Genomic DNA, 230,686 nt, shown 5'->3' on the forward strand with positions numbered 1-230,686 from the left:
CCTGTTCCGTTTTCCATCTTCTGTTTCTAACAATACAGGTCTTTCTCGGTCCGTTTTCCCTCTTCCGTTTCTAACAATACAGTTTTTCTTGTTCCGTTTTCCCTCTTCCGTTTCTAACAATACAGGTTTTTCTTGGTTCCGTTTTCCTTCTTCCGTTTCTAACAATACAGTTTTTTCCTGTTCCGTTTTCCATCTTCTGTTTCTAACAATACAGGTCTTTCTCGGTCCGTTTTCCCTCTTCCGTTTCTAACAATACAGTTTTTCTTGTTCCGTTTTCCCTCTTCCGTTTCTAACAATACAGGTCTTTCCGATTCCGTATTCTCTGTCTGTTTACGATTTGCACCTTCCCATTCTGCTGTATCCGATTAAACAGACGCAAAGCGTCTGTTTAATCGGGGTGGTTTGCTTGATTCAAAAATAAGAATGAAGGCCGGGTTTTGTTGGCTCAAAAATAAAAAAAGAGGCGGGTTTTGTTGGCTCAAAATGAAAATGTGCCGCCATAACGCGCGTGCATGCTGCTGCCAAAAAAGAAAAAGAAAAATAAAATAGCGACCGAAGGGAGCCGTTCGCGAAGCGAACTGACAGATACAGACTCCCACCGCCTCTGAAAAATTCCTAGCGTAGCGACGGAATTTTTGCGCGCAGCCGCCCGCTCCAACAAATATTACACCTTTTGAACGTCAAACTTTTCCAAAATCGCTTTCAAAAACGTCCAAACCCGCGCCGTGGAATCCAAATCAAGCATCTCGTCCGGCGAATGCGCGTCAATAATATCGGGGCCAAGAGACACCATTTGCATTCCCGGATAAATCCGGACAAAAGCACCGCATTCAAGGCCGGCGTGAATTGCCGAAACGGCCGGTTCTTTGTGGAACGTTTCTTTGTATGCGTTCTTGCACATCTTCAGAAGCGGGGCGCTCAAATTCGGTTCCCAGGGTTTGTAGCTGCTGAAAACGGATGCGTGGAAGTCGTACTTCTTGCCGATGTCCATCAAGTCTTTCGTTTTCTCTTTCAGCTTCGCCTCATTTCCGGAACGCAAATTGTATGTGATTTTGATCTTTCCCTTGACGTTGCCGCTGTTTTCATCATCGTTCGCCGAAAATTCGGACCGGACGACCGCAAAGTTTCCGGACGCCAAAACCAAATCCGGAATTTTGTCCGACATTGCAAAAACGCCGTGCGGCAAACTTCCCAGAAGCGCAATAATCCGTCCTGTGTTTTTTGTCGTGAAAACCGGGACTTGATTCTTTTTTTCCGGCATTTCATACCGTTGTACCGTTTCACGGAAACTGTTTTTTGTCAGCGTGATTTTCAAATCCGGCTCGTCATACGACAATCCGCTCGGCACCGCCGACTGAAAATCGGAAACGCAGCGCTCAATAATGCCCGCCGGCAGATCCGTCATAAAGGTGCATGCCGCTTCTCTGGCAATCGCATTGTGAACGCTTCCGCCGCTGATGTCAATCAGCCGGAATTCGAGTTCCGGGTCTTCTATTTTACCGGTGATCGTTTCCAGCATTTTTGCCATAATGACATTGGCGCTTGCCCGCGGTTTATTAATGTCGGTTCCGGAATGGCCGCCCATCAAACCCGAAATTTGAATCGTGTAAAATGAAAACGGCTGCGCATGCTTCTCATCGATGAAATACGGGTCAAAAGACTTCTTCAACGAAACAGAAACGCCGCCGGCGCATCCGATGATAATCGTTCCTTCCGTTTCGGAATCCAAGTTCAGCAAATACCGGCCGGACACAAAGTCCGGACTCAAATTTTGAGCGCCGGTAAGCCCCTCTTCCTCATCCGTCGTGAGCAGCAATTCGAGCGGTGGATGTTTAATGCCGCCGCAAGCCGCCGCCAGCGCGTAAGCGACGCCTATTCCGTTATCCGCGCCAAGCGTCGTTCCGGAAGCGGAAACAAAACGAACGCCGCCAATCGTTTCATAAACTAACTGAATCGGGTCTTTGGAAAAATCATGCGGATGCCCAACGTTTTTCTCGCAGACCATATCGGTGTGCGCCTGAAGAACGACCGTTTCCAGATTTTCATATCCGGAAGACGCCGGAACGATCATGTTCACGTTGTTATTTTTATCCCGCTTGACCGCCAATCCCTACTCGGCGCCCAGTTTTTCCAAGTAGTCCGCAACCTTTTCCTCGTGCCGGGAACATCTCGGGATTTTCGAAATCTCTTCAAAAAAATGAATCACATTTTTAAAATCGGCGTCAAAATCCGATATAAAGTCTTGCATCCAGATTCCTTTCCGTTTGTTTTATTATGGTTTTATGAATTGGTTTTATGATAATTTTTATGATTAATTTTAAATTTTATGAATTAATTTTTATGATTCGTTTCCGCAAAATGCCTTTTTCAAAATTTCAGCGTCTTTCGGATCTGCTTTTTCCGTTAATTGCTCAATATATACTGTTTTTAAATCCGCTTTTGCCGCGTTTTTTCGTTTGAAAAGCAAAATATTTCCGATTTCCCGCCCTGCACCGATCCCTGTCACCGTTTTTAAGATCAGTTCTCCGGACAAGCTGTTGGGGACAATCAATAAATTCGCTTCTTTGACGGCGTCTTCAATCAAAATCGTATAATTTTTGGAAGCAATCCCTTCTTCTTCCAATCGTTTTTGAATATTTTTTGCATCGGTCAAGGTTTTGTCGACGCGCGGATCCCGTCCGAAATCGCCTTCCCGTCCGCCGGAAATGATGCCGATTTTCGGATCAAGCTGAAGTCTTTCCATAACCGCGATGCCCGATTTTGCGCAAAACAACAAATCCTCTTCCGTTTCATTTTCATCCGGACCGGCCGGCGCCAAAAAAATCAACTTTTCCTTTTCAGTCAAAAAAACGGACAAGCGAAATACTTTCTCAGCGTCATTTTTTTGTTTCATTTGCCGGTAAGCTTCACGCTGTTTTTCAAAATCGTCGCCCGGTTTTGGTAAAAGAACGGCGGAACATCCGCATCCGGACGCCGATTGGCTGCCGGCGAGCGACGGGAAAAAAGAGTCGGTTTGTTTCATTTTAATCCTGCAGTGTTTTGTGGTGACATATTCATTTTCATTTTTAAATACTTTCACCCTCAATGCAAAGTATTTATTAAAAGACCCGTTTATATGTAAACCACATTAACCTCATTATTTCGTACATTCAATATTTTATTCAGCATCACATATTTTTTAATTTCAATTTCATTTCATTTCCAATTCTAATTTTCGAATTCAGGAGTTTTTTATGGATAAATCAATTCAAACACCGATTGCGGAAGAGTTGGCGAAGCGTCAAAAATCCATCAGCGTCGCGGAGTTTTTTGAGAAAAACCGCCATATTTTGGGTTTTGACTCCGCCCCGCGCGCCCTGATCACAACCGTTAAAGAAGCGGTCGACAACTCGCTCGATGCCTGTGAAGAAGCCGGCATCCTGCCCGATATTTTGGTCCAAGTCGAACGCGGTGAAGGCGATTATCTCATTATCATCGTCGAGGACAACGGTCCCGGTATCGTCAAAGCACAAATTCCGAAAGTTTTCGCCAAACTGCTCTACGGCTCGCGCTTCCATGCGCTGAAACAAAGCCGCGGCCAGCAGGGTATCGGCATTTCCGCCGCCGTCTTGTATTCCCAAATCACGGCCGGCAAATACACAAAAATTATTTCCCGGGTCGACCACAAATCACCCGCACACTATTTTGAGCTCATGATCAACACGAGCACGAACGAGCCCGACATTCTGAAGGATGAAATCATCGAATGGGTTCGGCCGCACGGCACCCGCATCGAAATCGAAATGGGCGCCTCTTATGTCAAAGGACGCAAGCAGTCCGTTTACGAATATCTCAAATCGACCGCCATTATCAATCCGCACGCAAGAATCCGGTTGGTGGAGCCGGACGGCAACGAAATTCTTTTCGAGCGCGCCACCGACGAAATTCCCAAGCAGGCGGAAGAAGTTCTCCCGCATCCGCACGGCATCGAACTCGGAACGCTCATTAAAATGCTTCAGCACACGGAACGGCAAAAGTTGGCGCCGTTTTTGAGGTACTCTTTTTCCAAAATCGGTCTTCAAACCGCGGAAGAAATATGCGACGCCGCAGGCTTGGACCGGGAAGGCGATCCGCACGATTTGACCCGAAACGACGCGATGAAGCTTCTCGACGCCTTTAAAAAAGTCAAAATCATGGCGCCGTCGACCAACAGCTTGTCGCCGATCACGGAAGATTTGATTTATAAAGGGCTTAAAAAAGAATACAGCGTCGACTTTATCGCGACCGCCGCCCGAAAACCGGCGATTTATTCCGGCAATCCGTTCGTCATCGAAGTCGGTATCGCTTACGGCGGCAACCTGCCCAAAGAAGACAAGGTCAACTTGATGCGGTTCGCTAACCGCGTCCCACTTCTTTACCAGCAGGGCGCCTGCGCGCTGACGCACGCCGTTGAAAACATCAAATGGAAACAGTACGGTATCGGGCAGCCCGGCGGCGGTTTGCCGATCGGTCCGTTTATTTTGCTCATTCACATTGCGTCGGTGAACGTGCCGTTCACGTCCGAATCCAAAGACGCCGTGGCCGACATTGAAATTATTGAAGAAGAAACGGAATTGGCGGTAAAGGAAGTCGCCCGCAAATTAAAAACATATTTGGGCAAGCAAGGCGATCTTCAAAAACGGCGGGAAAAGGAAGTTATTATTACGAAAATTTTGCCGCTTTTGGCCAAAAAAGTGTCGTCGATTGTGGATAAAGACGTTCCCGATATTCAGCCGGTTGTGGCCAACATCATGGGCAACCTTTTGGTGAAGCGGACAATTGAAAAGGGAACGGAAAGCCAATCCGGCGTTCATTTTGTGTCGCTGTCGATTCGCAATTACGGCGCCACGCAAAAGAAATTCAAGCTGCATCAAATTCTGCCGGGCGAAATCAAGTCGCCCAGCCCGCCGCCGACCAATATTGTGAGTCTCGGAAACAATTACGACTACATTTGGGACGTCACGGTGTCGCCCGCCGGCGCCAAAGCGTTTCGGTTTATGCTGGAAGGCGCCGATGAAAACGAATTGAAGTACATGGAAGAAGTCATCGTCGAAGGGCTTGAGGAAGACGACGTCACGGGCGCCAAAGCGGTCGGAGAATTTTAAGGAGGCGGGAATATGGCAAAAAAAGACAGCACAAAGAACACAAAAGTTGATGCGGAAAATGAAAATGAAAATGAGTCTTACGAATCCGATATCGGCGATTATGAATCCGAATTTGAATACGGATACGATGATGAATACGGTTATCAGGATGAAACCAATGACGGTGAACCAAGCAGCGGTGAATCCGGCCGCGGCGGTTCTGACAGCGATTATTTTGACGAAGACGCCGAGTCGGCGGATGAAGAAATCGGGCTTTCGGAAGATGAATCCGAATTCGTGACCGCCGAATCGGAAAAATCTGATTCCAAATTCCAATCTAAATCCCAATCCCAAACCCAAACCAAATCTAAAACATCCTCTGCGCCCAAGTCCAAATCCGCGTCCAAGAAATCAAAGAAAGAGGCGTTTGATGAAGAAATCCGAATTGAATCGGAAGTCGAATCCGAATTGGAAACCAAGCTGGAGTCCGAATTCAACAAAATGCGCGCGGATTCTATGCCGCCGACGATGGTTTTCAACAACACGGACATGGACAGCGACGAATACAAGCAAAAGATTCGGGAGAAAAAGGTCATCAACGACACGTGGACGAAAGGAAAACTGGTTCAGCTGGCGGGCGCCTTTTACGATCAATTTGTTTCCGGCGTGGTTCCGCACGTGCTGATGCCGTCGCGGACGAAACGGAATTTGGAATACAGCGACACGAGCGAAGTTTGGGTTTACGGCGACATCGAAAGCGAGCGTTCCGCCAAAACCGTCAAGGGCGCGCACCAGTTGCTGAAGACGGTTTATGTGTCGGATTTCGTCGTGTCCGAACACTTGAAAAACAACCGCGGGTCGACGTTAAGAGAGTTGTATTACATCTCGGAAGGCTGGGGTCCCGCCAAGTTCGGCGCTCAGACGGAAAGCGATCGGCTGATTGAGGATTTGGAAATTATTACCGGCGCCCAGCGCGAGTTTTTCCACATCCGGCCGGAAGAGGACGGGGCGACGATGTACGGCCCGATTCAAATCCGGGAAGAAACGAAACGCGGCGCTCGTGACATTCACTGCCAGCAGGATATCGGTGAAGGCGGCTACCAGATTCCGTTCAACGTGGAAAACATCGAATTCGTGAAGCATGACGCCAGCATGATTATCGCCGTTGAAACAGGCGGTATGTACGCGCGTTTGATCGAAAACGGTTTTGACGAAAAGTACAATGCGATTTTGGTTCACCTGAAAGGACAGCCGGCCCGGTCGACGCGCCGGATTATCCGCCGCATGAACACGGAACTCAACATCCCGGTGGCCGTTTTCACAGACGGCGACCCGTGGTCGTACCGGATTTTCTCCTCGATCGCCTACGGCGCCATCAAAAGCGCGCACCTCTCGGAATTTATGGCGACGCCCGACGCCAAATTCTTAGGCGTTCAGCCGTCGGATATTGTGGAATACGAACTCGCGACCGACAAATTGACGGAACAGGACATTGCCGCCCTCAGAAGCGAGTTGACCGATCCGCGTTTCGAGTCCAAATATTGGAAAGAACAGATTAATTTGCAGCTTGAAATCGGCAAGAAGGCCGAACAGCAGGCGTTTGCCGGCAAAGGTCTCGATTTCGTGACGGATACATATTTACCGAGTCGGCTGAAGGATATGGGGATTTTGTAAGAGAGAAATCTCTTACATTTTCTTTTTTTGGCGAGTAGCCGGCGCGCGCGTTATGGCGACACATTTTTGTTGTGCGCCGATTAAAACGGATTCGATTTTTGATTTCGATTTCAATTAAGTTGTTGGTGATTTTTGCTTGCTTTTGTTTCAGTTTTGATCGATTTCTTTCTTCTTTCTATTCCAAACAAACCCTCCCGCTTAAACAGACGCCTTTGGCGTCTGTTTAAGCGGATACTGCAAAATTGGGAGATGTGATTGAGAACAGCAGGTGCAAAACTGAGCAAAGAAATAACTGTATTTTCAGAAACTGTAGGTGAAAATCGGTACCAAGAAACTCGTGTATTGTTGAAAACAGTTGATGCAAATCGGTGCCGAAAAACCTGTATTGTTGGAAACAGTTGATGCAAATCGGATCAGAAAACAACTGTATTGTTGGAAACGGTAGGTGCAATCTGAATTCTAAAAACAGTCACCTGTAGGTGCAATCTGAAATCTAAAAATAGTGAACTGCAGATGCAATCCGAAATCTAAAAATAGTCACCTGCAGATGCAATCTGAATTTAAAAATAGAAAACAGTATGTGAAAACTGAAAATATAAATCAGTACGCACAAACTGTTCCATCAAATCAGTTTCTGTACAGAACAAATCAATTCAACAAGGAAATCGGATGCGGTTTCAATCAATTCAAGATCTACATTTTCCAAAGTGTCTTTTGTCGTGTGCGTCAGTTCTAACCATTTTTCCATATTTGAAGACGTCACAGCCAAACACGGAACGCCTTGGAATGCAAAAGCAGCGTGGTCGCCCGCAAACCATTCCTGTCCTTTTGAAATCGTTTCATATTTGGAAATAATTTTTACCAACATCGATTCCACTTTTTCGTCCAGATTATAAGATGAAATTTCCGTTTCAGAATGAACGTAACTGGGCGCGTCAATATTGATCACTAATTTGACTCGATCGTCATTGTTTTCAAGATATTCCAAATATTTCATTTCGCCGGACGCCTCATAATATTCTTCGCCGTTAAACGGCACAAAATCAATATCAAACAGAAGTTTTTCATTTCCGGTTTCAATTTTGCCGTTCAGTTTCAAAGCCGTTTGATACAGAACCGCAACACCGGCCGCATTATCTAAAGCGCCGGCTGTGCCGTATTTTGAATCCATGTGCGCGCAGACAATTATTTTTCCGGTCATCTTTCCGTTCATTTTTCCGGCTGCGTTTTCTGTATTTTTTGTTTTTTCCGCATTTTCTGCCTTTTTGCCCGCAACCAATTGCCGGCTGTTCACCTTTTTCTTTTCGGAGTCAATTTTGAGAACCGCTTCCGGATTTTGGCGGACAAGTTTTTCGATTTGAGGCAAAACAGCGTCGCTCAGGTAGGCGGACGGAATCATAAAATTTCCGTCTTCAAACAACGGAAACGGGTTCAAGTCGCACATCGGGTTTTTTCCGGTCGCGGCAATAATGGCGCAAGGTTTCTTTTCTTCCAAAAGCGAAATGATCTCTTTGTCCTCGTCCGGATAATAAAACGGAAAATCTTTGGGCTGCAGCTGGTTTTTTGTGAGTTCGCCGCACAAAATGATGATTTTGCCCGAACAATCTGCTTTTTTCAATTTGTCCAACGAATCGATGACGATTGTTTTTGTGCTTCCGTCAAACGATGTTGAAAACGGGCTTGCTTCGATGTCAAAATCGGCGTCGCCGATTTTGAAGATTGATTTTTTCGTTTCCCAAACCGTACACTCAAATGGTAAGGATTGAACTTGAAATCCGGCTCTTTTGAATTCGTTTTCCAAAAAGAGATTGACCGATTCATTGTTCGGCGTTCCGGTCGGACGTTCTTTTGTGATTGTTTTTAAAAAATCGGACATTTTACCGCCTTTTGCATTCATACATTGTTTTATTTTTTATTGGCTTGATTTATGATATTTTTACTTTATATTTTTTGCCGGGCGCCGCCGCGCGCGTTACAGCGTCGTCTTTTCTATTCCCATTTTCCAAAAAACACATCCAACGGCTTTTCAAAAATCCACAAAATTAAAACTGTTTTCATAACGCACTGAATCACGAAAAATAGCAATATAATTACATTCCAATATTTTATATAATAATTTATTTATAATTATAAACCATAATTATTGAATTAAGATGGCATAATAAAATCCGTTATGCCGGACCAACAAATCCGGGTGATACCATGGAAAACAAGAACATGAACAATAAAAAAACGGACAATACGGATGACAAAATGACCGGCTGCGGCAGCGACGGTATGATGAATAAGCCGAGACTCACCACAGCCGCCGGCGCGCCGGTGGTGGACAACCAAAACGTTATGACGGCCGGATCGCGCGGACCGATGTTGATCCAAGATATCTGGTTCCTCGAAAAAATGGCCAACTTCGACCGTGAAGTGATTCCCGAGCGCCGCATGCACGCGAAGGGCTCCGGCGCTTTTGGAACGTTTACGGTGACGCACGACATCACAAAATATACGCGCGCTAAAATCTTTTCCGAAATCGGCAAAAAGACGGAAATGGTCGTCCGGTTTTCAACCGTGGCGGGCGAGCGCGGTGCGGCTGACGCCGAACGCGATATTCGCGGCTTTGCCATGAAATTCTACACCGAAGAAGGCAACTGGGATTTGGTCGGCAACAACACGCCCGTTTTCTTTTTGCGTGACCCGCTCAAATTCCCGGACTTAAACCACGCGGTTAAACGCGATCCGAGAACCGGCATGAGAAGCGCCAACAACAACTGGGACTTTTGGTCGCTGCTTCCGGAAGCGCTTCACCAGGTCACGATTACGATGAGCGACCGCGGCATTCCGAAATCTTTCCGGCACATGCACGGATTCGGCAGCCACGCGTTCAGTATGATTAACGCCCAAAACGAACGCGTTTGGGTCAAATTCCACTTTGTGACGCAGCAAGGCATTGAAAATCTTACCGACCAAGAAGCTGAAGCGTTGGTCGGAAAGGACCGTGAAAGCAACCAGCGCGATTTGTTTGAAAGCATCGAACGCGGCGACTTCCCGCGCTGGAAGATGTTTATCCAAGTCATGACGGAAGAACAAGCCCGCAAGATGCCGTACAACCCGTTCGACCTCACGAAAGTGTGGTACAAAGGCGAGTACCCGCTCATCGAAGTCGGTGAATTCGAGCTCAACCGGAATCCCGAAAACTTCTTCGTCGACATTGAACAAGCGGCTTTCAACCCGGCGAATTTCGTTCCCGGAATCAGTTTTTCACCAGACAAAATGCTTCAAGGAAGACTGTTTTCCTACGGCGACGCCCAGCGTTACCGCCTCGGCGTGAACCACATGCACATTCCGGTCAACGCCCCGAAATGCCCGGTCAACAGTTACCACCGCGACGGATCCATGCGCGTTGACGACAATTACGGACGCCGGCTTCACTATGAGCCCAACAGCTACGGCGAATGGTCGGAGCAGCCGGAATTCAAAGAACCGGTTCTGCCCATTGACGGCGGCGCCGATCACTGGAATTTCCGGGAGGACGACAACGATTACTACACCCAGCCGGGAAAACTGTTCAACTTGATGCGTCCCGAGCAAAAACAAGTGCTGTTTGACAACACCGCCCGCGCCATCTGCGGCGCTGAAGACAAAATCAAGATTCGTCACGCTGTCAACTGCGCCCGTGCCGACGTCGAGTACGGAAAAGGCGTTGCAAAGGCCATGGGAATTTCCTGGTCCGATGTGGAAAATCTTATTTAAAACACAGAATTAGTACGTGAAGAAACGGTTAAAAAAAGAAATTGCGCCGGTCAATCGATCGGCGCTTTTTTATTTGGTTTAATACAAGAAATAGTAGAGAAGGAACGATGAGAAGATAATCAGACAGACCAATATTATTGCAACGTAGTGAATCAATTTGAGTTCCATTTTATCATCCTTTTTTAATTTGAATCTTTTATTGAATATTTTATGAACCGTTTTTAAATCATAATAGTTCCAAATAAATATAAATTTAATGTATAAAATTGATGATATTAATTTGGAGTGGGCAAATTACTGTATATGTGTATTGTTTTTAGTTTCTGTTTGCACCTACGGGTGACTGTTTTTCAGTTTAGGTTTGCACCTTCCGTTTCCAACAATACAGTTGTTTTCTGATCCGATTTTCACCTTCTGTTTCTGACAATACAGTTTTTTCCTAATCCGATTTGTTATCTACTATTTACTGTACCGTTACATTTGCTGCTGTTGTTCCAATCCGATTTCATTGGATTCCGAGAAAATCAAACGCAAAGCGTTTGATTTTTCGGGATGGTTTGCATGATTCAAAATAGAAATTGGATGTGCAGTTTGCTCAATTCAAAATGAAAAACGATGAGTCCGGTTTCATTGACTCAAAAAAGAATGTGTCGCCATAACGCGCGCGCAGCCGCTCGCCGCAAAAAAAGAAAAAAACTCACTCATCATCATCTTCAACATCAATATACTGACTCTGCGCTTCCACGACTTCCGTGCTGTTTTTTGCTGCGGCGTAATCGTTGAGCGGCTCTTCGTTCAGCTCCAAAAACGAATGTCCCCAGTTGAATTTTGATAGAACGATTTCTGCTTGTTCCTTTCGTCCCAAAATGTAAAGGGCGGCGGCAAACGCTTCGGCGGAATTTAAGCGGAACGGACGTCCGAAATTGACGGGGTTGGCGGCCAACAAATACGGCAGAGCGCGTTTTTGAAGATCCATTTGATCCAACACCGGGAACGTTTCCTCGGCATGCTCCCAGGAACAATCGAGAACGACAATCCCTTTCTTGAGATTGTCTTCCCGGGAAATCGCTTTTTCGGCGCGCGGGTCCATGAGGATTGCGCCTTTGGGCGTTTGGCCGATATTTTCATAGAGGCGCACCAAATCGAATTTTGCCAGCTTTTTACCGCTGCATTTCTTCGGATCGCATTGATTCGCGTAATACAAATACAGGCGAACGTCCTTTTGCGGCTGGGGTGTATTGGGAGCCGGTCCGGATATCGGTTTTTTGCGGGGCGCATCCTTTTCAAAATTAATTTTTTTCATTCCATCACGGTTTTTGAATATTAAATTCAGATTGTAAACTCAATGAGTTTAAATAATTTCAAAACATAATTCCGGTTCACAATTTAGGATTTTAATTGATATTGTTATAATTAAACTTTACTTTACTGTTCGCCGCAGACATATCCCTTTCTCGGCAAATATTTTAAGAGTGATGCTATGATTCCGAAATCGTTGACCTTTGTGAAAACTTATTCCGGCGAAGACATTGACTTTTTGTACAAAAAGATTACCGAAGACATTGTTTTGGACGGGAAAGACATCACGTTCGGATCAGCCGCCGAACCCAAGCGCGCCCGCGAAATTTACGCGACGATTCAGCTTTACGGTAAAGCGATTCCTGAAATTCTGGCCGGCAAAACGCCCGAAAACTTCCGGTGGTCGGGCGACAAAATCACGGACTACCAAGACAGTTTCCTCATTCCGCTCGAAGAAGTCGGCGTCAAACAATTCGACGACACCGATTTCGAATACACGTACATTGAACTGATGCGCAAATTCAAAACGATTGAAGGCGACATCGACCAAATGACGATTTCCAAAGACAAATTGGCGGAAAATCTCAAAACCAAAATCCAGTCCAACCAAAACGTCGGCGTGGTTTACCATCCGATGTACTGGGATTCCCACAATCCGCCCTGTTTTAACTGGTACCAGGTGCGCATGCTGGACGACAACCAAGTGTCCCTCCGATTGCTTTTCCGGTCAAACGATTACGGCGACGCCGTCTGGGCCAACCTGTGCGGGATTGCGAAAGCGTTTAACGAACTGGTGATCCAACCGGCGAAATGCGAATTGGTTGAAATCATCCTCACGTCGTCGTCCGCACACATTTATGCCAATGAAGCGGATTTGGCGAAAAAAGTTTCCGGATTCGATTGGAACCGGGATGAAAACAATAAAAAATCGGCGGTGCTCCGGCTTCTCGGCCACAAACCGAAAGCATAATTCCGCTCATAATCCTTTTATTTTTATCTGAATATTATCATTCATCTTTCCATTTCTTTATTTATTCAAAAATTAGGTTTTTAAAATGACAGCAGGAAAAGTTTATCTGGCGGGTTCGGGTCCGGGGGACCCTGATCTTTTGACCGTCAAAGCGCGCCGTCTCATCGATGAAGTCGACGTCGTGGTTTACGACCAGCTTCCGGGAAAAGCGATTTTGGATTTGATTCCGGCCAAAACGGAAAAAATCGACGCCGGGAAATATGCCGGCAACCACACGCTCACGCAGGACGAAATCAACGCCGTCATCGTTGAAAAAGCGAAAGAAGGCAAAAACGTTCTCCGGCTGAAAGGCGGCGACCCGTACGTTTTCGGACGGGGCGGCGAAGAAGCGGAAGAACTCGTCAAAGCCGGCATTTCATTTGAAGTGGTGCCGGGCATCACATCCGCCGTGGCCGCGCCGGCTTACGCGGGCATTCCGATTACGCACCGCGACAGCAATTCCATGGTCACGTTTATTACGGGACACGAAGACCCGACCAAAGACGAATCCGGGCTTGACTGGAACCTTTTGGCCAAATTCAACGGCACGCTCGTTATTTTTATGGGCGTGAAAATGCTGGCCCGCAACTGCGGCGAACTTTTAAAATACGGCATGGATCCGAAAACGCCGGTGGCGCTGATTGAGCGCGGCACCCGTCCGGACCAGCGCGTCACCATCGGGCAGCTGGACAACATCGCCCGACTGGCCGAAGAACGCGATGTGAAAGCGCCGGCATTGACCGTCATCGGTAATGTGGTCAATTTGCACGACATTTTGGGCGAGCAAATTGTTAAATGGTAAAGTGTTCAATGAAATTTTAATGAGCAATGAAATTGTAATGAGATTTGAGGTTTCAGTGAATTGTTAATGAAATTGTTCAATAAGTATTGTTTTATTATCCATTGAGGTGAAATTCATGAGCGAATATCCGGTTTTGGCAGTGATGCGTCCTGAAACGTACCGTGAATCATCCGCCGCGGCCGCCAAGTCCGCCGGCTTTAAGCCGTTTTTTGTTCCCGTCGTCACGCTTTGCGGGATGAAAGACGACGTCTTTGATGATTTTGTCGACCGCGTTTTGTCCGGGAAGTCGGACATTGTGATTTTCACAAGCGCCAACGGCGTCGAATACACGCTCAAAAACGTCGGCAAAGACGCGGAGAAAAACTTCATCGAGGCGCTCAAAAAGACGCATATCGTCGCCATCGGTCCGACCACCAAGAAAAAACTCGAGTCGATCGGTCTTTCCGGCTCGTTGGTTCCCGGTGAATACAGTTCTAAAGGTCTTGTGAAGGAGTTGGGAGAAACAGTTTCCGGCAAAACGGTCGACATTCCGCGCAGCTTTTACGGATCGGATGTTTTGACCGACGGTCTCAAGGACGCCGGTGCCAACGTTTATGAAACGCACGTTTATACGCTTCAAGCGCCTGAAGGCGAAGAACAAGACGAATTGGTGGAAGCCGTCCTTGCGGGAGAAGTGGACGCGTTTGCGTTTACCAGTTCCATGATGGTCCGCAACTTCATTGATTTGGGCGAGCAGGCCGGCGAAAAAGAGAAATTGATCGACATGGTCAATGAGGCTTGGGTCGGCGCGATCGGTTTTCCGACGGCGGAAACATTGGAAGAATACGGCATCATCGTCGACGTCGTTCCGGAAGAGTTTACGTTTGAAGCGCTCGTTGCGGCAATTAAGAAGAAGATGGATGAATGATTGTTTTTCAACATTTTCATATTATATTTTTAATTTGTCAATTTCATGATCATTTATTATAGTAAACCCATATGTTTAAATAAATTGACAATACTGTTAGACTTGACTTTATTGTTAAGAATGCGCCCGATAAAGGAAGTGCTGTTTTAATGAAAAGAACCAATTGCAGTCTTTCAGACCTTTCGATCAAGCGAAAAGCAAAACTTTCAGACTTTTCGGTCAAAAGAAGAGCGAAGCTTTTGGAACTTTCGGAAAGGAAAACCGCTCAGCGCAATTTGTCGGAAGAATCCCGGAGAATTGATGCGGTGATGCGTAATTTTAAATTGAAGCCGTACAACGAGGTTTCCGCCCGTTTGGACGCCGCCACAAAGCATACGATTGCTTTTTTGAAAATTCATCAAAGATAACGCCGTGTGCGGCAATCTTTCCGCTTTATTTTAATTTCCTTCATTTTTGAGTGTTGACAGATTTATGTTTTTTGATGAATGGCTGTACAGATAAATTATTTTTCAAATAATCCAAAAGATGTGTATTATGTCCGCCGATTCGAATTTTTCAAACAGCAGCCCTACCGGTCCGGCCATTTATCCGCTCAACAAGGAAATGTTTGTTTTTGCAGGTCCGAACGGCTCGGGAAAATCCACCGTTATTGAAAATCATTTGGAAAACAAGCAGTGCCCTGAAATTTACATTTGTCCGGACCAGTTGGTTTCCCGGGAAGACAAATACAATCCGGCCGCTTATCTTGAAGCCATGAAAATGGCGGAAGATTTTCGGCACCAAGCGCTGGAAGCCGGTGTTTCTTTTACGTTTGAAACCGTTTTTTCAACAGCGGACAAATTAGACTTTCTGAGAACCGCCAAAACGTTCGGCTACCGGATCACAACGATTTACATCACGACGTCCGATCCGCAAATCAATCTCAACCGCATTGCAGAGCGTGTGAAAATGGGCGGTCACGACGTCCCGAAAGACAAAGTGCTGGCCCGTTACGAAAAATCGATGACACTGATGCCGGAAGTGATTCTTTTGTCCGATATGGCGAAAGTGTATGACAATTCGTCCAACTGTCCGGTGGAAGTATTTGAAAAGGACGATTGCGGCAATTTTTTCCTGTTAAACCGGGAGCAACGGCACAGCTGGGTGGACAAATATATCACGACGGCTTTTGCGGAAAAGGAAATTCCGATTTTTGAGGATTTGAATGTGTTTGAAACGGAAAGATTGAAAGGATTTTGATTTCAATTTTTATTTTTCATTTTTCTTTTTTGGCGGCAGCATGCGCGCGCGTTATGGCGACACGTTTCTCAGAGTTTTCAAAATGGGGGACTGTTTTGAAAATTTCAAGCAAACCATCCCGTAAAATCAAACGCGATAGCGTTTGTATTTTACGGATACCGCTGAACAGATACAATTAGTTGGAAACGTAGATGCAAACCGGATCAGGAAACAACTGTATTGTTAGAAACAGCAGGTGCAAACTGAAATCTAAAAATAGTCACCCGTAGGTACAAACTGAAATCTAATAAATAGTCAACTGTAGGTACAATCTGAAATTTAAAAATAGTGAACAGTAGGTGTAATCTGAATTTTCAAATCAATGCATCTTACTGATCGGAATCCGCAAAATACAGACGCAAAGCGTCTGATTTTGCGGGTTGGTTTGCACGGGAAGTTGAAACAAAAGAGGATAGGTATTTGATTAAAATAATAAAAAGTTTGCAGAGGACATTTCTATTCTTATTCATAATAATTCCTACTATTATAGAAAGGCTTTTATTGATAATGGTTATAAGGTTACGGCTATGATTGGTATTTCAAAATTATACTGCGGAACTGTGGAGCCGTCTGACGCTCTGCGGTACAACCGCGACTCAAAACGCTTACCGTCGCATTTGCTTCAGTTTTCGGCCGACAAAAAACCGGTCGTTGTTTGGAACATGACAAAACGGTGTAATTTAAAATGCGTGCACTGCTATGCGCATGCGGTCGACCCGGAAGTTGTTGGTCAGGATGAACTGACGACGGAAGAAGGCAAAGCGCTGATTGACGATTTAGCTGAGTTCGGCAGCCCGGTGATGCTCTTTTCCGGCGGCGAACCGCTTCTCCGCAAAGACCTGGTGGAACTGGCCAAATACGCCAAAGAAAAAGGGATGCGCGCCGTTATTTCAACCAACGGGACGCTCATCACGAAAGAAAAAGCGAAGCAGCTCAAAGAAGTCGGACTTTCCTACGTCGGCATTTCATTTGACGGCATGGAAGACGTTAACGACCTTTTCCGCGGACATAAAGGCGCCTTTGCGGACGCTTTGCAGGGACTTAAAAACTGCCAGGAAGAAGGCATCAAAGTCGGTCTCCGGTTTACGATTAACAAACACAACGTGACCGAAATTCCGGCGATTTTTGACTTTTTAGAAAAGGAAAAAATCCCCCGAATTTGTTTCTACCATTTGGTTTATTCCGGACGCGGCAGCACGATGGTCGAAGAAGACCTGACGCTTGAAGAATCCCGTGCGGCCGTCGATCTCATTATGGAAAAAACCGCCGACCTTCACGCCCGCGGCTTCCCGGCCGAAGTGCTGACGGTGGACAACCACTGCGACGCGCCTTACATTTATCTCCGGCTTCTCGAAGAAAATCCGGAACGCGCCGCCGACGTTTACGAGCTTCTCCAAATGAACCAAGGCAACTCGACCGGCATCGGCATCGGCTGCGTCTCTTGGGACGGCAGCGTTCATCCGGACCAGTTCTGGCGCCACTACACACTCGGCAACGTTCGCGAACGCAAGTTTTCGGAAATTTGGACCGATACGTCGGACCCGCTCATGAAAGGCCTCAAAAACCGGAAAGAACTTTTGATGCAAAACGCACCCAAATGCGCCCGCTGCCAATGGATTGACGTTTGCAACGGCAACTTCAGAGTCCGCGCGGAAGCGGTTTCCGGAAACGTTTGGGGCGACGATCCGGCCTGTTATTTGACGGAAAAAGAAATCACGGAAAAGCCGGCTGCATTGAAGAAGTGATGAAAACCGACGGCGGGTTTTGCGGCGTGTGCCGGTTGCCGGAATCAAATCCAATGTGCATTTTTTAAAGAAAAAATCGAAAAGAACGGATCTTCTTTCCGTTCTATTTTTATTTTTTGTGACGTTTATATGTTTTAATTCTATTCTCTTTGTTTTCATTTTGTTTTTATTTTCACATGCGGGGGTTGCCAAGCCGGTCAAAGGCGCAGGGCTTAGGACCCTGTCCTGTAGAGGTTCGCGGGTTCGAATCCCGTCTCCCGCACTTAAACATATTTCGAATCGTTTTCATATCGCGAGGAATTTTATGATTCGGCCGTTTAAAGTTCAAGATGCGGATCTCATCATGAAATTATGGTTGGAAACAAACGTTTCTGCCCATTCTTTCATAAATGCGGATTACTGGCGAAACAACTATGATTCTGTGAAAGAAATGTTGCCGGATGCAACCCTTTACATCTATGAAGAAAATAATGTTGTTCAAGGGTTTATCGGCTTAATGAACGCGTATATCGCCGGAATGTTTGTTTCTCAACAATTCCAATCCAAGGGCATCGGGAAAAAATTATTGGATCATGCAAAAGCAGAGAACTCAAACCTGATTTTGCATGTTTACAAGAAGAATGAGCATGCTGTTCATTTTTATCTTCGTGAGGGTTTTGTCATCAACCATGAACAAACCGATGAAAAAACAGGTGAAATCGAACTGGAAATGACATGGATAAGCAGAAATAGAAACCGGAATGAACATGAGTGATATTTTGGAGTTCCCCAATCGGGCAGCATTCCGCGCATGGCTGAAAATGAATGCCGCGAGCAGCGACGGCGTTTGGTTGCTTTTCGGTAAACCCGGCGGTCCCAAAACAATCAAGGCCGGCGAGGCTTTGGAAGAAGCTCTCTGCTTCGGCTGGATTGATGGACAAATGCAAAGCATTGACGACAAAACCTATCAAAAATACTTCTCCCTCCGCCGAGCCAACAGCAAGTGGTCGGAGAAAAATAAGACGTTGGTCGAGCAGCTGGAAAAACAGGGAAAAATGACCGATTACGGCCGGCAAAAGATTGAAGAAGCCAAGAAAAATGGTCAGTGGGACGCTCCAAAAGCTCCGGGCATCACAGAAGAACAAATCACTGTTTTGTCAGAATTGTTAAAAGGACACGAGCCGGCTTATACAAATTTCGAGGCCATGTCGCCTTCCGTCAAAAAGACTTACACACGGGCGTATTTGGATGCAAAAACAGACGCTGGGCGGGAAAAACGGTTGGCATGGATGATTGATCGGCTGAATCAAAACTTAAAGCCGATGTAATTATGAAAAACAGCAATCTGAGATGATGAAAATCAGTTGCTGACAAATTGTCAGCAACTGAAATTGAAAGTATTTGAATAATGAAAGTGTGATTTGATTGCTGACAAATTGTCAGCCGTTGAAAGAAAGTGTTGGTGAAGTGCATGAATCAATTAGAAATTATAGATCTGCTGAACCATTTGCAGATAAAATACAGATTCATGGAACATCCGCCGGCGAATACGGTCGAAGAAATCGACAGCCTTGGATTGCCTGACGCCGACGCCATTGTTAAAAATCTTTTTCTTCGAGACGACAAAAAGAAAAACTATTATCTGCTGGTCGCCCGCAAGGATCGAACAATTAATTTAAAAGAATTAAGCGGATTGCTGGGTTCGCGTCCTTTGAGTTTTGCGTCAGAAGAGGATTTATTCCGTTTTCTTCAATTAAAAAAAGGTTCAGTGACGCCTTTTGGAATATTGAACGATGCCAAACGGCAGGTTCATGTTTTGATTGATTCCGATGTCATGGCATTTCGTCTTGTTGCCATCCATCCAAACGAAAATACAGCGACGGTTTGGCTTTCTCCATCAGATTTAAAAGAAATTATCGAAAATCATGGAAATGCTGTCGATATTTTAAAAATATGATGTCATTTAAATTGGTATATTTTTAGAACCACAGAACCTTGATATTGATTTTCATATCTTCCCGATTTTAAACCGGTACATCATCTCAAATGTCAAACTGCCGTTCGGATCCTCTCGAACCGGAATATCTTCTCTTTCAAACCATTCGGCACTCAGCAGTTCACTGGCATCAATCACGATTTTATTCGGATCCGAATTTTCCGCGTCAACGTCGCAGAAAAATCCGGCGAGCAAATTATCCGAAAGCGACCACGGCTGGCTTTTGTAATAGCGAATGTTCTTGACTTTCAGCCCAGCTTCTTCCATGACCTCGCGCTCAACCGTTTCTTCAAAGGTTTCGCCGATTTCCGCAAATCCGGCGATCAGCGCATAGCGGTCAAACCGCGGGTATTTCGCGAGCAACAACCGGTTGCCGTTCGTGACGCCGACAATGACGGCCGGCGCGATTTTCGGATATTCGGTTTGTTGGCAGGACGGGCAGGAAAGGGATCGGGATTTTCCGTTTTTCAGCATCACTGCACCGCACCGGCCGCAATATTTCCGGCATTCGTACCAGTTATACAACTGATATCCGGTGACGGCGGCAAACGATAAATGATGGGGCTCAATCGCCATCGTGTGATGGATCGGTTCCCACGTAAAGCCTTCCGGCGGCTTGATCTGATTCATTAAATAGAAGGTTTGATCGTCAATCGAAAACAGATAGGTGTAGAGTTGATTGTAAATTTGATAAATGTCCGCATTCTCTGCTTCCAGCTCTTGGAATGTCGGCAAATCAAACGTTCCGTCTTCGTTTTTTCGGACAAGAATGGTATTTTTGTCATAACACAATCCGCAGCTTTCGGCTGTCGGCGGCTGAGGACAGTATTGATTATTGAATCTGTGCGGCGCAATGTCCTGAATCATAACATTCTCTCTTTTTCTTTCTCTCTTTCTTCTCTTATTGTTTTGCCTTCAAGTGTCATTTTATTTATACATTCAGAATTTATAATTGGCGGCAGAAAATTTATCGGTTGATTTTTATGACGGATTATACAAAAGAAGAATTGGAAGAAGCACTTCTGGCAATTGATTCCACCATTGGCAAATGTGAGAAAGTGCAGCCGAAATTGAAACCGGGAACGTCTCAACACACGCTGCTCGTCCGCCGGATTAAGGCGTTTCAAATTGCGTCGGCATTGATCAAAAAAGAATTGGAAGAACGATAAGCAATTTATAAATATCATCTCCGGATAGGAAGTTTGTATGCCTCATCTGATTTGCAATGATTTGAATATGTATTATGAAGATACCGGTTCCGGCGAACCGATTATTTTTCTTCACGGCAGCCTGACGAGAGGGGCACCGACATTTGCGGCGCAAATTCAAGCGTTTCAGCCGTCGAACCGGTGCATCTGCCCGGATTTACGCGGTCACGGCAACACGTCGTGCACGGATCTTTGCTGGACGTCGGAACTGTTGGCCGACGACGTGATTGAGTTGATGAATGCCTTGGATCTCCCCAAAGCCCATATCGTCGGACACAGCATGGGCGCCGATGTGGCAATGTACTGCGCCGTCAATTATCCGAAACGCGTCAGCTCCATCGTTTCCATCAGTTCGGCGGGCGCTGTTAACGACAGCGTGATCACGTACATGGAACGCTTCAATCCCGAAAGCATCGACATGGTCAAATACGGGAATCTTGTTGAAACGATTCAAAAAGAGCATTTTGCGGCTCACGGCGGCAACTGGCAGACGCTTTTTAACCAATCGCTCGCCAATTGTTACACGTATCCTGATTTTACCGATGACGATTTCAAAAAAATCACCGCGCCGTTTTTATTGATTTACGGCAGCAGGGACGCGATGGTGAAGGACTATGAGGTTGAAAGGCTCAGCCAAAATATCAGCTCATTTTCATGCCGATTGATTGAAGACTGCGGACATTTTCCACATGTTGCTTCTCAAAAATGTGATGTGGTGAATCAGATGATTATGGATTTTATCTGCCAATGTAACTCCTCAACTCAAATGTAATATTAAAAATCGTCTTATTTTTTAAAAACAATGATTCATATGATCAATAAAGAATTATGGATGTCAGATATCATCGAAAAAATGAAACCGGTCTTTCAAAACCGGCTGTTGTTCGTTGGTTTGCAAGGCAGTTATCAAAGAAATGAAGAAAATGAGACAAGCGACTTTGATGTCGTGGTTGTTTTGGATCAGTTATCCGTCAGCGATTTGAAAGTCTACCAATCCATCATCAAAACGATGCCGGAATCCGAAAAGGCATGTGGTTTCATTTGCGGCGCCGATGAACTTCTCAACTGGCCGTTGCATGAGATTTTTCCGCTTTTGCAGGATACGGACGGATATTTCGGCGACCTCAATTGTTTGCTTCCGGCTTACGGGAAAAACGATATTCAACAAAATGTCAACATCTCGGCGGCGAATTTGTACCATGCGGTCTGCCACTTATATTTATTCGGTAACGAATGCCGGAGAACCGAAGACTTAAAACCGCTTTATAAATCCGTTTTCTTCACCGCACGCCTTTTGGAATATTTGCGTACCGGCGTTTACTGCCCAACCAAAACATCGTTGGTTGAACGTCTTCACGGTGATGAAAAAACGTTGATGGAAATCAGTTTAAATTGGGAAAAATATCAAAATGATATTGATGAAAATCCGGATGCTTATTTTGAGCGATTGATGGAATGGTGCCGGATGATTCTGTTATCAGAAAATGATTTGAAATGAACCGGAAATGATCTGAAATGAAGAGCAGTGCTGAGGATCTCCGAAAACGGGGCAAATATGAACAAGCGGATCTTGACGCCCTTTCTTCTTTAGATTCTTCTCTTCTTTTCGAAAAAATTAATTCTTGTATGCCGGCAGAACGTTCGGCGGCTGTTCATTTGCTGAGCGAAAGAAAAGATATCGATCCGGAATATTTGACGGATTTGATTTTGCAGCGGCTGAGTGTGGAAAACAGCCTTTACACAAAAATCGAAATCTGCAGTGTTCTTGAAAAGGGCGGCTGCAGCACTGCGAAAAAAATGACGGCTTATTTGGGCAAAATCGGACAAAATCAGTATACGGCTTTGCCGGATTCTGTTTCCAAAAAGAAAAGTTATCCGTTGCCGCGTGATATTATTGCCAGAAGTTTGGGAAAAATGGACGCTTCGGTTTTGCCGGTGCTGTTGGATGTTTTAATGTCGGGAGACGCGTCTGCGGTATCGGAAGTTTTGGACGCTATCGGTTTTTTGGTTTTTTACAATCCGCAGTCGGCAACGCCCGAAAACCTGGATGCGGTTTTGTCGGCGTTGACGAAATTTTCGGACAATGATCTTATTCAGTGGAAATTAATGATTTGTTTGTCGGCGTTTCCGCTTCCGAAAAGTCTTGACATATTGAATCATGTCATCGAAACGTCGGAAATTCCGATTTTCAGAGAAGAAGCGCTGCGCTCAAAAAATTTGACGGTTCATCGTCATTGAAAATACAAAAATAATATTTGTGGAAAAGACGTTTTTTAAAAAGAATGGTTTTGAATAAGGCGACGCCTTATTCAATTTTTTTTAAATCAGTACATGGCGAGTTCGTTCAAAACGTCTGTTTTGGACAAAATGCCTTTGGGCGCGCCGTCAACCGTCACAACCAATTGTCCGATGTTGTATTTGTAAAACAGTTTGACAACGTCGTAAAGTTGGGTTTCGCCGTCGACCGTGATGAGTTCTTTGGTCATGACGTCTTTCACTTTGACGTCCAGCTTGCCGGAGGCGACCGAGCGCGTCACGTCGGATGTGGTGATCACGCCGACGATTTTTCCTTTGTCTTCGACGGCGGCGCCGTGAAGGTTTTTGGACATAAAGTGTTTGGACGCTTCTTGAAGGTCCGCGTTTAAGTTAATCGCGGCGGAAAGCGGTTTCATGTAATTTTTCACGTGTTTTTGCGGCAGGGACACGAGTTCCGTGATGTCGATGAGAATGAGGTTGTTGCTGTCGTCGCGGCCGTAAACATCGCCGCAGACGGTGAGGCGGTTGACCGGGGTCGGTCCGACTTGAATTTTGTCGCCGGCGTTGAAACTTTTGACGTTGCCGATGATTTTAATGATGCCTTTGCAGATATCGGGGTTGCGGACGGTGGTAAAAGAGATTTCGGCGGTTGTGGCGTTGTTCACAAGGGAGCCGTTTCTGTAAACCGGGACGTTTGTTTCTTCTTCCATGACCTCAATGTTGAGGACCTGGTACGCTTCGCCGGTCGGGCGGTAGCCGCCTTTCGGACCCGGAACGCCTTCGACAAGGCCGAGCGCTTTTAAAAGCTGCATTTGGTTTCGGATGGTGCCGGGGTTTCTGTGGATGAGTTCAGCGATTTCTTCGCCTTTAACCGCAGATTCTTTCTGCCGCTGGATGTTGATTAACGCCGCAATAATGTCTTTTTGAATAGTTGTTAAATCCATTTTATCACCGGTTGACAATAAAATTATAAAAATTAAGAAATTTGTAGAAATGAGATTTTTGTTTATTAAATTAATGATTAACAATCGCTTTAATTGTCATAATTATTTATATAGATATGCTTTGAAACGGATTTTATGAAGATTTGTCCGCGGATCTCAAGATGTCTTTTGATCCTGAAAAGCAAATAATCCGAAAAAAACGGAGCCTGTTAAAAATGACAAATCATTGAAAGTGGATTGGAGTCAAATATTTAAAGATTAATTGAAAAAAATAGAATGTAAATCAAAAATATATTAACTGCAATTGAAAATAATTGACGCCGAATCAGAACGTTCATTGAAATGCGGATTAGTCGGTTGATTGAATCCATAAAACAAAGACTTAAGAAAGGCTTATATGTCATTTGTTCCTGTATCGGTTCATTTAATCCATTTATTTCAATTTTGAATTTTCGATCAATCCGTTCTTTTGGATTCTTTCTCGGATTCTTATTGATATTTATCCGGGGTTTTAGTATGATTTTTGAGAAAATAAAAACAATTCCGACGTCTGAGGAGCTTTTGGACAAAGCGTTCCGGCGCTCGACGCGTACCATGGCCGGCAAAAAGATTGACGGCCCGACTTCCCGCTGTGAAGCGAACGAAGCGATGCTTTTGACGGCCGCCAACATTTTGACGGACAATTTATCCAACACGGCCCGCATGTTCCCGAATTTTGAATCGCTTTCCTCTTTCTATTATGACATGGCCGACATTTTGGTCGGCGTCGACAAGATTAAAAAATCGCTGTCCCGGATCGACTGGGCGTCTTCGAAAATTCACTCGATGTCGCGCGAATATGTCGGCAAAATCCGCGGCAACTCGGCGCCCGGCGACGTCCGCAAAGAAGCGTTCGGCCGCATCAGTTCCATTATTTATTCGATTGAGCCGGATTTGAAACTTCTCGGTGAAACCCGCAACATCTTGAAGGATTTGCCGGACATCCGCGAAGAGCCGACGATTATCATTGCCGGCTACCCAAACGTCGGAAAATCGAGTTTCGTTTCTTATGTGACGAACGCGACGCCCGAAATTGCGCCCTATCCGTTCACCACCAAAGGCATTCTGATCGGCCACATGATTGTGAACCACGTCCGCTATCAAGTGATTGACACGCCCGGCCTTTTGGACCGCCCGATGTCGGAGAGAAACGATATTGAGCTTCAGGCGATTACGGCATTGCGCCGGCTGGATGCCATTGTGATGATTTTGATCGATCCGAGCGAAAGCTGCGGTTACGAAATCAAAGACCAGATCAAGCTCGCCAAAGAAATCCAGGCGCGGTTTACGCTGCCGTCGATCATCGTCGGCAACAAATCCGACCGCGACGAGTTTAGAAAAGTCGATGAGGTTGACACGTACATTTCAACAAAAACCGGCGACGGTATTGATGAATTGGTTCAACAGCTTCTCAGTATGATTCCGCTTCCGGAAAAAGAGTTTGAAGAGCCGAATCCGTTCGGCTACTGATTTTTAAAAATTCTTTTTTCTATTTTTTTCTTTATTTACTTTTTTTCTGTTTTTTGTTTTTTGTTTTTTTTGGCGGCATCGGGCGCGCGCGTTACGGCACGCATTTTCTTTTTGATTCAAAAGTGGGTGCACTTTTCAAATGATATGAATAGAAACCAAAAAGTCCTCTTGCGCTTTTTTATTTTCTTCCAGTTTTGCGTCCAATTCAGACCCTTTTTCGGTCAGAAGTTCTTTAATTTTAATTAAATACGAAATCAACCTCTTGATTTCATTCAGATTTCCGCGGATTTGTTTTCGGATGAAGTAATCTGTGAAAAAGTTGTCAAACCAAAAGTCGATAACGCGTTCGAATCCGGTTATTTTGACCAAATCAAAATCACAAATTTGGCTCACGTCTTTGAGTTCCAGTTCCAGAAATTTCAATTTGGCATTCAGCCGGACAAGTTTATCTTCAGCGGCGTTGACGTGCGGATATTTTGCAAAAGATATGATGTTCAAGCCGGCCCACATATCGACAGCCGCCCAGCCTTCGGCTTTTGTGAGCGAGACTTTAACGTCTTCCGCCGCTTCACGGGCAACCGACGCTGCATAAATCGCTTCCGCGACTTCCGTTTTTTGGCGTGCGAGAAAATCCCGTTCCGATTCCAGTTTCAAATACCTGAGTCCGTCCGGCACGGATAAATTTCCGTCAAGATATTTTCGGCGTTTTTCAAGAGCGGTTTCATATTGCTGCGACATTTGGAGCAATTCCAGAATTCGTTCGGCCAGGTCATTCTTTTTGGTTTTCAAAAGCTTCAAATCAGCCGCCGCTTTATCATAGTTCAGCTTGGCGCTGATTTCGCCTTGAATTTCCTTTTCGACTTTCTCATCATGTTTTCCGGTCATTTTCAGCGCGAAAGACGACAACGATTTCTTTTGAATTTGGACGACGTCGCGTTTTTCTTTTTCGTATTTCCGAAGAAGTTTATCGACGGTTTTTTCATCCGCGGCGATGTTGTTGTCAATGATTTCCATTTTTTCCTGAAGAACAGATAATGTTGACAGTTTGTCGCGGATTTCGATTAAATTTTCCATAAATATCATTCCGAATTTATCTATTAAAAATTATGGTGACGGAAATCATAAATTGATATTTTTCAGCTTTCAGTTCACTATTTCAGTTTTCAGTTTCAGTTTTAGTTTCAGTTTTAGTTTCTGTTTTTCCGTTCTTTATTTTTCATTTCTTTTCCATGAAAGCCGTCCAGCTTAAACAGACGCGTTTCGCGTCTGTTTAAGCGGATTATTTTAACAAGATAGATTGGAAATACAAACAATAGGTGCAAATTGGATCAGGAAATATGTGTATTGTTGGAAACAGCAGGTGCAAACTGCAATCTAAAAACAGTCAACTGTAGGTGCAAATTGGAATTTTAAAATAGTGAACTGCAGCTGTAAACTGAAATCTAAAAATAGTAAACTGCAGATGCGAACTGAAATCTAAAAATAGTCACCTGTGGGTGCAATCTGCTACTGAAAATGTATCTTACTAATGGGATTCCGCAAAATACAGACGCAAAGCGTCTGATTTTGCGGGTTGGTTTGCACGGGAAGTTTGAACAAGCAACACCAAACTTTACGCGAAGGGAGCCGTTCACGCAGCGAATTTTTAGAATCAGACTCCCACCGCTTTTGAAAAATTCCTAGCGAAGCGACGGAATTTTTGCGTCAGAATTTGCGGGATGGTTTGCTTGATTTTGAAAAAAAATTATGGGGCGGTTCTTTTGATTCAAAATAAATGGAAGAACAATTTCTAAAAACGCAAAATAAAAATGGTCGCTATAACGCGCGCGCAGCCGCTCGCCAAAAAAAGAAACAAAAAAGGGAAATAAATAAAAAAATGAATGAATACAAAGACAACGCCATTAAATGACGTTCATATGTCCGCTGTATTCGTTTTGTTTTTCAATGCTCATTTGAATCAAAATCTCAAAGATTTGCCGGACGGAGTCGACGTCCAGATTTTTTTCAACAGCAAGGCTGGAGGCCCGGTCGAGCACTTTTTGCATTTGCTCTTCATCTCGAATCGGCTTGTTCATTTCTTTTTTGGACGACAGAATCTCGCTGGCCAAATTTGTTCTCATTTCAATTAAATCCATGATCTCTCGGTCAATGAGTCTCATCTTTTCTCGGGTTGCCTCTAATTTACCGGTCATTTCGGTCACCTCACATACATTTGAATATTGAATCATTCATCACAAAATGCGGTCAAGCATGGCTTAAGAGCCGCAAATGTACCATTACTATAATCCGCTTATTATATATAGTTTCATTCGAGATGTTTGCCCGTTCTACTGTTTCATAAAACGGCTGTGTGTCTTTAAATATATTTTTAATGACTGAATGAAATGTCATGAAATTTATAAATACTAGGTCTAACATTTTTGCTTATCTATATTTCCCTTCCGAAATATATATACACAATTTCAATTCAAGAGCGATAGTTCTAAATTCGCCATTTATTTGTTTATTAGTAGAGTCTAGTCTATTTTCCCGTTTGGAGGAAAAACATGAGTGTCGTTAACAGCGTCAAAAATAGATTTTCAAAATTTTTCGGTAAATTATTCAAGAAGAAAAATGCCTGCATCGGTATCTATGGTCCGCCGAATGCCGGAAAGACCACATTGGCGAACCGCATTGTGAAAGATTGGAGAGACGAAAGCTCCGAAGAACCGCTCGGTTCCGTTTCTCACATTGCGCACGAAACCCGTAAAGCGCAGCGCCACCACAAGCTGGAAATCGAATCCAAGGGCAACAAAATCTGTCTCGACGTCGTCGACACGCCGGGATTGGCCACCAAAATCGACTTCCACGACTTCATGAAAGAAGGCATGGGCGAAAAAGAATCCAAACAACGCTCCAAAGAAGCGACAGAAGGCGTTATCGAGTCCGTCAAATGGCTGGACGATTTGGACGGCGTCATTCTGGTGATGGACGCGACGGAAAACCCGTACACCCAAGTCAACGTGACCGTGATCGGCAACATGGAAGCCCGAAAGCTCCCCTTGCTGATCGTCGCCAACAAAATCGATTTGCCGACTTCGGATCCGGACGCCATCCGGGAAGCTTTCCCGCAGCACCCGTTCATCGCGATTTCCGCGCTTGACGGCACCAACATGGAAACGTTTTACGAAGCGGTTGCCAAACAATTCGGGTGATTCACATGAGCGATATTCAGTTAGATTTGGTTTCCGACGCCAAATTATCCAAAATGGGTTCCACCGAAAAGGTGCGCTACATCATCGATGAAGTCCGCAAAGGCAAAATCATGGTGCTTGAAAAAGGACTCGATCCGATGGAAGAAGCAAAATTGATCGAAATGACCATGAGCGAAATCCACGACGATTTCGTCGGTCTTGAAATCGAAAGCTACCCCCGCGAAAACAACGCGTCGTTTTTGGGCAAATTACTCAAAAAAGATTCCGGCCAGCAAAAATTGACCGTCATCGGACCGGCCAACCAATTAAAAACGCTCCGGAAGGACAATTCTTTAATCAGCACTTTGGTGTCGACAAAATAATGCGTTTCCCGCATTATTTTATTTTCTTTTTTATTTATCTTCTTTCTGTTTTTTGTTCATCATTTATGTTTGGATACTCATAATAGTCGGTTTTGTTCTATATTACCATCTGCAAATCTATGATTTTTTATTTTTATGGTATTTTATTCCGTTTTTATTATGATTATATTTAGGAAAATTTTTAAATCTGGGTGTTCTATTTGATGGTATCCGAATGCAAAAATTATAATTATTATTCAGTTAGTATCTCTTCGCGTATTGTTTTTGACAAGCCTTTGTTGGATGGTGTTTTATTTGTTGCAAAAAGACTTTCAATCTCCGGAAAAAATCGATGCCAAAATTCCGGGAATCAACCCGCAGAATTTGGTTTCTTTTGAAATGGGCAATGAAAATATCACACTGGTTTGTACTTACGGCAAAATTTCCATGGCGCTGAACCGTCAAGTCACCGACTACTCGATCGGAAAAATCCTCAAAAGCATTTCCGTCATCGACAACTCCACGTCGCACGAAATGGAAATCTTATGCGATTTTGACGATATTCCGATGTATCAGACCATGGGCTACACATTGGTCACTTACGGGCGCCATAACGGAAAATACCGCGTGACTTTTAACATTCCGTTCTCGTCCGAAAAAGCGCTTTACAATTTAACCGTCTCTTTTTTTAAAGAACTCGATAAGCAAAAAACGCTCAAAAAAGACTTCTACTGGAACGGCAAAGACAACGATATCCTCAAGCTTTTTTTTGAATTAAAGGATATGGAAAACTGGAACGTCAAAACCGTTAAAAACAAAGAACAATAATGGAAGGCCTTAACAAAGTGTGGCCGCATTGGTTCGGATCCGTTTTTCCTGTTTTTTGTGTAAAATCGTTATAAATCAATCTTTAATTCGATGTAAAACCATGTCAATTTTTTTTAAATTTTCCGGTTGTTCCGTCGAACCGGTTAAAAAATTTCGTCGACACAAATCTTTTTTTATTTGATAATTATGTGTCTCTTGATTCTATTTTTGAAAATGCCCGCGCCTTCATTTTTAATATATATTTATCATTATAAATTCTATCCGAATCCGTCCATTCAACACGTTTTATAATTACGATTAATGGAAAACGTTTATATACAGCATGTAGGATATAGTCTCAGGCTACTATTAATTAATGTTTACAGTAGAGGGTTTTCAAATGGCTAGTGAAAAATTAAATATCATTGATCAATTCAAAAATCTTGATGTCCTCAAGATGGACCGCCGCACGTTTTTAAAGGCGGTCGCGGCCCTCGGAGCAACAAGCTTTGTTTCGGTTTACGGATCTCAACTTGCAGACGCAATTTCGTTCTCTGAAACAAAAGTGTTGTGGCTTCATGGCGCCGAATGTACCGGCTGTTCAGAATCTGCGCTCAACGGTGAAAAACCGGAATTCGCAGACGCGCTTCGCCAACTGAACATCAGCTTGACCTACCACGAAACGCTTTTGGCGCAGCAGGGTATTTTCAACGACGGCGAACTTGTGAACACACAAGACTTAAACGCCGAAATTCTTCTCCACAACTTGATTGAAGCCGGCAACTACATCCTTGTCGTTGAAGGATCAATCGGAAACGGTCCCGACGGAACCGGAAAAATCTGCATGTACGGCGGAAACACTTTCAAATCCGTGTTCGAACACGCGGCGAAGAACGCAAACGCCATCATCGCGATGGGAACCTGCGCCACCTACGGCGGAATTACCGTCACCGACGGCGCCACCAAAGACTACTGCGACTTCAAAGGCGTTATGCAAACCGAGTCCGACAGAAACGGTGGCATGCTCCAACTTCTCGGCATCAACAAGCCCTGCATTAACTTGCCCGGCTGCCCGGCCCACCCCGACTGGTTCTTCTTGACCGTTGCGGGACTTTTACTCAACAAATTCAGTTTGACCGACACCAGCTGGCTTGACGCCGACGGCAGACCGAAAGTCTTCTATCCGCCCAACGCTGTTTTGCACGACAACTGCCCGCGCCGCGGATACTATGACAGAGGCGTTCTCGACAAAGACATCGCACAAGGCGGCTGTCTCTGGAAAATCGGCTGCAAGGCCCCGTACGTTCACGCAGACTGCGCTCTCCGCAAGTGGAACGACGGCACCAGCTTGTGTATGCAAGCCGGCGGTCCCTGCATTGCTTGTGTCGAACCCATCTTCCCGAACGGATCCATGCCTTTCTATGAAGAAAAAGAAAGCACCGAAATCTTATTCGGCGTCAACATGGGAATGGTCGCAGCGGCCGTCATCGGTATCGCTGTTGTTGCAGCCGGCGTTCACGCTGTCCGCAGAATGAAGAAGGAGTGATGAAAAATGGTAAAAGTTACAGTTGACCCGTTAACCAGAATCGAAGGACACATGCGCGTGTCTGCCGAAGTCGACAGCAAAGGATATGTTTCATACGCACAAAGCGGCGGTATGCTTTTCAGAGGATTCGAAAGAATGCTCCAAGATAAAGACCCGAGAGACGCTTCCCTTCACGTTGCCAGAATTTGCGGTGTTTGTCCGATTTCCCACTCCATGACCGCGACCAATGCGCTCGATGACCTTTACGGCGTTGCCGAAAGCATCCCGCAAAACGCGCTCGCCGTCAGAAACTTCATCCAGGCTGCCAACATGATTGCCAGCCACGCGACGCACATCTACATTTTATTCGGTCCCGACTTGGCCAACCCGAGATATAGAGACGTTTTAACCAGCTCCCAGTTGGGTCTCGGCGCGACCGGACAATCCGTCTGGGGCGAATTGGTCGGCCGTTTTGCACCGATCAGCTACACCATCGACGGAAAACCGATTCCGGTCGGAAGCAGCTACATCAATGCGATCCCGGAAAAGAAAAGACTCCAGGAAGCCATCGCTCTCTTCGGCGGTAAAATGCCCCACCAGGCCGTTACCCGTGCCGGCGGTGTCACATGCACCCCGGACGCCGGCGATATCACAAAAGCCGCAGCGATTTACTTAAAGGTCATGGACTTCGTCAACAACTACACCCTTGGTGTTCCGGTTGACCAGTGGGTGGCCAACACAGCGAAAGCAAGCTCCCCGGCCGCAGCCGTTAAGTTCGTCGTCGACCACTTATCCGGCTTGGTCAACAAGACCAAAAACAATGACTTCTCCAGAGCCAACGGCTGGAAAGACGTCGAACTCTTCGCAGCGTTCGGTTCCGAACTTGTCGGTGAGAAGCTCCTCGGTCTTCCGGTCAGCTTAAGACTCGACAAACTCGGCGGCTACACCAACCCGAACACAATCAGCTTCCTCTCTTATGGTTCTTACTACAAGGGAGACCAAGACGGCTACTCTCCGGAAAGCAAAGCCGGCGAGCGTTTCATGACCTCCGGTGTTATGTCCGGCAGCTTGAAATATGAAGAACTCGACCCGTCCAAGATTACCGAAAGCATCCAGTGCGCCTTCTACGAAGACGACGTTGTTTCCAGACACCCGTACGACGGAACCACTGTTCCGGTGTCCGACGCGAACCAAATTAACTATGAAGGTCCGGTTGACTCCAAATACAGCTGGCTCAAAGCACCGCGCTACAACGGTGTTCCGGCCGAAGTCGGTCCGCTGGCCCGCTTGATCGTCGCTCAAGACCCGCTTATCATGGGACTCGCCCAAGCCTTCGTTGACGCAGGCATGTCTCCGGCAAACGTTTACACCAGAGTGCTTGCCCGCATGCACGAAACCGCCATCTTGGCCGACCAAATCGTCAACTGGCTCAACGCTATCGACCCCGCAGACCGCAAGTTCTCCGTTCCGCTCGACTTCAAAGCCGCCAAAGACGGCCAAGGCATGGGACTCTGGGAAGCTCCGCGCGGCGCGCTCGGCCACTGGGTCAGCACCAACAGCTCCGGTAAAGTTAAAAACTACCAAGCCATCGTGCCGAGTACCTGGAACTTGTGTCCGAGAGACGAAAACGGAATTCCGAGCCCGGTTGAGCAAGCGCTCGTCGGAAACGCGGTTTCCGGTATCGACAACGTTCTTGGCGCTGACTTCACGAACCCCATCGCGCTTATGCACGTTGGCCGTTCCTATGACCCGTGTATCGCTTGTGCGATTCACACCATTGACGCAACCGGCAAGAACGCTCCGAGAAACTACGAGTTGTTCTGAGGGGGTTATGTAAATGACCGAAAATGTAAAGGACAACAAAACAAATTCCGCCAAGAAAGTTCAGGCAACCGCTGATGAGAAGGCAACGGTTCAACGTTACAACTGGGTTGAACGCTGGACGCACACGTTCCACGCCATCGCTATGCTGGTTCTTCTCTTCACCGGTTTTGCGATCTACTTCCGCTGGGACTTTGTGACGTTCCACAACGCACGCGCCTGGCACATGATCGCCGTTCCGGTTTTGATTGTGACCAACTGGTTCTTGGTGCCGTACGGGATCTTCTCTGAAGGATACGCCGAAGGCGGCATTAAGGGCGTTGTCAGCCACTTTAAGAACGGGTACATCTTTGGAAAAGATGACTACTTGCGCTTGAAGGGTATGATTCTCAACTTCTTCGGAAAGCAAGCTGAATACCCGCCGTTTACCGTCTATGACAAGAAAACCGGCCACTATGTGACGAAACTTCACCCGATGTTTAAGATCTTGATCGTTCTGGAAGGAATGTGTATCTTCTTGATCTTCATCACCGGTATCGTTCTCTACAAAGTGGATTGGTCTCTCCTCGGTCTCCCGATCGCGGAATGGATCACCTGGATCTTCAACTGGATCGGTCAATGGTTCAACATGAACGGCCTCGAACTCATCCGCTGGGTCCACCTCGCTTTGACGTACTTCTTCGTCTTTGAATTGATCGTCCACGTCTTTATCTTGGAATTCGATCCCAAGGTTTTCAAGTACTGGAAATCCATTTTCATCAACGGAAAAGAAGACCTCGACGGACCTGTTGTGGAAGTTGTTGAAGACGCTCACCACAAGTGATATTTAAAAAAGAGTTGAGTTGAAAAACTCAACTTTCTTTCTCTTTTTTTTTGTTCATTTTCAGACTTGTGTTTTTGATTTTTTTGTTTTTTATTATTTGTTATCTGTTTTTTTGGCGGCGCCGTGCGCGCGCGTTATAACGTCGGCTTTTTACAAATTGTCAAAAGTCGGGGCTGTTTTTTATAAATCGTCAAAAAGGGTCCGTTTTTTTAACCATCATTCAAAAATGATCTGTTTATCATCTTCCATTTCGGTTCGAATATTTCAAAGGGTTTATTAATCTTTAATCGGATATTAGCTCTAATTTGTTTTTCATTGAGTGATATTTTTTTTATTTAATGGATATGTGATTTTTATGGCAACGATGGGAATTTTAGCATGCAAGATGCTTCAAGATGAAATTGTTTACTTGATTCAGCAAAATCCGGACATTGAATCGGTTTATGTCGTCACGAACGGCGAGCACATCGAGTTTGTTCACAAACTGCGGGACTGCAACATTGATTTTAAACCGGTTGACAGTGTTTCGGAACTTCCGGACATTGACAAATCTGCGGCTGATTCCGGCAAACTTTCGTTAGTGGTCTGGCAATTGGAACTTGGTCTCCACGAAACGCCGAAACGCTTGAAGGTGGAAGTTTATGACCGGCTGACCGAATTTTCAAAAAAGGCAGACGGTATTTTGCTTCTTTACGGGCTTTGCGGCAACGTTCTCGGCGACGTGGAAGAAGATTTCAAAGAAATCTGTCCGATTGTGATTCTTCGTGATCCGGATGGTAACATTGCGGACGACTGCATCGGGGCGACGCTGGGCAGCCGGAAAACATACGCCAATTTGCTCAAAAGCTTCGGCGGCGTCGGCACTTTTATTTTTACGCCTATGTATGAGGCGACGATCGATGAGTTTTTCCAATACAAGCGGATGAGCGCCGTTCAAAAGCTATCCGAGGAACAAATTATTGAAATGAACAAATTTATGTTTGAGGCGTCCAATTACAAACGGGTTGCCCGTTTAGAGACCGGGCTGACATACACGGGCGACACATCCGAGAACGTCAAACGGTTCGCCGAGATGTATAATTTTGAAATTTTCGAAATGAGCGGTGGTAATCAGAAAGTTTTTGACACTTGTTTCTTGAAATTAAAAAATATGATTGTATGTGTTTGAGGGGGATTTTTTGGTTGTATAGTTTGGTTGTATGGTTTGGTTGCCAATGTTTTGATTGTGATTACTTGATGTCAATTTACAAAGGATATGAGTGATTTAATGTCTATATTGGGAATTTTGGCATGTAAAATGCTTCAGGATGAAATTGTTCATTTGATTCAAAACGATTCGGATATTGGAGACGTTTTGATTGTTGAGAATGGCGAACACATTGATTTTGTTCAAAAATTGGACGAATTGGATATTTCTTACAAACTCATTCCGTCTGTTGATGTTTTGCCGGACCGCATCCGGTCCAAAGATCCGAATGAATTGCCGCTGCCGGCGTGCAGCACGCTGGACGACCCGGAATCACCTGATTATGATCCGGCGACGGTTTCTTTGGTGATTTGGCAGCTGGATTTAGGTCTTCATGAAGTTCCGAAAAAACTGAAGGTGCAAGTCTATCACGATTTGCCGATCATGATGCCGAAAGTCGACGGCGTTTTTCTGTTCTACGGCCTTTGCGGCAACGTTTTGCTGACCGTGGAAGAGGATTTCCATGACGACAACTGTCCGGTTTTGATTCTCCGGGATTCGGACGGCATTATCATTGACGACTGCATCGGCGGCGCCGTCGGCGGCCGGGCCAAATACGCGCAGCTGCTCAAGAGTTTCAAAGGCGTCGGCACATTTATTTTAACGCCGATGTACGCCCGGTACGCCACGGAAGATTTTTTCGGCTACGGGCAAGCAGCTTCCGGCTTTACAAACGAGCAGATGTATGAAATGAACAAATACATGTTTGAGGCGTCCGGTTATAAACAAGCGGCCGTTCTTGAAACAGGTCTTTGTTACACCAAAAATGTGGAAGAAAACGCCAAAACATTCGCCGATAAATACAATTTCGACGTCATTCGGCTGGGCGGCGGCAACCAGCAAATCTTTGAGGATTGCTACCGGAAAATAAAAGAGAAAATCGGAGATTGATTCTTTCTATTTCTTTTTTTCTATTTTTTCTTTTTGTTTCATTTTTTTGGCGAGCTGTTGCGCGCGCGTTATGGCGACACATTTTCATTTTGCGTTTTTAGGAGGCGGGGGTCGTTTTTTGAAGATGTCAAGCAAACCACCCCGTAAAATCAAACGCGATAGCGTTTGTATTTTACGGATACCGCAAACAGATACAATTTTAACAGCAAACTGCGGGTGCAAATTGGATTAGGAATCAACTGTATTGTCAGAAACGGCGGTGCAGATTGGAACAAGAAATGATCTGTATTGTTAGAAACAGCAGGTGCAATTGGAATTTAAAAATAGTTAACAGTAGGTGCAATTGGAATCTAAAACTATACATCTACTGATTCTGCCATCGTATCTTACTTTTAGAGTTATCCGCCAAGTTCAGCCCGCCTCACGCCTTCGGCGCTCGGCGTTCTGAACTTGCGGGTCCATATCGGGAACAGGTGTCACACACAATTGCCGCCTATTTTGGTATGAGAACCACAAACCTTAATTAAATTCATAACAGTTTTAGAGGAGCGATTTTGAATTCTTTTTATTATTCTGTTGTGTTTAATGGGGGAAAAATAATTATGAGCATGTCAAAACAGGAAAAGCTGGGCGTCATGAATTTTATGCTGGACATTCTGGTCATCATCACGCTGAAATACTTCTTTTTGCCGGCCGACATGGCGGTGACGTCTGAAAACTTACTGCCGCTCGCCGGTTACATTATTATTGCGCTTGTGGCCATCAACGTCGTCGTTTGGTTCATTTTGCTGCGCTATTTCCAAATCTCCAAAAAGAACACGTGGCTTTTCGTCTACGAAATCCTGTTCGTGCTGTCGTTGATCGTTCTTTACGGCGGACTTTACTTCAACTTGTTCCCGGAAATGATTTTGAAACACCTTTTGAGCGGTGTCGGCCTTTTCCTGATCGTTCAATTGATTTTGGGTGTGTTTTTCTCGTACAGCATTTTCGGCATTCCGTTAAAACCGACGCCGGGACAATCTAAGGCAAAAGCGAACAGCCAAAAAAGAGCAAAAGAGTAATAAGTTTTAAATTTTAATATATGTGAGGTTGGTCGTGTTGATCGAAAATTGCAATTGGTCGGATGATAAGGTACAAAAGGAAATTATAGAATTGATAAATGAGAGGAAATTAATACCTGTTATTGGTTCTGGATTTACGTGGGGATGTGCTACTAATTCGGGATCGGTTCCTGATGGTAATACCATGTTAAAACACCTTATAGAGTTCTTGTCAAAAGCAAGTGGAAATTCCAAAGAATTTTATAATAAATATGATTTTTCAGAAATATGCACTTTATTTGAAGAAACTGTGCCTAAAAAAGACCAACATGAGTATTTTATAAAAAATTTCACAGGCGTAAAACTTCCTGAAAATAAAATACATTTTTTGGATATAAATTGGCGATATATTTATACATTAAATATTGATGATGGTATTGAAACCAATTGTCCAAAATATAAGATTATTTTACCTCGACGCGATTATAATGAAGATTACTTTAGCAATTTTGAAACGGTTTTCAAGATTCATGGGGATGTTCATTTTTATTTACATAGTAATGAAGAATTAATTCTTAATAGCCGACAATATACTGAAAGTTTAATGAATAATAAGGATATGTTAGCAAGGTTCAAGACGGATTTTGCTGAAAATAATCTACTATACATTGGTTGTAGCCTGATTAAAGAACGTGATTTACTTTCGGTTATACGTTCTGCAATAGCAAACGGACATAAACAACGTAAAACCTATTATGTTTCTTCAGAACCATTATCATCTGAAGATAAAATTTTATTGAAAGATTTTGGGGTAACTACATGTGTCATTGTAAATGATTATAACACATTCTATAATGATGTTATTAGATTATCATCCGTACCTTCCATTAAGTCGGAAGATGCATTTATTGATTTTTATTGTGATCCGACAATTTCGATTATTCCTAAAAGGTTATCAAATATGGAATATCTTCTAAATTCTAATAATTTGGTTCGTGTCCCATATGATAAAACGATATATAAACCTCATTTTTTTATAAGTCGTGATGCCATTAAATCTATTTTGAATAAATTAAAAAGAAACCCTATTCATATTGTTTACGGGCGCCGAATTTCAGGAAAAACTTTTTGTCTTATCGATATTTGTGAATCTATTAAAGATAAAAATTTATTTTTTTTCCCATCGAATATAGAAATAGATTTTGAAATTCTTAAAAAATTAGTGTCTGAGGATCGAAGGGCACTTATTTTTGATACAGGTTGCTTGGAACAACAGCATTTGATATGGATAATAAACAATAAGACTCGTTGGGAAAAGCAAGGCATTATTTTTGTTATTGCAATTAATTCATCGGAACGAAAATCTATTGATTTATACGATTCAAACGATCTATATGAAACAACCGAGATTGAAAATCATTTTAGTGAACGGGAATTAAAATCCTTTAATTCTCTTCTTTCAAATTGTAATATTCCTAAATTTTTGCAATGGACATCAGTTAAAAAATACGGTAGAAAAATCCATCTTTCAATCTTAGATAACCTCTGCAAACTTTCATCAGACTTTTCCAATGACTATACTCAATTTAATATGTCAGGTATTAATTCAGCTAAAAAAATGGTTCCATTGCTTCTTCTTGCAACAAATAAAGAAATTAACTTCAATTCTATGAATTATTTTAATATTCACAAAGAATGCCAAAATTTAGTAGATAATTTTCCAACAGTTTTTGAGTATAGTTTCAATGAAAATATTTCTGGAATCTCAAGAAGAGACACAAGAGGAAAAATAATTGTAAATGCACGATATTATTTGTTGAAAGTGTTAAATGAATATGCAAACGATAAAGAAAATCATAATAATATATTGGATGCCTATAAATATATATATGAAAAAATTGAAGAATCTGAGACAGATGAGTACTTTATTTCAAGAAAAATGCTGGATTTCATTAAATTTGATGTAATAAATGACATATTCTATAGCAGGGGTGGTAGCCTCATTTAGTATATTTATGAAGGTTTAGCAGATAATATGAATGAAAATCCGCAATTCAAGCATCAACGTGCAAAAAGTATTTTGTGGCTGTGTTCTGATTCGGAATCGCACCTTCTTTTAGCAGCAGACTACGTAAAAGTTGCGAGATATGATACTGAAAATAATCCTTCATTACCCGAAAATGATAAACTAAAAATTGCATTAGAACATATTAAGTATACACAATCTAAAATTTACGGGCGCATATGTGTATTGCAAAAATATGAAAAGATTAAATATGTAGAATATGCACTTCAATATTATGAAGATGCATTATCAGAAAATGACATTTTGTTGAAATCCATAAAAAAGAAAAGTGAAAAGAGCACTTACGACGATCTGAAAAATCTTATAATTCATGTTACAAATAATAATTTTTCAGAAGAATTGACACAGAAAGCAATTAATTTAATGTGTCTTACCGATATTGAAGTCAAATTCGCTAATAAAATGGAATAAATTTTGTAATTTTAAAAAACCTTTAAATACATTTCTTCCCATGGAAAAATCAAAAATAAAGTACAATAGGAAGAAATGTATGGTTAACTTTTTTGTAACGCTGACAATGGCGTGCGATTTGGAATGCCGGTATTGTTACGGCGAAGTCTGCGACTGTTTTGATGATTTCGACGACGGGATCGCGGTCGATTACGACGTTCCCGAACAAATCAGCTATGAAACAAAAGCATTAGTTGATTTTATTTCAAAGGACAAAGACGCTGTTGTGATTTTTTACGGCGGCGAACCGCTTCTCGAACTCGATAAAATGACCGAGATGATGGACACCATCCCTGCCAAAACTTTTTTGCTGCACACAAACGGTACCCAGCTCGATTTAGTTCCCCCAAATTATCTTCAGCGTCTGCACACGATTTCTATTTCCATTGACGGTAACCGCGAACTGACGGATTATTATCGTGGGATTGGCGTGTACGACACGATTGCTAAAAACGCGACCATCGCGCGCCAAAAAGGATTCTCCGGGGAAATTATTGCCCGGATGACGGTTCAGGAAGAAACCGACATTTATGAAAGCGTCATGCACCTCTTATCCAATCCTGATTTCTCATTTGACAGCGTTCATTGGCAGCTCAACGCGCTGTTCTGGCGCAACGATTACAAGAACCGCAAGGAAACTTTCCGCCAATGGCTGGACGACAGCTACAACCCCGGAATCCGCCGGCTGGTGAACACCTGGGTGGAAACGATGAAAACGGGCGGCACCGTTCTTCAAATGTATCCGTTCGTCGGCATTATGAATTCGCTTTTGCTGGGCAAAAAAACGCATCTGCGGTGCGGCGCCGGCTGGACGGAATACAACGTTCAAACCGACGGCAAATTGTCGCCGTGCCCGGTCATGAGCGGTATGAGCGATTTCTATTCGGGCGACATTTTCCACGAAAACCCGAACCGGCTTCGCGTGATTCACGTCTCCGGCCTTTGCAAAGCTTGTGACATCCTCGACATTTGCGGCGGCCGCTGCCTTTACGCAAACGCCACCATGAAATGGGGCGTCGACGGCTTCAAAGAAATCTGCGGAACCATTCGGTTCCTGATCGGCGAGCTTCAACGTGTGAAACCCGATGTCGAAAAATTGATTGCGGACGGAAAGATCGATATCGGGGATTTTTCAAATCACATCGAATACAACAGCTGCGAAATTATTCCATGATGGGCGGCTATGCGCGCGTAATGGCACACATTTTTTCTTTTGCTTACAAAATACACATATCGATTTTAAACGATGTCAAGCAAACCATCCCGCAAAATCAGACGCTTTGCGTCTGTATTTTGCGGATTCTGATCCGTAAGATGCATTGATTTAAAAATTCAGATTGCACCTACTGTTCACTATTTTTAAATTTCAGATTGTACCTGCAGATGACTATTTTTTAGATTTCAGTTTGCACCTACGGGTGGCTGCTTTTAGATTTCAGTTTGCGCCTGCTGTTTCTGAAAATACAGTTATTTCCTGGTCCGGTTCGCATCTACTGTTTCCTAACAATACAGTTGTTTCCTGATCCGGTTTGCATCTACTGTTTCCTAACAATACAGTTGTTTCCTGGTCCGGGTTGCATCCGTTGCTGCTGTACCAATCCCATTTCATCGGATTCCGAGAAAATCAAACGCAAAGCGTTTGATTTTTCGGGAAGGCTTGCTTGACATCTTTTAAAGTGCTCGGGAAGGCTTGCTTGACATCTTTAAAAGTGCTCGGGAGGGCTTGCTTGACATCTTTAAAAGTGCTCGGGAGGGCTTGCTTTACATCTTTAAAAGTGTTCGGGTCATTTGCTTGATTTTTCCAAAAATTGCCCATTGCTTTCTAAAAACTCAAAAAGAAAAACGATCGCCATAACGCGCGCGCAGACCGCTCGCCAAAAAAACAAACAAAACAGAAACTCAAAACAGAAAAATAAAAAAAGAATTTGCGCCGAATCCGGCACAAATCATGTTAAGTTAGTTGTTTGCGTTTTTGGCATTCTTCATCTTGTTGATCGCATAATAATAGCCGAAGAACCAGCCGATAATCAAGGCGCCGATTGCGCCCTGCAAACAGAACAACAGGCTTTCGGTTTCACCGCCCGGCGGTTCCCAAAGAGGTTCTGCAATCGGTTCGTAATTCGGGTCGATTTCATGGACGTAATCCATCGCTTCGCCGTCAGCGCCGCCAAATTCGGAATCCATAATTGTTGTCTGGTAGATGAAATAAATGCCAAAAAGCAAAAGAATGGCCACCAAAAGGTAAATGATTTTATATTTCACTTCTTTCCCCCCCGGCTGAATTCGGCAATTCCTTTGACTTGCTCTTCCGTGAAGGTGCCTGCTTTAACCAAAAAGTCTCCTTTCACCAAAGAAATGAATATGACGGCAATCACAACGATGATTCCTTCAATGAAGGCCAGCGGAACTTGTGTCAAGGCGAATATTCCCAAAAAGACTGTTAATTGGTCGATAAACGTTTCTATGCCGCCTTTTAAGCCAAACGCCAACGCCAGTTGAAGCGACGTCATGATATATGTTGCCAAATCGGCAATAAATGCTGAAATAAACACATTGATAAAAATGCTGATTTTTCCTTTCGGGAGAATCTTGTAGCAGCACCAGGCCAACAACGGACCGAAGAAACCCATTGAAAAACAATTGGCTCCAAATGTCGTCAGGCCGCCGTGTGCAATAAAAAGGGCCTGAAAGATCAGAACGATTGCGGCTAATACAGCCGTGATGAACGGGCCGAAAATAATGGATGATAATCCTGTTCCGGTTGGGTGTGATGAAGAACCGCCGACCGCTGACGGAAGTTTTAAACTGGACAAAACAAAAATAAAGGCGCCCGATAATGCCAAAAGCGGCAATGCTTCTCTGTTTTTGGCGACCATTTTATTGAGCTGATGTATTCCGATGACAAGGATGACAAGTGTAACGATCCACCAAAAGGCTGCCCAAGGCAATGGAAGATAACCCTCTGCAATATGCATATGTTTTTCAAACTCCTTTTCCGGTTTTTAAAATAATTCATAAAAGTTATGACATAAGGCTTAACGAATGATTTAAACATTATCGTCTTATAAGATAACATAAGATAACATAAGATAATAAAACTGTTGATTTTAACAATTAAAATTGACTTTATTTTCAAATGCAATCTTTTTGGGATTAAATTTGTTCATTTTGATCAACTTTGAAGACGACCCCATTTTCAAAGAATCAAAAAATATTAAAGATCAAAAGTCCATTTTATCGCTGTACCAACGAAGTAATGGTGAATAGGCGATTCTTTGAATATAAAGGCCATAGATTTGGATAAAACATGTTATCATTTAAGATAACGATTTAACCGAAAATATTCATAAAAAGACATGCGAAATCTTCGTGTTTTGATTTTCGGAATTCTTTTGATTTTTTTAAAAATCTTCTCTTTGGCGTCAAAATTTGAATCAAGAAGTTGAAAAAAAGATCCGGACAGTTTAAGAAAAATAACTCTCCAAATGAAAAAAGACCCAAACAAAGGAAAAGATATAAAATAAAACAAACTGATTTAGATGTTTAATTTTCAAAATCTGTCCGAAAAGTCAAATTTAGATGATTTTTGATTTTTTGGTTTGTGGGATTTTTGCTCTATTACCGTAATATTTATTCATAAAAAAGCCCTTCATTTTTGTTACTCGACAAAAATAATGAATAACAGACATGAAATTTAGGGTTAAATCATAATTGGTGAAATGTATGCGTGAACTTATCGGCGTCAGCGGCGGACCGACCAAACCGGAAATCGTGGCTGTTTCTCTTTTTAAACTCGATATTCGGGACGGCGACGTTTTTGCGGACGTTGGCTGCGGAACCGGTTAGATTTCCATTGAAGCGACGCGCCTCGCGGACAACTTAACCATTTACGCGATTGACGCCCGTGAAGCGGCCACAACCGTTGCCGCTCAAAACTTTAAAAATTTCGGCGTCGACGCCACCGTTACGCTCGGCGAATCAGCCGATGTCATTTCTAAGTTGGACCACGTCGACTGCGCCTTTGTCGGCGGCACGAAAAACATCACCGCCGTTTTGGATCAATTGGTCGAAAAAGGCGCTCGTTCTATCATTGTGAACGCCGTCCGAATTGAAACGGTCGTCCGCGTCATCGAACACATGAAAAAACTCGGCGTTTACGACGAAACCGTGCACATCATCGCCTCCAAAAGCGAAGAACTGACCGGCGAAACCATGTTTAAGCCGGAAAACCCGGTGTACATTATGTGCGCGAAACGCAAAGAATAATCAAATTATCTTATTTCTTATTCATTTATTCATTTTATTTCTAAATATTTCTAAAAATACGAATCGGAGAACAAAAAATGTTATATGGTGTCGGATTGGGTCCGGGGGACCCGGAATTGCTCACAATTAAAGCGGTCAATATCTTAAAAGAAAGCGTCAAAGTGTTCGTGCCGGGCGAAATGGCTGCCGACTTGGTGCGCCCGTATGTGACGGAAGAGCCGGAGTATCTGGATTTCCCCATGATTTACGACAAGGAAAAGCTCAACGAAATCTGGACGGAAAACGCGAAAAAAGTCGCTGAGTACGCCCGCAAAGGAACCGTTGCGTTTTGCCTCATCGGCGACCCGAATTTCTTCTCCACCTTTACCCACATGAAAAAAGTGATGGCTGAAGTGGCGCCGGACGTTCAAACGGCCACCGTTCCCGGCATCAGTTCCATCACGTCCTGCGCATCCCAAATGGGCGTCGCCGTCGAATCTTCTTTTGAAGTTCACGACGGATCCGATATCGGCTACATGATTCACCTCAAAGCCAGAAAGCCGCGCGACATCATGAACAAATTCAAGAAACAAGGATACAAGGAATTCATTTTTGCGGAACGGCTGTTTTCGGACCGCGAAGTCATCATTAAAGATCAAGACAAAATTCCGGAAGAAGGGAACTATTTCAGTATTATGTACGCCAAAAAGTAAGAACGAAACGAAGAATGAACGGAGGGAAACCGATGGCAGGAAAAGACAAAATCAAGACTGAAAAGAAGAACAAGATCAAGAACGATAAAAAGGACAAGAAATCCAAAAAGACTGTCCGAAATGAAATTTATATCGTCGGCGCCGGTCCGGGCGATGAAAAATTAATCACCGTCAAAGGCAAAGAATTGCTCAAAAAAGCCGACTTAGTGATTTACGCCGGCTCTTTGGTCAACAAAAAGGTGCTCAACTACACCAAAGGCGAATGTGTGGACAGTTACGGCCTCACGCTGGACGAAACCACCAAAATGACCGTGGACGCCGTGAACGCCGGCAAAATGGTCGTGCGCCTGCACAGCGGCGATCCGGCGCTTTACGGATCCATTGTCGAGCAAACCGAAGAATTGAAAAAATACGACATTACCGCCAAGCGCGTGCCCGGCGTCTCGTCCGTTTTCGCCGTTGCCGCGGCGCTTGAAACGCAATTTACGCTCAACAATGTTTCCGACTCCTTAATCATTACACGCCCGGCCGGCACAACGCTTGAAACCGACCAAATTCCGGAATTTTCGGAACTCGGCGTGACCATGGCGATTTTCCTCGGCACGCAAAAGATTGAGGAAATCATGAACAAAGTCCGCTGTCCGAAAACAACACCGGTCGCTGTTGTGTTCCACGCCTCCTGGGAAGACGAATCCGTCATTCGCGGAACGGTGGAAGACATCGCCCGAAAAGTGAAAGACGCCGGCATCAAACGGTCCGCCATGATCATCATCGGCGACGTTGTGGATCCGAAAAATTACGCCAAATCTTACCTTTACGGCGTGAAACAAGGCCCGTTGGACTGATTTTTCAGTTCAACTCCTTTCATTTCATAATTTCTGCCAATTTCATTGAAATTCACCATCTATCTCACCATTTATCATTACCATCCGATCTCAATATCAATTTCAATTTAACAAAACAAAGCCGGGATTTGAAATGGATTTAAAAATTGCCGTTTTAACGTTTGAGCGAAACACCGCCGCCGCCAACAAAGTCGCAGCGCACTTAAACGGCGATGTCGTTCTTTACGAAAAAGGCATTTTTAAAAACATTTTTTCCAAATACGATGTGGTTGTCGCCCTGTTCGCGACCGGCATTGCCGTTCGCGAAATTGCGCCGTACCTCGGCAGCAAATGGGACGATCCGGCCTTGGTTGTCGTGGATTCCGGTCTCAATTTCGCGATTCCGGTTCTCGGCGGTCATCACGGCGGAAACGAAACCGTTCGCCGGCTTTCGGAACTTGGCGTGACTCCGGTCATTACAACTGCCACCGAAGTTCATCAAAAGCCGTCCGTTGAGGGAATTGCCGACAAATTGGGCTGCGTTGTCAAAAATAAAAAATCCACAATTGTTGTCAATAGTTCTCTTTTAGACAGCAACGTGGACGTTTTAGAAATTTCCGGTGCGAAAATCGTCGTCGTCGACGAAGACGTTTCCGTTCTTGTCAAACGAAAAGACGGAAAAACATTGCCTGTCGATCAATCGGACGAACTGGACAAAAAGAACAGGGGATTTGCATGATTATGGGAATCGGCGCCCGCCGCGGCGTGACCGAATCCGAAGTCTTAGAAGCCGTCGCGTCGGCTTTGTCCGAAGCGGGCGTTGCGCTCGACAACATTGACCTGCTGGCGTCGTCGACCCTCAAGGAAAACGAAGAAGGGCTTTTGGCCGCCGCCAAAACCCTCGGCAAAGAAATACGGTTTTTGCCGGACGATATTTTGAATCAATATGAACCAACATCCAAATCCGAAGCGTCGCGCTTCGGCTTAAAAGGCGTGGCTGAGCCCGCTGCATTAGCTTTATCAGATCATCAACAACTTATCTTTCAGAAAAAAGTCTATGGGAGAGTTACCATTGCCATCGCAAAATAACAATCAATCTAAAAAAGGAAAGCTTTACATTGTCGGAATCGGTCCCGGTTCCGTGGAACAGCTCACCGTTCACGCCAGAGACGTCATCGTCAACGCCGATTACATTCTCGGCAACGATACGTATTTGGATCAAATTGAATCGCTCATCACCAATCAAAATGTGTACAGAAGCAGCATGGGCCAGGAAGTCGACCGCGCCAAAGAAGCGGTCAAAATGGCGGAAAACCATGTGGCCGTCATGGTCAGCGGCGGCGACGCCAACGTTTACGGCATGGCCGGCATTGTTATTGAAGTGGCGGAGCGCAACAACTTAGACGTCGACATTGAAGTCGTCCCCGGCGTCACCGCCATGCTCGCCAGCGCCAGCGTTCTCGGCGCGCCGGTCGTGACGGACGCCGCAACGATTAGTCTCAGCGACTTGCTCACACCGTGGGAAGTCATTGAAAAACGGCTCTCATTCGCGTCGCAGGCCGATTTCATCATTTCGCTGTACAACCCGAAAAGCCGCCAAAGAACCTCCAATTTTGAGCGCGCGATTGCGATCATTCAAAAATACAAACCGGCGCATGTGCCGGTAGGCCTCGTGAAAAACGCGCTTCGCGGCGATGAACAGGAAATCATTGTCACAACGCTCGGCGACGTTTTGAATTACAACGACTGGGTGGACATGAGAACTGCCATCATCATTTGTAACGCCGATTCCCGCATCTGGAAAAGCTCGAACGGCGACAAAATTATTACGCCGCGGGGATATCAAAAAAAGTATGAGTATTAATTCCTGAGATTGTCCTTGAATTTCTCATATTCCATGAAATGAAAAATGAGAATTCAGGGATAGACTTATTAGGAATGAATCCGAACAATAAGTATCTGATTCAAATCAGATCTTTTTTTGAAAAATGATACTTAAACGGTATTTTTTAAAGATGCTTTCTAAAGATACTTTATAAAGATACATTATAAAGATACTTTTTTGGATGAATATTTAAATTATTCAATTTATATCTCAGATAACTTATAAATTTAAAAATAATTCAAATTGGGGAAAAAATATGGCACAACTGCAGGACAAAAACAAAGAATACGGAACGTTAGATGAGCTGGCGTCCTTTTCAATTGAAATCGACCCTGAATTTATCAAATCCTGTTCCGATTTCGGCGCCAGTACCGACGAAGCCAAAACCATTTACATGAAAAGCCGGACCTACATTCAAGGCGTGGTCGGCAACAACACGCCGGAAGACCGGATCCGCCAGCGCTGTGCCGTGGCCACCGGCGACATTTCCGTTGCGGAAATCATGGAATTCCGGCACAACCCGATTGACGCCGGCGTCGACGCCGTTTTAAAAGACGCGCCGATTTTCGTAGACATCAGCATGGTGAAAGCCGGTATTACGAAAATGGGACACAACTGCGAGGTTATTTGTGTTCTGGATGAAGACAAAGACGCCGAAATCGCCAAACAATACGGCATCACACGAACCGCTGCCGGATTTTTGGCTTGCCGCGATCGCTTAAACGGCGCGATCATCGCGATCGGCAACGCGCCGTCCGCCGCCATTATCGTTTGCCGCATGGTTGAAAAAGGCTTGCGTCCGGCTTTGATTGTCGGAACGCCGGTCGGTTTTGTCAACGCCGCCGAATCCAAAGAAATGGTGCGCGACTTAGAAATTCCGGTCCCGTCGATCACATGCGTCGGCACCCGCGGCGGAACGCCGATGGCGGTCGCCTGTGTGAATGAAATCGTCGCCATTGCCAACGAAAAGAAAAAGCAATAAAGAAAACAATAAATAAAAGCATCTTTTGCTTTTGTTTATTTTTTTATTTCGTTTTTATTTTTAAATTATTTTTTCCTTCTTATTTGGAAAAACGACTGTCGCCTCAAAATGAAAATATGCAAATACGATGCAAACCTTATGATTTTTATGAAAGATCCCGTCAATGATTTTGAAATTCCCGAGGAGTGGCTGGCTAAATCTCCTCTCCCGCGAAACGAACTTGAAAAGCTGGTGGAAAAGGGATTGGCGGTCGTTTTAAGCGACGGGTCTTATTTAAAGCGCGGATTTACAACCGGCACGACGTCGGCTGCCGCTGCCAAAGCTGCGGTTCTGTCTCTCCGCCAAGAACTTTCTCCGGAAACGATCATCTCCGTTCCGACGCCCATCGGCCTTCGGGCGGAAATGCCGGCCGCTTTTGCCAAAGACGGTAAATCCGGCGTCCGAAAAGTTTTCAACGACCACGAATCCGACATTACCCGCGACGTTTTGTTTTGCGCAGACGTGCGGATCGTTCCCAAATCGTCGGTTGAGCCGGTTATGCTCAAAAAAGCTGCTTCGAATATTATCGTCACCGGCGGAATCGGCGTCGGCATTATTGAGCGCGCCGGATTTGAAACGCCGGCCGGCGAATACGCCATCAATCCGAAACCGCTCGCTCAAATCCGAAATTCGGTCATTGAAGGACTCAAAGAAACCAGCCGCTTCGATGAAATCTGCGGCACCGATTCTGATTCTGTTCTCATTGTGATTATTTCTATTCCGGACGGCGTCGAACTCAGCAAAAAAACGCTCAACGACCGCATCGGCATCCGGGGCGGGATTTCCATTCTCGGAACGACTGGTTTTGTTGAGCCGTGGAACGATCATTTGGGTGAAATGAAAGACGAGCTGATTCAGCATTCCAAAAAACTGGTGCTGACGACAGGACGTCAAGGCATGAGTATTTCCAGCATGCTGTTCCCCGGTTACGATATTATTATGGTCGGCAGCCGAATTTCGGAAGGCATCGCCGCCGCCAAAAACGCGGAAGAAATTGTCGTTTCCGGCCTTCCCGGACTTGTTCTCAAATGGGGCAATCCGGCTATGATGAAGGACTGCGAATATGCGACCGTTGTTGAAATGATTGAACGGGATCCGAAAAATGAACGGATTCAAACGGCGTTTGACATGGCGGTCAAAAAAGGCAAAGGGGCCCGGATTGTTGTGATTGAGCGGGACGGACTCGTGCTTCTCGACAGCAAAAATGAATTTGATTATTTGATGAAACAGTAATGGTTGACAGATTGTTGGTAGATTGTTGACAAATTGTTGACAGTAATAGTGACAGTAATTGGCAGTAAAGTAATGGAGGGAGTGATGGAATGATTGTGGTCGGCGTTGGCGTTGGTCCGGGAATGCTCACGGAAGAAGGCATTTCGGCGATTCAAAACGCGTCTGTTGTTTACGGATCCGGGCGCGCGCTTGAAATTGCACAAAAGTACATTCTTGCGGGGACGCCGGTTGAAACGCTCAAAAGTTTTAAAAACCTGCACCTGCTGCCCAAAGACGCTGTCATTTTGTCCACCGGTGACCCGATGTTTTCCGGCCTCGGAAAATTCGCAACCGAATCCGATGTTGTCATTCCCGGCATTTCTTCTTTTCAGTTGGCGTGCTCCCGCCTTCATGTGAATTTGACCAATTTTTACTGCATCACGGCGCACGGGCGCGAGGACGTCAGTCTGGCGCGCAACGAGCTTTTGCGGGAACTCAAAACCGGCAAGAACATTTTCCTGCTGCCCGACGAAAAGTTCGGGGCGGCGGACGTGTGCGCGCTGCTGCTGAGTGAAAATATCGACGCGGACGTTTATTCTTTGGAAGAGCTCGGCTACCCGGAAGAACAAATTCTCAAAGGCAATCCGAGAAATCCGCCTGCACCCGTTTCTGATTTATACGGACTCATGATTATTTTAAAATAATTCTTCAAAAATAACGGAACCGGGCTGCTTATGAATCTTGTTCGAAAATGTAAAAAATGCAACAATTGGATTTACATTATCGAAAAAGAAGTCGGCGACCCGGTCAAATGCCCGCAGTGCGGCGAAGAACACCATTTGTCAAAAACATTGTCGGATAAGTTTGTTTTGACAAGAATCTAATCCGCACACATTGTAAATAAATAAGTATTTATATCATTATAAGATATTCTTTTTTAATAATGCCTGCTATGCTTAGCATGTACTTCGGTACATTGATGCCCACTGGCAGGTTCCTACTTCTTATTAACAAAAAGGTCGAAATGGCTAATGATAATCTGCCTCTTTCTGTAAAAAATCAAATCATTAATTTTAAGGAAAAGGGTCTTTCCTTTAATGATGAAAATTTGGCAGAACGTTTTCTTCTCAATAACAGCTATTACCGACTAAAAAATTATACAGATTTTTTTCAAAATTCAAAGGCATTTGATAGATATTTTTTAAATAATATCTTTTTTGAGGATATTTTAGACATTTATCATTTCGATAGCGAACTCAGATCTCTTATTTTTAATGCGATTGAGAAAATCGAAATCGCTCTTCGAAATCAAATTGTCTATCAATATTCTATAACATACGGCAGTCACTGGTATTTGGACAGCACTTACTTTAAAGTTGCAAATGTCCATCAACTTTTTCTTGATGATTTATTCAGAAATGTTGAATCAAGCGTTGAAAGCTTTACTGTTCCGTATAAACAATATCCTTATGGAAAACAAAATCCTCCCCTTTCTTCCTGTTGGATGGTTCCGGCTTGCTGGGTTGCAATTGAAACGGTTAGTTTCGGTCAGCTTTCAAAAATACTTGGAAATCTAAAAGCTGATAATTGTAAACAGGCAGTAACATTACATTTTGGTGTGCATGCACCTCAGATTTTAGATAATTGGATGCACTGCATTAGCATCATTCGAAATATATGTGCTCATCATGGGCAATTATGGGATCGTAAAATAAGAGAAATCAAATTGCCGAAAAATCTCCCCAATCTATTTATTCAAAATAAAAGTGTTGAAAACAACAAAATTTATGCTTCAATCTGTTGTATTCAATATTTGTTAAATGAAATTGATCCCGAAAATAATTTTAAAAATAGACTTGCAGAACTCTTAAAAAGTCGTTCCATTAAAGAACTGGACCGGATGGGATTTCCAGCTACATGGGATTCGGAATTATTTTGGATATAAAATAAACAAAAGATTAATCTTTGATCCTACATATTTATTTTTCAATCTTTTTTCGACAAATTTTATTGACGGGAGTCAAACAATGGATCAAAAATTGATGAAGCAGCTTGAAAAATGGCACAATAATTTCGACAACGACAAAATTATCCGCGCGGTTTTGGAAATTCCGGAAGCAGAACGGGATTATGAGCTGACCTGTATTTTGGCCCGGGCGTATAACAATAACGACGAATATGACAAGGCGATCCAACTGTTGCTGTCCGTCAAGGAACAGGGCGAAAACGATCCGCTTTGGTTTTACCGGCTGGCATACGCTTATTTCTATTTGGATTCGGAAGAACAGGCATTGGAACTGCTGAAGCGGAGTAAAGAGCTGGATCCCGATAACGATGATGTGGATGAACTCATTCATCTGTGTGAGGAATATCTTTCAGGCGGTGAAAATGATATTGAGGCGGGACTTGAAGCTGATTCGACGCTCTATGACTACACCGCCGTTGTGAAACACGACGACAGCATCTCGGTTTGCTTTTACATTGAGCATGAAAAAGCATTTGCCATTGGCGAAAAAATGTATGATCTCAATGAAGAAGCCTATATGAACGGCTACAACTGGGAAGCGTTTTTCAATTACTATCTGCCCAAATATGAGCCGGACGTCATGGATGGAATGGATACCGATCCGGAAGCCGGTATGTATGTGGCGTTTTATGATCTCACACCGGAAAATGAAGCGCGGGCGGAAAAGTTTATCGAAATTATCCGACGTTTGGTCGACAATGAAGATGAACTTTACCGCATCGTCCGCGAGGAAAGCGATAATATCTTGTGGGACTAATTTCTAAAGACCGATATTCTAAATAATGACGTTTAGAGGCGTGAAAAGGCAACGGTATTTTTTGTCAATGAGATCTTTTTTGTCAATGATGGGATAAAATGGCAGCCAAGAAGAAAACGGCAACTGAGCTCACCAAGGAAATTGTGAAAGGATACGGAATGGATGCCGGCGCAGTTGTCGTTGGTATTGCCGCTTCTCAAGATTTTGATTTGGCGCCGGAAGGCTTTAAGCCAACCGACGTTCTCCCGGATTGTCGCTCCGTGATTGTTTTGGGCGCAACGTTTTCACCGGATGTCTTCAACAGCATTGACGAATATACCGCCAGCCGCAACGCCATGCTGACGACGATGACTGATATGGCTAAAGAAGTCGCCAAACGCATCAAGGCCGACGGATATAAAACAAAAGCCATCAGCGCGGCGGGCGGCAAATGGATAGAAGGCGACGGTCGAAAAGAGCATTTCGGAGCCATTTCATTGAAACACGCCGCAGAAATTGCGGGGCTTGGCGTTATCGGCAAAAATTATCTGCTGACGAATCCGCAGTACGGCACTCTTCTTTGGTTCAGTGCTGTTCTGACCGACGCGGAACTGATACCGGATGAAAAAATAGGTTTTGACATGTGCGGCAGCTGCAACAAATGCGTTGAAGAATGTCCTGTGGGCGCATTGGATGATCCGACTGCATTCGGGAAAAAAGGCTGCTCAAGTTTTTTTGTCATCGAAAACGGAAAATTAAGAATAAAGTGTTTTTTGTGCCGAACGGTTTGTCCACACGCTTTTGGGATATCCGGTATGGGGTGACGGTAGCTCCTTTCTAAATCAAAAGCGATCGGTTGGATAAATTGTCAAAGGGTGATATTTTGCAGGAAAATATGGAAAATGTAGCTGATTCAAAAGAATATCTGGATACGCTCGCAGATATCCACTTACACTTGTTTATCCCGGAATGCGGCAAAAGCGAAGTTCTCAGAGAATTAGGAAGCGGAATCAGCATTTTAACAAAGGATTATTTCTATGATCAAGATAATCCGAAATACCCGTACAACTTAGAGGGCAGCCATAACATTGTTTACCGAAATGGTAAAGAAATCTATTCTTTCAAAACTGTCAACAACAGCGGTTATTTTTGGCTGCTTCACCATCAGAATGGGCACGACTACCTCCTTTTTACAAAAGATCTGTACGGATACAGTGTTCTTGACCTGACGACGCTGCAGGATTTTAATTATTTCCCGGCAGGTTCTTTCCCAACGGGTGAAACTTTCATTTGGTGCGATATTCATTATAATCCCGCAAACAATATGATGGCTGTCAGCGGATGTTTTTGGGCTTGCCCGTCCAGCATTGTCTTGGTGGATTTTTCTAATCCGATGGCAGTCAGTCCGCAAGTTGACGTCAATGAATTTATCAATCAAGGATATGAGCGTTATGACGACATTGATTTTGTTGCATGGGATGGCTTGGATTTGATTTTGAAAATGAACGGTCAGACCGAACCGGTCCAAAAAGAAGAGAGAACAATAGAAAACGATACGTATATGGTTTGGTTTGAGAACAAGAAGTGATTAACGGGGAAGAAAAATGAAAGTGAACACATCATACTGTACCTGCATTTCATCATTTTTTAAATTTTAGTTTGCATCTACAGTTCACTATTTTTAAATTTCAGATTGCACCTACAGTTGACTGTTTTTAGATTGCAGTTGCACTACTGTTTCTAAAAATACAGTTGTTTTCCGAATCCGATTTGCACCTACTGTTCACTATTTTTAAATTTTAGATTGTACCTACAGTTGACTGTTTTTAGATTGCAGTTGCACGGACTGTTTCTAAAAATACAGTTGTTTTCCTAATCCGATTTTATCTGCTGTTTGCCATTCAGATTGTATCTAGTGAGCGGTATCCGTAAAATACAAACGCTATCGCGTTTGATTTTACGGGATGGTTTGCTTGGCAAGATGGTACAAGTAAAACCAAACTTTATGCGACCGGAGGGAGCCGTTTGCGAAGCAAACTTACAGATTTAGACTCCCACTGCCATTGAAAAATTCCTAGCGAAGCGACGGAATTTTTGCCATAACGCGCGCAGTGCCGCCCGCTCCAAAAAAAATGAGAAGAAAAAATAAGATCAAAAAATTCAAAATTTTGTGCAAAAACTCCATTTTCAAATCATTTATATACCGAAACCACATTCATATCCCATATTATTTACAATTGAATATAAAAATGTAAAAAGTATCAATAACGAGGATTGTTTAAAATGGTTGAAGCCGTGCCGCTGATTTCTTTTTTCCTTTACGCGTTCACGGCTATTTTCGTCATCGTCAACCCGATTAACGCTTTGTTCACGTTCGTGTCAATGACGAGCGGTTATCCGGAGAAAATGAAGAATCTGTATGCCAAAAAGGCGATTCTTTTGGCGACGGGCGTCGCGATCTTCTTTGCGATTGCCGGATCCCTTGTTCTTGAATTCCTCGGCATCAGCGTCGATTCGCTTCGCGTCGCCGGCGGTATTCTTCTGTTTACCATTGGTTACAACATGATGACGGCAAAAATGAACCAAAACGTCACGCAGGCCGAAATCGACGAATCCCAGGAAAAGGACTTTTGGGTCTTTCCGATTGCGATTCCGCTGTTGTGCGGGCCCGGTCTGATTTCGACCGTGATCGTTCTCATGGGCGGCAGCAGCAGTTTGACCAACGATATCACGATCATCGTTTCCATCATGCTGGTCTTTGCGATCACCTACGTCGGATTTTATTTTTCCCGGAAAATCAGCAAATATCTCGGCTACACCGGCACTTTGGTGATTACACGCCTGCTCGGTTTGTTCCTGGCTGCGATTGCCGTCGGCATGATCACGCTCGGTCTTTACAATATCTTCAAGCTTTTCATCGCGGGAACCTTTTAAATGAAATGCCGGCATCAGTCACCGATACTATGATTCAGCGAGGATAAAACGTGAAAAAATCAAATTTATCTCTTTTTGTTTGTCCCTTATGCCGCGGCGAACTGACGGCGAAACCGGAAAAAGAAAACGCGAACGGCACGGAAATTGTTTCCGGCAATCTGTATTGTCCGGCGTGTTCGATTTATTATCCGATCGAAAACAAAATCCCGAATCTGCTGCCGCCGGATATGCGTGATTTTTGATTTTGATTTTTATTTTTTTGGCGCCGGCACGCGCGCGTTATTGCCCTGTCTTTTCAGGATGCCGGAAAAACGGACATTCCTTTTTTATTATTTTTTCAAAAGCCTGTTTTTATTTTCACATTTTAATTAAAAAAGGAATATGTTGAGATTATTCACAATTTATCAATAAATTTTATTAACACTCAGGGTATATTAAAAGAATAATTTCATATTTTGAATCATATTATTTGTTTCCGTTTGTTATTTTCACACAAAGACGCCACTCAGGGATTTTAAATGAAAGAAGTTCTTCAAGACATCTACATCGGACGGCAGTCGATGGACTCGATTGAGTTCAAGTACGACACCATTGAAGTGCCGCTCTACAAAGGCGAAGACCGTGAATTTCAGGTTTTTATCAAAAATTTCAGTTCGCCGACTTACATTTCTTTTTTGCCGGATGATTCCATTAAGGATTATCTCATTTTAGCGCCGAGCAAACACCATGTCCAAAACAACCTTTACGCCAAAATCGTCATCCGGATTCCGTACAATGCGATTCCTGTCGCGGAAGGCATGTTTTATGTCGTGACCGGTTACGGCGCGCAAAAGAAAGGGTTCAAGCTCGTCATCGGCCTTGAAGGCAGCAGCCCCGGCGACTACGGCCGCGCCGCCGCCCGCAGCGATGAACCGGCGCCGGTCATCCAATCCAATAATCCGATTCCCTCTGTCCCGGAACGCGTTTTGATCAAAAGCGATGAAGACGACGATGTGACCAAACGGACCAAAAAGCCGCCGGTCTTTAAAGTGCGCGACGATTGGGAAGGAAAACGGGAGAAGAACGGTCCGAAAAAACCGGTCAAATCGAAAGCGTCTTCCAAATACGCGAAAAAGCAAGAGCCAAAGATGACGCTCAGCGAACGGTTTGAAGCCGAAAAGAATACGATCGTGGTGTCGGTATTGCTTTTGGCGATTCTGGCGTTCCTTTTCGTGTATATCTGGTACACCGACATCGATTCGATTTTCAATTTCGACCAGACATTTTTGCTGGCGATTATTCTCATCGGATTCATGGTTTTTGTCGTGTTCCTGATTGCGGTATTCTTTAAAAATCCGAAAGAAGAGTAATTTTTTACTTTTCTTTTCTTCTCTTTTTTATTTCAGATTTTCATTTTTACTGATTCATTTCTATTTTTATTTTCGATTTTTATTTTCATTTCATTTTTATTTTTATCTTCATTTTTATTCTTTTTTTACCGGCCGCCTCGCGCGCGTTACTGCACCGTTTTTTTGATTTGTTCTTTGAAAAAACGGTCTCCGTCTTTTGAAACAGTCTCCAATATTTTCCGAATTACAAGAGGTTTACAATATATACCAATCAAGCACAATATTAAGGACCGTCTAACAGACGGCGGATGTTTTTTTATGTGTGTTCAAAAACATCAGCTATTGGTTTAAAAGGTTTAAAGAATGTTCAGGAGATTCAGAAATGGTATCAGAAATGACGCCGACGAGACGTACCCTTGCAGCCGTTCTCGGCGGACGTGTGGACTATGTGCCGCCGGCCAACCCGTTGGCGCAAACGACTGTTGAACTGATGAAACACGTGGGGGCGTCTTGGCCAAAAGCGCACTACGACGCGAAAATGATGGCGGATCTTGCGGCGGCGCCTTATGACGTTTGCGGCATTGAAGCGGCCCGGCCCCAATTTGATATTTCGCTTGAAGCCGAAGTGCTCGGCTGTCCGCTCGATTGGAACAAACCGGACCGGCCGCCGGTGGCGGCGCACGCGTACACCGATCCGAAAGAAGTGACGTGGGCGGACGATTTGGCGAACGCCAAACGTGTGCCGGTTGTGCTTGAAGCGATTTCCATTCTGCGGGAACGCTACAGCGGCATGCTGCCGATTATTCCGGTGATTACGGCGCCGTTTACGGTGGCGGGACACATTGCCGGCGTGGAAAATCTGGTCCGGTGGACGCGCACCGACCCGGAAAAAGCGCATGCGTTCATTGACGCGGCGACCGATTTTGTGATTGAGTACGGCAAACTTCAGGTGGAAGCCGGCGCGCACATTTTGTTCCCGGCCGACCCATCCGCGTCGGGCGATTTGATTTCCGGCGAAACGTATGAGGAATTCGTGCTTCCGGCGCACCAAAGAATGGCCCGGGAAGTCAGCGCGCCTAAGATTTTGCACATGTGCGGCAACACGAGCAAATTGCTGCCCTACATCAAAAAGAGCGGCATGGACTGTTTCTCCTTTGACGCCGTTCCGGTGTGGTACTGCCGGCAAGTTCTGGGCAACAGCATGTCGATTCTTGGCAGCCTCGACGTTATTGATTTGATGCCCAACGGCACGCCGCAAGACGTTTACAACCGGACGCAGGAATGTATCCTTCAAGGCACCGACGTCGTCGGAACCGCTTGCGACGTTTCGTTTGGAACGTCCTTGGACAACTTGAAAGCGTACGTTCGCGCCTGTAAGGAAACTCCGGTCCCGAAAGCCGGCGACATTGAAGACACGATTCGTGAAATCGGCGTCGGAATCGGACGGTACCAAATCCAAAACAATAAGAACAGCAGCGACTGCGGAGGTGTTTTCAAATGATCCGGCACATTGACACGGCCATTATCGAATTGATTGAATTTAAGGAAAAGAACCCGAAGCGGTTTGAGGAGCTTTTGGCGGAAGGCATTAAAATCGGACGCGGTGAAAAAACGCCCGACTGGGGCGTCACCACAACGACGGTGGCGGAAATCCGGAAGAAATACACGCCCAAAGACCCGGACGCAGCGGCGCTCACCAATGCGGTGATCGACGGCGAAAAAGAAGAAGCGGCCAAGTTGACCAAAAAGCTTCTTGACGCCGGCAAAAACCCGACGGACGTCGTGGTCGGCGCGCTCATGCCCGGTATCCAAATCGTTTGTGAAACATACGATATGGGCGAAGCATTCGTTCCGGAAATCTTGCTCGCCAACGACGCCATGGTGGCCGGCGTTGTTTTGTGCCAAGAAAAACTCGGCGACATTCCGTCCGCCGGGAAAATCGCATCGCTTGTGATTGAAGGCGATGTGCACGACATCGGCAAAAACATCGTCGCCGCCATTCTGAGGGCGAACGGCTTTGAAGTGATCGACATGGGCCGCGATGTTTTGGTCGAAGACGTGGTCGAATTGGTCAAAACGAAGAAAATCGATTTGGTCACGGGAACCTCTCTCATGAGCACGACCAAAGACGGACTCAAAGCGCTTTCGGAAGCGATTGCGTTCTCCGGCGTCCCGGTGGCGTGCGGCGGCGCAGCGGTCGACGAACACTTTGTGGCGACATTTTCAAATGCTGTCTATGGAAAAGGTCCGCTGGACGCCGTGAAAATCGCAAAGGCCGTCACAAGCGGCAAAAAATGGGATCAGATCCGCAAGGAAATGAAACCGTAACTCAAAAAAAGATTACAAATACAAAACAAAAGCAAAACAAAAACGCCAACATGAACATGAATCAAACCTCTAAAAACGTTTTTTGAGACGGAAAGAAACCACCTGCAAATCAGATACCCCGCGTCTGTATTTTGCAGTTTTCCGTCCGGTCGATGCACATTTGCAAATTCATCTCCCACCTGCAATTTGCAAAGTGCATTGGCCGTTTTCTATTTTTAGTTTTTAATTGCTGTCTGAATCAGTTGACTGTTTTTAATTTACATTTTTGAAGCGCAGAATTGGCAGACCGTTTGGCCGTCTTTTTCAATGCAGCGGGCGACGCCGACGGATTCTTGGCAAACCGAACAAATGATGTTTGAAAAGATTTTGGCTTTTTCCGGCACCGGTATTTGCGGTTCCTTGACCTCAAAAATTTGGCTTGGCGCCGTCGTCAGAATATTTTGAACACGCTGTGCCGACAATTCTTTGTGGCGTTTCATGTCTTCCGGCGTTGCGGTGCCGGACATCACTTTTTGCCGGACGGCGTCGGCTTCAGGATTTTGAATGACGTCCGGAGACATCATGAGGCGAACGGCTTTTCCGGTTTTTCGGTTGTAAAACGTGAAGGCATTTTTTCCCCAATTGTTCACAAAAAGGTTGCCTTTGCCGGCCGTGCACCCGAGAACGGTTTGAATGGAATCGACCGTACAGGAGTCGGTTTCGGTGATGACGACGACGTCTTCGTCTTCCGAATATTCCAGGTTCAGAAGCTCTTTGGCGTAAAGAGCGGCTTGATAACCGATGGCAAGACCCGGACAGGAATGACCGTGAAAGGCAATGGCGTCATCGTAAGATCTGTCAGACAAATCTCCCAAAAATGAGTTTTTCGAATTCATAACACTAAATAGAAAATAAGAAGTATTTAAGTTTTTTTGAAAATGAAATCTATCGGCATTTTTAAAAAATAAATTTAATTTTATGGCAAATAAATTAAATTTATTTTGTGAAAAAATGTGATAAAAAATGTTAAATAAATGAAAAAGCATGAAATAAAGTAATACGATTTTTTAAAAAGGTATGAATATTTTAAAAACAAATCGATAAAAAACGTCGAAAAAATATAAAAAATCAAAAAAATATGAAAAAAATTCAAAAAATGAGGCAACGAATTATGTTTCAAAAGAAAACTCAAATCGGCTTGATTGGGGCGGTACTTATTTTAGCGCTTCTTTTTTCCGGCTGCGTCAATCCGGCAAGTTCTGAAAACACAAGTGATTCCGACATGATTACAATAACGGACGCCTTTGGCAGAAACGTCACGCTGCCGGACAATCCGGAAAGAATCGCCGTGAGCGGTTCCGGTTCCATGCGTTATTTCGTGTATTTGGAAGTCAGCGACCGTGCGGTGGCGGTGGATTACCAAGACAACGCATCGATGAAAATCGCAAACGATAACCGTCCGTACGCATTGGCTCACCCGGAAATTCGGGACAATCCAATGATCGGAACCGCCAAAGCGGTCATTGACGCCGAACGGCTGATGGCGGCCAATCCGGATGTTTTGTTTGTCGCCGCGTATTCTCAGGAAGATGTTTTACGGGCCGATGAAATTCAGCAAAAAACAGGCATCCCTGTCGTGTTGTTCTACACCGGCAATTATGTCGCGGAAAAAGAAAAAATCGACGAGACGTTCAGGATGCTCGGAAAAATCCTTCACAAAGAGCAACGTGCAAATGATTTGATTGCGTATTTTGAAGAAACGGAGGCGGATTTGAAAAACCGTATTAAGGATGCGCCGGCTCCGAATCAAACCGTTTACGTCGGCGGCGTTTCTTACAACGGCGCGCACGGGCTCAACGGTACCAATCCGTCTTATTTGCCGTTTATTGTTTTAAATTTGGATAACGCTGCCAAAGACATGACAATCACCGGAACCGGTACCGGATACGCACTGGTTTCCAAAGAAAAAATTGTGGAATGGGATCCGGATGTCATATTTGTGGATTTGGGAACGCTTCAGGCCGCCGGCGGCGGTTCGTTGGCGGAATTAAAAACAGATCCGTCTTACAAAGAATTGACGGCGGCCAAAACCGGAAATATCTATGCGGTCAACCCGTACACATCCATGAACAACAACCACGAAACATCGCTGGCCAACTGCTATTACGTCGGAAAAATTCTGTATCCGGAACAATTCAAGGATATTGATCCGGCTCAAAAAGCGGATGAAATCTACACGTTTGTCGTCGGCAAACCGGTTTTCGAACAAATGAATGCCAGCACGGGCGGATTATCGTATACGCAAGTTCAGTTGTAAAACACTGAAAACCAAAATTGAGAAACGATACGAGAAACTGATACGAAAACTGATACGAAAACTGATACGAGAAACTGATACGAAAACTGATACGAAAACTGATACGAAAACTGATACGAAAACTGATACGAATACGAAAACGAAACGCCAAAACAGTTTAAATCAAAACAGGTGAAGAAATGCATTTAGAAGACGGAAGGATGCCGGCGGAATACAAAAAATACATCGCCAGAAAAACAATGATCATACTCGGAATGCTGATTTTTTTGGCGGCGTTTTCATTGTTTGCGGTTTGCGTCGGCGCGGTTTCCGTTCCGCTGCCGGATGTTTTAAAAACATTGCTGGGCGGCGCCGGTACCGGCGTTTATGAACGGATCATTTGGTACATCCGGATTCCGCAAATTTTAACGGCTATCGTCGCCGGCGCCGGGCTTGCCGTTGCGGGTGTTGCCATGCAGTCGGTTTTGAGAAACCCGTTGGCTTCGCCGTATACGCTTGGTTTGTCCAACGCGGCCGCCTTCGGCGCCGCGGTCGGTATTTTATTTTTCGGACTCGGAACCACCGGAAGCAACATCGCCGATGCGGTGGTGGTTCAAAATCCGTATCTTGTTACGCTCTGTGCGTTTTTGTTCAGCATGCTGACGTCCGGCATTATTTTGTTCATTGCTAAAATCCGGTCGGCGTCACCTGAAATTATGATCTTGGCGGGCGTCGCGATCAATTCGTTGGCAGCAGCCGGACTCATGGCGATTCAATATTTTGTGGACGACACCAAACTGGCGTCTATTGTTTTCTGGCAATTCGGCGACGTGTCGCGCGCCGACTGGCCGGAGCTGGCGATCATTTCCGGTATCGTTTTGATTTGTTTTTTGTATCTTCTGTACAAACGCTGGGACTTAAACGCCATGGAAGCCGGCGATGAAACGGCCAAAAGTTTGGGCGTGAATGTGCCGCAAATGCGTCTTTTCGGCATGGTGGCCGCATCGCTGATCAGCGCCGTCATCGTTTCCTTTTTGGGCGTCATCGGGTTTATCGGCCTGGTTTGCCCGCACATCATGCGCCGTTTTGTCGGCAGCGACCACCGCTTTTTGCTGATCGGAACGGCTGTCTGCGGCGCTTTGCTGCTGCTCATTTCCGATACGGTTGCCCGAACGTTGATTGCGCCGCACGTTCTGCCGGTTTCGGTCATCACGGCTTTTTTGGGTGCGCCGGTCTTTCTCTATCTGATTATCCAAAAAAAGGAGATTTAAAATGGTCATTCGCGTTGATAACATCTGTTTTGAATACAAAACGCGTCCGGTGTTGGGCGGCATTGATTTAGATGTGTCGCGGGGTGAAATTTTATCGATTATGGGTCCCAACGGCGTCGGGAAAAGCACGCTTCTCAAATGCATGAACTTGGTTTTGAAGCCGACAAAGGGGACCGTTTTCGTTGACGATTCCGACCTTTCCGATTTATCCAAACGCGAAATTGCTCAGCGGATCAGTTATGTTTCCCAGCGGACCGAACCGTCTAAGATGACTGTTTTTGACGCCGTTTTGTTGGGCCGAAAGCCGCACATCGATTGGCAGGCAAGCGGCAAGGATTACAATATTGTTGACGCCGCCCTTAAACGGTTTGATTTGGAAAAAATGCAGCTTCGGCGGATTGACGAGATGAGCGGCGGCGAAATTCAAAAGGTCAGTATTTGCCGGGCGGTGGCGCAAGAGCCCACGATTATTTTGTTGGACGAACCGACGAGCAGCCTTGATCTTTACAATCAAATTGAAATTTTGAAGATTATCCGAAACATAACCGACGGCCACCAAACGGCGACCGTCATGACGATGCATGACTTGAATCTCGCATTGCGTTTTGCCGACAAATTTGTTTTCATGAAAAACGGCGAAATTTACAGCGCCTGCGACGCCAAAGGCGTAACATCGGAAATGATTGAGGAAATTTACGGTGTCAAAGTGCATTTGGAATACTATAACGGGATTCCGCATGTGATTCCGGTTTAATGTTGGCGGGTTGGTTTGCGTGGACAAAAATCAGCGCTCGGATTTTCGCTGCCGCCGCCCACGCGCGCGTTATCGCCATCATTTTTATCGATTCGTCAAAACCGCCCCTCGTTTTTTAACAAAGGTTTTTAATCATCCTTTTCTTTTCTCTACCCAATGTTATGGATTTTATTTGCCGGCAAAGGTCAGAAGTTTACCGTCATGACCATTTTGGATAAAAAAAAGGAGCCGCTGTGGACCGGGGAGCTGGAGCTCAAGGAAAATACGGCGGGATTCCGGCCGCATAAAATCCGCATTCTCAAACGGGAAGGAAAGGAGCTTTCCGATGAGGAATACATTCAATCCAAAGAGTTCATCAATCTGCTTAAAAAAGCCAACCGTATTATGATTGCAACCGGCTGCTCGGCGGCGCAGGAAAACGAACTCAAAAGCATGCTGTCGGCTTACCAGCTCAAATACGAATACGTCAACATCTGCCGGTTCTGTCTGCTTCAGAAACGGTTTAATTTTATCAACAAATCGTCCATCCGCTATCACAAAGAAATGATCTGTCCGGAATGCGCGAAAGACGAACTCAAAAAAGTGCTCAAAAATTCCCGGCAAAACATGGGCGACTCCACCGTTGACTTTTTTTATGAAACGCTCCTGCGGACCAAAGATTTTGACAAAACGGCGTCGCTGCTCTCGGCCGACCGCCTGGATCCGGAAGTCACCCGGTACGACACGATCCGATCAGCGGGCTCTGAAAAACAATTTCCGGTCAAAAAACTTCGGATTCACAACCGGCTCAAAAATTTATTGCTCGCCAAATCCGATCAACTTCTGCCCGTCCAATCGATGGCGGTTGACGCCGGCCTGCTCGACGGCAAAAACCTGATGGTGGTTTCGGCGACCGCGACCGGAAAAACATTGATCGGCGAAATTGCGGGCATTGAAAATATTTTGTCGGATAAAGGAAAAATGCTTTACCTGGTGCCTTTGGTGGCGCTGGCGAATCAAAAATACGATCAATTTAAAAAGCGCTATTCGGAAATCGGCTTGTCCGTATCGATCCGCATCGGCGCCGAACTGATCAAAACCAAATCGACGTCCGATATGAAAAAATCGCTGGATTCCGACATCATTGTCGGCACATACGAAGGCGTCGACCATATTCTGCGTCTCGGAAACGCCGACAGCCTCGGACAAGTCGGAACGGTCGTCATCGACGAAGTGCATATGCTGACCGACAGCGACCGCGGCCACCGCCTCGATGGTTTAATTGCAAGATTGCGTTACCTGTTTCCGGAAACTCAATTCATTTATTTGTCGGCCACCGTTGCCGGTCCTGAATATTTTGCGGAAAAGCTGGATTCCGAATTGGTGGTTTACGAACACCGCCCGGTTCCGATCGAACGGCACCTCGTTTTTGCCCGCGACGACGAAAAAATCCGGTTAATGGCGCAGCTCGTCAAAGACGAATTCAATATGAAATCGTCCAAAGGTCACCGCGGACAAACGATTATTTTTACCAATTCCCGCGCGAACTGCCACACGATTGCGGCGTCGCTTCACGCGTTTGGCATCAATTCCGCTTACTACCACGCGGGTCTCAATTTGGCGGAACGCAAAACCATTGAACACAAATTCGCCCGCGGCGAGATTTCGGCCATCGTCACGACCGCTGCTCTTGCGGCCGGCGTCGACTTTCCGGCGTCGCAAGTCATTTTCGAATCCATGGCGATGGGCATTGAATGGCTCACTGTTTCCGATTTCCTTCAAATGAGCGGCCGCGCCGGACGTCCGGATTACCACGACAGAGGAATTGTTGTTCTTATGCCGGTTCCCGGAAAATCTTATTCGTCCGGGGCGACAGGAACGGAAGAAGAAGTGGCAATTGCCCTTCTCAAAGGCGGTCTTTTGGAAGAGGAATTCGATTATGATGAAGAAGAGCAGCTGGAAGAACTGCTGGCGTCGGTTTCTGTGACGACGTCTCGCAGCGACCTCTCAAAAATTCAAAAGTCGATGTTTGGCGACATCAGCGAAAACATTATGCTCATCAAGCTTCAAAAATACAAATTTATCGAACTCGGCAAAGAAGTCAAACAAACCCGCCTCGGACAAATCGCTTCCGCCTACTTCCTGTCGGTTTCCAAAACCTACATGATTGTCGATTCGATCAATGCCGGCATTTCGCCGCTGCACATCATCACTAATCTGGACTTTTTTACGGCGGCGTCGTTTAAATATGCCGAACAAATCTCAAAAGACCTGCGCATGAACCTGCCGTCCCGTGTTTTTCAGGGTGCGTTCATGGATATCATTTTTGACGGCGAAAACCTCAAAGACGTGAGCCCGAAATATCAGAAGCTGCTCCTGAATTTCGCCGCCGATATGTTTGTCTGTTCGTGCCAAGAATCGCCCTATTGCGGCTGTGCCGAGCGCAAGTTTTCCGAAAAAATCATCCTTCTCCGAACCAAAGGGCTGGAACCGATTGAAATTATCCGAAAATTAGAGGACGATTACGGCATTACGGCTTATGCCGGCGACATTTTTTCCTATTTGGAAGACGCCATCCGCAATTTGGAAGCCATGGAACTGATTGCGAAAAATATGAACAAGAACGACGTGGCGAAGAATGCGAAAGAATTGCGGCTGAAAATTCAGGGCTGAAAAACGTATTGGTAGCCGGGAAAATATTCTCAATCATTCAACTTTTTCTAATCATGCAAACCATCCCGAAAATTCGAACGCGTATCGCGTTCGAATTTCTCGGATTCCGGCGAAATAGATTGGATACAGTGGTGACAGATGCAATCGGAACTGAAAACAGTAGGTACAAACTATAAATTAACTAATAGTAAACGCAATCTGTAAATTAATTAACTACACCTGCTGTCCATTCTATCTATTATTTACAGTAATCCGCCAAGTTCCGCCCTCTTCACGCCTGCGGCGTTCAGAGTTCGAAACTTGCGGGATAACACGGAACAGGTGCCACACGTTTTCAGTTTGTGCGCTGCGCCGGCGCGCGCGTTATGGCGTCGGCTTTTCATCAATCGCCAAAAACCGCTCCCGGTTTTTAAAAATAAAAAAAGAAAAGACGGAATAATGTTTACAAAACATTTTCCATAATGACCAAAGCTTTTTTGATGTCATCCATCGACGCCGCATATGAAATCCGGATATGGTCTTTTCCGTTGGCGCCGAAAGCCGTTCCCGGGGTCACGACGACGTCGTTTTTGAGAAGCGTTTCAGCGGCTTTGTCGCACTCCTTAATTTCCGGGAAAGCGTAAAAAGCGCCTTTGGGCATCACACATGGAAGCCCAATGTCGTTGAGGCCTTTCACGAGAACGTCGCGACGGTTCTTGAATTCATTTTTCATTTGAACGACGGAATCTTGCGGACCAACCAGAGCTTCTACAGCTGCTTTTTGAGCAATTGAGTTGGCACAGGCTTGCAAATATTGGTGGACTTTTAAGATTTGGCCGACATAGTTTTCTTTGGCGGCCAAATAACCGACGCGCCAACCAGTCATGGCGTAACTTTTTGATAGGGCGTTGATGGTGACGACGTTGTCCGAAAACTGCGCGGGGCTCACGTGTTCGCCTTCGTAAATGAAATACTCGTAAACTTCGTCGGAAATGATGGTGATGTTTTTGTCGTCGGCGATTTCAGCGAGCGCTTTGACGTCGGCTTTGGATGAAACGGCGCCGGTCGGATTTCCGGGGGAGTTGAGGATGACGGCTTTGGTTTTCGGGGTGATTTTTTCCAGCACGTCGTTGATGTCGAGCGTCAAATCTTCTTTCAGGCTCACACTGACGTCTTTGCCGTTCAGGAGTTTCACAATCGAGTTGTACGCCAAAAATCCGGGATTTGGGATCAGGACTTCGTCGCCGGGGCTGACGAGGGCGGAGAGAGAGATGTAGAGCGCTTCAGACGCGCCGGAGGTGACCATCACTTCGTTCGGTTTGACGGAAATGTGGTTTTCACGGTCTAATTTGCCGCAAATGGCGTTTCGAAGTTCCGGAATGCCGAGACCGGCGGTGTATCCGGTGAAACCGTCGTTAATCGCCTGAATCGCCGCCTTTTTGATGTTGTCGGGCGTATCGAAATCAGGCTCGCCGATGCCGAGATTGATGGCGTTGGGGCCGGCGGCTTCAAAAAGTTTCCGGATGCCGGAAATATTCACATTGGACACGCCGGTTGAAAATTTATTCTCTGACATTTTTATCTCTCCATCCTTTTTTTGAATTCAATTTTGGTTTTTGATTAAAATTTTTAAAATTGATTTAAATTTAATATTCAGAAATTAAATTTGAATCTTAATTTTCTGTTTTATTTTCCTTATTCTGTATTGGCGTGCCGTTTTCTCATATCTTCTTCCGGCGTACTCGTAATATCGATCAGCTGCGCGATGATTGAATCTAAAAACACAATCGTTAAAATCTCAAAAGATGTGCCCATCGGTCCGGATTTACCGGCTGCGCCGGCATTTGCACTGGTGTTTGCGCCGGTTTTATTTGCGTCGATTGCGTCAGCTCTGGATTTGGACGGAAGAATGACGTTGACGTCTGAAATTTTTCCGAGTTCGGATCCGCTTTTGGATGTGAGTGCAACGATTTTGGCGTTCAGGCTTTTGGCTTTGTTGGCGATGTAAAGAACGGACGCCGTCCCGCCGGAGCCGGAAATCGCAACCAGGACGTCGTCGGCTTTGACGGCCGGCGTGGTCGTTTCGCCGATCACGAACGCGTCAAATCCCATGTGCATGAGGCGCATCGCAAACGCTTTTCCCATCAGACCGGACCTGCCGGCGCCGGCGACGAAAATTCGTCCGCCGCTTCGCTTTGTTTCAACGATTTCCTCCAACATGGCGCAAACGTCTTTTTGATCAATATCGCCGATGACGGACTGAATTTGAGCCGTAATATTTTCCATGGATGAATAAACGGTGTCGCAAGACTGTACGTTATATTCACTGATTTCTTTGTTGTCACATTTCATAAAAAGTTCCTCTTGATCGGAAAAATAGAGAATCGAAAGTTACTCCACGTCGCACACCAAATCAAAGCCGAGGAAAAACGTTCCTTTGTCCGGCGATTTGTCAAAATTGTAAACTTTGCGGATGTATTCATCGCTGGGCGTCGACGGCGATCCCAACACGGCTTCTTTAATTTGGCAGGCGTCGCCCATAACATACGGTTTGGGCGGTAGGATCACAACCGGCTTTCCGCTGGCGCTTGGAATTTTGGTTTTGTCGATGATGAAGGTGCCCATCACCAAATAATCGGCATGCCCTTCGTACTTACAGACGTCTTCAGCTGAACAGTCAAAGCCGACCATTTCGCCGCCCTGCATCATAATGACGTTCGGCGGTTCCGGCCACACGTATTCCCGGGTGGTCGTAAAGCAGATGATGCATTCCTTTTTGAACACTTCTTTGACGCCTTGGTTGTCGCCTTCGCCCATGCCCATCAAAACGTTGCCGTTGGCGGCTTCTTCCAGTTTATCAATTTCAGCTTTATCGTCGTCGCTCAACAAAAATATTTGGTCGACGCCTTTGACTTGAGCCAAATGAGCTTTGACTTCTTCAATCATTTCTTTTTCAAGATCAGTGTACATATTTATTCCCCGAAAATCAATCCTCATTCTTGAGATAGAGTCTGTTTTTGAAATTTAAAATATTAAAATGAATTATTAGAATTATTAGAATTATTAAAGAATTGTTAATGAATTATTAAAATGAATTATTAAAATCAATGACAATAAATCAAAATCAATGATTTAATTAAATCTTATCCTCTTTAAAGCGTCGGAACATATTTTAAACTTTTTTTCAGAAAAATTTCGCCGCTTTGCTCCATCTAAAACCGATCCTTATTTTTTGAAACCGTCATGAAATATGCGGTCGTTACGCGCGCGCCGGCCGCCCGCAAAAAAAAGATGGTGCGGGTACGGAATAAATTATATATACTTACAATTTTATAATATGTTTGTTTATTTATTTTGAACTATATTTCAAATTCATATTCGATCTCATGAATCTATTTGAAAGACTTCAAAATAAATATGTGGTTGTTATTATTTTTTTAAATCGTTATTGAACTTTAAAAGGAGTTTATGATGACTGAAAGTTTACAAGAAACACTGACAAGAGGCTTTTCTGATTTTAAAAGAAACATGATGCCTCTGACCATGCCGCCACTTTTGATGATGATTGCGATTTTCATCTTGAGTCTTGTTTTCGGCGGCGTTCTCGCTTACTTTTTGGTGGCTGATTTCGGGGCCGGCAGCGGAACCGTGACGTACAACTATTGGGCTTATCTCATTGTGATGGTTGTTTTCGTTTTGGTGATTTTGCTGGTCTCCGGCTACTTTATGGCCGGAATCACGGGCTTATCCAAAGAAGCTGTCACGAACGGCACCACCAAATGGGGAAACATGTGGGGCTATGGCAAAAAATACTTTGTGCGCGTCACACTGGCCACCATCATTTCCACAATTTTGAGCTTGCTGGCAATTGTTTTCTATTTGCCGCTCATCTACGAACTTTATAAAGCCGGCACGGATCCGATGCTCGTTCTCGGAACACCGGCCGCGATGATGCAGCTTTTGGACGACGTGACGATTTACTACTACGCCGGCATGATTCTGTCGACCATTTACTACATCCTGTTGTCGTTCGTCATTTACTTCGTCGTCTACGCGATTGTCATCGACGACATGAAAACCATTGCCGGATTCAAGAAATCCTTCCAACTCTTGAAGGAAAACACCATCCAAGTCATGTGGTTCGTTTTGGCGGTTACCATCATCAGCATGCTGGTGGTTATGGTCATTTCATTGATTCTCTACCTGTTTGTCTGGCTGCTCGGCATCATCGGTCTTTACATTGCCGAAGTGATCGCCTTCATTATTGTCATCTTCCTGGTGGCTTTGACAACAGTTTGGAGCGCCCGCGCTTACTACGTTTTGGAAAAGCGTCCGGTTTATATTGACCCGGAAACTGAAAACAAAACGGTTGAGCAGACGCAGTAAAATCATGAATCTGTCGACAAAAAAGGAAATGGATCCCATTTCCTTTTCTTTTTGTTTTTTATTCTTTTTTGTTCTTTTCTTGAAGGGCGGGCGGCGCGCGCGTTACGGCGATGATTTTTTGCAGCGTGCCAAAGAAAACCGGATTTCATTTTTTCTTTTGTTTTTGTTTCTCTTTTTTTGCTGCTTAAAAAGATTTGACATCGTCGATAGTTTTTTATAACAGTCTGATTGATTAAATTATATGCCGACATCCGCCACACGATGTTGTCCATTTTTATGACATTCTTCAATTCAAATGTCGATTTTTTTGTCATTATTTTATTATTTTTGGAGTTTTTGATATGACACAAAATGTTGAAAGCATAACTGACACACTTAAAAAAGGTTATCGAAACTTAAGAAACAATACATCGATCCTCAGCCCAATATTGATTGAAATCATTGTTGCACTCGTTGTTGCCATTGTTTTCGGAATGATTGCCGGTGTTGTTGCTGTAATGACTCTGTCAATGGGAACCAATGTATTCCTTACAGTCTATGGTATTTTAGTTTTTATTATTGTTCTGATTATTCTTTTAATATCAGCTTACTTTACCGCAGGATTGACCGGTTTAGCAAGAGACGCCATTGCCAACGGAACAGCCAATTGGAACGATATGTGGGCCTACGGTAAAAAATACTTCGCCCGCTTCTTCTGGTTTACTTTAATTATCGCCGTCATCTCAGCCTTGTTCCAAGCGCCGTATCTGTATTCGTATATGAATTATATGACCGCCTTAATTGACAGTATCGGCAGTTTAAGCACGACTTCGCCGTACCCTTACATTCAGCCAAATCCGATGATGAGTGTTTATTCCTTAATCGGCAAAATTCTCACGTATGTGTTGTCCTTTGTGACTCTCTTTGTGACCGCTGCGATTATCGTTGATGATTTGTCCCTTGTTGATGGATTTAAAAAATCATTTTCTGTTCTTAAAGAGAACTTTGTGAAAGTGCTTTGCTTCTTCCTGGTTATTCAAATTGTCATTCCGATTTTGATCGGCGTTCTCTTTGGCATTCTTCTCTTCATCGTCCTTCTTTTGACGGCTTTATCTCCGATCATCGGAATTATTTTGATGTTGATTTTGATTCTGATTTTGATCGTCCTTTTAATCTTCTTTATTGCTTTGACGGTGGTCTGGACAACCCGTTACTACATGTCCTTGACCGGAAAGCCGATCTTTGACGAAACCGTTAAAGCGAATGTGGATGACGCTCAAATCAAAAATGATAATGAAGAAGAAAACGAATTGAACGGTTAAAATTGAACAATTTTAAGGTAAATAATTAAAACTCAAATCGGTGATTACTCACCGATTTATTTTCTATTTTACTTATTTTTCTCTATTTTTTGTTTTTCTATTTTTTGTTTTTAATATTTTATTTTTTTATCCTTGTTTTTCTTTATTTTTTCTTTTAATTTATATATAATCTCAATTGAATTCGCTTTTCCAGTAATTATTTATACACTCCGATTGAGTATGTATTGTGGGTTTCAATATCTTATTTATTTAGTGTGGGTTATAAATTAATTCAGAGTGTCTCTCATTAATTTATCAATTATTTTTGTTTTTAAAAAAGGAGTTATTTTTATGGAAAGTATATCCGATATTATCACAAATGGGTATCATACCCTCAAAAAAAACCAATCTCTCGTTGCACCGCTATTGATTTTCTTCGTCGTTTATTTTATTTTTAACGCCATTTTCCAAGTCATCAGCATGTTCTTGGGAATTGGAGTTTCCTTTACCGGTTCATATTCCGCTGTCATGGTCCTGATGACCATCATTTGGATTATTTCCCTTGTTGTTACGTTGTTGTTAACCGCTTATTTCGAAGCTGGTGCCATCGGTTTGGCAAGAGACGCCACAGCCACCGGAAAAGTCAAATGGTCCGACATGTGGACCTATGGAAAACAGTATTATGTTCGGCTCTTTTTGGCGCAGATCGTTTTGGCCGTGATCAGCTTGGTCTGCATCTTGTTCTTTATTCCGTTCATTTATGAAGCCGTCAAATATTCCGGTTTTTACGACCCCTTGGGAACACACAGCACCGCAATGATTGCTTACTTGATGCTCGGTCTTCTTTTGACGCTTGTTTATTCGATTGTGATCAGCCTCATCTTTTATTTTGTCAGCTACGCCATCGTCATTGACAATTTATCGGTGACCGACAGCTTCAAAAAATCATATAAATTGTTCCGGGAATATCCGGGAAAGATTATCTCGTTTTTCTTGGCGCTCATCGCTATTATCATTTTAATTGCCATCGTATTCGTAGTTGGATTCGTCATTTTGGCGCTTTTCTTCATCTCTCCGATTTTGGCGATTATCGGCATCTTGCTCATGCTTGTTTTATATCTGATCTTTATTGTCGTCTTGATTCTCTTTGCCGTTTTGGCAACGATCTGGGAAACCCGCCTTTACATGGTTTTGACCGGCAAGCCGATCTTCGGGACCGAAACGGAACTTCACCGCGACACATCCCAGCAGCATTTGGCTGAAATGAGAGCGGAAGAAGAAAAGGAAACAGCAACTGTTCCGAAAACGGATGCAGAATCCCAAACCGAAACACAAACTCAAATCAAAACAGATGATGAAGAAGAGAGCGAATTGAACAATTAATCAAAATCGTGATGTGATTCTCACATCACTTTTTTGCTTTTTAATTGCTTTTTAATTATCCATTTCATTTTATTCTCTTTCTTTTCATTTTATTTTTTTTATTTTTCTGTTTTTCATTCATTTTTATTTCTTTTTTTTAGGAAATTCTTTAAATATCCAAGGCGTATGGAAGAATATCTTTTATCAAAAAATTAAAATATATTTCACATGAGGTTATTTTATGGAAAAGCACATCCAAGGGAAAGTTTGGACATTCGGAAACGACATTGATACTGATGTCATCATTCCCGGAAAATATTTGAGAACGACCGACATGCAAGTTTTTGCCGACCACGCAATGGAAGGCATCGATCCCGATTTTTCAAAGAAAGTTCAAAAAGGCGACATCATCGTCGCCGGCGATAACTTCGGCTGCGGCTCTTCCCGGGAACAGGCGCCGCTCGCCCTCAAATATGCCGGCGTTTCGTGCGTGATCGCCAAATATTTCGCCCGCATCTTTTTCAGAAACGCAATCAATGTCGGACTTCTGATTATTGAGGCCGACATCGACGCCCAAGAAGGCGATACGGTCGATGTCGATTTGGAAAAAGGCATCATCTGTGTCAACGGCGATGCAAACAAAACGTATCCGGCCGGCAAAATTCCGGACTTTCTGCTTGAGATTTTAGAAGACGGCGGACTGGTTGAACATCGGAAAAAGAATCAGGCTGAACAATAATCTCAATAATTTTTTCATTTATTATTTTTTTTTATTTTGTTATTTGATTGATTTGTGTGATGGGTGTTTGAATGAGAATTGCAATTGTTGAAGGCGATGGTATCGGAAAAGAAGTGATTCCGGAAGCCGTTTTGTTGCTGGATTATTTTAATGAGAAATATAATCTCGGATTTGAAAAAGTGCCGGTGGAAGTCGGGTACGTCAAATGGGAAAAAACGGGTGAGGCTATCTCGGACGCCGACATCGATGTTTTGAAGTCCTGCGATGCCGTTTTATTTGGCGCGATTACGACCGTGAACGCCCCGTCTTACAAAAGCGTTGTACTACGCATTCGCAAAGAACTGGATTTTTTTGCCAACGTCCGCCCGATTCGCCCGATTCCGGGCATTGAGAAGTGTTTCAACTACGGTTTTTTGAAGCCGGAAACCGACATGATTATTGTCCGCGAAAACACGGAAGGCTTGTATTCCGGCATCGAAGAACTCGGTGACGAACGGTCGACGACGCTTCGCGTGATCACAAAGAAAGCCAGCGCCCGGATTGCCGCTTTCGCGTCGGAACTCGCGTCCGCCCGCCGAAACAAGCTGACCGTCGTTCATAAATCAAATGTCATCAAATCCGACAAACTCTTTTTGGACACTTGCAAAAAAACGGCCTTGGATTACTTTGTCGAACCAAACGATATGTTGGTCGACGCTTTTTCATACGATATGCTGATTCATCCCGAAAAATACGACGTCGTCGTCACCACCAACCTTTTCGGCGACATTCTCAGCGACACCGGCGCCGTTCTTCTCGGCAGCATCGGCCTCGCCCCAAGCGCCAACATCGGCGACAAAACAGCGCTCTTTGAGCCGGTTCACGGCAGCGCACCTGATATTGCCGGCAAAGGAATCGCCAACCCGATTGCAGCGATTTTGAGCCTGAAAATGATGTTTGAATGGCTGAAAATGAGCAGGGAGGCGGAAATTATTGAAAAAGCCGTATCTGTTGCATTATTTGAAAAGAAAGTCACAGCGGATCTCGGCGGAAATTTATCGACGATGGAAGCCGGAAAATTCATTTTAGAACAAGTTAAAATATTGGACTCAAAAATGGAAAAAAGAAGTTAATAGCTTTCTTTTTTTTCTTTTTTCCTTTTCATTTTATCTCTTTTTTTAATCGTTCAAGCAAACCATCCCGCAAAATCAGACGCTTTGCGTCTGTATTTTGCGGATTCCGATCAGTAAGATACATTCTAATTTACAGTACTGAGTTGCACCTACTGTTTACTGTATTAAATTGTATCTGTTCGCGGTATCCGTAAAATACAAACGCTGTCGCGTTTGATTTTACGGGGCGGTTTTCGTGACATTTTCAAAAAACGATCGTTCGATTCTAATAATGCTCAAAAAAAGTGTCGCCATAACGCGCGCGCATGCCGCTCGCCAAAAATATGAAAAAAAGAAACAAAGAAAAAACAAAACAAAAGCGGAGGCAAAATTTAGTTTTTTGCCACAACGCTTTCATTTTATATTTTTATTTTATCCCAGCAAAGTCAGGAAATATTTTCCGATAAACGGCCAAATGAACATGAAAATAAATGATCCGAAAATGAAAATGCTCAGATAGAAGCAAATCTTCCCGGCCAGCCGCGCTGCTTTTTCGGAACTCATTTTAAACTTTTCACCGATCGTTTGAATCATCGCTCTAAAGACGTGGCCGCCGTCGAGCGGATTGGCCGGCAGGCAGTTGAAAAGACCGACATAAAAGTTCAGCCACGCGATCCAAAAGAGCGCATTGGCGATCCAGAATATGCCGATGCCGAGCGGTTCCGCCCAGCCGGTGGGCGCGTAAAACTGCATCATCGAACCCGAAAATCCGCTGAAACCCTCGCCGGTGAGGCCGAAGAACGGCAATGCCATCATGTAAATCCAAGCGGCAAGCATCACTTTTAAGGATCCGCTGATGTCCGAGAAGTCCAAATCAAACAGCATGGACGGGAGGCGGTTGAGAATATCCAAATAGGTGGCGGCGTTGAACTGGCCGACCGAAAATCCGAGAAGACCGATGTGCAGCGGACCGGATGTGTAAGAAATGCCCATGTAGGCGCGGGACGCGTCGTTTGGATTTTGACCGAGCGTGATCGTCAGGTCCTGCGTTTGAACGACGTGGCCGTTCTCATCAAAGGTTTCCGCCGTTAAAACGATGGTGTCTCCGGGTTTTTTCGTGGAAAGCATTTCTGAAAACCCGTTGACGTCGGGAACATAAACGCCGTCGGCCTTTGTTATGACCATACCGGATTCTATGCCGGCGGATTCGGCCGGTGAGCCGGAAACGACGTTCTGAATATAAATGCCGGCGTAATTGACGTTTTCAGCGTTCGCATTTGTTTTCAGCGTGTAATCCGTTATGACGCGATCATAAGCGGCCGAAACGACAACGGAATCTCCCGGCGCAACATTTTTCAGCGATTCATTAATCGAAGCCGGATCCGTTACGGTTTGTCCGTTGATGGAGACGATCACCATGTCCTTGGAAAGGCCGGCGATAGCGGCCGGAGAGTTGTTGTCAATGTCGGTAATTTGAAGGCTTCCGATGGTTGTAATGCCGCCCAAAACGGGGCCGAAGAATAAAATGAAAGCGACAAGCGCAATACAGAAGTTCGCCATCACGCCGGCAGAAAGCACGCGAGAGCGTTGAACATTGGTGGCGACGACTTTCGGCTTTGTTTTCGTGTTTGTTTTTGCATTTGTTTTTTCATTTGCATTTGTATTTTCTGTTTGGCTTTCTGTTTTTGTTTGTTCTTCCGTTTCCGTTTGCTTTTCCGTTTCCATCTGTTTTTCAGCTTGCGCTTCTGTCTCTTTGTTTAGCTGAGCCTCATGTGCCCGAATTTCTTCGATGCTGGCGGTCATATCGTTGTATTCCGATTGCGCTTGTGCTTGAGCCCGCTGTTTCTCGAAATCGATTTCGCCGCCGAAGAGTTCTTCTTCATCCGGTTCGGCAAAACCGCCGATCGGAATAATCGCGAGCAGAATACCCATCGATTTGACGCGGATGCCTTCGACGCGCGCCAAAATGGAGTGCGAAAACTCATGGACAACCAAAGTGACGACGAGCGCCAGAAGTCCCCAGGTGAACGGAATGAAATCGTTGACGCCCGGTATCAGGAAGATGTTTTTCAGTTCGTTATATTTGCCAGGCTCCATCACGCTGCCTTCCAAAAACGATTCGACCAGCGCGTAATCGGACGCCAGCACGAGCGCGAACATGAAAATCATGCCGATAAACATCAAAACAATGCCGATGTTTGCGAAAAGCCGCCAAAAACGCTTTGGTTTGGCCGCTTTGTCAATCCATTCCAATCCTTTGGTGGTCCGGATCATCAAAATGGGACCCCATGCCGAAATATTATGTTTTTCCCAAAAACCGCGTCGGTCCAAAAAGGAAACAATCATCCAATATAATAAAAAAACGGCGATTAACGCCATTGTCGAAGGTTGCAATAAATCACCTGTTTGTTTTTTCGAAGTTTAAAAAGTTTAATTCGGTCTGTTGGATGATAAAAGTTCTTCAAATAAATAAGGTTTAGCAACGATGTGAAAACGCTTATGGGTGTCGAATAAATTAAAACAGAGGGCGTTTTTTGGCGAGTCGTTAAAAATGATCGCAATAACGCGCGCGTGGGCCGTGGCGCCAAGTTGGGTACCATTTTTGAGCCGGTGATTGCTGTGCTGTCATTGCAGATGGCAACTGTTCCCTATATGGACCCACAAGTTCAGAATGTCGAGCGCCGAAGGCGTGAGGTGGATTGAACTTGGCGGATTACTCTAAAAATTAGGTGTAAAAATAGAATCAGTCTGTACATATTTTTAGAATTCTGATTGTACCTGCTGTTTCCAATAATACAGATTATTTCTTGCTCCAATCTGCACCTTCTGTTCCTAAAAATACACATATTTATTGGTGCCGATTTACATCTATTGTTCACTATTTCAGCTACAGCTTACCGTTTGCTGTAAAATTGAATCTGTTCGTGGTATCCGTAAAATACAAACGCTATCGCGTTTGATTTTAAGGGGTGGTTTGCTTGACACTATTAACTTGCCGGACATACTTGCGACCGAAGGGAGCCGTTCGCGTAGCGAACTTTTAGAAACAGACTCCCACCGCCCTTGAAAAATTCTGAGCGAAGCGAGGAATTTTTCGGTTGATGTTACGGGATGGTTTGCTTGACATTCGGAACAAGCAAAACCAAACTTTCCGCGACCGATGGGAGCCGTTCGCGAAGCGAACTCATGGAAACAGAGTTCCACCGCCCTTGAAAATTCCGAAGCGAAGCGCAGGAATTTTTCTTTTACATAAACATGTTGTTGGGGACAGTGTTTTTATTTGTTTCCTCATCCCGTTTCACTTTTTTCACGGCGTCCAAAAGGTCTTGCATTTGGATCACGTTTCCGCGGCGGCGGAGCACAAAAATACCGGCTTCGCGGGAAACGGCGTTCAAATCGGCGCCGGAAAATCCGACTGTGTTTTTCGCCAGTTTTTCCAAATCGACGTCCGGTGCAAGATTCATCTTCCGGGTGTGGATTTGGAGAATCTCGTTGCGGGCTTTTTCGTCCGGCATCGGCACTTCAATGGCGCGGTCGAAACGGCCCGGGCGCAGGAGAGCCGGGTCCAACAAATCTTTTCTGTTGGTGGCGGCCATAATTTTCACATCGCCGCGTCCGTCGAATCCGTCCATTTCAGCCAGCAGCTGAAGCATCGTCCGGTTGACTTCGGCCGAACCGCTTGTGCCGTCAAAAGTTCGGGTACCGCCGACAGCGTCGATTTCGTCGATGAAAAGAATGGCGGGCGCTTTGGATCTGGCCATCGCAAAAATATCTTTCACAAGACGGGCGCCTTCACCAACGAATTTTTGAACCAAATCGGAGCCGGACATCCGGATAAATGTTGCATTGGCTTGCGTGGCCACTGCTTTTGCAATCAGGGTTTTTCCGGTACCGGGACTGCCGTACAAGAGAACGCCCGACGGCGGCTCAATGCCGATCTGTTCAAACAGTTCGGGGTGGGTGAGCGGCAGCTCGACGGTTTCAATCACTTCTAAAATCACATCTGAGAGGCCGCCGACCATGTCGTAAGAAACGTTGGGCGACTGAATCAATTCCATGACTTGGGCGCGAACGTCGGTCGACTGGCTGATTGTGGTCATAATGACGTAAGCAGCACCGTTGACGGCCACACGCATGCCGGGTTCCAAATCTCCGTTGAAATCAGGCGACTTGTGTGTTAAAATTTCCTGGTTGTTGCCGTGCAGTTTAATAAGGACCGCGTCGTCAAAAATTTCCATGACGGTCGCAATGAAAAAGGGGGTTTTTGTCAGCTCTTCCACTTGATTTTTAAGGCGGCGTATCTCCCAGCGGTGATCCTCGACGATTTGCGTCATTTTGAGGACGTTGGCTTTGAGTTCGCCGTTTTCAATTTTGGAAGCCGACAACTCTTCCGTTAAAATTTTAACTTTAAGCAACAACTCTTCGTTTTCAATGGTTAATTTTTCCGAAGAATGTTCTTTGTTGGAATGTTCGAGAGCCACATTGTTGGCTAAATCGTTTTCTGACATAATCATTGAGAAAAGGCTTTGATATTAATAACCTTTTTCTCAAATAAAAATAGACTGTTACGAGGATGTTGGAATCATCATAAATGGCTTTTAAATATCAAGAACCATATGTTTATATAAAACGAGACGGGTCTAATGCTTAACATTTTAAGACATGAAAATCTTAATGTGGGTGTTGTGAATATTTGTGAGTGATTGTGAATAATTGTGAATGATTGTGTGTTTTGAGCAATGGTGATTTTTATGCGATTTTCCGATGAATTAATTAAAAGGGCCGGCATTTTCTTTATCATCGGTCTGTTGATCTTGGTCTTTTGCTTTATCTTAACCATGCGGCTCAGCGAAGACGTCGTTCAAAACGGCGCCCCCATCCAAATCGGAAACATCACCTTTGGCGCAACGCCGGACATTGTCACCAATATTCTTGTTTTTATATTGGTTTTGATTGTCATGTACGTGTTTTTTTGGCGGAAATATTAAAAAATATTTTTTAAAAAATCATTTTCATAAAAAATTATTTTCATAAAATTTTCTTCTTCATTCTCTTCATTCCAATTCTGAGGAAATCATGGCGGTCGAAGTTCAATTTTTGTTTTGGCCAAGTGTCATCTTGTCCGTCGTCGGTTCAATCGTTTTAACAGCCGTTTTCTATTTTCTTTCAAAAAGAAATTCATCTCAGTCTTATGATGATTTTTATGATGGAAATAATGAATATAATGATCATGAACATAATGATCATGAATATGATGAATATCGCAAAAATGATCGATTTGATTCGAATGATGGCGATTCATCGTCAGAAGATTTTGACTCTCAATCTCAAATCAAAACCGGCGGCGTCATTTTGATCGGACCGATCCCGATCGCATTCGGAAACGGCGGGATCCGTTTTGATAAAAAGAATTTCAAATACGCGCTTTTATTTTTCTTGATTGCGGTTTTGGTTTATCTGATGATGGTTTGGATTATTTCAAAATAAGCAGGCAGGAAGTTTTTACTTGACGTTTTCGTCCACCCAATTCTGAAACCCAACATTAGACTCGTCAATATTGATTTTCATTATAACGGGTGTCTCATACGGATGCTTCTTTAAAACGTATGCTTCAACAGATTTCCATCTGTCGCCGCGGGTTTTAAAAATACAGCCGTATTCTTTTTCATCATACAGTTTGCCGCCGTATGTGTAAACCGCCGTGTGTTTCCGGATGTTCGCACAAACGATTTCCTTCTTTCGAATCAGTTTTTTCGTTATTTTTTTAGCGGACTTTTTGGTCGGAAATGTGGTGTAAATAAAAATGTAGTCTGAGTTTGTTTTTGTCATAAAACATTTCTTCCTTTTTGTCCGCTTCATCAAAAATGATTGCTAACGCGCGCGTCGCCTCAGCAAACGCGCGGAATCGGGTCTCCGGTCGGCACATCCACATACCGGGTGCTGCCCAAAGCCGACACCAATATCACTTTTCCGGGTTTTTCGTTGTCGACCTTGCCGATAATGGCCGCATCTTTGCCGTATGGGTGCTGCTTTAAGATTTTCAAAACCTGTTCCGCATAATCGGGATGAACGCCCATGACCACTTTTCCTTCGTTGGCGATTTCTAGCGGATCGAGGCCGAGCATTTCGCAGGACGTTTGAACGGCTTCCCGAATCGGAATTTTTTCTTCTTCAATCTTGACGCCGACTTTGCTTTTTTGCGCCATTTCATTGAGGGAATCCGCAATGCCGCCGCGCGTCGGGTCTTTCATGGCTGAAATTGCCTTTTTGCCGTCTTTTGTCCGAACGGACAGCGCCGGTTCAACCATTTTCCAAACAGGGGCGACGTCGGACACCAAATCCGAATTAAATTCAAATCCTTCCCGTTTGGTCAAAAGCGCCATGCCGTGATCGGCAATGTAGCCGCTGACAATAATGACGTCTCCCGGTGATAATCCGGAGTCCCGGACCGGCTCGTCGCAGATGCCGACGCCGGCAATATTAATCATAATAGAATCCAATGCCGTTCCTTCAACGGTTTTCGTGTCGCCGGTGATAATCGGAACGCCGACTTCTTCCAAAACCGCATTCATGGAACAGACAATTTTATCCAGTTCAGTGATGTCAAATCCTTCCGGAATAATCATACCGCAGCTGAGCGCCAACGGTTTGGCGCCCATGACGGATAAGTCATTGATGGCGCCGCAAACGGAAACCCGGCCGATGTCGCCGCCCGGGAAGAAAATCGGTTTGACAACATGGCTGTCGGTCGTCATGACGAGTTCGATTTTATCCGATTGAAATCCGCCGCAGTCGTCTTTCCGAAGCGTGATGCTTGCGCCGTCATCCAAAGCATCCAGACCGACCGTTCCGGCACATGTCAACGTCAAGTTTTTCAAAATCGTGCTGCCGATGAGAGATTGCATTTGCTGGCCGCCGGCGCCGTGTTCCATTGATATTTTATTTTCTTTTGCCAAAATAATCATCCTGCAATTATTGTTTTTATTGATCGCGGATTATTTTCCCTGCTTTTTGCTCAAAATGCCTTTCTCAATGACATCCACCCACTGTTCGACCGTTTTTGGATCTTTTTTAGACGTCAACAGCACCGGAATTTTCGGATTCAAGAAATTGATGTCGCGGACCATGGTGGCCGGGTCTACGCCGACCGCTTCGGCAATGTCTATTTTATTGATGACGGCCAATTCCGACGTTTTAAAAATAACAGGGTGTTTTAAAATGATGTCGTCGCCTTCACTGACGCTGACCACTACAATTTTCATGTCTTCGCCCAAATCAAAGTCGGTCGGACAAATGAGGTTGCCGACGTTTTCAATAAATAAAACATCGTAATCCTTTAAGTTGATTTCAGAAAGGGAATGTTCCACCAAATGCGCATCAAGGTGGCATTCTTTGCCGGTGTTGGCCGGAATGGTGGTGACGCCGAGACGGACAAAACGGGAAGCGTCCATGTCGGCAATCACGTCGCCGGCAATCACGGCGATTTTGTACTTTCCTTTCAAGGCTTTGATCGCTTCTTCAATCAATGTTGTTTTTCCGGAACCGATCGCCCCCATAATATTGACGGAAAAAACGCCGGCTTCTTGGAGCTTTTTCTTGTTCTTGGCCGCCAATTCCTTATTTTCCTTAAAAACATCGTGCTGCATGTTCACAACATGAGATATATTGAGCATTTTCATCCACATTTTTGTCACCTGTAGAGCTTCTGATAATCTATTTTATAGTTTAAATATTTTGAAATCGTTATTTGGAAATAATTAATATAAAGTTGATTTTTAAGATATATGTTTTAAAAAATTTATAAGATTCAAATTTGTTGATGTTTGCAACGTATAGATTTTTTAAAAACAATTGTTGAAAATAAATATATGTTCTTAAAAAACCATTTTTAGAAAACATTTTGAAATATTCTTAAAATGCTTTAAAATATTTTTGAAACACGTTCTGTAATATTTTAAAACATGCATTTTAAAAAATACATTTTGTTTCAAAATATTTCCTTGAATTTGGCCTGACCGGACATTCTTCAGTCAATATCGATGGAATCCACAACTAAATCCCGGCCGCCAATGATTTCTGCGTCTTTGCCGCAATTCGGGCATTTGAGGGAAATCAAATAATCTAAGATATCGCTCTCGTTTTTGTCGAGTTCGGCCGGTTGGCCTGAAAAGCCGCACGTGCATTTTAAATCTGGTGCGATCGGCACAAAAACATAAGCCGCTTTTTCAGCGATTGTTCCTTCTGCAATTGATTGCAGACAAAATTCCAATTGGATTGGATTGACGTGCGCCAATTTTCCGACTTTGACGACAATTTTATTGACGACAACGGCATCGTTGTCGTTTGCAACGGTGAGAACACTTTCCATCAAGTCCATTGCCAGTGAATATTCATGCATAAAATTAATCTCCGTCTGTTGATTCTGCTCTGTCCGTTTCAGATTTCGATCGGTTGTGACTGTTCAGGTTCAGTCCCGGCAATATTTGTACCAGCTGTGGCACATGCCTTCGTCGCTGACCATACACGGTCCGACCGGCGTTGTCGGCGTGCATTTTTTGCCGAACATCGGACAATTGGACGGGTTGGCTTTTCCGGTCAGAATCGTTGCGCAGATGCAGTGCTTCTTTTTCTTTTGCCGGACTTCTGCCAGGCGGCTGATTTCGTCTTTGTAAAGGTCAAAAAATTGAACGGCGGCGTTGTGGTTCGCATATTTTTCTTTCAGAACAAAACCGGAATTCGGGATAATTCCCAGGCCGCGCCATTCGGAATCGGAGACGTCGAAAACATCGTCCATCATCTTGAGCGCGATTTTGTTGCCTTCGGGCTTCACGGCGCGCGGATAGGCGTTTTCAATTTTCGCTTCTCCGGCCTTCATCTGCTTTTCAAGAAGCGCAATCGCCAGCAGAATGTCATAAGATTCAAAACCGGCGACAACGACCGGATAACCGAGTTTTTCAAAATTGGTAAACGGTTCGGTTCCGGTGATCACGGCAACGTGTCCCGGCGCAATGAATGCGTCGACGTTGATGTCCTGGATGAGCAGATCAATTGCCGGCGGCGTTAATTTGAGGGATGTAAAAATGTAAAAGTTGGACGGCAGGCCGCGCAAAACGGCGGCGGCGGTGGTTGGAATAGTGGTTTCAAAGCCGATGGCCAAAAACACGATTTTTTTGTCCGGATTGTCGGCGGCGATTTTAATGGCGTCGTCGATGGAATAAACCATGCGGACGTCGGCGCCTTCGGCGCGCGCGTCAAACAAACTTTCCTCAGTTCCCGGAACGCGGAGCATATCTCCGAAAGTGACAACTGTCAGCCCTTTTTTCGCGAGAATGATTGCCGTATCGATATCGTTGTCCGGCGTCACGCAAACGGGACAGCCGGGTCCGCTGAGCACTTCGATTTCCGGCGGCAAAAGGCTTCGGATTCCGAATTTGGCGATGGTGCGCTCATGAGTGCCGCAGATGTGCATAATTCGAGCCGGCATCGGGTTTTTAGAAATATTGTCAATCAGTTTTTTTTGGATTTCAATCGGATTTTCCAAAAAAGGATCGGTTTTTGAAATAAAATCCACCTCAGTCGTTATGTTGTAATTTTGTTACGATCGTAACATGTTGTTATTTGTCGTGGTTTGATCGCGATTCGTTGCCATTTATAAGGATTATAAAGATTCGTCCTGGGCGGCCAGAATCAAGTCAAATGATTCCAGAGTGAGCCGGGCTTCCTCTTCCGTAATCACGGAAATCGCGTAGCCGACGTGAACCAAAACGTGGTCACCGACATTGACTTCGGACGCGCCGCCGAGCAAGTCCAAACTGACTTCTCGAAAAACGCCGCCAAAATCAACTTCGGCCCGGCTTTCGCCGGTAATCTTTGAAATTTTTCCGGGTATTGCAATACACATAATGTTCCCTCTCTTTGTTTTTAGATGAATTTAATCAATTGTTGATAAAATTAATGTCAAATAAATATAAGAAATGTAAAATTGACCTTTATTTCAAGGTTTTTATATCATATTTTTTCATTATCTTTCACGAACTAAAAATTTACTTTTATTTAAATTGATTGGGTTGTTTTTCAAAAAAATGTCTGAGAATTGTCATTTTTAGAATAAATTGTTGGAATAAATTATGAAAGAATTATTGGACTAAATTATGGAACGAATTGCGGACCAAAATTAGGTCAGATTATTGTTTCGGAACGAATTCCAAAGAAACAGAGTTCACACAGTGCCGCACATCTTTTTCCGTCAGCCGTTCGCCTTCAAAAACGTGTCCTAAATGTGCCCCGCAGTTGTTGCATACGATTTCTATCCGGTATCCGTCCGGATCCGGAATCCGCTTCACCGCGCCCGGAATTTCATCATCAAAACTCGGCCATCCGCATCCGGATTCAAATTTGTCTTCCGATTTGTACAATTCGGCGCCGCACCGTTTACAAATATACGTCCCCGGCATCTTGTTGTTCAGATATTTTCCGGTAAACGGCATTTCAGTTCCTTTATAGATGATGACGCGCTCTTCTTCCGGCGTGAGTTTTTTGAGTTGAGTTTGTTTGTTTTCAGTCATGGGTGAAATTATATTTTTTGTTCTATATTAATTTGTGTTTTTTAATTTGTGCTTTTCTTTCCGAAACTTCTTGCTGTTTTGTGTGGTAACTGTGTGTGGTAACTGTTTGCAGTATCAGTTCCCAATGTTAGTCCGCAAGTTCAGAACGCCGAGCGCCGAAGGCGTGAGGTGGACTGAACTTGGCGGATTGCTCTGAAAGTGAGATGCAGTGACAAATGAGTTGGTACATACTTTTACATTTAGTTAGCACCTGTTTGCTGTACAGATTGCACCTATTGTTAACTATTTCTGAGTTGTACCTTACTGTTTACAGAACTGAGTTGCACCTACTGTTTGCAGTTCTGATTATATCTGCTGAGTGGTATCCGTAAAATACAAACGCTATCGCGTTTGATTTTACGGGATGGTTTGCTTGACGTCACTAACTTGCCGGATACACTTGCGACCGAAGGGAGCCGTTCGCGTAGCGAACTTTTAGAAACAGACTCCCACCGCCCTTGAAAAATTCTGAGCGAAGCGAGAAATTTTTCGGTTGATGTTACGGGATGGTTTGCATGATATCGTTGAAAAACGCCTGCCGATTTTTAAAATTCGAACAAAATGTGTCGCCATAACGCGCGCGCATGCAGGCGCTCAAAAAATGAAAAAAGAAATGAAAGAAAAAAATGAAAAAAGAAAAAAAGAAGGACGAAATGATTAAGCATACCCTTCTAAAATCTTGCTTTTCGGCTGGTCGCCCTCTTCCGGTTTTTGGTTTTTAAAGATCGGGCCGAACTTGCGTTCGTAATCCTTCACGTTTTGGTCCAGCCAGCGGGACAATTCCATTGCTGCAATCGGGGACAAGATGATTTCCGTGCCGATTTTCCGGTGAATCTTGCGAATGCCGCTGCCTTGCGCCAATTCCGGTTCGTCGTTGTAGAAGCTGATCCGGAAGTCGTAAATGTTGTTGACGCCGATTGCGCCGATCGCGTAAAACTGTTTACAGTCTTCTTCTTTGGATAATTCGAGAACGACTTCGATTTTCTGCGGTTCGTTCTTTTTTGGGGTTGGGATTTGTTCGTTGTTTTCCATATTTGTCAATCCTGATTTTTGATCTGATTTTTGATCTGACTTTGATTGAATTTGTTCTCTATGGATGATTGAAATCTATTTAATATGATTTATATTTCATTTTGAAAATAAAATGGTTCAAAAATAAAAAACAAAAAAGAGAACGTTTGAAAGGAGGCTTTTTATACCCGCACCATGTAAAAAAGGCGCATGACAAAACAAACTATCGGATCTCAATCCGTTTTATCCTCAAAGTTCAAAGCCGAAAATGCGGGCGGTCAAAAAAAGCCGAAAAGCGGCGGCTATAATGCCAAAGAAAGCAGCGATCATTTGGATACAAATCAAAAAACCGGCAACAACAGAAATAATAACAATAGAAATAACAATAATCAAAATAATAATCGAAATGATAACAACAAAGGCAATAACCGTGTTTTTTATGAAAATGATTCTATTTACTGGTGCACGCACTGCAATTTGCCGCTCATCGGCGACAGATGCGGCATCTGCCAAAAACTCGGGCGCGAAATCAAATTGTCGCAGCCGGCCGACGTCCGGTTTGCGCAAGGCTACGACGTCGAATTGGTTGAAAAACACATGCTTCGGCTCTTTTCATGCAATCCGTTGGAAGGCCGCGTCTTTTTGTTGAACAAAATCCCGGGCGACGACCAAACGCTTGAAATTATCGCCGACGGGCTCCTTATCGGCGTTCTCCGGTTCGATTTGAAAAAGCTGGATTTCGTTTTCGAACTCGCTCCCGACGGCGCCCGGCTCTTCTTTGCCGAGCCGTACATTTTTGCGGCGGCGGGCCGAATCGTTGACATTCAAAAGGCGAAATCGCACCTCAATGGAAAAAACATCTCCATCGATATGATTGAAAAGTTCCCGGCCGGCATTTCCGCCGGCGAAACCGTTCTTCTCCGAAGCGGAAATTTGATCGGTTACGGCGTTTCACACGTTGCCGGCAGCGACGTTTTCCGGCTCCAAAAAGATGGCGGCGAGGCGAAGTCGACGCTCAGCAACGCCGAACTCAAAGAACGGCAAATCCTGAAAGTCAAAAATATCGGCGCCGATTCTCCGCTCGTTCTGTCGTCCAAAAAGCCCGGCATGGATGAAATTGTCGCGGCGAACAAGGAATATGTCAAAAGTCTCGGAAAAAACGCTCTCAACACGATTAAAGGCGTTTGCAACGCATGTGAGCAAAAAGGAAAGCCGGTTTATGTTTCCTTCAGCGGCGGCAAAGACAGCCTTGTCGTTTTGGATTTGGCGACCCAGGCGCTTCAAAACAAAAGCAAGCCAACTCCTTTCACAGCTGTTTTCTTCAACACCGGCATTGATTATCCGGAAACAATTGAATTTGCCAGAAACTTCTGCGCCGAGCGCAGCATTCCGTTCAAAGAGTTTGACGCCGGCGACGATTTTTGGAAGACCCTCAAAAAGCTGGACCACCCCACCAAAGATTCCCGCTGGTGCTGCAAAGTCTGCAAGCTCAATTCCGGCAACAAACTCGGCGGCGGTCAAGACCATATTTCCCTGGACGGCAAGCGCAAACATGAATCGTTCATGCGCGCCAGAATTCCGGCGATGGATACCAATCCGAACGTTGAAGGCCAGCTGAACGTTTTCCCGATCCGGGACTGGCGCGCAATTGAAGTTTGGCTTTACATCAACTGGAGAAAACTGCCATACAACCCGCTGTATGACAACGGTTTGGAAAGAATCGGCTGCTGGATGTGCCCTGCGGCGTTCCAAGCGGAATACGCTCGAATGTCGGAAATTCATCCGGAACTGGCCAGCGTTTGGGAAGATTACTTAGCCGGCTGGGCCGCTAAAAACGGCGTTTCCAAAGAGTATACTGATCACGGTTTTTGGCGCTGGGAACAGCTGCCGCCGAAAATGATTAAATTGTCGGAAGAACTCGGTATTGAGTTGATTGAATCGGATATAGCCGAGCCGGAAGAAATCGAGTCGAAAAAAGATGGGCGCGGTGAATATACGAGAGCGGCGCCGGATCGGAAAAAACCCCAACAACCGACCAAGAAAGGAAATTCATCCAAAAAACCGAGGACGGTTGTTAACTCAAAAGGAAAAAACTCACCGGTGAACCGCGGAAGAAAAAGCGGCAGATAACCGTTTTCGATTTGTTTAAAATAGATTGATTTGTTTCAATTAAATTATCGAGCAAACCAACCCGCAAATTCTGACGCAAAAATTCCGTCGCTTCGCTCGGAATTTTTCAAAGGCGGTGAGAGTCTGTTTCTGCAAGTTTGCTTCGCAAACGGCTCCCTTTGGTCGCAAAAAGGTTTGGTTTCATTTATTCATATTTGTCGTGCAAACCAACCCGCAAAATCAGACGCTTTGCGTCTGTATTTTGCGGATTTCCATCAGTAAGATGCATTGATTTGTAGGTACAGATTGCACCTATTGATCACTATTTTTTAAATTTAGTTTGTACCTGCTGGTGACTGCTTTTAGATTTCAGATTGCACCTACAGGTGACTATATTTAGATTGCAGATTGCACCGACGGGTGACTGTTTTTAGATTTTAGTTTGCATCTGCAGGTTCTAACAATACAGGTTTTTCCTAATACCGATCTGCACCTTCCGTTTCCAACAATACAGGTCTTTCCGATTCCAATCTGCACTGACTGGTGCTGTTCCAACTACATCTACTGTTGCTGTATCCCATTTCCTTTTATCGGATTCCGAGAAATTCGAACGCGATACGCGTTCGAATTTTCGGGATGGTTTGCTTGAAAGATAAAAAAATTGAGTTGGTTGTTTCATTTTTTAATTGTTTTATTCTTACAAGTAATCCTTAATATTCGAATAAATGGAATTTCGGAACAGCGGATTATCAAGCATATTTTCCATTTTTAAAGCCTCACAAACACGTTCAAAGATTTCGTTGAGTTCGTAATCCGTCAGCATCTGCCGCTCAAATTCATCCATTGATTCTTCCGCTTTGCTTTCATCCAATTTCCGGTCTACAAGATAATTATCCGTGATCGTTTTGACGGTTGTATCCAGTTCCGTCAGATTGTCAATGGCTTTCTGAATGTGTTTCTTTCCGGTTTCCGAATCATAAACATCGTCCCAAGCCGACAAAAAGTAGTCGACATTTTCCAATTCCAGCATCTTTTTGAGAGATTCGATCGAATCTTTCACACTGACGTAAATCGGAATTTGTCCTTCGACCGGAATCGAATCGCCGGTAAACAACATTTTTTGTTCCGTCCAATAATAAGACACGTGTCCCTTAGAATGTCCTTTCGTATCTAAAACTTGAATATTGACTTCTTTTTCAAGTGGCAGAACATCTTTGTCTTTGACGATGACGTCGATTTCAGTGGATTCGTTCAAAAGTTTGTAAAAATTCGGAATCGGACGCTCCTCGAATTGCGTGTCAATGTCTTCAATCCATAATTTTTCCGGTTCGGACGCATAAACTAAGCTTCCGGAAACATCTTTGATTTTGCGCAGGCTGCCGATGTGATCCGGATGGGAATGAGTGATCAGAATATTCCGGACGTCAAAAATGCTTTTCCCGCTGGCGGTTAAAAATTCAGCAATTTGTTTGTCCGCGCCGGACGTGCCGGTATCAATCAAATGGGTTTGCCGGCCGGTGATGATGTATAAATAAACGAACCGCTCAATGCTTTCGGTGACATTAAACGTGACTTTTAAGCGGTAAAGGCCTTGTGCGATTTCCTTTATGTTGTTTGCTTTCTCGTTCTCCATTTCTTCTTCCTCCGTTTCCTCTGTCTGTCCTCTGTTTCTTCGTTTTGCTGCTCTTCAATTCAATTTTATAAATTAAATTGAATATATTTTATTTGGTCATTTATATTATTTAAATAAATCTCCAATCGAATGAAACGACTCAATAATCTTAATCATGACCTAAATGACCCAATTGACCCAAATAACCCGACAAACGACTCTATGAATTTAAATAATTGAATGGCATTTCTTTGTCAATTTAGAAGGTGTAATTTATGCAAATGCTTCTTATTCACTCGGACTACATCGAGTACGAAACCAAAAAGAAAACAAAAATCGCCGAAGAAATCGGCGACGATATGAAAGCCGGACGGCTTGAAGAAGCCTTAACGGCGTTTATCGCGGTGGAAAAATGCGACGAAGCCAACCCCAATACCGTTGTCGCGGCGGCTGTTTCTCAAATTAAAAACATATTGGAACAAGTCAAAGCCGACAAGGTCATGGTTTACCCGTACGCCCACCTCAGCTCCAGCTTATCCGCACCGGAAACCGGTATCGCCGTGTTAAAAGGCATCGAAGCCGCGCTCAAAGCTGACGGCATTACCGTCATGCGTGCGCCGTTCGGCTGGTACAAATCCTTTAAAATCAGCTGCAAAGGGCACCCGCTCTCCGAGTTGTCTAAACATATTTCCGTGGACGATATGGCCGACATTGACAGCTGCGGATGCTGCGGCAACCCGCCGAAATCCAACGCGTCCAACAATGCAACCATTGCCTCGGCTGCCAAAGCGACGGCTGCTCTCAAAGCCAACGCTTGCGGCGCAAACGTCGAAGTTTCAGAAGACGGCGACGTTCTCTCCGAAGCCTTAAAATCGGAAAGCGTTGCCAAGTCCTACTTCAAAATTCTCGGAACGGACGGCGTCTTTTACGAACCGGCCGAATTCGATTTATCCAAAAACCCGAACTTGGCGAAATTCGTCAACTACGAAATCGCCAAAAACCGGGCTGTCAACGCCGCCCCGCCGCACGTCGAACTCATGAAACGCTTGGAACTCGCCGACTACGAACCCGGATCCGACTCCGGAAACATGCGGTTCTATCCGAAAGGCCGCCTCATGAAATCATTGCTTGAAATGTATGTGGTGGACCGATCCATCGTTGATTTCGGCGCCATGGAAGTGGAAACGCCGATCATGTACGACATGAACCACCCGACGCTGAAGAAATATCTTGACCGGTTCCCGGCACGGCAATACTCCATTGAATCCGACAAGCGCCAACTCTTTTTGAGATTCGCCGCCTGTTTCGGACAGTTCTTAATGAACCACGACATGACGATTTCTTACCGGAACATGCCGCTCAAGATGATTGAACTCACCCGCTACAGTTTCAGAAAAGAACAGCGCGGCGAGTTGGTCGGACTTCGCCGCCTCCGCGCGTTTACGATGCCCGACATGCATACGCTTTGCCGCGGAATGCCGGAAGCCATGACTCAATTCCTCGCTCAGTACGAGTTCTGTATTGACGTTTTGGACCACATCGGCATTAAATTGGATGATTTTGAAATCGCCATCCGCTTCACAAAAGACTTCTACAACGAAAACAAAGATCTCATTGAAACGATGGTCAAAAAGGTGAACAAGCCGGTTTTGGTGGAAATGTGGGACACCCGTTTCTTCTATTTCGTCTTGAAATTCGAATTTAACTATGTGGACAGCCTGGAAAAAGCCAGCGCGCTTTCCACCGTTCAAATCGACGTCGAAAACGCGGAACGCTACGACATCGTTTACACGGATTCCGACGGCGAACTCAAACGCCCGACCATTCTTCACTGCTCCCCGAGCGGTGCCATTGAAAGATGTATTTACGCGCTTCTCGAAAAAGCGGCCATGGTTTCCGCTGCCGGAAAAGTGCCGACGATTCCGACCTGGCTCTCGCCGACTCAAGTTCGTGTGATTCCGGTCACGGAAAAACACTTGGACGCCGCCGACGCCGTTGCCGACAAAATCAAATTCAGAGTCGATGTAGACGACCGCGAACTCACGCTCGGCAAAAAGATCCGTGAAGCCGGCACCGAATGGGTTCCGTACACCGTCGTCATCGGTGACAAAGAAGCTGATACAGGCGTTTTGACGGTCACTGTCCGTTCCAAATCCGAACCGGAAAAGCCGTATAAGATGGAAATGACCGTGGACGAACTCAACAAGATGATTGAGGACGAAACCGCCGGCATGCCGTACAGAGCTTTGCCGCTTCCGAAATATTTGTCCAAACGCGCGAAATTTGCGTCTTAAATTAAAATAAAATTAAAATATTAAAAAACAGAGCCGGGCTTTAAATCATTTTTTTAAGCCCGGTTTCGGGTTTGACCGGCGGCGGACGCGCGCCGGTCAAACCCAAATCTTCTTTTTTGTATTGTTTTTGTATTATTTTCTGTATAATTTCATCAGATATCAAAAACAGGTTCCGGACCCAATTTTACGATTTCATCTTCGTTCACAGTGACGGGTTTTTTGCCGTCTTTTTCTTCCTTTTTCTCTTCCCGGTCACGGAAAATAATCAACAATCCGGCAATAACGGCAAACACGATGCCGACAATGAATGTGACGTGCATCGCCGTCAAAAATTCCGGATAGGTGTCGGGCGTCAGCGTGTTGGTGGTTCCGAAAAAGATGGCGATGTTGGCCATTGCAATCACCATGGACAAAACCATGCCGGACTGACGGAAAACGCCGGTGATGGCGCTGACGTTGCTGTAATCTTTGGCGGAAACGGAACTCATGAGCGTGTTAGTGTTCGGCAGGATGAAGAAAATGGTGCCGGCGCCGATGAGAATGCCGTAGATAATAATCAATGCCAACGACGTGGTTTCCGAAATCGTTGTCAAGCAAATGAGGCCGATAATTGTCAGGACGGTTCCCATAATGGTAATATTCTTTTGGGAAATACGTTTTGAAATCTTGCCGATCAACGGCGAAATCACGATTTGAACGGCCGGAATGGACAACATAATAAAACCGGCTTCTTGAGACGTCAAATTACCGATGCTCTGCAAATACAAGCTCAAAAAGAACGACAAGGCGTAGGTTGCCGTAAAAATGAAAACGACGGCGTAATTGGACCAGGCGAACACTTTGTTGGACGAAAAGAGCTTAACGTTCATGGCCGGATATTTTTGCCGCTTCTCATAGTAAATAAAGGCCGGGATCATGATAATTCCAACAATGGTCGAGATGATTGCCCACGTGTTCGGCAGACTGCTGAGCCCGCCGAGCGTGAACAAAAGGGCAAGCGCGTACAACAGAGATCCGCCCCAATCGAACGGCTCGCCTTTTCCGAATCGGATGTCGCCTTTGACAAATGCGTAAACCAAAATACCGGAGACGAGCGCGAACGGGACGATGAAATAAAACGAACTTTGCCAATTGTATTGCTGAACCAAAAATCCGCCGATGGCCGGACCGACGGCGGCGCCGAGCGCACCGGTGGCCGTCACAATGCCGTAAGCATGCAAACGTTCGGCGCCTTCATAAAAGTGCGTGAGAAGGGACATAGACGTGGCTGAAACGCCGGCCAAACCAATTCCGGTCAAGACGCGGCAAATGACCAATATGCCGTAAGTTGATGCGGACGGCGTTGCGATGGTGGCAATCAAAAAGATAATTGTGCCGATGGTGAATATTTTTTTCCGGCCGTAAATATCGGACAGGCGCGCAAACGGGACCAAAAATAAAGCGACGGCCAACAGAGAAGTTGTGGTCAGCCAGCCGAGCTGGTGGGCGCCGACGGAATAAGTGGCGCCGATTGCCGGAAGCGCGACGTTGATCATCATGCTGCTGAGCGGCAGAACAAAAGCGGACAGGGCAAAACCGAGCAGAATCAGATTGAGCTGCGTTTTGGTGTAACCTTTCGTTGAAAACGATTCTGTTTTTTGAGCTGGGGGTTGTGGGGCGGCATTTTCCGGCATAAAATCACGATTGAGCACTTAAATACAAACGAATAAAAACAAAAATAAATGATAATAAGATATTTCATAAATTCTTTAAAATAAATTAAAAGAAATATAATGTAAAACGAATATATAAATATTCATATATATTAATTCGGAAAATATAGTCGAGAAATATAGATCCGTGCAAAAAGACTAAAATGTAAAAATGGCTATTGACATAGAAATTTGAAAAATAAAATTTAGTTATTCTTGATTTGTTGATTTCATTAATTTTGTTGATTTCGTTAATTTCGTTAATTTCGTTAATTTCGTTAATTTCATTATTTTCTTGTTGATTTTCATTTAAATTTGAAGTTTACCGGATTAAATTTCCAATGGGTGTCGTCATGGTTGCAAATATTTTCAATACGCCGGATGCAAAAAACGCCGGCGTTGTTGAATATACCGACAAATACTTTTTACGGGCTTATGAGATTTTAAAAAAGGACGGTTTGAACCCGTTTGTACGGGCGCAGGTGTTTGTTCGTAAAGGTCCCGGAATTATTTCCGGAATGGATGAAGCCATCTCATTTATTCTCAATAATTCCGACTTAATCAAAAACGGCGGTCGAATTTACACATTGTCCGACGGCGAAACGTATTCGCCGCTGGAAACGATTCTCATGATCGAAGGACGCATTTTGGATATCGTCCGTCTGGAAACGGTTTATTTGGGCATTATCAGTTCGGCGCTGGCAATCAAAAATGATAAACGGAAATTGGATTTCAAACAAATCGAAAACAACATGAAACAAATCGTTGCGGCGGCCGGCGGCCGTCCGGTGACTTATTTCGGCGCCCGCCACTGGCATTATTCCGAAGATGAAAACATATCCCGTGCCGCCATTGCCGGTGGCGCCGCCGGTGCGGCCACCGACGCCGGCGCTCAATTCGTTGGTCAAAAAGGCGTCGGAACCATTCCGCACGCGCTTGAAAACATTTACGCCTGGCGTGACGGAAAGGAAAATGCTGTTTTAAATTCGACGCTGGCTTTTGACAAATATATGCCGGAAGACATCAAACGTATTGCGTTGATCGATTACAACAACCGGGAAATCAACGACACGCTTCAAGTCGCTCGTTTGGTTCCGTCACTATTTTCAATCCGTGTGGACACATGCGGTGAAAATATCGCGCAAGGGGCGCTTTCACTTGCCGACTTGGCCGGCAAGTCCAAAGAAAAGAAAGATCAAATCATCCGCCAGTTTTTCAATTTGCCGGCAACGGTTCCGATTGAAATTCCGCCGGAAGATGAAATTTATTGGTTCGGAACAGGCGTTTCCATCTCGGAAGTCTATGCGATTCGAAAAGCATTGAATGACAACGGTTTTTCGCACATTCAAATCATGCTGTCGAGCGGTTTTGGAAAAATCGAAAAGGTCAACGCGTTTTCAGCAGCTGAAAAAATGTTGAACATGAAATTGTACGACAGTTTGGGCGTTGGCGGCATTTACGAATCAAGAGACGCGACGATGGACATTGTGGCGGTCGGCAACTCTTTGACGGAAATGGTTCCGGTTTCTAAAGTGGGACGGACGGAACATCCGAATCCGCGGTTGAAATTGATTCAAATCCAATCTGAATAATGAACGCTCAACACGAATCTAACTGAAAAATCATGAAGCCGCAGAAATTGAGGGATTTTGCAAAGGTTTATGTGCCGTCGGAAGAAAATCAACGGCAGCTTCCCGAAAAAAAGATTGTTTTGACGCCGGAAGAAATGGCTGTTTTGCCGGCGAACAAACAAAAAATCGGCGACGTCGTGATTGTTTCCGTGCCGCCGGAACTGGCCGGCAAAAAAACGGAAATTGCCGAACTTCTTTTGAAAATGGATTCAAAGACGCGTTTGGTTTTGAATGATTTGGGCATTGAGGGACAATTTCGCGTTCCGAACCGGGAAATCATCGGACGGCGAACAGATTCCGGATCAGCCGATTTGGGAACTAGGGCTGAAACTGAAACGGAAATTGAAACGGAAACTGTTCACTTGGAAAACGGCTGTCGATTCAAATTGGATGTGGCGCAGATCATGTTTTCCAAAGGAAATTTGGATGAAAAAAGACGGATTTCCAAATTGTGCGCCGGAGAAACAGTCGTGGACATGTTTGCCGGTATCGGTTACTTTTCTGTTCCGATTGCTGTTCATTCCCGGCCGGAAAAAGTGATTTCCATTGAACTGAATCCTGTTTCTTACCATTATCTGTGTGAAAACTGCCGACTCAATCGGATTGAAAAAATCGTTGAGCCGATTTTGGGCGATTGCGGAACTGTGACGCCAAAAGGCGTGGCAGATCGTGTTTTGATGGGATATGTAGGAACGACGCACCTTTATTTGACAGCGGGAATTTCGGCCGTCAAAAAAGAAGGCGGCATCATTCATTATCATGAAACTGTGCCGGAAAAATTGTATCCGGAGAGGCCGGTTCAGCGGATTTTGGGTGCGGCAGCGGAATGCGGCCGGATTGCGACCATTTTGGAAACGCGCGTCATCAAAAAGTATTCGCCGGGCGTTTTGCATGTCGTGGTTGACGCGAAAATTGGGTAACGGTTTTTGCGGCGGGCGGCTGCGCGCGCGTTACGGCGACACTTTTTCGTTTGGATTTTTTCAAAAGCTGAGGGTCGTTTTTAAAGATGTCAAGCAAACCACCCCGAAAAATCAAACGCTTGCGTTTGATTTTCTCGGATTCCGATCAGATAGATTGGAACTGACAGCAGTAGATTCAGTTTCAGTCCCAACTTGTACCTCCATTTGCTGTCACCAGTTTCTGTTCTGTTCGCGGTATCCGTTAAATCAGACGCGAAACGCGTCTGATTTAACGGGGCGGTTTGCTTGGGAATTAAATTAAAATGTTAAAAGGTATAATAAATCTGAAATGAAATCTAAATATTTAAAAAATAATCAAATGGAGAAACAATGTCAGACCAAAACTCGATGCCGGCTGTATTTGAAACGCTGAAATCCGCCGGATATTCTTGTTTACGGTGCGGACAATGCTGCGCGCGCCCTGCGGGCGGCAACTCTGTTTTTCTCATGCCAGACGAAGCGGCCGCTATCCATGGCTTTTTAATTCAAAACAACATCAAAATCCACAATCGAGATGTTTCATCATCATTTACAGTGCCGCTATTCCCGGATTTTTATTCCGACGGCGATCAGCCGGTTTTTGACGTCAAAATGATTTCCAACAATCTTCAAATCATCCGAAATCAAATTTCAAATAGCGGCGCGATTTTTACATTTGGAAGCATGCTGAAGCGAACCGAAAACGGAACATGCGTCTTTTTGGATTCGGAAACCAACAAATGCCAAATCTATCCCGTTCGACCGCTGCTTTGCCAAACCTATCCGTTTTTCATTGATTTTAATGAATTTGACGCTGAAAAACCCGGCAACGCCGACGTGATTGAATGCCTGTGCGACGGGTTTGAAAGTGTTTCCGAAACGGATGATTCTGTTTGCAGCGAATTGGCGGAACTTTTGGTTCGGCGGGCCGGTTTGGAAAAAATAGATTATGAGAAAACAAAAAAACAAATTCAGGCGGATCAAATTTTGACATCGGGCGCCGGATTCGGTTTGGCTAAAGAGGATTTGAGGAATGGATTTCTCCGTTTTATCGTTTGCGACAGCCACGGGGCTTCTGAAATGAAACTTCAAGTGACTGATTTCTATTTAAATACAACAAATACAAATAAAACAGGTCAAACATGTCAAACAGGTCAAACATGTCAAACAGGTCAAACAGACGGAACGGGCAAAACAAGAAAAACAGACGGAACGGATGAAAAAAGTATTTAAACAGGGGATGGTTTTCAGTAACCATTCTATAATTTAGTGATATTTATAAAAACAAAAATAGGTCGTGAATTTTATGGAAAAAACACCGTTGACACTCTCTGAAAAAATCTTTTCAAAAGCTTCCGGAAAAACGGCAAAAGCCGGGGATTTCGTAACGGCAAACATCGATTGCGCTATGACGCACGATATTACAGGGCCGTTGGCCGTCAAAGGTTTTTATGAAATTATGGACGGAAAGGATGAGAAAAAGGTTTGGGATCCCAAAAAGATTGTCATTTTGTTTGACCACCAGGTGCCGGCCGACTCGCTGAACGCGGCTCAAAACCATATCATGATGCGAAAATTCGCGTCCGAGCAAGGCATTTTGAATTACGATGTTTTTGAAGGCGTCTGCCACCAAGTCATGCCGGAAAAAGGACACGTCCGCCCCGGAGATTTGATTGTCGGCACCGACTCCCACACCTGTGCTTACGGCGCTTTCGGCGCATTTTCAACCGGTCTCGGATCCACCGACATGGCGGCTGTTTTGGCGACCGGCAAACTTTGGTTCCGCGTTCCTGAGACGCTTCGGTTTAATGTGGAAGGAAAGCTCCCCAAACACGTCTGTTCGAAAGATCTGATTCTCCACCTGATTGGGGACGTGGGCGTCGAAGGCGCGCGCTACAAAGCGGCTGAATTCGCCGGATCTACTGTTCACAACATGCAGATGCCGGAAAGAATGACCATGTCCAATATGGCCATTGAAATGGGCGGCAAAGCCGGTTTGATTGAACCGGACAGCATCACAGAAAAATACCTCCAAGAACGGATTCCCGGATTTAAACTGGATCCGTACTGGAAATCGGACAAGGACGCTGAATTTTCAGATGTCCGCAACTATGATGTGTCCAAATTGGAACCGCAAGTGGCGTGTCCGCACAATGTGGATAACGTGAAACCGGTCACGGACGTTGCCGGAACAAAGGTAGACCAAATTTTCGTCGGATCCTGTACGAACGGCCGTTTTGAAGACATTGAAATGATGATGAATGCGATCGGCAACGACAAGCTCGCCAAAGGCGTTCGGCTGATTGTGGTGCCGGCGTCCCGGACGGAATATATGAAAGTGCTGCGCGCCGGATATGTGGAAAAATTAATGGAACTGGGCGCCATCGTGGAATCGCCGTGCTGCGGTCCGTGTATGGGCGGCTCGTTCGGACGGTTGGGTGACGGCGAAGTCGGTTTGTCGACGTCAAACCGCAACTTTAAAGGACGCCAGGGAAGTCCGAACTCATTTGTTTATTTGTGTTCCCCGGCAACAGCGGGGGCATCGGCGGTCACGGGCGAAATTACGGATCCGCGGAAAATCTAAAAATAAAGATTAAATAAAATTTAAAATAAATTTAAAATAAATTTAAATTGAATAACAGATTATCATTGATCTATTCACATCAGGAGACTTGACATTGGAAAAAGCAGCGGATTTGTCCGTTTTAACTCAAATTTATCAGATTATTGAAGAACGTAGCAAAACACAGCCGGAAGGGTCGTATGTTTGCGCGCTTTTGAATGATCCCAAAGGCGTCAACAAGATTTTGGAAAAAGTCGGCGAGGAAGCCACGGAAACGATTTTGGCGGTCAAGGACGGCAAACGCGATGAAATCATTTATGAGACCTCGGATTTGCTTTTCCACTTGATGGTGATGCTGTTTGAGTGCGGCGTCACGCCGGAAGACATTGCGGCCGAACTGGCCCGCCGGCACAAATAATCAAACAACCAAATAACCAAATAACCATTATTCAAGAAGAATGGGTTTCCCATTCTATTTTCTTTTTTTATGACAAATATGAGACCTGTTTCCGGGGAAAAGACGCAAAATGTTCTTTTTCAAACGGATTCCGTGAGTTTGCCGTGCCTGATTATTTATTCCGCCAAGCGCAAGCGCACGATCAGCTATACGGTTCGGTACGATTCGGACGAAGCGTCGCTTTTTGTGCGCGCGCCATCCGGTTTGTCATCCAAAGACGTGCTTTCGATTTTGTCTGATAACGAAAAAAACGTGTCCGAGCTTTTGGACAAAGCCGTCAAAAAACAAGACGCAGCTATTAAAGAATCCAAGAAAACCTACCGCAACGGCAGCATTTTTCATTACATGGGCCGGGAATACGCCTTGGCGGTCTTTTTTGTTGATAAAGAAGACAACCGGAGCAACAAAATCGACGTCCGGCTTTTGGACGGACAATTAAAAGCGTACCTGCCGGCGAAAATGCTTCATCTGACGCAGGAAGAATGTGAAAAAAAGATCAAAAAGGCAGTTGAAGCGTTTTATATGGAGCAGGCCGACGTTTTTTTCAACGCCCGCGTCGATTATTTTGCGGAAAAATATTTGCCGCTGCTTGGCAAAAAACCGATTGCCGTCAAGGCCCAGTATTACAAAGGAAAATGGGGTTGCTGTTCGTCCGACAACGAAATCCGGCTCAACTGGACGCTGATCCAAGCCGATACGCCCATTATTGATTATATTATTGTTCACGAGCTTTGCCACATCCGCCATAAGAATCATTCCGCCGACTTTTGGAATCTGGTCGAAACGATCGATCCGAATTATAAGGAAAAGCAGAAATGGTTAAAGGACAATGGCTGGGTTTTGGGACTTTTGTAATTGTTTTTTTGTTTTTTTGTTTTTTTGCGGCGGGCGGCAGGCGCGCGCGTTATGGCGGCACTTTTTCTTTTTGAATCAGTCGAGCCGGTCTGCGATTTCTAATTTATGATATCAAAAACCGTTCCCCTCATTTCTAATTTTGAGTCAAGCAAACCATCCTGCATAAACAGACGCGTACCGTGTCTGTTTATGCGGATGTCGCAAACGATCGGGATTGGATAAATTAGAATATTTTAAAATTCAAATTAATTTTTTTCTCCAATATTTATTCTTTTTTTCAGAAACAAAAAATTTGAGGGGAAGGATACTTATCAACTAAATCTGATTTACATGAGGAACCAAATCCTTTATTAATCATGCTCGATTAAAACATTATGTTTATTATTGAATCCGAAATTGTTTGAACGATGGTCGGTTGTTTCAAACGCCTTCTACATTCAAATCCATACCACAATCGATGGAGGGAACTATTTTCATGAACGCAAAAACACTTCTTGTCCTTGGGACGTCTTCTGACGCCGGAAAAAGTTCTATTGTCACGGCAATATGTAAAATATTGTCTGAAAACTACAAAGTTGCGCCCTTTAAAGCCCAAAATATGAGTTTAAATTCCTGGGTTTCCAAGGACGGCAAAGAAATCAGTTTTGCGCAAGTGATTCAGGCGTGGGCCGCCGGAGCGGAACCGATTCCCGAAATGAATCCGGTTGTCTTAAAACCCAAAGGCGACAGCATCTCTCAAGTGGTCGTTCTCGGCGAACATTACGCCGACCGGACCGCCGGCAACTATTACGAATCCATTGATGAAATGTTTCAAATTTTAAACCGCGCGCTCTCGAAACTTGAAGAAAACTTTGACGTGATCGTCATGGAAGGCGCCGGCGGCGCGGCCGAAATCAACCTCTACGACCGCGATATCGTCAACATCGGCACGGCCCGCCTCACCAACGCCCCGATTATTCTGGTCGGCGACATTGAGCGCGGCGGCGTTTTTGCAAGCTTGTACGGAACCATTGCGCTTTTGCCGGAAGACGTCCGCAAAAACGTCAAAGGATTCGTCATCAACAAATTCCGGGGCGATCCGGCCATTTTAAAGCCCGGGCTTGACCAGCTGGAAGAAATGACCGGCATCCCGGTTCTCGGCGTGATGCCGTACTTTAAACTCAGAATTCCGTCCGAAGACTCGATGTCTTTCCATGAAAAAGCCGGCTCCGGCGCGATTCCGGAGGAAAAGAAAGGCCGCGGCCAAAAAACAGGCCTTGAAATTGCAGTCATTCAGCTGCCGAAGATTTCTCATTTCAACGATTTCGAGATTTTGGAATCGGAAGCCCTTGTCCGGTATGTTCAGCCGGAAGATCCGCTTAAAAACAGCGGCAAATGTCCGGATTTAATTATTATTCCGGGATCCGGAACGCCGCTTCAGGATTTGAAAGCGCTGAAAGAAAGCGGCATGATGGAGCAGATTTTAGAACTGAGAAAGGAATGCAGCTGTCCGATCATCGGCGTCGGCGAAGGATACCAGCTTCTCGGAAAAACGCTGAAGGATCCGTCCGGAAACAAAGTCGCCGGTTTCGGTCTTTTGGACTGCGATACTGTTTATGAAATGGAAGAAGGATACAGCGAAAAACCGGAACGGATCATGACGGTCATCAACAGCAAGGCCGGTGTGAACACCGGCCTTTTAAAAGAAGTCTCCGGAATGACGGTCGAAGGGTTCTTTGCCCACAGCGGCAAAACGAATACAAAAGCGCCGATTTTCGGCGACGACGGCGCAGTGAGCACGGACGGCATGGTTCTCGGTACGTTTATGCACGGTCTTTTTGACAACAAAGCCTTCCGAAAAGCACTTTTAAAATACTTGGCCGCCCGCAAAGGAATCCAGTATGTCGAAGAAGAAGACTTTACGGTTCAGGACGGATTTGCCGAACTGGCTGATGTTTTTGAAAAGAATGTGGATATGGAAGCCATTTATAAAATCATGGGATTAAAATAAAAGCGGAATCATTTTCCCTTTTATTTTATTTTCTTATTTTTCACTTTTCCTTTCGTTTTCTCTTTTTGCTTTTCCTTTTTTTGAGTGACGGCGCCGCGCGCATTATAGCGTTCGTTTCACAGGCGTTTTTCGAAAAAATGGGATTGAGTTTTTATTTTTTCCCGGTTTTTGATCCGCTGCACTTGCCGTATTCGAAAAAACAAAATCATACAAAAAAAGAAACCATCCGGTCATCAAATCAAAAAAGGATAAAAATTAAAGAATCAAAAAATATAAAATCGGTATCGGTCAAATGCCGACACTTTGAGGCGATTTTCCAACCATCATTTTTATGATGTCAATGTATTCGTCTTTGACAGTGTAAACGATGGGTGTTTTGTATGACTCTTTGTGTGATTTCAAGATCCCGACTTTGGATTGAATATATCCGATCATGGACGCCACTTCGTTTCGAGTGACTGTATATTCTTTTGAAATCAAATCGTGGATTTGGTCGACGGTAAATTCTTTGCATTTAATGACGAGGTCCAGGAACTTTTTTCTGTAACCATTCACGTCAGCCGCAACGAATTTTTCGAGTCTTGTCATAATACTGGCTTTTAATGACATAAAATCGAGGCCCCCTTTTTTCAATCTTTCAGGAATTGTGTGATACTTATTTGATCACAGCCGGTAAACAATACCAACTATGACGTAATCCTTTATATTTTTAATTGTGGCGAATGTTTTGCTCAGTTGTGTTCTATCAAACTGTTAAGTTTTGATAATCGCAACGGAACAAACGGTAAATTCATAAATATAGTCAACTATATTTACAATCTGTATTTAAATAATAGATAAGAGATTATATATAAATCTTATGTTCAAATATAACTGTTATATGGGTTATCTACTACATTGCGGGTTAACAATATGACTTACCAATACAGCCGAAAAAACCATCAACTTTTTTGGAACGGCAAAAAGTTGCAGCTCATTGATTCCGAAATGAATGAGATCGGCGCCTGCGTCAAATGTAAAAGTCCGCTTGAGTCGGTGAGTTCATACAAATTTGAATTTGATTCGGAATCGTCAGCCGTTTCGGACGCGCCGGCTTACGCCGTCGTCTCAAAATGTGTCTCATGTTTCTCATTTTATGCGGATATTTATGATTTGAATTGGTCGTGGATCGATGAAACCGAACCTGTTCTGATTGAAGACGCCGGCCCGGCGGATGAAACCGCAGCCGGCAATATTTCGGGTACGTCTGTCACTCAAATACCGCCTGAATATGAATCGACTACAAAAACGGTCAATCCAATGACAGCAACCGAATCAGAATATTCGGAAAAAGAAGACGTCACGATAAATAATAATCCGGTCACCGGTTCGCCTTCTTCCAAATCCGGTCCTAAAAAAACAAGATCCCGGAAATACAAAATCCCTGTTTATTCGGATATTGTCTCATCTGCTGACGATTTGAATCAGATCCCGATGATCCAGCTCAAATCTGTTTTTTCGGAAGCCGAAGTTGAAGCCATGTTTGCCAAAGCAAATGGTGAAAAACCAATCCGGCAATATTTCCACCGGGCCAAGAAAAAATATCCGGTTTTTGAGGAAATTTTCGGCATTAAAATTGATATCAATTAATTCGTCCGCAAGAGTCATGATGTAATAAAATATAGTGACGCTGATTTAATTAAAATTAAGCATTAAATTAAAAATATTATATGGAAATTTCTTTCTCTTTAGGATTTAAAAATGATGTCTCAAATTTTCATATTATCCAGAAAATAGAACTAAAAGTTTCGATTTATATTCTTTAACTAAAATATAATTGTAAGGATTATATATATAGTATAATTTAATACAATGGGTGTATTTTAATTCAATAATATATTAGTTTATCATCTCTTAAGTTATCGTTCTTCATAAATTAAATAATACTGTGTAGAAAAATAATACTATATTTATATATGTAATTTTGAGCTAGTGAGTCTATAGTATTTAGTCCAAATGTTGACAGAAAAACATAGTAATCTTTTTAAAAAATATTAGTTGAAATTAATTATTTTTTTGAAAGATTGGATTTTTAAATTTTTGGTCCAACCGGATCAAAAATAATCTGAAATATATTGTTCATAATATTTATGTGAATGAAATTTGAAACGGATCATTTTTTGAAAAAATGTGTATTTTTGATAACTCATTTATTCCAAAGACATTATGAATATGATGTTTTAGGACTATTTAATCCCCATTTAGTGCAAAAAAGATTATTCTTTGAACATAGCAGCCAAAAAAACAAGCTATTCCTAAAGACATTGGAATAATCGAAAAACAAAATTGTTCGGGAAATAAATCTGGCGTTATTTTATCAAAAATGTATTCAAAATAAATATTATAAGTTTGGTTAATTTTTAAAAAAACCGGCTTTTTAAAAATTGACTTAACCCGAAATGAGCCTGAGTAATTCCGGCCGGATATTTTAAACATGAAAATCAAATTTTAAATTTTGAATTTTTTAAAAAATTTTGAAGAAATATGTATTATAAAATGACTATGTTTATTAAAGATTATTTGAATTACGGCATTAAGACAAAATATGATGATTTTGTCATAATTGAAATAGATTTTAAAAAATATATTAATTTTAAAAATAATAGAAATGTTTGAAAAATAGTTTGACAGTATTTTTGCCAATTTCAGACCAAATTTTATCAAATAATTTTAGACAACTATTTAAAAATATTACAATGAATGAATAAAATAGATTTTACAAATAATATGTTAAACTAACATAATTTGAAATTCAGAATCTATGCAAATTAATCCCAAAAATGAATAAAAAGAATAGATGTTAAATAATATATATCCGACAGATTTTAAACTAGATATTATCAAAAAATTATATTATAAGATATATTTTTGAATATCTTTTGAAATTATATAAGAATTCGTTCTGATGAAACTATAATATATACAACAAATTTATATAAATTAGATTCAATTAAAATGAATAATTTTCAAATTGTTGTCATTTAAATATCTTAATGCCCATTTTTACAGTAAATGATCTGATAGGATGTGAAAACGATGGTTTTGTCTAAAGTAACCATTGATATTCCGAAAAACAAAACGTACAAAGACCTTATTGAAGAATACGGGGATGAGCTCGGGGTTTTGCAGCGCGAAGTCCGCCGGCTGAATCTTTCTGTGAATGTTGTTTTTGAAGGCTGGTATGATTCGTTTGTCGGAGAAATCATTAACCAACAACTGCTTCCGCTCGACTCTCGTGGATTTGATTTTTATTTTACGGAAGCACCGACATCTGAAGAACGCAAAAAACCGTTTATGACCCGGTTCAGCCAAAAAATCGCGCCGAAAGGAAAACTGGCGGTTTTCGACCGCAGCTGGTACATGCGCGGCGTCATTGAACAACTGATGGACGACTCCAATCCGCTCATGTGCGGCCAAAACCCGGCGCTTGATGACAATGCGCTTTCTTTGTTTACGGAAACCACTAAAAAAGAAATCATTCACACGGAACGGTTTGACCGGCTCATCGACAACATCAACGGTTTTGAAAAAACGTTAACCGACGACAATAATATTCTCATCAAGATTTATTTCGGCATTTCCAAAGAAGACCGCGTCAAACGCAAAAATTCCTGGAAAAAGACCATCCCGTACATCATCGACAAGCGGTCGATGGAAAAAGTTTACCGGGAAGACATTTACGTCATCAAAGAGCTTTTGGACCGCACGCATACGGAACATTCGCCCTGGAGCTTAATTCTTGTTAAGCAGGATTTGGATCTGGCCATTCTTCAGACCATGAAAACCATTATCGACCAGCTGAAGCCGGCGATCGAACACGCGCAGCTGAAATTGGAAAAAGAATACCGCAACGGTGAAAACATACCGGACATTGAGAAAATTGATGAGCTCACCGGCGAAAAGGAAATTGTTCACTATGAAGACCGGTATGCCGATCACTTGGCCAAAGTGAATTTGACCAAAGCGTACGGCAAAAAAGATTATAAGAAAAAATTAAAGAAATATCAAAACCGGCTGGCATTTTTACATTACGTTCTTTATTCTCAGAAAAAGGCGATGGTTTTGGTTTTCGAAGGCTGGGACGCCGCCGGAAAAGGCGGCAGCATCAAACGGATTGTCCAGTCGATGAACCCGCGTTTCTACCGCGTGATTCCGATTGCAAGCCCGACGGACGTCGACTTGCGCCACCACTATCTCTGGCGTTTCTTAGACGGCATTCCGACCTGCGGCAAGACATCCATTTACGACCGCAGCTGGTACGGCCGTGTGATGGTGGAGCGCGTCGAGCATTTCTGTACGGAAGAAGAGTGGCACCGCGCTTACGACGAAATCAATTTGTTTGAAAAAATGCTCACCGATTCCGGCATGATTGTGATCAAATTCTGGCTGCACGTCAGCAAAGAAAAGCAATTGGAACGGTTTAACGCACGGGCGGCCAATCCGCTGAAGCAGTGGAAATTAACCGACGAGGACTGGCGCAACCGGGAAAAATGGGATCAATATTATAACGCCGTCAACCAAATGATTGAAGAGACCAGCACTAAAAACGCGCCGTGGGTCATCGTTGAGTCGGACGACAAATATTACGCCCGGGTTAAAATCTTAAAAACCATCATCAAACACATTGAAAAAGAGATTCCGGGACAGGAAAAAGTGAATAAGAAGAACTTGAATGAATAAAAAAGAAAAAAATCTAAAATCGGGAAATATTTTCCCGATTTCTTTTTTAATTTTGTGTTCGTTTTTTGAACCGCAGCGCCGGCGCGCGCGTTATGGCGTGCGTTTTCTTTTGGATTTCAAAAGAAGGCGGTTAATTTTTTACCTTTTTCTTTTAACTGAGTTCGTTTTCGTTTTTTCATCCATTTTTAATATCCTTTCTCTTGATTGCTTTTCCATTTTCGGAGAACCAAAAGCAACAACAAGAGCGCAATCAACAAAAGAAGAATGTTGATGACAAGCGTATTCTCTTTTTCGACGGTGACAGCCGAACAACAGGATGTTGAAGTTCCGGTCGTTGCTTCAAGGCCTTCTCCGGTTTCTTCAACAAAACCGCCGCCTTCTTCTTTCTTGTCAATCACGGTTGCATTACCTTCACCGCCACCGGATTTGATTTCTTCAAAGACGGCGTGAATGTTGTTTTTATCTTTCGGCATGGCCAATTCTGCATGGCTGACCGTCACTTTTCCGTTCGTAACTGTTTTTGTAATCAGACTGCCGTCACCATTTGTCAATGTGATGGATTTCACTTTCCATCCCTGGCCGGTTTGACGTCAAGATCAATGGATTCACCCAGATTTAATGTAGCCGGAGGAAGACTGAGATCGCTGAAATAAAATTCTCCATTCCCTTCATGAGAATAAGTCAAATCCAGAGGTCCGGGATCGGCCCGAGCCACGATAACAACCGCATAACCATTCACGGCAGCAGCATCTTTTGTCACGTTGATTTGAAGATCGTCCGAAGTTCTTGACGGAACCGGATACTGGGGTGTGCCGACCGGTTCAGAAGTGCTGTTTAAAGGGGAAACGATGGCCAAAATATCATAACTGCCCCAACCGCCGGCGGGTTCCGGAATTGTTGTGGTAAAATTAAATGAACCGGCTGATTTTGAATCCACCCACAAGCTGCCTATATACTCTGTATAGCCGGGTCTTTCCGTCCCCATTTTTGAACTCAGATATGTTGTTTGTGTCGCATTCAAAGTTCCGAAAAGCATGCTTGATTGCAAGTTTTCAACACTAACGGCTTGGTGGTAACCGATATTATTGTTGGCATTTAAAGGATCTCTGATGGCAACACCAATTAATTTGTCTCCGACAACAGCGTTTTTGCTGATGAAAATGGAGTGACCGCCATGTGAACCAACTTTGTTCTCAGAAGATGTATTATAAGCAGTTGCTGCAACAGCAAGATCTTTTCCATAAGTTGCATTTGTGCTATCTGTCACTGCATTACCTGTAATTGTACCGCCGTTAAAAATAAATCTTCCACCAAGGATATCGGTTGCTCTCCCGTTAACAAAAACACCGCCGCCAACACTTGCGTCATTGTTTGAAATAGTGCCGCCATTCATGGTAAATTTGCAGCCTCGCCCAACAGAGACACCGCCGCCACCATAATCTCCATTATTCGATGCATATTTAAAATTACCTAGCGCATGATTTCCGGAAATTAAGCCGCCATGCATTATTACTGTCGAATCTTGATTGATGAAAAAACCACCACCGCCACCGCCATTGCCTGAATGGTTAACGGTGTTGTTTGAAACATTTCCGGAACTAAAGAGTGCTCCTGAACTGTTGTAGATGTAAAAACCACCGCCATTATCTCCTCTGCATGTGTTGTTTGAAACTTCACCATATACATCAACATGCGGTCCGTCTCTTACATAAACAGCCCCGATAGCAATATCATTCCCGGAGATTTTACTGTTTTCTTGCAATGTTAAAGTGGTGCCTGCACCTCCGAGTTGAATCGCGTGTGATAAATTACAATTTGAAATATTTCCATAAAATTTAATAGAACTGCCGCTTCCCGCATAAATTATGTTTTTTCCACCTGTATTTAAATCTTTGATTGTTGCATTAAAAGTTAAGTTTGCGTTGTTTTCCACCCGGATGAGTGACCCGCCCCTTAATGAATTAATGTTACCATCAATTGTGCTTCCGTCTTCCATAACGCAGTTAGCGCCGTTGGTCAACACAATAGCCGTTGAACCACCCGGGTTTGTAATTCTGGCACCTTGGCCCATAACGATTGATGCCTTTGTATCGTAAGCTGATAAAACAGAGTCATAAACATGTTGACCGGGATTTGAATCGCCATCGGCATACGTTGGAGTACTATTTGTATGATTTGCTGCATCCGGATTACTTGCATCGTCAAAAGTAATATTTTTTAAGGTCACTTTTGAAGTGACAGCGCTACCGATTGGATTAGAAACGGCAACTTCTAACATTCCGGGATTAAAATAACCTCTTTGATTATCCCGTGTCATGTTAAAATCCTGACCACGCGTAATGGTAATACCCTGATTTGCACCTTGAATTGTAATATTTTTATCCACAATGTACAGCCGATCATATATGGTAATATCTTGTGTAATTGTAATGACGTCGCCGGTTTTTGAAGCACGAACAGCATCAGCAAGCGTCGAATAATCTACATTGGGGAAGTTTATTTCCTCAGCATCGGCACCGGCCGGCAAAACGGCCAACATTAAAAGTATGACAGCAACCGCTATCAATATGGAATATTTCGATTTCATGTTCAACCCATTTTATTTTATCAAAAATTATTAGAAATAATATTTCAAAAATAGATTAACTAATAATTAATCTAATAATAGATCATAAAAATAATAAGATTCTATTTAAATTTTACTTTCATTATAACAACAATATACAGATCATAAAAAAATAAGTATGAAAATTAAAAACAGAATGGATAGCCTTCAGATAATTATTTTTTGATATTTATTCCAAACAATTTATTTTTATTGGCATGAGTCGTTATCTCATAATGATACAGGAATGCTACTGACAACAACAAAAACATAAGTAAAATCAGCAAGAGGAACGCAATAACCCAACATAAGTCCAGAAAAAATAATATAATATTTAGATATCAATCTAAAAACAAAAAAAGAAATAAAAAACAAAAAAAGAAATAAAAAATAAATCATCAAAATAAAAGAATAAAATAAAAAAAGAAACAAAGGAGAACTTAATCTCTCTTTGCATTCACTCTTTTGCCGCCGACGTCTCCTTCCAAAAGGAGAACACGGAGGGCTTCACGGCAGGCAGCGACCGCCGGCGCGCCGGACGTAATCGAAATGACTTCCATGGTTTCCATGATTTCTTCTTTGGTCGCACCGTTGTGAATGGCGCTGCGCATTTGCGACATCACGCAGGATTCGCATTGTTTGGACGCGACGACCGCAAGCGCCATCAAAATTTTGGTTTTGGCGGGCAAAACACCGTCGTTTAAAAGCCGGCCGTCACAGTGGCCGTATCTTTTGACAAAATCTTCATCAAGGGCAGCAAGAGTTTCAAGAACGTGGGGCGTAAAGCCCATTTTTTGACCAATGCTGTCGACAATTTCTTTTCCGGATTTTTCTTCCATGTTTTCCACCTCATTTTTATAAAGAATGTCAAAATAAAAATATGTCTTAATTTATATAAATCTATCATTCCGGCTGAAAATTGATTTTTAACGGCAGCGGCTTTCATTTATTGGCAACTGTACCGACAGTTGACTGTTTTTAGATTCCGATTGCATCCACCGTTCACTATTTTTAGAATTCAGATTGCATCTGCAGTTCACTGTATTTAGATTCCGATTGCACCTGCAGTTCACTATTTTTAGATTTCATTTTGCACCCACTGTTTCCAAAAATACACGTTTTTTCTGATCCGTTTTGTACCGACCGGTTCCAACAATACAGTTGCTTCCTTGCTCAAATTTGTATCTTTCAATAAGGCGAAATCCGCTTAAACAGGCGCGATGCGCGCCTGTTTAAGCGGGAGGAATCAATTGACAAAAATAGAAAATAACGCAATGTTATCATAAATTCAAAAAAAACAAACCCTTGTTTTTTGCCGGCTCGAAATGAAAAAGTGCCGCCGTAACGCGCGCGCCCGACGGCGCAAAAAAAGAAAAAAGAAAAGCTGCTTTGGCAGCTTTCAGATTACGGTAATTTGTCGATCTTTTTGGAGCGGTCGACGAAGAATTTCGTTAAATCGGAGCCCCAGTTGAGGGAGCGGTCGTCCATGGCCACCAGGTATTTCTGGGAGTCATACAAGCCGTTCTTGTAAAAGAGCGAGAAGTAAAGGTAAGTGTCAGTCGTCATCACGAACAAGTTGACGGAATCAATCACATACAGCTCGTTTCCTTTGATCTTGAGGAAAGATTCGAGGAGCGGCTTGTAGTCCAAGCGGAATTTGTCGTAAACGTCCTGCGTCAAAACGAATTTGGCCGGGATCTTGAGGTTGACGGTCTCTTCCACCATTTCAAGACTGGACGGCATAAAAACGGAAACAATTCCCTGAACGGATTTGGCCGTGTCCAATTTTTCCAAAATCAAACGGTTTTGCTCAAACACGTTTTTGGCGGGGTCTTGGAACATCACGCAGTTTTCAAGTTCGTTGAAGCGTTCCAAAAGGGACAACGGAATCGCGTTTGTGTCGTGGTCGGTCCAGAACTCGCTGGTTTCTTCCAACACATTTAAGATTTCAATCAACGGGCGGAAGTAGCTCAAAACCACTTTGCCGATCGGCGTCAAGTGGTATTCGTTGTTGATTTTTTGAATCAAATCCGCTTCCAAAAGCTCTTTGATTCTCGGATAAATTTCCGGTGTTTTCACGTCAAAATAGTTCTTGATTTCAATCAAGGTGCGCGGTTTTTCAGCGATTAAAAAAAGCAAATCTCTTCTCTTTTCCGAAAATGTAATGAGACTTAAAAGTCCTTTTCCTTTCATATCTAATGCCTCCGTATTTTTGTTATTCGTTTTGTTATTTGTATGACATAATTACTCATCAAAAAATTATGACTTGCAAATAAAATTATACGGTTTAATTACATATTATATTTTTTAGCTAGCTATTATATTTTTTAGTGAATAAGTAGTTGAATCATTATGAAAATTATAGCCGTCGTATAATAAAACTCATTCTGTCATATAAAGTTTTCGAAATAAAATCGTATAAAAACGGCAACCGAATAATCTAAACATATTTTTATAAAAATGAAAATAAAATAATAGAATATGATATAAAACAATAAAAAATAATAAAAAAATGATAATGACGTCAAAAAATAAAATAATATGACTTCCATCATATTTCAGGTTTCATTTCAAAAAAGGACATGCTGCGGCCGGCCGGAAATCAGACGCCCGGAAATTCAATCACTTCGGCTTCCCGAGCCAATTTTTGGATCAGTCCGTTCAAATTAAAATTAAACCGCTCCTCTTCATCCAACGCCGTCGTCAACTTCGCTTTCACTTCCGGTTTTTCGGGAACCGCCGAACACTCTTTTTCATCCGAACTGCGGATCGAGTTGTCAAACGTGCCGATTTTTTGAGCGATTTCAATAATTTCCTGTTTATCAAACGCAATCAGCGGGTGGTAAAGCGGCAGGCAAAGCCCGTACGTTTCCGAAAGCATATTTTCAGCCGTCTGCGACGCGACCTGCCCGAGCGATGATCCGGAAATAATGCCGGACGCACCGGTCATTTTCATAATTTCGCCGCCCACCCGGAACATGAAGCGTTTGCACATCAGACAAATGTTCTTCTGATGGCAAGTTTCCATCATCGACGTCATGTATTCGCCGTTTTTAACGCGGTAAACTTTGTGTTTGCGGCCCGGCATCCAGGAAAACAAAACTTTGGCGTTATCAAGCGCTTTTTCAAGCGCGATCGGGCTCATATATGGTGAATTATCAAAAAAAACCGGAATAATATCCAAACCGCGCTTCATCATGAGCCAAGCCGCCACCGGGGAATCGATGCCGCCCGACAACAAAACAACCATTTTTCCCTGCGTGCCCGTCGGAAAACCGCCCGGACCCTTGACGCTGTCGAAATAAACATAAGATTGGCTTTGCCGGACCTCAATAAAAATCTCCTTGTCCGGATTGGTGAGATCCACCGCCGGCGTTTTCCCGGAATCGGTCAATTTTTCCCAAATGGCGTCGCCGCACAGGCGTGCGATCTCGTTGGATGAAAAAGAATGATTGCCGTTTCGGCGCGCGCGAACCGCGTACGTGTCGCCGTCACGAATTTTGCTGACGGACACCGCCGCGCACAAAGACGTAATTTCTTCCGGAACGGAAGCGCAAACATAAGCCGGCGAAACGCTGACGACGCCGAAAACCCGGGCGATGATCTCGGGCGCCTGCGGGCTTTGAGTCTCGACAAAAATACGTCCGTAATCACGCCGAATGCCGGAAAAAGGAACATCGTTCGCTTTGAGCATCGCGTGAATATTCATTTTTAAAATTTCTTCATACCGGTCCCGAACGCCGCGGCTTTTGAGAGACAACTCGCCGTACCGGACGATCACAATGCTTTTTTCAGGGACAGGTTCAGTCATACCCTTTCATTCAACGCTTTTTATATGAACTTTTCCAAACAGCAAACAAGGAAAACACTTTCTCAGACCAAAAATACAACAGGAAACGGCATAATAAATATAAATTTATTTTATAATTTTTATTTTAAGCATTAAATATATATAATTAAAATATTATATTATTGTTTTAATGATTTTGCCGCGCATGATCAAAGTGACCGAATTTGAAAACGGCTTACACCAAATAAAAAAGACCGCGGCTAAAAATAAAAATCATTAAATGGCAGCCTAAGCTGCACTTTAAAATCTTGAAAAATACAAAAGGAGAATTCAAATGAAAGTTGCCATTACCAGTGAAAAAAGCCCGTTACCGGAAGAAAAGCACAGATCCAGCATCAATTTTACAACCGAGGCGCTCGGCAAAGACGCCAACGTTAAAGTCAAAGTCTTTTACGATTACGACACCCCAAATCCGGTCGAAGCGACCGGCGTCACCTTTGATGTGAAAATTGACCGCCTCGGACCCGACGGCACATGGATTGCCGACGCAAAAACCGGAATGACCGAGAAAAACACAACGCACCGCAACCTCTACATTTCGAATCCCAAAAATGCGGAAAGAAAATTCACCGTTGAGTTTTCCAAAGAATAAAACGAGCTGTAAAGCCGGTATTGTTTATTTGAAGGGCGGAAATCCGCCCTTTTTGTTTTTCAATCATTTCCAAATAATCCGGCTGTTTCAATATGATTATTCAATTGTCTCACAAACCAGCAAAGAGGAATCAATATGCTTAACCGCCAAAACTATTTTTCAGCCGAACAAATTTCCAAAATCAACCGAGAATTAAAAGTGACGCGCGCCGTCGAAGCTTTTCGAATGTTTTATCCATGTGTTTCCGTGTGGTCGTTTTTCAAAGACAACATGGCCATCGGTATGATTCCAAACCAACGTCACGGCATTTGCCTGACCGACCCGCAGCAAAACGCGCTGACGGCGAATTCGGACACACCGTACGGTATTCTATTAATTGACACGACCCAAGATCCGATTGTGATTGACGTGCCGGCCGGCAACACCATGGGCGTTTAAAATGATTTATACTTCCAAGAAGTCGGCGGCGTCGGTTTAGTCGGTCCGGACGGCGGCAAAGGCGGAAAATACCTGATTGTCGGTCCGAGCAACAAAAAGGAACTGCCCAAGGACGGTTATTATATCATCCGTGTTGAAACAAACCGGTTATTTGCGGCCATCCGCGCGGTTCCGGAACCCGGAAATTTAAAAAGCGGCCTTGACCTTCTCAAAAAAATTAAAACATACCCGTACGGCCAAAAAGATGAAAAAACCGAAATTGTGGATATTTCCGGCAAAAAAGTTGTGGCTTCTCCGACTCTGCGTGAGGAGACATTGGAGTTTTGGACGGATCTTCACGATATCATCAACAAAGATGTTCTGCTCCCTGATTTCTACATGGAATACGGCCGTCTCGCCGATGTCGGCATCAAACGCGGCGAACCGTTCCCCAAAGATGAAGAAACCAAGAAAATCCTCTTGGAAGCCGGTCAAACCGCACTCGGTCAAATGATGGTTGAAGCCTTGTGTTCTGACCGTCCCGACCGGTTGATTTGGAACGGTAAAAATTGGGAATGGGTGGCGCTGATTGAAGAAACCGGATTTTAGAATGAAAATTACATGGACCTCTATGCCCGTGAACGTTGGTTTTATCAGGCAACGCTTTGTTCCAAACGTATGTTTGCGCGAAACGCCGGCCCCGGTTCCATTTACATGATGAGCGTCAAAGACAATAAAGGCGCTTTCTTGAATGGATCCGTCAACTACAAATTGAATATTCCGGGCCCCGTTCCGGCCGGACAGTTCTGGTCAATGACCGTTTACGACGTCCGCAACCGTTCCGAAGTCGTCACCGATCAAAACAAAGCCAGTCTCAGTTCTTTGAATGAAAAATTCCAGACAAACAGCGACGGCAGTATTGATTTGTATGTCGGCCCGGACGCACCGAAAGGGTTTGAAAAACAGTGGATAAAGACACGCCCGAACGAAGGCTGGTTCACCTATTTCAGAATCTACGGCATCAAAGAAGACGCTGTCAACGGTAAATGGAAATTGAATGATTTTGAAAAACTGTAAGTTTTCCATTGAAAAATGAGATGAAAGCATGAGAAATCATGCTTTTATTTCTCTTTTGAATCAGTCAAATAATTGATTTATCTGTTTTTAAATCAACGACTTCAAAAATGCCCCAAAAACCTTCACCATCTTCCACGAATGCTTGGACAGCATCAGTTTTTGAATCAAAACCGACGGATGATCCATATCGCCGTATTCGTTAATGATCGCCACAATTTCCGGATCGTTCAGTTCCGCGAAAATCGCGTTCATATCGGCGTCGCTCATTTTTTCACGGCGCCCATGCGCCATCATGCCGATATCAAACTCCCGCTTGAGTTCTTTTTTCCACGTTTTTTCGTATTCCGACATCTTCTTTTCGGAAAAATCATTTTGCAGAATAGCTTCCGCCGCCACTTTACCGGCAATTTTCGCCGCCACAGCGCCCGGATAAATTCCGCCGCCGGAAACGGGTTTACACTGGCCGGCCGCGTCGCCGACGACCATAAATCCTTCAGCGTATGTCTTTTTCATCGGGCCGATCGGAATGTTGCCGGCCGTTAAATTGCTTGTCTCAGATTTGATTTTAGACGCCACTTCCGGCCGCGCTAAAAACGCTGTCAAGAAAGACTTGGCATTGGCTTTCTGTTCATCGTCCGGATAATATTTTTTGGCAACATCGCGGTCAATCGCCAGCCCGATTCGGGACATTTTGTCCGACATCGGAATCGTCCACGCAAAAAAACCGGGGGCGACGCTGCCGACGAAAACTTCCACAAAATCAGAATCCATCGATTCATATTCGGCGTCGACTTGAATGCCGGACAATAATTTTTCGCAGCCGTCAAGACCGGCCCAGCCGGCCGCGCGGCCGTTGGCCCCGTCGGCGGCAATAATGATTTTGGAAAAGAGTGTTTTGGTGACGCCCTCGTTAGCCACCGTTAAAAGCCAACCGTCCTGCTCTTCAAAGACAGCGTCAATCGCCTCCGTATTTTTGACAACGACTCGGCCGCCCTGCTCAACAATTCCGGTATCGGTTTTATCATTATTATTTTCAGAAACCGCCGTCTTCTTTTCCGGATCAGGTCCCCGTTTCATCCCCAATGCTTTTGTTTTCAGACGAATTTCAACGCCGGCTTTTTCGGCCATATCCGCCAGCTTTTGATCAAAAGCGGACCGGGAAACAACGTAAGCCATCGTTTGTTTTCCTTTGATTTGCATGCGAACGCCCGACGGCGGATAAACGTCCGCGCCGATCACGCTGTTTAAAACAAAAGAGTCGTCCGGCTCGACTTCAGATTCCCGCAACGCGGCAACGCTCAGCAGACCGGCGCATTGCACCGGAATGCCGATTTTGGAATTGTCTTCGATCATCAAAACGCGCGGTACACCGTTTAATTTGGCGTGGCGCGCGGCCGTCGACCCGATCGGACCGCCGCCGATGACGATCACATCAAAACATTCCGTTTCCATATTCGTTTCGTTGCCGTTATTCATTCAAAATTCCCCAAAAATATTAGATTAAATCTCTCGGCTGCTTTTGTTCCGGAAGATATGGGAGCGGCATCGTGTTAACCAGCAGCGGACTTTTCACAAATTTGGCGCGTTCCAGCAACAAGGCCCGTCCTTCCTGCGTCATCGCAATCAGCGGCACCGCTGTGCCGACTTGAAGCAGCGGCTGAATGCTGCGCAAATGTTTGGAGGCGCACAAAGTTGCAATATCGGCCAGCTTTGCAATCTTTTCAGATTCAGCGCATGACAGACCGGTGGTGTGAACGGCAATAATCATAAAATAGACGTTATATTCATCCTGCATCGCCCGGACTTTGGCGGCTGTTTCGGCGTCCGCCACCGTCACGGCGATTCTTTTAAAGCCGAGCTCGGCCGCTTTTTTGGCGCCGAGAACCGGATCAATCACGGCGGTTTTTTCATCTAAAACAATACCGTCCCGGTCTTTGATTTTTTGAATCGTTTCCGGAATCGGTTCGGTGTAAACGAGTCCCGACATCCGGGCGCCCATGCCCTGAACCAATGACGGATTTTTTGTAATAACAGTTCCTGCGCCGTCGCAAACGCTGACGGACGCGTCAATAATGCCGTTTTCGAGTCCGGACATCATGGTTTCAGACGCGCCGAAACCGACGAAATCGTCAAAACCGTCGAGCTGGCGGTCAGGCGTAAAAAGACCGAACGTTTCAATCCGGAATTCCATATTTTTTTTCACTTCGGCCGGACTGATTTCCTTAATGCCGCGCATTTTGTCAAAGAGAGGACACCAGACGACTTCCGGTTCCGACACTTCGACAACAAGACCATTTTCAACGACGACGCGTGATTTTCCGACCATTTCCATAACGTGACGCATAAATTCACCAAAACAACATAGGCTTTCGGTTATAAAAACCTCACGTCAAAAATAAAAAAACTAATTAAGTTGTCTTTTTGTCAATATTTCTTTCGTTTTCGATAGGAATGGCTATATACAAATATTCAATTGAATGATTGTTTTATATTTTAATTTAAATTCAACAACAAATTTTATACCCAATGATGAATTTCTAAAAAAAGAGTGATAAAATGAATTATTCCGAACGCATTCTGACTTTACCGCCGTATCTTTTCGCTTCGATCGACGAATCCAAGAAAGCCATGATTGACAAAGGTGTCGACGTGATCGACTTGGGCGTCGGCGACCCGGACCGCCCGACACCGTCCCACATTGTCGAATCCATGGTGGACGCCGTTCGCGATCCGAAAAACCACCAGTATCCGTCCTACGTCGGCCTCATGGAATTCCGCGTCGCTGTGGCGGACTGGATGAAAAAGACCCGAAACGTGACGGTGGACCCGAAAACGCAAGTCTTAACGCTTCTCGGTTCCAAGGAAGGCGTCGCTCACGTGCCGTTTGCGTTCATCAATCCGGGAGACGTCGTCCTCTGTCCGAACCCGGGCTATCCGGTTTACACCATCGGCACAAAATTCGCCTGCGGCGTGCCTTATGAAATGCCGCTTCTGGCCAAAAACAACTTTTTGCCGGACTACGATGCGATTCCGAAAGACGTTCTGAAAAAGGCCAAACTTTTGTTTATCAACTACCCGAACAATCCGACCGGCGCCGTTGCGGACAAAGCGTTCTTTGAAAAGACCGTGAAGTTTGCCAAGGAAAATGATTTAATTGTGGTGCACGACAACGCTTATTCGGAAATGGTGTACGACGACTACAAATCGCCGAGCTTCTTTGAAATTCCGGGCGCCATGGACGTCGGCATTGAATTTTATTCGATGTCCAAGACCTACAACATGACCGGCTGGCGCCTCGGCTTTGCCGTCGGCAACAAAGATCTGATCGCTGCGTTCGGAAAAGTCAAATCCAATATTGACTCGGGCGCTTTTGACGCGATTCAGCGCGCCGGCATCACCGCTTTGACGTCGTCGCAGCAATGCGTCGCCGAGATGAACGCCGTTTACACGCAGCGCCGCAACGTGCTCATCGACGGCCTTAAATCCATCGGCCTTGACGTGAAGCCGCAAAAAGCCACGTTCTATGTGTGGGCGCCGGTGCCGGAAGGTTACGACTCCATGGGCTTTGCAAAACTCTTGTTGGAAGAAGCCGGCATTGTCGTAACGCCGGGCGTCGGTTTCGGAAAGAGCGGCGAAGGATTCGTCCGGTTCGCGCTCACCAAAGAAGTCACCCGCATTAATGAAGCGGTCGAACGCATGAAGAAAATCAAATCCAAGATTTAACGGATTTAAATTTATTTCATAAATTAACAAATGAGATCTCGAATGAGAGATGAAATAAAAGTCTTTCATTCTTGTTTTTAATTATTTTTTGTTCTTCTCATTCTTTTTTGGCATTTTGTTTGGTGATATTTTGATTAAAACGCATTTTGAAATTAAGGAAACCATCGTCACGATTCTGACCGATTCCGAATATTTGATTGAAATCGCCAAACAGGAACTGGCCGCTCACCGCACCGTTGTTGAGAATTACATCGCCCAAAATCCTTTCTTTGAAGTCACGCTTGAATCTTACGAACCGGATCCGTCGACGCACCCGCTGATCCGCCGGATGATTGAAACGGCGAACACTTTTGACATCGGCCCGATGAGCACGGTCGCCGGCGTGATTGCCGAATCCGCTGTTCAAAAGATGAAAGAAGCCGGCGCCACCGTTGCCGTCATCGATAACGGCGGCGATATCGCGCTGTACAACAACAGCGCAAAACCGCTTGTCATTGGCATTTACGCCGGAAAATCAAAGGTCCGAAACTTAGGGTTTTCCATTGACCCGTCTCCGGAAATTCTCGGCATTTGCACGTCTTCGGGAACGGTCGGCCACTCCATCAGTTTCGGCATTTCCGACGCCGCCATCATTTTCTCCAAAAACGTCGCGTTGGCGGACGCTGCGGCCACGGCACTTGGAAACGCGCTCAAAGAGAAAGGGGCTGAAAATATCGAAAAAGCATTGTCGGTCATCAAAGTTCCCGGCATCGACGGCGCCGTTTTGATTGAAGGAAACGACATCGGCATCTGGGGAAAAGTGCCGACAATCGTGAAAGCGAACGTGGCATACGATTTGATTACGAAAGGCGAATAAACCGGAGTTTGGTTTTGGCTTGCGTTTCATGAAAAGTGATTGCGATTACGCGCGCGGGCGGGAACGGCGCAAAATCCGGAGATGTTTTTTTCTTTTTCTCAAAAACCGGAATTGGTTTTCTTTTGATTTTAATTTGGTTTCGCATCCGGTCTCTGTTTTCAGTTCCTTTATCCGGAATGTGCCCCTCAATCCTTGTCATTGGCGCAGCCAATGACAAGGATTGAGATTATCCCCAAAGATAGAAATTGGAATCAACTGACAGTAATTGTACAGTATTCAGATTGCAGCAGCGGTACAGTATTCAAATTGTGGAAACAGTACAGTATTCAGATTGCAGCAGCTGTACAGTATTCAGATTGCAGCAGCTGACAGTATTCAAATTGCGGAAACTGTACGGAATCAGAATGTATGAACAGTACTGTTCCAAAAAAGTGTGACATATCAGTGTAATTTGCCGCATTAAAATCGAAAAACTTAAAACACATAACTGAGAAACAAAAGATCAAATAAAACAGTCAAAATGAACCCTTAGTTTTTTATGTTTTCAAAACTTTAATCATTTGTCTTTTTATTATTTTTATTAAATATTTTGAATGTTGAAATTTTTAGATATCCCGTTCCATTTTAACAGATATCAAGTTGGTGAGATTTTGGTGCTTGAAAATTTATTGAATTCGTTATATACTGTCTTTTCAAATGTGATCGAGACGATTTACGATAACATCGGAACCGTCATTTACATATTGGTTCTTCTGCTGGCGACGACGGTCATCGCCCGTTTTGTGAATAAACGTTTTATCAATTATTCCAAACGCGTCGAGAAAAACATGAAAATGGACATCACCCGTTTTACGATGCTCCGCCACGTCACAATCGGCTGCATTTATTTGGCCGGCATCATTTTGATTCTTTACACCATCCCGTCCCTGCGTTCCCTGTCGTCCACCTTGCTGCTCAGCGCCGGCGTGATTGGTATTGTCATCGGTATCGCCGCCCAGGACACGTTCGGCAACATTATTTCAGGCATTGCGCTGACATTCTTCCAGCCGCTGCGCGTCGGCGATTTGGTGACGACGGACAACGTTTACGGTGAAGTGACCGACGTCAACCTCCGGCAAACAACGATCAAAACGCCCGACAACCGCCTTGTCATCATCCCCAACTCGGTTTTGAACAAAGCGACCGTCACCAACTGGACGCTCAACGACCGAAGCGTCCGCTGGCCTGTGACAGTTCAGATTTCATACGAATCCGACGTTGATCTCGCCCGGAAAATTATGATGGAAGAAGCCCGGAAAAACAAATATGTGATGTCGTCGGAACTTGTTTACCGCATGCATCCGGAAGTTTCCGAAGACGTCCGCGTTCGAATGACGACGCTGGACAGTTCCGGCATCAACATGTCCTTAGACTTTTGGGTCGCCGACCGCGACGACGCCTATTCCGCCGAATGCGCGATTCGGGAAGGCATCAAGAAGCGCTTTGACACCGAACCAAGCGTGACAATCCCGTACCCGCACATGATGATCATCGAAGACGATACGGAGTGCATGCGCCGGTTTAAGAAGCCGGAGAAAACAAATGACAATGCAAATAATAACAGTGAACCGGAAAAAGAAAAAGTTAAAAATTGAGGATTGTAAAAATTGAGGATTGAATTCAATTCTCAATTTCATTTCAATTTTTTCTTTCGTTTTTTTCTTTTTGTATTTTTCGTTTTTTTTGGCGGGACCTGCGCGCGCATTATGGCACAGGCATTATGATTCGTCAAAAACGAGGACCATTTTTAAAAAATTATTTGAATCATTTATTCTATATTTTAATTTTGAATAGAATTTACATAATGTTGGTTTTTCAGTGATAATCGGTATATTTAAACTTTATATACTATGACACGTATTAACATAGCATGCTTAGCCTGTAAAATAGAGTTTAATTGAATCGGCGACGCAGAAAAAATTAATTTCGTACAAGAAGGACATATTTCATGACATACTGGGATGCACATATTGAAACAATGAATCGGAAGGAGATGAACGAGCTTCAACTCAAACGGCTTCAAAAGTCCGCGAAAACGGTCTATCAAAATGTTCCGTTCTATCGGAGAAGATTTGACGAGCTCGGCGTTAAGCCGGAAGACATCAAAACTCTCGCCGACATTTCAAAATTACCGCAAACCACCAAATACGACTTCACGGACAATTACCCGTACGGTCTTTTCGCGGCGCCGATGGAAGACATTATTCGGATTCACTCGTCCTCGGGCACGTCCGGAAAACCCAAAGTCGTCGGCTACACCAAGAATGATATTGACATTTGGGCGGACCTTCTCGCCCGAAACTTCACCATGGTCGGCATCAACAAGCACGACATTTTCCAAAACTCGGTCAACTACGGTCTTTTCACCGGCGGCCTCGGCATTCACAACGGTATTGAGCGCGTGGGCGCGACCGCCGTTCCGGCCGGCACCGGCAATACGCTCCGCCAGCTGGAAATGATGATCGACTTTGGCGTCACCGCCATTCACTGCACACCGTCTTACGCACTCTATTTGGCGGAAACGGCCGTTGAAAATGATTTGGTTGACAAACTCAAACTCAAAACCGGCTGTCTCGGCGCGGAAGCGTGGTCGGACAACATGCGCAAAAGCATTGAAGAAATGCTCAACATCAAAGCGTACGACTCTTACGGCCTTTCCGAAATGTTCGGCCCCGGCATCGCTTTTGAATGCCCCGAGCAAAACGGCATGCACATTTGGGATGACCACTTCTTCGTGGAAGTTTTGGACAAAAACGGCGAACAAGTTTCCGAAGGCGAAAAAGGCGAATTGGTGCTGACGTCGCTCACCAAAGAAGGACTCATCAGCATCCGGTACCGGACCGGCGACATCACGCGCCTGTTGGAACCGGAATGTTCCTGCGGACGCTGTTCCACCCGGATTTCCCGGCTGATCGGACGCGCCGACGACATGATTACCGTTCGCGGCATCAACGTTTACCCGACGCAGATTCAAGATGTGATTTCCAAAATTCCGGAAGTGACGAATCAATTCCAAATCATTCTCACCCGCAACAACAAGCGGCTGGATGAAATGACCGTTCAGGTCGAACTGCAAAAAGACGCGTTCACGGACGATTTGCTCAAATTGGACCGGATTCAAAAGAACGTGGTGGCGCAGCTCATGAATGTGCTGAACGTCAGAACCACCGTCGAGCTGCTGGAATTCGGCAGCATTGAAAGAACAGGCGGCAAATCCAAGAGAATTATCGATAAAAGAGAAGCCATTTAACGGCTTTTTCTTTTTCTCTTCTTTTTTGTTTTAATTAATTTAAAATTCTTTTTTTTGTTTTTTTGGCGGGCGGCGGCGCGCGCGTTATCGCGACACCTTCTTATGATTTAAGAAAAGAGAAGATTTAATTAAATATGAAACAGAAGAAAAGGAGGATCCTTTTCTTTAAATTATTTTCAAAAACAGATACATCAGACATACATAATCAATTGCCCTTCTTCCGTGTATTGAAGAAGCAGGTCGGTCAGTTCTTTTGTGGTAATAATTTCGGTGCCCGGAATCATTTCTTCTTTTTCCATGCCGATAATGGACGCCGCCAGTTCGCAGCATTTGATGCTGACGCCCAAATCCAAGCATTCCTGAACTTTCGCGTCATAGTTTTGCGTGCCGACTTTGTTTTTCTTCATCAGAATGGCACCCATCGGCCCCCAGGCGAGAATCGTTGTTTCTAGGCCCCTCTTCCTGTAACAACGCGCAAACCGAAGAGCGTGCTGCGGCGCAGTGCTCTCATAAACCATGTCGTTGAGTAATAACAAAACTTTTGTGACTTTAGCCATAATTTTTAAAACCTCAAATAATCCGCTTAATGATTATTCATTGAAAACGAAACAGAGTTTAGAAGGGATATACTTAAAGGTATCCCTTAAATTTCGGAAAAAAATGACAAATAAAAAGGACGCAATGACAGATTCCCGATTTTATTTTATAATTCTTTGAAAAAATATCCCCTCTTTTTACAAATTGTATAAAATGTGCTGCCGTAGCGCGCGCGTGGCCGGCAGCGTCAGCCGTAATCTGCGTGTGGAAACTGTTTCCGATGTGAACCCGCAAGTTCAGAACACCGAAGGCCGAAGGCGTGAGGTGGGCTGAACTTGGCGGATTGCTCTAAAAGTAAGATACAATGAGCAAATAAATTGGTACATACTTTTACAGTCAATTAGCACCTGTTTGCTGCACAGATTGCACCTATTGTTAGCTATTCTGAATACACCTTATTGTTTACAAAACTGAGTTGCACCTACCGTTTGCAGTTCAGATTGTATCTACTGAGTGGTATCCGTAAAATACAAACGCTATCGCGTTTGATTTTACGGGATGGCTTGCTTGACATCGTCGAAAAACACCCCCTGTTTTTTCAAAAGTCAAACAAAATGAGTGCCGTAACGCGCGCGTACGCTGCCGCCCAAAAAAAGAAAACAGAAAACAAAACCGGAAAAATAAAAAGAAAAACAGTAATTTAAAAGAAAAAGTTGAATCCGAAAATCGGATTCAATCATCTGTTTTACTTCACAATCACAACGGCTGCGTCGCCGACATTCAAAATGTCTACTTCGCGTCCGCCGGAAATCATTTCTTTCTTAATTTCAATCGCGTTTTCCGGAAGTTCAAGCGTTTCCCCGTTGACCGTAATCAAAATCTTTCCGGCCGATTTCATTTGGTCGGCGTCTTGGGGCGGCAAAGCCTTTAAAGCCGCCGTAACGGCGCCGGCGCGGTCTCTGAACGTCGGACCGATGAGACTCTGGTTCGGTTTCACTTCAACCGGCACATGAGCGAATTCGGGCTTTCCGGACATCAACTCAACCGGGGACGACGTGGCGCCGGAAATGTCACCTACATCGATTTTGACGTTGTAAATCTCAATCTTTTTCAAGGGCGCGTTGAGAGCCATTTTGTTGTCTGATTTGTAACAGCGGATGTCGCTTGTGATGTTTTTGATCAGTTCGCCGGCGTCTTCGGCGTCGTCAGACAAGAATTTATCGTCGGCAACCGGCCAACTTTGTTGGTGAACACTTTCAGATCCGATTCTGGAATACATCTCTTCCGCTAAAAACGGCGTAAACGGCGCCAGAAGTTTGCATAATGTCGAAATTGACGTAAAGAGCGTGTAGCGCGCGGCATTTTTGTCGTCGGCGTCATTGCCGTAGAGGCGGCCTTTGACGAGTTCTAAATAGTTGTCGGCAAGGGTTTCCCAGGCAAAAATACGAATGCCTTTGAAGGCTTCGTCGAAACGCGCGTTTTCCATCATGTCGGTTGTTTCCGTGATGAGGCGGTTGAGTTTTGACAACAGCCAAAGGTCGGTTTGTTTGAGTTTGGTTGCGTCAAACGCCTTTTGGTCTTTTTCGGAAAATGTGTCCAAATTCATCATGGAGAAACGGTAAATGTTCCAAAGCTTTTGAATCAGGCGTGACGCGGAGACGACGTCTTTCCAGCGGAACATGACGTCAGAACCCACGCTGCCGCCGAGAGCCGCCCATTGACGGAAGGCATCGGCGCTGTGTTCCACCAAAACATCTTCCGGCGAAATGACGTTGCCGAGCGATTTGCTCATTTTGTGGCCGTCCGGTCCGAGAACCATGCCGTTGATCATGATGGATTCCCACGGAATGTTGTTTTCAAGCGCCTTGGCGCGCAGAATTGTGTAAAAAGCCCAGGTCCGGATGATGTCGTGACCTTGCGGGCGCAGCTGCGTCGGCAGGCGGAGTTCGTGTTCGCTGTCCCAGCCGCTCACGTGAAGCGCGGTCAACGACGAATCCATCCAGGTGTCGAGAACGTCGGTTTCCCCGTAAAATTCGGTCGAGCCGCAGGAGCAAGCTTTTGGCGGCTGCTTTTGCGTCGGGTCGATCGGGAGCCATGATTCTTCGGCGATCATGATTTCGCCGCACTTTTGGCAGTACCACACAGGAATCGGCGTCGCGAAAATACGCTGGCGGGAAATGCACCAGTCCCATTCCATCGTGTTCGTCCAGTTTTCAAGGCGGACTTTCATGTATTCCGGAATCCATTCAATTTTGTCGGCGGACGACAGAATTTCTTCCGGTTTCACTTTGACGAACCATTGCGGTTCGGATAAGATTTCAATCGGCGTTTTACAGCGCCAGCAGAGGCCGACATTTTGGTCGAGTTCCTTTTGCTCGTACAGGAATTTTTCGGATTTGAGATCCTCAATGATTTGCTTTTTGCAATCACCGATGGTCATTCCGGCGTATTTGCCGGCGGCGCCGGTCATCAGACCGCAGCGATCGATGGCTTTTGTGACTTTCAGGTTGTGAATTTTTGTCCAGCGAATGTCTTGCTTGTCACCGAACGTACAAATCATCACAACGCCGGTTCCGAATTCCGCTTCGACGGCGTCGTCGGCGATAATCGGCACGCACTGACCAAAGATCGGAACAATGAGGTTCTTTCCGATATATTGCTTGTAGCGTTCGTCTTCGGGAGACACGGCAACGGCCGCACACGCGCACAAAAGTTCGGGGCGGGTGGTGGCAATGTTCAGTTTGACGTTGCTGTCTTCGGCGAGTGAAAAGTTTAAAAAGTTGAGTTTAGTTTGGTTGAATTCATATTCCACTTCAGCCAAGGCAATGGCGGTTTCACAGCGCGGGCACCAGTTGACGGGGTGCTCTTCGTGGTAAACGTAATTCTTTTCGTGCATTTTGAGGAACGACTTTTGGGTTTTCACGAAGTAGGACGGCTCCATCGTGATGAATTCGTTGCTCCAGTCGTTTGAAAAACCAAGGCGAAGCATCGTATTTCTCATTTTGACGATGTTGCCGCGGGTCATGTCTTCGCACATTTTCCGGAACTCGGCGCGCGGAACCTGGTTTTTGGTGATGTGGTTCATTTCTTCGACTTTCACTTCGGTCGGCAGGCCGTGGCAGTCCCAGCCTTGCGGGAACATGACGTTAAAGCCGCGCATGCGTTTGTAGCGGGCGACGAAGTCGATGTAGCACCAGTTGAGCGAGTTGCCGATGTGGAAGTTGCCGGTCGGGTACGGCGGCGGCGTATCAATAATGTATTGCGGGCGCGTGTTGTCCGCCCAGTCGAAATGATACATGGATAAATCCCAGGTGTTCATCCACTTCGTCTCAATGTCGTTGGCGACGTAATCTTTGGGAATTTCAGACATAGTAACTCCTTTGTTCGATAATATTAAATGAAATATGGGTTTATGTAAACATCATTTGTTATAAAAATGTTTTACCACAAAGCGAACAGACGGTTGAAAGGTTGAAAAAGAGTGAAATTTATGGACGAAAACTCTGAAATTAATGAAGAAGTCGGCGTTGAAACAGATGCGGAACCGGATCCTGAAATTGTTCGTTTGGTTCGGGAAATCAAAGCCGTTCGGGACGAGCTGGAAGAGTTAACGGAACTGGAAGAAACGCTGCGTCTTGAATTAATTGATGTTTTTAAGCAGAAAGATACGGATTACTACGAAGGCTCCGGCGTCGCCGTTGATTTTTATCCCGCCAAGACGGAAAACCGTTTGGATACGAAGCGGCTTCGGGAAGAAGACCCGGATTTGTATCAAAAATATGTGCATGCAGTTGAAAGAAGAGAGCATTTGCGATTCCGGAAAATCGATTAATTTTTTCTTTTTTTGTGCGGCGCCGTGCGCGCGCGTTATGGCGGCACTTTTTGTTTTTGCATTTTCAAAACTTGACGTTCACTTTTTTCTTTTTGCATTTTCAATATTTGCTGTTCACTTTTTCTTTTTGCATTTTCAAAATTTGACGCTCACTTTTTCTTTTTTAATCCATTCTCAAGCAAATTATCCGGCTTAAACAGACGCTTTGCGTCTGTTTAAGCGGATACGGGTTCGTTGGGATTGGAAAGTCCGGCGGCAGATGCAAAACGGAACAGGAAAGACTGTATTGTTGGAAACAGAAGGTGCAAAACGGATCAGAAAAAGACTGTATTGTTGGAAACGGAAGGTGCAAAACGGATCAGAAAAAAACTGTATTGTTAGAAACGGAAGATGGAAAACGGACCAGAAAAAGACTGTATTGTTAGAAACAGAAGATACAACTTAAAAATGAACCATTTAAGGTAGAGGGACCGTCTAAACAGATACGGGACACATCTGTTTAAACGGGACGTTTTTTAGGATAAAATGGGAAAATGGAAATGAAAAAATCAGCGACCGGAGGGAGTTGTTCGCGAAGCGAACTTACGGAAACAGCCTCCCACCACCCTTTGAAAAATTCCGAAGCGAAGCGCAGGAATTTTTCTTTTACTGGATCTTCCCTTCCAAGAACTCCTGATAGAAGCTCATGTCCAAAAGACCGTGACCGCTGAGGTTGAAAACGATTGTTTTTTCTTCGCCGGTCTTCTTGCATTCCAAAGCTTTGTTAATCGCACTGCAAATCGCATGTGTCGACTCTGGTGCAGCCGTTATTCCTTCCGTTTGCGAGAAGATAATACCGGCATTGAAAATGTCTTTTTGGCCGAGCGCTTCGGCTTTGATGAGGCCGTCGGCGTACAGGTTGCTCACGATCGGCGAGCAGCCGTGGTACCGAAGTCCGCCGGCGTGCATGCTCGGGGGCACGAATTCGCAGCCGAGGGTGTACATTTTCAATTTCGGCGTCATCGCGCCGGTGTCGCCGTAGTCGTAGCGGAATTCGCCTTGCGTCAGCGACGGGCAGGATTCCGGTTCGACGGCAATGATTTGGGTGTCCAGATTCTTGTCGATTTTATCTTTGACGAACGGGAATGCGAGGCCTGCAAAGTTGCTGCCGCCGCCGCAGCACGCAATCACGTAATCCGGATAATCTTCGATCATCTCGAATTGTTTTTGCGCTTCAAGACCGATGATGGTTTGGTGAAGCATCACGTGGTTTAAAACGCTGCCCAGCGTGTAGCGCGTGTTCGGGGTCGACAGCGCGTCTTCGACGGCTTCCGTAATGGCGATACCGAGCGTTCCGGGCGTGTCCGGCGTTTCTTTGAGAACGCGGCGGCCGAATTCGGTGTTGGTACTCGGGGACGCCAGCACTTTGCCGTTCCAGAGGTTCATGAGCGTCTTTCTGTGCGGTTTTTGAGCGTAACTGGAACGCACCATGTAAATCATGCTTTCCAGGCCGAAGTGATTGCACGCAAAAGCCAGCGCGCTGCCCCATTGGCCGGCTCCGGTTTCGGTGGTCAGGCGTTCGACGCCCTGCTTCATGTTGTAATACACTTGCGGGATCGACGAGTTGGTTTTGTGACTGCCGGTCGGGCTTTCGCCTTCATATTTGTAGTAAATCTTCGCCGGCGTCTTGAGATATTTCTCAAGCATGACCGCACGCCGGAGCGGATTGGGACGGAACGCTTTGAGAATATCCAGCACTTCCGGCGGAATGTCAATGAATTGGTCCGTGCTCATTTCCTGACGAATAAGTTCCTTGGCGAAAACCGGCTCCAATTCTTTCGCCGTCGCCACTTGCCCGGTTGCCGGGTTGACCGGCGGGTCGAGCGGTGTTTTTAAGTCGGAAACGATGTTGTACCACTTTTTGGGCATATCGTTTTCATCTAACTGGACTTTATGATAATCCTGAACCATGAATTTCTGATCTCCTTTTTAATTTTGAGTTGATGTTGTAAAAGCTACACAAATGTATAAATTAATACATTGAAGTCTAAAACATATCTAAAATATATAAATTTGTCGATTGAACTGAAAAAAAGAAGCGATTAAACAATAAAACAGCAAACGAATAGAAAAAAATAAAAAAAGAAAATAAGCCGCAGAATAATGGTATTATAACGTCCAAAAATACCGATTATATTCTGCGAACGATTTTATTGCCTGAAGAAGTCAATCTTTTATGCGGCGGCATTAAAATATCATACGTATTTTTTTCAATGCCTAATTTTTCAAGTTCAGCCGTCCATTTCAGATATTCTTGATAATCCTTTTCAAAAGATTTGTTTTGAGAACATTTCACAGTCTCTTGTTTTACTTTTTCAGTAATCTTTTTCATAAAAAGTCCTCCTGGTATGAATATATATTTTATTTTCATTAATAAATTCCATCATCGGGCAATAATATTCGAATAGTAATTTGGATAATGGTTCATTTTCAGAATAATCATTAATTTTAAGACCCAGCTCTTCCAGCGTTTGAATATTGATCGGACGACCATGTGAATACCATTCGTTGCTTCCAAGTTTTTTAGCAATCTTTTCCGCTCTTTGTTTTTTGTATTCTTTTGTAACAGCCCGGCCGGTTGTTTCTCGAACATTCCAATCTTTGAATTTATAATCTATCAAATATTTAACAAGCAGATCAATAGATAAATTTTTTGCTTGTTCATATTCTTTTAAAGTTCCCAGATCAAAGTCCTTCAGTATTGCATATTCTACAGTTGTCAGCGTTCCGTCTCTCGACTTTTTAAGAAGTTCATCAATTTTGTCCAGATATCCAATCGCTGAAACCCAATCTCCATTCTTTGTCAGCGTTTGCGGATCAATCGGACCCAAAACGCTGTAATAATTCATGTAAATCTCATTTCCGCTCATGCACAAAACCGTGCCTGCACTGTAAGCATAATCCGGAATAATAAATGTGACTTTCTCATAATGGTACCGCAGAATATTGACAATTCGCTCAACACATTGAATGGAACCGCCGCCTGTCGTTAATATAACAACGAGTTCTTTGTTCTTTTTTTCCTGTGCAATTTCTGTAACAATTTCTAACAAATGAAAGACGCACTCTTCACCGATCGGTCCATAATAAAACATACAATCGGCATTGAAATATTCTTCAATAGCTTCCAGTCGTGTTGTCAATATCTGCTTGGTTGAATCAAATGAGAACATAATTCGAAAAAAAACGTGATGGTATATGAGGGTTATTAAATAATTTCAAAAGAGATAATATAAAATATTATAAAATGCAGAACCAAGAAGGACAGATTTTAAAAAATAGAACTGTTTAGACAATCATAAAAAAATGCTCCAGTCGGGATTCGAACCCGAGTCGTCGGCTCGAAAGGCCGGAATGATTGGCCGAGCTACACTACTGGAGCAATTGAAGGGAACACAAAACACAAAATTAATTTGCGGTTTATGCTAACGTTTTTAAAATAAACGTGTTGACGCATTCCTTTTTACAGGTCCGCGCTGTGAGCATAAAAAGGCACATCTTCTATATATATATTTTGGTGAGATGGATTGATATTGATTTTTCAAACAAAAGGTTCAACCCAATCGGAATATATTAAAAACGTGGATTCTGCCGCCTGTGTACGTTTTGAACAAAATCGATGAAAAAAACGCCTGTTTTTAACATGTATGTTGGTGGAAAGGAAGGAATAACAGTTCCGATTCAGATTCCGCCCGCTTAAACAGACGCGTTTCGCGTCTGTTTAAGCGGATACCACTTATATCCGGATAGTTCATTTCAATTTAAATTGCACCTGCAGTTGACTGTTTTTAGATTCCGATTGCACCTGCCGATTCTAAAATACAGATAAATTCTTGCTCCGATCTGTACCTTCTGTTCCTAAAAATACACATATTTCTTGGTACCGTTTTGCACCTTCTGTTTTCCAACAATACACATATTTCCCGGTTCAATTTGCATCTGCTGTTCACTATTTCAGTTGCATCTTACATTTTGCTGTTAAAATTGCATCTGTTCGTGGTATCCGTAAAATACAGATGCTTCGCATCTGATTTTACGGGATGGTTTGCTTGGCGTCGTCGAAAAACACCCCGGTTTTTCAAAAATCAAACAAAATGGGTGCTGTAACGCGCGCGCATGCCGCCCGCCAAAAAAAAATAAAAAAGAAAAGAAGAAAGAATACAAATCAGTATTCTTCGTCTTCAAATTCGCCGTCGTCCGCAAATTCTTCACCGAACTCGTCGGCGAATTCGGACGGCTCTTCGGGCGCAGCTTCAAGACCGGAGTCGGCAACGCCGGCGTCGGTGTAGCCGAAGCAGTTTTTCAGTTCGTCCGGATTGTCATGCAAATTGATAATCCAAAACGTCAGCGCCGGGCAATATTCGGGACGGCATTCGCCGCTGCAGCCGGTGCAGGGTGAAAAAATGTCGTTCACCATCAATACTTCAAAATTCTTTTCAACTTCTTCCGCGTTTGCTTTGAGCAAATAGGTTTGAGTGCCGTTGTAAACCGCTTTCTCGCGAATGACTAAACCGGCGTCTAAAAGCTTTTTGATAATCCGCGAGCATTTGCGGCTGTCAAACTCAAGCTCTTTCCAGATTTCATTCTGGTAAATTCCGTTTTTATCACGCTTTATAACATCCAGGACTTCCTGTTCAGCGTCCACCTTTGTCTCTTTTGCCATGGTATACGATTCCTTAATCACAACAGATTTTGATTCAACTCAATAGACCGGAATACGATTCCGTCAGTCGTTTCAGATGTGGCGCACGTTGAGAGAAACAAGATGCTCGTCAAGACATGCGGCCGATCGTCATTACTCAATCGGCGTGATCAAAATGATATTGTTGCCGCGCAAAACAACAGATCCGAGAGATCTTTCTTTTTCGCCGTTGACAATCTCAACCGTGTCGATTAAATGCAAATTCATGTAGTCGTCAACCGTATTCAAAGTGCCTTCTAAAAGATTGGAGTCGCCTTTCATTTCAACAAGGACACGTGATCCGACAATTTTTTGAACTTTTTTATTTGGGAACAAAATAATCCCTCGCTTTTGATTTTAAAATAAAAATGATTGAAGTTGTTCAAACAACACACTTTCGTACGAAAACGAAAGTGGCATTTTTAAAGGCTTTTATTCCATATAAATGATTGCTTATAAATTATTGCATATGAAAAAAAAGAATAAAAAGAGTGAAAGAGTGAAAAATTAGACAAATAATATTAAAAAAATAAACTAAAAAATAAAAAAGTGAATCCGCAAGTTTTTGAAAACACAAAACAAAAAATACCGCCATAACGCGCGCGGCGGCACCCGCCGTAAAAAAGAAAAACAAATAAAATAAAAAAAGATTGCAAATCACGCTCAACGCCGATTTGCAATAAATGATTTAAAACGGATCAGTAAGTTCTGGCCACGTAAACGATCTTTGACGTCTTGTTTTGACAGACCGGGCAAATTCCGGCAACGCCGTCCTGCTTGGTCGGAATGCCGAGAATCTTGGCGCCGATTTCTTCTTCCATCTTTTTGCCGCAAACTTCTTCTGCGCACCACGGAATGGTCGCAACGCCGGTTTGAATCGCCTCTTTCACTTCTTCCAATGTTTGGCACGGCAGAATGAAATCGTTTTGCCGCTTTTCGGCCGCCGTATACAAATCGTTGCCCATCGCCGACAAACGTGCCGTCACTTCGCCGACAATGTTATCCAGCGGCGCAAATTCTTTTTGTCCCGTGTCGCGGCGCACCAAAACGGCTTGTTTCTTCTCGATGTCTTTCGGACCGATTTCAATCCGGAGGCAGACGCCTTTGAGTTCCCATTTGTAATACTTGGCGCCCGGGCGCAAGTCGCTGGCATCCGTTTCCACACGGATTCCCGCCTTTTTCAAGGAATCGACAACTGTGTTGCAGGCCGCCATCACTTCTTCAGCGCCTTGTTTGAACAAAACCGGAATCACAACAACCTGAATCGGCGCGGCGACCGGCGGCAAAACCAGCCCTTTGTCGTCGCCGTGAAGCGAAATCAAGGCAGCGATGGAGCGTTCGGAAATACCGTAACAGGTCTGGTTCGCCAAAACCTGCTCGCCGTTTTCATTTTCATAAGTAATGTCATACGTTTTTGCAAAGTTGGTACCGAGGTGGTGTGCCGTTCCGATTTGAAGCGTTTTGCCGTCCGGCATGACCGCATCAAGCGCAATCGTGTAGTCGCCTCCCGGGAATTTGTCCCAGTCGGGGCGCTGTGAAATCAAAACAGGAATCGAAATTTGGCGGTAAATATCCGTATAGAGCATAACGGCTTCATCCACTTGCGCTTTGGCTTCATCCCACGTCGCATGAACGGTATGCGCTTCTTTAAAGGATGTGATTTCACGCAGCCGGATGAGCGGACGCGTGTGTTTCGTTTCGTAACGGAACGTATTCACGACCTGATACAATTTGATCGGCAAATCCGCATGGGAGCGGACCCATAATTTGTACATCGGGTAAATGGCGGTTTCACTGGTCGGACGCAGCGCTAAATTGACGTCCAGCGGAGACATGCCGCCGCGGGTGACCCAATACACTTCGTTTTCAAAGCCTTTGATGTGTTCAGCTTCTTTCATGAATTCGTTTTCCGGAATCAAAAGCGGAAAAAGCGTTTCTTCATGACCGGAATTGTCAAGAACATCCCGGATAATCGAATAGACGCGCTTTCGGATACCGAATCCGAACGGATACCAAACATAGAGGCCTTTGACCGGATAGCGGACATCCATGATTTTTCCGATATCGATGATTGTGTTAAACCACTCGCTGAAATTGGATTTCGGCGGCAAAACCGCTTCTTTTTCGGTTTCGGCTTGCTTTGCGTTTCCTTTTTCGTTTCCTGTATTTGCCATAGTATCTACCAAGAGTGAATTTGAAATAAATATGAATAAACTTGAATGAAATGAGTTGAATGAATTATAATCGAAGTGAATTAAATTGAAATGAAAATAATGAATCGGAACGAACTCAAAATCTCAAAAATTAAAATTCAAAGTCAATCGAGCTTCTGCCCGAATTGACGCTTCTGACGAATTCGGCCACTTCAACATGAAGCGGATTCTTTTGATATGCTTTGAGCGTTTCGGCGGATTCAAAATCGCAAATCAAAACGACGTCGCCGTTGCCGGCCCCGTCCAAACAATTCGATTGAACTTGAATGCTCAAAATTTCCGGAATTTTCCCGAAAAGCCCTTCCAGTTTTTCTTTGATCAAAAGAGCGTTCTTTGCCGCCGGATTTCCGAGCGCTTCATCTTTGAGTGTCCAAATCACAATATGCCTTAACATGGTTTTATCAAACGGATTATTGATATTAAAATCCTTTCATGTTCTTAAAAATGAGGCGGCACAGGATTCGGGCGGCAGCTGCGCGCGCGTAAAGCACCCACTTTTGTTCGGAACAGCTAAACATTCGGCATAATTTTAGATCATCCGTATTTTTGATCAATAATATCCGCAAACAGCAAAAAGAAAAGACCTAAAAACGGAACCGCTTGATAGACCAACATTTCCATTTCATCCGTTTTCGGACCGGAGAGCGGCGCGATGGTGAACAAAAGAACGATGAAAAAGACCGGCGCCGCCAGAAAAACAGTCATATACATTTCGGACGTCAGGTCCAGCGTTTGGAAAAACTGATCCTTCTGCCGCCGGAATAAGCTTTCATATTCTTGCTTTTTTGAAAAAATGAAAGACTGAAAATCACTGCCTGAAACAATCGTATTTTTTGAACCGGTCAAGAAATCGGAAAGAAGCGGCGACGATGTTGTTTGAGACACATAGAGAAGAGCGGACGGCAGATCTTCGCCGAAAAAGTCCATCCGGCTTTCCAAAATGAGAAACTCGGCGGCAACGGCGCCATAAACGGATTTGATATTGGACTCTGCAAATGTTTCAAAAACCGATGCCGGCATAACGCCGGCAGCGGCCATGGCCGACATGTAATTCACGGCAAACGGCAGCTCTTGTTCAATTTTATGTTTTTTGTCGGCAGCGATTAAAATAGGAAGTAAAACAGCCGAGATTAAAATCAATAATTCGACACCGGCAAAAATGAAAAACGGGACAGACAACAGAAAAAGAGGCTCTTCAAAGCCATCTCCTTGAAAGTAAAAAGCCATCAGGAGAAGAAATTCCCAGAAAACACATCCGATCGAAAGAATTGCGGAAATAAACAAAACAATGGACATGCAGACCGATGCCGGAATAAACAGCCGGGCAGCAGTGATCTTTTTTTCAAATAATTTCCAAACATTTTTGTTTCCGCTGCTGTCGCCGCCGCCGGCCGCAAGAAAAACCGGGATTAATTTGTCTGATGCTTTTCCGAAAAAACGGACAGCCGTCTTTTGAACAGCAAATGAAAAAGATTCGGTAAAAATCATTCAAACCACATCCCGGCATTGTTTTGAAGAGAACGGACACGTTGATCAAATTCTTCCGTCAATTGCTGCGTTGTCCATCCCCGACGTTCTTGAATACGTTTTAAAACGGAGGATTTCTCCAAATCAAATGCATCCGACCTATACGCGTTAAAAATTTCCTGCGTCAGAATTTCCGACGTCTGCGGATCCGTTTCCAAAATTTCGTACACGTAAAGGCACTTTCGGACCGAACCGGTATCGGTTTTGATTTGGGACAAAATGATTAAAACGTCCAGCGTTTGAATCATGGCGCGCGGCACGTTCATCGGCGGATTTTCAAGCCGGTGAATCAGCGTATCCACCGATTCCGCATGCATTGTCGATAATGTGGCGTGCCCCGTCGACATCGCCTGAAACAAAACGTATGCCTCCGACCCCCGGATTTCGCCGACCAAAATATATTCCGGACGCTGGCGCAGCGCCGACTTCAGCAAATCGTAAAGAGAAATCTGTCCGGCGGTTTCGGCCGGCGCGTCCCGCGAAACGCCGGAAATCCAATTCCGGTGCGGCAGATTGATTTCCCGCGTATCTTCAATGGAAACAATCTTTTTAGAAAGCGGAATGAAACGGCAGACCGCATTCATGGATGTTGTTTTTCCGCTGGCGGTTCCGCCGGCAAACATCAAACTCATGCCCGATTCGACGCACAGCTCCAAATAAGCCATCACTTCCGGCGAAAAGGTCCGATTTGCCACCAAATCAAACGGCGAAAGCGGCTTTTCTTCAAATTTTCGAATCGTAAACGAACTGCCTTTTGTCGTAATTTCATTGCCGAGCGACAACTGAACCCTGGAGCCGTCGGGAAGCGCGGCGTCAATCATCGGTTTGGCAACCGAAATCTGTTTTTTGGCGCATTGCGCCATGCGGCGAACAAGGGCATCTGCTTCCTGTTCGTTAAGAACGACATTTGTTTCGACAGACCCGTATTTTTTATGGAAAATGTAAACCGGCAACCCGTAGCCGTTCCCTGAAATATCTTCGATATTTCTGTCTTCCAAAAAAGGCTGAATGCACCCGAAATCTAAAAAGTTGCGCCGGATGAAGTAAAACAGTACGTCAAAATCTGAATCCGGCAAACGAATGGAATATAAGTCCAATATTTTTAGAACTTCGTTCCGAAGATGTTTTTCGCGCTCCGCCTTCCGATCCGGAGAAATAAAAATCGAATCGCCGAAATCAAACAAAGACGGATTAAAAGAATCCGACAGAAGCGACAGAATTTTTTGAAGCATCTTTTCAAGTCCCTGACTTAAAACCGGCTCTTGAACGAGATAAACAAGAGAATACGACAATGGGGTTTCTGGATTTACTTTCCGAGTGATCGAAACCGATGAAAACGGAAACTGTAAATCGTATGATTCCAAAATTTCCGCATCCGGGTCAAGTTCAGTTCCGTGATTTTCAAAAATATCAACCCTCACATTGAAGGAGTTCACCACATCTGATTTCACATTTATATTTGCCATAAATTTTCCTAAAAACGAATGATAGATAAACCTTCCGATTTTGAAAAAATCGAAACCATTATAAGGAGGCAAAATTTTAGAACCGGTTGAGGAGATTAGATGAAAAAATCGGAAACATTTGACACGGAAATTTCCGTTTTGAGAAAATTGAACAAAAGAGAGAAATATGGTTTTTGGATGGATTTATTCAAAAACCCGATGTCTTTTTTTGAACAAAATACGAAATATTCGATAGCAATTGGATTTATATTTTTGATTCCGTTCGCGACGGTTGTCGGTACAATCCACCTTCTGCCGGAAATGCCGCCCATATTAAAAGAAGCTGCCGGCTCTTTGGAAATTATGGCGACGGCATCATTTTTGATTTTGTTTTTTCCGATGATTTATTTTGAAGACAAAAAGCGGCGAAAGATTGACTTTGTTGAAGAAAAAATGCCGGGATTATTGAGAGACTTGTCGACTCTTGTTGAAAACGGGCTGACCGTTCAGGAAGCGCTTTTGAGCTTGTCGGATCCGCCGAACAACTTTTTCCTCAAAGAAATCCGGTTGATCAGTTTAAAAATGCGGGCGGGCATTTCTTTTGAAAAATGTTTGGACGACTTCGGGAAACGTTATCAGTCCAAACTGATCCGGCGCGCCGCTTCCGTCATTGGCGCAGCGGAAAAGTCGGGCGGGAGACCGGCATTGTCAGTCGGGTCGGCAGCATTTGATTTACAGGAACTGGTGAACGCCAAAAAAGAACGGGAATCCAAACAAAACACATACGGCGTGATTTTGTTCATTTCATTTTTCATCTTTTTGGGAATTGCCGTTTTGTTGGTCCGGCAGTTCACGGATCTGTATTCATCCGCCTCAGCGTTCATAACATCGGGATCCGTATCGGACATGGCCATTTTGATTGGCCGTTTGCTGTTGATTCAGGCGTTTTTCCTGGGACTTTTCGCCGGCAAACTCAAAACAGGAACGATCGCTTCCGGATTGAAATATTCCGGGTTGTTGATGGCTGCCGTCTGCATTTCATTTGCCGCCGGAACAGATATCTTCAACTAAAAAATGAACCGGGAAGAGAGAAAAAGGGAAGAGAAAAAACAAAAGAGAAAAAACGTTAACAAAATCTATTTATATCATAAATCTCTCTTTTGCTTTGCTTTTTTGAAAAATCAAATCTGCTCCGGTAGTGTAGCTCGGCCAATCATTTGGGACTCTCACTCCCACGACTCGGGTTCGAATCCCGACCGGAGCACCATCAATTTTATCATTTATCATATTTTGAGACCTTCATTCATTTTTCTTCTATCATTTCTATTTCATATTCAGTAACTTTTGTTCTGAATAAATCGTCCCCTGTTTTTCAAAGAATTTGAAGAAAATGAATGCCATAACGCGCGCGTGCCGGCCCTCGGAAAATGAAAAAAGAAAAAAATGAAAGGAAAGAAAAATCTTGTTCCTCTTTCTTTAATAGTCGTCAACCACAGCCGGAAGCGGCGGGTCTTTTTTGCCGAACAGCTTCACGATCAGAATGCTGATTTCGTAGAAGAAAATCATCGGAATCGCGACAATCACTTGACTGATGACGTCCGGCGGTGTGATAACGGCGGCAATGATGAACAAAATCACATAAACGTGTTTGCGGTATTTCGTCAGCATTCTTTTTTGAACGAGTCCGAGACGGTTGAGCACAAAAATGACAATCGGAAACTCAAAGATCAATCCAAAGATCAATGTGAGCATCGCGATGAAGCTGACGAAATCATAGATGGAATACGTCGCTTGCGCGCCGGCGGCGGCCGCGCTGATGTAAAGGAACTGAATGAAGAGCGGCGCCATGAAGAAATACGAATAGATCGCGCCGAGAATGAATGAAATAAAGATAATGACGGCGACGAGCAAAATCCAGCGCGATTTAAACGGAATCTTTTCTTTGAGATTGTACTTTTTGACGTTAACGTGTTTGTAAATTTCTTTTCCGCCCATGTAAAAGAGAAGCGGGAGTGTGAAAATCGCCGCAATGACGATGGACATCTTCAACTTGAGCAGCGGCACTTCCAGCGGCTTTGTGTAGACCACCATCGGACCGTTGTTGCCAGATTCTTCTTCAGGTGTTTTTTCCGGATAAGCGATGGTGAACATCGGCGGCTGTCCGGTGATGTTTTCAAATTCGGCACCGATTTGGCCGATCTCTTTGATTTCGTTGCCGGTGGCATTAGCCGTACTGTACGGCACCGCCTGATAAATGAGGATTTCGGACGTTCCTGACAAATCGGCAATCGTCAGCGTGTCTTGGCTGGCGCCTTCAAGCAGCGCGGTCATCAAATCATTAACGCTCATATTGCTTGTGCCGTTTATGAACTCCATAATCAGGCTGAGAGAAGACGGCTTGACCGTGTTGGATAAAATAATATCCTGAACAACCGTTCCGGCGTCCGTTATATTGACGGGACGCGTATAAATGAGAACATTTTTATCCGAATCATTGAGCAGCAGATTGACATCCACGTCTTCAACTTTCCAAGGCCCGGAATAAACAACGAAATACTGGTCGAAATGATCGGTGATGTCGGTGGACGAGGTGGAGACGTGAGGCAAACTGCGCTCAATCGCGTCATTAATGACATAATCCGTGAGCGGATAGGCGACAACGGCGGCCACCAGAAAAACGGCGACAATGATAAATAACTTTTTTTTGATAGATTCTATAAAACTTAAGAGAACCTGAAACTCTTCAGACAATTCCACGATGGCACCACGATCCTTTTTTGAATGACCGATAAATCCTGATGATCATTAATGTTATTTTATGTGATTTTGTAGTAGACATCCTTACATAAAAGTTTTATGATAGGCAGACGATTTCAAAAATAATGAAACGGTTCGGAATGACAAATATTTGAATGATCAATGATTAAATTTAAATGATTCCTCGGATTTTCATATTCAATTTCATTTCAACTTCAAATTCATTTCAACTCAAATTCAACAAATCAATTGATTCAATTTGTCATTTTAATTTAATATTCATTACGAATCACTTTCGGAGTTTTGGGATGTCGGAACAAACCACTCATGAAAATAAAAATGCGGAAAAAACATTTGTACCGGACCACTCGCCTGAGCCGGCGCCGGACTCTCAACCGAAAGCGAAGCGGTCTTTATTTTTCAAGAAGAAGCATCCGGCCGACCCGAACAGAAGGGGCGTTGACATCGATTATGAAGAACATCTGGTCGAACACCTCCGAGAACTTCGAAACCGTCTGATCGTCTGTATTGCGGCGTTGATCGTCGGCGCCGTCATATTTTATCCGCTGTCCGGCGAAGGCATTGCTTACTTGTGGGATAAACTGATTCCGGAAAGCGCCGTCATGTCCATTTACGCGCCGACGGAATATGTGATGACGCGTTTGAAATTGTCGGTGGCGTGCGCCATTGCCGTCTTTTTCCCGCTGCTGAGTTATGAAACGTACAAATTCATGTACCGCGGACTTTACGCCAACGAGCGCAAGTTTTTGTGGCGCGTGGTTCCGGCATCTTTTATTTTATTCCTTCTCGGCGCATCCTTGGCTTATTTTATTGTTTTGCCGATTTTTCTTAATTATATGATCTTTTACGCCGACCAAACAGCGGTGGCGCAGGTCAGTTTGAGTGAAACGATCAATACGATCATTACGCTGGTGCTGGGATTCGGTATTGTTTTCCAGATTCCGCTTCTGATGATCGCCGCGGTGAAGATGGGACTGATTGAAGAAAAGACGCTTCGGAAAGGCCGGATTGCGGTTTACGGCGCGTTGATCGGATTTGCCTTTTTGATCTCGCCGGACCCGACGTTTGTGTCGCAGCTGATTGCCGGCGTCGCGCTTGTCATTTTGTTTGAGTTCAGCTTGATTATCATGCGGTTCTTCTGAGAGACGATGGGTTCAATTAAAGATTCGGCAACGATTCAATATTTGGCAAACAATTGTTTGACGGTTTCATCACTTTCAAACAATTTCAAAATTTAATGCCACAATGTTGAATTTTTTGATACGAACATTCGTGATAAAAAAGCAAATCTTTATAAGCATTGATTAATTTGTAAAACTCTATGATTGGTGGAATCGGGACGATGGAAATTGTCATCGTCGTCATTGTTGCCCTCATTTTGTTCGGTCCGAACAAGCTTCCGGAATTGGCGCGGTCGGTCGGGTCGGCGATGGGTGAATTTAAAATTGCCCAAAAAGCTGCCGAGTTTGACTTAAGCGATATTGAAAAGTATTCCAAAGAAGAGGAAGAAAAGAAAAAAGCCGATGCGAAAGCAGTGGACGAAAAAATCAAAACCATGGCGATTGAAGCCGGAATCGATCCGGAAGGCAAAAAGCCGGAAGAGTTGTTGATTTTGATTTCCGAAAAGATGAAGGCGGACGGCGGCGTTGTACAGGCGGCTGAGCCGGAAGAAGAAAAGGTGATGACCGTTCAGAGATTAAGTTCGGAAGAATTGGCCGCGATGAGCGCCAATGAAGAAACGGCTTAAAATAAGGAATCGTATGCTTTTTCAACTTTTGAAGCAATAAATTTATATGACTGTCATTTCATTGACAAATAGCAATTATAAATCATTAAAATTAAACACATTAATGACAATTAGATAGGTTATTAGATTAATTAGAATATCATAAATTTTTTACAGGTGTATGAAAAATGATTGGCGGAATTGGAACTACCGAAATTATCTTGATTATAGCGGTCATCGTCCTTTTGTTCGGCGCGGCAAAGCTGCCGGAATTAGCGCGCTCAGCCGGTAAATCGGCCGGCGAGTTTAAAAAAGCGCAAAAAGAAGCTGAGATCTCCTACCGTGAATTTGAAAAAAGCTTGGAATCAACCCCTGAAGTTGAGAAAGACACCAAAATCAGATTGATGGCCAAAGAGCAAGGTATTGACACAAAAGGCAAAACCGACGATGAGCTTTTGGACGAAATCAGCAAGAAGATGAAAGGCAACAACTGATTTTTCTATTTTTCATTTTCTTTTCAACTTTTATTTTTTCATTTTTTTCATTTCTTTTTTGCGACGGCATGCGCGCGCGTTATCGCGACACATTTTCATTTTGCGTCATTTGAACCGTCCCTCAATTTTTATTTTTGAGTCAAGCAACCATCCCGTAAAATCAAACGCGATAGCGTTTGTATTTTACGGATACCGCTAACAGATTCAATTTTAACAGCAAACAGCCAAATGCAACTGAAAATAGTAAACAGTTGATGCAAATCGGTACCAAGAAACAGGTGTATTTTTGGAAACAGAAGGTGCAGATTGGAGCAAGAAATAATCTGTATTGTTGGAAACTGCAAATGCAATCTGAAATCTAAAAACAGTCAACTGTAGGTGCAAACTGAAATCCGAAAACAGTCAACTGCAGATACAATCTGAATTTAAAAATAGTGAACTGCAGGTGCAATCTGAAATCTAAAAACAGTCAACTGCAGATTCAATCTGAATTTAAAAATAGTGAACTGTAGGTGCAAACTGAAATCTAAAAACAGTCAACTGTAGGTGCAAACTGAAATTTAAAAATAAAATATCAAATTAAAAATCCATACCGTCTGCACCAATTCAGATGATAGTAATCCGCCAAGTTCAGTCCCCCTCACGCCTTCGGCGCTCGGAGTCCCGAACTTGCGGGGCAATTTGGAATATTGCAGCTGCCATTTTTCAAAACGGTATTATTGGAGCGACCGAAGGGAGCCATTCGCGAAGCGAATTTATGACAACAGACTCCCACCGCCTCTGAAAAATTCCTAGCGAAGCGACGGAATTTTTTTATACGTTTTTCAAAACCACGGTTTTGGTTTCCAAATAATCGTTCAAAACCTGTTCACCGTTTTCACGTCCGATACCGCTTTCTTTGACGCCGCCAAACGGCAGCGACGGCAAAACGCGCGCGTGCTGGTTGACCCAAACGATGCCGACGTCCAGTTGTTCAACGGCGGTTTTGGCCTGTTTGAGGTTGTTCGTCCAAACGGAAGCGCCGAGACCGTAAATTGTGTCGTTGGAACGCTCAATGGCGTCGTTGAGATCTTTGACGGGAACGAGGACCATGACCGGCCCGAAAATCTCTTCCCGAAGCAGGACGGACGTTTTGGAGCGGTCCGGCGCCAACGCAACGACTGTCGGCTCAAAGAAATAGCCGTTCAAAGGTTTTCCCGAACGGTCCGCCTTCAAAACGTTGCCGCCGGTCAAGATTTCGCCGGCGCCCGGCCCCGGAATTTCGTCGGATTCCGTTTCCAGGATTTCAAGGCGGATCCGTCCCATCACATCGATCAGTCGTTCCCATTGATTTTTATCACAAACGGGACCCATCGTTGTTTCCGATTCAAGACCGTTTCCGACATGGATTTTTGAAACTTCCGCCAGAACCTGCTTTTTAAATTCTTCAAAAATGGATTCAAAAACAAAAATGCGTTTCGGAGAAACGCATGCTTGCCCGCAATTGAAGAAACGGGCGCGAACCGCTTCGGTTGCAGCCCAACGAACGTCAACGTCGCCGCAAACAATCATCGCGTCGCTGCCGCCCAATTCCAACGTCAAGCGTTTTTGAACCGGATTGGCGGCTGAGAAGACTTTTTCCCGCAAAAGTTTTCCGGTTTCAATGCTGCCGGTAAACGATATTTTTTGAACCGCCGGTGATGTCGCAAAAACATTTCCGGTCAATTCGCCGGTGGCGGGAACAACATTTAAAACGCCGGCCGGAAGACCGGATTCATAAAAGATTTCAGCCAAACGCAAAACTGTCAGCGGGCCGTCTGTGGACGGTTTGACGACGACTGTGTTTCCGGTCAGAATCGCCGGAATAACTTTCCAGGAAAAAATGAGTGCCGGAAGGTTCCACGGCAAAATCGCGGCGCAAACGCCGAGCGGTTTTTTGGAAACGAATGCGTAACCGTTTGAATTCTGATAAAATTTGGCGTCGGGAGACAAAAGAACAGAAGAAAGGCTTGCAAAATAATCGATCACTTCGGTGACGCCTTCAATTTCACGGCGCGCTTCTTTGAGCGGCTTGCCCTGCTCTTTTGTGAGAAGAACGGCGAGTTCGTTGGCGATTGATTCTTCTTTGAGGGCGGCGGAAACTTTTCCGAGGATAAAGGCACGGTCTTTCGGGTCTGTTTTTGACCAAGAATCGAATGCAGTTTTTGATGAAGAAATAGCGTCTTGCAGCGTTTTTTCATCTGCAAGAGTTACAGCGCCGACAAGTTCGCCTGTCGCCGGATTTTTAACGTTGGCTTTTTGAAGACTGGATGGTTCGCATTTTTTACCGGAGATAAACATAATGGGTCACCATTTTGATGATGAAATTAAGTGTAAGGGTTAATTTACAGTAATTAGAAACCAGAATAGAAACTGGAAACTGGAAACTGGAAACTGGAAACCAGAAATTACAAAAATAAATTAACTTATAATATAACTTAAAGTTATAAAATAATTAAGCTTACAAATAATTTAATCAGTCAAATGGTTTTACAAAACATTTTTACAAAACCTCGCGCGGGTCTGTAATTTCGCCGGTAATGGCCGACGCGGCCACCGTTGCGGGCGAACCCAAGTAAATGTTGCCGCCCTTGCCCATCCGTCCCCGGAAATTCCGGTTGGCGGTCGACAAACAGTTTTCGCCTTCCGCAATCACGCCTTGGTGAGCGCCGAGACACGGGCCGCAGCCGGGCGTAATGAAACTGACGCCAGCTTTGACGAGCGTTTCAAAAATGCCGGACTCGATTGCGTCGAGCAAAACCGAGCGCGACGCCGGTGTTGCAATCGTCCGGACTTTGACGGTTTTTCCTTTGAGAATATCAGCGGCGACCGCCAAATCTTCCAGGCGCCCGTTGGTGCATGTCCCGATAAAAGCTTGGTCGATCGGCGTTCCGACGACTTTTGAAATCGGCGCCACGTTATCGACTTCGTGCGGACAAGCGATTTGCGGCTCAATGTCGGCGGCGTCAAAATGCCTCTCAGAACAATAAACGGCGTCAGCGTCGGCGTAAACCGGTTCAAAATCTGCGGCTGCCCGACCCTTGAGATATGCAAACGTTTTTTCATCCGGCGGAACAATGCCGGCTTTCGCGCCCATTTCAATCGCCATGTTGCACATCGTCATCCGGCCGGCCATGGAAAGATCGGAAACCGCATCGCCGTAATACTCGACGGCTTTGTACGTCGCACCGGAAATGCCGGTTTTTCCGATCAGATAAAGCGTGAGGTCCTTCGCATAAACGCCTTTTTGAAGCGTCCCGTCGACGGTCATTTTGATCGTTTCGGGAACCCGGAACCACAATTTTCCGGAAGCAAAAATTTCCGCCATATCGGTGGCACCAACGCCGGTTCCAAACGCGCCGAACGCGCCGTAAGTACAAGAGTGAGAGTCGGCGCCGATAATCAGTTTTCCCGGAAGGGCGAATCCCTTTTCCGGCAAAACTTGATGACAAATGCCTTCGCCGCCTTCATAAAAGTTGGAAATACCTTGTTCTTTGACCCATTCCCGCGTGCTTTTTTGAAGCAGCGCCGCCACTTCCGTGCTGGCCGGAACCAAATGGTCGAACGGAATAATGATTTTGTCGGCGTCCCAAACCTTTTGAACGCCCATTTCCCGGAAAGAACGCAGCGCCAAAACGCTGGTTCCGTCGTGCGCCATCGCATAATCAATATTTGCCGACACAAAATCGTTGGCCGACACGTCGCCGCCGGAGGCGCGGCTGAAAATTTTCTCGCTGATCGTTCCTTGCATTGCAATTCCACCAAAAACTTGACTTGATTATTGAAAAATGAAATTAAAAAAAAACTTAATTTACTCATCGCGGTTTTTAACGTCGACTTCCATCAAATCTTCCGCGATTGCCACGTCTTCAAACTCTGTTTTCGCTTCATCCAAAACCGGCGCGACGTCATCCGAGAATCGCTGACTGATGTGCGTCAGAACCAATTTTCGGACGTCGTATTTTTTCGCCAGGCGCGCAGCGCTTTTGGCAGTCGAATGCGCCCATTCGTCTGCGTTTTCTTTCATATCTTCCGTAAACGTCGCTTCGTGAATCACGACGTCGGCTTCCTGCGCTTCATAAAAGAAAAAGTCGGTTGCGCGCGTATCGCCGCTGTAAGCAATTTTAATCCCGGGACGCATGGGACCGACCACCATTTCCGATGTGATTACAGTGCCGTCGGGAAGCGTCACGCTTTGCCCGTTGTGCAATTTTGAAAAGTTCGGACCGGGATTGACGCCGAGTTCGACGGCGCGGTCTTTATTGAACCGGCCGGGACGTCTGTTTTCTTCCAAAACAAAACCGAGCGCCGGACGGTCATGATCGGCGCGGACAGCTTTGACGGTGTAGCCGTTGTATGAAACAACGTCTCCCGGAGACAGTTCTTCCACTTTTAACGGAAATTTCAGTTTGTGCATGCCGAGTCTTGAAAAAGCGTCCATGATTTCGTAAATACCGGACGGCCCGTAAACGGCGATTTCCTCGGTTTGGCCCAAAAACGCCAACGTTTGAAGAAGTCCCGGCAGACCCAAAATGTGGTCGCCGTGAAAGTGGGACAGAAAGATAGAGTGAAGCTTCATCATGCCGGTTTTGGCGCGCATCATTTGCTGCTGCGTGCCTTCGCCGCAATCGAAAAGAATCATCTCCCCGTCCCTGTTCAATAAAATGGAAGACGTGTTTCTTTCTTTGGAGGGAAAGCCTCCCCCTGTTCCGAGAAATACAATTTTAATCATTTGACGTTTAAAAAGACACAGGAATTATTTAAATTCATTCAAATCAATCTATCCGAAATCTATTGTTTTCATATTGTTTTCATGGTGAGAAAATGGCAGCAGCAAAAAAATCAACGACGGCAAAAGAACCGGCAAAAGCGGAAACGACGAAAAAAACGGCAGCGATTTCGAAGAAAGCGGCGGCGCAACCGGTCAAAGAACAAAAGCCGGCTCCTAAAACCGAAACAAAAAAGACAACAACCGGCTCTTCCGCAAAAACAGCAAAACCAATAAAGCCAACAAAATCTGCACCGAAAGCAGAAGTTGCCCCTGTTATTTCAAATTTGAAAAGCAAAACCTATCCGCTTTCATCTCTTCCGACGTTCCCGATTTCCAAACGCCCGGACAACCGGAAAAACTTCAACGCCATTTGGGAAATTTTAAGCCAAGTTTATCCGAAACCGGACATCGAATTGGATTTTAAAACGCCGTTTGAATTGCTGGCCGCCACCATTATGTCGGCGCAATGCACGGATGTTCAAGTCAACGCCGTTACCAAAGTCCTTTTCCCAAAATACCCGACAATTCAGGATTATGCAAACGCCAACCCGGCCGTTTTTGAAAAAGAAATTTATTCCACCGGATTTTACCATACCAAGACCAAACATATTATCGCATGCGCGCAAATCATCATCAAGGAATACGATTCTAAAGTACCGGACACGATGGCGGAACTCGTCAAACTCCCCGGCGTCGGCCGAAAAACCGCCAACATCGTTTTGGCGCGCGGATACGGCATTATTGACGGCATCGCGGTCGACACGCACGTGAAGCGGTTGTCCAATAAGCTCGGGTTCACGGAAAACGAAGATCCGGAAAAGATTGAAAAAGATTTGATGAAATTGGCGGACAAAAAAGATTACGACGACCTGTCGCTCACCCTCATTTTCCACGGACGCCGCGTTTGCAACGCCCAAAGACCAAAATGCGACATTTGTCAAATTCAAGAACTCTGCCCGTCAGCATTTTTGTAAAAACGATTGCGATGCGCGGCGAAGCACGCGCCATCGCCCACATTTTTAAAAAGAATAACAAAAAAGGTAAATGAAATTTTGAAAAAAAGAGAAGAAAAACCGAGATTTTAGGAATAAAAGTGCATCGTTCGGGATTCGAACCCGAACGATGTACACTTTCTTACAAGCCAAAACCTCGATAAAAAGCATATCAATCGAAGCCATAGACACATAGAACAGCGAACTTCGACTTTCCGCTTTTATGGTTGTTAGCGGGCAACCAGAGCGGTTTTGTTATGTCAAGATTATTTTTCATCTATTTATAGCTATCTTTTTATACTACAATTTTTAATCAGTAATTAATCACGCTTAGCGGCGTGATAATTAGCGAAATAAGGATGTAGACACATATGCAAAATATACCAAACAGCGCAGCGGATATAAATTCGCTCATAGACTTTATTGACGAATACAGCTCGTCATGCACAGCAAACTACGAATCAGACTTGGCACAAGCTGCAAAATACAAAAACGCAGCTGCAGAGTTCGAAAGCGACGCCAAATACTGGGACGATGAACGCCAAAAGGCGGCAGCAATCAGAGTTATTCTCTGCGAAAAAGCGGAGGTGGCCGAATGAGCCTTGTTAAAATCAAAATCGACCTACATGAAGAACAAGGAGGCATTACCGGCGCCTGTATTTCTTTCAAAGCAAAAGAAATGACAGTAGAAGAAGCGGAAAAAGTAGAAATCGGCTTGGGCGCCCTCGTGATGTCTAAATTCATGGTGAACGAAGCAAAAAAACAAGAAGCAAAACGAGCCAAAAAAGGCAAAAAGCAAGACGAGGATAAGCAAGATGTCCCGACAGCTTGATTTTCGCTATATTTTGGCTAAAAACGAGTGTATCCGGCGTAGAAAAGTAAACTCTGAACAGATACGAACCTTGTGCAGTCTAAACAAGCGCGAGCAAGCCAGACGGCTTATGAAAAAGATTGCAGAGGACGAACCGGACAAATTCGTATACACTGCAGAAAAAGGGAGAGTCTTTCTCTCCCGAATCTACAGCCCGGACGACGATCAGAACGACAACGACGATGAAATAGACGAAGACTAATGACGGATTATGCAACAAAATCCGGCCGCGCCAGAAAAAAAGCCGGGTGTAATTGTAACAAAATACGGTGACGAAATCGTAACGGAAGAACGCCAAAGAATCCGGATTTTGGTCCGCGAATTAAATGCCGGTCGGGAAGGATTTACCATTCCGGAACTTCAAGAACGCCTTGGATTCGCAACGTATGCCGGCGCCAAGAAGTTTGCCAAAAACATAAGCAAAAACAACCCGGAACTATTCCGTTATGAAAGCCCGACAATAACACTACCGGCACACATCATTTTCAAAAAACAAAAATTCTAAACGACAAAAGACGATGAAAATTTTTCCTCCGGATTTTCATTGTCTTCTTTTTTTTCAAACTTGACTATACTCGGTATAGTCATTTTTGCCTTGACTATACTCGGTATAGTATGCCGTCCATTACTGTTCAGGTTTCCAGTGGAAACGCGCTTACCAAGAACCGTAAAACTCTTTTTAAAATCCGACTATACCGAGTATAGTAAATCAAAAAAAGGCACGCTGACCTTAAATATCAATGATTTTGGGGTCTCACCCTCAAAAGATAAAAATAAAGAAAAAACGTAATCAAAAGAATTAATCAATAGCAATATAAAGAGCGCCGACCGCGCGCCCTTTTTATTTTTAAAAAAAAGGTTTCACCTATTTGCCTACCCCTTTACGTGAAACAAGATAATAAAGGTTTCACCTATTTGCCTACCCCTTTACGTGAAACACAAATGTGCGGCCGCTTTTTGCGGGCAGCTGCCGGAACGGCAGCCGCAAAAAGCGGACGCGGTGCGCGTTCTTCCTTCGCCGGGGGGACTGGCCCCCGGCTCGGCGCGCCCCGCATTTATTTGCCCCGTTACGTTTAGGGATTTGCCCCGGCCGGAACAGGCCCGTAAATGTACCTGCAAAACCAACAACGGCTAAGGCAATGTAAAAGTAATTATACACTAAACGGCAAAAATACACGCATGGAAGCCCCCAAAATGAAAATTGCAACCGTTTTGAGAACCTGTAAAATTTGCGGCGGCCAGTATAGCAGCCGCGGAATTTTGAACCATGAGCGGGCGTGTGCGGCCCGCCAAGCTGTAGCCGATACAACCCCCACCCCGCCGGCAGAACCCCCCGAACCGGCAAACCCGGAGTTAACTCCACCCAACCCTGAAAATGCTCAACCTGACACGATAGAACAGCCACGAATAACACCTTCACCGATACCGGCACGGCTTGACCCCGTGCCGGCACCGGTTCAAACAGAAGAAAAAAGAGATACAGTAGAGACCATGGACGAAATTGAAACTCTCTCCGGAGACACGATAAAAATTATCCGCGACGTTGCAAAAACGCCGATAGTAGAACAAATTGCACCGTCGATCCCTTACGAACTGCAAGCCACTGAAAATATAAAATCCATTTTACAAACCCCGGGAGTTCCGGAACTGATCCAAGCCGGCGCCAACTTGGCCGAAGCAATAACCGATCGGATCATTAACGGCCCGAAAAATAAACGGTCCGCCGCCGAAGACGATCCAAACCCTTTAGCGGACTTGAGCTTGGAAGAAGCGAAGAGGAGGTTCTGACATTGATAATTAAAATTTTCGGCTTGAATATAGATCCGATTTTAGAAGTCCGGAAACGAATTGACGGCATTTCCGATACGGATTACATGGAAATGAGAGAAGACATCATCACCATCATCGAAGAACAAGACAAAAAACGATTCGGGCGATAAAATGACACACGAAAGAGCACTTTTTTTATATGCAGCCGCGATAGTTTCAGCTGATCGTATAATCATTTCAGAATTACGGGCCGAAAATGAGGCACTAAGATTTGAAATTGAACAATTAAAAACTAAAAAATGGTGGCAATTTTGGAAACCATAAAAGAGTTGACGCCGGACGAAATCCGAAAAATTACGGACGAATTTCACACTTTAGGCGTCGTCGGCGAAAAAGGAAGCGGTAAAAGCGTTTTAGGTGCAATGTTCGGCGCTGCAGCCCCGGTCCGTACATTTGTTTTCGATATGCTCGGCGTGTATAACCCGGACAATAAATTTAAAACTGCAGTTATTCCGGGCATGGCCTATTATCCGTCCCCCGAATCGTTTATTCAAAATTACGATAAAACCGCAAAAAAACACGTCATCAGCTTTGAAAACGTCGAACTTGACAACTTAGTACAAGCGGTAGACATGGTCTGCGAATTCATCATCGACAAAGTTAAAAAAGACGGCATAGAAACCGAAATCATAGCCGACGAAGCGGCCGACTTTGTTCCGGAAGCCGGCAAAATTTCAAACAAATTCCACATTTTAACCAAAAACGGCCGGAATTGGGGCATACGCCCGGTTATCTTTTTAACTCAACGGCCGCAAAGCGTCACTAAAAAGATTTTTGAACTTGCAGACGGAAACTTCCTTTTCGGCCAATTAGGCGAAAACACACTGGACAGAACCGTTTCAATGACAAACACCCGTGATCCGGACGAAATGAGAACGCTATTGAGAGAACTCCCGCCCCGACATGTCCTATTCGTCCACAAAAACGAAATTCAACCCTACAAAATTCCCACTTATAAAAACGCATTCAAGCAACGTTGACCAATACTATCCACACTTCCTCCTTTTTAAATAAAAATAGGATAATATTCCCCTTGCACGTAAAAAAACAAATTTACTGTGCAAGGAGAATACTCAAAATGGGAAACTTACCTGATACAAACGTCACAAACGGAAAAGTCGGCCTCGGTACAATTGCCGCGGCCGCCGTTGTAAAACCCATCCTCGAAGCGGCCTTAAAACCGATCGTCGGCGATGCAAACATTTTGTCCGCTGTTACCAAAGGCGCCATTGCCGTTATTGGCAGTGAAGCGATTGGCGGCACTGTCGGCAACGTCCTCGGCATTGCCGAAGGAATGGACGCGGTTGAAGACGGCTTGGCCGTTTTAGGCCTCGGCTCCAAAGTCCAGCTTTTGGCTGCAACCAACAACGCTGCGGAGGCGTTCTAAATGCCGAGAATGGGAGACGGAACGAAAGTCCGCATGACGAAAACCGACCCGCAAGGCGAAGCAAACATCGTTGTAAAAGAATACAACATCTCGGTTGACTTCCCGGAAATCGCCGAAACCACACCGACCGAACGCCAGTTCATGGAACTTGAAGCTTTAAACGGCGTTTTGGAAGAATCGGACCGGTTCCGGATCGAAATCTACAATCCCGGTACCGCAATTGTCAATTTGGATCCAGTTACTTCAAAAATCAGCATTCCGTACCGCTTGCTGAACAACAAACTCAAAACCACATCAAACCGGGTTATGACGTTGAACGATTTGGACATCTCCAAAGCAGCCATTCTGGCCGGCACAAAAGTCCCGCTTTACCCGAGACAATGGACCAACATCGGCGAATACACAGTGTACCCGAAAACCACGTTTAAATTGGGCCACACAACCGCCGGCGGCCTTGACAAAAACAACGACCGGTTATTGATTGTTCCGTACGTGTAACCGGAGGTGATCACCTCATGGTACACGAACTGTTAATCACAATGAGCGGCCAAAACGCCGTTAAAGAACTGCAACCGGTTGAAATATACCGGCTGCTGTACAACGGCAACCCGCTGCCGGACAGTACTTTGTCAACAAGCTTGCCGTTTTTCGGTTGTAAAATCTTCAATCAAAGCAGCCAAAACGCGTATGCATATTTCAACAACGGGCGGGACAAAGGCGATGTTATCGACGCCGGCCGGGAAAGAATCTGGGAAGGATTCTCTCTTTCCGACATTTACATCCAAAACGTCGGCGACGACGTAATCCCGCGCGACAAAATCAAAGTCACGATTTACAGTGACCACGCAAGCATTTTACGGTACTTGGAACTGCAGGCAATTGAAAAACGGATCGGAAAAGAACTACTCTCAAAAAGCTTAGTCGGAGGCGGTGTTTAATGGTTTTTGACTTCAAAAAATTAGTCACACAAAACATCAAAAACACAAGCGGAAATACGCTCACTCAAACTCTGGCCCCGCAGCTGAACATCAAAGACGCTATTAACCTTTCCACAAATTCGACAACGGAAAGCTACAGCGACCAACGGCAATATTTCAAAAACATCACCACAACCACAAACTACAGCCCTATTTTCGCGTTAAATTCTTCCGGCATTTCCGGAAACCCGGCAATTTCCCCGGCCGTGAGTACAACACCCACGACGACAAACAAGACGGAAGGCGGCAGCGCCGGAATTAACCCGAATATGGTAATTATCGGAGCGGTTGCATGTGTTGCTGTAATTGTCGGATTGCCGCTCATTGAAAAGGCCTTAAAACCGTAATGAGGAGAATATGAAAAATAAAGAAAAACCGATCACAAAGAAATTTAAATTCAAATGCGGCAACTGCGGAAACTCTGAAAAAGCCCCGTTTAAGAAATGCCCGGCCTGCGGTAAAAAAATCATCGGATGGTCGGAATGAAAAAATCAACCATGATTGCCGGCGGAATATTGGCCGCAGCCGTGGTCATCGGCATTGCCGCCGGCAGCACTAAACAAACAAACGAAGACTTCATCGGCGGTGGCGGCGGTTACGGCGGCGGCGGAGATATGTCCGGCTGGATTGACGGCATTTTCAACGCAATGCAACCGCAAACCACCACTGAAGAAGAATTTATTCCCGCTGCAGCCCGCAGCAGCCCGCTGATCGACGTCCGGACAACTTTACCCGGAGCTGCGAATTATCTTAACTGGGGCCCGCTGTACGGCGGCCAAGGCCAACACGGCGGAATAGGTATCAACGGCACAAACAACCTCAAAAGCACCGGCCTTGGCGACGGTAAACCGATCGGATTTACTGCAGAGACCGGCGGCGGTGGTTTCAGCAACCTCTACAGTGCCCCGACAACCACCGGAAGCGGCGGCAACAGTGGAGGCGGTACAGGAAGCAGCGGCGGAGTCGGAAAAGCTCAAGTCGTCGACATCCGGGCAACGATGAACGGCGCCTTCAAAAACATGTACGGCGGCTACAAAAAACCGTCCGGCCCGGGCGTAATGGGGATGGGCTAAATGGGAGTAACGCCGCAAAGCTACACAAAATCCGACGTTCAAGGCGGGTTAGACGCAGATAAACCGCCCCACCCGCTCGCAAAAGAGATTTACATAGCAACCGACACGCAAATCCTTTACATCTGCTTTGAAGACGACGTTTGGACCGGACAGCCTATCCCGGTTCAAAATCCGTTAAGCACCGATTCAGACGGTGTTTTACGTTATAACGGAACACCACTCATTCCGGTATCATCGACAAAAAGCGGCACAGAGGCAGGAGTTACTGGCCAAGACTGGTATGAACATTTAGCCGGCCAAATTGGTTACATGTCTCAAGCGGACTATAACGCCCCCGCAAACGGCTTCACAATCGGAATGAGAATGACTGACGCTGCAGGAAATGTCCTCGATGAATGGCTGCAGTCGGTATCCGGCCGGACGGCTTCAATCCCCGGGGACATTATGCAGCGCTTCGCAAAAACAAAAACAAGCAACAAACTGTATGTCCGAAACTATAGATTCACAACGTCGGGGGCTATCACTCTTACATACTCGGAAACGGCAGCATTTGTCAAAGTCTAAGGAGGTGAAACAAATAACAGAAGACGAAAATAAAAAATTCCACATCGGTAAGGAGAACATCAAATGGTTGCTGTTTGCCTTCATCTTCGCACTCGGCTTTTTAATCAGCGCAATCTTTCCGGAACAGGCCGAACAGGTCTACAACATTTTAATGGGCCTGATCGGATTTCTCGCTGGCGCAGCTCACTTTTGGCTTTCTCATCCGTTGCCTTAAGTAACCACCCGAATCCGGTCTTTTGGCCGGATTTTCTCTTTTTTCCGCCGGCGGAATTGGCACATTTTCCACTAAATCCGGATCCGGATTTTTAGGCATATTTTCCACTTATCTCCCGGATGAAATTAGGCATATTTGCCAAATGTGACGCCGGCATTTCTGGCAAATCTTCCAATTCGTTTCGGGCGCAGATAAAACCGCCTACCTATGCGTTTGATACTGTTTTTATCCCATTTCCGTACACTTTTTGGCTAAATTTGCGCCGGTGGAATTGGCATATTTGCCACCAAATTTATATAGTTAAAGCTATATGGAATATTTGCCAATTTGTGGCCAAGGTGATAAAATGAAATATATTAGCGGAAAAGTGTACGAAGACGACGAATATAATAAATTCATGGCTAAGCGTAACGAATTAAAAGAATTATTGACATATATTAGAGAAAATCACGACCGGGATAATTCATTACCGAAATCATTTTACAAATACATGTCAGAGGTTTTAAAATACACACCGGACGAAATTGCCGAACAAACCGGGTATGACCATTCCGGCATCAGGAAAGCGTTAAAGTCTTAACGCTTCCTTTTTTTTCAACATTGTAACTTTTTATTTATATAATTGAGGTGATATTTTGATTTTGGATAATCAGATAGCGGACGCTTTCTACGTTGACATGATTAACCGGAATTTGGAAAAAAACACGGCAAAACAGTATTCCAAAATCGTTTCCCGATACCTAAACATGACCGGCATGAAACAATTCCTGAAAGGCGCCGGCTACCAAAAATATAAGCCGTTCCTTACCGTTTTTCTGGAACATACTCGGGCAATGAAACACAGTTATTCATACACAAAAACGCAATTCACAGCCATTAATAACTTCTTCATGTACTTGATTGATGAGGATTTTGTAGACCATAACCCGGTCCCGCAGTTCCGCGCCAGATACGTGAGAACCTACAAAGCTCCGGAACCGGCTCCAAAAAAACAATGTACTCCGGCGGAAATAAAACTCCTCGTCGATACGGCGCCGCACCTGCTCTGGAAGACCATAATTTTGCTGTACGCAGTTACGGGCCTCCGGAGAGAAGAACTCGTCTCCCTGAACATCGGCTGCATTGATTTTGAAAAGAGAATTATTCACGTGCCGCCGCACAAAAAGCGCACAAATTGCAGAGTTCCGGTAACGGACGAGGTCTTGGGATTTATCCTTGACTATTTGGAAATCAGAATAGATTAGGGCCACATGCTGCTTGACGAAGATCCGGTCTTTCTTGGAATCACATGTAAAAACAGAATCGGCGGAGAACAAATCAGATTAAACATGAAGAAGATCGGATTGAAATGCGGGCTGCATATTGAAAACGGCCGCAGCGACGAACGGATCATACCCGGGGCAATGCGCCACACGTTCACGAATAACATAAAAGAGTCCGGCTTAAATCCGGATTATGTGGCCGAATTAAGAGGCGACAAACGGGACAAATCTCAAGACGCGTATTACAGAATCAATACTGTACGACTCATTGAAGAATATGATAAGCACGCGTTGACACTTGCTGAAGTGTCCTAAAAGGGACAGTTTTCTCTGCGACCGGCGCAAGATCCGGGCGCAAAAATAGCACAAAAAGGAAAGAGTATAAAAAGCTATCGAAAAACAGAACGGAGGTAATGAGATTTTGACTTATAAGAAAGTGCATCGTTCGGGATTCGAACCCGAGTTTGCGGCTTGGAAGGCCGCAGTCATAGCCGCTAGACCAACGATGCAGGTTGTAAAAGATCAAAAATCTGATTCAGGAAAGCCCGAATCAAGCATGTCAAAAAGAGATTGATTTTATATAAATATTTTGGTAATCGGTTTTTTCAAAACTGAAAAACAATGGCTGCCTCAACACTAAAATTTTGTAAAAATATGCTTGGTAATTGAAGATGTCAAACAAACCATCCCGCTTAAACAGACGCTTTGCGTCTGTTTAAGCGGATATCACGTAGCGGGAAGGTGCAATCGGAAACTGCGGGGGAAATACCGAACAAAGCAACAACTGTATTGTTAGAAACTGAAAGGTGCAAATCGGTACCAAGAAACAAGTGTATTGTTGGAAACAGTAGATGCAAAATGAAATTTAAAAATAGTCAACTGTGATGCAAATTAAAATCTAAAAGTAGTGAACTGTAGATGCAAACTGAAATCTAAAAATAGTTAACTGTAGGTGCAAACTGAAATTTAAAAATAGTTAACTATAGGTGCAACCCGATAATAAAAATCGAATAAACCGGCACAGAAAATATAATTTTGCAAAACAGTTACTTGAACTTTGGAAATTGAAATATATTTTCGGAACATTATTTTGAGAAAAAATGACAATTTTTTTTAACAACCATTTTTTATTTATGTCAACTCTTCTCTTTTTTTGAACACTTGACATTTCCGGATATCATCAAGTTTTAATACAATCAAAAGCTTCTTTACTTGAATATTATTCTATTTTAAAATTAAATCAAGTTCAACGCTCATTTTGCCCGGTGTAAAATATGGTGACCAATCTGGATGATATTGCGCTTTTGAGTCCGCTCAGGTACAAAAATACATCCTTGAAACTGTTTTTGGTCATTTTCGGGCTCCTGACCGGTCTTTTGTCCGACACGCCGCTTTTACCGCTTTTCATCGCTGTTTGCATGATTGCGGCGACGATCATTTTCGGGAAAATTCCCGTTAAATTTTATTTCAAACTGTTTGCGGCGCTGCTTGGATTCGCGCTGATCAGCTGTATTATTTTGTTATTCTTTTCAACCGGCGAAGACAGCCCTGTTCTGTGGTCGATTGACATTTTGTGGTGGACATTTTCAATCACGACCGCCAGTCTCAACCAAGCCGTTTTGGTCTTTTCAAGAACAATCAACGGCCTTGCCTGTATTTTCTTTTTATCCATGACGACGCCGATGCTTGAAATGTTTTCTTATTTCAAACGCGTCTCCTTCCTGGACGTCTTTATCGAGTTGGCGATGCTGATTTACCGTTACATCTTCGTCTTTTTGGAAACGGCGATCAACATCCAATCCTCTCAGAAAATGAGGTTCGGTTACAAAGGTTTTAAAAACAGCATCCGATCACTCGGAATGCTTGTCGGAACGCTGTTTGTTCAAACCCTTGAACAGGGCGACAAACTCTATTTATCTATGAATTCGCGGTGCTACACAGGAAAATTGCCGTTTTACACGCAAAAATATAAAATTAAAGCGACGGACGCTGTCCTTTCCGTTTTATTCATCGGGGCGACAATTGTTGTTTTCATTTACACAAGAGGCTATCAATTCTTTTAATTCATAATCTAATTCAGTCTAATCAATTCGTTTAATCAATTCATTTAACCAATTATTCAGTCTAATCAATTTATTTAATCACATTCGGCTCATTCAATTGACTTTTAAATCATTCATAGAGGGACATTTTTCATGATGATCTTAGAAACGCAAAACCTGGAATACAGTTATCCGGACGGCACAAAAGCCATTGATAACGTTTCCATTCAAATTCCGGCCGGCGAGAAAATCTCGTTTGTCGGGAAAAACGGATCCGGAAAGTCCACTTTGTTTTTGCTTCTCAACGGCACTTTCAAACCCAAAAAAGGAAAAGTGCTTCTCGGCGGTCAAGAAATTTCATATTCGTCGTCCGGACTCCTTGATCTTCGAAAACGCGTTGGGATCGTGTTTCAGAACTCTGACGACCAAATCATTGCGCCGACGGTGTATCAAGATATCGCATTCGGCCCCTCAAATTTGAATTATAAAAGAGAAGAGATCGACAAAATCGTCAACAAAATGTTGGACTACTTCGGCCTTCAAAGCCTGAAAGACAAGCCGCCTCACCATTTGAGCGGCGGGCAAAAGAAACGCGTCGCCATTGCCGGCGTTCTGGCCATGGATCCGGACGTCATCATTTTGGACGAGCCGCTTTCCAATTTGGATCCGGTCGGTGCGGATGAAATTTTGGATATTTTAAACGAACTCAACCATTCCGGAAAAACCATCATCATTTCCACGCACGACGTGGATTTGGCGTACAAATGGTCCGACCGTGTTTATTTGATGTCGGGCGGCAAATTGATCGACGAAGGCTCGCCGAAAAATGTGTTTTCAAACGAAGAACAAGTGAGAAACGCCTCCCTCAAAAGCCCGGTAATTTTAGACTTTTACCATGAACTCGAAAAGCGCTGGCTCGCCACCGGCGGGCAGCAGCCGAAAGATATTCCGGAATTGGTACAGCTTCTCCATAAGATTGATTTGATGCGCGTCGACGTCGGTCCGGATACCCGCGTCGGCGAATGCGTGAATTTAGGCGTTCTGTACCGGGATTATTCCAAAGACGGGATCTATGAAGCCGTCAATTCCCGCGTCCTTTGCAAAAACGATGACGGAACCGCTGTCGTTGAAGTGAACCGCCGGGTGCTCAAACCGGGTATCATTTGCGTTTACAACATGGAAAGCTATGACAAAGACGAATATGCGCAAATCGTTTCGGAATACGACATCAATTTCATCGGTGCGATGGGAAAACGAAGCAAAGAGCGCGCGGAAGAAGAAGGCATCGAAATTGTCTGCAATTCCGGCGTCATCGACAAGTCCATCCTCAATGCGCTCACCGGAAACCGGTGTTTGATTTTAACCAGCCAAGGCATGGTGGAACACACTTCCAAACGCATCCGGGATTATATTAAGAAAAGCGGCATTCGTTTGTCTTTCCATCCGGTCGGCAAGAGTGCGGCGGAAATTGAGGAAAATACGAAAAAACGGGATGAAGTTTCAAATTCGGATGTCATAAAAAACGAACCGCCGGCAGATATTTACGACCACGGTGTCGACGATGAAGAAACGTGCGGCTGATTTGTCAGTAATTTGATTTGATAGTAATTTAAATCGGTGTTTTCAGCTGAATTCATCGATCTGTTTTTATTATTATAATCGTGCAAACCACCCCGCAAAATCAGACGCTTTGCGTCTGTATTTTGCGGAATCCGATTGCAAGATACATTCTATTTTTAGGTACTGATTGCACCTGCTGTTTCCAACAATACAGTTGTTTCTTGGTACCGATTTGTATCCCCGGTTTCCAACAATACAGTTGCTTGCCTAATCCAATTTGCACCTACAGTTTACGATCTAAATTGTATCTGTTCGCGGTATCCGTAAAATACAGATGCTTTGCATCTAATTTTACGGGTTGGTTTGAATGATTTGAAAAATAAAACGGCTCCGATTTTATTCAAAATTGTTTAAAAGACGCCACATGCTTAAAAACCGCAAAAGAAAAAAGTATCGCCATAACGCGCGCGCAGTTGCCCGCCAAAAATACAATGGAAACAGAGGTGTTTTCCTAAAAATACCGCCAACAAGAGAATACTTTCACCGTGCAGTAATTAGGTTTTTATGTAACCTCTTAATTGAAAGACATATCTTATTACATTTCATCTAAAAATAACTTATAACTCAAAAATTAGATTCAACCGATGAATCTCCGAAAACAGGATCCTTATGAAAGAACTCATGATTAAAGGTGCCCGCGAGCACAATCTCAAAAATATTTCCGTCAACATTCCCAAAGACCGCCTGACCGTTATCACCGGCGTTTCCGGTTCCGGAAAATCGACGCTGGCGTTTGACACAATTTACGCCGAAGGCCAGCGCCGCTATGTGGAATCGCTGTCGTCTTACGCCCGGCAATTCTTGGGACTGATGGATAAACCCGACGTCGACAGCATTGAAGGATTGTCGCCGGCAATTGCCATCGAACAAAAAACGACGTCCAAAAATCCCCGCAGCACGGTCGGAACCGTGACCGAAATTTACGATTACTACCGCCTTCTGTTCGCCCGGATCGGAACGCCGTATTGTCCGGAACACAACCTCAAAATCGAATCGCAGTCGCCGGAAAAAATCGCCGACCTTGTGTTTACCGAATTTGAGGGCATGGTGACCGTTTTTGCGCCGATTGTCCGAAAAAAGAAAGGAACATACCAACAGCTGATTAAAGATTTGAACGGCGAAGGCTTCACCCGCGTCCGTGTCAACGGCGATATTTATCGCACAGACGAGGAAATCGATCTGGAACGGTATAAGATGCACGACATCGACATTGTGATCGACCGCATCGACGTCGACGACGAAAACGAACGCTCGCGTTTGGTGGAAGCCTGCGAAAAGGCGACCGCAAAATCCGGCGGACTCGTTTACGTCAACGGAAAGCCGAATTCATTCCGCAAGGACGGCAAAGAAACAAAAGGATTGTCGCAAAAAGTGATCCGGAAAAACGCGGATCTTGATGATGCCGGCAGCAGTTCAAAGAAAAAATCCGGATCCGATGCCGACGTTTTGATAGAGGTAACGTATTCATCCAAAATGGCTTGCCCCGAATGCGGTCTTTCGTTTGAAGAACTTCAACCGCGTATGTTTTCATTCAACAGTCCGTTCGGCGCCTGTCCGGAATGCAACGGCCTCGGCATTAAAATGGAATTCGACGAAGACATGCTGATTCCCGACAAAACCTTGTGTTTGGCGGAGGGCGCCGTCGCCGTTTACCGGAATTTTTTAGACGGCTACCGCCAGCAATATTTGACGGCCGTCGCCAAGCATTACAAATTCTCGCCCATGACGCCGATTTGCGAATTAACGGAAAAGCAATACAATGTCCTCATGTACGGTTCGGATGAAAAAATTAAATTCGAAATGGGCGCAAACGGCGGCGACGTCACCTACACGTCCACCAACTACTGGGAAGGCATTTTGCCACAATGCATCCGTCTGTATTCGCAAACGGAATCGGACTACAGGCGCCAGGAACTGGAAAAATTCATGAAAGTGTCCAAATGCCAGAAATGCGGCGGCCAGCGCTTAAATGACAAAGCGCTGTCGGTCAAAATTGACGGCCGCAACATCATCGACGTGACCAAAATGTCCGTCGTCGAATCCATTGAATTTTTCGATACGGTGCCGCTCACCGACAAGCAGCAAGAAATCGCCGCACTGATTCTCAAAGAAATCCGCGCCCGCCTGAACTTCTTAAATCAAGTCGGCATCGGCTATTTGACGCTCTTCAGAAACGCGGGAACACTGTCCGGCGGCGAAGCGCAGCGCATCCGTCTGGCGACGCAAATCGGATCAAATTTGACCGGCGTTCTTTATGTCCTCGACGAGCCGTCGATCGGGCTTCACCAGCGCGATAATCAAAAATTGATCGACACCCTTCGCCATTTGCGCGACCTCGGAAACACGTTGGTCGTCGTCGAACACGACGAAGACACAATTGTGAGCGCAGATTATGTGATCGATATGGGCCCGGGCGCCGGCGTCACCGGCGGACACGTTGTGTCCGCAGGAACGCCTGAGGAAATCGAAAAGGATCCAAAGTCGCTCACGGGTCTTTATTTGTCCGGCAAAGAAAGCATTACGCTGCCGGCGACACGGCGCATCTCGGACCAGTTCATTCGCCTGTCCGGCTGCACGGAAAACAATCTCAAAAACGTGACTTTGGAAATTCCGATGGGCACGCTCACAGTTGTTTCCGGCGTTTCCGGTTCCGGAAAATCGACGCTCGTTTACGACACGCTTTATCCGGCGCTCATGAAAGAAGTCCACAAATCAAAAATGGAAGCCGGCGCGTACAAATCTTTGGATTTGGACATCCCGGTCGACAAAGTGATTGTGATTGACCAGGACCCGATCGGCAAAACGCCGCGCTCGAACCCGGCGACCTACACTAAGATTTTTGACCGCATCCGCGACATCTATTCGGAAACAAAAGAAGCAAAAGTCCGCGGCTACGCCCCCGGCCGGTTCTCATTCAATGTGAACGGCGGCCGCTGCGAAGCGTGCCAGGGCGATGGTTTGATCAAAATCGAAATGAACTTCCTGCCCGACGTTTACGTGGAGTGCGAAGAATGTAAAGGAACGCGCTACAACAAAGAAACGCTGGAAGTCAAGTACAACGGCAAATCCATCGCCGAAGTCCTCGACATGACCGTTGCGGAAGCGCAGGAACACTTCAAAAAGGTGCCGTTCATCCACGACAAACTCGACACGCTTTCCCGCGTGGGTCTTGATTACATCAAACTCGGCCAAAGCTCGACGACGTTGTCCGGCGGCGAAGCGCAGCGGATTAAACTGACGCGCGAACTGTCCAAGAAAGCAACCGGACGAACCGTTTATCTTTTGGACGAGCCGACAACCGGTCTTCACTTCCACGACGTGAAAAAACTGATTTCGGTTTTGAACGACTTGACCGACATGGGCAACACTGTGATTGTGATTGAACACAACCTTGACGTGATCAAATGCGCCGACCACATCGTTGACATGGGACCCGAAGGCGGCGACGCCGGCGGAAAGATTATTGCGACGGGAACGCCCGAAGAATTGGTTACCAATAAAAAGAGTCATACAGCAGCTTATTTGAAGAAAACGATGGACAAATCGACCTATGCGGAATCGGTTGCCCCGGCCCCAAAAAAGAAAACGGTCAAAGCGGCAAAAACAGAAAAGGAAACGAACACAAAAACAGCAAGCGTTAAAATTGAAACGCCGGAAAAAGAAACCGTGAAGAAAACCGGAAAAGCCGCCGTTAAAAAATGACGGCGTTTTTACTTTTGGATGGAATGAAAAACCGGATGCGGTCAATCGTTGAATGGCGGCGGTTGGCCGATAATGCCGGTGCTTCATTTTTTTGTTTTTCTTTAGTTTTCTTTATTTTTTTTTGTTTTTCTCGTTTTTGATATAACAATTTATTTTTCAATTTTTTTTCCAATTTTAATTTTTTGAATGTTATTTTATTTGTTCATTCTTATTTTTGAATTTCATAATCATCAGACTATACTTCAATATTTTTAAATAAAATCAGAACAATTTCGAACACATCATAGGAATCAATTTGGTTTCTAATTTCGGGGTTATCTTTTTGGTTTTTTGAATCCTTCCAAGTTATTTTTAAAAATTCAAGATTGAGGAGTTTATTATGAGTGAAAATTTAATGGACACGCTCTCAAAGGGTTTTTCCCATTTTTCGAAAAATCCGATATTGTGGGCGCCGATTCTTTTAATGTTCGGCGTTATGTTTATCGTCTTATTTGCACTGATCATCGTATTGACACTTGCATTCGGGATTGCTTTTTCATCAGTGGGCTTGGGTGAAATGAGTCTTTACTTAATCCTTGTTCTCATCCTGTCCGGAATTGTGGTCCTCGCCGTTACGTCTTATTTCTCCGCCGGTTTGACCGGTATGTGTAAAGAAATCGAAGTTTCCGGCAAGACGTCATTTTCCGATCTGGCGAAATACGGCAACAAAGCCTGGGTACGCGTCTTTCTTTCGACATTGCTGATGGCGGTTATATCAGCGGTCTCAATTATCTTTATGATTCCGGCCATTGTCAGTTTGGCAAATGCAGGCATTACAAATCAAATGTGGTTGGACGCCATGAATGCCTCCATTGCCGGAAATCCGTTGGCGTTTGAACAAATTGCAACGACAGCCGTGGAAGCCGCAGCGTTTTCGTTTATCGGCGGTCTTTTACTCATGCTGGTTTACATGCTGATCGTCATGTTTGTGTTTTACTTTATGGAATATGCCATCGTGATTGATGATTTATCCGTGACGGCAGGCATTAAAAAATCATGGGAGTTGTTAAAGACAAGAGCCGGCGACGTCATTGTGTTTATCATCGTCGTCAGCGTGATTTCCTGGTTAATTTCAATGGTTTCGTATTTCATTGCGGAAATCTTGGCGGCCAGCGTGATTTTGTCATTGATCGGCATGTTGGTGACTTTAATCCTTGACATTGCCATCATCATTTTGACAACAATTTGGGCGGTTCGCAAATATTTGGTTTTGACCGAACAGCCGCTGCATGAAGAAGAAGATTTACTTTCGTACTAAAAAATTAATTTTAAAAAAGAATGAACGCGGACACCGATATTGGTGCCTGCGTTTTCATTTTAATTTTTTGGATTAACGCGTTCTCATTTTATATTTCAGCTTGCATCTACTGTTTCTGTATTTAGATTTCAGTTTACACCTACAGTTTCTATTTTTAAGTTACAATTTGCACCTACAGTTGACTGTTTTTAGATTTCAGTTTGCATCTACCAATTCTAACAATACAGTTATTTCTTGTTCCGGTTTTCAGCAGCCGGTTTCAACAATACAGTTATTTCTTGTTCCGATTTTCAGCAGCAGGTTCCAACAATACAGTTGGCTACTTTTCTCATTTTTGCATTTGCTGCCACCAATTGCACCTTCCCATTCTGCGGTATCCGCTTAAACAGACGCCAAAGGCGTCTGTTTAAGCGGGATGGTTTGCTTGGATTGAAAAAATAAAAAAAAGTGACCCTGAAATTATGAAAATTAAAAAGAAGGGAACGACAACTTTCGTTGCCGTCTCCAAAAAAGTGTCGCCATAACGCGCGCGCATGCCGCCCGCCAAAAAAATCAGTTTCACTTTTCCTTGTATTTCATCATCCGGGCCGCATTCAAAACCGCAATCATCGTGACGCCCACGTCCGCAAAAACGGCTTCCCACATATCGGCGACGCCGACGGCGCCGAGAACCAAGAAGATGGCTTTGACGCCGAACGCGAAGAGAATGTTTTGCCAAACAATTCGTGTCGTCTTCTTAGAGATTTTCAGCGCAGTCACCAGCTGAGATGGCTGTCCGTGCATCAAAATCACGTCGGCGGCTTCCAGCGCGGCGTCCGAACCGATGCCGCCCATCGCCACACCGATGTCGGCGCGCGCCAAAACGGGCGCGTCGTTGATCCCGTCGCCCACGAAAACGATTTTGTCGCTTTTGTTTTTCGCCCGGCTTTCCGCCTCGATTTTTTCCAAAAAGTCAACCTTTTGATTCGGCAAAAGCTCGCTTTCAACGCGGTCAATGCCGATGTAGGCCGCACAGGAGTCGCCGACATTTTTCTTGTCGCCGGTCAGCATGACAACATTGACGCCGAGCTTTTTCAAGTCGGCCACCGTTTGTTTGCTGTCGTCCTTGACCGCGTCCGAAATGATAATCTGTCCGGCAAAAACGCCGCCGATCGCAACCAAGACATGCGTTTGAACGTCGCCGGCGTCAAAAGCGCCCAGCGTCTTCGGGTTTTCCGGAATCGAAACGTTTTCCTGACGCAGCAACTTGCCGTTGCCGACCAAAATGGTTTTTCCGTCCAGTTCCGCCGAAACGCCCAGACCCGAAAATTCCGTGTGTCCGGACACGTTTCCAAAAGGCGCCGCATTCTCTTTTTGATAGGCGCGGACGATAGAGAGCGCAATCGGGTGCGTTGAGAAAGACTCAACCGTGGCGGCAGCTTTTAAGATATCATCTTTGGAAAAGCCATTCTCCGGCTCGATTTTGACGACCTCGAAAACGCCTTTGGTGAGCGTCCCTGTTTTATCGAAAATAACGGTGCCCGCATTGTTGAGACCTTCCAGATAGTTGCTTCCCTTGACCAGAATACCGTTTTTGGACGCCGCGCCGATGCCGCCGAAATAGCCGAGCGGAATCGAAATAACAAGTGCGCACGGACATGAAATCACCAAAAACACAAGTCCGCGGTAAATCCAGTCCTCAAAACTGCCGCCCAAAACAAGCGGCGGGATAAAGGCAATCATGGCCGCCAAAATAACGACAGCCGGCGTGTAATAGCGCGAGAATTTGGTGATAAACTTCTCCGTCGGCGCTTTCTTGGCGGCGGCGTTTTCCACCATTTCCAGAATTTTGGAGACGGTCGAGTCCTCAAACGGCTTTTCGACCTCGATTAAAAGCGATTTGTTTTGGTTGACCGAGCCCGACAAAATGGAGTCGCCGGGACGCATGGTTCTCGGAACGGATTCGCCCGTCAGCGCCGATGTGTCGACCAAAGATTCGCCGGAAATGATTTTGCCGTCCAGCGGCACTTTTTCCCCCGGTTTGACGAGAATCGTGTCGCCGACGGACACGTCGTACGGCGAAACCCGCGTAAAGGCGTCGCCTTCTTTTGCTTTCAAATTGGCGTATTCCGGCCGAATATTCATGAGTTCCGTAATGGATTTTCGGGATTTTTTGACGGCAGCTTCCTGGAAAAACTCGCCGACTTGATAAAAAACCATGACAGCAACAGCTTCCGGAAACTCGCCAATAATGAAGGCGCCCAGCGTTGCAATCGTCATAAGGAAATTTTCATCAAAAAACCGTCCTTTGGAAATGTCCCGAACGGCGCTGAAAACAACGTCGCCGCCGACCAAAATGTAAGCGATGACAAAAATACCAAATTCAATCACATAAGAGAAGTGAGAGATTTCAGGGGCAGCCGTATCCAGAACGTGAAGAAAGTGAAGAATCATGCCGATGAGAAACAAAACCGTACCGGCGCCGATTCGAATGAATTTCTTCTTGTCGACCAATTCAAAAAAACGGTCAACTTTGGATGGATTTTTGGCTGATTCTTGAGGAGAAGTTTCTGCCGAATCATGCAAACTTTCGACAACAGACAACGATTCACTTTTGTTTGCCGATTCAGATTTGACTTTATTGACGTTATTTTGTCCCAAACTAATCACAGATACGGACGACGGTGTTTTTGCCGGCGCCGGACGGGATTGGAAAGAGCCGCCTTTTTTCTTTTCAATGACTTTCGTCTCCGGCTCAATCGACCGAACGATTTTTTCAATTTCCGGCAAAATATTGCCCGAATAATCATCATCCAGTTCAATGATGAGCGTCGTCGTCATGAAATTGACAACGGACTTGGAAACGCCGGACAATTTTGAAACGGCGGACTCTATTTTATTGGCGCAATTGGCGCAGCCCAGCCCGTCCAAATAGTATTCTTTTTTGACCATTTTAATTCTCGTGGATTAAATTTGAATTTCATAACTATTTTTAAAAAAGTATTACGAAATAGTCATTAAATTGAATACTATATAAACATGTTGAATTTGAGTAATATTTTTAAAATGAATCGTAACATTAATTCAAACTTTCAAAATCAAATTATAATAAGTATATAAAGGATACCGAATACCATCAAAGGAAAAGAAAAATCAAAAACTGAAATGAAAAAAATGAAAAAAATGAAAACAAAAATAAAAAGGGAAAAAGGAAAACTCAAAACATAAAAAGAAAAACGGGAATCCCGTTTTTCAATTATCTTCCAAGCTGGGCATGCGCGCGCGCGAGGTGCCCCGCCGCCTGAGCCGCCACCAGCGAAATTTCGCCGGCCAAAACGGCAGCCGCGACAATTTCGGAAAGCGCCAGCGCGTTTTCGCCCGGAATTTTTCCGGCGCCGGCCACGCCGAGCATTTTAAGGCATTCCTGCTGCGTCGCAATCGACGTGCCGCCGCCGACGGTTCCGACTTCAACGGCCAGCATCGTCACCGAACAAACCAAGTTGCCGTCAGCGTCCAAATCCATTTCCGTGACACACAAACTGCCTTCAACGACGTGGGCGGGGTCTTGTCCGCACGCCAAAAAGATAGCGGCCACGATGTTGGCGGCGTGCGCGTTAAAACCAAGAGAGCCGGCCCGCATGGATCCGAGGAAATTTTTCCGGTAATTGACGTCAAACATCGATTCCGGCGTACATTTCAGCGTTTCGCGGACAAAAGAGGCATTGAGGCGCGCTTCGGCAATCACGGTTTTGCCGCGGCCGAGAATTGCGTTAATTGCCGACGGTTTTTTGTCGGTGCACATGTTTCCGGAAAGAGAAAGACATTCAACGCCTGTTTCTTCCGCAATCGCTTTGGTGATCGCTTCGGACGCAATCGTAATCATGTTCATGCCCATCGCGTCTTTCGTGTCAAAACCGATGCGGAGGTGAATGTTGTTGCCGCTCACGAAGGGAACGATTTCCAGCAGTTCGCCGAACCGCGTCGTCGCGTCCGCCGTCGCTTTGAGTTTATCGAACGTTTCCGGCAATGAAATCCAGTCGTAGAATTTTTTGGTGTCGTCCAAATTGTCAAACTTAAAAACAGGTGCGCGCGTCATCATATTTTTGAACACGCGAACGCTCACGCCGCCGGATTTCGCCATAATCGAACAGCCGCGATTGACGCTGGCCACCAAGGCGCCTTCCGTCGTCGCCAGCGGTAAATAGTAAACGCCTTTCGCGTAATCGCCGTTGATCGGAATTTCGCCGGCGACGCCGAGCGGCAATTGAACGGCGCCGATCATATTTTCAATATTTTTCTTGCCGACCGATTCGACATCAAAAGTGTATGTGCCGACATGATCCAAAGAAACATCGCGTTTGGATTCCAAAAACGCGCGCCGAAGTTTGGCCGAATCGTCCTTGCCCAAAAAATCCTCGATTTTGCGAAGAGAAATTTCCCCCGAAACCATCTTTTTCAAAAGAGCCTGCTCTTCATTTGTCAGTTTTTCCGTCGTCGACATACTTTTCATCCTGTGATTATTGAATATTTATAGAATTATTATTTATGAAAAATATCTAAATTCATAAAAAGGTAATGGAACAAAAGCCAAATCAAAAAGCAAAACAAAAAACAAAATGCCTGTTTTGATGACTTTTGAAAAAAGTGATTGCCGTAACGCGCGCGTGGCGGCGGCGCACACAAATGCAGCCGGCAAACAGCATCTGTCCCAAATGTGATCCCGCAAGTTCCGAACTCTGAACGCCGAAGGCGTGAAGAGGGCGGAACTTGGCGGATTACTGTAAAATGAAAATAGAAACAGAAATAAAGTTAACAGCACCTACAGTTCACTATTTTAAAATTAAAATTTGCATCTACAGGTGACTGTTTTTAGATTTCAGTTTGCATCTACTGTTTCCAACAAGACACATATTTCCGGATCCGATTTGCACCTTATTGTTTCCAATAATAGTTGTACTGCAGAGTGGTATCCGTAAAATACAGATGCTTCGCATCTGATTTTACGGGACGGTTTGCTTGATATTTACAAAAAACATCCCTTGATTTTAAAAACGCAAAAAGAAAAAAAATATCGCGATAACGCGCGCGGCGGCGGCGCCAAAAAAGAAAAGCAGCAGGTAAATACCTGCTGACAGAGATATTTATTTGGACGCGGCCGATTCCCTTGTCGCTCCTGCACCGCCGTATTTTTTCATCAACAGAGCGGCCGGAATCGTAAAGACCAAAATGATCACGACATAGGTCATCAGGTACGGCGTCAGGTTGTAGGCGGCGAAAACGGATGCAGACAACGACATGGCCACACCGAAGTTTTTGGCAATCGTAATCATGGACACGGTTTTCTTCTCCAGCTTGTTGCCGATCGTCAAGAATCCCGTCAGGAAGTTGAGAACCAGAATCAACAGGAACACGAGAGCGGCCAAGAGACCGACTTCGATGATGTTGTTGATGTTGGGCACCAAGTAGGAAATGATCACGCCAACCAAACCGATATTGGACAGAACAGCCAGCGGCTTTCTCACTTTGTCGGCCCAGGCGGGTTTCGCACTGTGCAGAATCAAACCGATCGCCATCGGAATCAGCACCAAAATGACCAAGTTGACAATGATGGACACCGAATTAATTTCCACATCTCCGGGCAGGAAAATGTGGGACGAAAACGGAACGATGAAAACGACCGCAATCGACAAAACCGCCAACAAAGCGATTGACATCGGCTCGTCGCCTTGCGCCAGCTGGACATTTTTCGGACCCGCCGGGGCGCCGGCAATCAAATTGATGAGAATGGCCGTGAGCGCCACCGCTTGGTAGGTGGGACCCAGCTGCGTCTGAAAGATCTGCGTGATTAAAACCGCAATGATCGGACTTAAAACCAGGTTGATGACAAGGGCGGAAATGAGCACCTTGGGCATTTTGAACGACTTAAAAATGTCGTGAATCGTCATGGTCGTTCCCATTTCAATCATCGTCGCGTAAACGAAAAAGATGAGCAAAAAGGGTTGGACGGAAACCAAAAAGGCATTGATTTGATCGATCATACAGATTCCCCTGCATATTGATTTTGAGATTTATTGATTAATTGACTAATTGATTAATTGATTAATTGACTAATTGATTGAATTTGAAAAAATAAAAATCAAGATGTTGTGCCGGTGACGGACGGCAGGAACAACTCGACGATAAAAACAACCACCACACTGATGATGATGATGTAAACCATTTTGATTTTAAAAAGGGACAAACCAAGAGCAACGGCACCGCCGATGATGGCTGAAATCGGGCTGGACGTCGCGCCGAAGATTTTCGGAAACGTCAGAACGCCCAAAATACCGTACGGGACCAGTTTAAAGAAATTCTCCCAATAGCCGGTGATTTTAATGTTGCGCATCGCGAAAAGCGGAATGATACGCGGAATAAGAGTCGCGACCGCCATGGCGATGATCATCAGCGCCAAATAGTTGACGCTGCCCAGACTGAAGGAAATCATAATCAGTTCCCTCCGTCGGTGGGTGAAGTTTCCCCGAAAGTTCCGGTTGTACCGGTTGTGCCGGCTGTTCCGGAACTTCCCGTTGTACCGGCTGCGCCGACCGTTGTGGACGCTGCCGCTGTTACATCAGCAGATTCCGGATTTTCTTTTTTCGGGTCTTTTTTGGTTTTCCGTTCCATATAATAAGCGCCGATCGCGGCGCAAATGACCGGAATGATGATAAAACTGAATGAGGACGGCATATCTCTCAAAATCGGAATGTAATCAATAAACGAATTCATGACGGCTGCCGCCGCAAAAATCAGCAAGACGATTTTGAGTTTCAGCATTTCTTCGCCGGTGAGCACCAAATACATGGCGTAAACCGCAATCCCGAGCGCGCTCAATATCGACGCCGGAATGAAGCCGCCGAACAAAATGCCGACGAGCGTCGCCAAAATCCAAAGAATATAAGAAACGCCTTCCAAACCGAGCGCATAATACCCTTTGATTTTGGAATCGCTGGTGGACAATAAACTGAACGTTTGGTCGGTAATACCGAATCCGAGAGCGGCCCGCATGCCCGGTTTGATATCCTGGTCCATTTTTTCCGTCGCGGTGGCGCTGGTGAGCAGGCTTTTGATGTTGATGAAAAAGGTGGTGACGGCGATTTGAATGCCGCTGGAACCGGCTTGAAGCATGTCAAGCGCGTTGAACTGCGCAGCGGCCGAATACACCAAAACCGACATGAGAAGCGCGGCCCAAAGCGGCATCGGCGGATTTCCGGTGACCGACAAAATACCGAAACTGAGCGCGATCGGAACGCTGCCGATGGCAATATTCATGCCGGCTTTCGCGCCGGCAATCATTTGATTTTTTTTCCCTTCCGGGAGATGAGACGGGCGGTGGGCAGGAAGCTTTTTTTCATGATCTGATGACTGGTCCGTCAATGGAAACACCCCATAATTGAAATAAAAGTAACAAGCATTCAACTGCTGTCCGAATATCGGATTCGTTTGAGATATTCAGCCGGCTGAACATTATATAATATAAATAATATTAACCTGTTTATATTTCTTATGAATTATATAAAACTTCCCATTCAAATAAAAGCAGTCTGAAACGGATTGGTAAAAGTTTTCGTAAGGGGTCATTTATTTTATTTTTTTCTTTTTTTTTATTTTTTCTTTTTTTCTTTTTTCTATTTTTATTTTATTTTTTCTTTTTTTTATTTTATTTTTTCTTTTTTTTATTTTCATTTGTCATCATTGTTATTTTTAAATGGCAACTTTTTTAAATGAGATACTCTATTTCATAAACAATTGGTTTATACAATTTCGTTGCGCATCCGGAAAGTTTCGTCGATTGCAGGCGAATTTTTGTATGATTGACTGATTCATCAGAAAGATGACAGATTCAATTTTATCTTTATTTTTATTTCTGACTTGAAACACAAATAGGTATTATCTATGGCAAAAAAAGTAAACCCAATCATGTACATTGTCGGTGGTTTTCTCCTTGTTCTTTTGATCTTCGGAATTATCGCCGTCGTTTTATATCCGACCCCGCAAGTTGTCGAGCCCACGGTCGAACTCAATGATACCGTCACCGTTGAATATGTCGGTACGTTTGATAACGGAACAAAATTCGATGAAGGCGTCATTACGGACTACACCGTCGGCAGCCACAAAATGATCCGCGGATTTGAAAACGCTCTTCTCGGTATGAAAGAAGGTGAAACAAAAACAGTTCGAGTTGCACCGGAAGATGCTTACCCGTACAATGAATCCCTTGTAATTACCTATAACAGAGCCGATGTTGTTGAAATGCTTGGATCCGTCCCCGAAGTCGGCGCCCAGGTTCAATCCGGATCAGTCCCGGGAGTCGTCACCGTCGTCAACGAAACCATTGTTGTCGTAGACTTTAACAGACCGTTGGTCACCGACCAATACTTAAACTTTGAAATTACCGTTTTAAACATTAAAAGCGACCACTCCGTCGCCCACGAGTAATTCAATAGCGGCAACGTAAAAACAAGCGGCAAAGTGATGAAATCACTTTGCCTTTTTTTATTTAAAAAAACAGAATAAAAAAAACAAAACAAATAAAAAAATAAAATATATAAAAAAATAAAACATATAAAAAAAGCAACGCTTAACCCATAAAAAACATTTTTTCAAAAATAAAAAAGAATGGGATTCTTTTTCAAAAATTCTCATTCAAGAATTTAAAAAATTAATCCTTTAAACAGCGTTTTTTCAAAATTTCAGCAATGATTTTCCGGCTGCTGTACATGTCTTCAGACGTGCCGGTGTCCGCTTCCGAAAGCCGGACGATTTTCGGGAAAAAGCCGCGGTCGTTTAAGTCTTTTTTCAGTTTTTCCTCATTTTGCTGCTGGTTAAATCCGAGAACAATGATGTCCGGCTGAATGATTTCAAGCGGTTCGAAATAATCGGTCAGGCTGCCGAGAACGGCGTAATCCACCGGTTTTAAGGATTGAATCATTAAAAGGCGTTGGTTTTCAGGAATGATCGGTTTCGGTTTATTTGAAATATTGGCGTCCCGCCCGATGATCACATAAAGCTCGTCGCCGAGCGCTTTGGCTTGCTCCAAAAAGGAAATGTGGCCGGGATGTAAAATATCAAAAGTGCCGGTTGCTAAAACACGTATCAATTTGTTCACCTGATAATGAAAATAAAATTAAAAGAATATGAAAATAATGTCAAACAAAATAAATTTTAAGTTATGCGGCAGACGCCAAAGCCATGAGTTATAAAAATGAAGATTTATAAATAAATTATGAACCCGAAATGAGATTTTATGATTAAATTTCTGATAATAGATGAAATAAACAAAATAAAACTGATAAGATATAACTTTTGATTAAATATTCAAATGAATATGAAATCAAAAATAAGACCAAATAAAATCAAATAAGACCAAATAAAATCAAATGAGAACAAATAAAATCAAATGAGAACAAATAAGATCAAATGAAATCAAATGAGAACAAATAAGATCAAAATTAAAAAAAGGTGAAGATGTATTTGACCGGTTTCTAACCAATAAAGCACATCAGATCAAAGACATTTATTTTTGATCATTTTCGACAACCGGAAGGATCAAAGAAAAGGTGGTTTGATCCGAATCAGAGACTTTGAGAATTAAATCGCCGCCGTAACGGGCGACCGTAATTTTTGAAATATAAAGACCGAGACCAAAGCCGGTGCTGTTGGGACCTTTGATGCCCGGCAAAAAGAGAGTGTTTCGAATGGATTCCGGAACCGGATCGCCTGAATTGGTCACGTCCACACGGCATTTCCGAATACCGCCGTCCGTAAATTCCGAAATGGAAATGAAAACGGGTTTTTCCGTGTTGCCGTAAGCGGCGGCGTTTGAAAACAAAGATTCGAAAATGGCGGTTAAGGCTTGGTCGGCCAAAACGTCGTCATCGTCTTCTGTCATTGAAAAGGTGAGATTCGGATATTTCAAACAAGCCTCCTCAATCTCATGGGACAAAGAATAAACGCCCGGGACAACGCCTTTGTAAAGGAAATTTTCCACTTCTTTAAACATGGACAAATAGTCCAAGCTTTTGTAGCAGGCTTCCGATATTTTATCCAGATATTTTTCGTCGTTTTTCATCCGGTAAAGTTCAAGCGACATCAAAATAATGCTGTAATAATTCTGCAGATCATGGCGCAAAAGTCCGTAGGCGCCGATCCCCATTTCACGATAGCCGTCCGAATACCGGACCAGTGTCTCAGGCGTACTGAGGGAGGGATATTTTTCATAAATGGTGGTCGGGTGGGGTTTTTCTGCCATATAAACCATAATCCTTCAAGAATCTGATTGATGAATTGTAAATGATATCGCGGCGCCATAAAGGAACAAAGTGAAAGACGCATCATTCGGACGCAATTTTGAAAAATGACGCCTGCTCACATTTTATGCCTAAATTTAATCCTTTTTTTTAAAACCGAAATTTATTGCTTGCTTCAAGGTTAAATAAACATTAAACAAGAAAATTGTTAAAAATTTATCATTTATATTTTTTTTAATATAATAACTTTAAAATATATAATCGTTTTCCATGAAAGAGGAATCCGTTTCTCAAAATATTTGACGAATCATATAATTTAATAAATATGAATCAGTTTCAACATTTTAGTTAAATCTTAACGGTAAAAATAGTCTTTCATTATTTAAAAATGATATGCTATATCTGATAAATATATTTAAAATTAGATAAATAAATGAACGAAACGCCCGACGACTGAAATATAACTGATAGTAATAATTAACAGACAATTTTATATAGATTAATATCATTCATTGCAAGACATCGGAACATCATAAAAGAAATATGAACAAGCCGATCAAAACAAAATAGAATTAAATCAAAAACAATTGAAACAACCGAAACAACCGAAACAATTGAAACAATTGAAACAATTGAAACAATCAAAAACGGTTGAAAATAAAAATAAATTAAATAAAAACAAAATCATAACAATAGAAAAAAATAGAGAAGAACAAATGTATTTAATGAATCAACGTATCAGAGAAAGGTATCGAATATTTCTTGAGGAGAATTAAGAATGGTTAAAACAATTGCTGAAATTAATCAAAAAATTGCGTCCGGAGAAGTTTGCGTTGTCACGGCAGAGGAAATGTCAGACATCGTCGACGACGTCGGCGCAGAAAAAGCGGCAGCGGAAGTGGACGTCGTCACAACCGGAACGTTTGGCGCCATGTGTTCCTCAGGAGTCTTTTTCAACTTCGGGCATTCCGAAACCCCGATCAAGATCACGAAATTATACATGAACGATGTGGAAGCGTATTCCGGCATTGCGGCCGTTGACGCTTATTTGGGCGCGACGCAGTTTTCCGAAAAAGTTGGATTAAAATACGGCGGCGCTCACGTCATTGAGGATTTGGTTGCGGGAAAAGAAGTGGAGATTAACGCCTTTTCCTACGGAACAGATTGCTATCCGAGCAAGGAACTCACAACGACAATCACGCTCGACGACTTGAATCAGGCGATCATGGTCAACCCGAGAAATTCTTATCAAAGATATGACGCCGCCACCAACGGTTCAAAGAAGATTTTGCACACATACATGGGCGAACTGCTGCCGGACTACAAAAATGTCACCTATTCGGGCGCCGGCATCTTATCGCCGATTTCAAACGACCCGACCTACCGAACCATCGGCGCCGGCACCAAAATCTTTTTGGGCGGCGCGCAGGGCACAATTGTCGGCGAAGGAACGCAATGTTCAACCGCGGGCGGCTATGCAACGCTCATGACCACCGGCAATCTCAAACAGATGAAAAAAGAGTATGTGAACGCTGCTTCCTTTAACGGTTACGGCACATCCCTTTACTTGGGTCTTGGCATTCCGATTCCGATTCTGGACGCCGAGATGGCGAAAGCAACGGCGGTTCGGGACTGCGATATTTCCGTCGGCATTAAAGATTATTCCATCGGCAAACGCGACCGTCCGGTGATCCGAACGGCGACGTACGAGGAACTCAAATCCGGAAGCATCGAGCTTTACGGCAAAACAGTTCCGACGTCTTCGCTGTCCGTTTTCAAAACGGCACGCAAGGTGGCTGAGGAACTCAAAGACTGGATTGAAAAGGGAACGTTTACGCTCAGCGCGCCGGTGGCGCCGCTGCCGTTCAAACAAACGACGAAACCGATGAAAGAAACAAACAAAATTCCGCTCGTCAAAGACATCATCAACGGCAAAATCGAAACGATCGACGCGTCCAAAAGCGTGATCGACGCCGCCAAACAGATGCGCAAAAACGAACGGAATCATTTGCCGGTGGTGTCAAACAATAAATTGGTCGGCATCATCACGTCGTGGGACATTTCAAAAGCGGTTTCCGAAAACCATTTGGGAACGATTGAGGCGTGCATGACCCAAAATGTCGTGACGTGCGGCCCGAACGATCCGGTCGACGCGGCCGCGAAAAAGATGGCGGACAATCACATTTCCGCCATGCCGGTGATTGACGAGAACAGAAATGTTGTCGGACTCATCACCAGCGAACATATCAGCAAACTGTTCACCAGGGGGAAGAAACAATGAAACTAAAAATCACATTTCCGGAAGAGCGTGTGAATTCACCGATCCTGTCGGAAGTCATTCTCAAAACCGGCGTTTTGGTGAGCATTGTGTCTTCCGTCGTGGATATGAACGGCGGGGAAATGATCATCGAGGTCATCGACCAAAGCTATGAAAGCATCAAAAAAGAGCTGTGCGCCAAAGGCGTCCGGGTCGTTCCGGTTCATGATTTGATCAAACGGGACGAAAAGGAATGCGTTGAATGCGGCGGCTGCATTTCGGTCTGTCCCGCCAAGGTCTTTTCATTTGACAAAGACTGGAATTTAAAATCAGATGTGGACAAGTGCATCCGGTGCAAGCTGTGCATCAGCATGTGCCCGCACCAAGCGTTGAGTATTGAAGGAAAAGAAGTTGTGTAAATTTGGAAATGATATTTTCATTTCCATTCTTTTTTTATTTAAATTAAAGAAGTTCATTGCATCTTCTCATTTCTTCAAAAACGTCAACTTCCAAATCATCATCGTTGCCCGTCTTAATCTCGCCATTTATATATTTCTTCAAAAGAGCAATCGATTTTTTATTTTTAATGACGGCTGTATCCGTATACGATGATGTTGCCATAAGTTTCAACTCCATATTAAAAGTAAAAAAGTTGTAAGAATTGAAACTATATAATTTTTTAGATGTAGATTTTAAAAAAAGAGAAAGATAAAAACGGATAAATCCGTCTTCATCAATCGATGTTAAATCCACCGTTCTTTTCGATGTGCGCCACAAGGCCGCCGTCGTTTAAGATTTTAATCATGGCGTCCGGAAGCGGTGAGAACGTCAACGTGATGCATTTTGTCACGTCTTTAATCGTTCCGGCGGCGAGGTCGACTTCCAATTGGTCGCCTTCATCGATTTGGTCGGTGTCGCAAATGAGCACCGGAAGTCCGACATTGATGGCGTTCCGGTAGAAAATCCGGGCGAACGATTTGGCCAAAACGGCGCTCACACCGGCCATTTTGATGATGGTCGGGGCGTGTTCGCGCGAAGATCCGAGACCGAAGTTGTTGCCGGCGACAACGAAATCGCCTTTTTGAACTTTTTTGGCAAATTCCGGGTCGGCGTCTTCAAGAACGTGTTTGGCGAGTTCCGGCAAATTGGTTCTGAGGTGGAAAAGACGGCCGGGCGCAATATGGTCCGTGCTGATGTCGTCGCCGAATTTGAATGCTTTTCCTTTGTAAAGTGTTTCCATTTTAAATCACCTGTCGCGGGTCGGTAATCACGCCGTAAATGGCGGTGGCGGCTGCCGTTGCCGGGGAGCCGAGATAAATAAATCCTTCCGTGTTGCCCATCCGTCCCTGGAAGTTACGGTTTTGGGTTGCGAGACACGCTTCGCCGTCGGCGAGCGCGCCTTCGTGAACGCCGACGCAAGGTCCGCATCCGGGCGCCATGATAATCGCGCCGGCTTTGATGAAGGTTTCAATGTAACCTTTTTGAACGGCTTCGAGGAAGACGTCTTTGGAGGCCGGGACAATAATTAAGCGTGTGTCCGGGTGGCGTTTTTTGCCATCCAGGATTTTGGCGGCGATTTCCAAGTCGTCAATCCGTCCGTTCGTGCAGGTGCCGATGAAAACTTGGTCGATTTTTGTGCCGGCGATGTCGGTCACGACCGCCGTGTTGTCCACCGTGTGCGGCTTTGAAACCGTCGGCTGGAGTTTGGCGGCGTCGATGTCGATCACGCGTTCGTAGGTCGCGCCTTTGTCGGCTTTGATTTCTTTGTATTTGTCGCCGCGGCCATGTTCTTTGAGGTAGTCGCGGGTTTTGTCGTCCGTTTCAAAAAGACCGGCTTTGGCGCCGGCTTCGACGGCCATGTTGGCGAGCGTGAAGCGTTCGGACATGGTCATGTTTTCGATGGTCTCGCCGCCGAATTCAAGCGCTTTGTAGGTCGCGCCGTCGGCGCCGATGAGGCCGATGAGGTGAAGAATCAAGTCTTTGGCATAAACGCCTTTTTGGAACTTTCCGGTCACGTTGACGCGGAAGGTTTCCGGAACACGGAACCAGGTTTTGCCGAGCGCGATGCCGACGGCGACGTCGGTCGAACCCATACCGGTCGAAAACGCGCCGAGCGCGCCGGAGGTACAGGTGTGGGAGTCGGCGCCGATGAGGACTTCTCCCGGGTTCACGTAGGTTTCAACAAGCCGCTGGTGGCAGACGCCTTCGCCGGCTTCGGAGAGCTGAGCGCCCGTTTTCTTGGAGAAAGTCCGAAGAATCTGGTGGGCGTTGGATAAGTCTTTTTGCGGGCTCGGAGCCGCGTGGTCGATGAAAAGAACGGTGCGTTCCGGGTTTGCCGCTTTCACAAGGTTCATTTTTTCAAGCTGCTGAACCGCGAGCGGTCCGGTGCCGTCTTGCACAGCGGTCACGTCGACATTGACAAGTGTGATGTCGCCGGCGTAAACGTCTTTTCCGGCACGGCCGCTGATAATTTTTTCAGCTAAGGTTTGTGGTTGTTTTGCCATAATTCATCCCTAAGTTTGGATTTTCAATCAAAATTGAATTTATCATTCAAAAATGAGATCTTAAATTTAAATGATAAGAGAAGACGGAAACACTCTGAAGCACGATTCATGAAATATTTCAGTCAAATTTAAGTCACGCGTTTATCAAACTGGTTTTAAATATAAAATATTATTGACAAACAAACGGAAAGAATCATAAAATATTTTGACACGTTTCAGAAAGTTATCGGCTCATTTTGAAAAATCGGAACGAAAATGCGTGCCGTAACGCGTGTGGCGGCACCCGCAGAAAAAATGAAAACAATGAAAACAAAAAATAATAATACATTAGAACCGCCAAGCTGTCCGATTCAAGCAAACCATCCCGCTTAAACAGACGCAAAGCGTCTGTTTAAGCGGATACCGCAAAATGGGAAGATACAATCAGGGACAGAAAATGCAAAAAGGAGCAAAGCAGCAACTGTATTTTTGGAACCTGCTGCTGAAAACCGGACCCAGAAAGAACTGTATTGTTGGAAACAGGAGATGCAATCTGAAATCTAAAAACAGTCACCTGCAGATGCAATCTGAAATCTAAAAATAGTGAACTGTGGGTGCAAACTGAACTTAAAAATAATATCGGGAGCGGTTTTGCTTGAAAGTCTTCAAAAATATGTCGCCATAACGCGCGCGGCGCCGCCGTCAAAAAAACAAAAAACAAAAAATACGAAAAGGAAAAAGAATCGGATTAAAGTTCCGATTGCTTGTGTTCTTCCAAAACCGCTTCGTCCGGCAGATATTTTTCCACTTTAATCATCACGAACGTGGTCGGACCAAACCGTTCCTTCAAACATCTTTCGATATCCGTTTGGATGTTGTCGGCTTCTTCCACGCTCAAATCGCCGTCCACCATGATGTGCAAATCGATGGCTTTCGTGTTGCCGAGCTTCCTGGTTTTAAGAGAGTGGCAGTCGCGAACGCCGTTTTGTCCGTTGACAATCTGAAGAATATCTTCATGAATTTCCGGACCCAAAGACGCTTCCGCCAAATCGTTGACGTTGGTGTAAATGATCTTAAAGGCGATGTAGAGAATGTAAAGCGCCAAAATAACGGCCATAATCGGGTCAATGACCGCCCAGGAACCGCCCAAAAGAATAGCGGCGCCGATTCCGGCGGCAACGCCGACGGATGAGAAAGCGTCCGTCCGGTGGTGCCAAGCATTCACCTCAATCAGTGTGCTGTCCAACTTTTTAGCCACCCGGTGGGTGTACTGGTAAAGAAGTTCTTTGATAATAATAGAAGCCAGCGCGGCATAAAACGTCAGCATCGTCGGCGATTCCAAGGGGACGCCGTTTAAGAATTGGTAGATGGAAACAGCCCCGCCGTAAAAAATCATAATGCCGGCGAGAAGCAGCATAAACCCGACCACGGTCGACGCCAATGTTTCCACTTTTCCGTGACCGTAATTGTGGGATTTGTCCCCGGGCTTGGCGGAAATTCTCAAACTGACAATCACAACGATGTCGCTGAGCAAATCCGACAGGGAGTGAATACCGTCCGCAATCAATGCTTCACTGTGCCCGAAAAATCCGACGACGACTTTAACAACGGTCAAAATGACGTTAATGATCATCCCGATGACAGTCACGCGAATGCCTTCCTTGGACATCGACATCAAAGCGGCGGCGGAATCCATCGACTCGGCATGATTGTGTTTACCGGAAAGACCGGATGGCGAAGGCTGTGCCTGTTGTTCAGATTGTTCAGGTTGCGACTTTGGCTCGGTCATAAAATTCCTTCGAAAAAATTCTCGAAAATAATTCAGTTTGAAAATAACGGAATTGATTATTCATGATTAGGCGATTATAGTATATAAAAAACCAATCAAAAATGTTTAAATGTCCAAAACTTTTTTTTGTGTTACAAAAAACAAACGTGATATCAAAAATACAACGAAATATAAAATAAACCGACAACGCAACGAAAATTGAAAACAGAAGATGAAAATAGAGGAGAGAACGGATATGAAATTAAAAATCGAGTGCGAGGGATGGGATTTGAACCCATGAATTCCTTCGAAACTGGATCTTAAGTCCAGCGCCTTTGACCAGCTCGACAACCCTCGCACAACGAAAATGAAGAAAATATCGGAATTTGTCCGGTCGATTGATTTTCCCGAATGTGAAAAGTATAAGAAAAACCAAATTAAGCAACGAATAATCATAATGATTGTATTTAAAGGTTATTCTGAAACAGATTTTTGGTTTTTCATTCTTTTTTCTATTCGTTTTTATTATTTTCTTATCTTCTTTTTTTCTTCTCTTTCTTTTTCTATTCTTCCCTTATTTTTTCTTTTTCATTTTCATTTCTTTCGATTTTATTATTTAAATCGGATACAATTCCAAATTATTTAAAAAGATTCATAAACATCCGCCTTTTTTTTGTTTTGGAGGTTCTTGACTATGAAATTAAAAACCATTCCCCAAACGAAAACAAAACACAAAAAACAAAATTCACAATCAAACAAACACAATCAACAAAACCGTTTGCCAAATTTTTTGCGCGACAAACGCGGCATTTCGCCTGTCGTCGGCGTCCTGATGCTTCTCGCGATTACCGTCATCATGGCCGGTTATTTGGGCTCGGAAGTTCTCAGCTACGAATTTGAAAAACCCGCGCCGCCGGTCAGTATGAGCGCACGGTATGAAAAAGCGGATGTTGGGACAACATCTTACGGCGTCGTTCGTCTGGAACACATCGGCGGCGCCTCTTTGGATGTATCGAATCTGAAAATACTTGCCGGCAGCACTGAAGTCAATCTGTCAAATTTGAAAAAAGAATCGATCGGCATCGGTGAATCGGTTGCGATTGCCAACATCGGCAGCAGTCAAGTTGCTGTGTTGGAATATCCGGTGTCCAAAAGTTCAAAAAAACCGGCGGGAAACTTGATTGTTCAGGGAGAATCTTTGGAAATTACCGTGATTGACGTCTCCCACAATCAAATCCTTTACAAAGCCACCGTCCGGAATTACTGACGACAACGAAAAGGATTCATTCTTTGTTCGATTCCGCCAAAAGACGCGCAACGGCGATCGCCGCCTGTCCGTGAGAAATACAGCCGTCTCCCGGGGGCAGGTTTTTGTGCGTCAGGAAAGTGACGCCCCGAGATTTCAAATAATCGGAAATGACGGAAACAATGTAATCGTTGTTTGCGACGCCGCCCGAAACTCCCGCAACAGATATTCCGGTTTTGTCGCAAGCGTCCGCGGCCAGCATGGCGATTCCGAGTGAAAGCGAATGAACAGCCATAACCGCCAGTTCGTTGACGGAAAAACGGTGGCCGGATTCCGGCTTATTTATTTCCAAAAGGACAGCATACATCAACGCGCTCGTATCCAAAACAGGCCGTCCGTCAACGTCTTTGAATTGCGGAACGAAATAATTCAGATCCGGCGATTCAAGAAGTCCGGCGGCAGCCGCCGATTCCAAAACCATTGACGGCTCGCCGTCGTAGGTTCGGGTTTGACACAATCCGAGAAGCGCTGAAATCGCATCAAGGGCGCGTCCGGTGCTTGTCGACATCACGAGATTAAAATTGTTGTCCAATTGCGACAACACCATTTTTTTCTCATCGTTGCCGTGTTTGAAATAAAGATTCAAATCAAAAAGATCTTCTTTAGAAATTTGTCCGCTTTTCACATACGGGTAAAGCATTCCAAAAACCATTCGCGACGGAAAATAAGACGCTAAATCGCCGCCCGGCATCGGCTGCGGCGCCAGCGACGCCATTCGTTCGTAAGAGGTGTAGCCGCACCGGAGAATTTCGCCGCCCCAAACTGTTTTATCGTCGCCGTAACCGACGCCGTCAATGGCAATTCCGACAATTTCAGAGTCAATCGGAAGCATGTTGTCGGCCATGACGGAACAAATGTGCGCATGATGATGCTGAATCCGGAAGAGGCGGTTGTCACGATTGGATTCGGAATTGAGTTTGGAATTGAGTTTGGAATTGAGTTTGGAATTGAATTCGGAATCGGATTCTGAAATTTCTTCCGCAAATTTCGTCGTGTTAAATTCGGGATGTAAATCGCAAGCGAAAACGGACGGACGAATACCGGTCAGCCGTTTGAGCGTTTCGTAGGCGTCGGCATGGTATTTGGCGGTTTTGACGTGTTTGGTGTTGCCGATGTACTGCGACAGATAGACATTTCCATCCTTGGCAAACGACATGGTATTGTTCATTTCAGCACCAACAGCCGCAACGCCCGCATTCGATGAAAACGGAAGACGGATACGTTCAGGAACAAAACCGCGCGACCGGCGTAAAAAGACCGGCTCGCCGGCCACGGTTCGAATCACGGTATCGTCGGTTCTGTTTTCGATTTTCCGATTGTGGAACAAAAAGAAATCGCAAACGTTCGACAATTCGAGAATCGCTTCATCGTTGTCGACCACCATCGGCAATCCCGGCAAATTGGCGGACGTCATCACGACGCAATCCGTTTTCAGCGACTCGAATAAAACGTTGTGCGTTCCGGAATACGGCAGCATAACGCCGATATTGTGAAGACGGGGCGCGACTGACGGCGCCAAGGGGTATGATTTTGATTTATCAAAGACGACAATCGGGCGTCTGAAATTTCGGAAAAGGGAGACAAGCGTTTCGTTTTTCGGGTCGTTTGTGTCGGCAATTTTTTGAGCCGCCGCTTCACTTCTCACCATGACCGCAAACGGCTGCGCCGGACGGTTGAGGCGTTTTCTCAGCGTTGAAACAGCCGATTCTGAAAACGCGTCACAGACCAAATGAAAACCGCCGTATCCTTTGAGGGCTACGACAAAACCATCGTCAATGGCTTTGGCGGCGTCCCTCAGCGCGTCGTTGCCGAAAGAAATCGGATCGTTGATTTTGCAGGACGGATCCGACGTCGATTTTTGAAAGGCATGTTTGGGACCGCAGTCAGGACAGCAAACCGGCTGCGCATGGTAGCGGCGGTCGGAAACGTTGGTGTATTCTTTTTGGCAGGCGTCACAGAGCGGAAAGTCGTCCATCGTTGTGTTTTCACGGTCGTACGGCAATTTTTTGACCGTCGTATACCTTGGACCACAGTTGGTGCAAACCGTAAACGGATATATGTACCGGCGATTGTTTTTGTCTTTCAGTTCAGACAAGCAGTCGGCGCAAATGGCGGTATCGGGCGGAATAATGGAATTTCCGGCGCCGGATTCGGCATCGTTTTCAGCGGCAGCATGGCTTTCGGAAATCGAAAACGATGCCGCGTATTTCAAAGACAAATCCTCAAAATCAACAATTTCAAGGTCGTCAATCCGGGAAAGCGGCGGATTTTTTGTCGTCAAATCCGAAACAAAAGAATCAAAATCAACAGATTTTCCGGTGGCAGCGATCTCGACCAAATTTCCCAGATTGATCACGTGCCCGGAAATGTGGTGATCCAAAGCGATCCGGTAAACGAACGGACGAAAGCCGACACCTTGGACAACGCCTTTGATCAATATTTTTTTGTAAACGATAGAATCCGCCATAGAAATTCTCACATTGATTGGATCAGTTCTTCGATCTCAATTTTTCAAATCAATTTTAGTCTTTCAAATTAATATCAATTTTTCAAATCAATATCAATATTTTAAATCCGCACCGGTTTTTCAAATCAATTTCAATTTTTCAAATCGTTCTCAATTTCAGAAATAATAAGCGGAATAACACGTTCAATCGCCGCTTGGACTTCCGGGCACATATCTTCCGTCAATTCGACATCTTCGCCGTGTTTGCCGATTTCAATGCCGAAAACCACAATCTCCGGAAGACCTTGAACTTCGCGGGCGATGGTCAAAACCGTCGGAACGGAAACATCGTGAGAAGACATCATCCGGCCGACGCCTTCGCCTTCTAAAAGTTCTTCGCCTTTGATTTTTAAAATCGAACCGAGATGTTCGCCGCTTTTAATCGCGTCCACGATAATGATTTTGTCAAAACCTTCCAAAAAGGGGAGCATATCCAAACCCGAAACGCCGGCGTCAATGACGTCGACGTCCGAAAGACATGAAACGCCGCCTTCCTCTTTCATTTGAATCATTTTTTCAACAACACGGATACCGGCGCCATCGTCGCCCATCCACAAATTACCGCATCCCATCACACGAATCGATTTCTTTGAAGCTGCCATTTTTAAAACCTGATATTTTGAAATAATATTTTTTTTGAATCTGTTCAATTGCAACACACGCCAAATATAAAAGCGTTTTTTGAAAAACAGACTTTCTGATTTTAGATGTCAGTTTATTTCGTATGGACTGAGTTGTACCCACTGTTCACTATTTTTAGATTCTGTTTGCACCTACAGTTCACTATTTTTAGTTTCAGATTGCACCTACAGGTGACTATTTTTAGATTTGGATTGCATCTGCCGTTTCCAACAATACACCTGTTACTTGTTCCGGTTCTGCACCTACGGTCTGCTGTTCCAATTCCAATTTGCGCGGTATCCGCTTAAACAGACGCCAAAGGCGTCTGTTTAAGCGGGATGGTTTGCATGATTTGAAAAATAAAAGCTGAGTCCATAAAATCAAAAACGATCCCCATTTTTTGAAACAGTCATGAGAACGTGTTGCTATAACGCGCGCGCAGCTGCCCGCTCAAAAAAGCTCAAGTTAAAAATACTGGCGCCCGCTCAAAAAAGAACCGACTTAATCAAATCCGCGTAAACACTTCGAAGTTTCCAAAGCAGTTTTTTGTCCGACTTTAAAACCGCGATCATGGCTTCCTTGAGCTCGAAATCTTCAAGCGGCAAACCGGCCGCAATCTTGGCAATCGCATTGATTTCATCGTCCGTCCACGTCGCATACGCTTCTTTGATTTTAAAATTTCGTCGAAGACCTTTGCCGATTGTCTTTTCCCATTCCGATTGATAGGATGACAAAAACCGTTCCGAAAAATCACCGGCAGCCAGCGCCCGGATTGCGGTTTCGCCCGCCATTTGACCGGCATACATCGCATTGCGAATGCCGGCGCCGGTAATCGGATCCGAATGTCCGGCCGCGTCGCCGGCAATCATGACGCCGTTGCCGGCGATCTTTTCAAGACCGCCTGAAACGGGAACGGCACCGAAAGCCGTGCCGATAATTTTCGCATTTGGAAACTCTTTTTGAACAAAACGGTCCAGAAAATCAACCGAACGGCCATCGTCTTCTTTTGTTTTCGACCCTAAAAGACCGATGCCGACGTTGGCTGTGTTGTTGCCCTTGGGAAACACCCAAACATAACCGCCGGGAGCGACCTGTTCGCCCAAATAAACCTGACACTGCGTCTGATCAATGGTTTCGTCCCAAAGCAAATACTGAAAACCCGTTTCAATATCCTTCAGGCGAAGGGATTCGGAAAGACCGAACCATCTTGCCACCAAAGATTCAACGCCGTCGGCACCGATGACAATTTTTGAACGAACGTCAAAAACATTGCCGAGGCGGGAAACTTTGACACCCGAAACGGCACCATCGGTTTCAATGATTAATTCGATAGCCGCCGTTTTTGTATAAACGTCCGCACCGGCTTTGCCAGCCAGCATCGCCAAATGGCGGTCAAAGATTTTTCTGTCCAGAATGACGCCGGATTCGCCGTCGATGCCCGACATTTTCGTTGTAATCGAAAAATGCGTGCCGTCCGGCGCGTGAACGGTCGCTTTGTGAAGCTCGGCGCAAATAAAATCAGGCGCGTCTTCGTCGTTGAGGTCGATGAATTTCAGGAGCTCCGTTTTGGAGGTGCCCTCCGCACACCGGATCGAAACGCCGATCTCTTGCCTTTTTTCAATCAAAAGAACGGAAAAGCCGGCGGACGCAACCGTCTTTGCGGCAACGGAACCGGCGGGACCAGCGCCGACGACAATCACATCGTATTCGGATTTCATAAAATCACCACCGGCAATTGATTCAAGAGAAAGATAAAAACCAAAAATAAAGACGAAAAGAAAAGAAGAAATCAAAAAATAAAACAAAAATAAAGAAGAAGAGCTGAAAGCCGGATTAGAATCCGACGTAAGCAGCTCCGAGTTTCAGCAATAATTTTTTGTCGACTTTAGAGATGATTTTCACCAAATCGGGCACTTCCATGACGCCGGTGAAGTCGTGTTTCGCCAGCTCGTGCGCGAGTTTGTTGGCTTCCTCATCCGTCATGTCCACATAATAGTCTTTCAAAACCAAGTTGACGCGCATGTATTTGCCGTACAGCTTTTCCCAGTCGCGCTGGTATTTGGACAGACTCTTTTCCGACCAGTCGCCGGACTTCACAGCGTCGGCCGCGACTTTTCCGGCAAACTCGCCAGACCAAAGGCCGCTTTTAATGCCGCCGCCCGTAATCGGATCGGTGCATTGCGCCGCGTCGCCGACCAGCATAATGCCTTTGCCGTACATCTTTTCCAGACCGCCGGAAACCGGAATACCGCCGTAGTTGATTTCAGCGATTTTACCGTCCGGGAATCTCTTCTTGACGAATTCGTTTAAGTAATCAATCGGGCGTCCGCCGTCTTTGACTTTGTTGCCGAGAAGGCCGATCCCGACGTTCGCGCGGTCCTTTCCTTTCGGGAAAATCCAAACGTAGCCGCCCGGCGCATATTGGTTGCCCATGAAAAACTCAATGTTTTCAGGATCAATGTCGATGTCCGTCATCATAAACTGAACGCCGGACTCAATATCTCTTAATTTAAGCGCGGAACAAAGACCCGCCCACCGTCCGACTTTGGACTCGACGCCATCGGCGCCAATGACGATTTTGCAGCGGATTTCTTTGTCAACGCCCAACCGTGAAATTTTAACGCCGACAACGGTGTCTTTTTCCATGATTAATCCGGTGGCCGTCGCTTTTGTAAAAACGTCCGCGCCGGCTTTAGCGGCGGATTCGACCATGGCGCGGTCAAACACTTTTCTTTCCAAAACAAAACCGGCGATTTCGCCTTCGTTCGCCTGAAGCTTCAAAGCCGTTCCGTCGGGCGCAAAAATCGTGGCGCCGCGAATATTTTGAGAAATAAGGTGAGGCCCAATGTCCAAGAACCGGTCCATGTCTTTCTTGCCGACGCCTTCGGCGCAGCGCACCGGAGTTCCGATTTCCTGACGCTTCTCGATGAGAAGAACGGAAGCGCCGCCGAGAGCCGCGGACTTTGCGGCCATCGCGCCGCTCGGGCCGCCGCCGATCACGACAACATCATATTCGTCTTTCATTTCAACGCTCATTTTTTCACCTCAATGGCGCCGACCGGACATACTTTTTTGCAAATGAAGCAGCTATTGCAAAGTTCTTCGTCCACTTCAATCCGGACTTCTTTCAAATCGAGCGCAAGCGTGCTGCACACCGCAACACACGCGCCGCAATAGCCGCATTTATTTCGGTTGATTGTAACTGTCACTGTTTAACACCTAAGTTCGGGGGTTTTTGAGCCTCACGACTCATATTTAGAATAACAACAATAAACAAAACGTCAACCCAACGTCAAACCGGTTCACAAAAAGACATATGAAAACGATTCGCATCGACTTAACGAAATAAAACAACAATTAAATAAAATACAAAAAATTATAATATAATATGAAATAATAAATGTTCTATAATCAATATCTGCTATATATGATTTTTCCCTCAAATCCGTAGAGTGCATAGGGAAAAGTTCCCGTCCTTTTAAGAAGTGAACGAAAATCGGCAATAAAAATAATAAAAGACCAAATGAATAAAAACAAACACAAAAAACGAAAAACGAAAAAATCATACTTTATGTTCGAACTTGTTTCGCCCGTTTGTTTCTTGAATGCTTAGAATTTGGCGTGCAAAATCACACAAGCGTCCTTCCCCATGAATGAGAATTTCCGTCAAATCGTCCGGCTCGTCGATGTCGACAGAAGCGTAAAATGAATCGTAAATTTCCATGGGAAGAGTCAACATTTTTGCTTCTTCCATGTGTTTTTTAAAACTTTGACCGTGATATTTGACTTCAAAAACATCCGGCGCGCCGATATAAATCATATTCGTTCCGCCGCCTTTACCGGGGGCGATTCGAATGAAACGGCTGTTGTCGTTGTTTTCGTTGTTGTCGTTTGTGTTGTCCGAACAAATCGGCTCAATCATTTTTTGGATATTTTCCGGCCGCAAAAGCGCTAAATCCGCCATCACAATCAAAATCGGACGGCAATCCGCCGAATTTTTCAAATAAGAGTTGAGGGCTGTGTTCAAATCCCGCTCGTCCGTTAAAACGGAAACGGTTCGGCCGTTTTGGCCGGCTTCAAAAGAAATTCGGACTGAATTTTCAAGCGTTTCCGGAAGCGGTGATTTTGATAAAAGATCCAAATCCTGAAGGCCGGCGTTTTTCAAAACCGTCACGACATGTTCAAGCGTCAGCTGAAGCAGCGTTTGGCGTTCGCCGTCCGATAAAACGCAAGAAAGCCTGGACTTCGGGTTGTCCGGTTTGAGCGGAATCGCAACTTTCGGAAGCATGAGCAAAAATACAGATGAATGGAATATAATGATAACGGATAGAAAAACAATAAATTCAAAATCAATTAAATTAAAAATACTGGCCGGCTTTCAAACTCAAAAAAACGTGTCGCCATAACGCGCGCGGCGCCGCCCGCAAAAAAACAAAAATCAAAGAACAAGAAGAAAATAAATAAAAAAAGGCGGAATCGGTCAAACCGAATCCGCCATTTTTTTGTTTAAATTAAAAGTTTAATTTCTCAAACCGTCGGTGTCGTTGAGACCGATGATTTTGATGCCGTTTTGCTGCGCAAAGTTGCGGACGTCTGTGGAAACATCGCCTTCCGCGACAATGATTCCAAAGTCGCAGCGGTTGAAGTCGCGCGCTTGAACGATTTCGGTGACGTCGTCGGCGGTCACAATCCGGTCCCGGCTTTCGACGGAAACGGCATATCTGAGGCCTTCGCCGGTCAAAATCAAATCGGCGCCTTTGCCGTTTTGAAGCGTCGTGATGTCAAAACCGAGTTCTGCGAACACAACTTTAACCTGGCTCATGAAATCGTCGGCTTGGCCGCCAAGCTGCTTGATTTCCGCGGCTTCGATTTGACCGGTTTTGCTGCCGTCAATCGTTTTGGTTTTGTTTTCAATGCGCTGCGTTTTGTCGCCCGGCAATTGGGTTTTTTGTTCCGGCGATTGGTTGTTGAGCGCGTATTCGTAGTTGGATTGGTTGAACAAAACCGATCTCATCTTGTCGAAATAGCGGTTTTCAGTTTCTTCCAAGTACAAATCTTTGGCGTCCTGAACAGCCATTCTGAAGTCGTCTATTTGGCTGCCGCGGCCGCGGAGCAGGAATTTGTATTCTTTCCCGTCTTTGGTGGTCATCAAAAAGGTGGTCCGTTTGTACAGGAAATAGGCAATAACATCGATGAGCGCGCCGATCAAGAGAAGCGCGGCGATGAAATACAGGAAGTAGACGATGTATTGGGAATAAGAGGAAATGTCGTAGTAAGCGTAAACCCCGACAAGATAGTTGACGAGCGAATCGACAGCGCCTTGGGCGAAGTAAAGAATAATGGCCGCCAAGACAACGTTAATGACCGCGCCGATGATGCGGCCCCACTGCGGGTGGTAAACCCAGCCGGTGGACACGACGTCTTCCAACCGGAATTCGCGCATGCTTAATCTTTTTTTGTTGAGCGAAAAGAATCGTTTGTTGGTCAAAACAAGGGTCGTCCAGCTTTTCCATTCGGCAGCTGCCGGGTTGTTGGTTGCGAAAATGGTTTCGTCTTTCATATCAATGGAATTGAGCACACGCTCTTCCTTTCCCAAGTATTTTGAGAAATCTGCCATAAAATCACCTTTTCAAAATTCACCTTTTAGTAAGGACAATAAGACAATAAATATAAACTACAAACAGGACAATGGTTTATAAAGTTTATTCATTCAACCCATTTTGATTCTTAAATAAACCGTCTTGTGTGTGAGTGAGCGAATTAAGTATGATATAGAGATAATATATTAATTAACGAATTAAATAATATAAGATCATATATCTTATTATCTTATAAATGTTATTGTGTTTCAAAAAAAACAGGAAAGAAGAGAGGAAAGGAAGGGAAAGAAAAGAGGGAAAGAAGAGAGGAAAAGAAGGGAAAGAAAAGAGGGAAAGAAAAGAGGGAAAGAAGGGGAAAAGAAGGGGAAAAGAAGAGAAAAAAGAAAGAAAACGGAGGAATTTATGAAAAAGATATTATTTTCGCGAGACAGCCCATGCATTCAGCCGATTCGGTCATTGGTTGAAAAACAAAATCATCGGACTTTGGTTTTGTGGGCATTGGATACGGCGCCGCACGTTTTAACGATTTTTGAGGAAAAGTATCCCGACGACAAACGTCCGCAAGATGCGCTCAGTGTCGTCCGGGCGTGGTCTAAAGGCGAGATAAAAATGCCGGAAGCCAAAAAAGCGATTCTGGCCGCGCACAAGGCCGCAGCCGTTGCCGAAGATCCGGCCGCACAAGCTGCAGCGCGCGCCGCCGGACACGCCGCAGCGACGGTTCATGTGGAAACGCATGCGCTAGGCGTCGTTTTCTACGGATTGACCGCATTCATTTATGCGGCAGATCCGAAAGATGCGGATGCTGTCACAGAAAAAGAATGTCAATGGTTTTATGACCGGCTGCTGTATTGGGAAAAAAATGCGGACGCCGTGGAAACAGCGTGGGCACCGTTTTTACTCAAAGAGGCGCCGAACAAAGAAAAATTGTTGCGGGAAAAAGAAGAACAGAAACGATTACAGAAGCAGCTGCAAAGTAGAAAATAAAAACAAAACCGGAACAATAACATCAAAATTAAAAACGTTTTTTCAAACGCCAAGCAAACCACCCCGCAAAATCAAACGCTTTGCGTTTGTATTTTGCGGAATCCCATCAGCAAGATACATAATTTACAGCAGCGGATTGTACCCGCAGTTGACTATTTTTTAGATTTCAGTTTGCACCTGCAGGCGACTGTTTTTAAATTTCAGTTTGCACCTACAGGTTACTATTTTTAAATTCCGGTTTGCACCTACGGGTGACTGTTTTTAGATTTTAGCTTGCACCTGCTGTTTCTAAAAATACAGAAGTTTTCTGGTCCGGTTTGCATCTACTGTTTTCTGACAATACAGATGATTCTGATCCGGTTTGTATTGTTACTGCTGTACCAATCCCATTTCATCGGATTCCGATAAAATCAAACGCAAAGCGTTTGATTTTTCGGGAGGGGTTGCTTGACATCATTTAATTTGTTGACTTAATTTTCCGCGACCGAAGGGAGCCATTCGCGCAGCGAACTTACGGAAACAACCTCACACAACCCATGAAAAATTCCGAGCGAAGCGACGGAATTTTTCGGTTGATCTTTCGGGAGGGATTGCTTGACATCTTCAAAAATCAACCCATGATTTTTAATGACTCAAACGAAATGTGTCGCTATAACGCGCGCGCACGAGGCAACGCTCAAACAGCCGTCACCACATTCGAACTGAATTTCCGCTCAACCTCAGCAAACGTCTCGTCCAGATTCGTATTCGAGAACTGGCTGTTGTACAATTCGGCATAGAAGCCTTTGGCGTCCATCAATTCCTTGTGCGTTCCCTTTTCGATGATTTTTCCTTTGTTCATCACAAGGATCAGGTCTGCGTTTTTGATTGTCGACAGACGGTGCGCAATCACAAAACTCGTCCGGCCTTTCATGAGCGTTTCCATCGCTTCCCGAATCAAACTCTCCGTTCTCGTGTCCACGTTGCTGGTGGCTTCATCGAGCAGCAGAATTTCCGGGTCGGACAGGAACGCGCGGGCGATGGTGAGCAGCTGCTTCTGGCCTTCCGAAATGTTGGACGCTTCCTCGTTGATGATGGTGTTGTAACCGTCCGGCAGCAAACGAATAAAACCATCGGCGTGCGCCATTTGGGCGGCGCGGATTATTTCGTCTTCCGTTGCGTTGTCGCGGCCGTAAGCGATATTGTCGCGAATCGTGCCGTTGAACAGCCAGGCGTTTTGAAGAACCATGCCGAAGAGGCTGCGAAGATCGCTGCGGCGCATCTTGGAGATGTCGACGCCGTCAATCAAAATTTGCCCGTCTTCGATTTCATAGAACCGCATGAGGAGGTTGAGCAGCGTCGTTTTGCCGGCGCCGGTCGGACCGACGATTGCAATCATGTCACCGCTTTTGGCGCTGAGCGACAGATCCGAAATGACCTGAATGTTTTTGTCGTAACCGAAATTCACATGCTCGAAAGACACGTTGCCGTCCGGGTTTTGGAGAAGAACGGCGTTTGCCGGGGCCGGATCCGGAATTTCTTCTTCCTCGTCCAGGAGACGGAAAATGTGCTCGGCGGCCGCGACCGTTGACTGAATGCTGTTGACGACGGCCGACAACTGAATAATCGGCTGCGTGAACTGTTTGGAGTAAAGCATAAACGACTGAACGCTGCCGATGGACATCGTTCCGCCGAGAACGAAAATGCAGCCGAAAATACAAATGACCACATAACCGACGTTTTGAACGAAATAAAGAACAGGCATCACAATACCCGAAATAAACTGGGATTTTTGACTGACAACAGTCAACTCGTCGTTGATTTTGTCAAACATCCCGGCAGATTCCTTTTCGCGTCCGAACGCCTTGATAATCTTGTGACCGGTATACATTTCCTCGATATGGCCGTTCATGCGCGCCGTTTGTTCCTGTTGTTTCCGGAAGTAAATCTGAGATTTGGACGCGATCACTTTCGTCAAATACGCGGACGCCGGAATCGTGATCAAACAAACCAGTGTGAGCAGCGGACTGATGTAAAGCATGATGAAAAAGATGCCGAGAATCGTCACCGCCGACGTGATCATTTGGATCAAACTCTGCTGAAGCGTGTTGCTGATCGTGTCCACGTCGTTGATAATCCGGCTCATCGTTTCGCCGTGCGTGTGCGTGTCGTAATATTTGAGCGGCAGCCGGGAAAGCTTGTCGCCGATATCATTTCTCAGATCCGAAACCGTCTTTTGAGAAACAACCGCCATCAAATACTGCTGCACATAACCGAACAAGGCGGAAGCTACATAAAGCGCCAGCAGCCACCAAATAATCCGAAGCAGCGCGTTGTCGTCAATGCCGCCGGTGCCGGCGGAAGACGCCGCAACGCCGTCGTACAAAACGTTGACGGCATCGCCGATGAGCAGCGGCGCCAACACCGTAAAGACGGTGCTGAGAATCGTCGCCAAAATCACAACAATGATGCTGAGGCGGTAAGGTTTCAGATATTGCATCAACCGGCCGAATGTCTTCTTGAAGTTTTTCGGCTTCTCGGCCGGAATATTCAAAGCGCCACGGCCGCCTTTGTAAAATCCGCCGCCTTTATCACCGCGGCCGCCGGAGGAGCCGCCCGGCGCTTGAGACGATGAACTCATTTGATCGGCGCTCATACGTCCACCTCCGCGCTCATTTGCTGAGAAGCAACAATTTCCTGATACACCTGACAGCTTTTCATCAGTTCGTCATCCGTTCCAATTCCGACGACGGCGCCGTTATCCAGAACAATAATCTTGTCGGCGTCTTTAATCGTGCTGACCCGTTGGGCGACAATCAAAACGGCGGCGTCTTTGATTTCCTTTTTGAGCGCCCGCCGCAGGTTGGCGTCTGTTTTGTAGTCGAGCGCCGAGAAATTATCGTCAAAAATATAAATATCCGGATGCCGGACCACAGCCCGCGCAATCGTCAGACGCTGTTTTTGTCCGCCCGACACGTTCGTGCCGCCTTGAGAAATAAACGAATCAAGCCCATCGTTCATCTTCCCAACGAAATCGTCCGCTTGTGCGACTTTGAGCGCGTTCCAAATTTCCTCATCGGTGGCGTCGCTTTTACCGTAACGGATATTTTCAGCCACCGTTCCCGAAAACAGAACAGCCGTTTGCGGAACGAATCCGATTTTTTGCCGGAGATCCGACTGCGGCGTCTCGCGGACGTCGCGGCCTTCAACAAAAACAGAGCCGCCGGTCACGTCGTAAAACCGCGGCACCAAGTTGATGAGCGACGATTTGCCCGCGCCGGTGCCGCCGATGACGGCAGCCGTTTCGCCGGGATAAACGGCAAAGGAAACGTTGTCCAAAATGTTTTTGTCGGAATCTTCAAAGTGAAACGACACGTTTTTGAACTCAATCCGTGCAACCGCGTCTTTTTGCGCCGACTTTTTACCGGATTTGATTCCTTCTGTTTCAGCATCCGGTTCGGTTTCAGCATCCGATTTCGTTTCGGCACCCGCAAGGTTGCTGTCTTTGATTTTCGGATCCACGTCCAAAATCTCGATAATTCTTTCCGCCGACACCTTGGCGCGCGGCAGGAACACGAAAATCATAGCGGTCATCGCGACCGAGAAGAGAATCATCATCACGTACTGAATAAAAGCCATAATGTCGCCGACGCTGATGTTTCCGCTTGCAACCCGGAAGCTGCCGAACCACAAAACGCCGATGACGGTCACGTTCATGATAATCGTCATGGCCGGCATGATAAACGACAAAATTTTGTTGACGCGCAGCGAAACATCCGTTAAATCCGCATTGGCGTCCCGGTAATTTTGGTTGGCCGACTCTTCTTTGTTAAACGCCCGAATCACGCGGACGCCGGTCAGCCGTTCCCGAAGCGTTAAACTGAGATGGTCCAGCTTCTTTTGCGTCTGCTTGAAAAGCGGCATGCACTTGCGGATAATAATGTAAATGAAGCCGAACAGAACCGGAATCGCCACCACAATGATGAGCGATAGAACCGGATCCACAAGAACGGTCATGACAACGCCGCCCAAAAACATCAACGGCGACATCACAAAAATACGAAGCAGCATGATTAAAACGTTTTGAATTTGATTGACGTCGTTCGTCGTTCGGGTGACCAAAGTCGATGTGCCGAATTTTTCAAACTCTTCCAGCGACAAGCTGTCCACTTTTGTGTAAATATCGCGCCGGAGGTCTCTTGAAAAACCGGCGGACGCTTTAGACGCATAATAACCGGCCGCCACCGAACTGACCATGCTGACGGCGGATAAGAAAAGCATCACAAGACCGATGGTGATGATATAGTTCATGTCGTTGCCGACAATGCCGACGTCCACCATATCCGCCATCAATTTCGGCAAATACAGCTGCGTCAAACACTGAATAAATGTCAAAAAGATCGAAACCGCAACAATCCAACGGAAAGGCTTTAAATAGCGGCTGAGTTCAATCATCCGGATTCTCCATTCGTTTTATTTTTATATTTAAAATTGAAATGAATTTAATCAATCGTTAAACGTATATGAAATGTGTCCAAAAAACCTTGAATGAACAAGGAGAAGAAACAAAAATTCAAGTAAAATTATCAAAATATATAATGGTGCTGTTACTTTTAGAGTGACAGATTTTTAAAGACGAGGATTATAATTCTGTTTCATAAAATCCCGCATATATAAATGAAATATAATAGTAGAACAAATTAAATTTGATTGATATGAACTTCAAAGATTGGGCGCCTTATTACGATAAAATTCTAGCCGTATTCGGTTTTTCAAAAGAAAACGACGAAAAATCCGCCGCCTGTTTATCGGATTATGTGCGCCAACATTTTCCGCCGGCAACCGACGTGCCGCTTTTTGAAATTCGGGGACGGGAAGTCATCGTTTGCGGAAATGCGCCGTCTTTGAAAGAGGAATGGAAGGCGTGGTCTTTGCGCGAACAAAAGAAACCGTCCGATCTGGTCGTCATCGCCGCCGACGGTGCCGCGTCTGTTTTGATGAAGTTGAACATCTGTCCGAATGTGATTGTGACGGATTTGGACGGACGGCACGAAGACGATGTGGATTTTGAGATTGACGCATATTCAAAAGGCGCAATCATTTTGATTCACGCGCACGGCGACAATTTGGATAAATTGACGCGTTATCTCCCGATTTTGAAACAGAAATCGTCCAAAGATTCTGTTTTGATTCCGACTTGCCAGTGCCGTCCTCCAAATAACATATACAATTTCGGAGGATTCACAGACGGCGACCGTTGCGTCTTTTTGGCAGAAGCGTTTAAAGCCGAAACCATTACGCTGCTTGGATTTGATTTTGAAGATCCTGATGTTTCGGCATTCAAAAAGAAAAAGCTCAACTGCGCCCGGCATCTGATTCAAGTTTTGAATGACAAAAGGATTCGAGACGGGAAAAACGAAATCCGGTATTTCCGGAAGTCAAATTAATAACTTAACTTTTTTTATAAACTTCAAGCAAGCCGTCCCGAAAAATCAAACGCTTTGCGTTTGATTTTCTCGAAATTCACTGAAATAAGATTAGAGTAGCAGCAGATGCAATTAGAACAGTTATTGACAGGTACAAATCTAAACTGTAAATGGTAAGTTCAAATCTAAAAATAGTCAACTGTAGGTGCAAACTGAAATTTAAAAATAGTAACTGTAAGGTGCAAATCGTAAGCTAAAAACTGTAAACTGCTGATACAATCTGTTCCGTAAATTGGAATGTACCAACCGATGGGAATCCATAAAATACAAACGCTATCGCGTTTGATTTTACGGGATGGTTTGTTAGACGTCGAAAAATTATCCGTCGGTTCTTAAAGACTCAAAATTAAAAATGATCGCCATAACGCGCGCGCCGCCGCCCGCCAAAAAATGTGCTCGGATTTTTAAAAGTTCAATTTTCGGATGGATGTCGCGGTATCAAACTATAAATATATTAGGAATAAATCAGATTTACATTTATTTCCAATAAATATCATTCCAATTCAATCATTCTCATTATTTTTCACACATTTCGGATTTGAAAAGATGGACACGCTTGTCATTTGTATTGACCGGGACAACGACCTCGGGGAAAAAGCCAAAGTGATTACGCCCGTGGTCGGGCGCGGCGCCAATATTACGGCGGCGGTCAGCTTGGCGACAGCCGATCCGGAAGACTCGGACACGAACACGATTTTTGGCGGCATTCATATTTTGGACGAACTGCGCAGTTTGGGCGTCGACGCCGAAATTGTGTCGTTTGCCGGCGACAAGAACGTCGGCACCATTTCCGACAAAAAAATCGCCGACCAGCTCGACGAATTTTTAAAGCGCCAGGAAGTCAAAAGCGCCATTTTCGTCTCGGACGGCGCTGAAGACGAATCTCTTCTCCCGATTGTTCAGTCCCGCATGAAAGTCGACTCCGTGCGCCGGATTATTGTGATGCAGAGCGAAAATCTGGAAAGCACCTACTACATGATTAAAAACTTCCTGCGCGACCCGAAGTTTCTTCAAACATTCTTCGTTCCGCTGGGTCTGGCCCTGATTATTTATGCGCTCGCGATGGCCGCCGGCTATCCGGGCTTAGCCATCATCGGAACACTTTTCATCGTCGGTTTGTACATGATTTTGCGTGCGTACGGTATGGACGACAACGTTTCCGTTTTCATGAACGACCTCAAGGAAGCGTTTCAAAAGCGCCACCTGTCGTTTATTACAACAATCGCCGCCATTCTGACGTTTGTCGTCGGAACCGTCATTGGAAGCTTGAGCGTGTGGGACGCCGGAAACCTGGAAAGCATCAACTATTACGGCGTCGTGTCGATGCTGTCCTTATTCATCAAACGGGCCGTTTTATGGTATGCCGCCTCCATTTTCCTGTGGATTATCGGCAAAATTTTCGACCGGATCGGCGCCAAAAAGGATTATCCGGATTTGGTCACGGAAATGCTGTTTACGCTTTCAGGAACTTTGTTGTTTTGGAGCGCCAGCAGTTATGTGCTGTCCGTTTCACTTACAGAATTGAATTACAACTTCCCGATCGAATATTTCGTTTACAGCGTCGTCTTAGCCATCATTATCGCGATGGCCGGCATTTACTTCTCGTTTGACTCAAAAGTCAGCAAGATTAAAAATGAAAAAGCAGAAGAGAAGAAACCGATTCCGGTTGAATCCAAACCCAAAACGGAAGAAAAGGTCGTGACCATTCAAATGAATTCGGACGAATCTGATGAAGACGACGACGAAGATGACGAAACGGACGAATCCGGACCGGTTTCAATTAACATTGGATTGAAAAACTGAGGTTTTTCAGTCCCGATTTTTTTATGTTATCTTTTTTTTGGTTTTTTCGCGGGCAGCCGGCGCGCGCGTTACGGCAACACATTTTCTTTTTGCATTTTCAAGAACGCGAGGGTCACTTTTTTTGTGTTTTTATTTTTTTAGTTTGAGTCTGATATTTCATAATCCCAAGAAAACCACCCCGTAAAATCAGATGCGAAGCATCTGTATTTTACGGATACCGCGAGATGCATTCTAATTTGCAGCACTGAGCTGAAAATCGGATTAGGAAGCAACTGTATTGTTAGAAACAGTGGGTGCAAACTGAAATTTGAAAATAGTCACCTGTAGATGCAAACTGAAATTTAAAAATAAGCAACTGTCAGTTGCAACACAGAATCTAAAAATACGGAACTGCAACTGCTGCCGGCTTAATTTGATTTTATAGCAATCCGCCAAGTTCCGCCCTCTTCACGCCTTCGGCGTTCAGAGGTCTGAACTTGCGGGATAACATTTGGGACAGTATTGTTACTGTATCTGCTGATATTGACTTGCAGCGTTTGCTGTATGCGCTGCGCCGACGCGCGCGTTATGGCGTCGGCTTTTATAAAATAAATCAAAAATGCAGCCTGTTTTTTCATTTTAATATTCGTTTTTATTTTCATTTTTGTATTTTCGCATTGAAATTTAATTGCATATTTATATCATGCTTTTGTTATTATTTTAGTTTCGATTTTAGTTTCGATTTCATAATCGTCTTCTTAATTTATTGTTTGGAGGTTTGACATGACTCTTGATAAAAACACACGTTTTATCCTCAGCCTGGTTCTCACATTAATAGCCGCCTTTGCGATCTTTTATTTCATTTTGCCGGCGATTAATCTTCGGTCCACCGCTTTTTACATGTATCTCATCATGGTGGCGGCCGCTTATTTGATCATCAGTCTGATTTTATCCGGCGCCGGCAACAGCGTCAAATTTAAAAAAGTGATGATGGACGACGGATCCTATAAGATGGTTTTGGATTTGGACGCAAAAAAGGAACGCGACAATTTCACAAAAGATCCGTACGACACGTACGACGCTAAAAAACCGTCCGCAACCGAGCGGTACGAATATGAAGAAACGGTGTACAAAACGCCCAAAAGATCCGATTGGAAAAAAAGCGCACCGATCATGATTATTATTGCTTTGTTCGCGATCGTGGTCGCCGGCAGTTTGCTGTCCGGACCGTTGATTTTCTCCCAAGAATACACGCAGCTGATTCAGATCGAAACCGGCAACTTCAGCGAAGAAGTGGCGGAAATTTCATACGACCAAATTCCGTGGCTCGACAAAGCGTCGGCGCAGCGCCTCGGCGACCGGAAACTCGGCGAATTGGCGGACATGGTGTCTCAGTTTGAAGTGGCGCCTGATTACACGCAAATTAATTTCCAAAACCGGCCGGTCCGAGTGACGCCGCTGGTTTACGGCGACGTCTTCAAATGGCTCAACAACCGGGAAAAAGGTATTCCCGGATATATTCAAATCGACATGGTGACGCAGGAAGGCGAAGTGGTCCGGCTCGACGACGGCATCAAATATTCCCGGTCGGAATATTTCTTCCGCAACATCGACCGCTACCTCCGTTTTAATTATCCGACGTACATGTTTGGCACACCGGTTTTTGAAGTGGACGAAGAAGGAAATCCGTATTGGGTTTGCCCGAAAGTGGTCAAAAAGATTGGCCTTTTCGGCGGCACCGACGTCGACGGTATTGTTCTCATCAATGCGGTCACAGGCGAGCATGTTTATTATGCGCCTCAAGATGTTCCGAGATGGATCGACCACGTATATCCGGCGGAACTCATCATCGAGCAATACGATTACTACGGCAGCTACAAAGATGGTTACATCAACTCGATTTTCGGACAGCGCGGCGTGACGATGACCACGGACGGCTACAACTATCTGGCGCTCAACGACGATGTTTACATGTACACCGGCATTACGTCGGTCAGCAACGACGAATCCAACATCGGTTTTGTTTTGGTCAACCAGCGGACGAAAGACGCGCGGTATTATTCGATTCCGGGCGCTCATGAATATTCCGCCATGGCCTCGGCCGAAGGCGCGCTTCAGCACTTGAATTACGACGCCACGTTCCCGCTCCTGCTCAACATTGCAGGCGAACCGACCTATTTCATGGCCATGAAAGACTATTCGAGCCTCGTCAAGCAATACGCCATGGTGAACGTGAGAAGTTACAACATTGTGGCAACCGGCAACACGGTGGCGGAATGTGAAGAGAATTATATTCAAAAATTGTCTCAAACTTCGGGATCCACAGCTGTGTCCACCCGGGGCACTAACATCACCGGCGTTGTGTCAGACATCCGGATTTCCGTGATTGACGGCAACTCTCACTACTACATCCAACTGGATAACGCCCCGAAATACTATGTCATTTCGTCCTCAGTCGACGCCCGCGTCGTTCTTTTGAACGTCGGCGATCATGTCATTTTGATTGCGGCCGAAACGGACAAAACGATTGAGCCGATCCGGTCTTTTGAGTGGGTCGGTACGGAATAAAAATTAAAAAATAATAAACAAAAAACAATAAACAAAAGCCGGTTCCTTTGAACCGGCATTATTCTAAGCCGGTTCCGCTGGATTTCTCAAACGGCAGCGGCGCCGGCAAGAACAACGAACGTGTTTTATTTCGGAATAAAACACGTCGTTTTTCTTTTTTCTTTTCTCTTTCTTCATAATCACACGTTACCCATTTTTGTTTTATTACTTTCACTCCGTGCGGATTACGACTTTATAATTTCCTTTCGTCCTCCATTTTGAGGCAACAAAATGGACACGGACACTTTAATTTTAGCAATGCTCGGACTCATCGCATTTCTGTTATTGATAAACATTTTTTTAACGGCAGCGCGTAAAAACCGAATTAATTCGAAGGATTTGGAAGACAGCCGGATGTTGGACGATTTGAAAAATTCGCTCTCAACTTCGTTGTCGTCGGACATTCGCGAACAAACGATTTTTGTACGGGATGAAGTCGGGCGGGAAATTTCCGGCATGGACCGGCGCATGCGCGAAGACCTCGTTGTCAACCGGGAAGAACTGGGAATGTCGCTCAAACAAAATCGGGCGGAACTCACTGATTTGTTTATCGCGTTCAGTGATTCCCAAGACCGTAAATTCCTCAGTTTTGAACTGAAACAAGCTGAACTCAACAAAACAATTGAAGAGCGGCTGGATAAAATTCGCGGCCTGACGGAACAAAAGATTGCGGAGCTTCAGGAATCCAACGCCAAGAAATTGGATGAAATGAAAAACGTGGTCGATGAAAAACTCCAGGAAAGCGTGGAGAAACGGTTCAATGAATCGTTTAAAGGCATCAGCGACCGTTTGGACGAAGTGTTCAAAGGCCTCGGCGAAATGCAAACCCTCGCCGTCGGCGTCGGCGATTTAAAACGGGTGCTGACAAACGTCAAAACCCGCGGCACGTTCGGTGAAATCCAGCTCGGGACGCTTTTGGATCAATTCCTTTCCCCGGAACAATATGAGAAAAACGCCGCCACCAAACCCAAAACCACCGAACGGGTCGAATACGCGATTCGTCTGCCCGGAAAGGATAACGGGGATGGAGCGGACGGAAAAATCGGAAACGGATCAATTCTTCTGGCGATTGATTCCAAATTTCCGATCGAAGATTATCAACGGCTGCTTGACGCCTACGATAATTGCCCGGACGAGATTGACTATTATGCGAAGCAAGTGGAAAACGCCGTTCGAAAAAACGCGAAAGATATTCGGGACAAATATATTAATCCGCCGTATACGACGGATTTTGCGATCATGTTCATTCCGATTGAAGGACTGTACGCTGAAATCTTGCGCCGCCCCGGACTTTTTGAATCCGTTCAGCGCGATTACCAAGTGGCGATTGCCGGACCGACGACATTGGTGGCGTTTTTAAACAGCCTTCAAATGGGATTCAAAACGCTCGCCGTTGAAAAACGGACCGGCGAAGTTTGGAAATTGCTCGGCGCCGTCAAAACCGAATTCACCAAATTCGGAACATTGCTTGAAAAAACGCGGACAAAACTGGATGAAGCGGCCCGTGTTTTGGACGACGCGGATTCCAAAACAAGAAACATTACCCGTAAACTTCAAAAAATACAGGAATTACCGCAAGAAGAAACGCGGCTGCTTCTGGAGAATCCGGATCAGTTGGAGGATATTGACATTTGAATGTGCTGATTGTAACGGCGGGTTCCAACAATACAGCTGATTCCGGATCCGATTTGTACCTTCAGTTTACAGTTCCGATTGCATCTGTGTTGCGATTCCGATTTGTACCTGCAGTTGACAGTTCAGATTGCATCTGCGTTGCAATTCCCAATTCCGAGCATCGGAATCCGATTAAACAGACGCGAAACGCGTCTGTTTAATCGGGATGGTTTTCTTGACATCGGTAAAAATCAACCCACAGATTCGCATGTCTAAACGAAATTTGTCGCCATAACGCGCGCACGGGGCAACGCTCAAAAAAAAAGAAATGAAAACAGAAAAAGAACAAAAAGAAAAACAAAAATAAATACAGAAAAATCAGGAGATGAAATAACTTTATTTCAAATCCTGAACCGGGATGAAATCATCCACCCGGCATTGTTTCCGGCAGCATTTTTCGCCTGGAATATCGACCGGATACTGTTCGGTGACGCAGCCGAGGCAAAGCCGGCTTTTGTCGATGCCGATCGCTTTGACGAGACCATCGATGCTGAGGTAACCGATTGTATCCGCGTTGACCGCTGCGCAAACGCCTTCAATGGTTTTGTGAACGGCGATCAATTCGTCGCGGGTCGGCATGTCAATACCGAGGTAGCACGGACCGATGATCGGCGGACTGGCGACTCTTAAGTGAACTTCTTTGGCGCCGGCCCGTTTAATCATATCGATAATCCGGCGGGACGTTGTGCCGCGAACGACGCTGTCGTCCACCAAAACCACGCTGTTGTCTCTCAAATTGTCGTTGATGGTGTTCATTTTCAAACGAACGGCCATTTCACGGGCTTCTTGAGACGGCAGAATAAAAGTACGTCCGATGTAACGGTTTTTCATCAAGCCTTCCAAATATTTGATTTTGGATTCGCGGGCATAACCGATGGCGGCCGCAATACCGGAGTCCGGAACCGGCGAAATGATGTCGGCGTCGGCCGGATGTTCCAGAGCAAGCTGCTTTCCGATCCGCTCCCGGGCGGCGTAGACCAATTGGCCGTCAATGATGGAGTCGGGGCGCGCCAAATAAATAAATTCAAAAATACAGTGGGCTGCGACATCTTCTTTGTTTGTTTGGTAGCTTTCCACTTTGCCTTCTTTGGTAAAGGCGAGGATTTCACCGGATTTGACGTCGCGGACAAATTTACCGTTGATGGCGTCAAGCGCAACACTTTCGGAAACAACGGCATAACCGCCGTCGATTTCGCCGTAGCAGAGCGGTTTGATGCCGAACGGGTCGCGAACGGCATAAAGGTCGCCGTTAATCATAATCACCAAAGAATAAGAACCGTTAACCCGACGCATGACATTTTTAATCGCGTCGACGGCGCTGTGTTTGAGGAGTTCTTTCACCAAAAGAAGCGCAATCACTTCAACGTCCAAATCGGTTGTAAAAATACGTCCTTCCGATTCAAGTTCGTCTCTTAAAAGAGCCGCATTGACCAAACTGCCGTTGTGGGCCAAAGCAATGGTGCCGCCCTTGAAATTTAAAACGAAAGGCTGGCAATTTTCAAGATTATGCGTCCCTTTGGTCGCGTTTCGAACATGTCCGACACCGACATATCCGAGCAGATCTTGAATTTTTTGTTTAGAATAAGCTTCGGACACGAGTCCCATGCTTTTAATGGATTTGGATTTGGAACCGTCAAAAACAACAATTCCCGTTGAATCTTGACCACGGTGCTGAAGCGCGTAAAGCGCGTAATAAAGTTTAAAAGCGACAATATTCGTCGGCGGCGCCGGATCATGTAAAATAGCGCCCGCGACACCACATTCTTCTTTCAAGGAGTACCACCCGGAAGTAATTTTTTATCAAGATATTTATCTTCGGCATGAAAAAATAAATTTTTCGATCCGGTCAGATGACGATTCCGATCTCTTTCGTTTTTCAAGATAATACAATCAATAGACTGTTTCCGAACAAATATGTTACGGACAAAAAGGAATATTATTTTGTCCTATTTTAATTTAATTTTCACTAATGTTCATCAAGCATCAAGCCGAAAATGAGTGAACAATTAACAACAGGTTGTGAAAAACATAACGAAAAATGATGAAATATCAGAAAGTTAACAATGCCGTTCGGATATTTTGAATAAATTATTTTATCAACGCGCATTGTGGAATTTTATTAATTTTACAATAATTCAAACATTGCTTCTCCAATGTAGTAAAATCACAACATCTGGTTTTTAAACTTTGATGTGGCTCGCCCTCTGTAATTCTGTAATACAAGCGACGAGCATTGTTAAGAATAATAGATTTATTTTTTAAAGAGTTACACCATGAAAGTTGCTTCTGTAAAAGATTTTTGTAATTCAATTCATCTTTTGTATTGGTCGGCAATGATGAGATATCGACTTTTGTGAGTAAATACTCCGGAACAGGAATCCATATTATTAAAATTGATAGCACCACACTCCCCATCATTTATTTTCAAAAAATCAATGGTATTCTCCATATTTTTGTGCTTGTGCTTCGGAGAAGTTAAAGATGCATAATAATGAAAATCATTGATTGTAAAGACAATACCAATAAATGGGCGGTCGGTTTTTGAAAAAGTGTTATCCGGAACTCGATGATCAAATTGATACAAAAAATTACAATAAGATGAGTCAATTGTGAAAAAGGATAGCCTATCGGTTGTCATAATATATTCCTCTTTTTTAGAATAAGGGTGGCAGGCATTTCACCTGCCACTTTTTTGGTTCCCACTTAAAGGTAGGGTACACCCGCTTTTTTGGTTCTCACTTAAGGGTAGAGTACACCCGCTTTTTTGGTTCTCACTTAAGGGTAGAGTACACCCGCTTTTTTTGAGATAAGAATAGACAACCGTAAAGAATTGCAATAAATGATACATCCAAAGATTATATAACATTTTCGAAATTAAGAGTGAATCTAAAAAATATAAAAAAGTTGATTATTTCAAAAAAAAAGGCGCATGAAACCATGCGCCTTTTCATATTCTTCATTTTGAATGATAATTTCTGCAAGAAGATTACCAGTCGCCGTTCAGGCCGGACTTTCTGACCCACTTGTAGTTTCTGAGTTTGGCGGATCTGCCAAAGCCGCACGAAACACACTGTTTGGTGTGGATGTTAAATGATGTGCTGCCGCATCTTCTGCATTTCATGTGCGTTCGTTTTTGTCTCTGACCCATTGAGGGCGTTCCTTTAACCATTTTATTTCACCTTAAGTTGAATTTGTAAATTGAATAAATGTCATTTGAATTGACGTTTAGAATGACGTGTAAATTGAATCATTGATTATAAAATTGACGGCATTGGTCTTACGGTGAAACGTAGACGATGTTGTCGCCGCGGACAATCAAACTCGGGTATTTCTTGACGCAAACGCCTTCTTTCAATTCTTCGGCATTGTCCAGAACGAGATTCATGTGAATATCGTATCCTTTTAATTCTCCTCGAAACTCGCGTCCGCCCTTTAAGCGTGCGATAACCGGCTTGTTTAAAGCGTCATTTAAAACATCAAGAGGTCTGTTTGTCATAATATTTTGCCTCAGTTAAAACTGGATCAATGAAATAATGAAAGATATTTATGAAGAGTTGAAACAACAAGGAGTAATACAATTAATCCTATATAATTCTCTTCCCAAAATCTGTCAAAATAGGAATCTGTGTAAGAAATGAATGAATATATTTAAACGTATCCCAAAAAAGCAGGTTCAATACGTTTTTAACCGCCTGTTTGCCGCCTCATTCGCAAAGTCTTTTGGATTTGTCCGTCCGATTTGAAAAAGACCGGCTCAAAAAAAATTATTTGGAAAATAATTTTGAAAATAATTTTGAAAAACAATTATTTTCGAAATAACTCTTGGAGCATGTCGCAAATCCGAATAATTTTAAGAGCCGCGTCGACCGCGTCCGTTCCGAAAACCCGGATGACCGCTTCTTTGCCGACATCGCCCGCATCATAAATAAGATCCGGAACAACGTCGCCGTTCTTGGAAATGGCGCTCACCGACCCCCATTCTTCTTTGCGGACGTAATTTTTCGGCTCGTCCTCCCTTTTGAAAAAGAGGTTCGTATAACCGGCTTTTTGAGACGCTTCGAGAATGAGCGGCGAATATTTTAAATTAATACATGCCCGGACGGCCGGGTCAAATTTTTGAGCCGCGTCGACGGCTTTCATCAAATGCGTGCCGGACCCGAACGACGGAAAACCGACCGCTTTCACCGACGTAAACGCGCCTTTACGGTCATGAACTTTATGAATCCGTCCCGGGAACGCGGCGCCGGTTGACAAAAATGTTCCAAACGCGTCCGAATCTTTTAAAACGAACGGATGCGTCGGCGACGGATAAGCATCGGCCGCATAATAATTTTCAATCGTCGTGTTTCTGTAAATATCGGGAACAGTCATGACAATATTGGTGCCGACCTCCGGAATCAACTGCGGAAAAACAGTGCTGTTCTTGAGCAGATCAAAAGCGGACAGAATATTTTCAATGACGAGCGCCCGCTCACGGAGAAGATTGGCGTATCCGGCCGGGTTGACCGGCGGCACGCCGTTTCCGACTTTTTCGGAATAGGAAATCGCGTCGGTGACAAATTTCTTCGTCATCCGGCAGGCAACGGGGAACGGATAGCCGCGCGCCAAATGGGCGACCAAAGCGGATGAAAATGTGCAGCCGGTCCCATGAGTTCCACCGCTGACGAAGTTTCCGGGAAGAACGGTAAACACGCCGGCAGCAGAATCATAAATCGTATCGGACGCATCTAAATGACCGCCGGTGACCACCACATATTTGACGCCGGTTTTGGCAATTTCAATGGCGGCAGCTTTAGCGTCTTCCGGCGTTTCAATTTTGACGCCGGACAGAATTTCCGCTTCCTTGATGTTCGGGGTGACGGCAAAAGAGACCGGCAGAAGGCTTTTTTTCATCCAGGAAACGGCGTCGTTTTGAAGAAGAGCGCCGCCGGCTTCGGCCGACATGACGGGATCGACCACCAGCAAAATCTTATTTTCCGACACTTTTTTGGCGACCGCTTTGACAATATCCGAAGAGGAGAGCATGCCGGTTTTGGCAAAAGAAACCGCCATGTCCGAACAAACCGCATCGATTTGAGATTCAATGACCGGAACCGGCAAATCGAATACGGATTTAACGCCGGTCGTGTTTTGAGACGTCACCGAAACGATGACGCAGGCGCCGTGGACGCCCAACGTTGAAAAAGTTTTAACGTCCGCTTGAATGCCCGCGCCGCCGCCGGAATCGCTCCCGGCGATTGTCATAACAACCTTTTTTTTCACAAAACCCCCCCGTTTCAGAAAAATTATCTTAAAACCAGAAAATCAGATGATGAACAATGAATTATGATTGAATATATAAAATAAAATCAAAAACTATATGAACTCTTCCGACCGAATCCACATTTTTTGAAAAATATAAAAAATAAATGAAAAATATTAGAATTCAATTGGTTGAGTTCAGTTGTTTGAATTCAGTTGTTTGAATTCAGTTGTTTGAATTCAGTTGTTTGAATTCAGTTGTTTGAATTCAGTTGTTTGAGTTCAGCTGTTTGAATTCAGTCGTTCAAGTTTTTCGTCATGTAAGTGCCGTCAAACTCGTAACCGTATTTCCGATAGTATTCCCGAACACCAATGCCGCTGATGACGGAGATTTTGGAAAATCCACCGTCCGCCGCAATTTCTTCCGCTTTTTGAATCAGTTCCTTGCCATATCCGCGGTGCTGCCAAGTTCTGTTTTTCTCTGTTTTTTTAGCGGATTGATTATCGACCGATTCGCCGATCGGCGTGAGTGAACCATACACGTGCAGTTCCCGGGTCAGCGCCGCATTTCTCAATTCGGGACGGTGGGGCGCGTTTGGAAAACGAAGCCGGAGGAATCCGATTAAAACGTCCGCCACCGGATCTTCAAAAGAAATAAAGTGTTCCGTTCCGCCGCAGCTGTCGTATTTTTCAACCATCAGCTCAATATTTTCCGGATGGGGCGGATTTTTCTTGAGAATATTGTGGCCGACTTCACGGCAGCGGATGCATTGACATTTTTTGCCGCGGGCGTGCAATCTTTCTTCCGCCAGCTGCCGGACATTGCTCTTTTTGATGCCGGCCAGAATCTGATTGGCGGGAATGTCGCGCTGAATCCGCTGCAGACGCGTCCATTTCGGCAGAATTTCTTTGATTTGGGACACCAGTTCAGGACCGTTGGCGTCGTCGAGCGGCTTATAGTCACCGGCCTGCCACAGGTCGCACAGTTTCGTTCCTTCTGTCACCAGCGTCGGATAAATCTTAAGGTAGTCGGGTTTGAAACCGGGATCGGAGAAGAGTGTTTTGAATCCCTCAATGTCGCGGTCCAAATCGGTATCAAAAAGCCCGGGCATCATGTGAAAACCGACTTTAAAGGCGCTGTCCCGAAGGCGGCGGTTGGCGTCAACCGTTTCCGCAACGGTGTGTCCGCGGTTCATTTTGAGCAGAACGTCTTCATAGACGCTTTGAACGCCGAGTTCCACTTTTGTGCCGCCGATTTTTAAAAATTCGTCGATATGTTCTTCTTTCGCCCAATCGGGACGGGTTTCAAGCGTCATGCCGACGTTTCGGACGTAAGCGGTTTCATTGGCTTTTTGGACGTCCTCAAGCGTGATGTACGGTTCGTAAGAATCGTGATTACCGGACCCGATTTTTTGAACATTTCGGCGCCATTTCGGAATATGATTTTGGCTTTCAGATTGCAAATCCGCATCACCGGACAAATCCATTCCGTCTTCAAAATCGTTCATCGCTTCCAAGCATCTTTTAACAAACCATTCCTGGTAGTCGATGGTTCGGGCGGAAAAGGTGCCGCCCATAATGATAAGCTCCGCTTTGGTGACGTCGTGACCGATGGTCGCCAGCTGCCGGAGCCGGGAACTGACTTGATTGTACGGGTCAAAGTGAAAATCAAAAGCACGCATAGCTGCCGGCTCTTTGCCCATGTAACTTTGCGGGGAATGGAAATCGGAATCCGGACCGCCGGGGCAGGGAATACACTGACCGTGCGGGCAGGGCGCCGGCGACGTCATGGCCGCCAAAACGGCGACGCCGGAGATTGTTCGAACCGGTTTTCGCTGAAGAATGTCGCGGACGGCTTTTTGTTCGTCCGGATTGCCGCGCAAAATGATATCGCCGTTGCTCGGCAGGGTTTTAAGGCGGTAAGCCTTGCACACATTTTTCTTGACGCGCATGAGATCGTTTTCGGTTTCGATTTCTCCGGAGAGAACCTTTTCCAAAACCTCACGGCACGCTTTGTTGAACAGTGCGTCCGATTCGTCGTATTCCTGATAACTCATTTTTTGAATTCTCTGATTGATTAGATGGTAATGCGGTAATTGATAATTTGATTGTAATTATGGTAATTATGGTAATTTTGATGATTTGATAATATTTGGTGAGTTGATGATTGTTTGTCTGAACTGAAATATCAACTCATAAATAAATATATAAGTTCTATGACGTTAGAGAAGTAAGAAAAATATCATTTAAAAGGAAGTATAAAAATGAAATTCGGAATTGAATTTGTCCCGAACGAGCCGGTTTTGAATTTGGCGTCTTACGCCAAAACCGCTGAGGACGAGGGCTTTGAATTTGTCTGGGTGACGGACCATTACAACAACCGGGACGTTTTTGCGACGCTCACCGTTTTATCGATGGCAACCAACCGTATTCAACTCGGCGCCGGCGTCACCAACCCGTATACCCGAAATCCGGCGTTAACGGCGTCAGCGATCGCCACCGTGAACGACATTTCCGGCGGGCGCGCCGTTCTCGGCGTCGGCCCGGGCGACAAATCCACTTTTGACGCGCTCGGCATCGCCGGCGAAAAGCCGTTGTCCACGATTCGAGAATGCGTCGGCGTTTACCGGGAGTTGTTTGCCGGCAAAAATGTGTCAACAGCCGGTGAAAACGTTCAATTCAAAGGCGCTCATTTGAATTTTGTCAAAAAAGACGCCGCCCCGATTCCGGTTTATGTGGGCGCGCAGGGCCCGAAAATGCTGGAAATGGCGGGCGCCGTTTCGGACGGCGTTCTCATCAACGCGTCCCATCCGGATGATTTCAAGCAAGCGATGCCTCAAATTCGTGCCGGCGCCGAATCGGCCGGACGAAATGCCGGCGATCTGGACATTGCGGCTTACACATGCTTTTCCATTGACGCGGACGCAGACGCCGCCAAAAAGAAAGTGATTCCGGTGGTCGCGTTCATTGCGGCCGGCGCGCCGGACGCGATTTTGAGCCGGCACGGCATCAATCCGGAAATTAAAAAGGAGTTGGGCGCCGAGATTTCCAAGGGGAACTTCAAAGCGTTAAATGATTTGGTTTCCGATCAGATGGTGGACAAATTTTCGATTGCCGGCGATCCTGAATTTTGTGAAAAGCGGATGAAGGAATTGGAAGAATCCGGCGTGACCCAAATGGTTGCCGGGTCACCGATCGGCATTTCCAAAGAGAAGTCAATCAAAATGATCGGAAAAATCATGAAAAACTTCTGACATCAAATTTAAAATAAAAACAACATAAAAAAACAACATAAAAAAACAACATAAAAAAACAACATAAAACAAAAACAACAATCAAACAAACCAAAACATAATTGAAATAAATGAATCCATTAAAATAAAAAAATTCGTTTGCTTAAAAAAAGGAATCGGGGAAAAAGATGAAGCGCGCCTTTTATGTCGGTCGTTTTCAGCCGTACCACTACGGCCATGACAAAATAATCAAAATGATTGCGGAAGAAGTAGATGAGATTGTCATCGGCATCGGAAGCGCCCAAAAAAGTCATTCCGTCACGGATCCGTTTACGGCCGGCGAACGTGTGGAGATGGTTCGAAAAGCCTTAGAAGATTTTCCGGTTCGGACGTACATCATTCCGCTCCAGGACGTCGAATTCAACTCTTTATGGGTGTCGCACGTGAAAGCGATGTCTCCGAAATTCGACATCGCCTATTCCAACAATCCGTTAGTGATTCAGCTGTTCATGGAAGCCGGCATTGAAATCCGCAGACCGCCGATGCATGAGCGCGCCAAATATTCCGGAACCGTTATCCGAAAACTGATGATCAACGGCGAACGAAAGGATTGGGAACAACTGCTCCCGGAAACCGTTGTCGAAGTCATTGATGAAGTGAACGGCATCTGCCGCATCAAACGGGTGGCTGGGAACGATCAGTAACTTTTTTTCTATTTTATTTCACTTTTTCTTTTTTTCATTTTTTCAGCAGGCAGCGGGCGCGCGCGTTACGGCAGCACTTTTTGTTTTGCGTTTTTAAAAACAAGAGGCTGTTTTTTGAAAATGTCAAAAAACGACCCATTTTTTGAAGATGTCAAGCAAACCATCCCGTAAAATCAAACGCGATAGCGTTTGTATTTTACGGATACCAATCTGCAGATACAATCTGAAATTACAAACAGCAGGTGCAACCTGTACCGTAAACTGAAAATTAAATTAAAAAATAGTTAACTGCAGGTGCAATCTGTACCATAAACTGAAAATTAAATTAAAAAAATAGTCAACTGCGGGTATAATCTGCACTGTAACAGATAAATTTAAAAAATACAGATGCAACCACACCAACTGCATCTTATTGCAAGTGGTATCCGCAAAATACAGACGCCAAAGGCGTCTGATTTTGCGGGTTGGTTTGCTTGAATCGGAAAGATATTCCCGGCATTGATTTTAATTTATTTAATACTTTGATTTAATTTTTTAATTTATTTTATTTGATTAATCCGGTGCCGGAATCAGTCTTGCCATTTAAAGACAGGGAACGTGTCCATCTTCCAGATTTTGTCAAAATCCCATTCGCTGTAAGCTTCATAGGTTTTCAGGAAGGCGGATGTTTCGCCTTTGCCGTTCACCCGGTCCGGTCCGATGAAACCGATCGCAAACTCCGGATTATTTTCAGTACCGATCAACATGTTGTTGTACGCCGCGTTGCCGGACAGCGTCAAATCGTCGATCATCGCCTTGGGATTGGCTTTAAAGGTTCGAGCGCCGTCTGTTTTCCAGGTGTATTTGTCGCCGAGATTGAGCATTGTGGGAACGCCGCTGTCAAAACCGCCGGCTGTTCCGACAATTCTGGCGGATCCGCCGGAACCGGTGACTTCAGGGTTAGCGGCGACGCTGTTTTGAATCACAGACGTTTCATTGGCCATGCCCGCAATACCGCCGGCAAAACCGCCGTAAACGAAAGATTCCGGAATCACCAAGATGTTCTTTTCATTTTCAGCGTCGCTGACCGTTTGTTTGCCGGTATTGCCGAGCGTATCGGAAACGTCCAGCGTGTCGTAAAGAATGATTTCTTCGCCGCCTTCAGGAACAACGCCGTAGCCGCCGATTGCTTTGACGGTTCCGTTCGCATAACTGTTTTGAACGGTGCCGTAAGAAACGGTTCCGGCAATGCCGCCGGCATAAACCCGATAGGTTGCAGCGGAGTCGTTGCCGTTGTTGCCGTTGTTGCCGTTGCTTTTAACGGTCACATCGCCGGTGGCGTAACAATCCGAAACGGATGCTTTGCTGCCGACAGAACCGGAAACGGCGCCAACCAAGCCGCCGGCGGATGAACCATGTTTATTGTTAAACGACAGATCGTCGGTGCCGCCGACGATATCGACGTTTCCGGACGCCGAACTGCCGGAAATGTTGCCGGTGCTTTTGCCGACCAAACCGCCGCCGACAACAAGATTTTTGGCGTCTGCCGCCACTTGAACGTCTGCGGAACTGTTGGTCAGGCGGCCGTTTAAAATGCCGACAAGACCGCCGACGTTCACTTCCGGAAGCGTTTGAACATAAACGCCGGAAGACGCTTTGATGGTAACGTTTTGAGAGGAATTGGAAACGACGGTGACGGTTCCGTTGGCGGAACAATTGTCAATCACTGTGTTTTTGCCGTTCGCGACGCCGGCGAGCTGTCCGGCATAAACGCTTGTTCCCTTAAAGCCGTTCGGCACGACAAAGTTGTCGGCGGCGGCGATATTGACCGTCCCGTTGTCCAAGCTGAAATTTGAAATTGTCGCGTTGTTCACGGACGCGAAAAATCCGTTCACGCCGCGGTATTGATTGGATGTGCCTGTGGTGATCGTATAATTTGAAAAAGTGTGACCGCTGCCGTCAAAACTGCCGCTGAACGATTCGACGGAATAATTGCTCAAATAGACGTCGAATGAATTACTAGGGAATTGTCCGAGTTCGGACGTGCCGATCGGCGTCCATTCGCCGCCTTCATAATCGATATCGTCCACCATTACATAGTTTGTGCCGGCCGTTTTGTTGTCCGGAATTTTTTGGCGGATTTTTTCAAAATCACCGGCGTTAGCGATCAGATACGGGAATTTGCCGCCGTTTGCAGAGCCGACGGTCACTTGAAATGTTTTTTCTTCAATGAAATCTCCGTCTTCGGCCGTCACTTTAATGGTTGCCGTCCCGGTTTCTTTGCCGGCCGTATTTTTCGGCTGCAAGGCAAAGGTGCCGTTTTTCACATAAATTTCATTAATGCCGAGAATGCCGGACCCGCCCGTTGAAAATCCAACGTATTCGGCGCCGGAAACGATTTCGGCTCTCACGACGTCGGCGGAAGAGTTATTCGCAAGAACTTGGATGTTTTTGGTTTGAGTCAATGTAAAAGGGGAAACAATAACGGCCGTATTCGGACGCAAGCTGTCCGTGAAATAGCCGTCTTGATAAGAAACGTCAACGGAAAGCGCCACGTTGGGCAAATCCTTTAAAAGCGGATCGCGAACGGTCACCGTTTCGGTGCCGGCCTCTTGGCTGACCGCAATGATTTCGGACGAATTCGGAACCGTTTTGGATTCAAAACCGACCGTATCATTGAGTTTTCCGCCGGCCGCCGCGGCAAAAATCAACAATGCCGCAATAATCACAAGAATTGCAACAGCTGCGACGCCGTATATAATATATTTGTTTTTAGAATCTGTCTCTGACATATGTTCTCATTTGTTTTTGAATGTATATAAATTTGGATTGTTAAACAAATTATTCTGTAAATTGATTATTATATAACTAATATAATAACATACCTCATATATAAATCTTTACAATACGGCACAGTTGCACATTTTAAAAAAATATGAGAATAAATATAAAATTAAATTCTTTGTTTTTAGAAAAATAAAATCACCGAAAAGACGGAAAATAAAAAAAAAGAAAGGGAACAAAAAAGAGAAAAAATAAAAAAATTCTATGAGAAAAACAACTAAAAGTTCTATAAAAAACAACTAAAAAAAATATCCAAAATGAAAAATGCGGATGTTAATTAAAAAAGCAAGTTAAAACGAAAATCAATAAAAAAAGCCGCCGGTTTTTCAACCGGCGGCCGCTCATTTCTGAACTTTTTGATTTAATTTGACTTTATTTAATTTTATTTGATTGCGTTCATCCGAAAAGATTAGGCGCCTTCGACGACGGTTGTCTTTTTGATGATCTTCTTGGCCTTGTAGAGCTTGTAGGACACGTAGGCGTCCGTAATGCCGGCAAAGAGGAAGGAGAATCCGACCCAGTAAACGAAGGTCAAGACAGCCAACTCGAAGTTAAAGATGATGATGATACCGAGCAAAATGACCAAGATACCGCCGAGGCAGACCCAGATCCAGCCGCTTTGTTTGGTGTCCTTCATGTCAATGGCCGTTCCGATCATGCTGATACCTTCAATCAAAATCCAGATGGCGAGGATGTACGGCAAAATGATTTCGGTGATGTGGGGGTTAAAGATTAAGATCAAACCGATGAGAAGCGTCAACAGACCGAGGACGCAGCCCCAAACCCAGCTTCCGAAAATATTGCGGGTGGTAAACGCGAATGCGATTTCAAGAACACCGATAACGACCAAAAGAACGCTGATCACGATATCGATGGTTAAGAATGAAATGGTGTAAGATTCGAACGGGTAGAATAAAAAGACGAAACCCGCAACGATAAAGAGCAAAGCTTCTAAAAGCACGATCCACCAGTGTCTGACGGTGGTGGTGACTTCTTCAACAACTGTTTCCATGTATTCACCTTTTTAACGAGTATAACAATTTTATTTTTTACGAAAACGAACGAAACAGAAACGATGGAGTCGGTTTCTGTTTTTAGATAATTTTAATATCTTTGCAATTATAAATTGCAGAATATATAATGAGAAGCTTCTATATATATATTTTTATTGTCAACATTTATTTTTTAAAAATGGAAGATGAAAATTAAAGATAATCGAACAGCATCGTCAAAAAATAAGTCCGTGTCTTTGAAAAATTCGAACGAAACGTGTCGCTGTAACGCGCGCGCCGGCGGCGCAAAAAGAAAAACAAAAAATAAAAAAAACGAAAGAAAAGAGAAAAATAAAATTTATGATCTTTCTGCCGGCTGTTCTTCAGACTGTCCCTCCGGCTTTTCTTCCGGTTTTCCCGTTTCATCCGCTTCCTGACATTCCGGCATGGTACACGTCTTTGACAACGTTCGGATGTTGGCGCGCTCGCCGACAACCCAAACGACGTCGCCTTCGTGGAATTCAAAAGACGCCTTCGGATTCATGAAAGACTCGTCGTCGCGGTCGACGCCGACCACCAAACAATTGGCGACGTCGCGGATAACGCACTCGCTGATTGTTTTGCCGACCAGATAGGAATTTTCGTCCACGACAAACTGTTCAAGAACCACTTCATCCTCTTTCTTTTGGACTTCGGCATGGCCCTCGATTTCATTTTTAAAGAGTTCCATCTGCTCGTCCGTTCCGAGAACAACAATCTGGTCCGCCGGATACAACCGGTCGGTGCCGCGCGGAATGTTATGATGCTCGCCGGCACGGGTAATTGACACAACGCTGACGCCGTATTTTTCCCGGAAATTGAGTTCGCCCAATGTTTTTCCGGCAACGGTGGAGTCGGCCGTAATGTCAAACGTCCCCAAGTGAACGTTTTGAGCCATCAAGCTCTGAGCGACGTTTTTGTCCTCTTTTTTCAGCTTGCTGAGGCTTTTCTCGTTTAGATTCGTCATGAATTGCTTTTCCAGCTGCGCGTATTGGGTCCGCAGCGTTTTGGAAAACAGCGCCACAAGGATGACCAAAATGGTCAAGATGACAACGATACCGATTTGCGTTGTAAATTCGCTGAAAACCACGTAAGCAATGAAGAAAGCCGTCAGCGCAACCCGGATCAATACGATAAAAACCAAAGGTCCACGGTTGAATTTTCGGTCGTTCCAAAGCGCTGTAAAAGCCGGCGTTCTCAGTTTGCTCAGCAAAAGCGCGCTTAAAAACGGCGCCATTAAGAGAAGCGTGACGGCAACGGCAATCAAAGATCCCAAAGCGCCCGGGATTTCCGCTTTGAGGAACGGTAAAATATAACGGACGGACGCCATCGATATGAAAACCAACATGACGGAGTAAATCAAAATCACCATCACGTTCGACTTGAGCACTTTGCGCCAGTCGCTCTGCCGGTTAACGGTTTGGCTTCCGGAACCGAAGTTGTCCAAGAACGTCATGACGCGTTCCGGCAATATCTTTTTGACCAAATTGTACGTCGGCTCGGAAATTTTGATGGTGTACGGCGTCGTAAACGTTGTAATCACCGAAACGGCGACCACGATCGGATACAAGAAGTCGCTCGTAACGCCCAAACTCATACCGAGCGCCGCAATAATGAAAGCGAATTCGCCGATCTGCGCCAGCGAAAATCCGGATTGCATGGATACTTTCAGATTCTGTCCCGAAATCAACACACCCAAACTGGAAAAGATCATCTTTCCGAAGTAGGTGGCCAGCGTCACAATAATGATCGGAACCGCATACGTCACCAGCATGGCCGGGTCGACCATCATGCCGACCGACACGAAGAAAATCGCGCCGAACAGGTCTTTGACCGGCTTCGTCAGGTGTTCGATCTTTTCCCCGTCAATGGTTTCCGCGAGAATGGATCCCATAATGAAAGCGCCAAGCGCCGATGAGAATCCGGTTTTGTTGGCAAGAACAACCATGCCGAGACAAAGACCGATGGAAACGATCAAAAGCGTTTCATCGTTCATGAATTTACGCATGTATTTAAACATCGTCGGGAGCAGGAAAATGCCGAGAACGAACCACAGCGCGAGGAAAAAGACAAGGCGGCCGAAACTTTCAATCATTTCGACGCCGACCGACGTTTGGCTGATGGCCAGCGTCGGCAGCAAAACCAACATGAGAATGGCGACCAAGTCTTCGACAACCAAGACTCCAAAAACGATGCTGGTAAACTTCTGCGCCCGGAGATTCAAGTCTTCAAACGCTTTAATAATAATCGTCGTCGACGACATGGCGAGCATGCCACCCAAAAAGATGCTGTCGATGTGCGACCAGCCCAAGAAATACCCGACGAGATAACCGATGACCAGCATGGAAATGACTTCCGTGATGGCCGTAATCGACGCCGAGCCGCCCACTTTCATGAGCTTTTTAAAACTGAATTCAAGACCCAGCCCGAACAACAAAAAGATGACACCGATATCCGCCCAAAGCGTCACGTTTTCCATATCGGAAACGGATGGGAAAAAGCCGAAATACTGGCTGATGAAAAGTCCGGCCACGACATAACCCAAAACAAGAGGCTGCTTCAGCCATTTAAAAATCAGCGTAACGGCGCCGGCCGCAATCAAAATTAAGGCCAAATCAGAAATAAGAGGGGCGAGTCCGGACATTATATTTACATTTTACGAATTTATAATTTAAATAATTGTTGATTTGAAGCGGATTTTTAGTTGTCTAAAAAAAGAATTATCCGGATAATTTAGAGAGCAATAGGCAGGATTAAATAGGAATTTATTTAACAAGAAATAAATAAAAGTAATACAGTTTAATTGTTATTATTGTAGTGGTGGCAAAAATGAAAAAATTAATGAACCAAAAATTCATGACGACCAGTTTTGTTCTGTTACTGATGCTGATCGGTTTAATTCTGCCGGTTTGCGGCGCAGATAACGGGCAAGATGAAGCAGAGCCGAATCTTTTGCGAATGACCGGAAAAATACCAACAGAAGAAGAAGCAAAAATATATTGGCCGATTCTTGTAAACGTGACCGATGACATTTCAGAAAATAAGTTGTTAGACCCATATCTGAAATATATGCAAAACGGATACGGACCAGCCACAAATGGATATTTTCTCATTGGTGCTTGTATGGATTGCGAAATCCCGGAAGAAGATTTGGATGAAATGGTTCGAATTGTAACGGAAGTTGGCGAAAGAAACGGATTGGAAAATATTCCGATCCGAATCATCAGAGAAACACCCATGCAAAATGATTCCATGCCTGAATCTCAAAAAAATGAAATTCCCGGATTTACGATATCTGTTGGAATATTCTCATTGATGTTGGTTGGAATAATTTATAATAAAACCAAAAAATAAAAACATAATAAACATCTTTCACATCAAGTAAACCACCCCGTTTAAACAGACGCGTATCGCGTCTGTTTAAACGGATACCGTAGCAAATAAGATTAGATGGTAGTTGGTTTCACCTATATTTTTGATCTGTTTTCAGTTTGCAGCACAGATTGCACCTACAGATTACTAATTTTAGATTTCAGTTCGCACCTACTGTTTCCAACAATACACCAATTTCTTGTTACCGTTTTGCACCTTCTGTTCACAGTTTCAAATTATATCTGTTCGCAATATCCGTAAAATACAGATGCTTCGCATCTGATTTTACGGGTCGGTTTATACAACATCTTCAAAAAACCGCCCTTGTCTTTCAAAAACGCAAAACGAAAAATGTGTGCCGTAACGCGCGCGCATGCTGCCCGCCAAAAAAAGAAAAATAGAAAATAAAAAAGGAAAAAAGAATATCAGAGTTTCATTTTTGAAATTCCGATATTCATCAAAACGCCTTCGACGTCCCAATCTTTCACCAATGTTCCGAAAGCCGGGTTTTCGCTGAGCGCCAAATTCTTGGCGCGGACTTCCGAAGCGATTTCGCCGGACATGTTTTTCACCAAGGACAAAACGCGTCCGTCTTTGATTTGGATGTCGGCGTCGATCAGTTCGTCAACGGCCAAATCCATCTCTTTTCTCATATCCTGAATGCGGCGGATGACTTCACGGCCGTATCCTTCGGCTTCGAGTTCGGGCGTCAGTCTTGCGTCCACATACACCATGCCGGCATTGGATTCGGCGCCGGCGATGCCTTTGGGAATCAATTCTTCAAAGACGCACATGTCCGCCGTCACCATGACGACGGTTCCGTTTTCAAGCGTGAGTTCCATTTCTTCCACACAAGCAAACGCGTCCTTGAGGGATTTGGCGCCGGCTTCGTTGAGGGCGTCAGCCACCTTTTTGGCGTCCTGCTTGAATTTGGGTCCGAGAACGCTTTGGTTCGGCGTCATTTGAACGTCAAGTTCTTTCCATTCTTCGCCGATGCCGATCACAATAACGTCTTTGGCGTTGGTTTGATCCAAAAAGACAGACCGGAGGCGGTTGAGCGCCGTCTTGACGTCGTCGTTTTTGGGCGCCACAACGATCTTTGAAATCGGCCAGCGCAGCTTGCGGCCGGCTTTTTGGCGGGCGTTTGAAGACGCTTCGACGACGTTGCGCACGATTTCCATGTGCTTTTCAAGAACCGGGTCGGCAAACTCGGCCTTGACTTTCGGCCAGTCCATCATGTGAACGGAAAGCGGTGCTTCCGGCGTTGTATTCCGGACAAGGTTTTGGTAAAGCGCTTCGGCCATGTACGGCATAAACGGCGCGATGATTTTCGCGAGCGTCACATACGTTTCATAAAGAACGCTGTAAACGGCCAGCTTGTCCATGTTTTTTTCGCTGCTGCCTTCCTCGGTCCAGGTCCGCGGGCGGATGAGCTGGATGTACCAGCGGGAAAGGTCTTCCAAAATGAAATCGAGCGCGCTGCGAACGGCTTTATGAAGCATTTTTTCGTCCATCGCGGCCGTCATTTCGGAAACAGTCGTCTGAAGACGGGACAAAATCCATTTGTCTTCCTCGCGCATGTGTTCTTTCATTTGGTCCGCCGGATAGTCCGCCGGGTTGAAGTTGTCCAAAATCATATAGGGCAGCGGGAATTTGTACACGTTCCACAAAATGTTGAGCGTGCGGCTCACGGTTGCGATTTCTTCCCAGTTGAATTTCAAGTCGTCCCAGGGGGCGCTGGACGATAAAACGTAAGCGCGAAGCGTGTCGGCGCCGAACTTTTCAATCACTTCGTCGGGCGTGACGACGTTTCCGAGACTCTTGGACATCTTTTTGTTGTTGCTGTCCAGCGTAAACCCGTGCATCAGAACGCTTTTGTACGGCGTTTTGCCGAACGCCACCATCGAAGCGCCCAGCTGCGAATAGAACCAGCCGCGGGTTTGGTCGTGACCTTCGGCGATAAAGTCGGCGGGCCACAGCGCGTCGAATTTATCGGTGTTGGCCGGGAACCCGAGCGTCGCAAAAGACGCCATGGCGGAGTCGAACCAAACGTCAAAGACATCTTTGGTGCGGACCATTTGGCTGCCGCAACTGCACGGGATTTTCACATTGTCCACATACGGGCGGTGGAGTTCAATGTCACCGGAAAGACCGGCCTTTTCAATCAATTCTTGTTTAGTTCCGACAACGGTCCGCTTTTTACAGTCCGGACAAGTCCAAATCGGAATCGGAATACCCCAGTAGCGCTGACGGGAAACGCACCAGTCGCGGGCGCCTTCGATCCAGTCCTTAAAGCGGGCGGAGCCGGCCCAGTCCGGATACCAGTCCACGTCGTTGGCGACGGCGTCCAGCATCTGCTGTTTGATTTTGACGATGTCGATGAACCATTGTTCGGTCGCGAGGAAAATGATCGGCGTTTTACAGCGCCAGCAATGACCGTACCGGTGGTTGATTTTGCCGGACTGGAGCAGCAAGTTTTTGGATTTTAAATCTTCAATCACGACGTCGTTGGCGGCGCGGATGTTCATACCGGCGTATTTTCCGGCTTCTTTTGTGTAAGCGCCGCTCGGTCCGACCGGACAGAAAACAGGGAGGCCGTATTTGGCGCCGACGTTAAAGTCGTCGAGACCGTGTCCCGGCGCGATGTGAACGCAGCCGGTGTTGTCGGCCGTCACGTAGTCCGCCAAATAAACGGCGTGGTCCATGTCTTTTTGAATCGGAATCTCGCCGGCGAGCGGGCTTTCATATTCGAGTCCGGCAACTTCCGTTCCCGATTTTTTCTCGATGATTTCAAAAGATTTGTATTTGCCTTTCTTCAAAACGGCGGGAACGGCATCGGCGGCAAAGATGAGGGTTTCTTTTTCATCATTGGGACCGACGGCTGAAACGACCGCGTATTCAAAGTCCGGGTGAACGGCGACGGCGACGTTGGACGGAATGGTCCACGGCGTTGTGGTCCAGATGACCAAGAAAGTGTTTTCCTTGCCTTTGATCGGGAATTTGACGAAAATCGACGGGTCGTCGCGGTCAGCGTACTCGACTTCGGAGTCGGCGATTGCGGTTTCGCAGCGCGGACACCAGTTGACGACGCGTTTGCCGACTTCAAGCAAGTCTTTCTCATGCGCTTTTTGCGTGACCCACCAGGCCGATTCGATGTATTCGTCTTTGAGCGTCATGTACGGGTCGTCCCAGTCCATCCAAACGCCGAGACGTTTGAATTGTTCCGTCATCGAACCTTTCTTTTCGATGGCGAACGCCTTACATTCCTGAATAAAGTTGCTGACGCCGAATTCTTCGATGTCTTTTTTCGATTTGAAGCCGAGTTTCTCTTCCACTTTGACTTCAATCGGAAGCCCGTGCATGTCCCAGCCCGGCCGGTCGGTGACGTCGCGCCCGTTCATGGATTCGTACCGCAGCACCGAGTCTTTGATGACTTTGTTCCAGGCGGTTCCCAAGTGGATGTGGCCGGTCGTGTACGGCGGACCGTCGACGAAGAAGAATTTTTTCCCGAGGCGGCGGTGCGCGCGCGTTTTTAAATAAGCGTCGCTTTCCCGCCAGAATTGATTGATCTCTTGCTCAATCTTTTCCGTATCGTATTTATCCGAAATTTCTTGTAACATAGAAAATCTCCGTTTGTGAATGATAATGAATAAAATGAATGGTAAACAAACTGATTTTATAATAACTTGTGGTTTTTACAAACGGGTTCATCTATAAAATAGATTTCTTTCAGACTTTTGGAATTGTTGGATTTTGTTTTTTGCGGCGGCGGCCGGCGCGCGCGTTGTGGCGGCACTTTTTCGTTTTGCGTTTTCAATAACTTGCGGATTTTCTTTTTTGTTTTGTTTTTTCACTTTGAATCTGTTTTTTCATAATTCCAAGAAAACCACCCCGTTTAAGCAGACGCCTTTGGCGTCTGCTTAAGCGGATATCGCCGGATGATAAGGTGCAATTAGCGGCAATAAGTGCAAAACGGAGGGAAATATCATGTGTATTGTTGGAACCTGTTGCTGAAAATCGGAACAAGAAACATGTGTATTGTTAACAGGAGATGCAAAACAAGAACAAAAAAACCTGTATTGTTGGAAAACAGAAGATGCAAAACGGAACAAGAAAAACCTGTATTGTTGGAAACAGAAGATGCAAAACGGAACAAGAAAAACCTGTATTGTTGGAAACAGAAGATGTAAAACAGAACAAGAAAAACCTGTATTGTTGGAAAACAGAAGATGCAAAACAGAACAAGAAAAACCTGTATTGTTGGACAGAAGATGCAAAACAGAACAAGAAAACAACTGTATTTAAGCGACCGAAGGGAGCCGTTCGCGCAGCGAACTTATAGATAATAGACTCCCACCGCCCCTGAAAAATTCCTAGCGAAGCGACGGAATTTTTTGATCAGTAAATCAAAGTCCAATCCAGCTTGTTATCGTTTTCATCGTAAAGGTAGACTTCCATGCTGCCTTTGTCTTTTTCTTCACCAAGCGCCTTCGCGCCGATGTAAAGGACGTCGTCGATTTCAACGTCGAAGTCCGACGGCACTTTACCGAAATAGACGCGGCCTTTCGAAAAAGGATCTTCGATGGTGACGCCTTTGTACATCATCGTTTTAATCACGTTGACCACAACGCAGTCGAAGCGGTCGGTTTCTAAAATTTCAACAACTTGATCCATAAATAATCCTCTTCATCTTCAATAATATCTGTTGTAACGCCGTTATCAAGCATAAAGGTTTTGACAATCCGACGACGTATCGGACTTTTTCAGTTCGGTGAGCGCGTCGTCAAAGTATGAAGCCGCCACCATCTTTTCGTCATCGATAATCGCGCGGTGCAACGCGGTCTTCAAGATCTTGTCCGTCAAATCTCGGCCGGAAAGACCTTTGGCGGATTCGGCGAATTTTCGAATGTTGAAGTTCGGGTCGACCGGAAGCGGAAACGTCGCCAAGTTGGACGACAAAATCTGCTCGATTTCACCGGCGTCCGGCAAAACGAATCCGATTTCTTCTTCGAAACGGCTTCTGACGGCGGAATCCAAAGTCTGGGCGCGGTTGGTGGAGCCGATCGTACAAACGCCGCGGCGCTCTGAGAGGCCGTCCATTTCCGTAATGAGCGCATTCACAATCTCGACGACGTCGCCGCGCAGCTCTTGGTATTTGCGGTCGAGCGCAATCGCGTCGATTTCATCGATAAAGATGATACAGGGCGCCATTTCTTCGGCGCGGTCATATAAATCATGAATCTGGCGGGCGCCTTCGCCCACGAACTCGCCGATCAATTGGGTCGCTTTAATCGGAATAATCGGCACATCCGCTTTTGACGCCAGCGCTTTGGCCAACATCGTTTTGCCGGTCCCGGACGGACCGTGGAACAAAACGTTTCGGGGCGCCCATTTGCCGAACGACTCCGGATCTTCCAGATAGCGCTCAATCAGCCGGCATTTCTTTTTGGCGGCGGACTGGCCGATCACATCATCAAACGAGACGAACGTTTTCGGGCGTTCTTCAGGTTCGGCGGACTCTTTGGACGGCGCGATGAAAACGCGGGTGTCCGGACCGATCGCCAAACCTTCGGGGTCGGCCGAAATCACGCGGTAGGCAAATCCTTTGAACAGGTCGCGGTCGAAAAGGAACATGCCTTTGCGCACCTCAAAACCTTCCCACTGCTCGCGGACGTAAGCCTCGAAAAGTTCCATATCCTCAATGAACGGATCGTCGTCAATGAGACCGATGAGCGGATAACCGGCCGGTTTTAACACGACTTCACGCGTAAACTCGGTTCCCGGACCTTCACATCCGGAACCGTCATCAACCTTCATTTTTGAATTTGATTTTTGAACGGAACGCATGTCAATCACTCATCCTTCGTTTTGAATTTATCAAAATATTGAATTTATCAAAATATAATTTATAATTAAAATTTACAATTAAATTCGTTTTATAGTTATAGTTAATCATAGTCCTCATCATGGATTTAAATCCTTCTCAATAAAATTCTTGAATCCGACACTTAAAATTTGAGAAGTTCACATCAAAAAATCAAACGGAAATGACGTGAATCGGATAGAATTCGCTTCTCGGATTTAAATCTCACTGTTTTGAACGGAATCTTTGCAGAAACAATCCGTTTCCGTTTGATTTTTCAGGTTTTTGGCCAAACCGAGAACGATGTCAAAAACCTGACCCTGACAATCCGACACCGCATCCTGCACTTCGTCAATCGTCAGCACATTGGAACTTAATCCGGCCGCCGGATTTGTAATCAAGCAAAGGGACGCGTAACAAAGTCCGGCCTCTTTGGCCAAAACAACTTCCGGAACGCCGGTCATTCCGACAACATCCGAAAACTGCGCATACATCCGAATTTCCGCCTTGGTTTCAAACCGGGGACCTTCCGTGCAAACGTAAACACCTTCCGAAAACGAAATGCCTTGTTCAGCCAAAACATGGGTCAACGCCTTGCGAATATTTTGGCAATACGGATCGGACATGTCGGTGTGAACGGCTTTTTTGTCAAAAAACGTCGTCTCCCGGAATTTTGTCATATCAATAAAATCGTTCGGCACAAAAAAGCTGCCGGCTGCGAGTTCAGGTTTCATGGATCCGACGGAATTGATGGAAAGAACCGGCGCCCCGATTTTTTGGGCGGCGGAAACGAGCGCTTTATAGTTGATTTGATGCGGCGGAACGTGTCGTTTTCCCTGATGACGCGGAATTAAAGCGACGTCCATCGATTCAAAATTTAAAACGTAAGCATTCACGGACCCATATTTCGTTTGAATCGGCATGGCGTCTGAAGACGACATGTTATAACCGACCCCACAAATCAGCGTTAAAGCAACTCTTTTGAAACTCATGACAATCACATCAATTTGTAAGACGAGAATAATAAAAGTAAAAACGATATGGAAATAATAAAAGATTGTGATAACAAAAGCAAATGAAAAATAAATGTGACAGATGAACCCATTCGGAAATAAAAAAAGAAAGGATATGATTCATTTTAAAAAAAAATTAAAGTTTTTTAAATTGATTTTCTCAAATAATTCCACATCGCGATTCCTGAAATTAAGACGACCAGAACGGAGAACGTGGAGAAATATCCTTGAATTTTGTAAACGATCGTATCAACCGTGCTGGGTTTGGAGGGTTCCGGCTGGATGATTTGAGACGGAACGGTGGTGGGTTCCGAATCAATGATTGTCGCTTGACCGACAGCGGTTCCGGAAGAGTTTGATGCCGGCGGAACGGGCTGCGAAACCAAAACGGCGGCAAACGGCGAGAAGCCGGATGTTTGGGCGGTGACGATGAAGTAATTGGGATCGGACGAATCAATTTGAATCGGCAACTTTTCGAGCTGACCGGACTGATTTTTGTGATAAATAACAATTTCATTGGCGTTGATGTCTTCACCATTAACCTTTTTGGGAATCTTAAAGACGAGATCGACAGTCAATCTGTTTTCTTTTAACACTTCATTGATATCGTTTTTAAATTTAATATCAAAGCAGGAAATCAAAACCGGATCAGAATCGCCATCAGAATTGCCATTCGTCGTGCCGACAATGGTGTTTCCGAAGAAATCATCGCTGTCAACGTTGAAATTAATGGTCATTGAATTATTATCAAGAACTTCCTCCAATTGGCTGGGGAAAGACAAGTTTGAGATCGACTGTGTTTTTCCATCCGGCACATCCATTTTCGGGAGTTTGACGATATATTTTCCGCTATCCGGGTCAATGGTTTTCGAAATCGGAATATTAAAGACGCCGGGCTCTGTGAATTTAAAGATAAACGGAACGGTGTAAGTGTCGTAACCGGTTCCCGGATTAAAAGTTAATTTGTAAATTTGTTCACTTAAAGCGGAATCCAAGTACGGACCGGCTTCACTCAAATTCAGATGGAGTGTCAGCATGCGTCTGTGTTCATGAAGAACAGCTGTTAAAGCATCGGATTCATACACGATCTGTGTTTCGTTGGTAACCGTTGTCGCAATCATTTGATCGTTAATATTAACTGTACCAAAAATACCACAATGTGTGTAATTGAATTCAGGGATGTTTCCCTCCATTTCTTTGTCGTGGTTGATTGCACACAAGAAAACGGTGTTCAAATTGAATTCACCCACATCTTCCAAATGACCGGTGTCGACTGTAAAGGTGGGGTTGTAACTTTTCAGGGTTTCATCTGCCGGTATCGAATTGTAGGAAAATGTTTCCGGCTGCTTATACCAGTAATAAGATTGAAGCTGGTGCAGTCCTGAGACCGTCCCGTACAAATAAATCGCATTGATCGGACCGTCTTCCGACAGAATTGTGGAATAATTGGCATCAAAATAATTAAAATCGTGATGCATGAATATTTCGCCGGCGGATATGGTTTCATAGGGGATGAAAGTCATTTCGTTACCGTCTTCCGTCATGACGGCTTTAAACCGGAAAGTTTTGGACATTTCGACCGGATCAACCGGAAGATCGTTGGTATTGTCCACAGCGAGTGTAGAAACGTCTTCGGAATGAACGGTAATGGGTTTGCCGTAATAGTAAATTGTTATATTGACAATACTTCCCAAAGTGACCAGACCCGATTCGTCAACGGTGTCCGGCATGTACTCAAACTGGTTGGCGTAAAACGTCGTCGTGTTGTTGTTGAGGGTCAGGATTTCACCGGCGGAGGACGCGGAAGTTGTGCCGGGTGACTCAATTATGAGATTGACACGGCTCATTGGATAATTTGTCAAAATGGAGATTTGATCAAAGCCGGAGGTGTAAATTGTTTCCATTAAATTTGCCGGCAAATCGTATCCGTCGGCCGGCCCGGAGTTGCCGGTCACATTGAATTCAACAAAAGCAGGATCAATAGGATCATCGATCGAGGGAGACGGATCAAAGACAGAAGCAACTGCCGGCGCTGCCCCTGAGAGGAACAAGCTGATTAAAAGAATGAAAATGAAAAGAGGTTTCATTTTCGGGAGGAATTTCCGGAAAGTTGCGGCGGACATATTATTCTCAGATTTTCGAAAATCGGTATATTGTTTTTGATTTGTGCTGCTGATTCATGAGAATCAGAGTTTTTAGTTCGTAATAATTACCAATAGATAATAGATATAGGTAATTTACTATTTTATGATGGATACATTTATTCACATAAATATAGAATTATATAATTCGTATAATTTGTTTATAGTATATAATCCTTTTTGTATAATGACATCAAGCGAAAACGCAGATGAAAGGAATCAGGCATCAAATCTGCATATATAAATGAGCGCTTCAATTCATCACAAATTAAAGCTTTTAACATTCGAGAGTGACTGATAATCCGATACGAGACCGATGATTGGCCGGAAAGATCACATCACAGAAATTATCCCGGTATGATATCGTTTTTGATTGACCTGCAATCTATTCGTTTTTTTACTGACCCGTATGTTTTTTCGTTTTTAATAAATAATTGAAGTTTCTTGTTATT

At 44.8% G+C, this 230,686-nt stretch carries 213 protein-coding genes, 5 tRNA genes and 1 pseudogene; 126 read left to right on the forward strand and 93 right to left on the reverse strand.

What is annotated here, in order from left to right:
- Positions 1–664: 664 nt before the first annotated feature.
- From pepD to MsAg5_RS04505, 3 genes are all read right to left on the reverse strand, one after another.
- Positions 665–2,107 (reverse strand): beta-Ala-His dipeptidase, encoded by a 1,443-nt coding sequence (gene pepD, locus MsAg5_RS04495; RefSeq protein ID WP_338099427.1) that lies wholly within the window; start codon positions 2,105–2,107, stop codon positions 665–667.
- A gap of 3 nt (positions 2,108–2,110) precedes the next feature.
- Entirely contained in the window at positions 2,111–2,248 is a 138-nt protein-coding gene (locus tag MsAg5_RS04500) for a hypothetical protein (RefSeq protein WP_338099428.1), read from the reverse strand.
- 90 nt (positions 2,249–2,338) lie between these two features.
- On the reverse strand, positions 2,339–3,022 hold the full coding sequence (locus tag MsAg5_RS04505; protein WP_338099429.1) for a hypothetical protein: 684 nt from the start codon (positions 3,020–3,022) through the stop codon (positions 2,339–2,341).
- A 223-nt stretch (positions 3,023–3,245) separates the two neighbouring features.
- Here MsAg5_RS04505 and MsAg5_RS04510 point away from each other — a divergent pair, with 223 nt between their 5' ends.
- Together MsAg5_RS04510 and MsAg5_RS04515 are read left to right on the forward strand one after the other, a co-directional pair.
- Positions 3,246–5,123, forward strand: a complete 1,878-nt coding sequence (locus MsAg5_RS04510) for a DNA topoisomerase VI subunit B (protein ID WP_338099766.1) — start codon at positions 3,246–3,248, stop codon at positions 5,121–5,123.
- Between the two features lie 528 nt (positions 5,124–5,651).
- Entirely contained in the window at positions 5,652–6,776 is a 1,125-nt protein-coding gene (locus MsAg5_RS04515; RefSeq protein WP_338099767.1) for a DNA topoisomerase IV subunit A, read from the forward strand.
- A gap of 622 nt (positions 6,777–7,398) precedes the next feature.
- On the opposite strand, the gene MsAg5_RS04520 is transcribed toward MsAg5_RS04515, so the two are convergent.
- Positions 7,399–8,673 (reverse strand): M28 family metallopeptidase, encoded by a 1,275-nt coding sequence (locus MsAg5_RS04520; RefSeq protein ID WP_338099430.1) that lies wholly within the window; start codon positions 8,671–8,673, stop codon positions 7,399–7,401.
- A 305-nt stretch (positions 8,674–8,978) separates the two neighbouring features.
- Between MsAg5_RS04520 and MsAg5_RS04525 the strand changes: the two genes are divergently transcribed.
- Positions 8,979–10,520, forward strand: coding sequence for a catalase (locus tag MsAg5_RS04525; RefSeq protein WP_338099431.1), 1,542 nt, complete (start codon positions 8,979–8,981; stop codon positions 10,518–10,520).
- Between the two features lie 697 nt (positions 10,521–11,217).
- Here the strand turns inward: MsAg5_RS04525 and MsAg5_RS04530 are convergent.
- Positions 11,218–11,823 carry a DUF367 family protein gene (locus tag MsAg5_RS04530; RefSeq protein WP_338099432.1) on the reverse strand — a complete coding sequence of 202 codons (606 nt, stop codon included), beginning with the start codon at positions 11,821–11,823 and terminating at the stop codon, positions 11,218–11,220.
- Positions 11,824–12,000: 177 nt separating this feature from the next.
- Between MsAg5_RS04530 and MsAg5_RS04535 the strand changes: the two genes are divergently transcribed.
- From MsAg5_RS04535 to MsAg5_RS04580, 10 genes are all read left to right on the forward strand, one after another.
- A complete protein-coding gene (locus MsAg5_RS04535; RefSeq protein ID WP_338099433.1) occupies positions 12,001–12,789 on the forward strand; it encodes a thymidylate synthase in 789 nt (262 codons plus the stop codon).
- Positions 12,790–12,874: 85 nt separating this feature from the next.
- A complete protein-coding gene (gene cobA, locus MsAg5_RS04540) occupies positions 12,875–13,630 on the forward strand; it encodes a uroporphyrinogen-III C-methyltransferase (RefSeq protein ID WP_338099434.1) in 756 nt (251 codons plus the stop codon).
- Positions 13,631–13,745: 115 nt separating this feature from the next.
- On the forward strand, positions 13,746–14,537 hold the full coding sequence (locus MsAg5_RS04545; protein ID WP_338099435.1) for a uroporphyrinogen-III synthase: 792 nt from the start codon (positions 13,746–13,748) through the stop codon (positions 14,535–14,537).
- A 239-nt stretch (positions 14,538–14,776) separates the two neighbouring features.
- The gene (locus tag MsAg5_RS04550) at positions 14,777–14,944 is read left to right on the forward strand and encodes a hypothetical protein (protein WP_338099436.1); all 168 of its coding nucleotides are present in this window, start codon (positions 14,777–14,779) and stop codon (positions 14,942–14,944) included.
- Positions 14,945–15,062: 118 nt separating this feature from the next.
- Entirely contained in the window at positions 15,063–15,776 is a 714-nt protein-coding gene (locus tag MsAg5_RS04555) for an ATPase (RefSeq protein ID WP_338099437.1), read from the forward strand.
- Between the two features lie 566 nt (positions 15,777–16,342).
- On the forward strand, positions 16,343–17,560 hold the full coding sequence (gene ahbC, locus MsAg5_RS04560) for a 12,18-didecarboxysiroheme deacetylase (RefSeq protein ID WP_338099438.1): 1,218 nt from the start codon (positions 16,343–16,345) through the stop codon (positions 17,558–17,560).
- Between the two features lie 178 nt (positions 17,561–17,738).
- Positions 17,739–17,822: transfer RNA gene (locus MsAg5_RS04565), tRNA-Leu, on the forward strand.
- 42 nt (positions 17,823–17,864) lie between these two features.
- Positions 17,865–18,314 (forward strand): N-acetyltransferase, encoded by a 450-nt coding sequence (locus tag MsAg5_RS04570; RefSeq protein ID WP_338099439.1) that lies wholly within the window; start codon positions 17,865–17,867, stop codon positions 18,312–18,314.
- Positions 18,307–18,867 (forward strand): YdeI/OmpD-associated family protein, encoded by a 561-nt coding sequence (locus MsAg5_RS04575; protein WP_338099440.1) that lies wholly within the window; start codon positions 18,307–18,309, stop codon positions 18,865–18,867. Before MsAg5_RS04570 ends, MsAg5_RS04575 begins: the two co-directional genes overlap by 8 nt.
- 143 nt (positions 18,868–19,010) lie before the next feature.
- The gene (locus tag MsAg5_RS04580; RefSeq protein WP_338099441.1) at positions 19,011–19,496 is read left to right on the forward strand and encodes a prolyl-tRNA synthetase associated domain-containing protein; all 486 of its coding nucleotides are present in this window, start codon (positions 19,011–19,013) and stop codon (positions 19,494–19,496) included.
- A gap of 51 nt (positions 19,497–19,547) precedes the next feature.
- Here the strand turns inward: MsAg5_RS04580 and nudC are convergent, their stop codons facing one another.
- On the reverse strand, positions 19,548–20,402 hold the full coding sequence (nudC, locus tag MsAg5_RS04585; protein WP_338099442.1) for an NAD(+) diphosphatase: 855 nt from the start codon (positions 20,400–20,402) through the stop codon (positions 19,548–19,550).
- A gap of 116 nt (positions 20,403–20,518) precedes the next feature.
- Here nudC and MsAg5_RS04590 point away from each other — a divergent pair, with 116 nt between their 5' ends.
- The 4 genes from MsAg5_RS04590 to MsAg5_RS04605 all read left to right on the forward strand — a co-directional run bounded on the left by MsAg5_RS04590 (position 20,519) and on the right by MsAg5_RS04605 (position 22,981).
- Positions 20,519–20,704, forward strand: a complete 186-nt coding sequence (locus MsAg5_RS04590; protein ID WP_338099443.1) for a hypothetical protein — start codon at positions 20,519–20,521, stop codon at positions 20,702–20,704.
- A gap of 67 nt (positions 20,705–20,771) precedes the next feature.
- On the forward strand, positions 20,772–21,515 hold the full coding sequence (locus tag MsAg5_RS04595; protein WP_338099444.1) for an alpha/beta fold hydrolase: 744 nt from the start codon (positions 20,772–20,774) through the stop codon (positions 21,513–21,515).
- A 60-nt stretch (positions 21,516–21,575) separates the two neighbouring features.
- Positions 21,576–22,241, forward strand: coding sequence for a nucleotidyltransferase domain-containing protein (locus tag MsAg5_RS04600; RefSeq protein ID WP_338099445.1), 666 nt, complete (start codon positions 21,576–21,578; stop codon positions 22,239–22,241).
- A 128-nt stretch (positions 22,242–22,369) separates the two neighbouring features.
- Complete coding sequence (locus MsAg5_RS04605) at positions 22,370–22,981, forward strand: hypothetical protein (protein WP_338099446.1); 612 nt, start codon at positions 22,370–22,372, stop codon at positions 22,979–22,981.
- Between the two features lie 86 nt (positions 22,982–23,067).
- Here the strand turns inward: MsAg5_RS04605 and MsAg5_RS04610 are convergent, their stop codons facing one another.
- On the reverse strand, positions 23,068–23,943 hold the full coding sequence (locus MsAg5_RS04610; protein ID WP_338099447.1) for a CBS domain-containing protein: 876 nt from the start codon (positions 23,941–23,943) through the stop codon (positions 23,068–23,070).
- 516 nt (positions 23,944–24,459) lie between these two features.
- Between MsAg5_RS04610 and MsAg5_RS04615 the strand changes: the two genes are divergently transcribed.
- Positions 24,460–25,452 carry an NOG1 family protein gene (locus MsAg5_RS04615; protein ID WP_338099448.1) on the forward strand — a complete coding sequence of 331 codons (993 nt, stop codon included), beginning with the start codon at positions 24,460–24,462 and terminating at the stop codon, positions 25,450–25,452.
- A gap of 135 nt (positions 25,453–25,587) precedes the next feature.
- On the opposite strand, the gene MsAg5_RS04620 is transcribed toward MsAg5_RS04615, so the two are convergent.
- A complete protein-coding gene (locus tag MsAg5_RS04620; protein ID WP_338099449.1) occupies positions 25,588–26,526 on the reverse strand; it encodes a hypothetical protein in 939 nt (312 codons plus the stop codon).
- 700 nt (positions 26,527–27,226) lie between these two features.
- Between MsAg5_RS04620 and MsAg5_RS04625 the strand changes: the two genes are divergently transcribed.
- On the forward strand, positions 27,227–27,361 hold the full coding sequence (locus tag MsAg5_RS04625; protein ID WP_338099450.1) for a hypothetical protein: 135 nt from the start codon (positions 27,227–27,229) through the stop codon (positions 27,359–27,361).
- Here MsAg5_RS04625 and MsAg5_RS04630 read toward each other — a convergent pair.
- Complete coding sequence (locus MsAg5_RS04630; RefSeq protein WP_338099451.1) at positions 27,354–27,644, reverse strand: chorismate mutase; 291 nt, start codon at positions 27,642–27,644, stop codon at positions 27,354–27,356. The two genes, MsAg5_RS04625 and MsAg5_RS04630, sit on opposite strands and share 8 nt — an antisense overlap.
- Before the next feature lie 354 nt (positions 27,645–27,998).
- Between MsAg5_RS04630 and MsAg5_RS04635 the strand changes: the two genes are divergently transcribed.
- The 12 genes from MsAg5_RS04635 to MsAg5_RS04690 all read left to right on the forward strand — a co-directional run bounded on the left by MsAg5_RS04635 (position 27,999) and on the right by MsAg5_RS04690 (position 40,850).
- Positions 27,999–28,646 carry an Era-like GTP-binding protein gene (locus tag MsAg5_RS04635; protein WP_338099452.1) on the forward strand — a complete coding sequence of 216 codons (648 nt, stop codon included), beginning with the start codon at positions 27,999–28,001 and terminating at the stop codon, positions 28,644–28,646.
- 5 nt (positions 28,647–28,651) lie between these two features.
- Entirely contained in the window at positions 28,652–29,008 is a 357-nt protein-coding gene (locus MsAg5_RS04640) for a DUF2073 domain-containing protein (RefSeq protein WP_338099453.1), read from the forward strand.
- Positions 29,009–29,305: 297 nt separating this feature from the next.
- Positions 29,306–29,815 (forward strand): hypothetical protein, encoded by a 510-nt coding sequence (locus tag MsAg5_RS04645; protein ID WP_338099454.1) that lies wholly within the window; start codon positions 29,306–29,308, stop codon positions 29,813–29,815.
- A 379-nt stretch (positions 29,816–30,194) separates the two neighbouring features.
- Positions 30,195–31,340 carry a hydrogenase small subunit gene (locus tag MsAg5_RS04650; RefSeq protein ID WP_338099455.1) on the forward strand — a complete coding sequence of 382 codons (1,146 nt, stop codon included), beginning with the start codon at positions 30,195–30,197 and terminating at the stop codon, positions 31,338–31,340.
- A gap of 6 nt (positions 31,341–31,346) precedes the next feature.
- Positions 31,347–33,143, forward strand: coding sequence for a nickel-dependent hydrogenase large subunit (locus MsAg5_RS04655; protein ID WP_338099456.1), 1,797 nt, complete (start codon positions 31,347–31,349; stop codon positions 33,141–33,143).
- Between the two features lie 13 nt (positions 33,144–33,156).
- Complete coding sequence (locus MsAg5_RS04660) at positions 33,157–33,963, forward strand: cytochrome b/b6 domain-containing protein (protein WP_338099457.1); 807 nt, start codon at positions 33,157–33,159, stop codon at positions 33,961–33,963.
- Between the two features lie 355 nt (positions 33,964–34,318).
- Complete coding sequence (locus tag MsAg5_RS04665; RefSeq protein ID WP_338099458.1) at positions 34,319–35,131, forward strand: DUF1638 domain-containing protein; 813 nt, start codon at positions 34,319–34,321, stop codon at positions 35,129–35,131.
- 117 nt (positions 35,132–35,248) lie between these two features.
- On the forward strand, positions 35,249–36,100 hold the full coding sequence (locus MsAg5_RS04670) for a DUF1638 domain-containing protein (protein ID WP_338099459.1): 852 nt from the start codon (positions 35,249–35,251) through the stop codon (positions 36,098–36,100).
- A 602-nt stretch (positions 36,101–36,702) separates the two neighbouring features.
- Positions 36,703–37,161, forward strand: a complete 459-nt coding sequence (locus MsAg5_RS04675; RefSeq protein ID WP_338099460.1) for a hypothetical protein — start codon at positions 36,703–36,705, stop codon at positions 37,159–37,161.
- A gap of 34 nt (positions 37,162–37,195) precedes the next feature.
- Positions 37,196–39,148: an SIR2 family protein gene (locus tag MsAg5_RS04680; RefSeq protein ID WP_338099461.1), complete on the forward strand. Its 1,953-nt coding sequence runs from the start codon at positions 37,196–37,198 to the stop codon at positions 39,146–39,148.
- Positions 39,149–39,175: 27 nt separating this feature from the next.
- On the forward strand, positions 39,176–39,637 hold the full coding sequence (locus tag MsAg5_RS04685) for a hypothetical protein (RefSeq protein ID WP_338099462.1): 462 nt from the start codon (positions 39,176–39,178) through the stop codon (positions 39,635–39,637).
- Positions 39,638–39,716: 79 nt separating this feature from the next.
- On the forward strand, positions 39,717–40,850 hold the full coding sequence (locus MsAg5_RS04690) for a TIGR04084 family radical SAM/SPASM domain-containing protein (RefSeq protein WP_338099463.1): 1,134 nt from the start codon (positions 39,717–39,719) through the stop codon (positions 40,848–40,850).
- Between the two features lie 261 nt (positions 40,851–41,111).
- On the opposite strand, the gene MsAg5_RS04695 is transcribed toward MsAg5_RS04690, so the two are convergent.
- From MsAg5_RS04695 to MsAg5_RS04710, 4 genes are all read right to left on the reverse strand, one after another.
- A complete protein-coding gene (locus tag MsAg5_RS04695) occupies positions 41,112–41,285 on the reverse strand; it encodes a hypothetical protein (protein ID WP_338099464.1) in 174 nt (57 codons plus the stop codon).
- Positions 41,286–41,300: 15 nt separating this feature from the next.
- A complete protein-coding gene (locus MsAg5_RS04700) occupies positions 41,301–41,492 on the reverse strand; it encodes a type II toxin-antitoxin system HigB family toxin (RefSeq protein WP_338099466.1) in 192 nt (63 codons plus the stop codon).
- A gap of 140 nt (positions 41,493–41,632) precedes the next feature.
- A complete protein-coding gene (locus MsAg5_RS04705; protein WP_338099468.1) occupies positions 41,633–41,938 on the reverse strand; it encodes an energy-coupling factor ABC transporter substrate-binding protein in 306 nt (101 codons plus the stop codon).
- Positions 41,935–42,651, reverse strand: a complete 717-nt coding sequence (locus MsAg5_RS04710) for an energy-coupling factor ABC transporter permease (protein WP_338099469.1) — start codon at positions 42,649–42,651, stop codon at positions 41,935–41,937. Before MsAg5_RS04710 ends, MsAg5_RS04705 begins: the two co-directional genes overlap by 4 nt.
- A gap of 748 nt (positions 42,652–43,399) precedes the next feature.
- Here MsAg5_RS04710 and MsAg5_RS04715 point away from each other — a divergent pair.
- From MsAg5_RS04715 to MsAg5_RS04810, 20 genes are all read left to right on the forward strand, one after another.
- The gene (locus MsAg5_RS04715) at positions 43,400–43,522 is read left to right on the forward strand and encodes a class I SAM-dependent methyltransferase (protein WP_338098447.1); all 123 of its coding nucleotides are present in this window, start codon (positions 43,400–43,402) and stop codon (positions 43,520–43,522) included.
- Between the two features lie 153 nt (positions 43,523–43,675).
- Positions 43,676–43,942 (forward strand): hypothetical protein, encoded by a 267-nt coding sequence (locus tag MsAg5_RS04720; protein WP_338099470.1) that lies wholly within the window; start codon positions 43,676–43,678, stop codon positions 43,940–43,942.
- Between the two features lie 77 nt (positions 43,943–44,019).
- Positions 44,020–44,634, forward strand: coding sequence for a cobalt-factor II C(20)-methyltransferase (locus MsAg5_RS04725; RefSeq protein ID WP_338099471.1), 615 nt, complete (start codon positions 44,020–44,022; stop codon positions 44,632–44,634).
- 32 nt (positions 44,635–44,666) lie between these two features.
- A complete protein-coding gene (locus MsAg5_RS04730; RefSeq protein WP_338099472.1) occupies positions 44,667–45,479 on the forward strand; it encodes a cobalt-precorrin-4/precorrin-4 C(11)-methyltransferase in 813 nt (270 codons plus the stop codon).
- Between the two features lie 133 nt (positions 45,480–45,612).
- Positions 45,613–46,197 (forward strand): cobalamin biosynthesis protein CbiG, encoded by a 585-nt coding sequence (locus tag MsAg5_RS04735; RefSeq protein ID WP_338099473.1) that lies wholly within the window; start codon positions 45,613–45,615, stop codon positions 46,195–46,197.
- Positions 46,194–46,547 carry a cobalamin biosynthesis protein gene (locus MsAg5_RS04740; protein ID WP_338099474.1) on the forward strand — a complete coding sequence of 118 codons (354 nt, stop codon included), beginning with the start codon at positions 46,194–46,196 and terminating at the stop codon, positions 46,545–46,547. Before MsAg5_RS04735 ends, MsAg5_RS04740 begins: the two co-directional genes overlap by 4 nt.
- Positions 46,516–47,322 carry a precorrin-3B C(17)-methyltransferase gene (cobJ, locus tag MsAg5_RS04745; protein WP_338099475.1) on the forward strand — a complete coding sequence of 269 codons (807 nt, stop codon included), beginning with the start codon at positions 46,516–46,518 and terminating at the stop codon, positions 47,320–47,322. Before MsAg5_RS04740 ends, cobJ begins: the two co-directional genes overlap by 32 nt.
- 277 nt (positions 47,323–47,599) lie before the next feature.
- Entirely contained in the window at positions 47,600–48,325 is a 726-nt protein-coding gene (locus MsAg5_RS04750; RefSeq protein WP_338099476.1) for a precorrin-8X methylmutase, read from the forward strand.
- Between the two features lie 147 nt (positions 48,326–48,472).
- Positions 48,473–49,597, forward strand: a complete 1,125-nt coding sequence (locus MsAg5_RS04755) for a cobalt-precorrin-5B (C(1))-methyltransferase (RefSeq protein ID WP_338099477.1) — start codon at positions 48,473–48,475, stop codon at positions 49,595–49,597.
- An 89-nt stretch (positions 49,598–49,686) separates the two neighbouring features.
- A complete protein-coding gene (locus MsAg5_RS04760; protein ID WP_338099478.1) occupies positions 49,687–50,280 on the forward strand; it encodes a cobalt-precorrin-7 (C(5))-methyltransferase in 594 nt (197 codons plus the stop codon).
- Between the two features lie 30 nt (positions 50,281–50,310).
- On the forward strand, positions 50,311–50,460 hold the full coding sequence (locus tag MsAg5_RS04765; protein WP_338099479.1) for a hypothetical protein: 150 nt from the start codon (positions 50,311–50,313) through the stop codon (positions 50,458–50,460).
- 59 nt (positions 50,461–50,519) lie between these two features.
- A complete protein-coding gene (locus tag MsAg5_RS04770) occupies positions 50,520–51,521 on the forward strand; it encodes an Abi family protein (protein WP_338099480.1) in 1,002 nt (333 codons plus the stop codon).
- Positions 51,522–51,603: 82 nt separating this feature from the next.
- On the forward strand, positions 51,604–52,359 hold the full coding sequence (locus MsAg5_RS04775) for an Imm51 family immunity protein (protein WP_338099481.1): 756 nt from the start codon (positions 51,604–51,606) through the stop codon (positions 52,357–52,359).
- A 98-nt stretch (positions 52,360–52,457) separates the two neighbouring features.
- Complete coding sequence (locus MsAg5_RS04780) at positions 52,458–53,162, forward strand: 4Fe-4S binding protein (protein ID WP_338099482.1); 705 nt, start codon at positions 52,458–52,460, stop codon at positions 53,160–53,162.
- A 59-nt stretch (positions 53,163–53,221) separates the two neighbouring features.
- Complete coding sequence (locus MsAg5_RS04785; protein ID WP_338099483.1) at positions 53,222–53,926, forward strand: hypothetical protein; 705 nt, start codon at positions 53,222–53,224, stop codon at positions 53,924–53,926.
- A 695-nt stretch (positions 53,927–54,621) separates the two neighbouring features.
- On the forward strand, positions 54,622–55,272 hold the full coding sequence (locus MsAg5_RS04790) for a MarC family protein (RefSeq protein ID WP_338099484.1): 651 nt from the start codon (positions 54,622–54,624) through the stop codon (positions 55,270–55,272).
- Positions 55,273–55,322: 50 nt separating this feature from the next.
- Positions 55,323–55,514: a methytransferase partner Trm112 gene (locus MsAg5_RS04795; RefSeq protein ID WP_338099485.1), complete on the forward strand. Its 192-nt coding sequence runs from the start codon at positions 55,323–55,325 to the stop codon at positions 55,512–55,514.
- Between the two features lie 276 nt (positions 55,515–55,790).
- On the forward strand, positions 55,791–56,621 hold the full coding sequence (locus MsAg5_RS04800; RefSeq protein WP_338099487.1) for a hypothetical protein: 831 nt from the start codon (positions 55,791–55,793) through the stop codon (positions 56,619–56,621).
- A gap of 361 nt (positions 56,622–56,982) precedes the next feature.
- Positions 56,983–58,101, forward strand: a complete 1,119-nt coding sequence (locus MsAg5_RS04805) for an MtaA/CmuA family methyltransferase (protein ID WP_338099488.1) — start codon at positions 56,983–56,985, stop codon at positions 58,099–58,101.
- Positions 58,098–58,928 carry a cobalamin-dependent protein gene (locus tag MsAg5_RS04810; RefSeq protein ID WP_338099489.1) on the forward strand — a complete coding sequence of 277 codons (831 nt, stop codon included), beginning with the start codon at positions 58,098–58,100 and terminating at the stop codon, positions 58,926–58,928. The genes MsAg5_RS04805 and MsAg5_RS04810 overlap by 4 nt, the downstream gene beginning before the upstream one ends.
- A 257-nt stretch (positions 58,929–59,185) precedes the next feature.
- Here MsAg5_RS04810 and MsAg5_RS04815 read toward each other — a convergent pair whose 3' ends face one another.
- Positions 59,186–59,803 (reverse strand): FmdE family protein, encoded by a 618-nt coding sequence (locus MsAg5_RS04815; protein ID WP_338099490.1) that lies wholly within the window; start codon positions 59,801–59,803, stop codon positions 59,186–59,188.
- Positions 59,804–60,078: 275 nt separating this feature from the next.
- On the opposite strand from MsAg5_RS04815, the gene MsAg5_RS04820 reads away from it, so the two are divergent.
- The 4 genes from MsAg5_RS04820 (at position 60,079) to MsAg5_RS04835 (ending at position 65,880) form a co-directional block, all read left to right on the forward strand.
- Positions 60,079–61,224 (forward strand): iron ABC transporter substrate-binding protein, encoded by a 1,146-nt coding sequence (locus MsAg5_RS04820; protein ID WP_338099491.1) that lies wholly within the window; start codon positions 60,079–60,081, stop codon positions 61,222–61,224.
- A 179-nt stretch (positions 61,225–61,403) separates the two neighbouring features.
- Positions 61,404–62,474, forward strand: a complete 1,071-nt coding sequence (locus tag MsAg5_RS04825; RefSeq protein ID WP_338099492.1) for a FecCD family ABC transporter permease — start codon at positions 61,404–61,406, stop codon at positions 62,472–62,474.
- Position 62,475: 1 nt separating this feature from the next.
- Positions 62,476–63,228 (forward strand): ABC transporter ATP-binding protein, encoded by a 753-nt coding sequence (locus MsAg5_RS04830; RefSeq protein ID WP_338099493.1) that lies wholly within the window; start codon positions 62,476–62,478, stop codon positions 63,226–63,228.
- 156 nt (positions 63,229–63,384) lie between these two features.
- On the forward strand, positions 63,385–65,880 hold the full coding sequence (locus MsAg5_RS04835; RefSeq protein ID WP_338099494.1) for a DUF5814 domain-containing protein: 2,496 nt from the start codon (positions 63,385–63,387) through the stop codon (positions 65,878–65,880).
- 442 nt (positions 65,881–66,322) lie between these two features.
- On the opposite strand, the gene MsAg5_RS04840 is transcribed toward MsAg5_RS04835, so the two are convergent.
- From MsAg5_RS04840 to MsAg5_RS04850, 3 genes are all read right to left on the reverse strand, one after another.
- A complete protein-coding gene (locus tag MsAg5_RS04840) occupies positions 66,323–67,435 on the reverse strand; it encodes a pyridoxal phosphate-dependent aminotransferase (RefSeq protein WP_338099495.1) in 1,113 nt (370 codons plus the stop codon).
- A 119-nt stretch (positions 67,436–67,554) separates the two neighbouring features.
- The gene (gene hxlB / locus MsAg5_RS04845) at positions 67,555–68,211 is read right to left on the reverse strand and encodes a 6-phospho-3-hexuloisomerase (RefSeq protein WP_338099496.1); all 657 of its coding nucleotides are present in this window, start codon (positions 68,209–68,211) and stop codon (positions 67,555–67,557) included.
- A 39-nt stretch (positions 68,212–68,250) separates the two neighbouring features.
- Positions 68,251–68,829 (reverse strand): hypothetical protein, encoded by a 579-nt coding sequence (locus MsAg5_RS04850; protein WP_338099497.1) that lies wholly within the window; start codon positions 68,827–68,829, stop codon positions 68,251–68,253.
- A gap of 501 nt (positions 68,830–69,330) precedes the next feature.
- On the opposite strand from MsAg5_RS04850, the gene MsAg5_RS04855 reads away from it, so the two are divergent.
- Entirely contained in the window at positions 69,331–70,245 is a 915-nt protein-coding gene (locus tag MsAg5_RS04855) for a DUF7847 domain-containing protein (protein ID WP_338099498.1), read from the forward strand.
- A gap of 2 nt (positions 70,246–70,247) precedes the next feature.
- Here MsAg5_RS04855 and MsAg5_RS04860 read toward each other — a convergent pair whose 3' ends face one another.
- The gene (locus MsAg5_RS04860; RefSeq protein WP_338099499.1) at positions 70,248–70,517 is read right to left on the reverse strand and encodes a hypothetical protein; all 270 of its coding nucleotides are present in this window, start codon (positions 70,515–70,517) and stop codon (positions 70,248–70,250) included.
- A 69-nt stretch (positions 70,518–70,586) separates the two neighbouring features.
- Here MsAg5_RS04860 and MsAg5_RS04865 point away from each other — a divergent pair, with 69 nt between their 5' ends.
- The 4 genes from MsAg5_RS04865 to MsAg5_RS04880 all read left to right on the forward strand — a co-directional run bounded on the left by MsAg5_RS04865 (position 70,587) and on the right by MsAg5_RS04880 (position 74,738).
- Positions 70,587–71,546 carry a DUF7544 domain-containing protein gene (locus MsAg5_RS04865; protein ID WP_338099500.1) on the forward strand — a complete coding sequence of 320 codons (960 nt, stop codon included), beginning with the start codon at positions 70,587–70,589 and terminating at the stop codon, positions 71,544–71,546.
- A 330-nt stretch (positions 71,547–71,876) separates the two neighbouring features.
- The gene (locus MsAg5_RS04870) at positions 71,877–72,908 is read left to right on the forward strand and encodes a DUF7847 domain-containing protein (protein WP_338099501.1); all 1,032 of its coding nucleotides are present in this window, start codon (positions 71,877–71,879) and stop codon (positions 72,906–72,908) included.
- 220 nt (positions 72,909–73,128) lie between these two features.
- On the forward strand, positions 73,129–73,626 hold the full coding sequence (hacB, locus tag MsAg5_RS04875; protein WP_338099502.1) for a homoaconitase small subunit: 498 nt from the start codon (positions 73,129–73,131) through the stop codon (positions 73,624–73,626).
- Positions 73,627–73,697: 71 nt separating this feature from the next.
- Positions 73,698–74,738 carry an isocitrate/isopropylmalate dehydrogenase family protein gene (locus tag MsAg5_RS04880; RefSeq protein ID WP_338099503.1) on the forward strand — a complete coding sequence of 347 codons (1,041 nt, stop codon included), beginning with the start codon at positions 73,698–73,700 and terminating at the stop codon, positions 74,736–74,738.
- Between the two features lie 411 nt (positions 74,739–75,149).
- Here MsAg5_RS04880 and MsAg5_RS04885 read toward each other — a convergent pair whose 3' ends face one another.
- Both MsAg5_RS04885 and MsAg5_RS04890 read right to left on the reverse strand, forming a co-directional pair.
- Complete coding sequence (locus MsAg5_RS04885) at positions 75,150–77,063, reverse strand: site-2 protease family protein (protein ID WP_338099504.1); 1,914 nt, start codon at positions 77,061–77,063, stop codon at positions 75,150–75,152.
- Positions 77,064–77,962: 899 nt separating this feature from the next.
- A complete protein-coding gene (locus MsAg5_RS04890) occupies positions 77,963–79,225 on the reverse strand; it encodes a proteasome-activating nucleotidase (protein WP_338099505.1) in 1,263 nt (420 codons plus the stop codon).
- Positions 79,226–79,468: 243 nt separating this feature from the next.
- Here MsAg5_RS04890 and MsAg5_RS04895 point away from each other — a divergent pair, with 243 nt between their 5' ends.
- Together MsAg5_RS04895 and MsAg5_RS04900 are read left to right on the forward strand one after the other, a co-directional pair.
- The gene (locus MsAg5_RS04895) at positions 79,469–79,705 is read left to right on the forward strand and encodes a hypothetical protein (RefSeq protein ID WP_338099506.1); all 237 of its coding nucleotides are present in this window, start codon (positions 79,469–79,471) and stop codon (positions 79,703–79,705) included.
- 88 nt (positions 79,706–79,793) lie between these two features.
- The gene (locus tag MsAg5_RS04900; protein ID WP_338099507.1) at positions 79,794–80,204 is read left to right on the forward strand and encodes a TIGR00304 family membrane protein; all 411 of its coding nucleotides are present in this window, start codon (positions 79,794–79,796) and stop codon (positions 80,202–80,204) included.
- Positions 80,205–80,219: 15 nt separating this feature from the next.
- On the opposite strand, the gene cutA is transcribed toward MsAg5_RS04900, so the two are convergent.
- The 8 genes from cutA to MsAg5_RS04940 form a co-directional block, all read right to left on the reverse strand.
- Entirely contained in the window at positions 80,220–80,546 is a 327-nt protein-coding gene (gene cutA, locus MsAg5_RS04905; RefSeq protein WP_338099508.1) for a divalent cation tolerance protein CutA, read from the reverse strand.
- A 59-nt stretch (positions 80,547–80,605) separates the two neighbouring features.
- Complete coding sequence (gene hypE / locus MsAg5_RS04910; protein WP_338099509.1) at positions 80,606–81,673, reverse strand: hydrogenase expression/formation protein HypE; 1,068 nt, start codon at positions 81,671–81,673, stop codon at positions 80,606–80,608.
- Positions 81,674–81,712: 39 nt separating this feature from the next.
- Complete coding sequence (gene hypB / locus MsAg5_RS04915) at positions 81,713–82,396, reverse strand: hydrogenase nickel incorporation protein HypB (protein ID WP_338099510.1); 684 nt, start codon at positions 82,394–82,396, stop codon at positions 81,713–81,715.
- Positions 82,397–82,743: 347 nt separating this feature from the next.
- A complete protein-coding gene (locus MsAg5_RS04920) occupies positions 82,744–83,115 on the reverse strand; it encodes a hydrogenase/urease maturation nickel metallochaperone HypA (RefSeq protein ID WP_338099511.1) in 372 nt (123 codons plus the stop codon).
- A 69-nt stretch (positions 83,116–83,184) separates the two neighbouring features.
- The gene (hypD, locus tag MsAg5_RS04925; RefSeq protein WP_338099512.1) at positions 83,185–84,288 is read right to left on the reverse strand and encodes a hydrogenase formation protein HypD; all 1,104 of its coding nucleotides are present in this window, start codon (positions 84,286–84,288) and stop codon (positions 83,185–83,187) included.
- 87 nt (positions 84,289–84,375) lie between these two features.
- Positions 84,376–84,618, reverse strand: coding sequence for a HypC/HybG/HupF family hydrogenase formation chaperone (locus MsAg5_RS04930; protein ID WP_338099513.1), 243 nt, complete (start codon positions 84,616–84,618; stop codon positions 84,376–84,378).
- A gap of 283 nt (positions 84,619–84,901) precedes the next feature.
- A complete protein-coding gene (locus MsAg5_RS04935; RefSeq protein ID WP_338099514.1) occupies positions 84,902–85,282 on the reverse strand; it encodes a methionine-R-sulfoxide reductase in 381 nt (126 codons plus the stop codon).
- A 696-nt stretch (positions 85,283–85,978) separates the two neighbouring features.
- Complete coding sequence (locus MsAg5_RS04940; protein ID WP_338099515.1) at positions 85,979–86,353, reverse strand: DUF3467 domain-containing protein; 375 nt, start codon at positions 86,351–86,353, stop codon at positions 85,979–85,981.
- A 189-nt stretch (positions 86,354–86,542) separates the two neighbouring features.
- Here MsAg5_RS04940 and MsAg5_RS04945 point away from each other — a divergent pair, with 189 nt between their 5' ends.
- Positions 86,543–88,462: a phosphoadenosine phosphosulfate reductase domain-containing protein gene (locus tag MsAg5_RS04945; protein ID WP_338099516.1), complete on the forward strand. Its 1,920-nt coding sequence runs from the start codon at positions 86,543–86,545 to the stop codon at positions 88,460–88,462.
- A 676-nt stretch (positions 88,463–89,138) separates the two neighbouring features.
- On the opposite strand, the gene MsAg5_RS04950 is transcribed toward MsAg5_RS04945, so the two are convergent.
- The gene (locus MsAg5_RS04950; RefSeq protein WP_338099517.1) at positions 89,139–90,074 is read right to left on the reverse strand and encodes an MBL fold metallo-hydrolase; all 936 of its coding nucleotides are present in this window, start codon (positions 90,072–90,074) and stop codon (positions 89,139–89,141) included.
- Positions 90,075–90,328: 254 nt separating this feature from the next.
- On the opposite strand from MsAg5_RS04950, the gene MsAg5_RS04955 reads away from it, so the two are divergent.
- Positions 90,329–92,347: a threonine--tRNA ligase gene (locus MsAg5_RS04955; protein ID WP_338099518.1), complete on the forward strand. Its 2,019-nt coding sequence runs from the start codon at positions 90,329–90,331 to the stop codon at positions 92,345–92,347.
- A gap of 152 nt (positions 92,348–92,499) precedes the next feature.
- On the opposite strand, the gene MsAg5_RS04960 is transcribed toward MsAg5_RS04955, so the two are convergent.
- Positions 92,500–94,020 (reverse strand): MFS transporter, encoded by a 1,521-nt coding sequence (locus MsAg5_RS04960; RefSeq protein ID WP_338099519.1) that lies wholly within the window; start codon positions 94,018–94,020, stop codon positions 92,500–92,502.
- 371 nt (positions 94,021–94,391) lie between these two features.
- On the opposite strand from MsAg5_RS04960, the gene MsAg5_RS04965 reads away from it, so the two are divergent.
- The 7 genes from MsAg5_RS04965 to MsAg5_RS04995 all read left to right on the forward strand — a co-directional run bounded on the left by MsAg5_RS04965 (position 94,392) and on the right by MsAg5_RS04995 (position 102,472).
- Positions 94,392–95,630, forward strand: a complete 1,239-nt coding sequence (locus tag MsAg5_RS04965; RefSeq protein ID WP_338099520.1) for a beta/alpha barrel domain-containing protein — start codon at positions 94,392–94,394, stop codon at positions 95,628–95,630.
- Between the two features lie 32 nt (positions 95,631–95,662).
- Positions 95,663–96,589 (forward strand): class I SAM-dependent methyltransferase, encoded by a 927-nt coding sequence (locus MsAg5_RS04970; protein ID WP_338099521.1) that lies wholly within the window; start codon positions 95,663–95,665, stop codon positions 96,587–96,589.
- Between the two features lie 369 nt (positions 96,590–96,958).
- On the forward strand, positions 96,959–97,840 hold the full coding sequence (locus MsAg5_RS04975) for a YkgJ family cysteine cluster protein (RefSeq protein WP_338099522.1): 882 nt from the start codon (positions 96,959–96,961) through the stop codon (positions 97,838–97,840).
- Between the two features lie 73 nt (positions 97,841–97,913).
- Positions 97,914–99,191, forward strand: a complete 1,278-nt coding sequence (locus MsAg5_RS04980; protein WP_338099523.1) for a 3-isopropylmalate dehydratase large subunit — start codon at positions 97,914–97,916, stop codon at positions 99,189–99,191.
- A 94-nt stretch (positions 99,192–99,285) separates the two neighbouring features.
- Positions 99,286–99,588: a phosphoribosyl-ATP diphosphatase gene (locus MsAg5_RS04985; RefSeq protein WP_338099524.1), complete on the forward strand. Its 303-nt coding sequence runs from the start codon at positions 99,286–99,288 to the stop codon at positions 99,586–99,588.
- Between the two features lie 69 nt (positions 99,589–99,657).
- Positions 99,658–100,482 (forward strand): M48 family metallopeptidase, encoded by an 825-nt coding sequence (locus tag MsAg5_RS04990; RefSeq protein WP_338099525.1) that lies wholly within the window; start codon positions 99,658–99,660, stop codon positions 100,480–100,482.
- Between the two features lie 475 nt (positions 100,483–100,957).
- Entirely contained in the window at positions 100,958–102,472 is a 1,515-nt protein-coding gene (locus MsAg5_RS04995; protein ID WP_338099526.1) for a cobyric acid synthase, read from the forward strand.
- A gap of 288 nt (positions 102,473–102,760) precedes the next feature.
- On the opposite strand, the gene MsAg5_RS05000 is transcribed toward MsAg5_RS04995, so the two are convergent.
- Positions 102,761–103,081 (reverse strand): DUF2551 domain-containing protein, encoded by a 321-nt coding sequence (locus MsAg5_RS05000; RefSeq protein ID WP_338099527.1) that lies wholly within the window; start codon positions 103,079–103,081, stop codon positions 102,761–102,763.
- 303 nt (positions 103,082–103,384) lie between these two features.
- Here MsAg5_RS05000 and MsAg5_RS05005 point away from each other — a divergent pair, with 303 nt between their 5' ends.
- Together MsAg5_RS05005 and MsAg5_RS05010 are read left to right on the forward strand one after the other, a co-directional pair.
- A complete protein-coding gene (locus MsAg5_RS05005; RefSeq protein WP_338099528.1) occupies positions 103,385–104,101 on the forward strand; it encodes a hypothetical protein in 717 nt (238 codons plus the stop codon).
- A 1,446-nt stretch (positions 104,102–105,547) separates the two neighbouring features.
- Positions 105,548–107,191 (forward strand): phosphate--AMP phosphotransferase, encoded by a 1,644-nt coding sequence (locus MsAg5_RS05010; RefSeq protein ID WP_338099529.1) that lies wholly within the window; start codon positions 105,548–105,550, stop codon positions 107,189–107,191.
- 185 nt (positions 107,192–107,376) lie between these two features.
- On the opposite strand, the gene MsAg5_RS05015 is transcribed toward MsAg5_RS05010, so the two are convergent.
- The 5 genes from MsAg5_RS05015 to thiI all read right to left on the reverse strand — a co-directional run bounded on the left by MsAg5_RS05015 (position 107,377) and on the right by thiI (position 113,607).
- On the reverse strand, positions 107,377–107,757 hold the full coding sequence (locus tag MsAg5_RS05015; RefSeq protein WP_338099530.1) for a hypothetical protein: 381 nt from the start codon (positions 107,755–107,757) through the stop codon (positions 107,377–107,379).
- A complete protein-coding gene (locus MsAg5_RS05020) occupies positions 107,754–109,778 on the reverse strand; it encodes a right-handed parallel beta-helix repeat-containing protein (RefSeq protein WP_338099531.1) in 2,025 nt (674 codons plus the stop codon). Before MsAg5_RS05020 ends, MsAg5_RS05015 begins: the two co-directional genes overlap by 4 nt.
- A 458-nt stretch (positions 109,779–110,236) precedes the next feature.
- Positions 110,237–110,635 carry a carboxymuconolactone decarboxylase family protein gene (locus MsAg5_RS05025; protein ID WP_338099532.1) on the reverse strand — a complete coding sequence of 133 codons (399 nt, stop codon included), beginning with the start codon at positions 110,633–110,635 and terminating at the stop codon, positions 110,237–110,239.
- Positions 110,636–111,200: 565 nt separating this feature from the next.
- The gene (locus MsAg5_RS05030; RefSeq protein ID WP_338099533.1) at positions 111,201–111,989 is read right to left on the reverse strand and encodes a helix-turn-helix transcriptional regulator; all 789 of its coding nucleotides are present in this window, start codon (positions 111,987–111,989) and stop codon (positions 111,201–111,203) included.
- A 409-nt stretch (positions 111,990–112,398) separates the two neighbouring features.
- On the reverse strand, positions 112,399–113,607 hold the full coding sequence (gene thiI / locus MsAg5_RS05035) for a tRNA uracil 4-sulfurtransferase ThiI (RefSeq protein ID WP_338099534.1): 1,209 nt from the start codon (positions 113,605–113,607) through the stop codon (positions 112,399–112,401).
- A 313-nt stretch (positions 113,608–113,920) separates the two neighbouring features.
- Here thiI and MsAg5_RS05040 point away from each other — a divergent pair, with 313 nt between their 5' ends.
- The 4 genes and pseudogenes from MsAg5_RS05040 to MsAg5_RS05055 all read left to right on the forward strand — a co-directional run bounded on the left by MsAg5_RS05040 (position 113,921) and on the right by MsAg5_RS05055 (position 115,732).
- Positions 113,921–114,238, forward strand: a complete 318-nt coding sequence (locus tag MsAg5_RS05040) for a hypothetical protein (protein WP_338099535.1) — start codon at positions 113,921–113,923, stop codon at positions 114,236–114,238.
- Positions 114,239–114,520: 282 nt separating this feature from the next.
- Positions 114,521–114,859, forward strand: a pseudogene (locus MsAg5_RS05045) (DUF1254 domain-containing protein); the annotation flags it as partial.
- Between the two features lie 78 nt (positions 114,860–114,937).
- Positions 114,938–115,264 carry a hypothetical protein gene (locus tag MsAg5_RS05050; protein WP_338099780.1) on the forward strand — a complete coding sequence of 109 codons (327 nt, stop codon included), beginning with the start codon at positions 114,938–114,940 and terminating at the stop codon, positions 115,262–115,264.
- A gap of 12 nt (positions 115,265–115,276) precedes the next feature.
- On the forward strand, positions 115,277–115,732 hold the full coding sequence (locus MsAg5_RS05055; protein WP_338099536.1) for a DUF1214 domain-containing protein: 456 nt from the start codon (positions 115,277–115,279) through the stop codon (positions 115,730–115,732).
- 87 nt (positions 115,733–115,819) lie between these two features.
- On the opposite strand, the gene MsAg5_RS05060 is transcribed toward MsAg5_RS05055, so the two are convergent.
- Positions 115,820–117,208: an FAD-dependent monooxygenase gene (locus MsAg5_RS05060; RefSeq protein WP_338099537.1), complete on the reverse strand. Its 1,389-nt coding sequence runs from the start codon at positions 117,206–117,208 to the stop codon at positions 115,820–115,822.
- A 19-nt stretch (positions 117,209–117,227) separates the two neighbouring features.
- Complete coding sequence (locus MsAg5_RS05065) at positions 117,228–118,076, reverse strand: methanogenesis marker 8 protein (RefSeq protein WP_338099539.1); 849 nt, start codon at positions 118,074–118,076, stop codon at positions 117,228–117,230.
- Between the two features lie 212 nt (positions 118,077–118,288).
- Between MsAg5_RS05065 and MsAg5_RS05070 the strand changes: the two genes are divergently transcribed.
- The 4 genes from MsAg5_RS05070 to MsAg5_RS05085 all read left to right on the forward strand — a co-directional run bounded on the left by MsAg5_RS05070 (position 118,289) and on the right by MsAg5_RS05085 (position 123,600).
- A complete protein-coding gene (locus MsAg5_RS05070; RefSeq protein WP_338099540.1) occupies positions 118,289–119,455 on the forward strand; it encodes an LL-diaminopimelate aminotransferase in 1,167 nt (388 codons plus the stop codon).
- Between the two features lie 133 nt (positions 119,456–119,588).
- Positions 119,589–120,311, forward strand: coding sequence for a UPF0280 family protein (locus tag MsAg5_RS05075; protein WP_338099768.1), 723 nt, complete (start codon positions 119,589–119,591; stop codon positions 120,309–120,311).
- Between the two features lie 653 nt (positions 120,312–120,964).
- The gene (locus MsAg5_RS05080) at positions 120,965–121,945 is read left to right on the forward strand and encodes a mechanosensitive ion channel family protein (protein ID WP_338099541.1); all 981 of its coding nucleotides are present in this window, start codon (positions 120,965–120,967) and stop codon (positions 121,943–121,945) included.
- A 353-nt stretch (positions 121,946–122,298) separates the two neighbouring features.
- A complete protein-coding gene (locus MsAg5_RS05085; protein ID WP_338099542.1) occupies positions 122,299–123,600 on the forward strand; it encodes a phenylacetate--CoA ligase family protein in 1,302 nt (433 codons plus the stop codon).
- A gap of 191 nt (positions 123,601–123,791) precedes the next feature.
- Here MsAg5_RS05085 and MsAg5_RS05090 read toward each other — a convergent pair whose 3' ends face one another.
- Positions 123,792–124,157, reverse strand: coding sequence for a DsrE family protein (locus tag MsAg5_RS05090; protein WP_338099543.1), 366 nt, complete (start codon positions 124,155–124,157; stop codon positions 123,792–123,794).
- 725 nt (positions 124,158–124,882) lie between these two features.
- Positions 124,883–127,507: a valine--tRNA ligase gene (locus tag MsAg5_RS05095; protein ID WP_338099544.1), complete on the reverse strand. Its 2,625-nt coding sequence runs from the start codon at positions 127,505–127,507 to the stop codon at positions 124,883–124,885.
- A 120-nt stretch (positions 127,508–127,627) separates the two neighbouring features.
- Between MsAg5_RS05095 and MsAg5_RS05100 the strand changes: the two genes are divergently transcribed.
- The gene (locus tag MsAg5_RS05100) at positions 127,628–127,969 is read left to right on the forward strand and encodes a hypothetical protein (protein WP_338099545.1); all 342 of its coding nucleotides are present in this window, start codon (positions 127,628–127,630) and stop codon (positions 127,967–127,969) included.
- A 645-nt stretch (positions 127,970–128,614) separates the two neighbouring features.
- Here the strand turns inward: MsAg5_RS05100 and MsAg5_RS05105 are convergent.
- From MsAg5_RS05105 to MsAg5_RS05150, 10 genes are all read right to left on the reverse strand, one after another.
- Positions 128,615–129,919 carry a TrpB-like pyridoxal phosphate-dependent enzyme gene (locus tag MsAg5_RS05105; RefSeq protein ID WP_338099546.1) on the reverse strand — a complete coding sequence of 435 codons (1,305 nt, stop codon included), beginning with the start codon at positions 129,917–129,919 and terminating at the stop codon, positions 128,615–128,617.
- 220 nt (positions 129,920–130,139) lie between these two features.
- Positions 130,140–130,340 (reverse strand): hypothetical protein, encoded by a 201-nt coding sequence (locus tag MsAg5_RS05110; RefSeq protein WP_338099547.1) that lies wholly within the window; start codon positions 130,338–130,340, stop codon positions 130,140–130,142.
- Positions 130,324–131,181: an SDH family Clp fold serine proteinase gene (locus MsAg5_RS05115; RefSeq protein WP_338099548.1), complete on the reverse strand. Its 858-nt coding sequence runs from the start codon at positions 131,179–131,181 to the stop codon at positions 130,324–130,326. The genes MsAg5_RS05110 and MsAg5_RS05115 overlap by 17 nt, the downstream gene beginning before the upstream one ends.
- 134 nt (positions 131,182–131,315) lie before the next feature.
- Positions 131,316–131,390 (reverse strand) — tRNA-Glu (locus MsAg5_RS05120).
- 783 nt (positions 131,391–132,173) lie between these two features.
- Complete coding sequence (locus MsAg5_RS05125; RefSeq protein WP_338099549.1) at positions 132,174–132,671, reverse strand: helix-turn-helix transcriptional regulator; 498 nt, start codon at positions 132,669–132,671, stop codon at positions 132,174–132,176.
- Positions 132,672–132,803: 132 nt separating this feature from the next.
- The gene (locus MsAg5_RS05130; RefSeq protein ID WP_338099550.1) at positions 132,804–133,025 is read right to left on the reverse strand and encodes an LSM domain-containing protein; all 222 of its coding nucleotides are present in this window, start codon (positions 133,023–133,025) and stop codon (positions 132,804–132,806) included.
- A 362-nt stretch (positions 133,026–133,387) separates the two neighbouring features.
- The gene (proS, locus tag MsAg5_RS05135; RefSeq protein WP_338099551.1) at positions 133,388–134,863 is read right to left on the reverse strand and encodes a proline--tRNA ligase; all 1,476 of its coding nucleotides are present in this window, start codon (positions 134,861–134,863) and stop codon (positions 133,388–133,390) included.
- Between the two features lie 130 nt (positions 134,864–134,993).
- Positions 134,994–135,296 carry a Dabb family protein gene (locus MsAg5_RS05140; RefSeq protein ID WP_338099552.1) on the reverse strand — a complete coding sequence of 101 codons (303 nt, stop codon included), beginning with the start codon at positions 135,294–135,296 and terminating at the stop codon, positions 134,994–134,996.
- Positions 135,297–135,436: 140 nt separating this feature from the next.
- On the reverse strand, positions 135,437–136,390 hold the full coding sequence (locus tag MsAg5_RS05145) for a type II secretion system F family protein (protein WP_338099553.1): 954 nt from the start codon (positions 136,388–136,390) through the stop codon (positions 135,437–135,439).
- Positions 136,387–137,895 carry a type II/IV secretion system ATPase subunit gene (locus tag MsAg5_RS05150; protein ID WP_338099554.1) on the reverse strand — a complete coding sequence of 503 codons (1,509 nt, stop codon included), beginning with the start codon at positions 137,893–137,895 and terminating at the stop codon, positions 136,387–136,389. The genes MsAg5_RS05145 and MsAg5_RS05150 overlap by 4 nt, the downstream gene beginning before the upstream one ends.
- A 99-nt stretch (positions 137,896–137,994) precedes the next feature.
- On the opposite strand from MsAg5_RS05150, the gene MsAg5_RS05155 reads away from it, so the two are divergent.
- The gene (locus MsAg5_RS05155) at positions 137,995–138,945 is read left to right on the forward strand and encodes a type II secretion system F family protein (protein ID WP_338099555.1); all 951 of its coding nucleotides are present in this window, start codon (positions 137,995–137,997) and stop codon (positions 138,943–138,945) included.
- Between the two features lie 118 nt (positions 138,946–139,063).
- Positions 139,064–139,141 (forward strand) — tRNA-Glu (locus MsAg5_RS05160).
- A 209-nt stretch (positions 139,142–139,350) separates the two neighbouring features.
- Here the strand turns inward: MsAg5_RS05160 and tatC (MsAg5_RS05165) are convergent.
- Positions 139,351–140,544, reverse strand: coding sequence for a twin-arginine translocase subunit TatC (gene tatC, locus MsAg5_RS05165; RefSeq protein WP_338099556.1), 1,194 nt, complete (start codon positions 140,542–140,544; stop codon positions 139,351–139,353).
- A gap of 395 nt (positions 140,545–140,939) precedes the next feature.
- On the opposite strand from tatC (MsAg5_RS05165), the gene tatC (MsAg5_RS05170) reads away from it, so the two are divergent.
- The 3 genes from tatC (MsAg5_RS05170) (at position 140,940) to tatA (MsAg5_RS05180) (ending at position 142,872) form a co-directional block, all read left to right on the forward strand.
- Positions 140,940–141,794, forward strand: coding sequence for a twin-arginine translocase subunit TatC (gene tatC / locus MsAg5_RS05170; RefSeq protein WP_338099557.1), 855 nt, complete (start codon positions 140,940–140,942; stop codon positions 141,792–141,794).
- 179 nt (positions 141,795–141,973) lie between these two features.
- Positions 141,974–142,399, forward strand: coding sequence for a twin-arginine translocase TatA/TatE family subunit (tatA, locus tag MsAg5_RS05175; protein ID WP_338099558.1), 426 nt, complete (start codon positions 141,974–141,976; stop codon positions 142,397–142,399).
- Between the two features lie 167 nt (positions 142,400–142,566).
- Entirely contained in the window at positions 142,567–142,872 is a 306-nt protein-coding gene (gene tatA / locus MsAg5_RS05180; protein WP_338099560.1) for a twin-arginine translocase TatA/TatE family subunit, read from the forward strand.
- A gap of 813 nt (positions 142,873–143,685) precedes the next feature.
- Here the strand turns inward: tatA (MsAg5_RS05180) and MsAg5_RS05185 are convergent.
- The 3 genes from MsAg5_RS05185 to rnz all read right to left on the reverse strand — a co-directional run bounded on the left by MsAg5_RS05185 (position 143,686) and on the right by rnz (position 147,622).
- The gene (locus MsAg5_RS05185; RefSeq protein ID WP_338099561.1) at positions 143,686–145,191 is read right to left on the reverse strand and encodes an aldehyde dehydrogenase family protein; all 1,506 of its coding nucleotides are present in this window, start codon (positions 145,189–145,191) and stop codon (positions 143,686–143,688) included.
- Positions 145,192–145,393: 202 nt separating this feature from the next.
- A complete protein-coding gene (locus MsAg5_RS05190; RefSeq protein WP_338099562.1) occupies positions 145,394–146,641 on the reverse strand; it encodes a 3-isopropylmalate dehydratase large subunit in 1,248 nt (415 codons plus the stop codon).
- 60 nt (positions 146,642–146,701) lie between these two features.
- Positions 146,702–147,622, reverse strand: a complete 921-nt coding sequence (gene rnz, locus MsAg5_RS05195; RefSeq protein WP_338099563.1) for a ribonuclease Z — start codon at positions 147,620–147,622, stop codon at positions 146,702–146,704.
- 92 nt (positions 147,623–147,714) lie between these two features.
- On the opposite strand from rnz, the gene nth reads away from it, so the two are divergent.
- The 20 genes from nth to MsAg5_RS05295 all read left to right on the forward strand — a co-directional run bounded on the left by nth (position 147,715) and on the right by MsAg5_RS05295 (position 157,146).
- Positions 147,715–148,635 (forward strand): endonuclease III, encoded by a 921-nt coding sequence (gene nth, locus MsAg5_RS05200; protein ID WP_338099564.1) that lies wholly within the window; start codon positions 147,715–147,717, stop codon positions 148,633–148,635.
- Between the two features lie 389 nt (positions 148,636–149,024).
- Positions 149,025–149,252, forward strand: coding sequence for a hypothetical protein (locus tag MsAg5_RS05205; RefSeq protein ID WP_338099565.1), 228 nt, complete (start codon positions 149,025–149,027; stop codon positions 149,250–149,252).
- Positions 149,249–149,485, forward strand: a complete 237-nt coding sequence (locus MsAg5_RS05210; RefSeq protein ID WP_338099566.1) for a hypothetical protein — start codon at positions 149,249–149,251, stop codon at positions 149,483–149,485. The genes MsAg5_RS05205 and MsAg5_RS05210 overlap by 4 nt, the downstream gene beginning before the upstream one ends.
- Before the next feature lie 70 nt (positions 149,486–149,555).
- Positions 149,556–149,726 (forward strand): hypothetical protein, encoded by a 171-nt coding sequence (locus MsAg5_RS05215; protein ID WP_338099567.1) that lies wholly within the window; start codon positions 149,556–149,558, stop codon positions 149,724–149,726.
- A 9-nt stretch (positions 149,727–149,735) separates the two neighbouring features.
- Positions 149,736–150,029: a hypothetical protein gene (locus MsAg5_RS05220; protein ID WP_338099568.1), complete on the forward strand. Its 294-nt coding sequence runs from the start codon at positions 149,736–149,738 to the stop codon at positions 150,027–150,029.
- Between the two features lie 426 nt (positions 150,030–150,455).
- The gene (locus tag MsAg5_RS05225) at positions 150,456–150,659 is read left to right on the forward strand and encodes a hypothetical protein (protein WP_338099569.1); all 204 of its coding nucleotides are present in this window, start codon (positions 150,456–150,458) and stop codon (positions 150,657–150,659) included.
- A gap of 44 nt (positions 150,660–150,703) precedes the next feature.
- The gene (locus MsAg5_RS05230) at positions 150,704–151,312 is read left to right on the forward strand and encodes a hypothetical protein (RefSeq protein ID WP_338099570.1); all 609 of its coding nucleotides are present in this window, start codon (positions 150,704–150,706) and stop codon (positions 151,310–151,312) included.
- A 2-nt stretch (positions 151,313–151,314) separates the two neighbouring features.
- Positions 151,315–151,464, forward strand: coding sequence for a hypothetical protein (locus MsAg5_RS05235; protein WP_338099571.1), 150 nt, complete (start codon positions 151,315–151,317; stop codon positions 151,462–151,464).
- A gap of 141 nt (positions 151,465–151,605) precedes the next feature.
- Positions 151,606–152,334, forward strand: coding sequence for a hypothetical protein (locus MsAg5_RS05240; RefSeq protein WP_338099572.1), 729 nt, complete (start codon positions 151,606–151,608; stop codon positions 152,332–152,334).
- 98 nt (positions 152,335–152,432) lie between these two features.
- The gene (locus MsAg5_RS05245; protein ID WP_338099573.1) at positions 152,433–152,741 is read left to right on the forward strand and encodes a hypothetical protein; all 309 of its coding nucleotides are present in this window, start codon (positions 152,433–152,435) and stop codon (positions 152,739–152,741) included.
- Entirely contained in the window at positions 152,742–153,239 is a 498-nt protein-coding gene (locus tag MsAg5_RS05250) for a hypothetical protein (RefSeq protein ID WP_338099574.1), read from the forward strand. It begins immediately after the preceding gene.
- A 17-nt stretch (positions 153,240–153,256) separates the two neighbouring features.
- On the forward strand, positions 153,257–153,679 hold the full coding sequence (locus tag MsAg5_RS05255) for a hypothetical protein (RefSeq protein ID WP_338099575.1): 423 nt from the start codon (positions 153,257–153,259) through the stop codon (positions 153,677–153,679).
- Complete coding sequence (locus tag MsAg5_RS05260; protein WP_338099576.1) at positions 153,679–154,065, forward strand: hypothetical protein; 387 nt, start codon at positions 153,679–153,681, stop codon at positions 154,063–154,065. The genes MsAg5_RS05255 and MsAg5_RS05260 overlap by 1 nt, the downstream gene beginning before the upstream one ends.
- 10 nt (positions 154,066–154,075) lie before the next feature.
- On the forward strand, positions 154,076–154,204 hold the full coding sequence (locus MsAg5_RS05265; RefSeq protein WP_338099577.1) for a hypothetical protein: 129 nt from the start codon (positions 154,076–154,078) through the stop codon (positions 154,202–154,204).
- Positions 154,201–154,791, forward strand: coding sequence for a hypothetical protein (locus MsAg5_RS05270; RefSeq protein WP_338099578.1), 591 nt, complete (start codon positions 154,201–154,203; stop codon positions 154,789–154,791). Before MsAg5_RS05265 ends, MsAg5_RS05270 begins: the two co-directional genes overlap by 4 nt.
- Positions 154,792–155,355: a hypothetical protein gene (locus MsAg5_RS05275; protein ID WP_338099579.1), complete on the forward strand. Its 564-nt coding sequence runs from the start codon at positions 154,792–154,794 to the stop codon at positions 155,353–155,355.
- Positions 155,356–155,359: 4 nt separating this feature from the next.
- Positions 155,360–155,569, forward strand: a complete 210-nt coding sequence (locus tag MsAg5_RS05280) for a hypothetical protein (RefSeq protein WP_338099580.1) — start codon at positions 155,360–155,362, stop codon at positions 155,567–155,569.
- Positions 155,570–155,879: 310 nt separating this feature from the next.
- The gene (locus MsAg5_RS05285) at positions 155,880–156,149 is read left to right on the forward strand and encodes a hypothetical protein (protein ID WP_338099581.1); all 270 of its coding nucleotides are present in this window, start codon (positions 155,880–155,882) and stop codon (positions 156,147–156,149) included.
- A gap of 61 nt (positions 156,150–156,210) precedes the next feature.
- Positions 156,211–156,813 carry a tyrosine-type recombinase/integrase gene (locus tag MsAg5_RS05290; RefSeq protein WP_338099582.1) on the forward strand — a complete coding sequence of 201 codons (603 nt, stop codon included), beginning with the start codon at positions 156,211–156,213 and terminating at the stop codon, positions 156,811–156,813.
- Positions 156,814–156,819: 6 nt separating this feature from the next.
- On the forward strand, positions 156,820–157,146 hold the full coding sequence (locus MsAg5_RS05295; RefSeq protein ID WP_338099583.1) for a hypothetical protein: 327 nt from the start codon (positions 156,820–156,822) through the stop codon (positions 157,144–157,146).
- Between the two features lie 122 nt (positions 157,147–157,268).
- Here the strand turns inward: MsAg5_RS05295 and MsAg5_RS05300 are convergent.
- Positions 157,269–157,340 (reverse strand) — tRNA-Gly (locus tag MsAg5_RS05300).
- 765 nt (positions 157,341–158,105) lie between these two features.
- On the opposite strand from MsAg5_RS05300, the gene cbiQ reads away from it, so the two are divergent.
- From cbiQ to uvrA, 3 genes are all read left to right on the forward strand, one after another.
- Positions 158,106–158,894: a cobalt ECF transporter T component CbiQ gene (cbiQ, locus tag MsAg5_RS05305; protein WP_338099584.1), complete on the forward strand. Its 789-nt coding sequence runs from the start codon at positions 158,106–158,108 to the stop codon at positions 158,892–158,894.
- Positions 158,895–159,026: 132 nt separating this feature from the next.
- Positions 159,027–160,454 (forward strand): energy-coupling factor ABC transporter ATP-binding protein, encoded by a 1,428-nt coding sequence (locus tag MsAg5_RS05310; protein ID WP_338099585.1) that lies wholly within the window; start codon positions 159,027–159,029, stop codon positions 160,452–160,454.
- Positions 160,455–161,102: 648 nt separating this feature from the next.
- Complete coding sequence (gene uvrA, locus MsAg5_RS05315; RefSeq protein WP_338099586.1) at positions 161,103–164,195, forward strand: excinuclease ABC subunit UvrA; 3,093 nt, start codon at positions 161,103–161,105, stop codon at positions 164,193–164,195.
- Here the strand turns inward: uvrA and MsAg5_RS05320 are convergent.
- Positions 164,185–164,367, reverse strand: a complete 183-nt coding sequence (locus MsAg5_RS05320) for a hypothetical protein (RefSeq protein WP_338099587.1) — start codon at positions 164,365–164,367, stop codon at positions 164,185–164,187. The two genes, uvrA and MsAg5_RS05320, sit on opposite strands and share 11 nt — an antisense overlap.
- Positions 164,368–164,574: 207 nt before the next feature.
- Here MsAg5_RS05320 and MsAg5_RS05325 point away from each other — a divergent pair, with 207 nt between their 5' ends.
- Entirely contained in the window at positions 164,575–165,492 is a 918-nt protein-coding gene (locus MsAg5_RS05325) for a DUF7847 domain-containing protein (protein ID WP_338099588.1), read from the forward strand.
- 558 nt (positions 165,493–166,050) lie between these two features.
- On the opposite strand, the gene MsAg5_RS05330 is transcribed toward MsAg5_RS05325, so the two are convergent.
- From MsAg5_RS05330 to MsAg5_RS05350, 5 genes are all read right to left on the reverse strand, one after another.
- Positions 166,051–168,423 (reverse strand): heavy metal translocating P-type ATPase, encoded by a 2,373-nt coding sequence (locus tag MsAg5_RS05330; RefSeq protein WP_338099589.1) that lies wholly within the window; start codon positions 168,421–168,423, stop codon positions 166,051–166,053.
- A gap of 304 nt (positions 168,424–168,727) precedes the next feature.
- Positions 168,728–169,981: a hydroxymethylglutaryl-CoA reductase (NADPH) gene (hmgA, locus tag MsAg5_RS05335; protein ID WP_338099590.1), complete on the reverse strand. Its 1,254-nt coding sequence runs from the start codon at positions 169,979–169,981 to the stop codon at positions 168,728–168,730.
- Positions 169,982–170,612: 631 nt separating this feature from the next.
- Positions 170,613–171,509 carry a bile acid:sodium symporter family protein gene (locus tag MsAg5_RS05340; RefSeq protein ID WP_338099591.1) on the reverse strand — a complete coding sequence of 299 codons (897 nt, stop codon included), beginning with the start codon at positions 171,507–171,509 and terminating at the stop codon, positions 170,613–170,615.
- Positions 171,510–171,607: 98 nt separating this feature from the next.
- A complete protein-coding gene (locus tag MsAg5_RS05345; RefSeq protein WP_338099592.1) occupies positions 171,608–171,958 on the reverse strand; it encodes an AzlD domain-containing protein in 351 nt (116 codons plus the stop codon).
- Positions 171,959–171,960: 2 nt separating this feature from the next.
- Positions 171,961–172,887, reverse strand: coding sequence for an AzlC family ABC transporter permease (locus tag MsAg5_RS05350; RefSeq protein WP_338099593.1), 927 nt, complete (start codon positions 172,885–172,887; stop codon positions 171,961–171,963).
- Between the two features lie 519 nt (positions 172,888–173,406).
- Here MsAg5_RS05350 and MsAg5_RS05355 point away from each other — a divergent pair.
- Complete coding sequence (locus MsAg5_RS05355; protein ID WP_338099594.1) at positions 173,407–173,949, forward strand: FKBP-type peptidyl-prolyl cis-trans isomerase; 543 nt, start codon at positions 173,407–173,409, stop codon at positions 173,947–173,949.
- A gap of 223 nt (positions 173,950–174,172) precedes the next feature.
- On the opposite strand, the gene MsAg5_RS05360 is transcribed toward MsAg5_RS05355, so the two are convergent.
- Together MsAg5_RS05360 and MsAg5_RS05365 are read right to left on the reverse strand one after the other, a co-directional pair.
- Positions 174,173–174,610, reverse strand: coding sequence for an FAD synthase family protein (locus tag MsAg5_RS05360; protein ID WP_338099595.1), 438 nt, complete (start codon positions 174,608–174,610; stop codon positions 174,173–174,175).
- Positions 174,611–175,027: 417 nt separating this feature from the next.
- On the reverse strand, positions 175,028–175,762 hold the full coding sequence (locus tag MsAg5_RS05365) for an ATP-binding protein (protein ID WP_338099596.1): 735 nt from the start codon (positions 175,760–175,762) through the stop codon (positions 175,028–175,030).
- A 585-nt stretch (positions 175,763–176,347) separates the two neighbouring features.
- Here MsAg5_RS05365 and MsAg5_RS05370 point away from each other — a divergent pair.
- From MsAg5_RS05370 to MsAg5_RS05380, 3 genes are read left to right on the forward strand one after another with little or no spacing between them, the layout of a single operon-like run.
- Positions 176,348–176,536: a hypothetical protein gene (locus MsAg5_RS05370; RefSeq protein WP_338099597.1), complete on the forward strand. Its 189-nt coding sequence runs from the start codon at positions 176,348–176,350 to the stop codon at positions 176,534–176,536.
- 2 nt (positions 176,537–176,538) lie between these two features.
- On the forward strand, positions 176,539–178,041 hold the full coding sequence (locus MsAg5_RS05375; RefSeq protein WP_338099598.1) for a homocysteine biosynthesis protein: 1,503 nt from the start codon (positions 176,539–176,541) through the stop codon (positions 178,039–178,041).
- Positions 178,038–178,436, forward strand: coding sequence for a 4Fe-4S binding protein (locus tag MsAg5_RS05380; protein ID WP_338099599.1), 399 nt, complete (start codon positions 178,038–178,040; stop codon positions 178,434–178,436). The genes MsAg5_RS05375 and MsAg5_RS05380 overlap by 4 nt, the downstream gene beginning before the upstream one ends.
- Before the next feature lie 43 nt (positions 178,437–178,479).
- On the opposite strand, the gene MsAg5_RS05385 is transcribed toward MsAg5_RS05380, so the two are convergent.
- The 5 genes from MsAg5_RS05385 to MsAg5_RS05405 all read right to left on the reverse strand — a co-directional run bounded on the left by MsAg5_RS05385 (position 178,480) and on the right by MsAg5_RS05405 (position 182,626).
- Positions 178,480–178,638, reverse strand: a complete 159-nt coding sequence (locus MsAg5_RS05385) for a hypothetical protein (protein ID WP_338099600.1) — start codon at positions 178,636–178,638, stop codon at positions 178,480–178,482.
- A 112-nt stretch (positions 178,639–178,750) separates the two neighbouring features.
- Positions 178,751–179,257 carry a 3-isopropylmalate dehydratase small subunit gene (locus MsAg5_RS05390; protein WP_338099601.1) on the reverse strand — a complete coding sequence of 169 codons (507 nt, stop codon included), beginning with the start codon at positions 179,255–179,257 and terminating at the stop codon, positions 178,751–178,753.
- Position 179,258: 1 nt separating this feature from the next.
- Positions 179,259–180,521 (reverse strand): 3-isopropylmalate dehydratase large subunit, encoded by a 1,263-nt coding sequence (locus MsAg5_RS05395; RefSeq protein ID WP_338099602.1) that lies wholly within the window; start codon positions 180,519–180,521, stop codon positions 179,259–179,261.
- A gap of 727 nt (positions 180,522–181,248) precedes the next feature.
- The gene (locus MsAg5_RS05400) at positions 181,249–182,289 is read right to left on the reverse strand and encodes a cation diffusion facilitator family transporter (protein WP_338099603.1); all 1,041 of its coding nucleotides are present in this window, start codon (positions 182,287–182,289) and stop codon (positions 181,249–181,251) included.
- 253 nt (positions 182,290–182,542) lie between these two features.
- Positions 182,543–182,626: transfer RNA gene (locus MsAg5_RS05405), tRNA-Leu, on the reverse strand.
- A gap of 420 nt (positions 182,627–183,046) precedes the next feature.
- On the opposite strand from MsAg5_RS05405, the gene MsAg5_RS05410 reads away from it, so the two are divergent.
- On the forward strand, positions 183,047–183,535 hold the full coding sequence (locus tag MsAg5_RS05410; RefSeq protein WP_338099604.1) for a type IV pilin domain-containing protein: 489 nt from the start codon (positions 183,047–183,049) through the stop codon (positions 183,533–183,535).
- 16 nt (positions 183,536–183,551) lie between these two features.
- On the opposite strand, the gene hypF is transcribed toward MsAg5_RS05410, so the two are convergent.
- The 7 genes from hypF to MsAg5_RS05445 all read right to left on the reverse strand — a co-directional run bounded on the left by hypF (position 183,552) and on the right by MsAg5_RS05445 (position 192,318).
- On the reverse strand, positions 183,552–186,041 hold the full coding sequence (gene hypF, locus MsAg5_RS05415; RefSeq protein ID WP_338099605.1) for a carbamoyltransferase HypF: 2,490 nt from the start codon (positions 186,039–186,041) through the stop codon (positions 183,552–183,554).
- 131 nt (positions 186,042–186,172) lie between these two features.
- Complete coding sequence (locus MsAg5_RS05420; RefSeq protein WP_338099606.1) at positions 186,173–186,682, reverse strand: hydrogenase maturation protease; 510 nt, start codon at positions 186,680–186,682, stop codon at positions 186,173–186,175.
- A 504-nt stretch (positions 186,683–187,186) separates the two neighbouring features.
- Positions 187,187–188,419 carry an NAD(P)/FAD-dependent oxidoreductase gene (locus MsAg5_RS05425; RefSeq protein ID WP_338099607.1) on the reverse strand — a complete coding sequence of 411 codons (1,233 nt, stop codon included), beginning with the start codon at positions 188,417–188,419 and terminating at the stop codon, positions 187,187–187,189.
- A 115-nt stretch (positions 188,420–188,534) separates the two neighbouring features.
- Complete coding sequence (locus MsAg5_RS05430) at positions 188,535–189,725, reverse strand: geranylgeranyl reductase family protein (protein WP_338099769.1); 1,191 nt, start codon at positions 189,723–189,725, stop codon at positions 188,535–188,537.
- A gap of 8 nt (positions 189,726–189,733) precedes the next feature.
- A complete protein-coding gene (locus MsAg5_RS05435) occupies positions 189,734–189,910 on the reverse strand; it encodes an indolepyruvate ferredoxin oxidoreductase subunit alpha (RefSeq protein WP_338099608.1) in 177 nt (58 codons plus the stop codon).
- Positions 189,911–190,263: 353 nt separating this feature from the next.
- Entirely contained in the window at positions 190,264–190,989 is a 726-nt protein-coding gene (cofC, locus tag MsAg5_RS05440; RefSeq protein WP_338099609.1) for a 2-phospho-L-lactate guanylyltransferase, read from the reverse strand.
- Positions 190,990–191,220: 231 nt separating this feature from the next.
- Positions 191,221–192,318, reverse strand: coding sequence for a restriction endonuclease (locus tag MsAg5_RS05445; protein WP_338099610.1), 1,098 nt, complete (start codon positions 192,316–192,318; stop codon positions 191,221–191,223).
- Between the two features lie 218 nt (positions 192,319–192,536).
- Here MsAg5_RS05445 and MsAg5_RS05450 point away from each other — a divergent pair, with 218 nt between their 5' ends.
- On the forward strand, positions 192,537–192,707 hold the full coding sequence (locus tag MsAg5_RS05450) for a hypothetical protein (protein ID WP_338099611.1): 171 nt from the start codon (positions 192,537–192,539) through the stop codon (positions 192,705–192,707).
- Positions 192,704–193,285, forward strand: a complete 582-nt coding sequence (locus tag MsAg5_RS05455; RefSeq protein WP_338099612.1) for a putative immunity protein — start codon at positions 192,704–192,706, stop codon at positions 193,283–193,285. The genes MsAg5_RS05450 and MsAg5_RS05455 overlap by 4 nt, the downstream gene beginning before the upstream one ends.
- A 676-nt stretch (positions 193,286–193,961) precedes the next feature.
- On the opposite strand, the gene MsAg5_RS05460 is transcribed toward MsAg5_RS05455, so the two are convergent.
- Both MsAg5_RS05460 and MsAg5_RS05465 read right to left on the reverse strand, forming a co-directional pair.
- Positions 193,962–195,920, reverse strand: coding sequence for an ABC transporter ATP-binding protein (locus MsAg5_RS05460; protein ID WP_338099613.1), 1,959 nt, complete (start codon positions 195,918–195,920; stop codon positions 193,962–193,964).
- Complete coding sequence (locus MsAg5_RS05465) at positions 195,917–197,719, reverse strand: ABC transporter ATP-binding protein (RefSeq protein ID WP_338099614.1); 1,803 nt, start codon at positions 197,717–197,719, stop codon at positions 195,917–195,919. Before MsAg5_RS05465 ends, MsAg5_RS05460 begins: the two co-directional genes overlap by 4 nt.
- A gap of 260 nt (positions 197,720–197,979) precedes the next feature.
- On the opposite strand from MsAg5_RS05465, the gene MsAg5_RS05470 reads away from it, so the two are divergent.
- Positions 197,980–198,711, forward strand: coding sequence for a 6-hydroxymethylpterin diphosphokinase MptE-like protein (locus tag MsAg5_RS05470; protein ID WP_338099615.1), 732 nt, complete (start codon positions 197,980–197,982; stop codon positions 198,709–198,711).
- Positions 198,712–199,296: 585 nt separating this feature from the next.
- Positions 199,297–200,553 (forward strand): DUF373 family protein, encoded by a 1,257-nt coding sequence (locus MsAg5_RS05475; protein WP_338099616.1) that lies wholly within the window; start codon positions 199,297–199,299, stop codon positions 200,551–200,553.
- A gap of 407 nt (positions 200,554–200,960) precedes the next feature.
- Here MsAg5_RS05475 and MsAg5_RS05480 read toward each other — a convergent pair whose 3' ends face one another.
- Positions 200,961–201,194, reverse strand: a complete 234-nt coding sequence (locus MsAg5_RS05480) for a hypothetical protein (RefSeq protein WP_338099617.1) — start codon at positions 201,192–201,194, stop codon at positions 200,961–200,963.
- Positions 201,195–201,315: 121 nt separating this feature from the next.
- On the opposite strand from MsAg5_RS05480, the gene MsAg5_RS05485 reads away from it, so the two are divergent.
- Positions 201,316–203,100, forward strand: coding sequence for a hypothetical protein (locus MsAg5_RS05485; RefSeq protein ID WP_338099618.1), 1,785 nt, complete (start codon positions 201,316–201,318; stop codon positions 203,098–203,100).
- Positions 203,101–203,370: 270 nt separating this feature from the next.
- Positions 203,371–204,774 (forward strand): DNA recombination protein RmuC, encoded by a 1,404-nt coding sequence (locus MsAg5_RS05490; RefSeq protein ID WP_338099619.1) that lies wholly within the window; start codon positions 203,371–203,373, stop codon positions 204,772–204,774.
- Between the two features lie 375 nt (positions 204,775–205,149).
- Here MsAg5_RS05490 and purF read toward each other — a convergent pair whose 3' ends face one another.
- The 7 genes from purF to MsAg5_RS05520 form a co-directional block, all read right to left on the reverse strand.
- Positions 205,150–206,586: an amidophosphoribosyltransferase gene (gene purF / locus MsAg5_RS05495; protein WP_338099620.1), complete on the reverse strand. Its 1,437-nt coding sequence runs from the start codon at positions 206,584–206,586 to the stop codon at positions 205,150–205,152.
- 315 nt (positions 206,587–206,901) lie between these two features.
- Complete coding sequence (locus MsAg5_RS09390) at positions 206,902–207,231, reverse strand: type III toxin-antitoxin system ToxN/AbiQ family toxin (protein WP_420846996.1); 330 nt, start codon at positions 207,229–207,231, stop codon at positions 206,902–206,904.
- A complete protein-coding gene (locus MsAg5_RS05500) occupies positions 207,125–207,451 on the reverse strand; it encodes a type III toxin-antitoxin system ToxN/AbiQ family toxin (RefSeq protein ID WP_338099621.1) in 327 nt (108 codons plus the stop codon). Before MsAg5_RS05500 ends, MsAg5_RS09390 begins: the two co-directional genes overlap by 107 nt.
- A 348-nt stretch (positions 207,452–207,799) precedes the next feature.
- Positions 207,800–207,982, reverse strand: coding sequence for a 50S ribosomal protein L37e (locus MsAg5_RS05505; RefSeq protein WP_338099623.1), 183 nt, complete (start codon positions 207,980–207,982; stop codon positions 207,800–207,802).
- A gap of 108 nt (positions 207,983–208,090) precedes the next feature.
- Positions 208,091–208,309, reverse strand: coding sequence for an LSm family protein (locus MsAg5_RS05510; protein WP_338099624.1), 219 nt, complete (start codon positions 208,307–208,309; stop codon positions 208,091–208,093).
- Between the two features lie 308 nt (positions 208,310–208,617).
- Positions 208,618–210,075: a bifunctional hydroxymethylpyrimidine kinase/phosphomethylpyrimidine kinase gene (gene thiD, locus MsAg5_RS05515; RefSeq protein ID WP_338099625.1), complete on the reverse strand. Its 1,458-nt coding sequence runs from the start codon at positions 210,073–210,075 to the stop codon at positions 208,618–208,620.
- Positions 210,076–210,350: 275 nt separating this feature from the next.
- Positions 210,351–212,111 carry a tRNA uridine(34) 5-carboxymethylaminomethyl modification radical SAM/GNAT enzyme Elp3 gene (locus MsAg5_RS05520; RefSeq protein WP_338099626.1) on the reverse strand — a complete coding sequence of 587 codons (1,761 nt, stop codon included), beginning with the start codon at positions 212,109–212,111 and terminating at the stop codon, positions 210,351–210,353.
- Positions 212,112–212,318: 207 nt separating this feature from the next.
- On the opposite strand from MsAg5_RS05520, the gene MsAg5_RS05525 reads away from it, so the two are divergent.
- Complete coding sequence (locus MsAg5_RS05525; protein WP_338099627.1) at positions 212,319–213,308, forward strand: 5,10-methylenetetrahydromethanopterin reductase; 990 nt, start codon at positions 212,319–212,321, stop codon at positions 213,306–213,308.
- Between the two features lie 167 nt (positions 213,309–213,475).
- Complete coding sequence (locus MsAg5_RS05530) at positions 213,476–213,991, forward strand: nicotinamide-nucleotide adenylyltransferase (protein WP_338099628.1); 516 nt, start codon at positions 213,476–213,478, stop codon at positions 213,989–213,991.
- Between the two features lie 569 nt (positions 213,992–214,560).
- Here MsAg5_RS05530 and MsAg5_RS05535 read toward each other — a convergent pair.
- The 3 genes from MsAg5_RS05535 to MsAg5_RS05545 form a co-directional block, all read right to left on the reverse strand.
- Positions 214,561–216,762 carry a GLUG motif-containing protein gene (locus MsAg5_RS05535; protein ID WP_338099629.1) on the reverse strand — a complete coding sequence of 734 codons (2,202 nt, stop codon included), beginning with the start codon at positions 216,760–216,762 and terminating at the stop codon, positions 214,561–214,563.
- Positions 216,763–217,223: 461 nt separating this feature from the next.
- The gene (locus tag MsAg5_RS05540) at positions 217,224–217,826 is read right to left on the reverse strand and encodes an HdeD family acid-resistance protein (RefSeq protein ID WP_338099630.1); all 603 of its coding nucleotides are present in this window, start codon (positions 217,824–217,826) and stop codon (positions 217,224–217,226) included.
- Positions 217,827–218,164: 338 nt separating this feature from the next.
- A complete protein-coding gene (locus MsAg5_RS05545) occupies positions 218,165–220,489 on the reverse strand; it encodes a monovalent cation:proton antiporter family protein (RefSeq protein WP_338099631.1) in 2,325 nt (774 codons plus the stop codon).
- Positions 220,490–220,803: 314 nt separating this feature from the next.
- On the opposite strand from MsAg5_RS05545, the gene MsAg5_RS05550 reads away from it, so the two are divergent.
- Complete coding sequence (locus tag MsAg5_RS05550; protein ID WP_338099632.1) at positions 220,804–221,199, forward strand: hypothetical protein; 396 nt, start codon at positions 220,804–220,806, stop codon at positions 221,197–221,199.
- Positions 221,200–221,642: 443 nt separating this feature from the next.
- Here MsAg5_RS05550 and ileS read toward each other — a convergent pair whose 3' ends face one another.
- Positions 221,643–224,837 carry an isoleucine--tRNA ligase gene (gene ileS / locus MsAg5_RS05555; protein ID WP_338099633.1) on the reverse strand — a complete coding sequence of 1,065 codons (3,195 nt, stop codon included), beginning with the start codon at positions 224,835–224,837 and terminating at the stop codon, positions 221,643–221,645.
- A 431-nt stretch (positions 224,838–225,268) separates the two neighbouring features.
- On the opposite strand from ileS, the gene MsAg5_RS05560 reads away from it, so the two are divergent.
- Entirely contained in the window at positions 225,269–225,559 is a 291-nt protein-coding gene (locus MsAg5_RS05560; protein WP_338099634.1) for a hypothetical protein, read from the forward strand.
- A 56-nt stretch (positions 225,560–225,615) separates the two neighbouring features.
- Here MsAg5_RS05560 and MsAg5_RS05565 read toward each other — a convergent pair whose 3' ends face one another.
- The 4 genes from MsAg5_RS05565 to MsAg5_RS05580 all read right to left on the reverse strand — a co-directional run bounded on the left by MsAg5_RS05565 (position 225,616) and on the right by MsAg5_RS05580 (position 230,216).
- Entirely contained in the window at positions 225,616–225,891 is a 276-nt protein-coding gene (locus MsAg5_RS05565) for a hypothetical protein (protein ID WP_338099635.1), read from the reverse strand.
- Between the two features lie 45 nt (positions 225,892–225,936).
- A complete protein-coding gene (locus MsAg5_RS05570) occupies positions 225,937–227,064 on the reverse strand; it encodes an AAA family ATPase (RefSeq protein WP_338099770.1) in 1,128 nt (375 codons plus the stop codon).
- 234 nt (positions 227,065–227,298) lie between these two features.
- Positions 227,299–228,072 (reverse strand): MTAP family purine nucleoside phosphorylase, encoded by a 774-nt coding sequence (locus MsAg5_RS05575; RefSeq protein ID WP_338099636.1) that lies wholly within the window; start codon positions 228,070–228,072, stop codon positions 227,299–227,301.
- Positions 228,073–228,239: 167 nt separating this feature from the next.
- Positions 228,240–230,216 (reverse strand): hypothetical protein, encoded by a 1,977-nt coding sequence (locus MsAg5_RS05580; RefSeq protein WP_338099637.1) that lies wholly within the window; start codon positions 230,214–230,216, stop codon positions 228,240–228,242.
- Positions 230,217–230,686 lie beyond the last annotated feature (470 nt).

It is taken from the genome of Methanolapillus africanus (assembly GCF_032714475.1).
GTDB lineage: Archaea > Halobacteriota > Methanosarcinia > Methanosarcinales > Methanosarcinaceae > Methanolapillus > Methanolapillus africanus.

What these genes read in the sequence shown, in the direction of transcription:
- MsAg5_RS04500 (WP_338099428.1), bottom strand. Translation starts at nt 2,248, where the DNA reads ATGCAAGACTTTATATCGGATTTTGACGCCGATTTTAAAAATGTGATT.
- MsAg5_RS04505 (WP_338099429.1), bottom strand. Translation starts at nt 3,022, where the DNA reads ATGAAACAAACCGACTCTTTTTTCCCGTCGCTCGCCGGCAGCCAATCG.
- MsAg5_RS04515 (WP_338099767.1), top strand. Translation starts at nt 5,652, where the DNA reads ATGGACAGCGACGAATACAAGCAAAAGATTCGGGAGAAAAAGGTCATC.
- MsAg5_RS04520 (WP_338099430.1), bottom strand. Translation starts at nt 8,673, where the DNA reads ATGAATGCAAAAGGCGGTAAAATGTCCGATTTTTTAAAAACAATCACA.
- MsAg5_RS04525 (WP_338099431.1), top strand. Translation starts at nt 8,979, where the DNA reads ATGGAAAACAAGAACATGAACAATAAAAAAACGGACAATACGGATGAC.
- MsAg5_RS04530 (WP_338099432.1), bottom strand. Translation starts at nt 11,823, where the DNA reads ATGAAAAAAATTAATTTTGAAAAGGATGCGCCCCGCAAAAAACCGATA.
- MsAg5_RS04535 (WP_338099433.1), top strand. Translation starts at nt 12,001, where the DNA reads ATGATTCCGAAATCGTTGACCTTTGTGAAAACTTATTCCGGCGAAGAC.
- cobA (WP_338099434.1), top strand. Translation starts at nt 12,875, where the DNA reads ATGACAGCAGGAAAAGTTTATCTGGCGGGTTCGGGTCCGGGGGACCCT.
- MsAg5_RS04545 (WP_338099435.1), top strand. Translation starts at nt 13,746, where the DNA reads ATGAGCGAATATCCGGTTTTGGCAGTGATGCGTCCTGAAACGTACCGT.
- MsAg5_RS04555 (WP_338099437.1), top strand. Translation starts at nt 15,063, where the DNA reads ATGTGTATTATGTCCGCCGATTCGAATTTTTCAAACAGCAGCCCTACC.
- ahbC (WP_338099438.1), top strand. Translation starts at nt 16,343, where the DNA reads ATGATTGGTATTTCAAAATTATACTGCGGAACTGTGGAGCCGTCTGAC.
- MsAg5_RS04570 (WP_338099439.1), top strand. Translation starts at nt 17,865, where the DNA reads ATGATTCGGCCGTTTAAAGTTCAAGATGCGGATCTCATCATGAAATTA.
- MsAg5_RS04575 (WP_338099440.1), top strand. Translation starts at nt 18,307, where the DNA reads ATGAGTGATATTTTGGAGTTCCCCAATCGGGCAGCATTCCGCGCATGG.
- MsAg5_RS04580 (WP_338099441.1), top strand. Translation starts at nt 19,011, where the DNA reads ATGAATCAATTAGAAATTATAGATCTGCTGAACCATTTGCAGATAAAA.
- nudC (WP_338099442.1), bottom strand. Translation starts at nt 20,402, where the DNA reads ATGATTCAGGACATTGCGCCGCACAGATTCAATAATCAATACTGTCCT.
- MsAg5_RS04590 (WP_338099443.1), top strand. Translation starts at nt 20,519, where the DNA reads ATGACGGATTATACAAAAGAAGAATTGGAAGAAGCACTTCTGGCAATT.
- MsAg5_RS04595 (WP_338099444.1), top strand. Translation starts at nt 20,772, where the DNA reads ATGTATTATGAAGATACCGGTTCCGGCGAACCGATTATTTTTCTTCAC.
- MsAg5_RS04600 (WP_338099445.1), top strand. Translation starts at nt 21,576, where the DNA reads ATGTCAGATATCATCGAAAAAATGAAACCGGTCTTTCAAAACCGGCTG.
- MsAg5_RS04605 (WP_338099446.1), top strand. Translation starts at nt 22,370, where the DNA reads ATGCCGGCAGAACGTTCGGCGGCTGTTCATTTGCTGAGCGAAAGAAAA.
- MsAg5_RS04610 (WP_338099447.1), bottom strand. Translation starts at nt 23,943, where the DNA reads ATGGATTTAACAACTATTCAAAAAGACATTATTGCGGCGTTAATCAAC.
- MsAg5_RS04615 (WP_338099448.1), top strand. Translation starts at nt 24,460, where the DNA reads ATGATTTTTGAGAAAATAAAAACAATTCCGACGTCTGAGGAGCTTTTG.
- MsAg5_RS04620 (WP_338099449.1), bottom strand. Translation starts at nt 26,526, where the DNA reads ATGGAAAATTTAATCGAAATCCGCGACAAACTGTCAACATTATCTGTT.
- MsAg5_RS04625 (WP_338099450.1), top strand. Translation starts at nt 27,227, where the DNA reads ATGGAAGAACAATTTCTAAAAACGCAAAATAAAAATGGTCGCTATAAC.
- MsAg5_RS04630 (WP_338099451.1), bottom strand. Translation starts at nt 27,644, where the DNA reads ATGACCGGTAAATTAGAGGCAACCCGAGAAAAGATGAGACTCATTGAC.
- MsAg5_RS04635 (WP_338099452.1), top strand. Translation starts at nt 27,999, where the DNA reads ATGAGTGTCGTTAACAGCGTCAAAAATAGATTTTCAAAATTTTTCGGT.
- MsAg5_RS04640 (WP_338099453.1), top strand. Translation starts at nt 28,652, where the DNA reads ATGAGCGATATTCAGTTAGATTTGGTTTCCGACGCCAAATTATCCAAA.
- MsAg5_RS04650 (WP_338099455.1), top strand. Translation starts at nt 30,195, where the DNA reads ATGGCTAGTGAAAAATTAAATATCATTGATCAATTCAAAAATCTTGAT.
- MsAg5_RS04655 (WP_338099456.1), top strand. Translation starts at nt 31,347, where the DNA reads ATGGTAAAAGTTACAGTTGACCCGTTAACCAGAATCGAAGGACACATG.
- MsAg5_RS04660 (WP_338099457.1), top strand. Translation starts at nt 33,157, where the DNA reads ATGACCGAAAATGTAAAGGACAACAAAACAAATTCCGCCAAGAAAGTT.
- MsAg5_RS04665 (WP_338099458.1), top strand. Translation starts at nt 34,319, where the DNA reads ATGGCAACGATGGGAATTTTAGCATGCAAGATGCTTCAAGATGAAATT.
- MsAg5_RS04675 (WP_338099460.1), top strand. Translation starts at nt 36,703, where the DNA reads ATGAGCATGTCAAAACAGGAAAAGCTGGGCGTCATGAATTTTATGCTG.
- MsAg5_RS04685 (WP_338099462.1), top strand. Translation starts at nt 39,176, where the DNA reads ATGAATGAAAATCCGCAATTCAAGCATCAACGTGCAAAAAGTATTTTG.
- MsAg5_RS04690 (WP_338099463.1), top strand. Translation starts at nt 39,717, where the DNA reads ATGGTTAACTTTTTTGTAACGCTGACAATGGCGTGCGATTTGGAATGC.
- MsAg5_RS04695 (WP_338099464.1), bottom strand. Translation starts at nt 41,285, where the DNA reads ATGAAATGGGATTGGTACAGCAGCAACGGATGCAACCCGGACCAGGAA.
- MsAg5_RS04700 (WP_338099466.1), bottom strand. Translation starts at nt 41,492, where the DNA reads ATGGGCAATTTTTGGAAAAATCAAGCAAATGACCCGAACACTTTTAAA.
- MsAg5_RS04710 (WP_338099469.1), bottom strand. Translation starts at nt 42,651, where the DNA reads ATGCATATTGCAGAGGGTTATCTTCCATTGCCTTGGGCAGCCTTTTGG.
- MsAg5_RS04715 (WP_338098447.1), top strand. Translation starts at nt 43,400, where the DNA reads ATGCGTGAACTTATCGGCGTCAGCGGCGGACCGACCAAACCGGAAATC.
- MsAg5_RS04725 (WP_338099471.1), top strand. Translation starts at nt 44,020, where the DNA reads ATGTTATATGGTGTCGGATTGGGTCCGGGGGACCCGGAATTGCTCACA.
- MsAg5_RS04730 (WP_338099472.1), top strand. Translation starts at nt 44,667, where the DNA reads ATGGCAGGAAAAGACAAAATCAAGACTGAAAAGAAGAACAAGATCAAG.
- MsAg5_RS04735 (WP_338099473.1), top strand. Translation starts at nt 45,613, where the DNA reads ATGGATTTAAAAATTGCCGTTTTAACGTTTGAGCGAAACACCGCCGCC.
- MsAg5_RS04740 (WP_338099474.1), top strand. Translation starts at nt 46,194, where the DNA reads ATGATTATGGGAATCGGCGCCCGCCGCGGCGTGACCGAATCCGAAGTC.
- cobJ (WP_338099475.1), top strand. Translation starts at nt 46,516, where the DNA reads ATGGGAGAGTTACCATTGCCATCGCAAAATAACAATCAATCTAAAAAA.
- MsAg5_RS04750 (WP_338099476.1), top strand. Translation starts at nt 47,600, where the DNA reads ATGGCACAACTGCAGGACAAAAACAAAGAATACGGAACGTTAGATGAG.
- MsAg5_RS04755 (WP_338099477.1), top strand. Translation starts at nt 48,473, where the DNA reads ATGAAAGATCCCGTCAATGATTTTGAAATTCCCGAGGAGTGGCTGGCT.
- MsAg5_RS04760 (WP_338099478.1), top strand. Translation starts at nt 49,687, where the DNA reads ATGATTGTGGTCGGCGTTGGCGTTGGTCCGGGAATGCTCACGGAAGAA.
- MsAg5_RS04765 (WP_338099479.1), top strand. Translation starts at nt 50,311, where the DNA reads ATGAATCTTGTTCGAAAATGTAAAAAATGCAACAATTGGATTTACATT.
- MsAg5_RS04770 (WP_338099480.1), top strand. Translation starts at nt 50,520, where the DNA reads ATGCCTGCTATGCTTAGCATGTACTTCGGTACATTGATGCCCACTGGC.
- MsAg5_RS04775 (WP_338099481.1), top strand. Translation starts at nt 51,604, where the DNA reads ATGGATCAAAAATTGATGAAGCAGCTTGAAAAATGGCACAATAATTTC.
- MsAg5_RS04780 (WP_338099482.1), top strand. Translation starts at nt 52,458, where the DNA reads ATGGCAGCCAAGAAGAAAACGGCAACTGAGCTCACCAAGGAAATTGTG.
- MsAg5_RS04790 (WP_338099484.1), top strand. Translation starts at nt 54,622, where the DNA reads ATGGTTGAAGCCGTGCCGCTGATTTCTTTTTTCCTTTACGCGTTCACG.
- MsAg5_RS04800 (WP_338099487.1), top strand. Translation starts at nt 55,791, where the DNA reads ATGAAAGAAGTTCTTCAAGACATCTACATCGGACGGCAGTCGATGGAC.
- MsAg5_RS04805 (WP_338099488.1), top strand. Translation starts at nt 56,983, where the DNA reads ATGGTATCAGAAATGACGCCGACGAGACGTACCCTTGCAGCCGTTCTC.
- MsAg5_RS04810 (WP_338099489.1), top strand. Translation starts at nt 58,098, where the DNA reads ATGATCCGGCACATTGACACGGCCATTATCGAATTGATTGAATTTAAG.
- MsAg5_RS04815 (WP_338099490.1), bottom strand. Translation starts at nt 59,803, where the DNA reads ATGAATTCGAAAAACTCATTTTTGGGAGATTTGTCTGACAGATCTTAC.
- MsAg5_RS04820 (WP_338099491.1), top strand. Translation starts at nt 60,079, where the DNA reads ATGTTTCAAAAGAAAACTCAAATCGGCTTGATTGGGGCGGTACTTATT.
- MsAg5_RS04825 (WP_338099492.1), top strand. Translation starts at nt 61,404, where the DNA reads ATGCATTTAGAAGACGGAAGGATGCCGGCGGAATACAAAAAATACATC.
- MsAg5_RS04830 (WP_338099493.1), top strand. Translation starts at nt 62,476, where the DNA reads ATGGTCATTCGCGTTGATAACATCTGTTTTGAATACAAAACGCGTCCG.
- MsAg5_RS04835 (WP_338099494.1), top strand. Translation starts at nt 63,385, where the DNA reads ATGTTATGGATTTTATTTGCCGGCAAAGGTCAGAAGTTTACCGTCATG.
- MsAg5_RS04840 (WP_338099495.1), bottom strand. Translation starts at nt 67,435, where the DNA reads ATGTCAGAGAATAAATTTTCAACCGGCGTGTCCAATGTGAATATTTCC.
- hxlB (WP_338099496.1), bottom strand. Translation starts at nt 68,211, where the DNA reads ATGAAATGTGACAACAAAGAAATCAGTGAATATAACGTACAGTCTTGC.
- MsAg5_RS04850 (WP_338099497.1), bottom strand. Translation starts at nt 68,829, where the DNA reads ATGTACACTGATCTTGAAAAAGAAATGATTGAAGAAGTCAAAGCTCAT.
- MsAg5_RS04855 (WP_338099498.1), top strand. Translation starts at nt 69,331, where the DNA reads ATGACTGAAAGTTTACAAGAAACACTGACAAGAGGCTTTTCTGATTTT.
- MsAg5_RS04860 (WP_338099499.1), bottom strand. Translation starts at nt 70,517, where the DNA reads ATGGACAACATCGTGTGGCGGATGTCGGCATATAATTTAATCAATCAG.
- MsAg5_RS04865 (WP_338099500.1), top strand. Translation starts at nt 70,587, where the DNA reads ATGACACAAAATGTTGAAAGCATAACTGACACACTTAAAAAAGGTTAT.
- MsAg5_RS04870 (WP_338099501.1), top strand. Translation starts at nt 71,877, where the DNA reads ATGGAAAGTATATCCGATATTATCACAAATGGGTATCATACCCTCAAA.
- hacB (WP_338099502.1), top strand. Translation starts at nt 73,129, where the DNA reads ATGGAAAAGCACATCCAAGGGAAAGTTTGGACATTCGGAAACGACATT.
- MsAg5_RS04880 (WP_338099503.1), top strand. Translation starts at nt 73,698, where the DNA reads ATGAGAATTGCAATTGTTGAAGGCGATGGTATCGGAAAAGAAGTGATT.
- MsAg5_RS04885 (WP_338099504.1), bottom strand. Translation starts at nt 77,063, where the DNA reads ATGATTGTTTCCTTTTTGGACCGACGCGGTTTTTGGGAAAAACATAAT.
- MsAg5_RS04890 (WP_338099505.1), bottom strand. Translation starts at nt 79,225, where the DNA reads ATGTCAGAAAACGATTTAGCCAACAATGTGGCTCTCGAACATTCCAAC.
- MsAg5_RS04895 (WP_338099506.1), top strand. Translation starts at nt 79,469, where the DNA reads ATGCGATTTTCCGATGAATTAATTAAAAGGGCCGGCATTTTCTTTATC.
- MsAg5_RS04900 (WP_338099507.1), top strand. Translation starts at nt 79,794, where the DNA reads ATGGCGGTCGAAGTTCAATTTTTGTTTTGGCCAAGTGTCATCTTGTCC.
- cutA (WP_338099508.1), bottom strand. Translation starts at nt 80,546, where the DNA reads ATGACAAAAACAAACTCAGACTACATTTTTATTTACACCACATTTCCG.
- hypB (WP_338099510.1), bottom strand. Translation starts at nt 82,396, where the DNA reads ATGAAAATGCTCAATATATCTCATGTTGTGAACATGCAGCACGATGTT.
- MsAg5_RS04920 (WP_338099511.1), bottom strand. Translation starts at nt 83,115, where the DNA reads ATGCATGAATATTCACTGGCAATGGACTTGATGGAAAGTGTTCTCACC.
- MsAg5_RS04930 (WP_338099513.1), bottom strand. Translation starts at nt 84,618, where the DNA reads ATGTGTATTGCAATACCCGGAAAAATTTCAAAGATTACCGGCGAAAGC.
- MsAg5_RS04935 (WP_338099514.1), bottom strand. Translation starts at nt 85,282, where the DNA reads ATGACTGAAAACAAACAAACTCAACTCAAAAAACTCACGCCGGAAGAA.
- MsAg5_RS04940 (WP_338099515.1), bottom strand. Translation starts at nt 86,353, where the DNA reads ATGGAAAACAACGAACAAATCCCAACCCCAAAAAAGAACGAACCGCAG.
- MsAg5_RS04945 (WP_338099516.1), top strand. Translation starts at nt 86,543, where the DNA reads ATGACAAAACAAACTATCGGATCTCAATCCGTTTTATCCTCAAAGTTC.
- MsAg5_RS04950 (WP_338099517.1), bottom strand. Translation starts at nt 90,074, where the DNA reads ATGGAGAACGAGAAAGCAAACAACATAAAGGAAATCGCACAAGGCCTT.
- MsAg5_RS04955 (WP_338099518.1), top strand. Translation starts at nt 90,329, where the DNA reads ATGCAAATGCTTCTTATTCACTCGGACTACATCGAGTACGAAACCAAA.
- MsAg5_RS04960 (WP_338099519.1), bottom strand. Translation starts at nt 94,020, where the DNA reads ATGCCGGAAAATGCCGCCCCACAACCCCCAGCTCAAAAAACAGAATCG.
- MsAg5_RS04965 (WP_338099520.1), top strand. Translation starts at nt 94,392, where the DNA reads ATGGTTGCAAATATTTTCAATACGCCGGATGCAAAAAACGCCGGCGTT.
- MsAg5_RS04970 (WP_338099521.1), top strand. Translation starts at nt 95,663, where the DNA reads ATGAAGCCGCAGAAATTGAGGGATTTTGCAAAGGTTTATGTGCCGTCG.
- MsAg5_RS04975 (WP_338099522.1), top strand. Translation starts at nt 96,959, where the DNA reads ATGTCAGACCAAAACTCGATGCCGGCTGTATTTGAAACGCTGAAATCC.
- MsAg5_RS04980 (WP_338099523.1), top strand. Translation starts at nt 97,914, where the DNA reads ATGGAAAAAACACCGTTGACACTCTCTGAAAAAATCTTTTCAAAAGCT.
- MsAg5_RS04990 (WP_338099525.1), top strand. Translation starts at nt 99,658, where the DNA reads ATGACAAATATGAGACCTGTTTCCGGGGAAAAGACGCAAAATGTTCTT.
- MsAg5_RS04995 (WP_338099526.1), top strand. Translation starts at nt 100,958, where the DNA reads ATGAACGCAAAAACACTTCTTGTCCTTGGGACGTCTTCTGACGCCGGA.
- MsAg5_RS05000 (WP_338099527.1), bottom strand. Translation starts at nt 103,081, where the DNA reads ATGTCATTAAAAGCCAGTATTATGACAAGACTCGAAAAATTCGTTGCG.
- MsAg5_RS05005 (WP_338099528.1), top strand. Translation starts at nt 103,385, where the DNA reads ATGACTTACCAATACAGCCGAAAAAACCATCAACTTTTTTGGAACGGC.
- MsAg5_RS05010 (WP_338099529.1), top strand. Translation starts at nt 105,548, where the DNA reads ATGGTTTTGTCTAAAGTAACCATTGATATTCCGAAAAACAAAACGTAC.
- MsAg5_RS05020 (WP_338099531.1), bottom strand. Translation starts at nt 109,778, where the DNA reads ATGAAATCGAAATATTCCATATTGATAGCGGTTGCTGTCATACTTTTA.
- MsAg5_RS05025 (WP_338099532.1), bottom strand. Translation starts at nt 110,635, where the DNA reads ATGGAAGAAAAATCCGGAAAAGAAATTGTCGACAGCATTGGTCAAAAA.
- MsAg5_RS05030 (WP_338099533.1), bottom strand. Translation starts at nt 111,989, where the DNA reads ATGAAAGGAAAAGGACTTTTAAGTCTCATTACATTTTCGGAAAAGAGA.
- thiI (WP_338099534.1), bottom strand. Translation starts at nt 113,607, where the DNA reads ATGACTGAACCTGTCCCTGAAAAAAGCATTGTGATCGTCCGGTACGGC.
- MsAg5_RS05040 (WP_338099535.1), top strand. Translation starts at nt 113,921, where the DNA reads ATGAAAGTTGCCATTACCAGTGAAAAAAGCCCGTTACCGGAAGAAAAG.
- MsAg5_RS05055 (WP_338099536.1), top strand. Translation starts at nt 115,277, where the DNA reads ATGGACCTCTATGCCCGTGAACGTTGGTTTTATCAGGCAACGCTTTGT.
- MsAg5_RS05060 (WP_338099537.1), bottom strand. Translation starts at nt 117,208, where the DNA reads ATGAATAACGGCAACGAAACGAATATGGAAACGGAATGTTTTGATGTG.
- MsAg5_RS05065 (WP_338099539.1), bottom strand. Translation starts at nt 118,076, where the DNA reads ATGCGTCACGTTATGGAAATGGTCGGAAAATCACGCGTCGTCGTTGAA.
- MsAg5_RS05070 (WP_338099540.1), top strand. Translation starts at nt 118,289, where the DNA reads ATGAATTATTCCGAACGCATTCTGACTTTACCGCCGTATCTTTTCGCT.
- MsAg5_RS05085 (WP_338099542.1), top strand. Translation starts at nt 122,299, where the DNA reads ATGACATACTGGGATGCACATATTGAAACAATGAATCGGAAGGAGATG.
- MsAg5_RS05090 (WP_338099543.1), bottom strand. Translation starts at nt 124,157, where the DNA reads ATGGCTAAAGTCACAAAAGTTTTGTTATTACTCAACGACATGGTTTAT.
- MsAg5_RS05095 (WP_338099544.1), bottom strand. Translation starts at nt 127,507, where the DNA reads ATGTCTGAAATTCCCAAAGATTACGTCGCCAACGACATTGAGACGAAG.
- MsAg5_RS05100 (WP_338099545.1), top strand. Translation starts at nt 127,628, where the DNA reads ATGGACGAAAACTCTGAAATTAATGAAGAAGTCGGCGTTGAAACAGAT.
- MsAg5_RS05105 (WP_338099546.1), bottom strand. Translation starts at nt 129,919, where the DNA reads ATGGTTCAGGATTATCATAAAGTCCAGTTAGATGAAAACGATATGCCC.
- MsAg5_RS05110 (WP_338099547.1), bottom strand. Translation starts at nt 130,340, where the DNA reads ATGAAAAAGATTACTGAAAAAGTAAAACAAGAGACTGTGAAATGTTCT.
- MsAg5_RS05115 (WP_338099548.1), bottom strand. Translation starts at nt 131,181, where the DNA reads ATGTTCTCATTTGATTCAACCAAGCAGATATTGACAACACGACTGGAA.
- MsAg5_RS05125 (WP_338099549.1), bottom strand. Translation starts at nt 132,671, where the DNA reads ATGGCAAAAGAGACAAAGGTGGACGCTGAACAGGAAGTCCTGGATGTT.
- proS (WP_338099551.1), bottom strand. Translation starts at nt 134,863, where the DNA reads ATGGCAAATACAGGAAACGAAAAAGGAAACGCAAAGCAAGCCGAAACC.
- MsAg5_RS05140 (WP_338099552.1), bottom strand. Translation starts at nt 135,296, where the DNA reads ATGTTAAGGCATATTGTGATTTGGACACTCAAAGATGAAGCGCTCGGA.
- MsAg5_RS05145 (WP_338099553.1), bottom strand. Translation starts at nt 136,390, where the DNA reads ATGATTTTTACCGAATCTTTTTCATTTGCTGTTCAAAAGACGGCTGTC.
- MsAg5_RS05150 (WP_338099554.1), bottom strand. Translation starts at nt 137,895, where the DNA reads ATGGCAAATATAAATGTGAAATCAGATGTGGTGAACTCCTTCAATGTG.
- MsAg5_RS05155 (WP_338099555.1), top strand. Translation starts at nt 137,995, where the DNA reads ATGAAAAAATCGGAAACATTTGACACGGAAATTTCCGTTTTGAGAAAA.
- tatC (WP_338099557.1), top strand. Translation starts at nt 140,940, where the DNA reads ATGTCGGAACAAACCACTCATGAAAATAAAAATGCGGAAAAAACATTT.
- tatA (WP_338099558.1), top strand. Translation starts at nt 141,974, where the DNA reads ATGATTGGTGGAATCGGGACGATGGAAATTGTCATCGTCGTCATTGTT.
- tatA (WP_338099560.1), top strand. Translation starts at nt 142,567, where the DNA reads ATGATTGGCGGAATTGGAACTACCGAAATTATCTTGATTATAGCGGTC.
- MsAg5_RS05185 (WP_338099561.1), bottom strand. Translation starts at nt 145,191, where the DNA reads ATGTTTATCTCCGGTAAAAAATGCGAACCATCCAGTCTTCAAAAAGCC.
- MsAg5_RS05190 (WP_338099562.1), bottom strand. Translation starts at nt 146,641, where the DNA reads ATGCAAGGAACGATCAGCGAGAAAATTTTCAGCCGCGCCTCCGGCGGC.
- rnz (WP_338099563.1), bottom strand. Translation starts at nt 147,622, where the DNA reads ATGATTAAAATTGTATTTCTCGGAACAGGGGGAGGCTTTCCCTCCAAA.
- nth (WP_338099564.1), top strand. Translation starts at nt 147,715, where the DNA reads ATGGCAGCAGCAAAAAAATCAACGACGGCAAAAGAACCGGCAAAAGCG.
- MsAg5_RS05205 (WP_338099565.1), top strand. Translation starts at nt 149,025, where the DNA reads ATGCAAAATATACCAAACAGCGCAGCGGATATAAATTCGCTCATAGAC.
- MsAg5_RS05210 (WP_338099566.1), top strand. Translation starts at nt 149,249, where the DNA reads ATGAGCCTTGTTAAAATCAAAATCGACCTACATGAAGAACAAGGAGGC.
- MsAg5_RS05220 (WP_338099568.1), top strand. Translation starts at nt 149,736, where the DNA reads ATGCAACAAAATCCGGCCGCGCCAGAAAAAAAGCCGGGTGTAATTGTA.
- MsAg5_RS05230 (WP_338099570.1), top strand. Translation starts at nt 150,704, where the DNA reads ATGGAAGCCCCCAAAATGAAAATTGCAACCGTTTTGAGAACCTGTAAA.
- MsAg5_RS05245 (WP_338099573.1), top strand. Translation starts at nt 152,433, where the DNA reads ATGGGAAACTTACCTGATACAAACGTCACAAACGGAAAAGTCGGCCTC.
- MsAg5_RS05250 (WP_338099574.1), top strand. Translation starts at nt 152,742, where the DNA reads ATGCCGAGAATGGGAGACGGAACGAAAGTCCGCATGACGAAAACCGAC.
- MsAg5_RS05255 (WP_338099575.1), top strand. Translation starts at nt 153,257, where the DNA reads ATGGTACACGAACTGTTAATCACAATGAGCGGCCAAAACGCCGTTAAA.
- MsAg5_RS05260 (WP_338099576.1), top strand. Translation starts at nt 153,679, where the DNA reads ATGGTTTTTGACTTCAAAAAATTAGTCACACAAAACATCAAAAACACA.
- MsAg5_RS05265 (WP_338099577.1), top strand. Translation starts at nt 154,076, where the DNA reads ATGAAAAATAAAGAAAAACCGATCACAAAGAAATTTAAATTCAAATGC.
- MsAg5_RS05270 (WP_338099578.1), top strand. Translation starts at nt 154,201, where the DNA reads ATGAAAAAATCAACCATGATTGCCGGCGGAATATTGGCCGCAGCCGTG.
- MsAg5_RS05275 (WP_338099579.1), top strand. Translation starts at nt 154,792, where the DNA reads ATGGGAGTAACGCCGCAAAGCTACACAAAATCCGACGTTCAAGGCGGG.
- MsAg5_RS05285 (WP_338099581.1), top strand. Translation starts at nt 155,880, where the DNA reads ATGGAATATTTGCCAATTTGTGGCCAAGGTGATAAAATGAAATATATT.
- MsAg5_RS05295 (WP_338099583.1), top strand. Translation starts at nt 156,820, where the DNA reads ATGCTGCTTGACGAAGATCCGGTCTTTCTTGGAATCACATGTAAAAAC.
- cbiQ (WP_338099584.1), top strand. Translation starts at nt 158,106, where the DNA reads ATGGTGACCAATCTGGATGATATTGCGCTTTTGAGTCCGCTCAGGTAC.
- MsAg5_RS05310 (WP_338099585.1), top strand. Translation starts at nt 159,027, where the DNA reads ATGATGATCTTAGAAACGCAAAACCTGGAATACAGTTATCCGGACGGC.
- uvrA (WP_338099586.1), top strand. Translation starts at nt 161,103, where the DNA reads ATGAAAGAACTCATGATTAAAGGTGCCCGCGAGCACAATCTCAAAAAT.
- MsAg5_RS05325 (WP_338099588.1), top strand. Translation starts at nt 164,575, where the DNA reads ATGAGTGAAAATTTAATGGACACGCTCTCAAAGGGTTTTTCCCATTTT.
- MsAg5_RS05330 (WP_338099589.1), bottom strand. Translation starts at nt 168,423, where the DNA reads ATGGTCAAAAAAGAATACTATTTGGACGGGCTGGGCTGCGCCAATTGC.
- hmgA (WP_338099590.1), bottom strand. Translation starts at nt 169,981, where the DNA reads ATGAAAAGTATGTCGACGACGGAAAAACTGACAAATGAAGAGCAGGCT.
- MsAg5_RS05340 (WP_338099591.1), bottom strand. Translation starts at nt 171,509, where the DNA reads ATGATCGATCAAATCAATGCCTTTTTGGTTTCCGTCCAACCCTTTTTG.
- MsAg5_RS05345 (WP_338099592.1), bottom strand. Translation starts at nt 171,958, where the DNA reads ATGATTTCCTTCAGTCTGGGCAGCGTCAACTATTTGGCGCTGATGATC.
- MsAg5_RS05355 (WP_338099594.1), top strand. Translation starts at nt 173,407, where the DNA reads ATGGCAAAAAAAGTAAACCCAATCATGTACATTGTCGGTGGTTTTCTC.
- MsAg5_RS05365 (WP_338099596.1), bottom strand. Translation starts at nt 175,762, where the DNA reads ATGGCAGAAAAACCCCACCCGACCACCATTTATGAAAAATATCCCTCC.
- MsAg5_RS05375 (WP_338099598.1), top strand. Translation starts at nt 176,539, where the DNA reads ATGGTTAAAACAATTGCTGAAATTAATCAAAAAATTGCGTCCGGAGAA.
- MsAg5_RS05380 (WP_338099599.1), top strand. Translation starts at nt 178,038, where the DNA reads ATGAAACTAAAAATCACATTTCCGGAAGAGCGTGTGAATTCACCGATC.
- MsAg5_RS05385 (WP_338099600.1), bottom strand. Translation starts at nt 178,638, where the DNA reads ATGGCAACATCATCGTATACGGATACAGCCGTCATTAAAAATAAAAAA.
- MsAg5_RS05390 (WP_338099601.1), bottom strand. Translation starts at nt 179,257, where the DNA reads ATGGAAACACTTTACAAAGGAAAAGCATTCAAATTCGGCGACGACATC.
- MsAg5_RS05395 (WP_338099602.1), bottom strand. Translation starts at nt 180,521, where the DNA reads ATGGCAAAACAACCACAAACCTTAGCTGAAAAAATTATCAGCGGCCGT.
- MsAg5_RS05400 (WP_338099603.1), bottom strand. Translation starts at nt 182,289, where the DNA reads ATGACCGAGCCAAAGTCGCAACCTGAACAATCTGAACAACAGGCACAG.
- hypF (WP_338099605.1), bottom strand. Translation starts at nt 186,041, where the DNA reads ATGGCGGATTCTATCGTTTACAAAAAAATATTGATCAAAGGCGTTGTC.
- MsAg5_RS05420 (WP_338099606.1), bottom strand. Translation starts at nt 186,682, where the DNA reads ATGGCAGCTTCAAAGAAATCGATTCGTGTGATGGGATGCGGTAATTTG.
- MsAg5_RS05425 (WP_338099607.1), bottom strand. Translation starts at nt 188,419, where the DNA reads ATGAAATCCGAATACGATGTGATTGTCGTCGGCGCTGGTCCCGCCGGT.
- MsAg5_RS05430 (WP_338099769.1), bottom strand. Translation starts at nt 189,725, where the DNA reads ATGAAAGACGAATATGATGTTGTCGTGATCGGCGGCGGCCCGAGCGGC.
- cofC (WP_338099609.1), bottom strand. Translation starts at nt 190,989, where the DNA reads ATGCTTCCGAAAGTTGCGATTCCGCTCAAACCGGACAACCCGAAGTCC.
- MsAg5_RS05445 (WP_338099610.1), bottom strand. Translation starts at nt 192,318, where the DNA reads ATGGCAGATTTCTCAAAATACTTGGGAAAGGAAGAGCGTGTGCTCAAT.
- MsAg5_RS05450 (WP_338099611.1), top strand. Translation starts at nt 192,537, where the DNA reads ATGTTATTGTGTTTCAAAAAAAACAGGAAAGAAGAGAGGAAAGGAAGG.
- MsAg5_RS05455 (WP_338099612.1), top strand. Translation starts at nt 192,704, where the DNA reads ATGAAAAAGATATTATTTTCGCGAGACAGCCCATGCATTCAGCCGATT.
- MsAg5_RS05460 (WP_338099613.1), bottom strand. Translation starts at nt 195,920, where the DNA reads ATGAGCGCCGATCAAATGAGTTCATCGTCTCAAGCGCCGGGCGGCTCC.
- MsAg5_RS05465 (WP_338099614.1), bottom strand. Translation starts at nt 197,719, where the DNA reads ATGATTGAACTCAGCCGCTATTTAAAGCCTTTCCGTTGGATTGTTGCG.
- MsAg5_RS05470 (WP_338099615.1), top strand. Translation starts at nt 197,980, where the DNA reads ATGAACTTCAAAGATTGGGCGCCTTATTACGATAAAATTCTAGCCGTA.
- MsAg5_RS05475 (WP_338099616.1), top strand. Translation starts at nt 199,297, where the DNA reads ATGGACACGCTTGTCATTTGTATTGACCGGGACAACGACCTCGGGGAA.
- MsAg5_RS05480 (WP_338099617.1), bottom strand. Translation starts at nt 201,194, where the DNA reads ATGAAAATAAAAACGAATATTAAAATGAAAAAACAGGCTGCATTTTTG.
- MsAg5_RS05485 (WP_338099618.1), top strand. Translation starts at nt 201,316, where the DNA reads ATGACTCTTGATAAAAACACACGTTTTATCCTCAGCCTGGTTCTCACA.
- MsAg5_RS05490 (WP_338099619.1), top strand. Translation starts at nt 203,371, where the DNA reads ATGGACACGGACACTTTAATTTTAGCAATGCTCGGACTCATCGCATTT.
- MsAg5_RS09390 (WP_420846996.1), bottom strand. Translation starts at nt 207,231, where the DNA reads ATGATGGGGAGTGTGGTGCTATCAATTTTAATAATATGGATTCCTGTT.
- MsAg5_RS05500 (WP_338099621.1), bottom strand. Translation starts at nt 207,451, where the DNA reads ATGACAACCGATAGGCTATCCTTTTTCACAATTGACTCATCTTATTGT.
- MsAg5_RS05505 (WP_338099623.1), bottom strand. Translation starts at nt 207,982, where the DNA reads ATGGTTAAAGGAACGCCCTCAATGGGTCAGAGACAAAAACGAACGCAC.
- MsAg5_RS05510 (WP_338099624.1), bottom strand. Translation starts at nt 208,309, where the DNA reads ATGACAAACAGACCTCTTGATGTTTTAAATGACGCTTTAAACAAGCCG.
- MsAg5_RS05520 (WP_338099626.1), bottom strand. Translation starts at nt 212,111, where the DNA reads ATGAGTTATCAGGAATACGACGAATCGGACGCACTGTTCAACAAAGCG.
- MsAg5_RS05525 (WP_338099627.1), top strand. Translation starts at nt 212,319, where the DNA reads ATGAAATTCGGAATTGAATTTGTCCCGAACGAGCCGGTTTTGAATTTG.
- MsAg5_RS05530 (WP_338099628.1), top strand. Translation starts at nt 213,476, where the DNA reads ATGAAGCGCGCCTTTTATGTCGGTCGTTTTCAGCCGTACCACTACGGC.
- MsAg5_RS05535 (WP_338099629.1), bottom strand. Translation starts at nt 216,762, where the DNA reads ATGTCAGAGACAGATTCTAAAAACAAATATATTATATACGGCGTCGCA.
- MsAg5_RS05540 (WP_338099630.1), bottom strand. Translation starts at nt 217,826, where the DNA reads ATGGAAACAGTTGTTGAAGAAGTCACCACCACCGTCAGACACTGGTGG.
- MsAg5_RS05545 (WP_338099631.1), bottom strand. Translation starts at nt 220,489, where the DNA reads ATGTCCGGACTCGCCCCTCTTATTTCTGATTTGGCCTTAATTTTGATT.
- MsAg5_RS05550 (WP_338099632.1), top strand. Translation starts at nt 220,804, where the DNA reads ATGACCGGAAAAATACCAACAGAAGAAGAAGCAAAAATATATTGGCCG.
- ileS (WP_338099633.1), bottom strand. Translation starts at nt 224,837, where the DNA reads ATGTTACAAGAAATTTCGGATAAATACGATACGGAAAAGATTGAGCAA.
- MsAg5_RS05560 (WP_338099634.1), top strand. Translation starts at nt 225,269, where the DNA reads ATGCAAAACAAGAACAAAAAAACCTGTATTGTTGGAAAACAGAAGATG.
- MsAg5_RS05565 (WP_338099635.1), bottom strand. Translation starts at nt 225,891, where the DNA reads ATGGATCAAGTTGTTGAAATTTTAGAAACCGACCGCTTCGACTGCGTT.
- MsAg5_RS05570 (WP_338099770.1), bottom strand. Translation starts at nt 227,064, where the DNA reads ATGCGTTCCGTTCAAAAATCAAATTCAAAAATGAAGGTTGATGACGGT.
- MsAg5_RS05575 (WP_338099636.1), bottom strand. Translation starts at nt 228,072, where the DNA reads ATGAGTTTCAAAAGAGTTGCTTTAACGCTGATTTGTGGGGTCGGTTAT.
- MsAg5_RS05580 (WP_338099637.1), bottom strand. Translation starts at nt 230,216, where the DNA reads ATGTCCGCCGCAACTTTCCGGAAATTCCTCCCGAAAATGAAACCTCTT.